The 230,686-nt window shown below is 34.6% G+C and carries 214 protein-coding genes, 3 tRNA genes and 1 pseudogene (1 of these 218 cut by a window edge); 108 read left to right on the forward strand and 110 right to left on the reverse strand.

Annotation, left to right across the window (positions count from 1 at the left end):
* From H603_RS0106165 to H603_RS0106175, 3 genes are all read right to left on the reverse strand, one after another.
* On the reverse strand, positions 1 to 253 hold a 253-nt coding region (locus H603_RS0106165), incomplete at its 3' end, for a helix-turn-helix domain-containing protein (RefSeq protein WP_245576092.1).
* A 124-nt stretch (positions 254 to 377) separates the two neighbouring features.
* Positions 378 to 1,052 (reverse strand): LytR/AlgR family response regulator transcription factor, encoded by a 675-nt coding sequence (locus tag H603_RS0106170; protein WP_026707756.1) that lies wholly within the window; start codon positions 1,050 to 1,052, stop codon positions 378 to 380.
* Positions 1,045 to 2,061 (reverse strand): sensor histidine kinase, encoded by a 1,017-nt coding sequence (locus tag H603_RS0106175; protein ID WP_026707757.1) that lies wholly within the window; start codon positions 2,059 to 2,061, stop codon positions 1,045 to 1,047. The genes H603_RS0106170 and H603_RS0106175 overlap by 8 nt, the downstream gene beginning before the upstream one ends.
* Positions 2,062 to 2,246: 185 nt before the next feature.
* On the opposite strand from H603_RS0106175, the gene H603_RS0106180 reads away from it, so the two are divergent.
* The 5 genes from H603_RS0106180 to H603_RS0106200 all read left to right on the forward strand — a co-directional run bounded on the left by H603_RS0106180 (position 2,247) and on the right by H603_RS0106200 (position 6,344).
* On the forward strand, positions 2,247 to 3,641 hold the full coding sequence (locus H603_RS0106180; RefSeq protein ID WP_026707758.1) for a CotH kinase family protein: 1,395 nt from the start codon (positions 2,247 to 2,249) through the stop codon (positions 3,639 to 3,641).
* A gap of 415 nt (positions 3,642 to 4,056) precedes the next feature.
* Positions 4,057 to 4,335 (forward strand): EF-hand domain-containing protein, encoded by a 279-nt coding sequence (locus H603_RS0106185; protein ID WP_026707759.1) that lies wholly within the window; start codon positions 4,057 to 4,059, stop codon positions 4,333 to 4,335.
* 3 nt (positions 4,336 to 4,338) lie between these two features.
* Positions 4,339 to 5,103, forward strand: a complete 765-nt coding sequence (locus tag H603_RS0106190) for a YHYH protein (RefSeq protein WP_026707760.1) — start codon at positions 4,339 to 4,341, stop codon at positions 5,101 to 5,103.
* Positions 5,075 to 5,725 (forward strand): toxin-antitoxin system YwqK family antitoxin, encoded by a 651-nt coding sequence (locus tag H603_RS0106195; RefSeq protein ID WP_026707761.1) that lies wholly within the window; start codon positions 5,075 to 5,077, stop codon positions 5,723 to 5,725. Before H603_RS0106190 ends, H603_RS0106195 begins: the two co-directional genes overlap by 29 nt.
* A complete protein-coding gene (locus tag H603_RS0106200) occupies positions 5,712 to 6,344 on the forward strand; it encodes an SCO family protein (RefSeq protein WP_026707762.1) in 633 nt (210 codons plus the stop codon). The genes H603_RS0106195 and H603_RS0106200 overlap by 14 nt, the downstream gene beginning before the upstream one ends.
* Positions 6,345 to 6,436: 92 nt before the next feature.
* Here the strand turns inward: H603_RS0106200 and H603_RS0106205 are convergent, their stop codons facing one another.
* The gene (locus tag H603_RS0106205; protein WP_026707763.1) at positions 6,437 to 6,793 is read right to left on the reverse strand and encodes an RNA recognition motif domain-containing protein; all 357 of its coding nucleotides are present in this window, start codon (positions 6,791 to 6,793) and stop codon (positions 6,437 to 6,439) included.
* A gap of 548 nt (positions 6,794 to 7,341) precedes the next feature.
* Here H603_RS0106205 and H603_RS0106210 point away from each other — a divergent pair.
* The 6 genes from H603_RS0106210 to H603_RS0106235 all read left to right on the forward strand — a co-directional run bounded on the left by H603_RS0106210 (position 7,342) and on the right by H603_RS0106235 (position 12,317).
* Positions 7,342 to 7,890, forward strand: coding sequence for a 30S ribosomal protein S16 (locus H603_RS0106210; protein WP_026707764.1), 549 nt, complete (start codon positions 7,342 to 7,344; stop codon positions 7,888 to 7,890).
* 15 nt (positions 7,891 to 7,905) lie between these two features.
* On the forward strand, positions 7,906 to 8,430 hold the full coding sequence (gene rimM, locus H603_RS0106215; protein ID WP_026707765.1) for a ribosome maturation factor RimM: 525 nt from the start codon (positions 7,906 to 7,908) through the stop codon (positions 8,428 to 8,430).
* Positions 8,431 to 8,484: 54 nt separating this feature from the next.
* Entirely contained in the window at positions 8,485 to 9,198 is a 714-nt protein-coding gene (locus H603_RS0106220) for a tRNA1(Val) (adenine(37)-N6)-methyltransferase (protein ID WP_026707766.1), read from the forward strand.
* 290 nt (positions 9,199 to 9,488) lie between these two features.
* Complete coding sequence (locus H603_RS0106225) at positions 9,489 to 10,667, forward strand: acyl-CoA dehydrogenase family protein (RefSeq protein WP_026707767.1); 1,179 nt, start codon at positions 9,489 to 9,491, stop codon at positions 10,665 to 10,667.
* A gap of 91 nt (positions 10,668 to 10,758) precedes the next feature.
* Complete coding sequence (locus H603_RS0106230; RefSeq protein ID WP_026707768.1) at positions 10,759 to 11,541, forward strand: DUF3050 domain-containing protein; 783 nt, start codon at positions 10,759 to 10,761, stop codon at positions 11,539 to 11,541.
* A 107-nt stretch (positions 11,542 to 11,648) separates the two neighbouring features.
* The gene (locus H603_RS0106235; protein ID WP_245576093.1) at positions 11,649 to 12,317 is read left to right on the forward strand and encodes an SGNH/GDSL hydrolase family protein; all 669 of its coding nucleotides are present in this window, start codon (positions 11,649 to 11,651) and stop codon (positions 12,315 to 12,317) included.
* Between the two features lie 59 nt (positions 12,318 to 12,376).
* On the opposite strand, the gene H603_RS0106240 is transcribed toward H603_RS0106235, so the two are convergent.
* The 9 genes from H603_RS0106240 to H603_RS17780 form a co-directional block, all read right to left on the reverse strand.
* Positions 12,377 to 12,694 carry a 2Fe-2S iron-sulfur cluster-binding family protein gene (locus tag H603_RS0106240; RefSeq protein WP_026707770.1) on the reverse strand — a complete coding sequence of 106 codons (318 nt, stop codon included), beginning with the start codon at positions 12,692 to 12,694 and terminating at the stop codon, positions 12,377 to 12,379.
* Positions 12,695 to 12,846: 152 nt separating this feature from the next.
* Positions 12,847 to 13,086: a NifU family protein gene (locus tag H603_RS0106245; RefSeq protein WP_026707771.1), complete on the reverse strand. Its 240-nt coding sequence runs from the start codon at positions 13,084 to 13,086 to the stop codon at positions 12,847 to 12,849.
* Positions 13,087 to 13,122: 36 nt separating this feature from the next.
* Positions 13,123 to 14,250: an Mrp/NBP35 family ATP-binding protein gene (locus H603_RS0106250; RefSeq protein WP_026707772.1), complete on the reverse strand. Its 1,128-nt coding sequence runs from the start codon at positions 14,248 to 14,250 to the stop codon at positions 13,123 to 13,125.
* A 334-nt stretch (positions 14,251 to 14,584) separates the two neighbouring features.
* The gene (locus H603_RS0106255) at positions 14,585 to 15,184 is read right to left on the reverse strand and encodes a hypothetical protein (RefSeq protein WP_245576094.1); all 600 of its coding nucleotides are present in this window, start codon (positions 15,182 to 15,184) and stop codon (positions 14,585 to 14,587) included.
* A 57-nt stretch (positions 15,185 to 15,241) separates the two neighbouring features.
* Positions 15,242 to 15,568, reverse strand: coding sequence for an MGMT family protein (locus H603_RS0106260; RefSeq protein WP_026707774.1), 327 nt, complete (start codon positions 15,566 to 15,568; stop codon positions 15,242 to 15,244).
* A 32-nt stretch (positions 15,569 to 15,600) separates the two neighbouring features.
* Complete coding sequence (locus H603_RS0106265) at positions 15,601 to 16,239, reverse strand: LysE family transporter (protein ID WP_026707775.1); 639 nt, start codon at positions 16,237 to 16,239, stop codon at positions 15,601 to 15,603.
* A gap of 55 nt (positions 16,240 to 16,294) precedes the next feature.
* Positions 16,295 to 16,972: a tRNA (guanosine(46)-N7)-methyltransferase TrmB gene (gene trmB, locus H603_RS0106270; RefSeq protein WP_026707776.1), complete on the reverse strand. Its 678-nt coding sequence runs from the start codon at positions 16,970 to 16,972 to the stop codon at positions 16,295 to 16,297.
* Positions 16,973 to 17,117: 145 nt separating this feature from the next.
* Positions 17,118 to 17,609 carry a nuclear transport factor 2 family protein gene (locus H603_RS0106275; RefSeq protein WP_394359122.1) on the reverse strand — a complete coding sequence of 164 codons (492 nt, stop codon included), beginning with the start codon at positions 17,607 to 17,609 and terminating at the stop codon, positions 17,118 to 17,120.
* Positions 17,587 to 17,637, reverse strand: a complete 51-nt coding sequence (locus H603_RS17780; RefSeq protein ID WP_394359123.1) for a 4Fe-4S binding protein — start codon at positions 17,635 to 17,637, stop codon at positions 17,587 to 17,589. The genes H603_RS0106275 and H603_RS17780 overlap by 23 nt, the downstream gene beginning before the upstream one ends.
* A 150-nt stretch (positions 17,638 to 17,787) precedes the next feature.
* Between H603_RS17780 and H603_RS0106280 the strand changes: the two genes are divergently transcribed.
* Entirely contained in the window at positions 17,788 to 19,374 is a 1,587-nt protein-coding gene (locus tag H603_RS0106280; RefSeq protein WP_026707778.1) for a L,D-transpeptidase family protein, read from the forward strand.
* Positions 19,375 to 19,452: 78 nt separating this feature from the next.
* Here H603_RS0106280 and H603_RS0106285 read toward each other — a convergent pair whose 3' ends face one another.
* The 12 genes from H603_RS0106285 to H603_RS0106340 all read right to left on the reverse strand — a co-directional run bounded on the left by H603_RS0106285 (position 19,453) and on the right by H603_RS0106340 (position 35,001).
* Positions 19,453 to 19,767, reverse strand: a complete 315-nt coding sequence (locus tag H603_RS0106285; protein ID WP_026707779.1) for an HPF/RaiA family ribosome-associated protein — start codon at positions 19,765 to 19,767, stop codon at positions 19,453 to 19,455.
* 261 nt (positions 19,768 to 20,028) lie between these two features.
* On the reverse strand, positions 20,029 to 22,125 hold the full coding sequence (locus tag H603_RS0106290; RefSeq protein WP_084157727.1) for a prolyl oligopeptidase family serine peptidase: 2,097 nt from the start codon (positions 22,123 to 22,125) through the stop codon (positions 20,029 to 20,031).
* 327 nt (positions 22,126 to 22,452) lie between these two features.
* Positions 22,453 to 23,748: a DASH family cryptochrome gene (locus H603_RS0106295; RefSeq protein ID WP_026707781.1), complete on the reverse strand. Its 1,296-nt coding sequence runs from the start codon at positions 23,746 to 23,748 to the stop codon at positions 22,453 to 22,455.
* A complete protein-coding gene (locus tag H603_RS0106300) occupies positions 23,748 to 25,283 on the reverse strand; it encodes a cryptochrome/photolyase family protein (RefSeq protein WP_026707782.1) in 1,536 nt (511 codons plus the stop codon). Before H603_RS0106300 ends, H603_RS0106295 begins: the two co-directional genes overlap by 1 nt.
* Complete coding sequence (locus tag H603_RS17290) at positions 25,280 to 25,414, reverse strand: DUF2256 domain-containing protein (protein WP_211223772.1); 135 nt, start codon at positions 25,412 to 25,414, stop codon at positions 25,280 to 25,282. The genes H603_RS0106300 and H603_RS17290 overlap by 4 nt, the downstream gene beginning before the upstream one ends.
* Before the next feature lie 10 nt (positions 25,415 to 25,424).
* Positions 25,425 to 26,144, reverse strand: coding sequence for a YqjF family protein (locus H603_RS0106310; RefSeq protein WP_026707783.1), 720 nt, complete (start codon positions 26,142 to 26,144; stop codon positions 25,425 to 25,427).
* 3 nt (positions 26,145 to 26,147) lie between these two features.
* On the reverse strand, positions 26,148 to 27,689 hold the full coding sequence (locus H603_RS16575; protein ID WP_084157723.1) for a cryptochrome/deoxyribodipyrimidine photo-lyase family protein: 1,542 nt from the start codon (positions 27,687 to 27,689) through the stop codon (positions 26,148 to 26,150).
* Between the two features lie 324 nt (positions 27,690 to 28,013).
* A complete protein-coding gene (locus tag H603_RS0106320; RefSeq protein WP_026707784.1) occupies positions 28,014 to 30,224 on the reverse strand; it encodes a TonB-dependent receptor in 2,211 nt (736 codons plus the stop codon).
* A gap of 211 nt (positions 30,225 to 30,435) precedes the next feature.
* Entirely contained in the window at positions 30,436 to 30,786 is a 351-nt protein-coding gene (locus tag H603_RS0106325) for a hypothetical protein (protein WP_026707785.1), read from the reverse strand.
* 102 nt (positions 30,787 to 30,888) lie between these two features.
* Positions 30,889 to 31,884 carry an aspartate-semialdehyde dehydrogenase gene (locus tag H603_RS0106330; protein ID WP_026707786.1) on the reverse strand — a complete coding sequence of 332 codons (996 nt, stop codon included), beginning with the start codon at positions 31,882 to 31,884 and terminating at the stop codon, positions 30,889 to 30,891.
* A 160-nt stretch (positions 31,885 to 32,044) separates the two neighbouring features.
* Positions 32,045 to 32,461, reverse strand: coding sequence for a large conductance mechanosensitive channel protein MscL (gene mscL, locus H603_RS0106335; RefSeq protein ID WP_026707787.1), 417 nt, complete (start codon positions 32,459 to 32,461; stop codon positions 32,045 to 32,047).
* A 95-nt stretch (positions 32,462 to 32,556) separates the two neighbouring features.
* Complete coding sequence (locus H603_RS0106340) at positions 32,557 to 35,001, reverse strand: bifunctional UDP-N-acetylmuramoyl-tripeptide:D-alanyl-D-alanine ligase/alanine racemase (protein ID WP_026707788.1); 2,445 nt, start codon at positions 34,999 to 35,001, stop codon at positions 32,557 to 32,559.
* A gap of 249 nt (positions 35,002 to 35,250) precedes the next feature.
* Between H603_RS0106340 and H603_RS0106345 the strand changes: the two genes are divergently transcribed.
* Positions 35,251 to 35,859 (forward strand): hypothetical protein, encoded by a 609-nt coding sequence (locus H603_RS0106345; protein WP_026707789.1) that lies wholly within the window; start codon positions 35,251 to 35,253, stop codon positions 35,857 to 35,859.
* On the opposite strand, the gene H603_RS0106350 is transcribed toward H603_RS0106345, so the two are convergent.
* From H603_RS0106350 to H603_RS0106360, 3 genes are all read right to left on the reverse strand, one after another.
* A complete protein-coding gene (locus tag H603_RS0106350; RefSeq protein ID WP_026707790.1) occupies positions 35,854 to 36,579 on the reverse strand; it encodes a porin family protein in 726 nt (241 codons plus the stop codon). The two genes, H603_RS0106345 and H603_RS0106350, sit on opposite strands and share 6 nt — an antisense overlap.
* A gap of 381 nt (positions 36,580 to 36,960) precedes the next feature.
* Positions 36,961 to 37,045: transfer RNA gene (locus H603_RS0106355), tRNA-Ser, on the reverse strand.
* A gap of 68 nt (positions 37,046 to 37,113) precedes the next feature.
* The gene (locus tag H603_RS0106360) at positions 37,114 to 38,010 is read right to left on the reverse strand and encodes a LysR substrate-binding domain-containing protein (protein ID WP_026707791.1); all 897 of its coding nucleotides are present in this window, start codon (positions 38,008 to 38,010) and stop codon (positions 37,114 to 37,116) included.
* Between the two features lie 90 nt (positions 38,011 to 38,100).
* Between H603_RS0106360 and H603_RS0106365 the strand changes: the two genes are divergently transcribed.
* Positions 38,101 to 39,336: an MFS transporter gene (locus tag H603_RS0106365; protein ID WP_026707792.1), complete on the forward strand. Its 1,236-nt coding sequence runs from the start codon at positions 38,101 to 38,103 to the stop codon at positions 39,334 to 39,336.
* A 9-nt stretch (positions 39,337 to 39,345) separates the two neighbouring features.
* On the opposite strand, the gene H603_RS0106370 is transcribed toward H603_RS0106365, so the two are convergent.
* From H603_RS0106370 to H603_RS0106380, 3 genes are read right to left on the reverse strand one after another with little or no spacing between them, the layout of a single operon-like run.
* Positions 39,346 to 40,377 carry an asparaginase gene (locus H603_RS0106370; protein WP_026707793.1) on the reverse strand — a complete coding sequence of 344 codons (1,032 nt, stop codon included), beginning with the start codon at positions 40,375 to 40,377 and terminating at the stop codon, positions 39,346 to 39,348.
* Entirely contained in the window at positions 40,361 to 41,503 is a 1,143-nt protein-coding gene (locus H603_RS0106375; protein ID WP_026707794.1) for a 1-acyl-sn-glycerol-3-phosphate acyltransferase, read from the reverse strand. The genes H603_RS0106370 and H603_RS0106375 overlap by 17 nt, the downstream gene beginning before the upstream one ends.
* A 60-nt stretch (positions 41,504 to 41,563) precedes the next feature.
* Positions 41,564 to 42,331 carry a TatD family hydrolase gene (locus H603_RS0106380; protein ID WP_026707795.1) on the reverse strand — a complete coding sequence of 256 codons (768 nt, stop codon included), beginning with the start codon at positions 42,329 to 42,331 and terminating at the stop codon, positions 41,564 to 41,566.
* Positions 42,332 to 42,425: 94 nt separating this feature from the next.
* On the opposite strand from H603_RS0106380, the gene H603_RS0106385 reads away from it, so the two are divergent.
* A complete protein-coding gene (locus tag H603_RS0106385) occupies positions 42,426 to 42,863 on the forward strand; it encodes a retropepsin-like aspartic protease (RefSeq protein WP_026707796.1) in 438 nt (145 codons plus the stop codon).
* 37 nt (positions 42,864 to 42,900) lie between these two features.
* Here H603_RS0106385 and H603_RS0106390 read toward each other — a convergent pair whose 3' ends face one another.
* The 3 genes from H603_RS0106390 to H603_RS0106400 form a co-directional block, all read right to left on the reverse strand.
* Positions 42,901 to 44,547: a WG repeat-containing protein gene (locus tag H603_RS0106390; protein WP_026707797.1), complete on the reverse strand. Its 1,647-nt coding sequence runs from the start codon at positions 44,545 to 44,547 to the stop codon at positions 42,901 to 42,903.
* Between the two features lie 93 nt (positions 44,548 to 44,640).
* Entirely contained in the window at positions 44,641 to 45,870 is a 1,230-nt protein-coding gene (gene odhB, locus H603_RS0106395) for a 2-oxoglutarate dehydrogenase complex dihydrolipoyllysine-residue succinyltransferase (protein ID WP_026707798.1), read from the reverse strand.
* Positions 45,871 to 45,952: 82 nt separating this feature from the next.
* The gene (locus H603_RS0106400) at positions 45,953 to 48,730 is read right to left on the reverse strand and encodes a 2-oxoglutarate dehydrogenase E1 component (RefSeq protein WP_026707799.1); all 2,778 of its coding nucleotides are present in this window, start codon (positions 48,728 to 48,730) and stop codon (positions 45,953 to 45,955) included.
* 117 nt (positions 48,731 to 48,847) lie between these two features.
* On the opposite strand from H603_RS0106400, the gene H603_RS0106405 reads away from it, so the two are divergent.
* Positions 48,848 to 49,402: a hypothetical protein gene (locus tag H603_RS0106405; protein ID WP_026707800.1), complete on the forward strand. Its 555-nt coding sequence runs from the start codon at positions 48,848 to 48,850 to the stop codon at positions 49,400 to 49,402.
* On the opposite strand, the gene H603_RS0106410 is transcribed toward H603_RS0106405, so the two are convergent.
* Both H603_RS0106410 and H603_RS0106415 read right to left on the reverse strand, forming a co-directional pair.
* Positions 49,403 to 49,753: a hypothetical protein gene (locus tag H603_RS0106410; protein ID WP_026707801.1), complete on the reverse strand. Its 351-nt coding sequence runs from the start codon at positions 49,751 to 49,753 to the stop codon at positions 49,403 to 49,405. It lies immediately after the preceding gene.
* A 64-nt stretch (positions 49,754 to 49,817) separates the two neighbouring features.
* Positions 49,818 to 50,792 (reverse strand): polyprenyl synthetase family protein, encoded by a 975-nt coding sequence (locus H603_RS0106415; protein WP_026707802.1) that lies wholly within the window; start codon positions 50,790 to 50,792, stop codon positions 49,818 to 49,820.
* Between the two features lie 159 nt (positions 50,793 to 50,951).
* Here H603_RS0106415 and H603_RS0106420 point away from each other — a divergent pair, with 159 nt between their 5' ends.
* The 5 genes from H603_RS0106420 to H603_RS0106440 all read left to right on the forward strand — a co-directional run bounded on the left by H603_RS0106420 (position 50,952) and on the right by H603_RS0106440 (position 57,879).
* Positions 50,952 to 51,494: a YceI family protein gene (locus tag H603_RS0106420; protein ID WP_026707803.1), complete on the forward strand. Its 543-nt coding sequence runs from the start codon at positions 50,952 to 50,954 to the stop codon at positions 51,492 to 51,494.
* A 166-nt stretch (positions 51,495 to 51,660) separates the two neighbouring features.
* On the forward strand, positions 51,661 to 52,260 hold the full coding sequence (locus tag H603_RS0106425) for a TetR/AcrR family transcriptional regulator (protein WP_026707804.1): 600 nt from the start codon (positions 51,661 to 51,663) through the stop codon (positions 52,258 to 52,260).
* Positions 52,260 to 53,600 carry a TolC family protein gene (locus H603_RS0106430; RefSeq protein ID WP_026707805.1) on the forward strand — a complete coding sequence of 447 codons (1,341 nt, stop codon included), beginning with the start codon at positions 52,260 to 52,262 and terminating at the stop codon, positions 53,598 to 53,600. The genes H603_RS0106425 and H603_RS0106430 overlap by 1 nt, the downstream gene beginning before the upstream one ends.
* 1 nt (position 53,601) lies before the next feature.
* Positions 53,602 to 54,666, forward strand: coding sequence for an efflux RND transporter periplasmic adaptor subunit (locus H603_RS0106435; RefSeq protein WP_026707806.1), 1,065 nt, complete (start codon positions 53,602 to 53,604; stop codon positions 54,664 to 54,666).
* Positions 54,667 to 54,729: 63 nt separating this feature from the next.
* On the forward strand, positions 54,730 to 57,879 hold the full coding sequence (locus H603_RS0106440) for an efflux RND transporter permease subunit (RefSeq protein ID WP_026707807.1): 3,150 nt from the start codon (positions 54,730 to 54,732) through the stop codon (positions 57,877 to 57,879).
* 548 nt (positions 57,880 to 58,427) lie between these two features.
* Here H603_RS0106440 and H603_RS0106445 read toward each other — a convergent pair.
* Entirely contained in the window at positions 58,428 to 58,775 is a 348-nt protein-coding gene (locus H603_RS0106445) for a toxin-antitoxin system YwqK family antitoxin (protein WP_026707808.1), read from the reverse strand.
* Between the two features lie 230 nt (positions 58,776 to 59,005).
* On the opposite strand from H603_RS0106445, the gene aspS reads away from it, so the two are divergent.
* The 17 genes from aspS to H603_RS0106535 all read left to right on the forward strand — a co-directional run bounded on the left by aspS (position 59,006) and on the right by H603_RS0106535 (position 75,506).
* Positions 59,006 to 60,760 carry an aspartate--tRNA ligase gene (gene aspS, locus H603_RS0106455; protein ID WP_026707809.1) on the forward strand — a complete coding sequence of 585 codons (1,755 nt, stop codon included), beginning with the start codon at positions 59,006 to 59,008 and terminating at the stop codon, positions 60,758 to 60,760.
* Positions 60,761 to 60,868: 108 nt separating this feature from the next.
* Positions 60,869 to 61,063 carry a cold-shock protein gene (locus tag H603_RS0106460; protein WP_007137066.1) on the forward strand — a complete coding sequence of 65 codons (195 nt, stop codon included), beginning with the start codon at positions 60,869 to 60,871 and terminating at the stop codon, positions 61,061 to 61,063.
* 235 nt (positions 61,064 to 61,298) lie between these two features.
* Positions 61,299 to 61,664, forward strand: a complete 366-nt coding sequence (locus H603_RS0106465; RefSeq protein ID WP_026707810.1) for an NADH-quinone oxidoreductase subunit A — start codon at positions 61,299 to 61,301, stop codon at positions 61,662 to 61,664.
* 75 nt (positions 61,665 to 61,739) lie between these two features.
* Positions 61,740 to 62,288 (forward strand): NADH-quinone oxidoreductase subunit B, encoded by a 549-nt coding sequence (locus tag H603_RS0106470; RefSeq protein WP_026707811.1) that lies wholly within the window; start codon positions 61,740 to 61,742, stop codon positions 62,286 to 62,288.
* A gap of 5 nt (positions 62,289 to 62,293) precedes the next feature.
* Positions 62,294 to 62,815 carry an NADH-quinone oxidoreductase subunit C gene (locus H603_RS0106475; RefSeq protein WP_026707812.1) on the forward strand — a complete coding sequence of 174 codons (522 nt, stop codon included), beginning with the start codon at positions 62,294 to 62,296 and terminating at the stop codon, positions 62,813 to 62,815.
* 32 nt (positions 62,816 to 62,847) lie between these two features.
* A complete protein-coding gene (locus H603_RS0106480) occupies positions 62,848 to 64,086 on the forward strand; it encodes an NADH-quinone oxidoreductase subunit D (RefSeq protein ID WP_026707813.1) in 1,239 nt (412 codons plus the stop codon).
* A 24-nt stretch (positions 64,087 to 64,110) separates the two neighbouring features.
* Positions 64,111 to 64,641 carry an NADH-quinone oxidoreductase subunit NuoE family protein gene (locus H603_RS0106485; protein WP_026707814.1) on the forward strand — a complete coding sequence of 177 codons (531 nt, stop codon included), beginning with the start codon at positions 64,111 to 64,113 and terminating at the stop codon, positions 64,639 to 64,641.
* A 1-nt stretch (position 64,642) separates the two neighbouring features.
* The gene (nuoF, locus tag H603_RS0106490) at positions 64,643 to 66,010 is read left to right on the forward strand and encodes an NADH-quinone oxidoreductase subunit NuoF (protein ID WP_026707815.1); all 1,368 of its coding nucleotides are present in this window, start codon (positions 64,643 to 64,645) and stop codon (positions 66,008 to 66,010) included.
* Positions 66,011 to 66,103: 93 nt separating this feature from the next.
* Positions 66,104 to 67,153 carry a 2Fe-2S iron-sulfur cluster-binding protein gene (locus H603_RS0106495; RefSeq protein WP_026707816.1) on the forward strand — a complete coding sequence of 350 codons (1,050 nt, stop codon included), beginning with the start codon at positions 66,104 to 66,106 and terminating at the stop codon, positions 67,151 to 67,153.
* A gap of 3 nt (positions 67,154 to 67,156) precedes the next feature.
* Positions 67,157 to 68,209, forward strand: coding sequence for an NADH-quinone oxidoreductase subunit NuoH (gene nuoH, locus H603_RS0106500; protein ID WP_026707817.1), 1,053 nt, complete (start codon positions 67,157 to 67,159; stop codon positions 68,207 to 68,209).
* Positions 68,210 to 68,362: 153 nt separating this feature from the next.
* Positions 68,363 to 68,908 carry a NuoI/complex I 23 kDa subunit family protein gene (locus H603_RS0106505; RefSeq protein WP_026707818.1) on the forward strand — a complete coding sequence of 182 codons (546 nt, stop codon included), beginning with the start codon at positions 68,363 to 68,365 and terminating at the stop codon, positions 68,906 to 68,908.
* Positions 68,908 to 69,420: an NADH-quinone oxidoreductase subunit J family protein gene (locus H603_RS0106510; RefSeq protein ID WP_026707819.1), complete on the forward strand. Its 513-nt coding sequence runs from the start codon at positions 68,908 to 68,910 to the stop codon at positions 69,418 to 69,420. Before H603_RS0106505 ends, H603_RS0106510 begins: the two co-directional genes overlap by 1 nt.
* Positions 69,420 to 69,740, forward strand: a complete 321-nt coding sequence (gene nuoK / locus H603_RS0106515; protein WP_026707820.1) for an NADH-quinone oxidoreductase subunit NuoK — start codon at positions 69,420 to 69,422, stop codon at positions 69,738 to 69,740. The genes H603_RS0106510 and nuoK overlap by 1 nt, the downstream gene beginning before the upstream one ends.
* A gap of 6 nt (positions 69,741 to 69,746) precedes the next feature.
* Entirely contained in the window at positions 69,747 to 71,630 is a 1,884-nt protein-coding gene (gene nuoL / locus H603_RS0106520) for an NADH-quinone oxidoreductase subunit L (protein ID WP_026707821.1), read from the forward strand.
* A gap of 9 nt (positions 71,631 to 71,639) precedes the next feature.
* Positions 71,640 to 73,082, forward strand: coding sequence for a complex I subunit 4 family protein (locus H603_RS0106525; protein WP_026707822.1), 1,443 nt, complete (start codon positions 71,640 to 71,642; stop codon positions 73,080 to 73,082).
* Positions 73,083 to 73,095: 13 nt separating this feature from the next.
* The gene (locus H603_RS0106530) at positions 73,096 to 74,466 is read left to right on the forward strand and encodes an NADH-quinone oxidoreductase subunit N (RefSeq protein WP_026707823.1); all 1,371 of its coding nucleotides are present in this window, start codon (positions 73,096 to 73,098) and stop codon (positions 74,464 to 74,466) included.
* A 320-nt stretch (positions 74,467 to 74,786) separates the two neighbouring features.
* Complete coding sequence (locus H603_RS0106535) at positions 74,787 to 75,506, forward strand: DsbA family oxidoreductase (protein ID WP_026707824.1); 720 nt, start codon at positions 74,787 to 74,789, stop codon at positions 75,504 to 75,506.
* Between the two features lie 85 nt (positions 75,507 to 75,591).
* On the opposite strand, the gene H603_RS0106540 is transcribed toward H603_RS0106535, so the two are convergent.
* A complete protein-coding gene (locus H603_RS0106540) occupies positions 75,592 to 76,188 on the reverse strand; it encodes a FimB/Mfa2 family fimbrial subunit (protein WP_026707825.1) in 597 nt (198 codons plus the stop codon).
* 614 nt (positions 76,189 to 76,802) lie between these two features.
* Here H603_RS0106540 and H603_RS0106545 point away from each other — a divergent pair.
* Entirely contained in the window at positions 76,803 to 77,675 is an 873-nt protein-coding gene (locus tag H603_RS0106545; protein ID WP_026707826.1) for an AraC family transcriptional regulator, read from the forward strand.
* Between the two features lie 164 nt (positions 77,676 to 77,839).
* Here H603_RS0106545 and H603_RS0106550 read toward each other — a convergent pair.
* Positions 77,840 to 77,919 (reverse strand) — tRNA-Leu (locus H603_RS0106550).
* Positions 77,920 to 78,136: 217 nt separating this feature from the next.
* On the opposite strand from H603_RS0106550, the gene H603_RS0106555 reads away from it, so the two are divergent.
* The 3 genes from H603_RS0106555 (at position 78,137) to pth (ending at position 80,802) form a co-directional block, all read left to right on the forward strand.
* Positions 78,137 to 79,078: a ribose-phosphate pyrophosphokinase gene (locus H603_RS0106555; protein WP_026707827.1), complete on the forward strand. Its 942-nt coding sequence runs from the start codon at positions 78,137 to 78,139 to the stop codon at positions 79,076 to 79,078.
* 74 nt (positions 79,079 to 79,152) lie between these two features.
* Complete coding sequence (locus H603_RS0106560) at positions 79,153 to 79,767, forward strand: 50S ribosomal protein L25/general stress protein Ctc (protein ID WP_026707828.1); 615 nt, start codon at positions 79,153 to 79,155, stop codon at positions 79,765 to 79,767.
* 360 nt (positions 79,768 to 80,127) lie between these two features.
* Entirely contained in the window at positions 80,128 to 80,802 is a 675-nt protein-coding gene (gene pth / locus H603_RS0106565) for an aminoacyl-tRNA hydrolase (protein WP_026707829.1), read from the forward strand.
* A 101-nt stretch (positions 80,803 to 80,903) separates the two neighbouring features.
* Here pth and H603_RS0106570 read toward each other — a convergent pair whose 3' ends face one another.
* Positions 80,904 to 83,582 (reverse strand): zinc-dependent metalloprotease, encoded by a 2,679-nt coding sequence (locus H603_RS0106570; protein WP_026707830.1) that lies wholly within the window; start codon positions 83,580 to 83,582, stop codon positions 80,904 to 80,906.
* A 201-nt stretch (positions 83,583 to 83,783) separates the two neighbouring features.
* On the opposite strand from H603_RS0106570, the gene H603_RS0106575 reads away from it, so the two are divergent.
* The 3 genes from H603_RS0106575 (at position 83,784) to bioB (ending at position 86,473) form a co-directional block, all read left to right on the forward strand.
* On the forward strand, positions 83,784 to 84,719 hold the full coding sequence (locus H603_RS0106575; protein ID WP_026707831.1) for a bifunctional riboflavin kinase/FAD synthetase: 936 nt from the start codon (positions 83,784 to 83,786) through the stop codon (positions 84,717 to 84,719).
* Positions 84,720 to 84,827: 108 nt separating this feature from the next.
* Positions 84,828 to 85,268 (forward strand): hypothetical protein, encoded by a 441-nt coding sequence (locus tag H603_RS0106580; protein ID WP_026707832.1) that lies wholly within the window; start codon positions 84,828 to 84,830, stop codon positions 85,266 to 85,268.
* Between the two features lie 119 nt (positions 85,269 to 85,387).
* Positions 85,388 to 86,473, forward strand: coding sequence for a biotin synthase BioB (gene bioB, locus H603_RS0106585; RefSeq protein WP_026707833.1), 1,086 nt, complete (start codon positions 85,388 to 85,390; stop codon positions 86,471 to 86,473).
* Positions 86,474 to 86,542: 69 nt separating this feature from the next.
* Here bioB and H603_RS0106590 read toward each other — a convergent pair whose 3' ends face one another.
* Complete coding sequence (locus tag H603_RS0106590) at positions 86,543 to 90,406, reverse strand: hypothetical protein (RefSeq protein ID WP_084157724.1); 3,864 nt, start codon at positions 90,404 to 90,406, stop codon at positions 86,543 to 86,545.
* A gap of 293 nt (positions 90,407 to 90,699) precedes the next feature.
* Between H603_RS0106590 and H603_RS0106595 the strand changes: the two genes are divergently transcribed.
* Positions 90,700 to 91,170: a regulatory protein RecX gene (locus H603_RS0106595; protein WP_026707835.1), complete on the forward strand. Its 471-nt coding sequence runs from the start codon at positions 90,700 to 90,702 to the stop codon at positions 91,168 to 91,170.
* A 120-nt stretch (positions 91,171 to 91,290) separates the two neighbouring features.
* Here the strand turns inward: H603_RS0106595 and H603_RS0106600 are convergent, their stop codons facing one another.
* The 11 genes from H603_RS0106600 to H603_RS0106650 form a co-directional block, all read right to left on the reverse strand.
* Positions 91,291 to 92,445, reverse strand: a complete 1,155-nt coding sequence (locus tag H603_RS0106600) for a beta-ketoacyl synthase N-terminal-like domain-containing protein (RefSeq protein WP_026707836.1) — start codon at positions 92,443 to 92,445, stop codon at positions 91,291 to 91,293.
* Positions 92,446 to 92,589: 144 nt separating this feature from the next.
* Complete coding sequence (gene bioA, locus H603_RS0106605) at positions 92,590 to 93,861, reverse strand: adenosylmethionine--8-amino-7-oxononanoate transaminase (protein WP_026707837.1); 1,272 nt, start codon at positions 93,859 to 93,861, stop codon at positions 92,590 to 92,592.
* A gap of 75 nt (positions 93,862 to 93,936) precedes the next feature.
* Positions 93,937 to 94,554: a dethiobiotin synthase gene (gene bioD / locus H603_RS0106610; protein ID WP_026707838.1), complete on the reverse strand. Its 618-nt coding sequence runs from the start codon at positions 94,552 to 94,554 to the stop codon at positions 93,937 to 93,939.
* Positions 94,555 to 94,661: 107 nt separating this feature from the next.
* A complete protein-coding gene (locus H603_RS0106615) occupies positions 94,662 to 95,798 on the reverse strand; it encodes an aminotransferase class I/II-fold pyridoxal phosphate-dependent enzyme (RefSeq protein WP_026707839.1) in 1,137 nt (378 codons plus the stop codon).
* 203 nt (positions 95,799 to 96,001) lie between these two features.
* On the reverse strand, positions 96,002 to 96,283 hold the full coding sequence (locus tag H603_RS0106620) for a F0F1 ATP synthase subunit epsilon (protein ID WP_026707840.1): 282 nt from the start codon (positions 96,281 to 96,283) through the stop codon (positions 96,002 to 96,004).
* Between the two features lie 78 nt (positions 96,284 to 96,361).
* The gene (gene atpD, locus H603_RS0106625; RefSeq protein ID WP_026707841.1) at positions 96,362 to 97,873 is read right to left on the reverse strand and encodes a F0F1 ATP synthase subunit beta; all 1,512 of its coding nucleotides are present in this window, start codon (positions 97,871 to 97,873) and stop codon (positions 96,362 to 96,364) included.
* A 245-nt stretch (positions 97,874 to 98,118) separates the two neighbouring features.
* The gene (locus tag H603_RS0106630; RefSeq protein WP_026707842.1) at positions 98,119 to 99,684 is read right to left on the reverse strand and encodes an SGNH/GDSL hydrolase family protein; all 1,566 of its coding nucleotides are present in this window, start codon (positions 99,682 to 99,684) and stop codon (positions 98,119 to 98,121) included.
* A 38-nt stretch (positions 99,685 to 99,722) separates the two neighbouring features.
* On the reverse strand, positions 99,723 to 102,557 hold the full coding sequence (locus H603_RS0106635; protein ID WP_026707843.1) for a TonB-dependent receptor domain-containing protein: 2,835 nt from the start codon (positions 102,555 to 102,557) through the stop codon (positions 99,723 to 99,725).
* Between the two features lie 205 nt (positions 102,558 to 102,762).
* Positions 102,763 to 104,607 carry a glutamine--fructose-6-phosphate transaminase (isomerizing) gene (gene glmS, locus H603_RS0106640; RefSeq protein ID WP_026707844.1) on the reverse strand — a complete coding sequence of 615 codons (1,845 nt, stop codon included), beginning with the start codon at positions 104,605 to 104,607 and terminating at the stop codon, positions 102,763 to 102,765.
* A 3-nt stretch (positions 104,608 to 104,610) separates the two neighbouring features.
* A complete protein-coding gene (locus tag H603_RS0106645; protein WP_026707845.1) occupies positions 104,611 to 106,215 on the reverse strand; it encodes a DUF4270 domain-containing protein in 1,605 nt (534 codons plus the stop codon).
* A gap of 22 nt (positions 106,216 to 106,237) precedes the next feature.
* A complete protein-coding gene (locus H603_RS0106650) occupies positions 106,238 to 107,041 on the reverse strand; it encodes a glycogen/starch synthase (protein WP_026707846.1) in 804 nt (267 codons plus the stop codon).
* A 78-nt stretch (positions 107,042 to 107,119) separates the two neighbouring features.
* Here H603_RS0106650 and panC point away from each other — a divergent pair, with 78 nt between their 5' ends.
* The 5 genes from panC to H603_RS17730 all read left to right on the forward strand — a co-directional run bounded on the left by panC (position 107,120) and on the right by H603_RS17730 (position 112,106).
* Positions 107,120 to 107,998 (forward strand): pantoate--beta-alanine ligase, encoded by an 879-nt coding sequence (gene panC, locus H603_RS0106655; RefSeq protein WP_035675588.1) that lies wholly within the window; start codon positions 107,120 to 107,122, stop codon positions 107,996 to 107,998.
* Positions 107,999 to 108,012: 14 nt separating this feature from the next.
* A complete protein-coding gene (gene panD / locus H603_RS0106660; RefSeq protein WP_026707848.1) occupies positions 108,013 to 108,363 on the forward strand; it encodes an aspartate 1-decarboxylase in 351 nt (116 codons plus the stop codon).
* 131 nt (positions 108,364 to 108,494) lie between these two features.
* Positions 108,495 to 109,856, forward strand: coding sequence for a DNA repair protein RadA (gene radA / locus H603_RS0106665; RefSeq protein WP_026707849.1), 1,362 nt, complete (start codon positions 108,495 to 108,497; stop codon positions 109,854 to 109,856).
* A gap of 128 nt (positions 109,857 to 109,984) precedes the next feature.
* The gene (locus tag H603_RS0106670; RefSeq protein WP_026707850.1) at positions 109,985 to 111,946 is read left to right on the forward strand and encodes a transglycosylase domain-containing protein; all 1,962 of its coding nucleotides are present in this window, start codon (positions 109,985 to 109,987) and stop codon (positions 111,944 to 111,946) included.
* A gap of 25 nt (positions 111,947 to 111,971) precedes the next feature.
* A complete protein-coding gene (locus H603_RS17730; RefSeq protein ID WP_262487954.1) occupies positions 111,972 to 112,106 on the forward strand; it encodes a hypothetical protein in 135 nt (44 codons plus the stop codon).
* Between the two features lie 151 nt (positions 112,107 to 112,257).
* Here H603_RS17730 and H603_RS0106675 read toward each other — a convergent pair whose 3' ends face one another.
* The 3 genes from H603_RS0106675 to H603_RS0106685 form a co-directional block, all read right to left on the reverse strand.
* Positions 112,258 to 113,295 (reverse strand): aldo/keto reductase, encoded by a 1,038-nt coding sequence (locus tag H603_RS0106675; protein ID WP_026707851.1) that lies wholly within the window; start codon positions 113,293 to 113,295, stop codon positions 112,258 to 112,260.
* A gap of 107 nt (positions 113,296 to 113,402) precedes the next feature.
* Positions 113,403 to 114,344, reverse strand: coding sequence for an OmpA/MotB family protein (locus tag H603_RS0106680; protein ID WP_026707852.1), 942 nt, complete (start codon positions 114,342 to 114,344; stop codon positions 113,403 to 113,405).
* Between the two features lie 27 nt (positions 114,345 to 114,371).
* Positions 114,372 to 115,136, reverse strand: coding sequence for an exodeoxyribonuclease III (locus H603_RS0106685; RefSeq protein WP_026707853.1), 765 nt, complete (start codon positions 115,134 to 115,136; stop codon positions 114,372 to 114,374).
* A 136-nt stretch (positions 115,137 to 115,272) separates the two neighbouring features.
* Here H603_RS0106685 and H603_RS0106690 point away from each other — a divergent pair, with 136 nt between their 5' ends.
* Positions 115,273 to 117,075, forward strand: coding sequence for a GNAT family N-acyltransferase (locus H603_RS0106690; RefSeq protein WP_026707854.1), 1,803 nt, complete (start codon positions 115,273 to 115,275; stop codon positions 117,073 to 117,075).
* Position 117,076: 1 nt separating this feature from the next.
* Here the strand turns inward: H603_RS0106690 and H603_RS0106695 are convergent, their stop codons facing one another.
* The 11 genes and pseudogenes from H603_RS0106695 to serS all read right to left on the reverse strand — a co-directional run bounded on the left by H603_RS0106695 (position 117,077) and on the right by serS (position 126,836).
* Complete coding sequence (locus tag H603_RS0106695; protein WP_035675593.1) at positions 117,077 to 117,541, reverse strand: DUF2752 domain-containing protein; 465 nt, start codon at positions 117,539 to 117,541, stop codon at positions 117,077 to 117,079.
* On the reverse strand, positions 117,516 to 117,899 hold the full coding sequence (locus H603_RS0106700) for a DUF4234 domain-containing protein (protein ID WP_026707856.1): 384 nt from the start codon (positions 117,897 to 117,899) through the stop codon (positions 117,516 to 117,518). The genes H603_RS0106695 and H603_RS0106700 overlap by 26 nt, the downstream gene beginning before the upstream one ends.
* 29 nt (positions 117,900 to 117,928) lie before the next feature.
* Positions 117,929 to 118,324, reverse strand: a complete 396-nt coding sequence (locus H603_RS17785; RefSeq protein ID WP_169628288.1) for a VOC family protein — start codon at positions 118,322 to 118,324, stop codon at positions 117,929 to 117,931.
* Positions 118,325 to 119,290: pseudogene (locus tag H603_RS16580) on the reverse strand (2-hydroxyacid dehydrogenase); the annotation flags it as partial.
* A gap of 242 nt (positions 119,291 to 119,532) precedes the next feature.
* Positions 119,533 to 119,919, reverse strand: coding sequence for a hypothetical protein (locus tag H603_RS0106715; protein ID WP_026707857.1), 387 nt, complete (start codon positions 119,917 to 119,919; stop codon positions 119,533 to 119,535).
* A gap of 248 nt (positions 119,920 to 120,167) precedes the next feature.
* Positions 120,168 to 120,944: a pyrroline-5-carboxylate reductase gene (gene proC / locus H603_RS0106720; protein ID WP_026707858.1), complete on the reverse strand. Its 777-nt coding sequence runs from the start codon at positions 120,942 to 120,944 to the stop codon at positions 120,168 to 120,170.
* Positions 120,945 to 120,994: 50 nt separating this feature from the next.
* Positions 120,995 to 122,347, reverse strand: a complete 1,353-nt coding sequence (gene mgtE / locus H603_RS0106725; protein WP_026707859.1) for a magnesium transporter — start codon at positions 122,345 to 122,347, stop codon at positions 120,995 to 120,997.
* Positions 122,337 to 123,116, reverse strand: a complete 780-nt coding sequence (gene rsmA, locus H603_RS0106730) for a 16S rRNA (adenine(1518)-N(6)/adenine(1519)-N(6))-dimethyltransferase RsmA (protein ID WP_026707860.1) — start codon at positions 123,114 to 123,116, stop codon at positions 122,337 to 122,339. Before rsmA ends, mgtE begins: the two co-directional genes overlap by 11 nt.
* Positions 123,117 to 123,273: 157 nt before the next feature.
* Complete coding sequence (locus H603_RS0106735; protein ID WP_026707861.1) at positions 123,274 to 123,585, reverse strand: DUF4286 family protein; 312 nt, start codon at positions 123,583 to 123,585, stop codon at positions 123,274 to 123,276.
* A 74-nt stretch (positions 123,586 to 123,659) separates the two neighbouring features.
* Positions 123,660 to 125,438: a tetratricopeptide repeat protein gene (locus H603_RS0106740; RefSeq protein WP_026707862.1), complete on the reverse strand. Its 1,779-nt coding sequence runs from the start codon at positions 125,436 to 125,438 to the stop codon at positions 123,660 to 123,662.
* Between the two features lie 126 nt (positions 125,439 to 125,564).
* The gene (gene serS / locus H603_RS0106745) at positions 125,565 to 126,836 is read right to left on the reverse strand and encodes a serine--tRNA ligase (protein WP_026707863.1); all 1,272 of its coding nucleotides are present in this window, start codon (positions 126,834 to 126,836) and stop codon (positions 125,565 to 125,567) included.
* A 530-nt stretch (positions 126,837 to 127,366) separates the two neighbouring features.
* Here serS and H603_RS0106750 point away from each other — a divergent pair.
* Positions 127,367 to 129,691 (forward strand): chondroitinase-B domain-containing protein, encoded by a 2,325-nt coding sequence (locus H603_RS0106750; protein WP_026707864.1) that lies wholly within the window; start codon positions 127,367 to 127,369, stop codon positions 129,689 to 129,691.
* A gap of 194 nt (positions 129,692 to 129,885) precedes the next feature.
* On the opposite strand, the gene H603_RS0106755 is transcribed toward H603_RS0106750, so the two are convergent.
* The gene (locus H603_RS0106755) at positions 129,886 to 130,425 is read right to left on the reverse strand and encodes a DMP19 family protein (RefSeq protein ID WP_026707865.1); all 540 of its coding nucleotides are present in this window, start codon (positions 130,423 to 130,425) and stop codon (positions 129,886 to 129,888) included.
* 164 nt (positions 130,426 to 130,589) lie between these two features.
* Positions 130,590 to 130,748, reverse strand: coding sequence for a hypothetical protein (locus H603_RS17525; RefSeq protein ID WP_169628286.1), 159 nt, complete (start codon positions 130,746 to 130,748; stop codon positions 130,590 to 130,592).
* Positions 130,749 to 131,160: 412 nt separating this feature from the next.
* On the opposite strand from H603_RS17525, the gene H603_RS0106765 reads away from it, so the two are divergent.
* Positions 131,161 to 131,231: transfer RNA gene (locus H603_RS0106765), tRNA-Trp, on the forward strand.
* Between the two features lie 141 nt (positions 131,232 to 131,372).
* Here H603_RS0106765 and H603_RS16585 read toward each other — a convergent pair.
* Both H603_RS16585 and H603_RS0106775 read right to left on the reverse strand, forming a co-directional pair.
* Positions 131,373 to 131,768: a hypothetical protein gene (locus tag H603_RS16585; RefSeq protein ID WP_051219208.1), complete on the reverse strand. Its 396-nt coding sequence runs from the start codon at positions 131,766 to 131,768 to the stop codon at positions 131,373 to 131,375.
* A gap of 84 nt (positions 131,769 to 131,852) precedes the next feature.
* Positions 131,853 to 132,170 carry a hypothetical protein gene (locus H603_RS0106775; protein WP_026707866.1) on the reverse strand — a complete coding sequence of 106 codons (318 nt, stop codon included), beginning with the start codon at positions 132,168 to 132,170 and terminating at the stop codon, positions 131,853 to 131,855.
* A 354-nt stretch (positions 132,171 to 132,524) separates the two neighbouring features.
* On the opposite strand from H603_RS0106775, the gene metG reads away from it, so the two are divergent.
* From metG to H603_RS16590, 6 genes are all read left to right on the forward strand, one after another.
* A complete protein-coding gene (gene metG, locus H603_RS0106780) occupies positions 132,525 to 134,585 on the forward strand; it encodes a methionine--tRNA ligase (RefSeq protein ID WP_026707867.1) in 2,061 nt (686 codons plus the stop codon).
* A 98-nt stretch (positions 134,586 to 134,683) separates the two neighbouring features.
* Positions 134,684 to 135,589 (forward strand): DMT family transporter, encoded by a 906-nt coding sequence (locus H603_RS0106785; protein WP_026707868.1) that lies wholly within the window; start codon positions 134,684 to 134,686, stop codon positions 135,587 to 135,589.
* Between the two features lie 7 nt (positions 135,590 to 135,596).
* A complete protein-coding gene (locus tag H603_RS0106790; RefSeq protein ID WP_026707869.1) occupies positions 135,597 to 136,286 on the forward strand; it encodes an HAD family hydrolase in 690 nt (229 codons plus the stop codon).
* A 244-nt stretch (positions 136,287 to 136,530) separates the two neighbouring features.
* Positions 136,531 to 137,790, forward strand: coding sequence for an OmpA family protein (locus H603_RS0106795; protein ID WP_026707870.1), 1,260 nt, complete (start codon positions 136,531 to 136,533; stop codon positions 137,788 to 137,790).
* Positions 137,791 to 137,917: 127 nt separating this feature from the next.
* Complete coding sequence (locus tag H603_RS0106800) at positions 137,918 to 138,544, forward strand: chloramphenicol acetyltransferase (RefSeq protein WP_026707871.1); 627 nt, start codon at positions 137,918 to 137,920, stop codon at positions 138,542 to 138,544.
* A 74-nt stretch (positions 138,545 to 138,618) separates the two neighbouring features.
* A complete protein-coding gene (locus H603_RS16590; RefSeq protein WP_245576095.1) occupies positions 138,619 to 138,843 on the forward strand; it encodes a hypothetical protein in 225 nt (74 codons plus the stop codon).
* Positions 138,844 to 138,881: 38 nt separating this feature from the next.
* Here the strand turns inward: H603_RS16590 and H603_RS0106810 are convergent, their stop codons facing one another.
* Positions 138,882 to 139,214 (reverse strand): single-stranded DNA-binding protein, encoded by a 333-nt coding sequence (locus tag H603_RS0106810; protein ID WP_026707872.1) that lies wholly within the window; start codon positions 139,212 to 139,214, stop codon positions 138,882 to 138,884.
* Between the two features lie 188 nt (positions 139,215 to 139,402).
* Here H603_RS0106810 and H603_RS0106815 point away from each other — a divergent pair, with 188 nt between their 5' ends.
* The 5 genes from H603_RS0106815 (at position 139,403) to H603_RS16600 (ending at position 145,613) form a co-directional block, all read left to right on the forward strand.
* Positions 139,403 to 140,929: a carbon-nitrogen hydrolase family protein gene (locus H603_RS0106815; protein WP_026707873.1), complete on the forward strand. Its 1,527-nt coding sequence runs from the start codon at positions 139,403 to 139,405 to the stop codon at positions 140,927 to 140,929.
* Entirely contained in the window at positions 140,929 to 141,276 is a 348-nt protein-coding gene (locus H603_RS0106820) for a hypothetical protein (protein ID WP_026707874.1), read from the forward strand. Before H603_RS0106815 ends, H603_RS0106820 begins: the two co-directional genes overlap by 1 nt.
* Before the next feature lie 18 nt (positions 141,277 to 141,294).
* Entirely contained in the window at positions 141,295 to 143,691 is a 2,397-nt protein-coding gene (locus H603_RS16595; protein ID WP_245576096.1) for a M20/M25/M40 family metallo-hydrolase, read from the forward strand.
* A gap of 121 nt (positions 143,692 to 143,812) precedes the next feature.
* A complete protein-coding gene (locus H603_RS0106830) occupies positions 143,813 to 144,637 on the forward strand; it encodes a Rossmann-fold NAD(P)-binding domain-containing protein (RefSeq protein WP_035675597.1) in 825 nt (274 codons plus the stop codon).
* A gap of 52 nt (positions 144,638 to 144,689) precedes the next feature.
* Positions 144,690 to 145,613 carry a DMT family transporter gene (locus tag H603_RS16600; protein ID WP_051219214.1) on the forward strand — a complete coding sequence of 308 codons (924 nt, stop codon included), beginning with the start codon at positions 144,690 to 144,692 and terminating at the stop codon, positions 145,611 to 145,613.
* A 61-nt stretch (positions 145,614 to 145,674) separates the two neighbouring features.
* On the opposite strand, the gene H603_RS0106840 is transcribed toward H603_RS16600, so the two are convergent.
* Together H603_RS0106840 and H603_RS0106845 are read right to left on the reverse strand one after the other, a co-directional pair.
* Entirely contained in the window at positions 145,675 to 147,738 is a 2,064-nt protein-coding gene (locus H603_RS0106840; protein WP_026707876.1) for a M13 family metallopeptidase, read from the reverse strand.
* Positions 147,739 to 147,914: 176 nt separating this feature from the next.
* Positions 147,915 to 149,978 (reverse strand): M13 family metallopeptidase, encoded by a 2,064-nt coding sequence (locus H603_RS0106845; protein WP_026707877.1) that lies wholly within the window; start codon positions 149,976 to 149,978, stop codon positions 147,915 to 147,917.
* Between the two features lie 138 nt (positions 149,979 to 150,116).
* Between H603_RS0106845 and H603_RS0106850 the strand changes: the two genes are divergently transcribed.
* On the forward strand, positions 150,117 to 150,782 hold the full coding sequence (locus tag H603_RS0106850) for an SCO family protein (protein ID WP_026707878.1): 666 nt from the start codon (positions 150,117 to 150,119) through the stop codon (positions 150,780 to 150,782).
* Between the two features lie 104 nt (positions 150,783 to 150,886).
* The gene (locus H603_RS0106855; RefSeq protein ID WP_026707879.1) at positions 150,887 to 151,483 is read left to right on the forward strand and encodes a DUF6134 family protein; all 597 of its coding nucleotides are present in this window, start codon (positions 150,887 to 150,889) and stop codon (positions 151,481 to 151,483) included.
* Between the two features lie 147 nt (positions 151,484 to 151,630).
* On the opposite strand, the gene H603_RS0106860 is transcribed toward H603_RS0106855, so the two are convergent.
* A complete protein-coding gene (locus H603_RS0106860) occupies positions 151,631 to 152,605 on the reverse strand; it encodes a zinc metalloprotease (protein WP_026707880.1) in 975 nt (324 codons plus the stop codon).
* Positions 152,606 to 153,105: 500 nt separating this feature from the next.
* Here H603_RS0106860 and H603_RS0106865 point away from each other — a divergent pair, with 500 nt between their 5' ends.
* Genes H603_RS0106865 through H603_RS17295 form a run of 3 tightly spaced genes read left to right on the forward strand, consistent with a single transcriptional unit; the run spans position 153,106 to position 155,578 of the window.
* A complete protein-coding gene (locus H603_RS0106865; RefSeq protein WP_026707881.1) occupies positions 153,106 to 153,345 on the forward strand; it encodes a FeoA family protein in 240 nt (79 codons plus the stop codon).
* 1 nt (position 153,346) lies between these two features.
* Positions 153,347 to 155,446: a ferrous iron transport protein B gene (feoB, locus tag H603_RS0106870; protein ID WP_026707882.1), complete on the forward strand. Its 2,100-nt coding sequence runs from the start codon at positions 153,347 to 153,349 to the stop codon at positions 155,444 to 155,446.
* Between the two features lie 6 nt (positions 155,447 to 155,452).
* Positions 155,453 to 155,578 carry a FeoB-associated Cys-rich membrane protein gene (locus H603_RS17295; protein WP_084157725.1) on the forward strand — a complete coding sequence of 42 codons (126 nt, stop codon included), beginning with the start codon at positions 155,453 to 155,455 and terminating at the stop codon, positions 155,576 to 155,578.
* A gap of 183 nt (positions 155,579 to 155,761) precedes the next feature.
* On the opposite strand, the gene H603_RS0106875 is transcribed toward H603_RS17295, so the two are convergent.
* Both H603_RS0106875 and H603_RS0106880 read right to left on the reverse strand, forming a co-directional pair.
* Positions 155,762 to 156,415: a metal-dependent transcriptional regulator gene (locus tag H603_RS0106875; RefSeq protein ID WP_026707883.1), complete on the reverse strand. Its 654-nt coding sequence runs from the start codon at positions 156,413 to 156,415 to the stop codon at positions 155,762 to 155,764.
* Positions 156,416 to 156,513: 98 nt separating this feature from the next.
* Complete coding sequence (locus H603_RS0106880; RefSeq protein WP_026707884.1) at positions 156,514 to 158,385, reverse strand: Nramp family divalent metal transporter; 1,872 nt, start codon at positions 158,383 to 158,385, stop codon at positions 156,514 to 156,516.
* Positions 158,386 to 158,489: 104 nt separating this feature from the next.
* Here H603_RS0106880 and H603_RS0106885 point away from each other — a divergent pair, with 104 nt between their 5' ends.
* From H603_RS0106885 to H603_RS0106935, 11 genes are all read left to right on the forward strand, one after another.
* Positions 158,490 to 160,742 (forward strand): TonB-dependent receptor, encoded by a 2,253-nt coding sequence (locus H603_RS0106885; protein WP_026707885.1) that lies wholly within the window; start codon positions 158,490 to 158,492, stop codon positions 160,740 to 160,742.
* A gap of 24 nt (positions 160,743 to 160,766) precedes the next feature.
* Complete coding sequence (locus H603_RS0106890) at positions 160,767 to 161,237, forward strand: thioredoxin family protein (protein ID WP_026707886.1); 471 nt, start codon at positions 160,767 to 160,769, stop codon at positions 161,235 to 161,237.
* A 239-nt stretch (positions 161,238 to 161,476) separates the two neighbouring features.
* Entirely contained in the window at positions 161,477 to 162,625 is a 1,149-nt protein-coding gene (locus H603_RS0106895; RefSeq protein WP_026707887.1) for a lycopene cyclase family protein, read from the forward strand.
* Between the two features lie 111 nt (positions 162,626 to 162,736).
* Positions 162,737 to 163,147 (forward strand): BrxA/BrxB family bacilliredoxin, encoded by a 411-nt coding sequence (locus tag H603_RS0106900; protein ID WP_026707888.1) that lies wholly within the window; start codon positions 162,737 to 162,739, stop codon positions 163,145 to 163,147.
* A 371-nt stretch (positions 163,148 to 163,518) separates the two neighbouring features.
* Complete coding sequence (locus H603_RS0106905) at positions 163,519 to 164,310, forward strand: DUF6503 family protein (RefSeq protein ID WP_026707889.1); 792 nt, start codon at positions 163,519 to 163,521, stop codon at positions 164,308 to 164,310.
* Between the two features lie 283 nt (positions 164,311 to 164,593).
* The gene (trhO, locus tag H603_RS0106910) at positions 164,594 to 165,970 is read left to right on the forward strand and encodes an oxygen-dependent tRNA uridine(34) hydroxylase TrhO (protein WP_026707890.1); all 1,377 of its coding nucleotides are present in this window, start codon (positions 164,594 to 164,596) and stop codon (positions 165,968 to 165,970) included.
* A 185-nt stretch (positions 165,971 to 166,155) separates the two neighbouring features.
* Positions 166,156 to 167,478 (forward strand): PSP1 domain-containing protein, encoded by a 1,323-nt coding sequence (locus H603_RS0106915; RefSeq protein ID WP_026707891.1) that lies wholly within the window; start codon positions 166,156 to 166,158, stop codon positions 167,476 to 167,478.
* Complete coding sequence (locus H603_RS0106920; protein ID WP_026707892.1) at positions 167,462 to 167,941, forward strand: gliding motility lipoprotein GldH; 480 nt, start codon at positions 167,462 to 167,464, stop codon at positions 167,939 to 167,941. The genes H603_RS0106915 and H603_RS0106920 overlap by 17 nt, the downstream gene beginning before the upstream one ends.
* A gap of 6 nt (positions 167,942 to 167,947) precedes the next feature.
* Positions 167,948 to 170,254, forward strand: coding sequence for a penicillin-binding protein 1A (locus H603_RS0106925; protein ID WP_026707893.1), 2,307 nt, complete (start codon positions 167,948 to 167,950; stop codon positions 170,252 to 170,254).
* Between the two features lie 122 nt (positions 170,255 to 170,376).
* Entirely contained in the window at positions 170,377 to 171,075 is a 699-nt protein-coding gene (locus tag H603_RS0106930) for a CoA transferase subunit A (protein WP_026707894.1), read from the forward strand.
* Between the two features lie 89 nt (positions 171,076 to 171,164).
* Complete coding sequence (locus H603_RS0106935) at positions 171,165 to 171,821, forward strand: 3-oxoacid CoA-transferase subunit B (RefSeq protein WP_026707895.1); 657 nt, start codon at positions 171,165 to 171,167, stop codon at positions 171,819 to 171,821.
* 68 nt (positions 171,822 to 171,889) lie between these two features.
* On the opposite strand, the gene H603_RS0106940 is transcribed toward H603_RS0106935, so the two are convergent.
* The 16 genes from H603_RS0106940 to hemA form a co-directional block, all read right to left on the reverse strand.
* A complete protein-coding gene (locus H603_RS0106940; RefSeq protein ID WP_026707896.1) occupies positions 171,890 to 172,273 on the reverse strand; it encodes a response regulator in 384 nt (127 codons plus the stop codon).
* Positions 172,263 to 173,288, reverse strand: a complete 1,026-nt coding sequence (locus tag H603_RS0106945; RefSeq protein ID WP_026707897.1) for a PAS domain S-box protein — start codon at positions 173,286 to 173,288, stop codon at positions 172,263 to 172,265. Before H603_RS0106945 ends, H603_RS0106940 begins: the two co-directional genes overlap by 11 nt.
* 124 nt (positions 173,289 to 173,412) lie before the next feature.
* Positions 173,413 to 175,119 carry an ABC transporter ATP-binding protein gene (locus H603_RS0106950; protein ID WP_026707898.1) on the reverse strand — a complete coding sequence of 569 codons (1,707 nt, stop codon included), beginning with the start codon at positions 175,117 to 175,119 and terminating at the stop codon, positions 173,413 to 173,415.
* Between the two features lie 48 nt (positions 175,120 to 175,167).
* On the reverse strand, positions 175,168 to 175,881 hold the full coding sequence (locus tag H603_RS0106955) for a 3'-5' exonuclease (protein ID WP_026707899.1): 714 nt from the start codon (positions 175,879 to 175,881) through the stop codon (positions 175,168 to 175,170).
* Between the two features lie 39 nt (positions 175,882 to 175,920).
* Positions 175,921 to 176,391 (reverse strand): methylated-DNA--[protein]-cysteine S-methyltransferase, encoded by a 471-nt coding sequence (locus tag H603_RS0106960; RefSeq protein WP_026707900.1) that lies wholly within the window; start codon positions 176,389 to 176,391, stop codon positions 175,921 to 175,923.
* Between the two features lie 162 nt (positions 176,392 to 176,553).
* On the reverse strand, positions 176,554 to 176,955 hold the full coding sequence (locus H603_RS0106965; RefSeq protein WP_026707901.1) for a c-type cytochrome: 402 nt from the start codon (positions 176,953 to 176,955) through the stop codon (positions 176,554 to 176,556).
* 79 nt (positions 176,956 to 177,034) lie between these two features.
* On the reverse strand, positions 177,035 to 178,030 hold the full coding sequence (gene hemB / locus H603_RS0106970) for a porphobilinogen synthase (protein ID WP_026707902.1): 996 nt from the start codon (positions 178,028 to 178,030) through the stop codon (positions 177,035 to 177,037).
* 99 nt (positions 178,031 to 178,129) lie between these two features.
* Positions 178,130 to 178,588 carry an IS200/IS605 family transposase gene (gene tnpA / locus H603_RS0106975; RefSeq protein WP_026707903.1) on the reverse strand — a complete coding sequence of 153 codons (459 nt, stop codon included), beginning with the start codon at positions 178,586 to 178,588 and terminating at the stop codon, positions 178,130 to 178,132.
* 159 nt (positions 178,589 to 178,747) lie between these two features.
* A complete protein-coding gene (gene hemF, locus H603_RS0106980) occupies positions 178,748 to 179,656 on the reverse strand; it encodes an oxygen-dependent coproporphyrinogen oxidase (RefSeq protein ID WP_026707904.1) in 909 nt (302 codons plus the stop codon).
* 13 nt (positions 179,657 to 179,669) lie between these two features.
* Complete coding sequence (locus H603_RS0106985; protein WP_084157726.1) at positions 179,670 to 180,014, reverse strand: OmpA family protein; 345 nt, start codon at positions 180,012 to 180,014, stop codon at positions 179,670 to 179,672.
* A gap of 6 nt (positions 180,015 to 180,020) precedes the next feature.
* The gene (locus tag H603_RS0106990; RefSeq protein WP_026707906.1) at positions 180,021 to 180,716 is read right to left on the reverse strand and encodes a hypothetical protein; all 696 of its coding nucleotides are present in this window, start codon (positions 180,714 to 180,716) and stop codon (positions 180,021 to 180,023) included.
* Positions 180,717 to 180,805: 89 nt separating this feature from the next.
* Positions 180,806 to 181,198, reverse strand: coding sequence for a hypothetical protein (locus H603_RS0106995; RefSeq protein ID WP_245576097.1), 393 nt, complete (start codon positions 181,196 to 181,198; stop codon positions 180,806 to 180,808).
* A 54-nt stretch (positions 181,199 to 181,252) separates the two neighbouring features.
* Positions 181,253 to 182,281, reverse strand: a complete 1,029-nt coding sequence (hemE, locus tag H603_RS0107000; RefSeq protein WP_026707908.1) for a uroporphyrinogen decarboxylase — start codon at positions 182,279 to 182,281, stop codon at positions 181,253 to 181,255.
* Positions 182,282 to 182,343: 62 nt separating this feature from the next.
* Positions 182,344 to 183,036: a uroporphyrinogen-III synthase gene (locus H603_RS0107005; protein ID WP_026707909.1), complete on the reverse strand. Its 693-nt coding sequence runs from the start codon at positions 183,034 to 183,036 to the stop codon at positions 182,344 to 182,346.
* On the reverse strand, positions 183,036 to 183,962 hold the full coding sequence (hemC, locus tag H603_RS0107010; protein ID WP_026707910.1) for a hydroxymethylbilane synthase: 927 nt from the start codon (positions 183,960 to 183,962) through the stop codon (positions 183,036 to 183,038). Before hemC ends, H603_RS0107005 begins: the two co-directional genes overlap by 1 nt.
* Positions 183,963 to 184,064: 102 nt before the next feature.
* Positions 184,065 to 185,321 carry a glutamyl-tRNA reductase gene (gene hemA / locus H603_RS0107015; RefSeq protein WP_026707911.1) on the reverse strand — a complete coding sequence of 419 codons (1,257 nt, stop codon included), beginning with the start codon at positions 185,319 to 185,321 and terminating at the stop codon, positions 184,065 to 184,067.
* 228 nt (positions 185,322 to 185,549) lie between these two features.
* On the opposite strand from hemA, the gene H603_RS0107020 reads away from it, so the two are divergent.
* From H603_RS0107020 to H603_RS0107050, 7 genes are all read left to right on the forward strand, one after another.
* On the forward strand, positions 185,550 to 186,422 hold the full coding sequence (locus H603_RS0107020; protein WP_026707912.1) for an AraC family transcriptional regulator: 873 nt from the start codon (positions 185,550 to 185,552) through the stop codon (positions 186,420 to 186,422).
* Between the two features lie 99 nt (positions 186,423 to 186,521).
* Complete coding sequence (gene hemH / locus H603_RS0107025; protein WP_026707913.1) at positions 186,522 to 187,553, forward strand: ferrochelatase; 1,032 nt, start codon at positions 186,522 to 186,524, stop codon at positions 187,551 to 187,553.
* On the forward strand, positions 187,554 to 188,912 hold the full coding sequence (locus H603_RS0107030) for an MATE family efflux transporter (RefSeq protein WP_026707914.1): 1,359 nt from the start codon (positions 187,554 to 187,556) through the stop codon (positions 188,910 to 188,912). It begins immediately after the preceding gene.
* On the forward strand, positions 188,896 to 189,453 hold the full coding sequence (locus tag H603_RS0107035; RefSeq protein ID WP_026707915.1) for a CopD family protein: 558 nt from the start codon (positions 188,896 to 188,898) through the stop codon (positions 189,451 to 189,453). The genes H603_RS0107030 and H603_RS0107035 overlap by 17 nt, the downstream gene beginning before the upstream one ends.
* Before the next feature lie 3 nt (positions 189,454 to 189,456).
* On the forward strand, positions 189,457 to 190,926 hold the full coding sequence (locus H603_RS0107040; protein WP_026707916.1) for an ATP-binding protein: 1,470 nt from the start codon (positions 189,457 to 189,459) through the stop codon (positions 190,924 to 190,926).
* 9 nt (positions 190,927 to 190,935) lie between these two features.
* The gene (locus H603_RS0107045; RefSeq protein ID WP_026707917.1) at positions 190,936 to 191,718 is read left to right on the forward strand and encodes an enoyl-CoA hydratase/isomerase family protein; all 783 of its coding nucleotides are present in this window, start codon (positions 190,936 to 190,938) and stop codon (positions 191,716 to 191,718) included.
* 167 nt (positions 191,719 to 191,885) lie between these two features.
* Positions 191,886 to 192,287, forward strand: a complete 402-nt coding sequence (locus H603_RS0107050; protein ID WP_026707918.1) for a hypothetical protein — start codon at positions 191,886 to 191,888, stop codon at positions 192,285 to 192,287.
* A gap of 98 nt (positions 192,288 to 192,385) precedes the next feature.
* Here H603_RS0107050 and H603_RS0107055 read toward each other — a convergent pair whose 3' ends face one another.
* From H603_RS0107055 to H603_RS0107085, 7 genes are all read right to left on the reverse strand, one after another.
* The gene (locus H603_RS0107055; RefSeq protein ID WP_035675604.1) at positions 192,386 to 193,837 is read right to left on the reverse strand and encodes a TolC family protein; all 1,452 of its coding nucleotides are present in this window, start codon (positions 193,835 to 193,837) and stop codon (positions 192,386 to 192,388) included.
* Positions 193,830 to 197,075 (reverse strand): efflux RND transporter permease subunit, encoded by a 3,246-nt coding sequence (locus tag H603_RS0107060; RefSeq protein WP_026707920.1) that lies wholly within the window; start codon positions 197,073 to 197,075, stop codon positions 193,830 to 193,832. Before H603_RS0107060 ends, H603_RS0107055 begins: the two co-directional genes overlap by 8 nt.
* A 20-nt stretch (positions 197,076 to 197,095) precedes the next feature.
* A complete protein-coding gene (locus H603_RS0107065) occupies positions 197,096 to 198,178 on the reverse strand; it encodes an efflux RND transporter periplasmic adaptor subunit (RefSeq protein ID WP_026707921.1) in 1,083 nt (360 codons plus the stop codon).
* Positions 198,179 to 198,325: 147 nt separating this feature from the next.
* Positions 198,326 to 198,739 (reverse strand): hypothetical protein, encoded by a 414-nt coding sequence (locus H603_RS0107070; protein ID WP_157510412.1) that lies wholly within the window; start codon positions 198,737 to 198,739, stop codon positions 198,326 to 198,328.
* A gap of 165 nt (positions 198,740 to 198,904) precedes the next feature.
* Positions 198,905 to 199,558, reverse strand: a complete 654-nt coding sequence (locus H603_RS0107075) for an HD domain-containing protein (protein ID WP_026707923.1) — start codon at positions 199,556 to 199,558, stop codon at positions 198,905 to 198,907.
* A gap of 108 nt (positions 199,559 to 199,666) precedes the next feature.
* Positions 199,667 to 200,653: an acyl-ACP desaturase gene (locus H603_RS0107080; protein WP_026707924.1), complete on the reverse strand. Its 987-nt coding sequence runs from the start codon at positions 200,651 to 200,653 to the stop codon at positions 199,667 to 199,669.
* An 11-nt stretch (positions 200,654 to 200,664) separates the two neighbouring features.
* Positions 200,665 to 201,399, reverse strand: coding sequence for a lysophospholipid acyltransferase family protein (locus H603_RS0107085; RefSeq protein WP_026707925.1), 735 nt, complete (start codon positions 201,397 to 201,399; stop codon positions 200,665 to 200,667).
* Between the two features lie 126 nt (positions 201,400 to 201,525).
* Here H603_RS0107085 and rnpA point away from each other — a divergent pair, with 126 nt between their 5' ends.
* From rnpA to H603_RS0107100, 3 genes are read left to right on the forward strand one after another with little or no spacing between them, the layout of a single operon-like run.
* A complete protein-coding gene (gene rnpA, locus H603_RS0107090; protein WP_026707926.1) occupies positions 201,526 to 201,906 on the forward strand; it encodes a ribonuclease P protein component in 381 nt (126 codons plus the stop codon).
* A 41-nt stretch (positions 201,907 to 201,947) separates the two neighbouring features.
* Complete coding sequence (locus H603_RS0107095; protein ID WP_026707927.1) at positions 201,948 to 202,772, forward strand: DUF4349 domain-containing protein; 825 nt, start codon at positions 201,948 to 201,950, stop codon at positions 202,770 to 202,772.
* A gap of 3 nt (positions 202,773 to 202,775) precedes the next feature.
* A complete protein-coding gene (locus H603_RS0107100) occupies positions 202,776 to 204,413 on the forward strand; it encodes a S41 family peptidase (protein WP_026707928.1) in 1,638 nt (545 codons plus the stop codon).
* Between the two features lie 89 nt (positions 204,414 to 204,502).
* On the opposite strand, the gene H603_RS0107105 is transcribed toward H603_RS0107100, so the two are convergent.
* The 4 genes from H603_RS0107105 to H603_RS0107120 form a co-directional block, all read right to left on the reverse strand.
* Positions 204,503 to 204,949, reverse strand: coding sequence for a GNAT family N-acetyltransferase (locus tag H603_RS0107105; RefSeq protein ID WP_026707929.1), 447 nt, complete (start codon positions 204,947 to 204,949; stop codon positions 204,503 to 204,505).
* 46 nt (positions 204,950 to 204,995) lie between these two features.
* A complete protein-coding gene (locus H603_RS0107110) occupies positions 204,996 to 205,973 on the reverse strand; it encodes a DUF4837 family protein (RefSeq protein ID WP_026707930.1) in 978 nt (325 codons plus the stop codon).
* A gap of 46 nt (positions 205,974 to 206,019) precedes the next feature.
* Positions 206,020 to 207,993: a LysM peptidoglycan-binding domain-containing protein gene (locus tag H603_RS0107115; RefSeq protein WP_245576098.1), complete on the reverse strand. Its 1,974-nt coding sequence runs from the start codon at positions 207,991 to 207,993 to the stop codon at positions 206,020 to 206,022.
* A gap of 116 nt (positions 207,994 to 208,109) precedes the next feature.
* Entirely contained in the window at positions 208,110 to 209,297 is a 1,188-nt protein-coding gene (locus tag H603_RS0107120; RefSeq protein WP_026707932.1) for a phosphoglycerate kinase, read from the reverse strand.
* A 481-nt stretch (positions 209,298 to 209,778) separates the two neighbouring features.
* Here H603_RS0107120 and H603_RS0107125 point away from each other — a divergent pair, with 481 nt between their 5' ends.
* From H603_RS0107125 to H603_RS0107155, 7 genes are all read left to right on the forward strand, one after another.
* A complete protein-coding gene (locus H603_RS0107125; protein WP_026707933.1) occupies positions 209,779 to 210,927 on the forward strand; it encodes a DNA polymerase III subunit in 1,149 nt (382 codons plus the stop codon).
* 4 nt (positions 210,928 to 210,931) lie between these two features.
* Entirely contained in the window at positions 210,932 to 211,315 is a 384-nt protein-coding gene (locus H603_RS0107130) for a hypothetical protein (protein ID WP_026707934.1), read from the forward strand.
* 31 nt (positions 211,316 to 211,346) lie between these two features.
* Positions 211,347 to 211,856: an acyl-CoA thioesterase gene (locus H603_RS0107135; RefSeq protein ID WP_026707935.1), complete on the forward strand. Its 510-nt coding sequence runs from the start codon at positions 211,347 to 211,349 to the stop codon at positions 211,854 to 211,856.
* A gap of 178 nt (positions 211,857 to 212,034) precedes the next feature.
* The gene (recA, locus tag H603_RS0107140) at positions 212,035 to 213,042 is read left to right on the forward strand and encodes a recombinase RecA (protein ID WP_026707936.1); all 1,008 of its coding nucleotides are present in this window, start codon (positions 212,035 to 212,037) and stop codon (positions 213,040 to 213,042) included.
* Positions 213,043 to 213,363: 321 nt separating this feature from the next.
* Positions 213,364 to 213,777, forward strand: coding sequence for a hypothetical protein (locus H603_RS0107145; RefSeq protein WP_026707937.1), 414 nt, complete (start codon positions 213,364 to 213,366; stop codon positions 213,775 to 213,777).
* A gap of 11 nt (positions 213,778 to 213,788) precedes the next feature.
* The gene (locus tag H603_RS0107150; RefSeq protein WP_026707938.1) at positions 213,789 to 214,331 is read left to right on the forward strand and encodes an RNA polymerase sigma factor; all 543 of its coding nucleotides are present in this window, start codon (positions 213,789 to 213,791) and stop codon (positions 214,329 to 214,331) included.
* Positions 214,328 to 215,710, forward strand: coding sequence for a hypothetical protein (locus tag H603_RS0107155; protein ID WP_026707939.1), 1,383 nt, complete (start codon positions 214,328 to 214,330; stop codon positions 215,708 to 215,710). Before H603_RS0107150 ends, H603_RS0107155 begins: the two co-directional genes overlap by 4 nt.
* Here the strand turns inward: H603_RS0107155 and H603_RS0107160 are convergent.
* Positions 215,694 to 216,440: a lysophospholipid acyltransferase family protein gene (locus H603_RS0107160; RefSeq protein ID WP_026707940.1), complete on the reverse strand. Its 747-nt coding sequence runs from the start codon at positions 216,438 to 216,440 to the stop codon at positions 215,694 to 215,696. The genes H603_RS0107155 and H603_RS0107160 overlap by 17 nt on opposite strands.
* A 253-nt stretch (positions 216,441 to 216,693) precedes the next feature.
* Between H603_RS0107160 and trpS the strand changes: the two genes are divergently transcribed.
* The 8 genes from trpS to H603_RS0107200 all read left to right on the forward strand — a co-directional run bounded on the left by trpS (position 216,694) and on the right by H603_RS0107200 (position 224,381).
* Positions 216,694 to 217,671, forward strand: coding sequence for a tryptophan--tRNA ligase (gene trpS, locus H603_RS0107165; protein WP_026707941.1), 978 nt, complete (start codon positions 216,694 to 216,696; stop codon positions 217,669 to 217,671).
* Between the two features lie 313 nt (positions 217,672 to 217,984).
* On the forward strand, positions 217,985 to 218,125 hold the full coding sequence (locus H603_RS17440) for a hypothetical protein (protein ID WP_157510413.1): 141 nt from the start codon (positions 217,985 to 217,987) through the stop codon (positions 218,123 to 218,125).
* A gap of 159 nt (positions 218,126 to 218,284) precedes the next feature.
* Positions 218,285 to 219,373 carry a hypothetical protein gene (locus H603_RS0107175; RefSeq protein ID WP_169628287.1) on the forward strand — a complete coding sequence of 363 codons (1,089 nt, stop codon included), beginning with the start codon at positions 218,285 to 218,287 and terminating at the stop codon, positions 219,371 to 219,373.
* A gap of 11 nt (positions 219,374 to 219,384) precedes the next feature.
* The gene (locus tag H603_RS0107180) at positions 219,385 to 219,984 is read left to right on the forward strand and encodes a hypothetical protein (RefSeq protein WP_026707943.1); all 600 of its coding nucleotides are present in this window, start codon (positions 219,385 to 219,387) and stop codon (positions 219,982 to 219,984) included.
* A 555-nt stretch (positions 219,985 to 220,539) separates the two neighbouring features.
* Positions 220,540 to 221,214: a response regulator transcription factor gene (locus tag H603_RS0107185; protein ID WP_026707944.1), complete on the forward strand. Its 675-nt coding sequence runs from the start codon at positions 220,540 to 220,542 to the stop codon at positions 221,212 to 221,214.
* Position 221,215: 1 nt separating this feature from the next.
* Complete coding sequence (locus tag H603_RS0107190) at positions 221,216 to 222,604, forward strand: sensor histidine kinase (protein WP_026707945.1); 1,389 nt, start codon at positions 221,216 to 221,218, stop codon at positions 222,602 to 222,604.
* A 76-nt stretch (positions 222,605 to 222,680) separates the two neighbouring features.
* On the forward strand, positions 222,681 to 223,403 hold the full coding sequence (locus tag H603_RS0107195; protein WP_026707946.1) for a hypothetical protein: 723 nt from the start codon (positions 222,681 to 222,683) through the stop codon (positions 223,401 to 223,403).
* 30 nt (positions 223,404 to 223,433) lie between these two features.
* Entirely contained in the window at positions 223,434 to 224,381 is a 948-nt protein-coding gene (locus H603_RS0107200; protein WP_026707947.1) for a bestrophin family protein, read from the forward strand.
* Positions 224,382 to 224,520: 139 nt separating this feature from the next.
* Here the strand turns inward: H603_RS0107200 and dprA are convergent, their stop codons facing one another.
* Positions 224,521 to 225,621 (reverse strand): DNA-processing protein DprA, encoded by a 1,101-nt coding sequence (dprA, locus tag H603_RS0107205; RefSeq protein WP_026707948.1) that lies wholly within the window; start codon positions 225,619 to 225,621, stop codon positions 224,521 to 224,523.
* Between the two features lie 103 nt (positions 225,622 to 225,724).
* Here dprA and H603_RS0107210 point away from each other — a divergent pair, with 103 nt between their 5' ends.
* On the forward strand, positions 225,725 to 226,669 hold the full coding sequence (locus H603_RS0107210) for an HU domain-containing protein (protein ID WP_026707949.1): 945 nt from the start codon (positions 225,725 to 225,727) through the stop codon (positions 226,667 to 226,669).
* 258 nt (positions 226,670 to 226,927) lie between these two features.
* Here H603_RS0107210 and H603_RS0107215 read toward each other — a convergent pair whose 3' ends face one another.
* The 4 genes from H603_RS0107215 to H603_RS0107230 form a co-directional block, all read right to left on the reverse strand.
* On the reverse strand, positions 226,928 to 227,596 hold the full coding sequence (locus H603_RS0107215; RefSeq protein WP_026707950.1) for a hypothetical protein: 669 nt from the start codon (positions 227,594 to 227,596) through the stop codon (positions 226,928 to 226,930).
* A 43-nt stretch (positions 227,597 to 227,639) separates the two neighbouring features.
* Positions 227,640 to 227,954: an EthD family reductase gene (locus H603_RS0107220; protein ID WP_026707951.1), complete on the reverse strand. Its 315-nt coding sequence runs from the start codon at positions 227,952 to 227,954 to the stop codon at positions 227,640 to 227,642.
* Positions 227,955 to 228,150: 196 nt separating this feature from the next.
* Entirely contained in the window at positions 228,151 to 228,702 is a 552-nt protein-coding gene (locus H603_RS0107225) for a carboxymuconolactone decarboxylase family protein (RefSeq protein ID WP_026707952.1), read from the reverse strand.
* Positions 228,703 to 228,776: 74 nt separating this feature from the next.
* Positions 228,777 to 229,346 carry a TetR/AcrR family transcriptional regulator gene (locus tag H603_RS0107230; RefSeq protein WP_026707953.1) on the reverse strand — a complete coding sequence of 190 codons (570 nt, stop codon included), beginning with the start codon at positions 229,344 to 229,346 and terminating at the stop codon, positions 228,777 to 228,779.
* A 323-nt stretch (positions 229,347 to 229,669) separates the two neighbouring features.
* Here H603_RS0107230 and H603_RS0107235 point away from each other — a divergent pair, with 323 nt between their 5' ends.
* Positions 229,670 to 230,302: an SDR family oxidoreductase gene (locus H603_RS0107235; protein ID WP_026707954.1), complete on the forward strand. Its 633-nt coding sequence runs from the start codon at positions 229,670 to 229,672 to the stop codon at positions 230,300 to 230,302.
* Between the two features lie 129 nt (positions 230,303 to 230,431).
* Here H603_RS0107235 and H603_RS0107240 read toward each other — a convergent pair whose 3' ends face one another.
* Positions 230,432 to 230,686 carry the 3' end of a multidrug effflux MFS transporter gene (locus tag H603_RS0107240; RefSeq protein WP_026707955.1) on the reverse strand. Its footprint extends 948 nt past the window's final position, so the window shows 255 of its 1,203 coding nt (coding positions 949-1,203); its start codon lies off the right edge, out of view — the gene reads right to left on this strand; the stop codon is at positions 230,432 to 230,434.

Consider the following 230,686-nt stretch of genomic DNA (forward strand, 5'->3'; position numbering starts at 1 on the left):
ATTTTAGAATAATTCCCGCATCAGGAATGTCAAATTTCAAACAACAATCCACAAATGACAAGGATTCTTTTTGAATTGATTGCAAAACTTTAAATTTAAAATCGACACTATAACTACGGTTATTCCTAGGTGTTAATCCATCTTTACCATAATGATTATATAGCCTAACCCACTTTTTAACACTCGAAGGATGAACTTTCTTTTTATTAGCTACAGACACACAGCAATTGTGCTGTTTGATAACTAATTCCACACATTCAAGTTTAAATGTGTAATCATACTTGACTTTTCTTTCCATAAAAATGCCCCCAAATAGTGTCTAACTTTTTGGGGGCAATGCAAAAGCGGTCGAGAGATCGCTTTTTTTATTTTATAATTTACGAAAACAAATCTTGCTTCACTTTATCATAGTAACTGTCACTCACAGGAATAATTAGGTCTGACAGTAGTAAGTCTCTTCCCTTTAAACCAGTTACTTTATTTTTATTTACTATGTAAGAACGATGCACACGTATAAATTGATTTGGGTCTAGCGTTTTCTCTAATGATTTGAGCGTTTGATAACTCATTATCTTTCTTCCATTGCTGTAGAAGTTGACATATTCACTGTCGCTTTCAATATGAGTAATATCAGCCAACTTTAATTTAAAGAAATCATATCCCGATTTAATAGTTAGTGTATCACTGGCTATTAATTGTGGTTGTTCACTTTTAATTTTTTGAACAGCTTGTAAAAAGCGCTGAAAAGCAATTGGTTTTAATAAATAATCAATGGCATTGAGTTCAAATCCCTCTAATGCATATTCAGAGTAAGCAGTAGTAAAAATAATCTTAGTCGAAGCTGGAATTAGCTTAGCAAAGTCTGTTCCTTTAATTTCAGGCATTTGAATATCTAAAAAAACAATTTGGATTGCTCCTTTTTTAAGAATAGTCATAGCATCTAGCGGATTCTCAAACGAACCTACCAATTCCAAAAAAAATACCTTGCTAACATAATTTTTTAAAAGTTCCCTAGCGAGTTCTTCATCATCAATTATAACACATTTATACATTCAGCTCCATTTTTAATTCCACATTAAAGGTATTACTATTTTCAGTAATCCCTAGCGAATGTGCCTCTGGATATAATAATAAAAGTCTCTTTTTTACATTTGGAATTCCAATTCCTCCTACGCCATCCTTTACTATAGGTCCTTTTTTAAAGGTATTTTCGATCGAAAATAAAACAGATGTCGAAGTCGAATGAATCCTTATTGCAATAGATGATTCTTCAATGTTTTGAATATTACTATGTTTGAATGCATTCTCTACAAAAGGGATAAGCAGCATGGGAGCGATTTGCAATTTTGGATCTTCTATAGTAAAAGAGGTCGTTATGGGGTATTCTTTACTACTCTTCAATATGAATAGTTGAATAAAATCTTCTATATATGTTACCTCTTTTTCTATTGCAATCACTGGTTTTTCGCAATCGTACAAAACATAGCGCAGCATATCCGATAGATACAAAATACTCTGCTGTGCCTTAGCTGAATCAATCATCGAAAGCGAATAGATATTATTTAAAGAGTTAAATAAAAAATGCGGATTGATCTGTGATTTTAAAAATTTAAGTTCGCTTTCTATCATTTCAGATTTACTAATTATTAAAGCCTCCTCCTTTTTTTGAGCGAAGGCAAATGTTTCTAAAAAAGTAGCAAATACATAAGAAACAGTAATTAAAAGCAAATTAATAAATATAGGGCTAGGAAGCATTTTATCCCCTCTTCCAGGTGGTGGTGGCATGCCCATTCCCCCGTGAGGCCTTATCATAATCGAAGAAATGAAAGCAGCAATAAATACTAAAACTACTGAATACAGTACAAATTGAAGATGCTTTTTATTGAAAAGAAGTTTGGGTGCCAAAACATATATTAAAACCACAATAAGAATTGCTTGACAGCTATAAGCCAGTACATTCTCTATTAAAAATTGGGTGATGTCTTTTTGGTTTAAACCAATAATAATCAAAACTAACAACCATAATATAAGCTGAAAGATAACGCGAGTAATTTTATTCATAGTACAAATAAATAAAATTAAAATTAATCAAATCTTGAAAACGCCACTTTTTACCTCTTTAAAAGGATTGTTTACAGAATGGCAAGTATGACTCACAGATTACTTTCATGCATTCACTGAAAAAAAATAATACACTTTTATAATTTGTTCAAATTTGCAAGCAACAGTAAAATTAAAATACAATTATGAAAAAGTTAAATATTCTGATTTTAGCAACGCTTCAACTGTTTTTAATCACTTCTTGCTCAAAAGAGGAGTCTAGCATTGATGAGGTCGAAGAAGTAGAAGTTGATGATTCCGTTTTTGAAATTCCTGATTGGACCACAGAAACCCACAGTAAAAAAGCAGACCCAAACTTTGAAGAAGTATTTGCAGACAATACTGTAAAAAGATTAGATATTGTAATAACTAGTACACGCTGGAAAAAAATGATTGCCGATATGACTGCTACATATGGTACTTTTGGTACAAGTTCAGGAGGTCCTGGTCTAACATCATCAGACGAAGATCCTTTAATGGTTCCTGCCGAGGTATTCTATAAGGGAAAAGAATGGTACCGTGTGGGTGTTCGTTTCAAAGGGAATTCCAGCTTGCAGTCTACCTGGTCTAGCGGAAACTTGAAATTATCTTTTAAATTAGATTTTGACGAATACGAAGATACCTATCCTCAAATAGATAATCAGCGTTTTTACGGTTTTAAAAAATTAAGCTTAAAAAACAACTATAATGATAAATCGATGTTACGTGAAAAAGTAGCAACCGATATTTTTAGAGCTTCAGGTTTAGTAAGTTCACATGCTGCTATTTATGAGGTTTATGTAGATCATGGCGACGGACCAACTTATTTTGGAGTGTATACCTTAGTTGAAGAGGTAGATGATACGTTGATAGATGAATTTTCAAATAATGACGGTAATTTATACAAACCAGACGGTGCTGGAGCTAGTTTTGCTGACGGAAGTTTTACAAAGGATGTATTTGTTAAGAAAACAAATGAAGACGCTGCAGATTATAGCGATATTCAAAATTTGTTTACGGCTTTACATGCTAGTAATAGAACAACTGATGCCGCGGCTTGGAGAGCGAATCTAGAATCAGTATTTGACACAGATACATTTTTAAAATATTTAGCTGTCAATACGGTAATTCAAAACTGGGATACGTACGGAAGAATGACACACAATTATTTTTTATATAATAATCCAGACACCAAAAAATTATCGTGGATACCATGGGATAATAATGAAGCATTGCAAACAGGGAATCAAGGCGGCTCCTATGCTCTAAATTTCTCAGGCCTAAGCACTACGTCATGGCCATTGATAGGATATTTGTATAATGATGCAACCTATAAAGCGAAGTATGATGTATATGTAAAAAGTGTCATTGATAACGCTTTTAATGAAAATACTATGAAAGCTACTTATGCAAGTTATGGAGCACTTGTAAAACCGTATGCAATAAAAGAGGTTAAAGGGTATACTTTTTTAAATAGCACTGCTGAATTTCAAACAGCAATAGATGCGTTAAGCACTCATGTTACTGCTCGTACTAATGCTGTGAACAGTTATTTAAAATAAAAAAAGAACGTGTGAACTAATTTCTGTACCACTTACGGATAAAGGATTGTTTGCGTTTTAAAAATACTTTTTTTGTTAGTTGTTGTAATTCACGTTGCAATTGTATTAATAAAACTAAAGGCGAAGGATATCCAACTTCGCCTTTTTTATTTTATAACTACCTTAATTTTTAAATGAGATTTTAATTGAACAGTGCTCATTTTAGTGTCAACTAAAACAAAAACATCATTATTATAAAACAACAATCAAGCAATTTATAAATCCTTAAAACACTAAAACAGTTATTTGTAACAACGCATTATTTGATAGAATATACTATTCACTGAATAGTATTCCTCATTCGCTGAATACCCAAAAATCCTTTCAATTATTAGTGCAAATTTGTACTCAATAACAATCACTAATTCAAAATATCATGAAAAACAAAATAATGTACAGCGCCATTGCACTTATAGCAACAGTAACTATTGGATATGCTCAACCACCACAAGGTGAAGAAGGAAAAAAACCACCTACTACAGAAGAGCTAATGAAACAAATGGATGCTGATAAAGATGGTAAACTTTCTAAGAAAGAAGTTAAAGGCCCTTTGAAAGATGATTTTACCAAAATAGATTTAGACAAAGATGGCTACATAACTGCTGAAGAATTGAAAAAAGCACCTAAGCCAGAAAGAAGAAAAGAGAGAAAGTAAAAAATGAAAAATACAAACAATCAACATTGGGCTATCCTGCTTTTGTCCTTTGCAAGTTTAACTTCTTGCAGCAGTTCATCATCTCAGGATGACACTACAGAGGAATCAGGTAGTGCTACAGTTCCTACAGTGTTCAGTTCTAGCTACAAATCTGCAGTTACTTTATCTTCTGACGGAACATCGGTAACTATGAAATCAAACGGAACTCCGGATCACGTTACTCCATACTGGGGAGAAGGGAATACTTTGTATGAAGCACAAACCACAGGTCAAACGGTAAATCCAGGAACGTTACAAGCCCAAGTTTTTGTAATGACGATACCTTTGAATCCCATAGCTGCAACTACAAAGGAGGAAACTTCCTTAGGACCTATAGGTATGGCATTAAATGGTGTTGCTATTTACAATGATAGAGAAGGTGGAAATGTACCTGTAGACGCAGGAACATTGACCTCATTTGATAGAGCTGGAGCACATAGTGGTCCTGGCGGATTATATCATTATCATTTTAATGGTGATTTTACATCAGATGATGATGCCAAGTTGATCGGGTGGTTACGAGACGGTTTTCCTATCTATGGTCGTCAAGACACAAACGGAACCTATCCTTCAGACCTCGACACTAATGGTGGCCATATAGGTGCCACAGCAGAATATCCTGATGGAATTTATCATTATCATTGCTCAAATGTTAATTATATGAATTCAGGTTTTTACGTATTAAAAGCAGGAAGTTATTATGGTACGAAAGGAACATTTACTTTTTAAAATTATTGGCATAGTACTTATTACACTTTGTTCAGCGTGTTTTAATAGATCAGTAAAAGAGGAGGTCATAAAACCGTCCTCTTTTGTTGTTGTTAAAACTAAAAGCACATTAGATACTATTACATTAGAAAACAAAAAATTGCGCCTTGACAACGGAGTTTATTATCTACATAATGTTGCCTATACAGGTTATATTAAGGAGATGCACAATGCTACTCAAATAAAAAATGTTTTTCTTTTTCGAAAAGGCAAGCAAGATGGCATCTCAAAAAGCTATTACAACAGTGGGCAGTTAATGGATAGTCGAAATTACAAGAACGGTAAAGCATATGGAAGGCATTACGGATTTTGGGAAAACGGAAATCAAAAATACGACTTCATTTATTTCAACGATAAACGTGAAGGACTGCAAAAACAATGGTATGAATCTGGCAGTAGGTATGCTTATTTGAATTTTAAAAACGATGCAGAAGATGGCATGCAAAAAGCTTGGCGCCAAAATGGAAAACCATACATTAATTATCAAGCAAAAGAGGGTCACCGTTACGGTTTACAAAAATCTAATTTGTGCTACACCCTACTAGACGGAAAATTAAAATTACCTACAAATGAAAGTAAATAAACTGATTCTACTAATATTCGCCGCTGTATTATTCTCTTGCCAGAATAAAGAGCAGCTGAGAAAATTGCCTTACTACAACACTTCAACTTTTACTCCAGTTTGGGAATTGCCTGAGGATGGCTCTTTTCATTCGATTAGAGATTTTAAATTAATTGATCAACAAGGGAAAGCCTTTACCGCTGATAGTCTAAAAGGCAAAATATGTGTAGTTGATTTTTTCTTTACCTCTTGTCCTGGAATTTGCCCAAAAATGGCTAAAAACATGACTACTTTGCAAAACGACTTTCTTAATGATGATGCCGTATTATTAATTTCTCATTCTGTGACTCCAGAACAAGATAGTGTAGCTACACTAGTACAATATGCTAAAAAAAATAATGTAAGTTATAATAAATGGAAACTGCTCACCGGTGAAAAGGAAGAAATTTACAATTTGGGAAGAAAATTTTATTTTGTCGAAGAAGACTTAGGAGAAAACAAAGATGCTTCCATCTTCTTGCATACCGAAAATTTTGTCTTAATAGATAAAAACAAGATTATTAGAGGAATCTATAATAGCTTAGACCCAACGAGCATGCTATCATTAAAAGAAGATATCAAGGTACTCGAGCAAGAATAAATACTATTATTAAAAGCAGCACAAGACTTAATTAAATAGAAAAAGGGGACAATTTACATTGTCCCCTTTTTTTATAGTTGTAAAAAAGAATATTAATATCCTCCTCTGTTTCCACCACCACGGTTATCTCCACCACGGCTGTTTCCACCATAACCACCACGAGAGTCTCCTCCACGGTTGTTATTAAAACTTCTTCTTTCTCCTTCTGGTTTTGGCTCAGATTTGTTAACCACAATTGCACGTCCTTGAACAGTCGCTCCGTTCAATTCGTCAATAGCTTTTTGAGCGTCGTCGTCATTTGGCATCTCAACAAAACCAAATCCTTTACTTCTTCCTGTAAATTTATCCGTGATAATTTTAACTGAATCAACTGCTCCGTAAGCCTCGAAAGACTCTCTTAAATCTGCTTCCTCAATACTGAATGGAAGGCTTCCAACAAAAATATTCATATGTACTTATTTATAATAATTGCAACAAATGTAATCTTATTTTTTTCTAATCAACTATAAATTAGCTTATTTATGTTTTTATTTTGATTTGAAACGCTTTTTAACACAACATACTGACTATGCAAGTACTAGAATAAACTTGAAGCACTGTTAAATCCTTGATACTGTAGCTGATAACTTAATCTAATAGCTAATGATAATGCAATTATTTACCAGAAATAAGACACGAAATCTAAACTTTTTCTCATAGATAAGAAACAATGAATTTTGAAATTTACATCAATTCTTAAATTCATCATCAACTTTAAATTTAAAACATCAATTCACAACCATAATTACACGTTCTTTTATTGTATAATTATTCGATAGAAAGGACAGCAAATTATTAAAAAGCAGCGTTTTACCACAATTTATTGATGCGCAAATTGCACTTAAAGCACATTCGATAAAATATTAATTAGGAGCTAGTTAATTTTTAAATAAAAAGATTATCTTTGCACCCTTAATTAATCGAGGTCGAGTACCTCAAAATTTAATCATACAAGATTATGTCAGTAAAAATTAGATTACAAAGACACGGTAAAAAAGGAAAACCTTTTTACTGGGTTGTAGCTGCAGATGCACGCTCAAAAAGAGATGGTAAATACTTAGAGAAAATCGGTACTTACAATCCAAACACAAACCCAGCAACTATCGACTTAAACCTTGATAGTGCAGTTAGATGGTTACACAATGGTGCACAACCAACTGATACTGCTAAAGCAATTCTTTCTTACAAAGGAGCTTTATTGAAACATCACCTTGATGGTGGTATCCGTAAAGGTGCCTTAACTCAAGAGCAAGCTGATGCAAAATTAGCTGCTTGGTTAGAAGCTAAAAACGGAACTGTTGACGCTAAGAAAGATGGTTTATCAAAAGCGCAAGCTGATGTTAAAGCTAAAGCTTTTAAAGCAGAGCAAGACGTTAATGCAAAAAGATTAGCTGCTGCTGCACAAGCTGAAGCTGATGCAATTGCTGCTGCTACTCCAGCTGAAGAAGTTGAAGTATCTGAAGAAGCTCCTGCTGCTGAAGAAAACAACGAAGAAACTCAAGCATAAATTTAAAAAGCGAAGATGCGTAAAGAAGATTGTTTCTATTTAGGTAAAATCGCCAAAAAATTCAGCTTCAAAGGTGAAGTCTTGGCTTATTTAGACACAGACGAACCTGAGTTGTACGAAAACTTGGAATCAGTGTTTGTTGAATGCAACAAACACTTGATTCCTTTTTTTATTGAAAGTAGCTCCCTACACAAAAACGACTTTTTACGAGTTCGTTTTGAAGACGTTACAAATGAGGAAGAGGCAGAAGCAATTTTAGGCAACGACCTTTACCTACCCTTAAAAATGTTACCTAAACTTTCTGGTAACAAATTCTATTTTCATGAAGTCATTGGTTTTGAAATCGAAGACCAGCGATTAGGCTTTGTGGGAGAAATTCAATCAGTGAACGATACTACAGCACAACCTTTATTTGAAGTGATTAAAGATGGTGTCGAAATGTTTATTCCTATGATTGACCACTTCCTAATAAAAATAGATAGAGAAAATAAAAAGATCATCATGGACTTGCCAGAAGGTTTAGTCGAAATGTATCTTTAGAAAGCTTTAATCGGCAACTTGTTTAATCGTTTCATCGAAAAAACGCCATTCTTCATGTCTCAATTCAAATTTAAAAAATTCGCTGTAGAACAAGATCGTTGTGCTATGAAAATAGGTACTGATGGTGTTTTACTTGGCGCCTGGACTCCCATTAATACTAATCCAATTAGTGTCTTAGACATTGGTACTGGAACAGGTATTATTGCTTTAATGTTAGCACAAAGGACTAGTGCTGAGCAAATTGATGCCTTAGAAATTGATGAAGAAGCCTATGAACAAGCAGTGGAGAATTTTGAAAACTCTCCTTGGAGTGATCGTTTATTTTGTTTTCATGCAGGCTTAGATGAATTTATCGAAGAACCCGAAGATGAGTATGATTTAATTGTCTCCAACCCCCCTTTTTATAGCGAAGATTATAAAACGGATAATGAACAACGCGATTTAGCACGTTTTCAAGATGCCATGCCCTTTGAAGATTTAATCGAAGCTGCCGCAATGTTCTTGTCTGACGACGGAATTTTTTCGACCATTATTCCCTTTAAAGAAGAAGAGCAATTTATAGCTCTAGCTGTTGAAGCAGAATTATACCCCGTGAAAATTACTCGTGTAAAAGGCACTCCTACAAGCGAAATCAAACGTAGTTTATTGGCTTTTAGCCGAAATGAAATTGGTAATTTTCCAGTTGATGAATTAACTATAGAAATAAGCCGACACAATTACACTCCAGAATACACTGCTTTGACAAAGGATTTTTATTTGAAAATGTAATTTCTACTTCGCAACACACTTGATACTTCTTCTGGTTAAGAATATAATATTTAATCATAAAGAATTCATTACATGAATTTTGCCCTACCTATCATTCATAAACTATCGCTACTGCAAATCTTCAATAAAAATACTTTTGTTTTAAAAATATAACAATATATAATGGTTTTGTTATATTTCTTTGTGTAAATTTGTTAAGAACTTTACTGTTATCTGGCGGATTAAACCGTTCTATTTGAAATTAACAGTACTCTTTACCCAACGCTATTTCTAAATTCAAAGATAAAACCATGAAACCAGACTTATTTCAAGCTCCAGATTATTATAACTTAGATGACTTATTAACTGATGAGCACAAACTAGTGCGCGATTCTGCTCGTGCATGGGTTAAAAAAGAAGTATCCCCTATAATTGAAGACTTCGCTCAAAGAGCTGAATTCCCAAAACAAATTATCAAAGGTCTTGGCGAAATTGGTGGTTTTGGACCTTATATTCCTGAAGAATATGGCGGTGCTGGTTTAGACCAAATTTCTTATGGTTTGATCATGCAAGAAATTGAGCGTGGCGACTCTGGTGTTCGCTCTACTTCATCTGTGCAATCATCGTTAGTGATGTATCCTATTTGGAAATACGGTAACGAAGAACAGCGAATGAAATATTTACCCAAGTTAGCTACTGGCGAATTCATGGGTTGTTTTGGACTGACGGAACCTAATTATGGATCTGATCCAGGAAGCATGATTACCAACTTTAAGGATATGGGTGACCATTACTTATTGAATGGTGCCAAAATGTGGATTTCTAACGCACCATTTGCCGATATCGCAGTGGTATGGGCAAAAAACGAAGAAGGAAGAATACACGGTCTAATCGTAGAGCGTGGAATGGAAGGCTTTACAACTCCCGAAACTCATAATAAATGGTCATTACGCGCATCATCTACAGGTGAATTGATTTTTGATAATGTAAAAATTCCTAAAGAAAATCTTTTACCTAACAAATCAGGATTAGGAGCACCACTTGGTTGTTTAGATTCTGCTCGTTATGGCATTGCTTGGGGAGCTATTGGTGCCGCAATGGATTGTTACGACACGGCTTTGCGTTATGCGAAAGAGCGCATTCAATTTGACAAACCCATCGCCGGAACACAATTACAGCAAAAGAAATTAGCTGAAATGATTACTGAAATCACCAAAGCACAATTATTAACTTGGAGACTAGGTGTTTTAAGAAATGAAAGTCGCGCTACAACCGCACAAATTTCTATGGCAAAAAGAAACAATGTCGACATGGCAATACATATCGCGCGAGAAGCAAGACAAATGTTGGGCGGAATGGGAATCACTGGAGAGTACTCTATTATGCGTCACATGATGAACTTAGAATCGGTAATTACCTATGAAGGAACACACGATATTCATCTCTTAATTACCGGAATGGATATTACTGGAATTCCGGCCTTTAAATAATATAAAACTGCTATTAAGCTATTTGTTAAATTGATAGAAAAAGCTTCTTGGTAACAAGAAGCTTTTTTATATTTACACAAAATTAGAAACTATGACTATTCAGCACATCAACGACAAAATTCAGCCCCAAAAAGAACTGTTGTTGCAACACTCACTGTATAATAAAGTTAAAAGCATTCAAGATTTACAATGCTTTTTAGAAAATCACGTTTATGCAGTATGGGATTTCATGTCATTATTAAAAGCGCTTCAAGCAAAATTAACGTGCACAACAACTCCTTGGTTTGCCACTGCAAATCCTGAGACACGTTACTTGATTAACGAAATTGTTCTAGCTGAAGAATCTGATCTAAGTATCGATGGTCGTCGCCAAAGCCATTACGAAATGTACATTGAAGCAATGCAAGATTGCGGAGCAAATACAGATGACATCAAACATTTCTTAGCTGAAATTAACTCATTGCAAAACATATTTGTAGCTATCAAAACAAGTAGTTTACATCCAAATATTAAAGCATTTTTAGATTTTACCTTTCGAGTAATCGAAGAAGGAAAACCACACGAAATAGCTGCTGCTTTCACCTTTGGTAGAGAAGATTTGATCCCAAGCATGTTTACTGCAATTTTGAAGAATTTTCAAGCTAATTTCCCTGATACTGACTTATCTAAACTAATCTATTATTTTGAAAGACATATAGAATTAGATGCAGACGAGCATGGACCTATGGCAATGCAAATGATCAACGAACTATGTGGAGACGACGCTCAAAAATGGTATGAAGTAGAACAAGTTTCGATTCATGCACTAGAGAGAAGAATTGGACTATGGAATGCAATTGAAGAAACAATTAGCATAAAAGAAGTGGTTGCATAAAAAACATTATTTACACCCAGACGTAAATAGTAATATAAGCAATACAGGTTACCATCATGAGAAAGTTCACAAACTATTTTTGCCTATTATTGACAATAACCTTGTTTTTGTCATGCTCAACCGCAAATACTAGCATTAAAAACAAGGATAATTTACAGGAAGTTAAAGAAACAATTAAATATTTGGCTTTAGGAGATAGTTATACAATTGGCGAAAGCGTATGTGAGACGTGCCGCTTTCCCGTACAACTTAAACAAAAATTAGATAGTTCGAATCTGAATAAAAATGTTTCACTAGAAATTATCGCAAAAACGGGCTGGACAACTACTGATTTGTTAAAAGCTATAGAAGCTAAAAAACCACCATCAAATTATGATTTGGTTACGCTACTTATAGGAGTTAATAATCAATATCAAAATAAGGATTTTAAGCTCTATGAGAAAGAGTTTGCTGAACTAGTAACTAAGGCTACTATTTTTGCAAAGGGAGATCGTAAAAATGTGATTGTACTATCTATTCCTGACTACGCTTATACTCCGTACGGGGATAAATCTGGAAAATTTAAAACTATAACCACAGAGTTAGCAAAATATAACGCTTTTGCAAAAAAATATTGTCAGCAACGAGAAATACGCTATATCAATATTACTGATATTACAAAAGAGGGATTAAAGAATCCCAAATTAACTGCTACAGATGGCTTGCACCCATCAGAAATTACCTATTCTAAATTTGTAGATCGAATAGCACCAATTGCCTTACAAGTTATCAAATAGTAAAAAAGTCCCCAACGGTGTATTACTATTGGGGACTTTTTTTTATAAATGCAGTACGCTTAGTTTTCAGGAGCAAGCTCTAATTCTAAGCCTTCCAAATCTTCGGTAATTGGGATTTGACAACCTAAACGGCTATTTGACTTCACGTAAAACGCTTCTGATAGCATCGCCTCTTCATCATCACCCATTTCTGGTAATTGCACGTCGTTAAGAACATAACATTGACAAGAAGCACACATTGCCATACCACCACAAGTTCCTTCAACAGGAAGCTCGTATGCCTTGCATAATTCCATTATATTCATTGCCATATCTGTAGGAGCCTGTAACTCATGCACAGTTCCTTCACGATCTTTAATTTTAATTAATACGTCCATAAAATAATTATGAGTTAGTTATTGTGAGTGGTAAGCTTAAAACGGCGCGACTTTGCAGTCATGCCTACTTATAAAACAAAACAATTTTAAGAAATAAGATTCATGCCCTTAACAGCATTACATCCTTTCCTTAAAATTGCTTTATTTCAATTTTATAGAATATTTACAACAGTTTCTATTTGTGGAGCAAACTTTTTAATAGTCGTTTCCACACCTGCTTTAAGCGTCATTTGGTTCACACTGCAACTAGTACAAGCACCTTCAAGACGCACTTTGACATGCTTGTCTTCTTCGATAGAAATGAGAGTAATATCACCACCATCAGATTTTAAGAAAGGTCGAATCTCTTCTAACGCTTTTTGAACTTCAATCGTTAATTCTTCTGTTGTCATTTTGTATATTTTAAAGATTTATAGCAATAAATCTTATTATTTTTTTACCGCAGAACATCCTGCCATAGTTGTAATTTTAATGGCTTCGGTAGCAGGTAAACTATCGTTTCTTCTCACTGTCTCTTCGACAACGTTACGAGTAATAGTTTCAAACACTGAAGCTACAATTGAACCTTCTTGCATTGCTGCTGGACGACCAAAATCTCCTGCTTCACGTATAGATTGTACAATAGGAACTTCTCCTAAGAAAGGCACATCTAAATCTTCTGCAAGATTTTTTGCTCCTTCTTGACCAAAGATATAATACTTATTCTCAGGCAATTCTTCTGGTGTGAAGTAAGCCATGTTTTCGATAATTCCTAAAACAGGAACATTGATTGCCTCAGATAAAAACATCGAAACTCCCTTTTTAGCATCTGCTAAAGCAACTGCTTGCGGTGTACTTACAACAACTGCTCCAGTAACTGGTAACGATTGCATGATAGAAAGGTGAATGTCTCCTGTTCCTGGAGGTAAATCGATTAACATAAAATCTAATTCGCCCCAATCTGCATCAAAGATCATTTGGTTCAATGCTTTTGAAGCCATAGGACCTCTCCAAATTACTGCTTGACTTGGAGCAGTAAAAAACCCAATAGAAAGCATTTTAACCTCATAGCTCTCAACAGGTTTCATTTTTGATTTCCCATCTACTGTAACAGAGATTGGTTTTTCATTCTCAACATCAAACATAATTGGCATAGACGGACCATAGATATCAGCATCTAAAACACCCACTTTAAATCCCATTTTTGCTAACGAAACTGCCAAGTTTGCAGTAACTGTAGATTTCCCTACTCCTCCTTTACCAGAAGCTACAGCAACAATATTTTTGATTCCAGGAATAGATTTTCCTTTAATTTCAGCTTTTTCAGCAACTTGAACCTTGCTGTTTATTTTTATTTTTGCATCGGCAGAAACTAACTCTAAGATTGTTTTTTTTATGTCGTCTTCAGCACGTTTCTTTATATGCATTGCTGGTGTACTTAATACTAAATCAACGACTACTTCATCTCCAAAAGTAAGTACGTTTGCAATGGCACCGCTTTCTACCATATTTTTTCCTTCTCCTGCAATAGTTATGGTCTCTAAAGCTTTAAGAATTTCTTTTCTATCTAATTTCATTATAATGGACTATTATCAATTGGTATTTCAGTAAAAACAATATTTATTTAAACTGATTTCAGATTACAAAGATAAAGGATTAAGTTCTTATTGTAAAGAATTTAAATTAGATTTATTGATGTCCAAATTTGCTGCGTTTATGATAGCAAAAAACTACTAAAAACAGCCTGTGAACGAAAAGAGCACGTTTTAATAAATAATCTACTTGCAAACCTAATTGTAAGAAATAAAACTAAGGAATTATCTTAGATCCTTATCACAATGTAATGGAAGAATTCATAGAGGCACTTACTTAAAACATCGCTTAGCTAACTACTTAGACCCAATCTACCTCTTATATTTTAACTTGGCTCCAGTTTTCACCTGATTTGATTCTTCTAATTTGCATTTCGCTAACACCAAATTGTTTAGCAATCATTTTCAACCTTGTAGTTTGATCTGGCCTAGCTAGTATTTTTTTTATTAAAATCACCTTAGTAACAGTGAGTTTCCTTCCGTTTGATGCTAGGTTGTGTTTCACCAAATTTAATCTAGCTTGCTTAACATATGGACTATTTCTTCGATGTTCGGCCACCTCTTCTTTGGTTGCCCATTTTAGATTTTGATAGTCATCATTATCGCGTTTTCGATCTAAGTGTAAAATATGAATTTGATCTTCAGAAGTCTTTGGAATAAAATATTGGGCAACAAGTTTATAAATAAAAAGATGTTTGTTTATAATCTCTCCATCGTTGTATAATTTATATTTGAACAATCGATACCCATCAGTCATGGCACCTTTTAATTCTCTTGCAAATTTCATATTATCTACAAAGCTTATTAATCTTCCTTTGTTAGATACTGCATAACGTAGCTTCAGTTTATCCTCAAGCACGATCTCTTTAAACTCCTCATTTGGATAGAGTCTAATCATTTTCATTTTGTCAAGTTTCATAAGATAAAATATTTTAAAGTTGGCGCTTTTAGAAGTTTTCATCTGCAAAAACGAACATCATTCACTCATGGGTGGTTCCCAGAAATGTGTATCAAAATCAATTATTTGATTGTCTTCTACGGTAATTCCTTCACTTTCTAATAGCTGCTGCATAAGATTAGTGCCATCAAAATGAAATTTACCTGTAAGCAGCCCTTTTCTATTCACTACGCGATGTGCAGGAATGTCGGCGCGACTGTGTGAAGCATTCATTGCCCAACCTACCATTCGAGCAGATCGAGCAGCACCTAGCGCTTTTGCAATGGCACCATAAGAAGTGATTTTACCGTACGGTATTTGCTTAGCGATGACATAAACTCTTTCAAAAAAATTTTCGTCTGCCATAGTATTGTTAATGTAAGAAAGCTTTTTAATTATTAAAGCTGCATGTAATACCTAATAATATTAAAAAGAGTGACGATCGCAATTACTCCCGTTATGCTCCCAATTATAGTATTCATATTTCTAAGAAGATAATCTGCTTTAGACTCAATGTGCTGGAAAAAGCGAATATAAAAATAAAACACTAGCGTTGATCCTAGCACTACCCCACTAACAAAGGTAAATATAGCAAACGGATGGAAGGAAAACAAATCGTACGAAGACAATGTAATGGTAATAAAGACATAATAAGGAATAGGAAAGAAATTTAAGACAGACAAAAGCATGCCTAGAAAAAATCGCTTCTTTTTACTTTTCTTTTCTATTTTTGCTTTTTTCAATTTTGGCTTCTTTGCGATTAGCAAAAAATAGATAGCTAAAGCGCCAAACACCCCAAAACCTAGCTCTCGCAATAGGATCACAATATCTGGTCGTACATTGATGATATTAGCAAAAATGATTGCCAGATAAGCTTGAAAGAAAATTATAATTATCGCCCCAAAAATGAACCAAAAAGCATTTTTTGTACCTTCTTTTAAATTAACTTTTGCCGCTGTCATATTGATTAGCCCTGGAGGAATAATTCCTATTACAGCTGTGACAAAACCAAAAAACAGTGGTAAAATAAAATTCATTGATTACGGTTCTAATAGTGAAAACGGCTTAATTAATACCTTAAATTACAGCGATTTAATCTTTAATTTTAAATCGAATATACGTAATTGCTTTGTTAACTTGCAAATATTGTTTTTCGTAGAAAGTTTGGAATGCCGTCACTTCCTCTGGACTACCTTCATTTACGTATACATTGTGATTTGCATACAGTACTTCATGACCTTCTCCATGCAACAGTCCTAAAGTATAACCATGCATGAATTCACTATCGGTTTTTAAGTTAACCACACCATCTTTTTTCAATATCTTTTTGTACAATTGTAAAAACTCAGAATTGGTCATTCTATGTTTTGTTCTCTTATACTTAATTTGTGGATCTGGAAAAGTAATCCAAATTTCATCCACTTCATTCTCAGCAAAAATGTGGTTTATTAGTTCGATTTGAGTTCTAATAAAGGCAACATTATTTAAACCAGTTTCTACAGCGGTTTTTGCACCTCTCCAAAAACGAGCTCCTTTAATATCGATTCCAATGAAATTTTTATTAGGGTATCTTTCAGCTAATCCTACAGAGTATTCTCCTTTACCACAACCTAATTCTAGTACTAACGGATTGTCATTTTTAAAAAATTCGGTATTCCATTTCCCTTTTAAAGGAAATAAATCACCTACAACTTCTTCTCTCGTTGGTTGAAAAACATTTACAAATGTTTCATTTTCCCTGAATCTCTTTAATTTATTTTTGCTTCCCACTTTTTTTCAAATATTTCGGCAAAATTAATGAATTATATCACAAAGAATGGTTTGCCACCAAAAAAAATACTTTTTAATACAGTAACAGTAAAATCCATATTAGTTTTGTTTTCGAAAAAAAGAAAAATAACAGCATTTTATTTATCTATCGCTGTTCTAATAACGACTTTAAAAAATTGTCCTCAATAGGCGTTTTTATTTTGATAACCTCAGCCGAATTTTCGTTAGGAATTGTCATGGAAAGTACATAGTGCTTGATTTTCCATTTTTTGCCATCTTTCACTAATATACCAGAACCACGACATATTTTCATTTGCGTGCTCAGCAACTCATCAAACCAAGCGATTTTTCCTGATTTATCTATAAAAACATGACGCTCTACTGCTGTGAAATTCCACGCCTTTCCTTTATCAAAAAATGGCTTTGCATAAGTCATGAATTCGCTTTTGTTCCAATTCTCACCCGCATCTGTACCAATGAAAATAGCATCTGAAGTCATGCAGTCAAAATAATTTTCGAAATTAGCATCAGCAGCTGCTTCATGCCAGCCGTCTACCAAAACGTTTATTTGCTCATCATTGCTTTCTTTTACTTTTTCGAAAATACTAAAGGAGCTAAACAGAACCACAATAACCACAACCAATACATTTTTCATACCTCCTAATTTAAATTACACTGCAAACCCGAATCAAATTGCTTTTTCTAGTCACATTACAAATATAGCATTTTAACAAAATTTTATTATTAAACTTCGAAATCGCTTTCAAAGTATTTGAATTAATGTACTTTTACACCACTATTAGCAACACTTCAATATGAAACGAACAGTACTTAAAACCCTACTATTTACCCTATTATCCACTTTGTTAATCACAGCTTGCAAGAAAAACGACAGTGAAAGCCCCACAGAGCTGTCAGAACAAGAAATTAAGGATTTAAGCGAAATTCCTTTTGACAGTACACTTGTAGCGCCCTTTTTTATCAAACATCCACAGTTAGAGAAATACCACAAAGACGTTACAAAGTTATATGAAAAACAAGATTTTCGTTTTATGTGGTATGATCGCAATGGGATTAATGAGTTTGCTAATATACTTTATAATAAAATCAATAATTTAAGCGAAGAAGGTGTCGAAGCTAGCATTCCTTATAAGTTAGAATTCAATTCTTTCTATGAGGCACCACAGGCATCAAAAGATCCACAAATTAATGCAGAGCTTTTAACTACTGCATTATACTTCTTCTACCTCGACAAAGTTTATCACGGAATCGATGCTGCAAAGTCAAATGAGATGGAATGGTTTTTACCTAGGGAGAAACAAACTTATGCTGCGTATACCGATTCTCTACTAACAGATGGATCACATGTCAAAAAAGAAAAGAAAACACTTTTTAGCCAATATTACTTATTGCGAGATGCCCTAAAAAAGTATCGCGCTATCGAAAAAAAAGCTTCTTGGGATAGTATTGCAATGCCGTCCGGCTACAAGACGTTAAAAATAGGAGACAGTTTGACTGCTATCGCTCAAGTTCGCAAGCGTTTACATCTTGAAGGACTTCTTGATACCGATAGTAAAAGCGGCATGTACGATGCAGACTTAGCCGATGCCGTTGTTAAATTTAAAGCCACTCGCGGAATCAAAGGAGACAAATTACTCTACGCGTCTACCTTAAATTACCTAAGCACTCCGTTACCTAACTTAATCAAAACTATTGTTGTTAATATGGAGCGATGCCGCTGGATATCTAAAGATATTGCTAATGCAAAAGAGGTGATCGCGGTAAACATACCTGCTTACCAACTTACCTACTTTGAAAACGGGAAAAACGTTTTAAACCTTAATGTGGTTGTAGGGAAAACGCTTAACAAAACTGTTATTTTTAGTGCACCAATGAAATACATTGTTTTTAGTCCCTACTGGAATCTACCACAAAGTATTATTAAAAATGAAATTGTACCAGCTATCAACAGAAATCCAAATTACTTAGCCCAACATAATATGGAATGGAATAATGGTAGAGTAAGACAAAAGCCTGGTGCAGGAAATTCATTAGGAAGAGTAAAGTTCTTATTCCCTAATTCGAATGCAATTTATCTACACGACACTCCCTCTAAACATTTATTTAGTCGAGACAAGAGAGCTTTTAGTCACGGTTGCATTAGAGTGGAACATCCTGAAGTACTGGCCGCAACTATTATGAAAAATGACACTGCCTGGGATGCTGAGAAAATAGACGAAGCTATGCATTTAGGAAAAGAGAAGTGGTACACTTTAAAAAACAAGATACCCGTTTACATCGGTTATTTTACATCATGGGTGGATGCGACTGGAACGATACATTTTTATGACGATGTTTACAATAGAGATCCAGCACTAGCAGCTCTCTTATTTGAAAAATAATAAAACACGCAGATACATGAAACAAAAAAGACTATCAAAATTGATAGTCTTTTTTTATATATGCGATAGAATTAAATCCTAGTGTTCTTTTTGTTTTTCAAATGTAGTCACCAATGATTTTTTGATCTTGTCAAGAGCGCCTTTAAATGCTTTCTCTACAGTATCAGCATGGTCTGTTACTACAATAGGTTGCAGCTTTGCTGGGCGAACTTCAATTAAACAACGTTTATCATTGATTCCTGGCTTTGCACTATTTTCATCACCTACGTGAACTTCGATTCTTGTAATTTTATCTTCGAATCTTGCTAAAGCAGTTTCTAATTCAGCTGAGAAATAAGCTTCTGCTCTTTCATGTCCTTCTACATTCTTATCTGTGTTAAATTGTATTTTCATAGTGTAAAGTATTTATGTTTGTCTCTCAAAGTTAACGAACGACAATCCAAAAAACGAAGAAATTAGTAAATAATTATGAAAATAAATGCTGTTATATCGGTGTTATCAAGGCTTTCAGCAACTTACCTCATAATTACGCAAACATATATCAAAAACAAAAGCGCTATTCTTTATGAATAGCGCTTTATACTTATTGCTTTTTCTACCTTTTAAACAAAAATCTAAATCTCTTGTCCTAAAAAATAATTAAGCTAAATTTATTTATTTGCTTTTAGGCAAACTTGTGAACCCCATATTGTACAATGTAAATGCTTGAACATCGACATTTTCTTGAATGCTCGCCGCTACTGATTTACCTGCTCCATGACCTGCTTTTACATCAATTCTAATTAAGGTAGGATTTGGTCCTGTTTGTTTGTCTTGTAATTCAGCAGCAAACTTAAAACTGTGTGCTGGTACCACGCGATCGTCATGATCTCCAGTGGTAACCATTGTAGCTGGATATTGTGTTCCTGCTTTTACATTGTGCACAGGAGAATAGGCTTTAATATACTCAAACATTTCTTTACTATCTTGTGCTGTCCCATAATCATAAGCCCAACCAGCACCTGCTGTAAACGTGTGGTAACGCAACATATCTAAAACTCCCACAGCTGGTAATGCTACTTTCATTAAATCAGGACGCTGAGTCATTGTTGCTCCTACTAACAATCCTCCATTAGATCCACCGCGAATAGCTAAATAATCTGAAGTCGTATACTTTTGAGCAATCAAGTATTCGGCTGCAGCAATGAAGTCGTCAAAAACATTTTGCTTTTCCATCTTTGTTCCTGCGTCATGCCATTTCTTACCATACTCGCCACCACCACGTAAATTAGCAACAGCATACACACCACCATTTTCTAACCATACTGCATTTGCAATACTAAAACTTGGCGTCAAGCTAATATTAAAACCACCATAACCATAAAGCATTGTTGGGTTTTTACCATCTAGTTTCAATCCTTTCTTATGCGTAATAATCATTGGGATTTTTGTCCCATCTTTAGAAGTATAAAAAACTTGTTTAGACTCGAAATCGTCGCTTTTAAAATCAACGTTTGGTTTCTCATATACATCAGATTTTCCAGTTGCAGGATTAAAAGTATAAACACTTCCAGGAGTCGTGTAGTTTGTAAATGAATAGTACAATACTTTATCACCTGCCTTACCTCCAAAACCACCAGCTGTTCCTACCGCAGGTAATTTAATTTCGCGAACCATTTTCCCACTATAATCATATTGCTTAACCACAGAAACTGCGTCTTTAATATAAGTAGCAAAGAAATATCCCGACCCTGTAGATGGTGACAAAACATTCTCTGTTTCAGGAATAAAATCAACCCAATTTGTAGGCTCAGGATTTGCAACATCTACCGTAACAACACGCTTGTTAGGCGCATTATAATCTGTAGCGATAAACAATTTATTTCCTTTTGTTTCAATCACACTATTATCACTATTGAAATTATCTACGATTGTAACGATTGGGCTATTTGGTGTTTTTAGACTTTTAATGTATAATTCATTTCCATACGTAGAATTTGCTGCAGAGATAACTAAATAATCACCATCCTCTGTAACATAACCTCCTATGTAACGGCGCTTTTGATCTGCACCAAAAATTACTTTATCCTCCTTTTGAGCAGTTCCTAATTTGTGAAAGTATAATTTGTGCTCGTCCGTCTTTGCAGATAACTCACTCCCTTTAGGTTTTTCATAACTAGAATAATAGAAACCTTCATTTCCTCTCCACGATAAGCCACTAAATTTCACGTCAACAATTGTGTCTTCTACAATTTTTTTAGAAGCTGCATCCATCATAATTACCTTTCTCCAATCACTACCTCCTTCAGAAATAGCATAAGCAACTTTTGATCCATCTTTAGAGAAATCTAAACCTCCTAGTGATGTTGTACCATCTTTCGAAAAAGTATTTGGATCTAAAAAAACCTCTTCCTTTCCTTTACTGTCTTTTCTATAAACTACAGACTGATTTTGTAATCCGTTATTTTTCGAATAATAGGTATAGCTGCCTTCCTTTGATGGTGCTCCTATTTTTTCATAATTCCATAATTTCTCCATTCGTGCTTTTAACGCATCTCTAAACGGGATTTGGTTTAAATAACCGGAGGTTACTTCATTTTCTGCCTTAACCCAACTTGCTGTTTCTGAAGAGCGATCGTCCTCTAGCCATCTGTAAGGATCATTTACTTTTGCATCAAAATAAGTGTCCACGACATCCCCCTTAGGTGTTGCCGGGTACTTAAGTGCCTGTTGTTTTTGTGCCACTGCAACCATTGTAGGTAGTACTGCCATTATCAGAATTAATTTTTTCATTAGTCTTTATTTTTTCGGTTTTAATAAGCAATCGATAGCCTTATAAATGAAGGCTGCTTATTTATATGTCGGTAAGCGCTTTGTTTTGTTACTTAACTATGACTTAAAGTTGCTACAAAGAGAGGCACATTGATTGCGACCGATCGTTTTTACGCAGAGATCCACGGAGAACTCACAAAGAATCGCAGCGTTTTCATCACTATTAAAAAAGTATGATTAAACCTTTTAAGTGTCTCTACGTTACTAATTGCATTTCTTTATGTTACACTTTACACGTTTTCTCGTTACTTTCTATACATTTTACAATCACTTTACTGGCAACCACAATTTGCGAAATTCCCCTTCTTTATCGTAATCTTTTGCTTGCTTCTCTATGTTAAAATAGCGGTGTTTTCTAGGATCATTTCCTACTCCGGCTAGATAAGCCCAATTCCCCCAGTTGCTACACACATCATAATCTATTAGTTGAGACTCAAAGTAAGCTGCTCCTATTCGCCAATCCATTTGGAGTTCGTTACAAAAGTAACTTGCCACGTTCTGTCTTCCTCTATTGCTCATGAACCCCGTTTCTTTCAACTCAATCATATTTGCATTTACAAATTCTGATTCGGTGGTACCTTCTATCCAACATTTGAGTGCCGCTTCGTTTTTCTCCTTAGAATTGGGTTTATCAGCTACTATTCCTGAATACAAAAAGAATTTTGTTTGGTATTTTTTGAACATAAATCGAAAGAAGTCACGCCATAGTAATTCAAAAATTAGCCAATACGTGGAATCATTTGCTCCATGTAGTTCCTCAAATTTTTTAACCTCACTGTAAATAGTTCGTGGCGAAATACACCCCATAGCTAGCCAAGCACTAAATTTTGAAGAGTAATCGCTACCCACCATCTCGTTGCGGGTTTCTTTATAAACGGCTAATTTTTTAGACTCATAAAAGTAATAATTCAGTCGTTTCATCGCTTCAGATTCTCCTCCTTTAAATTGGATAGCCGCTCGCTTGTCTATTTTTTCGAATTCTAAGTTCAAGTCGGCCAAAGCAGGTAATTCTATTGGCGGAATTTCTGGTGACTGTATCGATTCTGGCACTTCGAATACCTCTCTTATTGTCGCATCAAGTTCTGTTTTCTTTCTAAAAACAGTGAACACATCTGGTATTTTTTTTATCGAAAAAGGGAGATCCTCGGCGTGGTACAAAGTACTTGTACTGAAAGTTTCAAGTTCGCAACGCATTTTAAAAAGCAATTCTTGAATCTCATGTTCTACATTTTTTTCCTCAAAAGCTACTTCGCGTTTTGCAAATACTTTTTTGGCCCTATAGTGCGATACGATTTTAGGGATTTCAATCTCAGGTTTCCCTTTTAAAATAACCAAACCAGACCCAAGTTTCCTTAAATTGTCATCTAAATTTTGAATTGATTCTAATAAAAATTGCGCTCGATAACTTCCCGTTTTATCAAACCCGTATTGCGTTTTTTTAAAGTGGTCTTCATCAAAGCAATAAACTGGTACAATTTGTTCGCTTTGAGCAATTGCCTTGATAAGTGTTTCATTATCAAATAATCGTAAATCCGTTTTAAACCAAACTATAGCCGTTTTCATTATATTTTATTTATGTTTTTTAAATAGTAATCTGCTTGTTCTAGTAAAGCAACCTTTGTATCAGGCTTCATTTTTTTCCAGAGTGCATATACCATACGCAACCGCGGATTTGCCTGCAATTTGTCTGCATTTTTATCAAAGAAATTCCAATACAAACTATTAAAAGGACATGCTTTGTCTCCTGTTTTTACTGATTTTTTATAATAACAAGATCCACAATAATGACTCATTTTATCAATATATGATGCCGAACTCACATAGGGTTTTGTACCTACAATTCCGCCATCTGCAAATTGACTCATTCCCACTGTATTTGTAATTTCTACCCATTCAATCGCATCAATATACACGCCTAGATACCATGCACTCACCTCATCAGGATCTGTACCGGCAAGCAATGCGAAATTTCCAGTGATCATTAGGCGCTGGATGTGGTGCGCATAACTATACGTCAGCGTTTGCTGAATCGAATCTCTCAAGCAGTGCATTTTTGTATTTCCGGTCCAATACCAATCTGGTAATTTTGCTTTATTGTTTAAATAATTTAGAGATGCAAATTCAGGCATTTTCAACCAGTAAATTCCTCTCATGTATTCGCGCCAACCTATAATTTGCCTAACAAATCCCTCTAACTGGTTGTATTCGATTTCATCGGGTCTCGCATTCCATTCTTTTATTGCACGATTAATTACTTCTTGTGGCGAAATCATTTTTAAATTCATCGAAAAAGAAAGCCTGGAGTGGTACAGAGACCATTCTGTAGGAACCATAGCATCTTGATAACTTCCAAAAAGCGGAAGACAGTTAACCATAAAGTGCTCCATCAATTGCAACGATTGTTTTCGGCTCGTAGGCCAAAGAAAATTTTTAGCATCGACGGTTCCAATTGTCTTGATTTTTGCCCGATCAACTTCTTTCAAAATAGCAGAAAGATCATTTTCAAAAACTAATGGTTGTAATGGTTTATGCTCTTTTGGGATTTTCTTTCGATTATCACTATCATAATTCCATTGTCCGTTGACAGGAGTTTGTCCCTCCATTAAAACATCGTGCTTTTTACGCATAGCATGATAAAAATTCTCCATTATAAAGGTCAATTTGCCTTTATAAAATTCTCCTAGCTCACTGCGATTAGTATAAAAATGTTCGGTATCAATCACATCGTGTTTAATAGAAAGTGATTGACAAAATTGCTTCAAAATTTCATCTACTCGAAATTCATCTGGAAGTTGGTATTCAAAATGTGCAAATGAATGTTTATCTATCAGCTGCTTAAGATTCTTAGCAAAATCTTGCTGGTTATCGTTATCATTGATCGATAGGTAAATTACGGCATGACCCGCATCTTCTAATTGCTTTGCAAAGTTGCGCATCGCAGCAAAAAAACCAAGTACTTTTTGAGTATGGTGCGTAGCATAATCCGTTTCGGTACGTATTTCCATCATGACATAAGTAACTTCTTCACTGGTTTCATTAAACCAAGAATGGGCACTATTTAATTGATCTCCTAATATTAACCGAATTGTCTTTTTCATTTTGCTTTATTCATTCTACATTTATCGCTGCAATATTTAACGTCTTCCCACACTTTTTCCCATTTCTTCCTCCATGTAAAAGGTCGCTCACAAACCACACATATTTTTGAAGGTAAATCCTGTTTTTTAATTTTTTTCATATCACAATGCAAGTTTGTGTCTTTTCCACTCGATTGCCACTGCTGAACCTTCTGCAAGAAAGACAGTATCAGGTGCCGAGTGGGTTAGATTAGCAAAAGCATCTCCATACATTCGAGAAAAATCGCAATCAATATCGTAATCGATTACGTTGTTCACTAGCCAACTAGGATGTTGCAATCGATACTCCTCAGTGTGTGTATCGCTGGCTTTTGTATAGCCGTAATAATGTTCGAATATAAATTGTTGTAAAGAACCCTTTTCCATCTGCTTTACCTCAGTATTTGCCTTTACCGCTATTCGATTCCACTTCTTATTTAAAAGCCATTCGTACTTGATTGTCTGCTCATTATTACCTCTTTCCATTATATGTTTCGTTTCAACTACCGTGTAATGCTCCTTATACAACTTATTTGCAACCCAAGCCACTATAGGATAAGGAATGGTTTCATTAATAAAAACCACGCCTCTTTTTAGCTTTCCGTTTTCGACCCTAGAGACATAAAAACGCAAATTGATTTCTTCAAAAGTGCCAAACCAAGGAATTGGAATATTGAATAACTTCGTATCTTTAAATAAAAAGCCCACTAAACTGACATAAGCCTTTCCTTCAAACAAATCTATGTTTACTCCTGCTGGCAAATAAGGCGCTAGAACTGCTGGATCAACAGCATAATTTGCCATAATTAATTGCTCCCACTTTGCTTTTAAAAAAATTGCCATAGTTTAGTTTGTTAGTGCTTTACTTGATTCGTCATTTGTATTTGAAAAAGAAAGCATTTCTTGCTTGTCTACAAATATTGGCCTTCTACTGCTGTGCTTTTTAATAATTCGTTTCCCCTCAATTTTGACTTCTTTCTTTTCTCTAAAACTCCATACAATATCGCTTGCACTTTTTCTTGTTTCTTCGATATCAACAATAGGTTCAGGATAATCCTCTCCTATTTTGCAATCATAAAACTCTTGCTCGATAGCATTAAGTTTCCAAGGCTCGTGAATCAAAGCAGCAGGAATATTCGATAATTCAGGTAACCATTGTTTTATGAAAACTCCACCAGGATCGTGGTCCTGCGAATTTTTTATAGGACTATAAATTCTTATTGTGTTTGTTCCAGTAGTTCCTGCCTGCATTTGCAATTGAGGATAATGAATTCCCGGTTCATAATCTAAAAACTGTCTCGCTAGAAAATGGAGTTCGCGCCAGTCCTGCCATAAGTTAAAAGTGAAAAATGAAACTAACATAGCGCGCATTCTAAAATTTATGTATCCAGTTGTAATCAAGCAACGAATGCATGCATCAACAATAGGAACTCCCGTTTTACCTTCTTGCCAAGCCTTTATGTATGATTCATTTTTAGGTTTAACTAAGGCGTCATAAGCACTATTCACATTCTGAAATTCCATGCTGCATTCATCTTCAAACTTCTGAATGAAGTGACAATGCCAGTGCAATCTTGAAACAAAATTTAAAATGGCGCGTTTATTATGTGCGTTTTCATAATGCTGATTTGTATATTGATAAATCATGCGCATGCTTATATTTCCATACGATAAATAGGGTGACAATCGACTGCATCCCTTTCTACTAAGTAAAGGCTTCGAAATATGCTTGCTGTAATTTACATAGCGTTCTTTTACAAAACTATCTAGGTAGCGCCACGCGAGACTTTCGCCTCCTTTTTGGAAGTTTTTATTAGGTGTTGTAATTTCTATGGGAAGTGATTCTCCTTTAATCGAATGATAAAACGAATTATCAAGTGTCAGGAGTTTGAAATCTTGAACTGCACTCATTTTTGGAATGCCTCTCATTACTTTTTCCCAATCGTTACTCCAATTTTTACGTGACTTTAATTTTCTAATAACGCCGTGCAATTGCGACTCTTTCCATGTAATGTCATTCTTTTTAAAAAAAGATTGCATAGCAAGATCACGATCAAAAGTAACTTTGTTACCTACTTCTTGATGAGAAAAAACAGTATGTATGTGGTACTTGTCGTTTAGTGCAGCGAAAACAGTTTCTACTTCATTATGAAAAAAATAGAACTTCCCATTTATCGCATTCAATTTTAGCTGAAGATCCTGAATTGACTCGAATATAAAACGCCAGTGACGAACATCGGCATCAGGATATGCCATTACAGAAGGTTCAAAACAATAAATAAAAAGTAAAGGAAGTCCCGAATTTTGGGCAGCGCGCAGTGCTTCGTTGTCTACAAAACGCAAATCGCGCTTGAACCAAACAATATTTACAGCAAGCTTATTTACCATAACGTTTCATTTTTGACGTTTTAAAAAGCTAAAAATATTTGTTTAACCTTTTTATTTATATCTTAAACAAATATAAGGAATTGTAATTTAAATTCAGTTTATTATTGGTTAAAACTATCCTTTATTAACGTTCCTTTAAGGTTATGCAAATCGAATTTATAATTACCTCTTTCACTTTAGACTTTGGGGACATTATAACATTAAAATAATTGGAAATAAATACTGATCGCTTTTATTTCGAAAACAAAAAAACCATCAAGAGCCAGCCTAAAAATAATTTAAACTAGCTCTTCATGATTTTATCTATAAAAAATTAAAAAAGAATTAGATACTAAAATTGATTCCTAAAACTACGTTACGACCAATGTTTGCAATCCCATCTGTTTTTAATCTCGAGAGATGCGCAATGTATTCTTTATCAAAAAGATTGTTGGCATTTAAGTTGACATCAAAAATTGTCTTCCCAAATTTGACTGTTCCACCTAATCCTAAATTGACTAGCGTGTAACCCGCAGAACGCGTTTCAAAACCACTAACATTATCTTGGCTCAAAGTTGTACTTACATTGATAGTTGCAAAACCTGATGTTAACCAATCTTTGATGTCGAATTCTCCTCTAAAAGTGTTGTTCCAGTTGTTTGCAGGAATTAAAGGAAGGTAATCACCATCTTGTTTTTTAGCAGTAACCGATTCAAAGGCTGTTTCATAATGCAACCAATCAAGCGGATGCGGGTGAAAATGCAAACCTACTTCTCCACCATACAGTTTTGCATTGCTTTGAATGTAATTAAAAACGGCATTATCATCTATAATTGTTCCCGCAGGCGCAGTATAAATGTAATTATCGATGTGGTTGTAAAAACCGTTTACAAAAAACTCAAAGTGATCTGTTTTGTACTCTAAATTTAAATCTGTTTGAAAGTTTTGTTCTGTTTTCAATTCACTATTTCCTATTTCGTATCGATTTGTTCCTTCATGCACTCCATTTGAAGTCAATTCAGCCAAGTTAGGCGCTCTAAAACCCGAAGCCAAATTCAAGCGCATTGTAAAATTAGTAGCCAAATCTGTTTTATATCCTAGCGCTGCATTGAAGCTATCAAAAGATTTATCTACTGCTTGAAAATACCCTTCTTCCCCTACTTCGCCATTTACTTCGCTACTTATTTTTCTATTGTCAAAGCGCAAACCTGCTTGTAAAGCACTGCTGCTTCCCCACTCATAATTTGCGGTTCCAAAAATCCCAAAGTCATTAGTCGTTGCATCTGGAATTAATAGTTCCTCTCCAAAATTGGTATTTGTTTGGTGCATTCCTTGTACTCCCAAAATAGTCTCAAGATTACCCATTTTAGGTAAATGATATTTTGCATTGTAATTGAACGTTTTGAGTTTCATTTGTAAACTAGCCTCATCAGAATCCTCAAATTCAGAACGATCATTTGTTACATAACCCAAGTCTACATCTAATTTTGTATTCGTAAAATAAATAATAGAATTTAAACTCAATAAGTGATTTGACACCGCTTGTCGCGGCAGGGCTGTATTCTTGCTAGAGGATTGCGCTCCTATACCGTCTTCTGGCAAACCTAAATCTAAGTTGTTATAGTTGTAGCGAAGCACCGTAGAAAATCTAGCATTGCTATATCCAGCAGCTGTTTTAAAATCAGTTTCATTGTAACGGGTATTTGTCACACGGTCTCCTCCAGAAACGCGGTAATCAGAATGGGTATTGTAACTTCCTCTCGCTAAGAATTTCCAGTTTTCAGTAGACGTTCTTAGTCCTAAAGACGTATTGCTCCCTAAGGTATTCGAAAATAATTTCTGATTTAGATTCGCTTTGAAAGTGTTGGCGTCAGCAAATTTTTCTGGGTTAAAATAAAGCACCCCACCTAATGCATCTGATCCATATAATAGAGATGCTGGTCCTTTAATTACTTCGACGCTCTCTATCCCTGCATCATTAAGACCCAAACCGTGTTCGTCCCCAAATTGTTGATTTTCCATACGTACTCCTTGCGAATATACTAGAACGCGGTTTCCGCTTAGTCCACGTATTACCGGCTTCCCTATTGATGTCCCTGTAGAAACTTGAGAAACTCCTGGTATTGTGGCAAGTCCTTCAATAAGTGTCGAAGTCCCTTTTTGCTGTAGGTCTTTGATTGTTTCATGCTCCACTTTCATCACGTTTTGCGACTGAATTTTATTGAAAGCTGTAGAGACAATCACCTCATCCATTTCAAATATACTTTCTTCAAGAGTGACATCAAGTGTTTCAATAGCTTCACTGTTTTTAATGGCGATATTTTGACTCATGAATCCTACATAAGTGAAGTTTATCGTGAGTCCGTTTTTAGGTAAATTATTTAAAGTATATTTTCCGTTTTCATCTGTTTTGGTTCCTTTTTGAATTGCTCCAATGTAAACAGAAACACCTTTTATAGGTTGGCTAGCACCATTTGTAACTGTTCCTGAAACTGATATTTGCGCTTGTAGCACAGCCGAAAAACCCAGTAATAGGGTAATTATAATTTTTTTCATCGAATGTAGATAGTGGACTTGCAAGGTTTTGCAAATCTTATTTATGAATTGTGAGTATCATTTTTATTTTTCGAAAAGCCATTAAAATCAACTATTCGCTTTAATAAGAATGATACAAAAATCGCAACTATCATTTGTAACAGCATAATCTGTTACAAATAAGAGTATCTCGTTTGTTCATTCGCTTAAAGCGAAAAATAAATTAAAATAACTAAACTAATAATAATGGGGGACCGCGATGCGAATACAAACTACCCGAGAAGGTAATTAAGGCTGGTATTGCCTCGTGATGATAAGGAATAAGCTTATAATCGACTTGTAGCTTATAAGTAAAAGTTGCTGGAGTAATGTAATTCCCAACGGTGAAATGACATACTTTACAAGTGTCATAATTATGATGTTGGTGTGTAATTTCAGTATGCGTAACATTGTATTTATGCTGGCATTCTTTTTGCGTAAATTGCTTTAAGACATGCTCATACATATGTAGCGATTGAAACAGCATTGAAAACAATACGGTCATCGCTAAGAAAGTGCTAATTAAAAGCGTTCTCTTTTTCATACGTTGCAAATGTAGCTAAACCGTAAAAAGAAAACCATCTAAATTAATAAAACATGACGAATTATTAAAGTAGATGGTTCCTTCTAACAAAGTGTAAATGGCTTACACTAATTTTGCTGCTACTAAATATTCTGCAATTTGAATGGTATTAGTAGCTGCACCTTTACGTAAATTATCAGCGACAATCCACATGTTTACAGTGTTTTCTTGACTTTCATCACGACGAATTCTTCCTACGAATACATCATCCTTACCTTGCGCATAGATAGGCATTGGATACGTATATGTATCGTTGTTATCTTGAACAACTACACCATCTGTGTTGTGTAATATAGTTTGAATATCAGCAACAGTAAAGTCATTGGTAAATGCAACGTTTACCGCTTCACTGTGGCCACCTACAATAGGCACACGTACAGCAGTAGCCGTTACAGCGATTGCTTTGTCGTCTAATATTTTTTGCGTTTCACGCACTAACTTCATTTCTTCTTTTGTGTATCCATTTTCTTCAAATGAATCACATTGTGGAATAGCATTGCGGTGAATTGGGTATTTATACGCCATTTCTCCTTTTTCTCCAGCATATTCATTTTCTAACTGTTGTACTGCTTTTACTCCCGTCCCGGTGATTGATTGGTAGGTTGAAACTACAATACGCTTGATGTTGTATTTTTTGTGCAATGGTGCTAGAACAAGAACCATTTGTATTGTAGAGCAGTTTGGGTTGGCAATGATTTTATCCTCTTTTGTCAACGAACTAGCATTGATTTCTGGAACGATCAATTTTTTAGTTGGATCCATTCTCCAAGCAGATGAGTTGTCAATTACCGTTGTACCTACAGCTGCAAATTTAGGTGCCCATTCTAACGAAGTTTCTCCTCCAGCAGAAAATAAAGCAATATGTGGTTGCATCGCTACCGCAGTCTCTAATCCTACAACACTATAATTTTTACCATTAAAGGCTATTTCTTTACCAACTGATCTCTCTGAAGCAACAAGAATTAATTCATCAGCAGTTGTAATAAAATTTCTTTCTGCTAATACTTGTAACATCACTTCTCCAACCATACCGGTTGCACCTACAACTGCTATTTTCATTTTTATAATTTTATAATTGAATACTTAACTTCAAGTACAAAAGTAAGTAATATTAAAACCAAAACAATTGCATTCACAAAAAATAACAAAATGTTACAAATAAAACACTTTACAAAAAAAACACGTCATTGACGTGGTTTTCATTATTATCTAGGATTTATTATTTCTTTAATAAATCTCTAATTTGCATCAACAACTCTTCTTGAGATGGTCCTGCTGGAGCTGCAACCACCGCTTCTTCTTTCTTTTTAGATTTTTCAGCAGCTCTAAGTATTACGAAAATAAAGAATGCAATAATTACAAAATTGATAAGTGCTTGCACTAAGTTACCATAAGTCATTACCGCTGCACCAGCTTCTTTTGCTGCCTCTAAGCTTGCATAGTCTTGCCCATTTAAAGAGATGAATTTTGTTGTAAAATCAACACCTCCTGTAAGCAATCCAACTACCGGCATAATAATATCATCAACGGCAGAACCGATAACTTTACTAAATGCACCACCAATTACAACTGCAGTTGCTAAACTCAAAACATCGCCTTTCATTAAAGAGGCTTTAAAATCGCTAAAAAATCCCATAAGTTTCCTTTTATTAAATTTGTAAATTTTCTTATTGAGAACTAAATTAAGTTTTTTTTAACACTTTAATTTATAAAATCGACCTTTATCCAATTTTATCGATAAAAAACACGTTTTACCCTTTGCGAAATGCTGGTTAAGATCTCATATGGTATGGTATTTAATTTTTTTGCGATGGATGAAACAGAAGGTTTTTCACCAAAAATGATAACTGATTCTCCTTCGGTGCATTCAATATCAGTGACATCTACCATGATCATATCCATACAAACGTTCCCCAATATTTTTGCTTTTTGATCATTTACATTGATGTAGCCTACTCCGTTTCCCAAGCCTCTCGAGATTCCGTCAGCGTATCCTACAGGGATTGTTGCAACCTTTGTGATTCTCTTTGCAACAAACTTTCGCCCGTAACCTACACTTTCGCCTGCATCAATCACTCTAACTTGCGAAATAACCGACTTTAAAGTACCCACGGTTTCTAAATACTTTTGTTCTTTAGGATCATTAGAAACACCGTACAAACCTATTCCCAAACGCACCATATTATATTGACTATCTGGAAAATTACTTATTCCAGAAGTGTTCAATATATGACGGATAGGATTTATCCCTAATTCTCGAATAATCTTAGAAGACAATTCTTCAAATAAATTAATTTGTTTCAGGGTAAAATCACGCTGTAAAGGATCGTCACTAGTAGCCAAATGTGATAAAATACTCTTTACTTTTACTGTATCATTGTCTTTTAATGTTGAAATAAGTTCAGCTAATGTATTTGTTTCAAAACCCAAGCGGTGCATTCCTGTATCTATTTTTATATGGATAGGAAATGCTTGTAGTTTTTTCTGTTTTGCTATTTTCAAAAATGCGTGTAATCCTTTTAAACAATAAATTTCAGGTTCTAACTGATGCTGAATAATGGCCCCAAAACTCGTGTTTTCAGGATTAAGTACCATGATTGGTGTTTTAATTCCGCCATTTTTTAACGAAATTCCTTCATCGGCAAAAGCCACACCTAGGTAGTCAACATTGTGATGTTCTAGTAAATTGGCAATTTCGAGTCCGCCATTTCCATAACCAAACGCCTTTACCATCACCATGATTTTGACCTCTGGTTTTAATTTCGATTTAAAAAAATTAAGATTGTAACTTATGGCGTTCAAGTTAATTTCTAAAACCGTTTCATGCGTTTTCTCCTCTAGTAAGGCAACTATTTCTTCAAACTGAAAAGAGCGCGCTCCTTTTACTAGGATAGTTTCATTTGAGAAATCGATATGCTCAAAATCAGCAATGAATTCTGCGGTATTGTTGTAAGTAATGCAATTATTGAATTTTTCTTTAAAAGCACTTATAGTATCTCCAATTCCAATTACACGATTAATGTTATTCGATATAATTAATTTGGCGACCCTATCATACAATTCTTCATTAACTAATCCGCTTTGAAAAATATCTGAGAGAATAACTGTTTTACTTTGGAACTGCTTCTGACTTTCGAGAAAATCCAAAGCTATTTTTAAAGACTGAAAATCAGAACTGTAACTATCATCCACCAAGGTGCAATTGTTGATCCCGTTTTTTACTTTCAATCGCATTTCGACTGGAAAAAGCAATAGCATTCTCGCTTGAATAACTGCACTTTCATAGTTCAAATACAATAAAACCATCAGGCAAGAAATGGCATTTTCGATAGAGGCCTTATCTAAAAAAGGAATTTCAAATTGCGCTTCTTTACCGTCATGAGCATAGTGAATTACAGTATGCTGGTTTACTATTTCTTTCTTGAAAACCAATACAGTCGCAGTTTCATCATTAAAACTCCAAGAAAATGTTTTATTCCTTGGGTTAATAAAACGATCTACTGCTGCATCTTTTTGATAGATTAAAACCTCAGCATGATTAAATAGTATGAGTTTCTCCTTGATTTTATATTCAATATTTTCGAACCCTTCATCGTGGGACGAACCAATATTTGTAAGCACTCCTATTGTGGGTTGGATTACTTTTTCGAGATTTTGCATTTCAGAAACTGTTGAAATACCTGCTTCAAAAATCCCTAAATTGTGTTTTTCATTTATAGCAACAATAGACAAAGGCACTCCTACTTGAGAGTTGTAACTTTTTGGGCTTCTAATGACATTAAAATCAGGACTTAGTAAAAAGTTCAACCATTCTTTTACGATTGTTTTACCATTGCTTCCCGTTAATCCTATTACAGGAAATTGGAATTTATTTCGATAAAAAACTGCAAAATCCTGAAGCGCTTTAATGCTATTATCAACCACCAAAAAATTAGCTTTATCCTCAAGTCCCGCTGGAACATATTGTACAACAAAATTTTGAACACCTATACTCATTAAGTCCTCAATGTAATTGTGTGCGTCATTATTGACTCCTACGATCGCAAAAAACAATGTCGAAGGGCTATTTTGCAGTGATCTACTGTCTATAGATATATTTTCAATTTCGTTTTCTGCTTTTAATCCCAACCATTTGGCGTTTAAAACAGCAACTATTTTTTTTAAACTTATACTCATTTTAAATTCGATTAATTATCAAAATACAGCTTATCGTGACCTTGCAACATACTTATCTTAATCACGAAGATTACTAACTCTCTCTTGATAAATATTGTTTCAAAGATACGATATATTAGAAAATGGACGCTAATGTCGTTATCGTTCTCGCTATTGCAAAAGTGCTGTGGCTTGAGAAAATGTGTTAACTAGATGAAAAAGATTAGTTCTTAATTTTAGTATATTTGTTACAACAAGACACTATTCACGATGCTTAAAAAAATACTACCTGCTGTATCCTACATTTTTCATCCCATTTTCATATCGCTATACGCGACACTGTTCTACCTTTTTTCGAATAATTCCAGCTTTATCAATAACGAAAAAATTTTCATTGTATCTCAAGTTGCCATCATAACAGTTTTGGTCCCTATGTTATTTTTCTTTGTGTTAAAGTCGACCAAAATGATTAGCTCTTATAAAGTGCCTACTGCATCAGAGCGGAAAATTCCCTTAGTAATTCATTGCTTTTTACTCATCTTGATATTAAAAAAAACCATTACTATCGAACGCTATGCTGAGTTACATTTTTTTATGCTAGGTGCGCTAACTAGTACACTTATAGCTTTAATACTCGCCTTTTTTAAACGAAGAGTTAGTTTGCACATGATAGGCATTAGCGGTCTGACCATATTTGTGATTGGTTTAAATCTACATGATCAAATTTCATATACGATAGCCATAGCATTGTTAGTGCTTATGAATGGAATTATTGCTTCTTCAAGATTGGCACTAGGAGACCATAGCGAACGTCAGTTAATTTTAGGGAGCTTGATAGGTGCCCTACCCCAGATGTTACTGCTGTACTTGTGGTTATAGGATATAAAAAATCAAACCTACATTAAGGGCTTTCATATCAATACTTTTATCTGCAATGGATGCCGTTTTAAACATGGAATTTAAACCGTAATACACATAAACGTTGACTGTATTGTACCCTGCGGAAGCGTAGATACCATATAAAAATTTATTAAAATCTTTATTTCCTTTTATGATTGCATTTGTAGTATCATCTGTAAAAACAGACCTATCGTGCAATAAATAGCTGAACTTTACCCCTCCGTAGATTCGCCAAAACTTATGGCTTTCATAGGTTGATGTTCGCCATCTAAATTCGACTGGAACATCTATTAATAATTGCGAGAATTTGTTAGTGCTGTAATCTCCCGTATTTACTGTATATACTGGATTATTACTATCGCCTGTAATGGCTAAATTTTGAATGTAGTTATTATAGGTGATTCCCAACCCCGTTGCGATAGCGATAGTGCGATCTTTATTGATAGGCATATCGCGTAAAAACCCACCCGAAAAACCCGTAGAGAACTTATTTTGAGATAAATCTGTTGGTTTTTGTTGCAAGGTGTTGTAAGTGAATGCAAAAAAAAACTGATCTTCGCGGTATAATGAATCGATACGAATCAGTTCGATTTTTTCCTCTTCTTCGATATCCTGAGCGTAAGAATGCCAATTTGTTAAAGCAAAAAAGCTAAGTACAATTAACTTTTGGAGAGTATTTCTAGTTATAATCAATCGCATGAGTGTATCTGGTTGTGAAGTAAACATTATCGCTATACAAATATATGTTTTTTGATACGTTTAATAACGCTAAATGATACGGCGACATTGTTTGTAATGAGAAATTTTTAAGAATTCACCAATAGCGAAGGGAAGCATGACTTAGTTTACTCGTGGCATTGCATGCCTTAGCCTTTTTTGTTTTATAGCTTAGCCAAACTAAAAAGTTTGACTTTTTCTAAAAGGATTAACTCCGTTGATCCCAGAGGGGGCGTCTCACAAAGAAACAATGCTTGGCATTGCATGCCTTAGCCTTTTTTGTTTTATAGCTTAACCAAACTAAAAAGTTTGACACGCTTTAAAACAAAAAATGCTCCCCTTTCAGGAAGCATTATTTCTTTGCAGAGAGAAAGGGATTCGAACCCTCGATATGTTGCCATATACACGCTTTCCAAGCGTGCGCCTTCAGCCACTCGGCCACCTCTCTAATTTGGTTTGCAAATAACACTAAAAAAATGAGCTTTAGCAATAAATATTAAGTAAATTTTGACAGCTTCACTTTTCTATATTTCCATTGTGTAAAAGGATTTTTTTGAAAGCTGTAATAAACAAACTCACTGCTTTTTTTTGGTAATCATTATTTAAGGTTAGTATGAACGAACTTCTAGCTGTCTCAACGCCATCTAACTTTACTGCTTTTAAATTATCCCACCCTTTTAAAGCCATTGCTGTAACAACGGTAGCCCAATCACTATTTTCTATTATTTGTAATAACGGGTGTATAGCATTTAACTCAATAGGAATTGTAGGATGCATATTGTTTTTTTCGAATAGTTTGTCTAGAAACTCTCGTGAATTAAAACCCTGTGAAGGTAGAATCAATGGAATGTTTTCTAAATCACGAAAAGGAATCTTGGCTAACTTGGCCAAAGGATTTGATTTGGCTACAGCCATAACCAACTCTGAGTCAAATAAAGCTATCGATTTAATAGCAGGGTTAATTTGATTTGCAGAAATAACTAAAACCAAGTCGAGTTCGTTATTCAATAATTTTTGCTCCAGCGGTTCAGTAGCGCCATATTCAACAATAATACGTAGCTGTGGGTATTTTTTAGCAAAGGTTTGCACCACTGGCAGCACCAAAACCCCAAAGATATAAGTCACGCCTATTCGTAATTCTCCCCCTATCATAGCATTTAAATCATCAATTGCCTGCTGACCTGATTGTACATCATTGAGTATTTGCTTGGCATGTTTTAAAAATACCGTACCTGCCTCTGTTAATTGGATTTTCTTAGCATTTCTTAAAAACAAGGGCATCCCCAACTCTTCTTCTAATTTTTTAATTTGTTGCGATAATGCTGACTGAGTGACAAAACAAAGCTCAGCCGCTTTTGTAAAATGCAGCACTCTCGAGGCTGTAATAAAATAATGCAATTGCTGAATTTCCATTTTAATAAGTATTACTAATCATTATCAGTAAAATTATTAATTTTTCTAATGATTTCAAAATGACGAAATTTGTAGTAAATAAAATCAGTTATGTTTAAAGCACTTCAATCTCGAAATTTTAAATTGTTTTTCTACGGGCAATCAGTCTCTGTGATTGGTACCTGGTTGCAAAAAACTGCAGTTAGTTGGATGGTGTATAGCATTACCGGCTCGGTATTTTTATTAGGACTGGCTACTTTTCTAAGCATGATTCCGTCTTTATTTCTTGCACCCATCGCAGGAAGTATCATCGGGCGCTACGATAGACACCGATCAATGATTGTACTGCAATCCTTAGCGATGCTACAAGCTGGTGCTATGGCCGTCTTAATCTATTTAAAAATATACAATATCACATTTATTTTGGCTTTAAGCCTGATTCAAGGTTTAATAAATGCTTTTGACATGACTTGTCGTCAAACTATGATGGTGGATATCGTCGACGATCCAAAAGATTTACCTAATGCTGTGGCGCTAAATTCAACCTTAACTAATTTTGCCAGAATTTCTGGACCCGCTTTAGCTGGGATAATTTTACATCAATATGGAGAAGACATTTGCTTTATTGGTAATTTCCTGAGTTATATTCCAGTTTTGATTTCGCTATCATTAATGCGCATCGAAAAAGCACCTAAATCACTTCATAAAATTAAAATGATTGATGATTTGGTTGCTGGGTTGAATTATGTTAAAAAAGAAGGTGATATGGCTCGAATGTTATTGATGCTTACTTGCAGCAGTTTATTTGTAATATCATTCAATACCCTAATGCCTGTTTTTGCCAAGGATATTTTTAATGGAAATGCGCAAACGTTTAGTTGGTTTGAAAGCGCAGCAGGAATAGGTTCGATTGTGTCGGCTATCTATTTGGCCAACCTGAAATCTACTGCAAACATTAATAAAATTATGGTAGCTGCCAGTATTTTATTGGGAACAAGTATTTTCATTTTAGCACTATCAACCAATTTATTTCTAACGCTAATTTGTATGACTGCAAGCGGAATTGGAATGATGGGACAAACGTCTTCGATAAACATTTATATTCAAACGCAAAGCAGCTCTCAAATGAGATCAAAAAGTATTAGCTATTACATGATGGCTTATCAAGGAATGATTCCCGTAGGGAGTTTAATTATAGGATATTTGTCACACATCATTGGTACAAGAAGTACTGTGGCATTTCAAGGTTTGATATGTTTAATCTCGGTAGCCGTTTATGTTTACTATGAAAAACACAGAAAATCTCAACTGGCGTTGTCTTGCCCTTTAGTGTATAAAGTTAAGTAACCTAATAAATTAAAGTGCTATTTCACCACGCAGTGATCGCTCAAAAATACTTTGAAACTCCTTAGGATTAATATTATGACCCAGAAGATACATTAACTTAGTTATAGCGGCCTCAGTAGTAATATCCCTGCCTGAAATCACTCCTATTTCCTTCAAGACTGTACTAGTTTCATACTGTCCCATATTGACGCTTCCACCTGAACATTGGGTTACATTGATAATGTGTAGTCCGTCTAAAATAGCTTTCTTAATGAGATCTAGAAACCAATCCTCTGTGGGTGCATTACCCGAGCCGTAAGTTTCGAGAACGATCCCTTTTAAATCTTTAATGGCTAAAATCGCTGATAAAACGGCTTCGCTCATTCCAGGAAACATTTTTATAATAGCCACATTAGTATCCATTGTGGTATGCACTTTTAAACTTCCAGTAGTATTAGGAGCCAAAAATAATTCGGAATTCAGTTTTAAATGCACGCCTGATTCTACTAGCTCAGGATAGTTAGGCGAAGTAAAGGCTCTAAAGTGTTCAGCGTTTATTTTTGTAGTACGGTTACCACGGTACAATTTATATTCAAAATATAAGCATACTTCAGTAATGACTGGTTTTCCATCAGTAATTAAAGAAGCAATTTGAATCGCAGTAATTAAATTCTCTTTAGCATCGGTACGCAAATCCCCAATAGGCAATTGCGATCCTGTAAAAATCACAGGCTTAGCTAAATTTTCAAGCATGAAGCTTAATGCAGACGCAGAGTACGACATGGTATCAGAACCATGAAGCACAACAAAACCATCAAATTGTTCATAATTATCCTCTATAACAGTGGCAATATTGCACCACTGCGCCGGATTCATATTAGAAGAATCGATAGGCTCATCAAAAGAATAGGTTTCAATCGCGCAATCTAATTGTTTTAGTTCGGGGATCTTTTGCAACAGCTTATTGAAATTGAATGCTTTTAACGCACCTGTTTCAAAATCTTTACTCATTCCAATCGTTCCTCCGGTATAAATCAATAAAATTTTAGCTTTCTGACTCATCTTTATATTTCAATTTGTTGAAAACTGGATTAGCATACATGTCTAATATTCCTTGTAAAGCTACAGGATTCTCCCCATCAATACGCATTTCAAGTCTTCGTTCAAAAAGTGATTTCTCATTTTCTGTATACAAATGTGCAAATTCATTTGTCTTGGTTACAATATCATAAGCGATATAATTTGTTGGCCATAGCTTATAGTTCTTTAGAATCGAATGGTCGATCTCTTGTGCTAATGCTTGTATCTGCTTGTTTGTATTGTCAAATTCGCTTTTTATAGCATCTAGTTCAGTATCTAAAACATCACCTACATGAATGTGAATCTTCTTTTTCTGACCTAAGATTCCACTTAGTAGCGTCATGAAATCTTCATTTTTCTCCTTGATGTATATTTCGTTCTTAGATTCTGCCATTAACTGCGGAATTTTCAAAACATCTGTAGGATCGTATTCATACGAAATAGAAACAGGAACTACTTTAATTTTCTTGAAGTAATCCATTAAGTTTGCTTCATCAGATCCCATCGCAAGCATTTTTAAAACACCAGGATTGGTTGCATCGTCACCATCTTTTGTGCGGCCCTCACGTTGTGCAATCCAAACTGATCTCGTTTCATGCTGAATTAAATGCCCTATATATTCTGATAGTAACTTAGAGCTAGACAACATTTCACGTGGTGTCAATCCTCTTTGAACTAAGAAATTTCTATTCATCTTAGCCAATGTATTCAAGAAATCCTTTTTAACAAGATTGTCTCCAATTGCAGAAGCTGTCATAACTAACCCTTTTTCGAACAAGCACACATTTAATAATGTAGTGTCTAAAACGATATCTCTATGGTTAGAAACAAATAAATAGGCCTCACTTTTTTCTAATTTTTCGAAACCTGAAGTGGTTAAACCTTCAGAGCTTTTCTCTAAAACTTTTTGAATAGTATAGTAAATAAAATTACATTGAAAATCACGTATAGAGTGTGTTTTTCTTAACTGCTCCTTCCAAACCTCATCATCGGTATCAGGAAATGTAAAGCCCATCATCGCCTTCATCATGGGATGATTTATTACACTTGTAATGGCCTGATTGATCTCAGAATCATAAAATGGCCTAATAGCGTCAAATTTTTGCATTTTGGTTATTTTAGGTGGCAAATGAACAAAAAAAATATCAATTTATAATGAATTCTATATTTAAATACCAAAAATTACTTTGGAATTTTGCGTAGTGATTTCCGCTATCTCCTCTTCTGATATTTTATAAATAACTGCAAGTTTTTCAATAATATTGCTAAGATAACTACTTTCGTTTCGTTTCCCTCTAAAAGGCACGGGAGCAAGATAAGGCGCATCAGTCTCTAACACAATATGTTCTATTGCGATTTGGTCTAAAAACTGATCTATTTTTCCGTTTTTAAAGGTTACAACGCCGCCTATCCCCAACTTCATATTATAAGAGATCGCTTGTAAAGCTTGCTCATGAGTTCCCGTGAAACAGTGAAAAACACCAAATAAATCAGGTCCTTTTTGTTCTTCAAGAATTTCAAATACCTCGTCAAATGCCTCTCTACAATGAATAACAATAGGCAATTTGTGTTGTTTTGCTAATTGAATCTGTTTTCTAAAGGCATCCTGCTGCTGTGGCAAATGTGTTTTATCCCAGTACAAATCGATTCCTATTTCACCTACAGCATAAAATTTTCGCTCGCTCAATTGTTTTTCAACATGAGCTAGCTGCACTTGATAATCTTCTTTAACATATGTAGGATGCAAGCCCGCCATCAAGTAAACAGCATCAGGATAACTTGCTTCTAGCGCATACATGGCTTCTGTAGTTTGAGAGTCAATTGCTGGAATAAAAAATCGAGAAACACCTGCTTTTATCGCACGTTGTATCATTTCGTCACGATCTTGATCAAATTCATCTGAATATAAATGGGTGTGCGTATCTGTAATTATCATAGTATTTATTTGAAAATGCAAAGTTAGTATTTTGAATTACTCTTTGTTTTAATTGTTGCTAATTTAGGTTATATTTGAGAATCACTATTTCCTTATGAAAGATTTACACGAAGTTTTGAAAAAAGAAAACTATAAAAAAGTACGATTTACAATCACTAAAACGCAGCATTTACTTATTACAGCTAAGATTAATGGTGTTAAAGGAAAATTCATTTTAGACACTGGAGCATCGAACAGCTGTATTGGTTTTGAAAGTGTAGCGCTATTTCAGCTTAACGCCAAGGACTCAAAAACAAAAGCATCTGGAGCAGGGGCCACAGGTATGACCACGCAATCTGCATCTGACTTTAATTTGCAATTGGGTTATTGGAAAAACCAAAATATTGAATTGGTAATATTTGATTTATCTCATGTAAACGAAGCTTTGCTAGCACATAAAGCTAAGGCGGTTCAAGGAATTATAGGAGCAGATGTTTTACTAAAAGGAAAAGCAATTATTGATTATTGCAACAACTATTTGTATTTGCAGTAAACAATAATTGCCTTCTTATATTGCAATTGCAACAAAATTACATTTTAATAGATTTAGTATTGTCAGCCAAATTGAGTTTGTAGATTGCAGTGCCTATTGTACCGTAATTACCGGTTTTATCAATGATAATTTGATCATAGATGCAGGCTGTTGTTTCTCTTTTAGTAAGTAAATTATAAATACCTACTTTATTTTTATTTTTTACGATGATCATGTTATTGAATTCACCCGTAATGTCATCGTATTTTGTTTCTAAAACTTCTTTTCCTAACATATCTAGCACCCCTAATTTTGCTTTGTCTTTAAACAGCAAGAAATTACATTTTCTAACTGTGTTGTAGTACGAATTTCTAACATCTAACGAAACGATAGGTGTAATTAAATCATAGCCTTTTGCTGTTATCTCGCGAGAACCTTTATCTAGTATTGTGTATTTATTATCTTTTTTAGCTAGGTATATATAATTGCTAGAATAGTTTTTAAACAGTACTTTTTCAATAGACTCATATTCACATGGCGCAATTAATTTTCCATATGAATCCAATATTCCAAACTTATCCTTCTTCTTGACGATCAGCGATTCTTTATCAACGATAATTGCATCGTATTCACAAGTTACAATTTCGTGTGGGCTTCCATTATTTACTTGTATCATTCCACATTTATCGCCTTTCCTAGTTGTTAAGCTATTAGAGTACGAAGTGTTTATAAAATCATATTCAAAGGGTAACGAAATCTCCCCATTTGCTGTAATACAACCGTACTTTCCGTCTTTATTAATTGCTAAATAAGAACCGTCATTATACCTAGAAACTCTAATGTTTTGATATTCGATAGGAACGATTATATTTTCGTTCTCATCTATGATACCCATTTTATCATTTAGCTTGACGATGAAGTTTTTACTATCTCTAATTGTATGCAGTTCTTGATACCAATCTTTAAGAACCGCTTTATTGTCAATTGTAATCAAGTTATACCCCTTGTGATTGTTTACTTTATACAAGTTGTCATTTCTAATCTTACTGAAACTTTTATATTCACAAGAAATCACAAATTGATCGCGTAATAAGCTATAAACTCCTTTAAGCGAATTCTTTTTATCACGTATTAGATAGTAATTATCTATACCTTCAAAACGGGAGATTTCACCCCACTCAAACGGAATCAATACCTCATTGCTTCTATTTAAAAGTCCGTAATACCCTGATTTGGCTCTTGCCAAAAAAATATCGTTGCCAAGATGTTTTAAAGTAGCATACATCATTGGAATCTCCCAAATTTCCTTATCAATATTGTAGAGCCCATAGTTAGCTCCAATTCCCATACAAAAAGCATTATCTCCACTCACTTTGTTATAGATTTGTCTAGAAAAAAGCATGGGTAAAATCATCTTACCGCGCTTCGAAATTCCGTATTTTCTATCACTTGATCTGTACTTACTATAAACCCATTTAGTATCCTCATTTATTTTATCACTTGAAAGCCTATTGTATGAATCAGAAACATTAACAACCTCCTCAGCCTCCATTACTTCATAAACTTCGTCATCATCTACACGTATTGTTTCTTTAATTGTTGCTTCTTTTTTATCCTTTTTCTTCTTTTGAGCGAATGCAAAGTTTGCGTTAGTCAACAAAATGGCAAGGGTTAAAACTTTAATACAATTTTTTAAGTCTATCATTTAATTAGGTTTTGATGAATAATAAAACTAAAAAAACCTTAAACAAATGAATGTTTAAGGTTTTTTTAGTTTTTGCAATATAAGGATAAACTACTATAGTTCAAAAGCTTTCTTAGGATTGTTGTCTAAAAGCAACTCCATTGGATTTTCTAGCGCTTCTTTAACAGCAACTAAGAAACCTACAGATTCTTTACCATCAATGATTCTATGGTCATAAGAAAGTGCTACGTACATCATAGGGTGAATTTCTACTTTACCGTTTACAGCAATAGGACGCTCAATAATATTGTGCATACCTAAGATTCCTGATTGTGGTGGATTGATAATAGGAGTAGATAGCATAGAACCAAATACACCACCATTAGTGATTGTAAAAGTTCCACCAGTCATATCATCAACAGTAATTTGACCATCACGTGCTCTAATTGCTAACCTTTTGATATCAGCCTCAACACCACGGAAAGTTAAATTTTCTGCATTACGAACAACAGGAACCATTAAGCCTTTTGGACCTGATACTGCGATAGAGATATCACAAAAATCGTAAGCAATTTTATAATCACCATCCATCATAGAGTTAACATCTGGATATAATTTTAATGCTCTAGTAACCGCTTTAGTAAAGAAAGACATGTATCCAAGACCTACACCACCATGTTTTGCTTTGAATTCATCTTTATACTGATTACGAATTGTGTTGATAGGCGTCATGTTTACTTCGTTGAAAGTAGTTAACATAGCCGTTTCGTTTTTGGCTGCAACTAAGCGTTCAGCTACTTTACGACGCAACATTGATAATTTTGTACGCTCTTGACCACGGCTTCCACCTGTAGGAGTTCCCATTGATGGTACTGCATTTACAGCATCATCTTTAGTAATTCTACCGTCTTTACCAGTTCCTGTTACAGCTGCTGGAGCGATATTTTTTTCGTCTAATATTTTTCTTGCTGCTGGAGATGGTGTTCCTGTAGCATAAGTTGCTGTTGGAGCTGGAGCCGCTGCTACTGGAGCAGGAGCTGCTTTTGGTGCTTCGGCAGCTGGAGCTGCTGCTGCAGGTGCCGCAGCTGCTGAACCTTCTGGTTTTGCTGCTGCTGTATCAATATGACAAACTACTGCCCCTACTGCTACTGCGTCACCTTCTTCTGCTTTTAAAGTGATAATTCCGCTTGCTTCTGCTGGTAATTCAAGGGTCGCTTTATCTGAATCTACTTCAGCAATTGCTTGGTCTTTTTCAACATAATCTCCGTCTTGTACTAACCATGTTGCAATTTCAACTTCTTTTATAGATTCCCCTGGTGATGGGACTTTCATTTCTAAAATCATCTTTTTTTTGTTTAAGGTTTGAATTGTTTAAAGTTCAAAGCGCATTTAATGTCACTTTAAACCTTAAACTTTAAACTAATTTTTATCTAAATAAATCTTTATCGAATACCATTTTAATAGCATCTGCATGTCGGCGTTTTGCTCTTGTATAACTTCCTGATGCTGGCGCTGAGTAGGCTTTTAATGAAGCTAATCTCCATTTTACCAAGTTGAAGTTCATTAACATAAAGCTATACGCTCCCATGTTTTTTGGTTCTTCTTGAGCCCAAACATAATCATCAGCATTTGGATAAAGTTCAATAATTGCTTTCATCTCCTCAACTGGAAGTGGGAATAACTGTTCGATTCTTACAACTGCAACATCATTACGGCCGTTGTTCTCTCTCTCAGCAATGATATCATAGTAGAATTTTCCTGTACAGAAAACTAATGTTTTTACATCAGCTTTGTTTACAGTAGTATCGTCTATTGTTTCTTGGAAACTTCCGTTTTCAAACTCTTCAATTGTTGATACACATCTAGGATCACGCAACAAACTCTTAGGTGTAAACACGATTAACGGTTTACGGAATTTTGTTTTCATTTGTCTTCTCAACAAGTGGAAGAAGTTAGCTGGTGTTGTACAGTCAGCAACAAACATATTGTGTCTTGCACAAAGTTGTAAGTAACGTTCCATTCTAGCCGATGAATGCTCTGCTCCTTGTCCTTCATATCCGTGTGGCAATAGTAAAACAATACCATTTTGACTGTTCCATTTGTCTTCTCCACAAGAGATGTACTGGTCAATCATGATTTGTGCACCGTTAGAGAAATCTCCAAATTGTGCTTCCCAGATCGTTAATGTATTTGGGTTTGCTAATGCATATCCATAATCAAAACCTAGCACTCCATACTCAGATAAAAGTGAATTGTATATATTGAAATTTCCTTTTTTACCTTCAAGATTGTTAATAAGTACAACTTCCTCTTCAGAGTCTTCTACTTTTACAACTGCATGACGGTGTGAGAATGTACCACGCTCAACGTCTTGCCCTGAAATACGTACATCAAAGCCTTCTTGCAATAAAGAACCGTAAGCTAAGTGCTCAGCCATTCCCCAGTCTAATTTATTCGTTTCGAAAAACATTGTTTTTCTATCGTTGATTAGCTTTTGAATTTTATTGATGAATTTTTTATCTGAAGGTAAATTGCAAACAGCATTAGCAACTTCAGTAAGTCCTTCTCTTGAATATGATGTATCTACATCTTCAAGCATAATTTTATTAGAAACCTGCTCAAATCCTAACCACTCATTTTTCATGAACGGCGTGATCACTGTTAAATCTTTTTTACGAGAAGCTTCAAGATTTACTTCCATTTTTGCTTTGTACTCTTTTTCAAGTCCGTTTACAAAAGTAGCATCTATAACACCCTCTGATAATAATTTTTCAGCATAAAGATCTCTTGGATTCTTGTGCTTTGCAATTATTTTATATAAAACTGGTTGTGTAAAACGAGGCTCATCACCTTCATTGTGACCGTATTTTCTATATCCTAATAAGTCAATAAATACATCACGACCAAACTGCATTCTGAAATCTAAAGCAAAATCGATTGCGTGAACAACTGCTTCAGGATCATCAGCATTAACGTGTAATACTGGAGACAAAGTAACTTTGGCAACATCTGTACAATACGTTGACGAACGAGCATCAAGGTAGTTTGTTGTAAAACCAACTTGGTTATTAATTACAATATGAATTGTTCCTCCCGTTTTGTATCCGTCGAGTTGTGCCATCTGGATAATTTCATAAAGCAATCCTTGCCCTGCAATTGCAGCATCACCGTGAACAGCGATTGGCAATACCTTAGAAAAATCATTTGGGAAATATTTATCTTGTTTTGCTCTAGTAATTCCCTCAATTACTGCACCTACTGTTTCAAGGTGAGAAGGGTTAGGCGCAAGATTGATATTGATTTTTTTACCTGTACTTGTAATTTTATCAGCAGTGAGACCTAAATGGTACTTTACATCACCGTCAAAATATTCTTGATCGTAATCTTTTCCGTCAAACTCCCCAAAGATATCTTGAGTTGATTTACCAAAAATATTAGCCAAAACATTCAAACGACCACGGTGAGCCATTCCCATTACAAATTGTTCTACACCACGCTCAGCTGCTTTTTCAATTAATGAATCAAGTGCTGGAATGATAGACTCTCCTCCTTCTAATGAAAAACGTTTTTGTCCTACATACTTAGTATGCAAGAAATTCTCAAAAGAAACTGCCTGGTTTAACTTATCAAGAATCGTTTTTTTCTCTTCAGGTGAAAAGTTAGGTTGATTATCGTTTACTCCTACTTTGTTTTGAATCCATTTAACAATCTCAGGTTTCCTGATGTACATATACTCTACACCAATGTGTTGACAGTATGTTGTATCTAAGTGTTTAATGATATCGCTTAATGTTGTGGGTGCTATACCGATGATTTTGGCTGCATCAAAAACAGTATTTAAATCTGCTGATGTAAGTCCAAAATTTGTAATATCAAGATTAGGTTCGAATGTCCTTCTATCTCTTACTGGGTTTGTTTTAGTAAATAAATGTCCTCGAGAGCGGTAGCCTTCGACTAATTTTAATACATCAAACTCCTTTTGAAGTTTTTCAGAAATTTTAGAGTAGTCAACTGAGCCTGAGGCTACTTCGTTAACTATATGTTGTACAGGGTTTTCACCATTGTACGTTTCCATTCCAAAGTCGAAACCTTGAAAAAAAGCTCTCCAGCTCGGCTCAACGCTGTCTGGGTTCTCTAAGTACTGATCGTATAATTGTGCAAAAAATTCTGTATGTGCTGCGTTTAAAAATGAAAACCTGTCCATAATATTTATTGAATATACTTTTTGTTAAAATAGTTTGACAAAAGTACAATAATCAACTAAGTTTACATTTATTTTAAGTTACTTTTATGTGTTAAAATGTTAAAAATTTAGATAGTTATGACAAATTACCCTTTCTTCAGCCAATTTAAATACATTATACTTAGTGCAAGCCTTGTATTATGCAGTGCTTTATCTGCACAACAACAACCGTTTAAAAAACAATCGCAAAGTGATTTTTGGGATAAAGTGCAATTTGGAGGCGGTTTAGGATTAGGTTTTGGTTCTGGCTACACTGATATTTCAATTGCTCCTAGCGCCATTTATAATTTCAATCCCTATGTTGCTCTAGGTATTGGCGCACAGTACAGCTATGTAAGTCAAAAAGATTTTTACACTTCTAATCTATATGGTGGAAGCCTAATTGCATTAGTGAACCCAATTGAACAAATCCAACTTTCAGTTGAATTAGAGCAACTTCGTGTTAATGTGAGCGTTGATGACGATTTTAACAACAGCAGTAACACACGCAACTTCTGGAACACTGGTTTATTTGTAGGTGCCGGTTACCGTACTAATAATGTTACTATAGGAGGTCGTTACAATGTTTTGTACAATGAAAATGATGCTGCTTACAGTAGTGCATTTATGCCTTTTGTAAGAGTATATTTTTAATCAATAGTTGTTTTTAAACCACACTTTTTGCCATTCTCTTTTTAAAAGTAAATAAGTTACTTGTTCTGCTAGGACAACAAGATCAGATCCGTCAAGTTTTTTAACCTCTTCCTCTGCAACGTCGATAATGTACAGCAGGTTTAGGTATTCTGCAAATTTGTACATGATCATGCGGTAGATTTTTTCATGCAATTGAATTTTGAGTTCCTCAGGAGAAATGCTCATGGGAAAATCAATACCTTCATTTGCTAGATTGAAATCTTTATTTATTTGGATAATTAATTTTAAATATAGCGATTGTTCTTGTGCTTCAACAAGCAACAAATCTGTATTAATAGGGGCTACAAACATATATTTTGGATCTTTAAAACAGCAGTTTTATTTCTTGTAATGCAATTTATTTTCGAAAAGAAAATTACACTTTTCGGCCCATTAGGTTTTCACCAAAAGCTTTCAGTATTTCTTTTTTCTCCTTACTAATATCCATTCGATCTAAAGTTTCAAAAGCTTTAAACGTAAAATCTTGCATCGCTTGCTGTGTCGCTTTACTAGCTCCAGAGGTATTAAAGATCTCTTTTACTATTTCGATTTTAGCAGTACTATCTGTAGGTTGGGTTGCGAATAACGTTTTCAACTTATCTGATACATCATCCGATGAAAACTCCATTGCTTTAAGGTACAAATAGGTTTTTTTGTTTTCGATGATATCACCGCCAACTTGTTTCCCGAAGGTTTCAGGATTCCCAAAAGCATCAAGATAATCATCTTGCAATTGAAAAGCCAAACCTAAATAGAGACCAAACTCATAAATTAAACAAGCATTCTCTGTCGTAGTTCCCGCAACAAGCGCCCCCATTTTCATGGCTGCTGCAACAAGGACTGCTGTTTTATACTCTATCATTTTTAAATACTCAGCAATGGTAACATCATCGCGAGTTTCAAAATCGACATCCCACTGTTGCCCTTCACATACTTCTAGAGCCGTTTTGCTAAATAACTTTGCTAACTCCATAAAAACTGGAGCTTCGTATTGTTCAAAATATTGATATGCTAGGATCAACATCGCATCACCAGACAAAATCCCCGTGTTTAAATCCCATTTTTCATGGACTGTCACTTCACCTCTACGCAAAGGTGCTTCATCCATAATATCATCATGCACTAATGAGAAATTATGAAAAACTTCTACCGCCATTGCAGCTGGCAAAGCCTTTTCATAATTAACATCAAAAACTTCTGCAGCCATTAATGTCAGAACAGGTCGAATTCTCTTTCCTCCTAAGTCTAAAATATAAATTATAGGATCATATAAGTTTTTAGGTTCGCGAGATATTGACTGCGCTTTCAAATAGCTAATGAAGAAATCTTGATATTGATTGATAGCATGCATAAAAATAATTTTCGGCTAATTTACAGCATTCAAATCTCATTACAAACTTGCAGTCTTAACTAAATGTTAAAATAAACAAAAAACAATGGAAACTATTTTGGTTCCTAAAGTTTCCTGTCTACATTTGCACAAAAAATTAACATATCGAAACTTTACATTATGGCAGCAACTTTACAATTAAATACTACAAAGTGGTCATTAAATTCCAATCAATCAGATGTACTTATTAAAGCAAGACACTCTATAATAGCTTACATATCAGGATCACTAAACAAATTTAAGGGTTCGATAGACATGCAAAACAATGAGGTTGAGGATGCTTGTATAGAATTTAATTTAGATGTAAAAAATCAGGAGTCAACTTTAAAAAATATTGACAGTCCTCTATATATAAATGATTATTTAGATAGCAATACGTTTCCAAATATTACTTTTAAATCGACCTCTTTTCAAAAAATCAGCTCAAACATTAACTTTTTAAAAGGAAACCTTACCGTGAACAATATTACTAAAACTGTAGAGCTAGATGCGCAATTAATAAACATAACAGTTCAAAACGGTACTAAAACAGCAATTTTTGAAATATCTGGTTTAATTAAACGTAAAGATTTTGATTTAGTCGCAAATGCTTACAATCATACGAATGGCATTTCGCTTGGACAAGATATTACTTTAACTGCTAACCTTGAGTTTGTTATCTAAACAAATGAACTTAACTAGCTAAATAAGTCTAGCATTATAAAAATCGCCTAATAAAATAAAGTAAAATACTACGCATTAGCACAATACATGCAAATTTTATAACTTTTGAGTAATAAATTAACAACGAGACCTCCTTATTAGCTGTTTCTTTGTAGAATAAAAATAAATGAAAGAGAAAATTATAGCAAAAGCAAGTGAGATGTTTATAAAGCTAGGCTTTAAAAGCATTACTATGGACGATATTGCCGGAGAGATGTGCATTTCTAAAAAAACGATATATAAATATTTTTGCAATAAAGAACTGTTAATCGAAGAGAGCACAAAGCTACTACACAAGGAAGTCCATGAAAATATCGAATCTATTGTGCAACAAAATTATAATGCAATTGAGGAGAGTTTTAAAATAAGAAATAAATTTAGTGAAATGTTTCACTCAATAGTTGACTCATCTCCCCTATTTCAATTAAAAAGACATTACCCCGAGATTTACGAAAAAGTAATGCTTACAGAGATACAGGAGTGTTCGATGTGTTTTGAGAAGAACATTTTAAAAGGAATACGAGATGGCCATTACCGCGAGGATCTCAATGTAGCAAGTTATGTAAAGTTTTACTATATGCTTATTTTTAGCATCAATGGTGATACAAGTTCTGATAAAGAAACAAAAGGACTAGAGCTTGAAGCATTAGAATATCATACGAGAGCTATGGCAACAACTAAAGGAATAATAGAACTAGAAAAACACTTACTAAACCCAGAAATATAATGAGAAAACTACTTTTTATTACATTCTTGACGATGGCAGTTACCAGCCGAGCACAAGAAGTAAAAACCCTAACGCTAAAACAAGCCATTGAGTACGCCTTAGTGAATAAATCAGATGCTAAAAAAGCGCAACTGAAAATTGAAAATAGTGGTTACCAAATTGAAGAGGTACGTTCTAGAGCTTTACCGCAAATTGCTGCTACGGGAAGCTTGAACTACAACCCAATTTTGCAAACAAGCGTTATTGATGGTGCTGGTTTTGGACAACCGGGGACAATCATTCAAGCAACTTTTGGACAAAAATGGATTTCAACAGCAGGAGTTTCGCTTACGCAAAACTTATTTGACCAAGCAGTTTTCACTGGTTTAAAAGCGGCAAAAACCACACGAGAATTTTATATTATCAATGCACAATTAACAGAGGAACAAGTTATTGAGCGTGTTGCAAACAACTACTATTCGGTATACGTTAAGAGACAAAACTTAACCGTTTTAGATAGTACGTACAACAATACAGTGAAAGTCAAAAACATCATCCAAGGGCAGTACGACAATGGTTTAGCCAAAAAAATTGATCTTGATCGTACTTTAGTTAAAATTTCAAATATAAAAACCCAACGTCAGCAGGTGCTTAACGCAGTACAACTGCAAGAGAACGCATTAAAATTTTATATGGGAATGCCAATAGAAACAGCAATTGAGATTCCAGTAGCACAATTTGAAGTTACACCACAAGCGTTCACAGAAAATCCTAATACAGCAAATAGAACCGAATATTTGTTACTGAAAAAACAGCAGCAGTTGTTAGAGTTTCAAAAGAAAGCGGTATTAGCTGCATACTATCCTACCCTATCTTTATCTGCAGGCTATAATTATATTGGGCAAGGACCTGAGATGCCATTAGGCGCTAGACCTTCTCAAGGAGTATACTGGTCTGATTATTCTGCAATAGGACTTAATCTATATGTGCCTATTTTTACTGGATTTAGCACCCGTTCAAAAGTGAGACAAGCTGACGTTGATTTAAGATCTCTTGAAGAAGACTTAATAGATACTAAGCTCTCATTAGATTTAGATTATGCTAACGCAAAAACACAAATAGAAAATAGCATTGTTACTATTAATAACCAACAAAGTAATGTAAAACTAGCACAAGAAGTTCTTGATAATACTAAGAACAATTATGTGCAAGGATTAACTAGTTTAACTGAAGTGCTTGATGCAGAAAATGCAAATACCGAAGCAAAAAAAAACTATACTGCTGCAGTGCTTGACTACAAATTAGCCGAAATACAATTAATAAAATCAAAAGGAGAACTTAAAACACTTATAAATAACTAGTATGAAAAAGAAAATTACCATAGCACTAATAATTGTCGCAGTTCTTGCGGTAATAGGGTATATCTTAGTTAGCAACAAAGAAGCAAACAAAGCTAAAACGGATATTGTAGCACAAAAAAATGCTTCGGTATCAGTGAAGACAACAGCTGTAAAAACAGAGAACATTTCGTTAGATTTTGTTGCCAATGGAAATTTCGAACCTACTCAAGAGCTAACCTTTTCTGCAGAAAAATCTGGAAAAGTTGTACGTATTTTAGTTGATGAAGGTGACTATGTAACTGTAGGCCAAACATTAGTAATCGTTCGTAGTGATGTAGTTGATGTGAATGCGCAAACTGCAAAAGCAACATACAATAATGCACAAGCAGACTACGCTCGTTATGAAAATGCATTCAAAACTGGTGGGGTAACAAAACAACAATTAGATCAAGCTAAACTAGCGTTAACTAATGCTGGAGCAAATTTAAAACAAGCCAATATCAATGTAGGTGATACCCGCGTTAAAGCGCCAATAAGAGGTTTTATCAACAAAAGGTATATTGAACCAGGATCAATCTTAACAGGAATGCCTGCAAGTGCGATGTTTGACATTGTGGATGTGTCTAGTTTGAAATTAAGGGTAGCTGCAAACGAAACTCAAGTCGCTAGTTTAAAAGTGGGGAATTCAGTGGATGTAACTGCAAGTGTTTTCCCAGATAGAAAATTCACGGGTAAAATTACCTTTATTGCAGCAAAAGCAGATGAGAGCTTGAACTTTCAGGTCGAAATCGAAATTGCAAACAGTAAAGAAAACAATATTAAAGCCGGTATGTACGGTTCAGCAAATTTTGAATCAAATCAAAAACAAGAATTAAAAGTTGTTCCAAGAAACGCCTTCGTAGGTAGTGTAAGTAGCAATCAAGTATTTGTAGTCGAAAACGGAAAAGCAAAACTTAAAAAAGTCACTGCAGGACGAATTTTAGGTGAAAAAGTAGAAATTGTAGATGGTTTATCTGATGGGGAACTTGTAATCACAACAGGTCAAATCAATTTACAAGATGGAAGTTTAGTAGAAATTATCAAATAATTTCAATCGCGAGCAAGCTATTGCATTTTTTAAAATTAAAGCGATTAAACAAAAGAAAAACATATGAAATTAGCAGAAATATCCATTAAACGACCGTCCTTAATTATTGTACTTTTTACAATTTTGACTCTTGGAGGACTGTTCAGTTATAGTCAATTAGGCTATGAATTGATTCCGAAATTTGAGCAAAATGTAATTACAATTTCGACCATTTATCCAGGAGCTTCTCCGAGTGAGATCGAAAACACGGTTACTAAAAAAATAGAAGACGGAATTGCCTCTCTTGAAAATATCAAAAAAATTGATTCAAAGTCATACGAGAGCTTATCTATTGTATCCATAACCTTGACATCAAATGCAAAAATTGACGTTTCGATGAATGATGCACAAAGAAAAATCAACCAGTTACTGAGTGATTTACCGGATGATGCCGAAACTCCTTCGTTAACTAAATTCTCTTTAAGCGATTTACCAATTATGACCATTGGTGCAAAAGGAAAAATGGATGAAGCCGCCTTTTATGACTTGATCGATAAAAAGATTGCTCCTGTTTTATCTCGTGTAGAAGGTGTTGCTCAGGTAGATATAATTGGTGGTCAGGAACGTGAGATTCAGGTAAATCTTGATGCCAATCGCATGCAAGGTTACAACCTTTCAATTCCTGAAGTACAGCAAATGATTCTAACATCTAACTTGGATTTCCCTACCGGAAACATTCAAACACGTGATCAAAAAATATTGATTCGTCTTGCCGGTAAGTACAAAAGCGTTCAAGAATTAAGAGATTTAGTTATTTCTTCAAAAGGTGGAATCGAAATAAGATTAAAAGACATCGCAGATGTTCAAGATGACCAAAAAGTTGCAGAGAAAATTTCGAGAGTCGATCAGCAGAGCGCCATCATTTTGCAAATAATTAAACAATCTGACGCGAATGCTGTAGCAGTAAGTGAAGAACTTGTAAAAAGTATTCAACTACTAGAAACAGATTATAAGACAAATTCTTTACAATTAGACATCGCAAAGGACAGTACTGTTTATACGCTTGAAGCAGCAGATTCTGTACTACACGATTTACTTATTGCAGTTGTTTTAGTGGCACTTGTAATGTTATTTTTCTTGCACAGTATTCGTAACTCATTAATTGTAATGGTTTCAATACCTGCATCATTAATTGCCACTTTCATCGGTATTTATTTATTGGGATACACGCTAAACTTAATGAGTTTATTAGGACTTTCACTCGTGGTGGGTATTCTGGTCGATGATGCCATTGTAGTATTAGAAAATATTTACAGGCACATGGAAATGGGAAAAAACCGTGTCCGTGCAGCCTATGAAGGAACTGCAGAAATTGGTGGTACAGTAACTTCAATTACCTTAGTAATTGTAGTAGTGTTTTTACCTATTGCTATGAGTTCAGGATTAGTATCAAATATTATTACGCAGTTTTGTGTTACAGTTATTATATCAACATTGCTTTCTTTGTTGGCTTCATTTACAATTATCCCTTGGTTGTCTTCTCGTTTTGGAAAATTAGAGCACATCAAAGGGGACAACCTTTTTGGTAAAGTTATCTTAGGCTTCGAAAGTTACCTTACTCGATTCATTAACTGGATATCAAGATTATTGACGTGGTCACTGGATCATTATAAAACAACATTAGCTATAGTATTGCTAGTTTTCTTTAGCTCAATAGCACTTATACCTGCCGGATTTATAGGAGGTGAGTTTTTTGCAGCATCTGATAGTGGTGAGTTTTTAGTTCAAATCGAAATGCCAAAAGACGCTTCCTTAGAACAAACGAACTTCATGACTCAAAAAGCAGAAAAGTTTTTAAGTAAAGAAGAATACGTTTTTAGCCAGATTACTATAGTAGGGCAAACATCTGAAGGTTTAGGTGCATCACAAGCAACAGCATACAAAGCCGAAATCAATGTTAAAATGATTGATCAAAGTGAGCGTTCTGACGCTGCATCTGTTTATGCTGCAAAAATCAAACGTCAATTAGAAAAGGTACTTATTGGGGCTAAAGTTAAGACAGTACCCGTAGGTATTTTAGGAACGGCAGAAAATGCTACATTGGGACTAATTGTAACTGGTCCATCTGTAGAAAGTGCAATGAAATTTGCAAAAATGGCTGAAGCTGAATTACGCACTATCCCCGGAACTACTGAAATTAAATTAACAGTAGAGGATGGAAATCCAGAAATTAACGTTCAAGTTGATCGTGATAAAATGGCCGCGCTAGGATTGACACTTCAAACAGTTGGTTTGACAATGCAAACTGCTTATAGTGGAAATACAGATGGAAAATTTAGAGCAGGTGAATATGAGTACGACATTAATATCAAGTACAATGCCTTCAATAGAAAGAATATAAATGATGTAAGTAATTTAATCTTCATTAATAATATGGGACAGCAAATTAAGCTATCTCAATTTGCTACAATTACTGAAGGATCTGGACCTAGCCAATTAGAGCGTAGAGACAAAACAGCATCTGTAACAGTACAAGGTCAAAACGTGGGTGTTGCTTCTGGAACTATTGTAACGCAATGGCAAGAAAAATTAGATAAACTTGAAAAACCTACAGGTGTAAATTACATTTGGGGTGGGGATCAAGAGAATCAAAGTGAAGGTTTTGGAACTTTAGGAATCGCTTTACTAGCGGCAATTATTTTAGTGTACCTTATTATGGTAGGTTTATATGATAGTTTTGCACACCCGTTTGTCGTTCTATTTGCAATACCACTATCATTTATTGGAGCATTATTAGCATTAGCATTGACTAACAATACCTTGAACATCTTTACCATATTAGGTATTATCATGTTGATTGGTTTAGTTTGTAAAAATGCGATTATGTTAGTCGATTACACTAACCAACGACGAGCGGCAGGTGAAAGCATTAGAGATGCACTTATTCAAGCAAATCATGCTCGTTTAAGACCTATTTTGATGACTACCATTGCCATGGTTTTTGGTATGTTCCCAATTGCATTAGCATCTGGAGCTGGAGCTGAATGGAAAAATGGACTTGCTTGGGTTATTATTGGAGGATTGATAAGTTCATTATTCTTAACCTTAATTGTTGTTCCGGTGATCTATGAAATCATGGAGAAAATAATCGCTAAATTTAGTAAAGGCGAAAAAGTAGATTATGAAGCCGAAATGGTCGCTGACTACGAACATAAGGAATTGAACGAACATTAATTCAATTACAGTATTAGATATATCAAACAAAGAAACCCGTTCTTAATCGAACGGGTTTCTTTATATCTAGTCGCGAAAGTATTAAAGTGAAGAACGAACTTTAAGCAACAGCTATTTTGGTCTCAAATTAAAATCAGTAGTAACAATACCATAATCATCTACACTGACCATCCTACAAGTATTGCTGACAAACACATTTACAAGCTGTGCCTCTACATCAATTTTCCGTATGCCAATTTTTTTTACCTAAATACAATCTGTAAAAATGTTTCCACTTTTTTCATTAAATAAATTGGTACTAAACTATTCTGATTTCAATCCTAAATATTACTAGTTTTAGAAAGTATAATTAAGAATGTGATTTTGCTGTGTCATTTTTGATTGACTTTGCTCTTAAATTTTGTCATCAATTATGAATGAATATCTAAATGTTTAGATTGATCTTGGAGTTAGATTTATAGTGTTATAAAAAATATTTAAAAAGAATATGAGGTATAAAAAAAGCCCTCATATAAATGAGAGCTCTATTATGAATTCTTTGGTTTTAATTAATCAATATTAACCAAGTTGTCTTTTTTAGAGTTTTTAACTGATGCAACTCTATTATCTGCATAAACTACTTCGTTTACAGCTAGGTTGTTGTAAAACATCCATTTTCCAACTTTTTCGCCTTTGTCATACTCAGCTGTAGCTGTTTTATTTCCGTTCATATCAAAAGAGACCCAAGTTCCTTGTAATTTTCCATTTTCATAGAAACCCTCTTGTTGTACTTGCCCATTATCATATAAATATGTCGCTTTTACTAAGTTTCCTATTGCTTCTAATTTCGGTTGTTTGTTTTGTGCCATTACTACACTTGAAATTAAAACTGCTGCAATCATTATATACTTCTTCATCTTTTAAGGTTTTAATTGTTATCTACACAAATATAAGAAGGTATTTACAATTAAAAAACAATTTGGTAACAATTTAATAACATTGAATGAAAACTTAACATTGGAAAAAGAATTTGAAAAACAATTAAGTATTAAAAAAAACATCACAGACAATTCATTGTTCATAAATAGTCCTAAATTTGCAGCCAAGATCATCTGCGAAAGGATGGAACAATCTAAAATAGTAAATAATGTATAGAAGTCATAATTGTGGCGAACTTAATGCCTCACACATCAACACCGAAGTAACTTTAGCTGGATGGGTTCAAAAATCACGTGATAAAGGATTTATGAATTGGGTCGATTTAAGAGACCGTTATGGTATCACACAATTAATATTTGATGAAGGTCGTACAGATAAAACGGTATTCGAACAAGCAAAAACATTAGGCCGCGAATTTGTAATTCAAGTAAAGGGAACCGTTATAGAACGTGAAGCAAAAAATAAAAATATTGCAACAGGTGAAATCGAAATTTTAGTTACTGAACTAACTATCTTGAACGCAGCATTGACTCCTCCATTTACTATCGAAGATGAAACTGATGGTGGAGAAGATATTCGAATGAAATACCGTTACCTAGACATTAGACGTAATCCTGTAAAAAACAGCTTACTCTTTCGTCATAAAGTAGCGATGGAGGTTCGTAAATACTTATCTGATTTGGATTTCTGTGAAGTAGAAACACCGTACTTAATCAAATCTACGCCTGAGGGAGCTAGAGATTTTGTGGTTCCTTCTCGAATGAATGAAGGACAATTTTATGCACTACCACAATCACCACAAACTTTCAAACAATTATTGATGGTAGGTGGAATGGACAAATATTTCCAAATCGTGAAGTGTTTCCGTGATGAAGATTTACGTGCAGACAGACAACCAGAATTCACACAAATCGATTGCGAAATGGCATTTGTAGAACAAGAAGATATTTTGAATATTTTTGAAGGACTGACACGTCATCTACTAAAAGAAATAAAAGGAGTTGAGGTAGATAAATTTCCACGTATGACCTATGAGCATGCTATGAAAACCTACGGAAACGACAAACCAGACATCCGTTTTGGGATGGAGTTTGGAGAATTAAATGAATTTGCACAACACAAAGAATTCCCAGTATTTAATGCAGCTGAATTAGTTGTGGGAATTGCAGTTCCAGGAGCAGGAAACTACACACGTAAAGAAATCGATGCTTTGATCGAATGGGTAAAACGTCCGCAAGTAGGCGCATCAGGAATGGTGTATGCTAAATGCAACGAGGACGGAACATTCAAATCATCCGTTGATAAATTTTACGATCAAGATGACTTAGCCAATTGGGCAAAAGTAACTGGAGCGAAACCAGGAGATATGATCTTTGTACTTTCTGGACCAGCTGATAAAACGAGAGCACAATTAAGTGCATTAAGAATGGAATTAGCAACACGTCTAGGATTGAGAAATCCAGCTGAATTTGCACCACTATGGGTAGTAGACTTCCCTCTACTAGAATTTGATGAGGAGTCTGGTCGTTACCACGCAATGCACCATCCATTTACATCTCCTAAACCAGAAGACATGCACTTACTTGATAGCGAACCTGGAAAAGTAAGAGCAAATGCTTATGATATGGTCTTAAATGGAAACGAAATTGGAGGAGGATCGATTCGTATTCACGATAAAGCAACACAACAGTTAATGTTTAAATATTTAGGGTTTACAGAAGATGAAGCCAAAGCACAATTTGGATTCTTAATGGATGCATTCCAGTTTGGGGCACCACCACATGGAGGTTTAGCTTTTGGATTAGATAGATTAGTAGCGATATTAGGTGGGCAAGAAACTATTAGAGATTTTATTGCTTTTCCGAAAAATAATTCAGGAAGAGATGTAATGATTGATGCTCCCTCTGCTATTGATGCAGTACAATTAAAAGAACTACACATTGATTTAAACATAAATAAATAAGCGAAAACGCTGAAAATCAATTATTTTTATAAAAAAATTCACAATAATAGCATTCGTATGATATTAAATCTTACATTTGCCTTATTATAAATTATTATTACTATTACAATGCGTACAGGTACAGTTAAATTTTTCAATGAGTCTAAAGGTTACGGATTCATTACAGACGAAGAAACAGGAAAAGACATTTTTGTTCACGCTTCAGGAATCAACGCGGAAGAATTACGCGAAGGTGACAGAGTTAGCTATGAAGAAGAAGAAGGAAGAAAAGGGAAAGTTGCTGCGAAAGTAGCAGTTATCTAAGCAAAATATTTTTTGCCAACGAATGTCAAAGCGTTTCGATTTAATTCGAAACGTTTTTTTTTGGTTCAAACTGAAAATTTAGACGCTTTAAAATGAAAATTAAAACAGTTATTTATAATCGTTAAAAATTACAACATTATAGGATTTCGACACCCACTTAATTAAAGTTTTGGCTTGTGTTTTAATTCCTTGAAACCTATCTTTGTTGCTTATTTTAGCACAAAAATCATTAATTATGCAATCTGATCAATTAAGTTACATCCCAATTTTAATGCAGTGTTTGTTAGCTGTAGGATTTGTTGTGGGAACAATTATTGTTTCTGGAAAATTAGGTCCAAAAAGAAAGTCAGAAACCAAAGATAGAAACTTTGAGTGCGGTATCGAATCTGTTGGTAACGCGCGTATCCCTTTCTCTGTAAAATACTTTCTTGTTGCCATCTTATTTGTTCTATTTGATGTAGAGGTGATTTTTTTATATCCTTGGGCGATCAACTTTAAAGAGTTAGGAATGGAAGGAATGGTTAAAATGGTAATTTTCATGATGCTCCTTTTGGTGGGGTTTTTCTACATCATCAAGAAAAAAGCATTGGAGTGGGAATAACAACTACCGCATAGTATCAATTTTAGATTTGGCTAAAAGCCAAAATTTAAAGCTTACAATTCAAAATTAAAGAAAATGAGTAATTCAAATACAAATATGGTTGCCGCACCAGATGGCGTTGTTGGAGAAGGATTCTTCGCAACAAAGCTTAATGATGTTGTAGGTTTAGCTAGAGCAAATTCATTGTGGCCACTACCGTTTGCAACTTCTTGTTGCGGGATTGAATTTATGGCAACAATGGCATCTCATTACGATTTAGCACGATTTGGTTCTGAGCGTGTGAGTTTTTCTCCTCGTCAAGCAGATATGTTAATGGTGATGGGAACTATCTCTAAAAAGATGGCCCCTATTTTACGCCAAGTGTACGAACAAATGTCAGAGCCACGTTGGGTAATCGCTGTTGGAGCTTGTGCTTCCTCAGGAGGTATCTTTGATACGTACTCTGTATTGCAAGGAATTGACAAAGTAATCCCGGTTGATGTTTACGTACCAGGATGCCCACCAAGACCAGAGCAAATTGTTGATGGTGTAATGAAATTACAAGAATTAGTAAAAACAGAATCTGTAAGAAGAAGAAGTTCTCCTGAATACCAAGAGTTACTTGCTTCATACAATATCAAATAATTGAGATGGCTGTAGAAAATAACGATATTCAAGAAAAATTAACAGCAACATTTGGAGAAGCTGTATCTAATTTTCATCAAGATAGAGACATCTTTACTCTAGAGATTACTGCAGATGTAAATACTGCTGTCATCTTGTTCTTAAAAAATGATCCTGCTTTGCGTTTTCATTTCTTAACCGATTTATGTGGCGTACACTATCCAAAAAACACAGTCGACAGACAGTTTGCAATTGTTTACCACATTCACAATTGGTATGACAACAAACGAATTAAAATAAAAGCATTTATCAATGGGGATAAACCAGAGATAAAATCAATATCAAAAATATTCTTGAGTTCAAACTGGATGGAGAGAGAAACTTATGATTTTTACGGTGTAAATTTCATTGGTCACCCTCAATTAAAGCGAATTTTGAATATGGACGAAATGATTTCTTTTCCAATGCGAAAAGAATTTCCTCTAGAGGATGGCGGACGTACAGATAAAGACGATCGTTTCTTTGGAAGAACAGTAGACAATTGCTAAAAACTCAATATATAATTTTTCACATTCTATAAATGTCAGAACTATTATTACCACCAGAGCATCGTTATGCTAGAATAATCAAAGAGAAGCTAAATGAAGATGGAAGCGAACTTTCAATCTTAAATTTAGGTCCTACTCACCCTGCTACACACGGTATTTTTCAAAATATCTTATTAATGGATGGGGAGCGAATTTTAGAAGCTGAACCAACTATTGGTTACATACACCGTGCTTTTGAAAAAATTGCCGAAAACCGTCCGTTTTACCAAATTACGCCTCTTACTGACCGTATGAATTATTGCTCCTCTCCTATCAACAATATGGGATGGTGGATGACATTAGAAAAATTATTAAATATTGAAGTACCTAAACGTGCGCAGTATTTAAGAGTAATTGTAATGGAATTGGCAAGAATTACCGATCATATTATTTGTAACTCCATCTTAGGAGTAGATACGGGAGCGTATACTGGTTTTCTTTATGTATTTCAGTTTAGAGAGAAAGTTTACGAAATCTATGAAGAAATTTGTGGTGCTCGTTTAACAACAAATATGGGACGTATAGGTGGCTTTGAAAGAGACTGGTCTCCAGAAGCTTTTAGAAAGCTAGACGTTTTCTTAGAAGAATTTCCAGCAGCTTGGAAAGAATTTGAAAACTTATTCGAAAGAAATAGAATTTTCATCGATAGAACCGTTAATGTAGGAGCAATTACGGCTGAGCAAGCCATGTCTTATGGATTTACAGGCCCTAACTTACGTGCTGCAGGTGTAGATTATGATGTACGTGTTGCACAACCTTACAGTTCGTACGAAGATTTTGATTTTATAGTTCCTGTAGGAAAATCGGGAGATACTTACGATCGTTTTTGCGTTCGTAATGCCGAAGTTTGGGAAAGTTTAAGCATTATTCGCCAAGCATTAGAGAAAATGCCAGCCGGTAATGACTACCATGCAGAAGTTCCTGACTACTACCTTCCTCCAAAAGAAGATGTTTATACAAACATGGAGTCTTTAATCTATCACTTTAAAATTGTTATGGGAGAAGTTCCTGTTCCAGTTGCAGAGATCTACCATCCTGTTGAAGGTGGTAACGGAGAATTAGGATTCTATTTAGTGACCGATGGAAGCCGTACACCATATAGATTGCACTTTAGAAGACCGTGTTTTATTTATTATCAAGCATACCCTGAAATGATAAAAGGTGCATTATTATCTGATGCGATAGTTATCTTATCAAGTTTAAATGTTATTGCAGGAGAATTAGACGCATAAAGATTTCAGATTCAGAAAAAAAAAATGGAAAGAACACATTACAAACAAGAAATAAATATGACTGAAACTTTGATGTCACGCATCAATGAGTTAATTAGTCATTATCCCGAAGATAAAAGAAAATCAGCATTATTACCTGTATTGCACGAGGTTCAAGACGCCCATGAAAACTGGTTGAGTTATGAGCTAATGGATAAGGTGGCTGAAATTCTTCATATTTTACCTGTTGAAGTATACGAAGTGGTTACTTTTTATACCATGTATAATACAAAACCTGTTGGGAAATATATGTTTGAATTCTGTCAAACATCTCCTTGTTGTTTAAAAGGAACCGAAGATCTAATGGATTACACTTGTGAAAAATTAGGTGTAAAAGTAGGTGAAACAACTGCAGACGGACTATTTGAAGTACGTGGTGTAGAATGTCTAGGTGCTTGCGGATATGCTCCGATGATGCAATTGGGTGATTTTTACAAAGAACACCTTACTGAAGATAAGATTGATCAATTAATCACTGATTGTAGAGATAATAAAATAATATTACACGATAAATAAGATGTCAAGAAAAATATTATTAGATAAAATAAACGTACCAGGAATCAAAACCTACGAAGTATACCGTAAAGAAGGCGGATATGCCTCTGTAGAGAAAGCTATGAAAGCAATGACTCCTGACGAAGTTGTTGAAGAAGTAAAAAAATCAGGCCTTCGTGGTCGTGGTGGTGCTGGTTTCCCTGCAGGAATGAAATGGAGTTTTATTGATAAAAAATCAGGAAAACCTAGACATTTAGTTTGCAACGCAGATGAATCAGAACCAGGAACTTTCAAAGACCGTTATTTGATGGAATTTATTCCTCATTTATTGATCGAAGGGATGATTACTTCTAGTTTTGCTTTGGGTGCAAACCTATCTTATATCTACATTCGTGGAGAATATATGTGGGTTTATAAAATATTAGAAAAAGCCATTGCGGAGGCTAAAGCTGCAGGTTGGTTAGGAAAAAATATATTAGGTACAGGTTACGACTTAGAACTTTATGTTCACTGCGGTGCTGGTGCTTACATTTGTGGTGAAGAGACTGCATTGATTGAATCACTAGAAGGAAAAAGAGGGAATCCTCGTATCAAGCCACCATTTCCAGCAGTTTCTGGATTGTGGGCTAATCCAACTGTGGTAAACAATGTTGAAACTATCGCTTCGGTGCCATGGATTGTTAATAATTCTGGTGATGAGTATGCCGCAATAGGAATAGGAAGATCTACGGGAACCAAATTAATTTCTGCTTCAGGACATGTGAAAAACCCTGGTGTTTATGAAATCGAATTGGGATTATCTGTTTACGAATTCATGAATTCTGACGAGTATCTTGGCGGAATGAGTTCTGACAGACCTTTGAAAGCATTAGTACCTGGAGGATCATCAGTGCCAATTTTACCAGCCGATTTGATTTATAAAACGGCAAACGGTGAAGATCGTTTAATGACATATGAGTCTTTAAGCGATGGTGGTTTTGCAACAGGATCAATGTTAGGTTCAGGTGGATTTATTGTTTACAATGACACTTCTTGCATCGTTAGAAACACATGGAATTTTTCTCGCTTTTACCACCATGAAAGTTGTGGTCAATGTACTCCTTGCCGTGAAGGTACTGGATGGTTAGAGAAAGTTTTATGGAGAATCGAAAACGGTCAAGGACGTGAAGAAGATATCGATTTACTATGGAGTATTCAAAGTAAAATTGAAGGAAACACGATTTGCCCTCTTGGAGACGCAGCTTCATGGCCCGTAGCAGCAGCTATTCGTCATTTTAGAGATGAATTTGAATACCATGTTCGCTTCCCTGAAAAAATCAAAAATAGAAATCACTTTGTTGAAGAACCATTTGCTCAAGTTAAGCATTTAGTAACAAAACAAACAGTTTAAAATAGTTTCAAGTTTCAAGTTTTTTTAGTTTCAATACCGGTAATTATCGGGACTGCAACTTTAAACTTTAAACTAAAAAAACAATAGTAAGAAATGAAAGTAACAATAGACGGTCAAGAAATTGAAGTTGAAGCAGGAACAACCATCTTGCAAGCAGCACGTATGATTGGTGGAGAATCAGTTCCTCCAGCAATGTGTTATTACTCAAAACTAAAAGGAAGCGGTGGAAAATGCCGTTGTTGTTTAGTTGAAGTAGCAAAAGGTAGTGATGCCGACCCAAGACCGATGCCAAAATTAATGGCTTCGTGCGTAACGGGTTGTATGGACGGAATGGAAGTGAACAGTAAACAATCAGACCGTGTGCGTGAAGCACGTCAATCGGTTACTGAGTTTTTATTGATTAACCACCCATTAGACTGTCCTGTATGTGATCAAGCTGGAGAATGCGATTTGCAGGATTTAAGTTTTGAACACGGAAAATCAAAAACACGTTTTATTGAGGAAAAAAGAACATTTGAACCAGAAGATATTGGTCCGAATATTCAATTGCACATGAACCGTTGTATTTTATGTCAAAGATGTGTACAAGTTGCAGATCAACTGACAGACAACCGTGTACATGGAGTGATGGATAGAGGAGATCACGCTAACATTTCTACATGTATCTCTAAAGCAATAGATAATGAGTTTTCTGGAAATATGATTGACGTATGCCCTGTAGGTGCTTTAACTGATAAAACTTTTAGATTTAAATCAAGAGTTTGGTTCAACAAACCGTACAATGCACACAGAGAATGTACTACTCCAGGGTGTTGTGGTAAAACAACTGTATGGATGTTTGGAGACGAAATTCAAAGGGTTACAGGTCGTAAAGACGTGTACCATGAAGTAGAAGAGTTCATCTGTAATTCTTGTCGTTTTGAGCATAAGGATCCATCTGACTGGGTTATTGAAGGACCAAGAGAATTTGATAAAGATTCGGTTATCAATCAAAACAACTACACACAAAAATTAGATACTGTTCACATCGCAACCGAAGAAGGAATTCTAAAAGGTAGAGAGCAAGACCGTAAAAAAATAAGTATGCCAGCTATCCCATTGGATAAAGAGCAGGAAGAAATTTTTAAAAAAGGTAATCTTTAGAAAATGGATAGTACAATTATAATAGAAAAAAGTATCATCATCTTAGTTGTTTTTGCAATTACGATGCTTATGGCAATGTACTCTACGCTTGCTGAGCGTAAAGTTGCTGCTTGGTTACAAGATCGAATTGGACCCAATAGAGCTGGTAAAGGAGGTTTACTACAACCACTTGCCGATGGTTTAAAATTATTCTCTAAAGAAGAATTTGAACCAGATACTCCTAACCGATTCTTGTTCTTTGTAGGGCCTGCAGTTGCTATGAGTACTGCTTTAATGACAAGTGCAGTAATTCCTTGGGGAGATCGTTTTCACCTGTTTGGAAGAGACATTATACTTCAAGCTACAGACATAGATGTCGCTTTATTATACGTTTTTGGAGTAATATCAGTAGGTGTTTACGGAATCATGATTGGTGGATGGGCATCTAATAATAAATTCTCATTGATTGGTGCGATACGTGCTGCGTCACAAATGGTGTCATATGAAGTAGCTATGGGATTATCAATAATTGCCTTATTGATGATGACAGGAACTTTAAGTTTAAGAGAGATTTCAGCGCAACAACCAGGAATGCATTGGAACGTTTTTTACCAACCACTTTCTTTTCTGATTTTCTTGATTTGTGCTTTTGCAGAAACAAACAGAACACCATTTGACTTGGCAGAATGTGAAACAGAACTTATTGGAGGATACCACACAGAGTACTCTTCTATGAAAATGGGATTCTATTTATTTGCTGAATACGCAAACATGTTTATCTCTGCTACTATTCTTGCTGTACTGTTCTTTGGAGCTTACAACTATCCAGGAATGGCTTGGGCTGTGGAAAACTGGGGAGTGAACATCGCTAACGTAATTGGAATTGCAGTGCTATTTGCAAAAATATGTTTCTTTATCTTCTTTTATATGTGGGTAAGATGGACAATCCCAAGATTTAGATACGATCAATTGATGCATTTGGGATGGAGAATATTGATTCCGTTGTCGATTATCAATATTATCATTACAGGAATTGTAATTTTGAGAGCTGAAATAGCAGTTTATTTAGGATTTTAAGACTCCTTACACCCGAGAGGGAAATTAGGAACGAAAATATAATTTATTAAAGAAGAGCCTAGCCCTGATAGCAGTGGAAATCCTTTTATTTTTTACAAAAAAATAAAAGATTGCAACGAATAGCAGGATTCAGCTTCAAATAAAAATAATAAAATGTCAATAGAAACCATATCCTTATCAGGAAGAAAAAAAGTAGTCTCTAATAAAGAGATGACCTTTTTTGAGCGCATGTATCTTATTGCAATTGTCAAGGGTTTGATGATTACAATAAAGCATTTATTTACTAGAAAAGTAACGATTCAATATCCTGAACAAGTTCGTGAGATGAGTCCCGTTTACCGTGGTCAACATCAATTAAAGCGTGATGAGCAGGGAAGAGAGAATTGTACTGCTTGTGGATTGTGTGCTTTATCATGTCCTGCTGAGGCCATCACCATGAAGGCGGAAGAACGTAAACCTGATGAAAAACATTTATATAGAGAAGAAAAATATGCTTCAATATATGAGATCAACATGTTGCGTTGCATCTTTTGTGGATTGTGTGAAGAGGCTTGTCCCAAAGATGCAATTTACTTGACCACTTCTAAAGTATTAGTTCCTTCTAGTTATGAAAGAGAAGATTTTATTTTTGGAAAAGATAGATTGGTTATGCCTTTAGATATCGCAATGCAAAATGCACAACTTAAAAACGCTAATTAATGTCAACAATACTAATTATATTTTGTGTTCTAGCTGCTATTACTTTGGCAACAGCCTTCTTGGCAATTTTTAGTAGAAACCCAATTCACAGTGCACTGTATCTTGTAATTTGTTTCTTTTCGATTGCAGGTCATTACCTATTACTAAACTCTCAGTTTCTTGCCATTGTTCACGTAATTGTATACTCAGGAGCTATCATGATTTTGTTTTTATTCACCATCATGTTAATGAACTTGAATAAGGAGAACGAAGTTCACAAACCTAGAATTACTCGTTTAGGAGCAATTGTTTCTTTTGGATTAATTTGCGTGGTTTTAATCTTGGTTTTCATTAATTCTAAACCAATCGTTGGAGAATATATCACAACTGGAGAAGATTACCAATCGATTAAAGTATTAGGAAAAGTACTTTTGAATGAATACATGGTTCCGTTTGAATTTGCATCTATATTATTATTAGTAGCAATGATAGGTACCGTTCTATTGTCTAAAAAAGAAAAAACAGAAAAATAATGAACAATATTTTAAACGAAATAGGAATCGAGAACTACATCTTCCTTTCTGTGATACTTTTTAGTATTGGGGTATTTGGAGTTTTATACAGACGTAATGCAATTATTGTATTTATGTCAATCGAAATCATGTTGAATGCTGTCAATCTTTTATTTGTGGCATTCTCTACTTACCATCAAGATGCACAAGGACAAGTATTTGTCTTTTTCTCGATGGCGGTTGCAGCCGCAGAGGTTGCTGTAGGCCTAGCGATACTGGTATCGATATTTAGAAATTTAGGTTCGATTGATATCAATAATTTAAAAAACTTAAAAGGATAATAGATAATGAATACAAATTTAGCTTTACTCTTATTATTAGCTCCTTTTTTAGGGTTTCTATTTAATATCTTCTTCGGAAAAAGTATCGGAAAAACAGCTTCAGGAGTTATTGGAACTTTAACTGTTGCCTTATCTTTTGCTGTTACTTTATACTTTTTTGGACAAATATCTGTTTCGAAAACACCTATTCAAATTCAGTTATTCGATTGGATCCAAATTAGTAATTTCAAGGTCGACTTTGGTTTTCTATTAGATCAATTATCAGTTCTTTGGTTACTTTTTGTAACTGGAATAGGTTCTTTAATACATGTATACTCTATCAGCTATATGCATGATGACGAGAACATGCATAAGTTTTTTGCTTACTTGAACTTGTTTGTCTTTTTCATGATTACTCTTGTAATAGGTAGCAACTTACTAGTTTTATTCATTGGTTGGGAAGGTGTAGGACTTTGCTCTTACTTGCTTATTGGATTCTGGCATAAAAACCAAGATTTTAACGATGCTGCTAAGAAAGCATTCATCATGAACCGTATTGGGGATTTAGGTTTGTTAATTGGTATTTTCATCATAGGATCTTTATTTTCAACTCTTGACTATGCTACTTTAAAAACAGCAATTACGGGAGCAACTAATTTAGATTTATATTGGATCTCGATTGCGGCTTTTGCTTTATTCATAGGAGCTTGTGGTAAATCAGCACAAATACCTTTGTACACTTGGTTACCAGATGCGATGGCAGGACCTACACCAGTATCTGCATTGATACACGCAGCAACCATGGTAACTGCAGGTATTTTCATGATCACAAGATTAAATTATGTATTTGATTTAGCTCCAGATGTTCAGAACATCATTGCCATTGTGGGGGCAGTAACTTCACTTGTAGCTGCAACAATCGCCTTGGTTCAAACAGATATTAAGAAAGTACTTGCCTACTCTACCGTATCACAATTAGGATTAATGTTTTTAGCATTAGGACTGGGTGCTTATGAAGTAGCAGTTTTTCACGTAATCACACACGCATTCTTCAAAGCTTGTTTGTTCTTAGGTTCTGGATCAGTGATACACGCATTGCATGGCGAACAAGACATGCGCAAAATGGGTGGATTGAAAAAAGTTATGGGAATCACATTTATCACATTCCTATTATCATCATTAGCAATCTCAGGAATCCCTCCTTTTTCAGGATTTTTCTCGAAAGACGAAATCTTAATGGTGGCCTTTGAGCACAATAAAGTATTGTGGTTTATTGCATCTCTAGCGTCTTTACTGACTGCTTTTTATATGTTCCGTTTATTATACCTTACATTCTTTAAAGAATTTAGAGGAACAGCAGAACAAAAAAGCCACTTACATGAGAGTCCGTCACTAATTACGTTTCCTTTAATTGTTTTAGCAATACTAGCTACTGTGGGAGGACTAATTAGCTTACCAACAAATAGCTGGCTAAATGGCTATTTATCTCCGTTGTTTTCGAAAGAAGTACATGAGGCACATCATTTTGGAACTACAGAATACGCTTTAATGGCCATCGCAGTAATTGCAGGGCTTGTAGGTATAGGAGTAGCCTACTCGAAATATATTAAGCAAAATCAAGTACCAGTAGAAGATGCTGAAATAACAGGTTTTTCAAAAGTGCTGTACAACAAATACTATGTAGACGAATTTTATAATGTACTGTTTGTAAATTCGATCAATGGCTTATCTAAATTCTTTAGAGATTATGTAGAAACTACATTATCATCTGCAGTTTTTGGTTTAGAAAAAATCGCTAACGAATTAGCTTTTCAAGGAAAGAAATTACAAAGCGGAAGTATTGGATTCTACCTATTTGTTTTTGTAATAGGTCTTTGTACCATAATAACCTATTTATTTTTAGCTCAATAATTTTATACTATGAATGTATCTCTAATATTAATTATACTTTTAGTTGGCGCATTTGCAACTTATTTAGCTGGTGATAAACTAGCTTCAAAGGTCGCATTGTTATTCAGTATTGCCTCTTTAGGATTTTCTATTGTATTGTTGAATCAATACAATCTTGGTGAAAACATTAATTTTATCAATCAATGGATTAACCAGCCAAATGTTTCCTTTGCTTTGAATGCTGATGGATTGGCAATTGCTATGCTTTTATTGACAACAGCATTAACACCAATTATTATTTATTCTTCTTTTGGGAATGAATATAAAAATGCAAAATCATTTTACGCATTAATTTTATTCATGGCATTTGCAATGTGCGGAACCTTCCTTGCAGCAGATGGTTTATTATATTATATCTTCTGGGAATTAGCATTAATCCCAATCTATTTTATTGCATTAATTTGGGGTAATGGTGATGTTGAAGAACGTAAAAAAGCAGTTGTAAAATTCTTTATTTACACACTTGCTGGTTCATTGTTCATGTTAGTTGCTTTTATTTACTTGTATCAAAAAGCAGGAAGCTTCTTAATTCAGGACTTATACAACTTGAATTTAACAGCATCAGAACAATTGTGGATATTCTTAGCATTCTTTTTGGCGTATGCCATCAAAATCCCAATTATACCTTTCCATACATGGCAAGCAAATGTTTACCAAAAAGCACCTACAGTGGGAACAATGCTTTTATCAGGTATCATGTTAAAAATGGGATTATACAGTGTGATCCGTTGGCAATTGCCTATCGCGCCTTTGGCAGCAAAAGAGTACATGTATATTTTTATAGGTTTAGGAATTGCTGGTGTAATTTACGGTTCGATAGTCGCATTAAGACAAAGAGACTTGAAAAAGTTACTAGCTTACTCCTCTCTAGCTCACGTTGGGTTAATTGCAGCAGGATCTTACACACTTACAATTGATGGATTACGCGGAGCAGTGCTTCAAATGATTGCTCACGGATTTGTAGTAGTAGGTTTATTCTTTGCCTCTGAAATTATTTACAGAAGATATGAAACAAGAGTAATTGCTGAGATGGGCGGAATACGTTCACAAGCAGTAAAATTTGCCTCTTTGTTTATGATATTAGTTTTAGCATCAGTTGCTTTACCTACTACATTTAACTTCGTTGGAGAATTTACAGTATTGTACAGCTTGTCTCAAATTAATGTTTGGTTTGCTGTATTAGGTGGAACAACAATTATTTTAGGAGCTTATTACATGTTGAAAATGTACCAACACGTAATGCTGGGTGAGACAAATGCAAAACCATTTGCTGATGTGACTTTTAACGAAGCTACTACATTAGTAATTATCGTAGCTGTATTATTCTTTTTTGGGATGTATCCAAAACCAATTACAGATCTAATCACACCAAGTTTAGAAAATATCATTACTCAAATTAATAGAATTAACTAGTCAAATAAAAAAAATGAATACATTAATAGCTATAATAGGATTAGGTGTTTTATGCCTTTTATTTGAAATTTTCGAAGCAAGAAAAGCAATTATTCCAGTTACTATAATTGGACTTCTAGCAATACTTGGTCTTGATATTACTGACTATGCTAACCCACAATCGTACTATAATAATATGATTATTGTAAGTAAATTTTCGGCAGCCTTCTCTGGCTTGTTTATCATTCTTACCATCTTCTTAGTGACATTAGCTCACAAATTCTATCAAAACAATCAATCTAAAATCTCAGATTTTATTGCGATAAAGATTTTTCTACTAGCTGGAGCAGTTGCTATGGTATCTTTTGGGAACTTAGCGATGTACTTTCTAGGTATAGAAGTTTTATCTATTGCACTTTATATCTTGGCGTCAAGCAACCGTTTGAGTATTAAAAGTAACGAAGCAGGATTAAAATACTTTTTGATGGGATCATTTGCATCAGGGATTATTCTTTTCGGAATTTGTTTAATTTACGGAGCGATGGGAAGTTTTGATGTTACTGAAATTAGCGAATTATCACGCTCAGCAGAATTACCGGTTTGGTTCCCTATTGGAATTGTATTGGTGTTTATTGGTATGTTATTTAAAATTGCTGCAGTTCCTTTTCATTTTTGGGCTCCAGACGTTTACGAAGGTTCTCCTGCGTTGACAACTGCATTGATGAGCACACTAGCTAAGGTGGTTGCTATCGCAACGCTATACAAGCTTGTGACTATAATGAATGCTGATCTATCAGGTAATTTCCAAATGATGATCGTTATTGTATCAATGGCCTCAATGACCGTAGGTAACATCATGGCACTTCGCCAGGTAAACGTTAAACGTATGTTGGCTTTCTCTGGAATTTCACATGCAGGTTTTATGTTAATGACTTTAGTGAGTACAGCAAATGCAGCAGGAACTTTATTATACTACACATCAGCTTACGCACTTGCAGGTATTGCCGCTTTTAGCGTTATTCTCTATGTTTGTAAAAACAATGAAAACGAAGATATTACTAATTTCCACGGTCTAGGAAAAACAAATCCACTATTAGCTGCAATTTTAACAGCAGCATTATTATCGATGGCTGGTATACCTATTTTCTCTGGATTCTTTGCAAAATTATTTTTATTCAATCAAACTATTCAAGCAGGATTCATTGCTCTAGTTATCGTAGCAGTAGTTAATTCAATCATAAGTGTAGGATACTATTTCAAATTGATATTGGCTATGTACACTAAGGAGTCTAATGAAGTTAGAACAGCAACTCCAGCAGTAATTTATATTGTTGCAGTTGTATCTATTGTATTAAATATAGCACTAGGTTTGTTCCCTTCAATGGTACTGGATTTATTAGCATAGCGAATAACATTCCCCTTATATTCAAACCCGCCGAAAGCAATTTTGACGGGTTTTTTATTATCGAAAAGATAAATAGTCAATAAACGAGGGCTTAAACCTAAAATATGCCCTTCTAACTTAATTAAAAGAAACGATTTTTTTTACTCGAATTATTATTTGCTTCAATCGAAATCAAATAAATAATAAGACTATAATTTTTCATTTTATAGTGAACGCCACACCTACTACTTCCTAATAAAAACTTAAACAGTTTAGCTTTTCATTCCTTTTTTGTAAATTTGTATATACAAACTTTTAGAATACGAATCTAAAATTAAAAGATGATGGAAAATAAACTTAAAATACAAATATGGTCAGATATTATGTGCCCATATTGCTACATAGGAAAAAGAAGAATTGAAGGTGCACTAGCACAGTTTAAACACAAAGACAACGTAGAGATTGAATGGAAGAGTTTTCAGCTTGATTCTAGCTTTGTTGCATCTGAGAATGATGATATGGCTGAGCATTTAGCTGAAAAGTACCGTAAGGATGTATCTTGGGCAAAAGAGATGATGGATAGCATGACTCAAAACGCCAAAAGCGCCGGATTAGATTTCAGGTTTGATAAAGCGATAATGGCTAATTCATTTAATGCACATCGTTTATTGCATTTAGCTAAAAAGAATAATCTTTCTGACGCAATGGAAGAAACTTTATTCAAAGCATATCTAACTGATGGAGAAAATGTTAATGATTCTGAAACTTTAAAAAGACTTGGACTACACGTTGGTTTAAAAGCTGATGAACTAGAAGCCTTATTATCATCTGATCAATTTGCTAATGAAGTAAAAGCAGATATCACAATGGCTCAGAATATAGGCGTGCAAGGTGTACCCTTTTTTGTATTCGATAATAAATATGCAGTTTCAGGAGCACAACATGTAGAAACTTTTGTACAAACGCTAGACAAAGTTTGGGAAGAAGGTGATTTTAATCCTAAATTAACAATACTTAACAATGAAGCTGGAGACAGCTGTGGTATTGACGGTTGCAACTAACACATTGTCAACATATATTCAAATTTAAAACAAAAAAAAACAGCTCTAATCATAGAGCTGTTTTTAATTACAAACAAATACATTATTACTTAGCTGACAATATTTTTTCAATAAATTTATCGTTATCGTAAGATACGATAAAAGTATAGTTCTCATAAGATCTCTCATTTATATCAAACGCTTTCTCCACTTTATCCATGTTCAGGAAAGATTCTGAATAAACCAACTCGTTAGTTTCATCATAAATTCTAACAGCTACTGGAGTTTTTGCCTTGTTGTCTACATTCAATTTCACAACACCATTTTCCTTATATAAAACCGGTTTTACTACTTCACTTACAGGCATTGTGCTAAGCACTGCCTTATTAGACGATACTGCAATTTCGTAAGTTGCAGATCTCAAATCAGATTCTGCTACTAAATAATACTTCCCAGAAGGTAATGAGTTCAAATCGTACTTTCTATAAAAGCTACCTTTAGAATTCACCATTTCTTTATGAATAACTTTATGATCTGCGTCAAAAATTGACAATATTACCTTATTTGATTCATGAAGCGCAAAGCTTAATGTCTTCCCTTCTGCTTTTCTAACGTCAATAGAAAAATCATTCCCAATTGCACTTACATTTACTGCAGATAATAGTGCTACTAAAACTACCGTTAATTTTAAAATCTTTTTCATAATTTAAGTTTTTAGATTTATAATCCTTTTAACTATGACAAAGTTATAGCAACAGTTTCATTGAATATACTGCACATTTTTCATGAATACACAGTATTTTACCTTTTACGAAAACGATAAAGCGGTGTTTTATTGAATAATTCGCAAAGTTATAACAATTGTCAAAGTTAATAAAAAATGAAGATTCACATTTTTAAGCTATTATTTTAACGCATTCAATAAATATTGAGCAAAAGTATTTTGAATCTAGAAAATTCTGCCACTTGCAACCAAATTACCTACCAATACCCTAACGCTAAAACAAAAACGTCAGGAAATGATAATTAAAATTAATTTCTCTTTTTTTCGAATATATTTAAACAGCAGTTATCAACAATATGGTATCCCACTACAAACTATATTGAAAAAAATATATTTTAAAAGTCTATTAGCTTAATTTTCGAAAAGAATAATTTCATAACAATTGTAACTACAACTTAGCGAATACCATTTTACATATTTAATAGAATTTTCACACAATACGCCTATTTAATACCTGACGAAATCGATTAAGGTTAAATAAACTGACAAATTCACAACATTTTATATCTTTGCATTAAAATAAATCAAAACAAATGAGACCTATAATACCCAACTTAAAAATTATAGTTCCTTCCTTTGGGAGTTCATTTACGATATCAAAGCACGAAAAAAGCAATAATGACCATAACAATCAATGGCACTACCATCCAGAAATTGAATTAGTCTACATAAGTAGTGGTTCTGGTAAGCGACAAGTAGGCAATCACGTATCACACTTTCATGATGGTGATCTTATATTAATAGGTAGCAATCTTCCGCACTGTGGTTTTAATACTGAAGAAACTGATAGCAAACGAGAAACCGTAATTCAAATACATCCCAACTTCTTAGGTTCCAATTTCACTGAGGCCGCAGAAATGGTTACTATTAAAAATTTATTCAATAAAGCAAAGCAAGGAATTCTTTTTGGCGATCGATCTAAAAAGATTCTTGGCCCTCAAATTGAAGCGCTAGCAGATCTAAATCCTTTAGCACGATTACTTGGCTTACTAAATATTCTTAACGAACTTGAATTATCTAACGATAGCACCATTCTAAATGCAGAAGAATTTACAATTGAAACACAAATGAAAGATAATGATCGAATGAGTGTGGTATACAACTATGTCAAAGATCATTTTCATGAAAATATTGCACTTGAAGAAGTAGCTGACTTGGTATCGATGACCGTTCCCTCATTTTGTAGGTACTTTAAAAAAACAAGTAATAAGACGTTTACAAAGTTTGTTAATGACTACCGCCTAGTTCACGCTTCAAAATTGCTTGCTCAAAAACAAATTAACATAGCAGCCATTTCACACGAAAGTGGTTTTAACAACCTAGGACACTTCAATAAGTCGTTTAAGGATTTTACAGGGAAAAGTGCTTCTCAATATAGACAGGAATTACGATCTTACTTAGAATAGCCTGTAAGGATGTTTAAAATAATACAAGGAGAGTATGTAGCCAATAATCTAAACTACTGTTTATAATTTAATATCAAAAAACAAAGTTTGACCTGGTCGCCACCTTTTTGGCCACCCTTGAAAAGCAAAAAACCTCTTAATCAGTCGATTAAGAGGCTTTTAAGTACCCGGAGCCGGAGTCGAACCGGCACGGTTTCCCACAGGTGTTTGAGACCAGCGCGTCTACCAATTCCGCCATCCGGGCTTTAGCAGACAGAAATGACAACAGTCATCTCAACGCAATAAAGAACTATAAGGTGGTAGCCTAATAGCTGTTTCTTTAACACGGTGCAAATGTAAATAATTTTATTAAAAATTCAATTAAAAATACTTAATTTTTTTCTTTCAGAGTTGAATAAATTTCATAAATTTGCACGGCATTAAAAATGCAACACACAACTAACTACAAAACAACAAATTAAATGTCACACCTAGAACCAGAAGCTAAAATTTTTGCTTGTTCACAAAGTGTCTATCTAGCTGAAAAAATTTCCGCTGAGTACGGAATTCCACTAGGTAAAGTTACTATGTCAAAATATAGTGATGGCGAGTTTCAACCTTCTTACGAAGAGTCAATCAGAGGATTACGTGTGTTTATTGTATGTTCTACATTCCCAAATTCTGATAATTTGATGGAATTACTACTTATGATTGATGCCGCAAAACGCGCTTCAGCAAGGCATATTACAGCTGTAATACCTTACTTTGGTTGGGCTAGACAAGATAGAAAAGACAAACCAAGAGTGCCAATAGGAGCTAAACTAACAGCAAAATTGTTAGAAACTGCTGGAGCAACAAGAGTAATGACCATGGATTTGCATGCTGATCAAATTCAAGGATTTTTTGAAAAACCAGTAGACCACCTTTTTGCTTCTACTATCTTTTTACCTTATGTGAAAAGTTTAGGATTAGACAACTTAACTATTGCTTCTCCTGATATGGGAGGTTCAAAAAGAGCATATGCTTATTCTAAATTCTTAGAATCAGATGTCGTTATTTGCTACAAGCAAAGAAAAGAAGCAAATATTATCGATACCATGGAATTAATTGGTGAGGTAAAAGGCAAGAATGTAATCTTAGTTGATGACATGATTGATACCGGAGGAACTTTGGCGAAAGCCGCTGATCTAATGATGGAAAAAGGTGCATTAAGTGTAAGAGCAATTTGTACTCACGCCATCTTATCAGGAGGAGCTTACGAGAAGATAGAAAATTCTAAATTATTAGAATTAATAGTTACAGATTCAATCCCATTAAAGAAAGAGTCTAAAAAAATAAGAGTGCTAAGTTGCGCACCACTTTTTGCCGAAGTAATGCACATGGTACATCATAACAACTCGATTAGCGGGAAGTTTATTATGTAACAAACAGTTCTTGTACATATTAAAGTATTTACAAAACTGCAAAACACGTATTATTAACAATTATATATATTACAATGAAATCGATTACAATTAAAGGATCAGAAAGAGAAAGCGTGGGAAAAGTTGCGACTAAAGCCTTACGTAATGCTGGAGCGGTTCCTTGCGTGTTATACGGAGGAGATCAACCAGTACATTTTTCAGCAGAAGAAAAAGCATTCAAAAGCTTGGTTTACACTCCAAACGCTCACACAGTTGTGATTGAATTGGCAAACGGAAAGTCTTTTAACGCTATCATGCAAGACATCCAAGTTCACCCAGTATCTGACAAAATCCTTCACCTTGACTTCTTCCAAATCTTTGACGAAAAAGAAATCACTATTGAGGTACCTGTTAAAATCGTTGGTAACTCTAAAGGAGTTATGGCAGGTGGAGATTTACGTTTAAACAACCGTAAATTAAAAGTAAAAGCTTTACCTAAAAATCTTCCTGATTTTGTTGAGGCTGACATTACTCCACTTAACATGGGTAACAAATTATATGTTACTCAAGTTCCTACTCCAGACTTTAAAATCATGCACCCAGACAACACTGTTATCTGTCAAGTGAAGATTTCTCGTGCTGCTATGAAAGCGGCTCAAGAGGCTGCAAAAGCTGCAAAAGCAGGACCAGCAAAAGGAAAGAAAAAATAATATTTTTCTCTACAACATATCAAAAGCATCAGTTTTATTACTGGTGCTTTTTTTTTGCCCCTTAGTTTCTGAATTCTTTGTTTTATAAAAATCATAATCTCTTTATTAGAAGCACAACAACTGCAACTTCTTTCAATCTCCCTCCCGCTATTCATTACAATCTTTTTATCGCGACAAAGCTGATAAAAAGGATTTCCATTGCTATCGGGGCTATAAAAGAGCGTTTATAACTCCTAAGACTCTTTAAAAAAAATTAAAAACATATAGAGAGTAGTTTTCAACTGCACAATATAAACCAAGCATTGAAACTTTGCCAATCATCTCATTGTCATTTTATCTAATTAAGTTTACTTTTGCAATATGATACAATGGATCAAAACACTGTTTTCAAAAACAGAAACAGTACAAAATACAGATTACACAAAACCAGAACTTCAAGAACAGCAGAAAAATAATATAGAAAGCGTGAGTAAAAAATTTCTAATAGTAGGACTAGGTAACATTGGTGCCGAATACGTAAATACGAGACACAACATAGGCTTCAAAGTACTAGATCATTTGGCTAAAAAAGAATCTATTCCTTTCGAAACAGTAAAGCTAGGCGCTCTTGCTGAGTATAAATTTAAAGGCAGAACACTCCTATTATTGAAACCAAACACGTATATGAACTTAAGTGGGAAAGCAGTGAAATACTGGATGGATAAGGAGAACATTCCATTAGAAAATATCTTTGTAATCACTGATGATTTAAACCTTTCCTTTGGAACCATACGCATCAAACCAAAAGGTAGCGATGGCGGACACAATGGTCTCAAGAACATCAATTTTGTTTTAAACACCAATCAATACACACGTTTCCGTTTCGGAATCAGTGATGAGTTTAAAAAAGGCCAACAAGTAGACTATGTGTTAGGAGAATGGGACGATATAGAAAAGGAAAAACTTCCTGAGAGATTAGAAACTGCAGCCGAGATTATTAAAAACTTTGGAACAGCAGGATTGGAAAACACCATGACCACCTACAACGGAAAGTAAAAAAAAGCGGAGAATCTTAATCTAAAGATTCTCCGCTTTTTTATTTACAGTCTGTATTGTCTGTATTATCTCTATTATGCAAACTGCATTTTATATTCCAATTAATAAATGATAATTTTTCTAACTTCTTCTTTATCACCATCTGTCACTTTTACAAAATACATACCAGCAGCAACATTATTTGGCTGAATTTGCTCTATAAAAGTCGTTTGTTTGTTGAATTCTTTTTCGAAAACACTTTGACCAGACACATTAAACATTCTAACAACTATAGGATTTAATCCTTTAGAAATAAATTTTAAGGTAAACTCACCCCTATTTGGATTTGGATACGCATATAGCACATCACTAGTCAAATCTGTAGTGTCTAAAGCAAAATCTTTAGTACAGATAGCAATTGATGCCGAGTTTATTGTACCAGTGTCTCCTAAAAAAGTATCTCTAATTTTAAACACCCATTTTCCTGCCGCGGGCTCACCATTAAATACAGCCAGAGCATCAGTAGGCGCGACAGTTTGCAATGCACTATTACCACAGGCTAACACGCCTCCATCATCGTCATATGCAATCGAAAGACTGCCACTATTTTCACCACAACTTCTATTAAACAAAGCCACGGTAGTCCCACTAGGACTCATAAGCTGCATATCTACATCTGATAAATATTCATGTGTAAATGCAACATTAAAATTCACATCTGAAACAACTGCGGTACTAGCCGGCACAATAATTTCAAATGTTTTGTAAGCAGCGGCTTCGGGAATAATTGCAGCTGTAGCGGTAGTATAAGGATAGTTTGCACACTCATTTGCAACCTGATAACCTATTGCAAATGCTGTTTTATTCAAAGCATAAAAAACATTAGCGGTAGGCTCTATTAATATCCGGCATTCCTTTGCTATGACAGCTGGAACGATAATGGATTCGCTCCCATCATTAGCAGTATTATTAGCTAAAACAATTGGGAACGTAAGCCCGCCATCAATAGACAACTTAATATTTACATTAGATGCTCCTTCAATAGTACTTGTATTATTCACAGCCCATTTGATAAGTTTTGACTGTCCACGCAACCAATGTTCTTCATTTGAACTTTGAGAAAGCACTTCAAATGGCCCCGTCGAAGCACTTACATTTATAGTTACTTCATCATAATTTGTTTGTGCATTTCCAAACGATGCATTGTCTCTTGCTGTTAACACAAAGTGCAGTTTACGCGCCACTGTTGCCACAGATTCCCAAGTTGTCGTGAGTCTATTATTAAGCACATCATTATACAAAGGCATGTACCTAGTCGCATTTGCACTAGGAGGCAATGATCTAAAAAGAGGACCGTCAACTTTATCAGGCACTGCAAAACTAGAATCACCATCTGTCGTCACTGCATTATCGTTTTGCTCCCAAGTATAAGTCAAACCAGTATTTGTTGTTGATGTGGCACTTCCTTTCAAAACAAATGCAGTCCCCTTAGGAATTGTATAATCATTACCTGCTTCAACATTTGGCGCATCAGTAGCAATAAGTACATCTATTGGACAATTTTTAGTGTCTAAATTTTTTTGAATTTGTAAGATACTTGCATGTGTAAAATAATCATCAGACGACGACTGCACATCATAACCCGCAGTAATTCCTGCATAGCCCATAATTGTAGAACCGCTTCCAGGTTCAACACTCACTCCGTTATTTTCAATCGTATAGGAAAAAGTATGATTTGCACCCAATTGATGCCCCATTTCATGAGCTACAAAATCAATATCAAAGCTATCACCTTCAGGCCTTCTATTTGACGGCGATGTATATGCACTTCCTTTACCGTAAGGATCTATACTAGTTGGAGCATCACAAACACAACCAATACAGCCTGCATTTCCTCCACCTCCTGAAGCTCCTAATAAATGCCCTATATCGTAACCTGCGTTAGTAACCACCTTAGTTAAGTTATTTTGCAACTCAAGTCCCCATGCACCATTGGCACCAGTGGCGGCCTCAGAATATGGATCGGTTTTAGCATCTAGATAAATCAGCTTTTCAGTGTCTTCTATTAAATTGAGCTGTAATGACAAGTCTCGATTAAAGACACCATTTACTCTACTCATAGTAGCATTCATTGCTGCTAGTGAATTAATTACTGTTCCACCAAAGTATGCAGCATACTCAGCGGTACACGACAAGGCTAATCGCAACGTTTTAAACACTTTAGGCCTATTAGAAACTCTTGCAGTGCTATTTAATATATTTTTATTGATAGCAACATCAACAGTATTGCAAACCAGAGGCAGCATTCCAGAGGCACGATTATTAGCTGTTATAACTGTGTAATATTTTTTATCATCAGTAAATGGTTCAATAAACTCACTTGCCTGATCCCCTCTTAATATCATGCTTTGAACACCGCTTGGACTAAAGCTAAAACGCAATGAGGCAGTTGGATCTGTAATTCCTTTACCTGCATATGCACGAATAGAGGCGTATTTAACCTGAAGTTCGGGAGCAAAATTAGAAGCTTCCCACACTTCAAATTGTTCCATTTTACCATCCTTATTTGGAATAACAATAATTATTGAAGCGCCTTTACTATCAGTAATACTTTCTAGTGTTTCTTTTAATACTGTGGTATTTAATTGCAATAACATTTGGTTGCTTGTTGCGCTTTGTGAGTCACTTTTAGCGGCAGCAGTGTTTATCGAGCTACTAACAACTGTCCAAGGTGATTGTTTTTGTCCACTCATGCTGAAACAGCAACCGATAAAAAGAAAAAGTAGGGTAATTTTTTTCATATTATTATATATATCGCTTCAAAAATAAAACATTTGGAGCGATAACATTCTTAAAAATAAAAATCAATTAAGTAAATCTTAATGCTTGTCCTATACGCCCTCTTTTATTGAACGGATTATAAAAAATACTTAAAATCAATTCTCTATATTCTTTCATTTAAAATAGATAGTATAAATTTGCATAATCATAAAACAATCCCATTGAAGATTTTTAATTCTATTAACGATTTTAGTTCGAATAAAAAGACAATTCTAACATTAGGAACTTTTGATGGCGTGCACATAGGTCATAAAAAAATTCTGGAAAAGGTCACTCAAGGTACCGAAAACTCAAAATACGAAAGTGTCGTACTTACTTTTTTTCCGCACCCACGAATGGTTCTTCAAGAACAGTCAGAAATAAAGTTGCTAAATACGATTCCAGAAAAAATTGATTTATTAGAGCAAATTGGAGTCGAAAATTTAATTGTACATCCATTTGACGAAACATTTTCTCGTTTAACAGCTGAAGATTTCGTCGAAACTATTTTAGTAGGAAAATTAAATATTCAAAAAATCATTATCGGCCATGATCACAGATTCGGTCGCAATCGAACAGCTAATATTGATGATTTAATCGAGTTTGGTCATAAATACGGATTTGAAGTAGAGCAAATATCAGTTCAGGAAATAAATGCCATTTCTGTAAGTTCAACAAAAATTAGACAAGCATTATCAGAAGCTGACATGGCACTCGCCAATAAATATTTAGGTTACAATTACTTTTTAACAGGAACGATCGTTAAAGGAAAACAATTAGGACGTACCATAGGGTTTCCTACTGCAAACATTCATATCGAAGAAGGCTATAAATTAATCCCTCAAAATGGTGCATATATTGTTGAGACTAACATTGACCAACAAATAGTTTACGGAATGATGAATATTGGGTTTAACCCCACTGTTGAAAACAAATCACTTTCTATCGAAGTCCACCTAATTGATTTTAACGAAGACATTTATGATAAAAGAATTAAAATCACACTCTTACAATATTTGAGACCAGAACAAAAGTTTGAGTCATTAGAAGCACTTACTACACAATTAAATCTAGATAAAAAGATTACTATAGAATATGTAGCAAATATTCAAATCTAGTAATAAAATCAAAAAATTCCATAATTAACTTTCATTAATTATAATGTAAATTTGAGTTATAACTTATTAAAAATTAATAAGTTGTTTTTGTAATTTAAAATCTTACGTATGAAATTATCACGAGAGTTAACAAACGGATTGCTAATCTTCATAGGAATAGGAATCTACTTTTTAATAATGCAAGCGCTAAATTTAAGCGACTTGTACTATATGAGAATGCTCAACATTGTATTTATATTTTACTTTACAAATTTAACTTTGAAAAGTAATTATAAAGAGGGTAAAAACAGTTTTCCTATCAATGCTAAATCGGCACTAGTAACTTCACTAACAGGTGTTATTTTAAGTATTATAAGTTTAGCTATATATAGTGATATCAAAGGTGGTAATAAATATATTGAATCATTATCAGATTCATTTCTATTTGGAGGAGAACCTACAATAGCCAGTTATTCTACGTCACTTCTGTTCGAAGGGATAGTTTCGGCAGTAATTGTTTCGTTCACATTGCTATTGTTTTGGAAAAGACGTTACCCTTCAGATTCGTAATAAATTTTAAATCACAGATGGTATTGCTTTACATCTTTATAAGCAGAGTAGCTTTTAAAGTAATGCATTGATTCTTTAGAACAATTTGTTTACTTTTGGTGCATTAAATAAACGTATCAATGAGCATTACAAAACATAATTGGACAAAAGAAGAGATTATTGCAATATATAACAAACCTATGATGGATTTGCTTTTTGAAGCAGCTTCGGTTCACAGGGAACACCACGATCCAAACGTGGTACAAGTATCTACATTATTATCAATAAAAACAGGTGGTTGTCCTGAAGATTGTGGTTATTGCCCGCAAGCTGCGAGATACCACACCTCTGTAGAAGGTAATGACTTAATGACGGTAAGCCAAGTTAAAGCGCAAGCTTTACGTGCAAAATCTGGCGGAAGTTCTAGAGTTTGTATGGGTGCAGCTTGGAGAAATGTAAAAGACGGACTAGAATTTGACCAAGTTCTTGAAATGGTGCGAACTATCAATAAACTTGACATGGAGGTTTGTTGTACATTAGGTATGATTACCGAAAATCAAGCACAGCGTTTAGCGGAAGCAGGTTTATATGCTTACAATCACAATTTAGACACTTCTGAAGAGTATTACAAAGAAGTAATATCTACACGTGGTTTTGAAGATCGTTTACAAACAATTGAAAATGTACGTAAAACTAACGTTACTGTTTGTAGTGGAGGAATTATAGGAATGGGAGAAAGTATCGAAGACAGAGCAGGAATGCTTGTTGCTCTGTCTACACTAAATCCACAACCAGAGTCAGTGCCAATCAATGCTCTTGTAGCTGTAGAAGGAACACCGATGGAAGAGGAGAAACCTGTTGAGATCTGGGAAATGATTCGTATGGTCGCTACCACACGTATCATCATGCCCGAAACACAAGTGCGTTTATCTGCTGGTAGAATGAATATGAGTAGAGAAGGTCAAGCAATGTGCTTCTTTGCTGGAGCGAACTCAATATTTGCTGGAGACAAATTACTTACAACGCCTAATCCTGATGTTAACGAAGACATGAAAATGTTTGAAATGTTAGGTTTAAATCCACAAAAACCATTTACTAAAGTATCGCAACCGGCAACTGTTGAAGCACAAGATTCTCAGTTTACAACTTTAGGGGAAAAACCAAAATGGTCTAGACCTGGTCACACAATTGATCGTAACTTAGAAGCATCTACAAAAGGAAAATAAAAAGAACATATTTATAAAATATAAATCCCGCTAATCTTAAGGTTAGCGGGATTTCTTCTTTTTAGGACTTTAATAGATCACCTTCTTTGTAAATAGCTCATTACTTAAGGTTACCACCTTTACAATATAAACAGCTCTGACGTTCAAAATATTTTCAAGCGCAACATAATTGCTATTTATATCCATTTTCCTATACACTTCCCTACCTGAAACATCATAAATTAAAATATGGTTGATCTGATCCTCTGCAGCTATTTCAAGCTTTTTATTGTGCATAACAATAGACATTAGAGATTGATTTAAAAATTCAGGATTTTCATCCTCAATTACTACCGGATCATCCGTAACTTCATCTTTTGGTTCATCTTTAAAAACAATTTTAAAACGATTATCATATACGCCGGCATTAGTGACAAATTTATAACTTGAACCTTTGGTTTCATGAATACTATCTGTAGTGCGATCATATAAGTATATGTCTTTATCAGTAAATAATCCATCATAGTCTACTAATGCAACCTCGTATTCCCCAGCTGAAACTACGCTGTAGCTTAAAGGGATTTCATCAGAGTCGTCGAACGTATTAAAAGCCTGAATTGCCAACTGTTTTTTCCCTACAGAAGTGTAAAAATTTAGAGTACCTTCTCTCACAAACACTTCTCCATCATATTGCTTATCATAAAGATCTGTAGCCACTTTAGAGTATCCTACTAACAACTCTTTATATTCCTTACTATCATTATACATAGATAGCCACAAACGGTGCTTGTCTATACTAGGTATTTCTGGTGCTAATGGTGCACTACCAACATTTTTTAAACGCATGGCATTATTAAAAATTATCGTTTCGTTACTTGCATCTGCAGACACAAAAAAAGCTTTTCCCGAAGAAATTCTTCCATTTGGTCTGCTTTTTTTATCTCCTTCTAATTTTGGCGATGCTACCCCTACTCCTCCAAATAAATTGTAAACTGCATAACCAGATTTAGCCTTTGCATTATCAACATTATAATTGTCATGCTCCCAGAAATAAATAGTACCATTAATTCTGTTTTGATTTTCTATTAAAAATTGATTTGCGTCTACATCTGAAGGATAAGGATTTCCAACTAATTGTATAGAATTTGTTGTACCAAGTTTAATTTGGTATTCTCCATTATTTGGTATTCCTTGAAAACTAGCTGTAAACGAATTTCTTGTAGCAGCGTCAAAATTGTTTGGTGTATCAATTCGGTATCCTAATCCGGCTTTCATTTCAGTAGAAGAATCCATTACAACCCAACCTTTATCAATTGAATTATAAGTGAAAAATTTATTCAAATCTTTTTGAGGTGTTGCTGCATTTACTATTTGTCCGGCCACCGCTGATGACCATAATGAGTAATCCGAATTAACCATTAAATCACTCTTCTTCTCAACTATTCCCACACCCATATTTATCATGTCATCGTCATTCTGATAAAGCGAAGCACCATGTTTTAAAATTAGCTTTCCCAATCCCGAATAATTATTTGTTAGAGACAAACTATGTTGCTCTCTCATTGTGACTTTTTTCCCTTCGGCAATTATGCAACTACATCCTTCTAAAGAAACAGTACTAGTAAAGTCATCAGAAAAAATAATACTTTTCTCTGATGTAGGCATCCCATTTGACCAACTGGAACCATCCCATCTAGTGGAGTTCAAGCACAAATTAATTCGAGCTACACGATGATTTGCTAAGCCAGAAACCGAATTAAAATTACCACCAATGATCAATTTGTTCTTGGCGGTAAATGCTGTCGCATATAGTGTACTATTTAAATCTACCTGAAAAGAATTATCAAAACTTCCATCTGAATTTAGTCTCGCAATTCTTTTAACAGCGCTTCCATCGTAATTTCCCGTAAACGTACCGCCAATAATTAAACGATCATCAGGCTGAACTAAAATGGACCGAACAGTACCATTACTCATCCCTTTTCCCGTTAGAAAAGTTTCGTCTATGCTCCCATCAATATTTAATCTCACTAATCGTTTCTTTAATACTAAATCATAATTCTGAAAAATACCACCTACAATAATTTTTTGATCCGATTGTAAAGCGATGGCGTACAAATTTTTATCAAAACCAATCCCAGTATTAAAAGCGGTATCAACACTACCATCTGAGTTTAACCGGACTAATCTATTAAAACTTTTACCATTGAAAGAAAGAAATTTTCCCGCAACTATTACTTTTCCGTCGTCTTGAACTACAATGGATTCTACCGTTCCATCTGGTCCAGAGCCCGTATTAAAACTCGCGTCTACCGCACCATTAGATAGCAATCTAACCAGCCGATTCACTTCTGTACCATTGTACTTTTTGAAGCTGCCACCCACTAATATTTTGCCATCATCTTGCAATGCTAAAACATAAATTTGATTATTTATCGAACTTCCATTTTCAAAAGTTACATCTGTAGTTCCGTCATCGTTGAGTCTAACGATTTTGCTTATTACTTCGTCATTATATTTAGTAAAAGCACCAGCCATAATAACTTTTCCATCTGTTTGCAGTACAGCTGTCCTGACCGTATTATTTGCACCAGAACCGCTGCTATTAAAGTTATCATCCAAACTCCCATCTTCATTTAACCGTGCTACTCTAGACGCATCTTTACCATTGAAAGTACTAAAGTTACCAAAGATCATAGTCTGGCTATTTTTTAAAGCGACAGCCTTGTAAACCGAATTATTAAAACCAACCTTAGCACTTAGATAATCTTCATCTAAAGCTCCGCTAGAATCAAGTTTAGCGAGTCTACCTCTATTTTTTTTATCGAAAACTGAAAATGAACCACCTACAAACCAGCTTCCATCTATACCTTTTGCAAATGCATAAACCGTCGCTGTTGCCGGTCCTCCACCAATGTCAAACGAAGAATTAATTGTTCCGTTAGGATTTAGTTGAATAATTTTTCTAGCATCGACACCATTGTAATCACGAGTAAATCCACCTCCTACCATAATGTAGCCAGATGGCATTACTTCAATTACAGCAACACTACTATTACTAATTCCTGTACCTGAATGAAAAGTGCCATCAGCAGATCCATCAGGATTTAAACGTATAATTTTATTAGCAGCCATCCCATTGTATAGCGTAAACGTACCTCCTACAATTATTTTCCCATCTGCTTGAACATCTAAGGCAGTAACACCTTCATCAAACCCCGATCCAGTATTAAATGAAGTATCAGGACTTCCGTCTGGGTTTAACTGCATAATTTTGTTACAACTAATACCATCATAACTTTCAAATGTACCTCCTATAACAATTTTGCCATTTTTTAAGATACTGACTTCTCTAATTAAACCACTGGCTCCAGACACAGGCTGAAAACTAGGATCGATAATACCATCAGGTAAAAGTCTGACTATTCGACCAATCTTAATCCCATTATATTTAGTCAAACTCCCCACAACTATCAGTTTACCGTCAGCTTGTAATTCTATATCATACATGATATTATTTTGAGCAGCTATACTTGTATCAAAACTTATGTCACGCGATCCATCAGGGTTCAACCGTAATAAGCGTCCCACAGAAAAACCGTCATAATTTGTAAAAGAACCTGCGACGATGATTCTGCCATCTTCTTGAATTACTGCTTTCTCCACTTTTTTATCAAATCCGTCGCCTAAATCAAAAGTTTCATCTACAGACCCATCTATATTTAACCTACATAAAAAAGGCAAGTTACTCCCATTAAAATTTAAGAAGTCACCACCTACAATTAGTTTCCCATCTGCTTGGACGGCTAAAGTCCTAACAGTCTTATCAAAGCCGTCTCCTTTGAGTCCGTCGTCATAAGTATTAAAAGTTCTATCGACCAAACCTTCTTGGGCCGCACAATAATGGAAATTTAAAGATGCTATAAAAAGCAGAAGAGTAATTTTTCGAATCAAAATTTATAGGGTATTAAATTAGTATAATGGATTAGTTTTTAATCCAACAGTAATTAATATGCCTGATAAGGGGGAGGGAAAGAATATAAATAATATCCTAAATAACAATTAGTTACAAATATATGTTAAAATTTTTAATAATACAAAACGTACTTCGCTATAGATTTAAAAACAATTAAGCGCCATTTTAAATTCAGCCAGAAGTATAAAAAAATGCCACAATAAGCCATATAGAGGTAATTAAGCCATAACTTTGTTTCTCACCAAAACTTAAAAAGTTTAACTTTATTAGAATGAATCCCACATACACCATAAAAGACGCTCTTAAAAAAATCGAACATTATTGCGCTTATCAAGAGCGTTGTCACGAAGAGGTAGAGTCGAAATTACGTTCTATGAAAATGGATTCTAATGAAATAGATCAAATTATAGCGCAACTAATTAAAGATAATTTTTTAAACGAGGAGCGTTTTGCTCGCAGTTTTGCTAGAGGGAAACACCGTATTAAACATTGGGGAAACATTAGAATTACGAACGAACTAAAATTTCGAAAGATAAATCAACGCTTAATCACAACTGCATTAAAAGAGATTACTCCTGAAGAATATTTTGAGACTTTCGAAAAATTAGCTTTACGAACTTGGGAAAACACAAGAGAAACAAACACTATGAAGAAAAGAAAGAAAGTTTGTGATAGTTTGCTACGTAAAGGTTTTGAGTCTTCGTTGATTTACGAAAAAGTCAAAGAATTAGAAACTGCTTAAGCAATGAAATATTTTGCTAATTTTTCTATTACGAAATAAAAGGTGGATGCTTCTTTTTATAAATGAACACATTTCGTTATAATCTGCGACAAAAGCGGATGTATAAAAACTAGAAACTAATCACAAACTCAGCAATACACTTACTGCGTTTCCACCGAACCCTACTGCATTTACTAATACTTTTTTAATAGCTTTTTCTTGTATTTGTGCTTTTGCAAAAGGAACTCCAATAAAAGTATTGTGTTGCATCATTAGGATAGCCAACTCTAAACTCAATAATCCTGAGGCTCCAAAAGTATGTCCGATTTTCCACTTATTTGTAGTCAATAAAGGCAGGCTTTCGCCAAAGACTTTCTGAATGGCTTTATACTCGGTTAAATCTCCTTTTATAGTTCCAGGTGCGTGCATAACAATGACATCAACCTCTGATAGCTTGGTATTTTGCAGCGCCATTTTCATTGATTTTTGAAAACAAACGGCCTCTGCTGAAATTGATATGTTGTGTTCTAAAATCTCTGTTGCGTAACCTATGCCTTCGATAAATGCCAATGCATTTTCTTTTTTGCCTATTTCTAAACAACAAACTGCTGCACCTTCACCAAGTATCATGGTATTTTGCATTTTCTCTAAATCTAATGCCCTGTTTGGATAGGCTTCGTCAGATCGTGAGTAAATTTTTAAGGCACGCATTTGTGCAATTGTAAAGTCGGTTAAAGGTGCTTCACTACCGCCAACCATGAATTTATCTACCATTCCCGATTTTAACCACACAACTCCATTTAAAACAGCGTGTAGTGCCGTAGAACAAGTGATAGAATGTGATATCTCAGGACCCGAACTTTGTAAATCATGCGCAATCCATGAAGAGATATTCCCTAAGGTAGTTGTGGGTGATGCCAATGTTTGTGCTTTACCAGTTTCTAGATATTCTTGGTGGTGCTTTTCGAATAAATCAGTAGCTCCGCGAGAAGAACCAATGTTGATTCCGAAGACATCTGCTGCTCCCCATGCTGCTTGCTTGATTGCCGCACGCGAAGCCTCCATAGCATATAAAACTGAATTGTCTAGAAATTTATACTTGGGATCTGAATGTTTCAATTCTTCAATTTTAGCAATTGAATCCGCATCGAGTGGAGCGACAAATGTGGGCGCTTTATCTATATTCTTTTGAACAAAAAAATGTTTATCATTAAGATAATTATTCCAAATAAGTTGTGGATCATTCCCTAATGGAGAAATAGAAGCGAGTGCAGTAATAGATATAATTTGTGACAAAATTCTAAGTTGTATTTTGGGTAGTCGTACCCTTTTTATTGATAATCTAAAGCTTTTTAGCCCTGATAGCAGTGAAAATCCTTTATTACCTCCTTTCTTAAGGAGGCAATAAAGATTGCAACGTATAGCAGGATTAGCTACAAATTAAATTATTTCAAGGGCTTGCTCAACTACTTGATATATTTTTTCTAATTGACTATCTGTGATTATGTATGGTGGTAAAATATAAACGATATTTCCCACGGGTCTTAAGATAACACCATTCTCTATAAAAAAATCATATAGTTTATTTCTCAAACTTCCGTAGTAACTCGCAGCGCCATCTGTTTTTATCTCCAAGGCAAAAATAGTTCCAAGCACTCGAGTAGTTTTAACCTTATCATGCTGTTTTATTTTGGCTTGAAAAGTCAAATGATTTTTATTCACCCGAACTAAATTTCCTTGCATTTCTGGAGTATTTAGTAGTTCTAAACTCGCCAGAGCTGCGGCACAACCTGTGGGATTTGCAGTAAAGGTGTGTCCGTGAAACAAGGCTTTATTGATATCTTCGTCGTAAAAAGCATCAAAAATTTCGTTTGTAAATGTGGTAATTGCCATGGGTATTGTCCCTCCAGTAAGCGCTTTTGACAAACACATCATATCTGGCAAAACACCGACATAATCCATTGCAAAAGTTTTACCTGTCTTACCAAAACCAGTCATTACTTCGTCAGCAATTGTCAAAACATTATTTTCCTTGCATATCGTAATCAACTTTGCCAAGGCTTCTGGTTCATGCATTACCATTCCGGCAGCACCTTGTACCAAAGGTTCAAAAATAAAGCCGGCGCAATTATTGTTCTTAATTTGATTTTTTAATGCATCAAAGCTTTCCTGCTCCTGCCCTTTAATGGGTGCAGGTATACGCACTACATCAATAAACATTCCTTCAAAAGCTTGGGTATAAAATGATATTCCGCTTGCTGCCATTGCTGCAAAAGTGTCTCCATGAAAGGCATTTTCGAATGCAATTATCGTCGTGCGCTTTTCGCCTTTATTAAAGAAAAATTGCAAAGCAACTTTAATGGCCACTTCAACCGCAGTAGAGCCATTGTCAGAAAAAAATATTTTTTGCTGATTGCTTGGTAAAATTTCGATTAATTTCTCACTTAAAACAATTGCCGGTTCATGTGTAAAACCACCAAAAAGAACGTGCTCTAAAGTCGTTAATTGCTTGTAAATAGCATCTGCTATAAACTTATTGCTATGTCCATAAGGATTAACCCACCATGAAGCAATTGCATCGATGTATTCTTTATCGTTTTCGTCCCACAGCAAGGCCCCTCCCCCTCTTTTAATAGCGATAGGAAGCGCAGCCGTTTTATGTTGAGTATAAGGATGCCAAAGATATTGTTGGTCTCTTTCTGATAATGTCATAATACTATAAATTATGCTGCAAAGATACGCAGAGATAAACAGCCTGCCACATGCCAAGAGCAAAATGCATTTTGTTTATAGACTTAACAAATTTTCTCTAAATTGGTCAGCATAATCCTTGATTACATTTTGATCAAAATAAGGTTCTTGTTCAATACGTCCGATAAATTTAATTCCTGTTTTTGATAAAATAATCGATTCGGTTGCGTCATTTTTCTCCCCACTGAAAATAATACCTGCAATAGCAATCTTGCGGTTATGAAGTGCTTCGATAGTTAGCAGTGTATGATTAATGCTCCCCAAGTAATGTCTAGAAACAACCACAACTTTATAATCTGATTGGATTAAATCGACAATTGTATCTTGGTTATTTAACGGAACAAATAAACCTCCTGCACCTTCGATAACTAAATGATTATCAGTTTTGGGTGCAGATATTTCATCAATATCAATAGTAATTCCGTCTATTTCAGCTGCTAAATGTGGACTAGCTGGGGTGTTTAACTTATAGCTATTAGGGTGAATAACCGTTTGATCATTACTAATGTAACGCTCTATTTTATGGCTATCTGAATTATCTAAATCTCCCGCTTGTATTGGTTTCCAATAGTCTGCTTGTAAAGACTCTGTCATGATTGATGAAGCGATTGTTTTACCCACATCGGTACCTATTCCTGTTACAAATATTTTCATATTACAATTTATTTCACAGAGTTATAAAAATTAAATCAGAGATTCGAAACGTTTACAAACTCTCGGTGGAGCTCTGCTTATTCCCTCTGTAAAGCTCTGTGAGATTATTAAAATACAAAAGTACTCAACATTGACAAAACTTCTGAAATTTCTTCCTTCGAATTGTAACTATGCAAACAAAAACGGAGGCGTTCTTGTCCTTCGGGAATTGTGGGAGATAATATTGCCTTGACATTAAAACCACTATCTACAAATTTTTGTGCTATTGCTTTCACTTTATCATTTCCGGGAAGTATCGCTGATTGTATCGCTGATTTAGACTGTACAAACATTGGTTTTAAACCGAGTAACATTTTTTGTTGGTTAAAATGCACGATGTTTGATCTCAACGTAATTAAGCCATCATCTAGACTGGCTAAATATTGATATGCTATCAAAATAGTAGCTATAGCATGTGGTGAAAGTCCAGTCGTATAAATAAAGCTACGAGCAAAATTTACTAAATAATCTTTTAAGTCATTTGAACCTAAAATAGCCGCACCATGACATCCTAGACCTTTACCGAAGGTCATAATTCTTGCAAAAATTTCATCTTGTAAATTCAGCATTTGGACTAAGCCTTCACCTTTATTTCCATATACACCAAGAGCATGGGCTTCATCAACGATTAAATAACAACTATGCTTTTTAGAAACTGCTATTAATTCTTCAAGATTAGGGGCGTCGCCATCCATAGAGAAAACGCTTTCAGTGACGATATAGATATTATCAACGCTATGACGTATTATATGCGCTTCAAGCTCTTCAAAATCATTATGAGTAAACTTATATGCTTTTGCATTAGATAATTTGATTCCGTCTCTAATTGAAGCATGACAAAGTTCGTCATAAAGGATTAAATCTCCTTTTTGAGGCACACTACTAAAAAAACCAACGTTAGCGTCATAACCTGAATTAAAAATCAAAGCAGCCTCTGCGTTATGAAACTCGCTAATATAATCTTCAGTGGTTTGATATAACGGATGATTTCCTGAAATTAATCGTGAACCAGTCGCACCATTTTGAGAATACTTATGTTCAAGCAAAAATTGATGCGTTTGATTAAAAATCGCTTCTGATTGAGAAAACCCTAAATAATCATTAGAAGAAAAATCAGTTAGATTATTTGCATTAGGCAATTTTCTGAGTGCATTTTCGCTGTGGCGAACATCAAGTTTTTTGAGAAGATTATCCGGTAATTTCATATCTCCAAAGTTATTAATTAATATGAATAATTGCAGGTATCTTTTAGCCCAGATAGCAATGAAAATCCTTTTTATCAGGAACATGTTTCAGGAACATGAAACAGGTTCCTGATATAAAGATTGCAATGAATAGCTGGAATAGCTCCAAATAAAAAAGCCAAACATAAATGCTTGGCTTTAAATATATAATATTGTGAAACGTTTTAGTCAGCTAAAATAATCACTTTATTGTCTTTCATTTCTAACGTTCCAGAAGAAATCGCTAGTGTATAATTTTGATCATTAATCTTCGTGAAGATCGCTGATGCTTCTTTACTTAATTGGAAAGATGGAGCTGAAATACTCACGATTCCCTTTTCAAGTATTGAAACGATTGGCGCGTGATTACTTAATATTTGGAAGCTACCATCAACACCTGGTACAGCTACTGAAGTAACTTCTGCTTTAAATAAAGATGCCTCTGGTGATACTATTTCTAATAACATATTTTTGTAGTTAAAGGTTTAAAAGCTTAAAGTTTAAAGTTGCTTGTGAACCTTAAACTTTAAACCTTAAACTATTTTTTAAGCTTCTGCTAACATTTTTTCTCCAGCTTCGATAGCCTCTTCGATAGTACCTTTAAGGTTGAATGCTGATTCTGGCAAGTGATCTAATTCACCGTCAATAATCATATTGAATCCTTTGATAGTATCTTTGATATCTACTAAAACTCCTTTCAATCCTGTAAACTGCTCTGCTACGTGGAAAGGTTGAGATAAGAAACGTTGTACACGACGTGCTCTAGAAACCGCTAATTTATCTTCTTCAGATAATTCTTCCATACCAAGAATCGCGATAATATCTTGCAATTGCTTGTATTTTTGAAGAATTTCTTTCACTCTTTGTGCACAGTCATAATGCTCATCACCAAGAATTTGTGGTGTTAAGATACGAGAAGTAGAATCTAACGGGTCAACCGCTGGATAAATACCTAGCTCAGCAATCTTACGAGACAATACTGTTGTTGCATCAAGGTGAGCAAACGTTGTTGCTGGTGCCGGGTCAGTTAAATCATCTGCAGGTACGTAAACCGCTTGTACAGATGTAATAGATCCTTTGTTTGTAGATGTGATACGCTCTTGCATCGCTCCCATTTCTGTAGCTAATGTTGGTTGGTATCCTACTGCAGATGGCATACGACCTAAAAGTGCCGAAACCTCAGAACCTGCTTGAGTAAAACGGAAGATATTATCAACAAAGAATAATACATCTTTACCTTGATCAGTTCCTGCACCATCACGGAAATATTCAGCGATAGATAATCCAGAAAGTGCTACACGAGCACGAGCTCCTGGTGGCTCATTCATTTGTCCGAAAACGAAAGTAGCTTTTGACTCTCTCATTCCTGGTAAATCTACTTTAGATAAATCCCATCCTCCATTTTCCATAGAGTGCATGAATTCATCACCGTATTTTATAATACCTGACTCTAACATCTCACGAAGTAAGTCATTTCCTTCACGTGTTCTTTCTCCTACTCCTGCGAATACTGAAAGTCCACCGTGACCTTTTGCGATATTGTTAATCAACTCTTGAATCAATACTGTTTTACCAACACCGGCTCCACCAAACAATCCAATTTTACCCCCTTTTGAGTAAGGCTCAATTAAATCGATTACTTTAATACCTGTGAATAAAACTTCTGATGAAGTTGATAAATCTTCAAATTTAGGAGCTTGACGGTGAATTGACATTCCGTTTACACCAGTCTTAGGCAATTCAGGTAAACCATCGATTGCATCACCAATTACGTTGAACAAACGTCCGTAAACATCTGCTCCAATTGGCATTTGAATTGGGTTTCCAGTACCTACTACTTCATAACCTCTACTCAAACCATCTGTTGAGTCCATTGAAATGGTACGAACAGTGTTCTCTCCGATGTGAGATTGTACTTCAAGTACTAATAAAGTACCATCTTTTTTTGTGATTTCTAATGAATCATAAATTTTTGGAAGTTCAACATCTTTACCGTTGAAAACTACATCAACTACTGGACCAATGATTTGCGCAACTTTTCCTATTACTTTTGACATTACTTATGTATTTATTAAATAGCTATTTAGGTTTATGAAATAAAACTAATCGAAACTTATCGATTACATCCTTTTTTCAGAGTGCAAAGATAATTTTTTAAAATAAAAAATCAATAATTTTTTACATAAAAAACTTTAAGATAAAAATAAGCAATCTAAAACACTCTTACGCACTCTATTTTATTGGAAATGAAAGCCATAATATTTAAAAACAGTTCGGTTTCACCTCTACACTAACTTTCCCGTTATTGAATTACTTTTGGAAACAATATTTGGTAAAGACTTAAATCTATCTTTTTCAATGTTGCCCCATACTTTTCATTTATTGCCGTGCTAAATGCGTTTGCTATTAAAGCATAACCTCTAGGACTTGGATGTATTCCGTCCAATGAAAAACCACCTCCTGTAACATAAGCAGATGTAGTTGTAAAACCATTCGCTACGATACCTCCCGTTGACAGCTGTGTCATAATAGCCTTAGTATCAACAAATGCCAATCCTTTTGAGTCTGCTGCCGCCTTAATACTTACATTGTAGGCATCTGTAGCCAATTTAATTTCAGAAATCTCTGATGGAATCAAAACATGAGTATCTTGCAATGGAAAAGTAATTCCAAACTTATTTAAAGGGGAAGGCGGAGCCATCCCAAGACCAGAATTACTAGTAGTAGGAGCCGCCCCAATAACTGACTGAGTAGGTAATAGAATTAAATCAGTAGCAGTAGCTTGACGTGCCTGACCAAAAACAGCACCGTAAAAAGCTGCTGTTTGCGCTCCTAACGAAGGAGTAAAAGCAGCAGTTAATTGAGCAGATAAATTAGGTAATGATTCGTCTTTAATTAATAATGGATTTGAAGTCGTGGCAGATAGTAATTTAATACGATCACTAGCCCCAAAAGCTGTTAAAGCAGCATTTAGAGGTCCATACAATAAAGTGTTGAGCTGTGCCACTGTTGCCTCTCCTACTGCAACATTTCCTCCTCCAAGCACAGTAACAGATATAGGATTGTATGGAACTGTTTTAAAATAAGGAAGCGTATTAACATAAGGCAGATTAGCCACAACGCCTTTAGCTCCATTAGCAGTTAAATTAGTCACCAAACTCGAATATATATTTGCAAAAACCGCAGGATCAGTGATATCACTTGAACCGTAAGTAGCAGGGTTTGCATTACCCGTTTGATTTACACCAACTCCACCAGATGTAGCATAACCAAGAACATCGTTACCACCAATCCATAGAGAAAAAAATGTTGGCGCTTGTACCAAGGCGTCTGCTATCACAGTTGCAGTATTTGAAGTTGCAAATCGAGCATAGTAAGGATTTGCAGCTCCGGCTGGCACCCCTGCAAAACTTCCATATCCCGGAGCTACTAAATGATAACTCTTAGCGCCTGGAACTCCTAAATTATTGAAGGGCCCGCTAATACGAGCTGTAACTTCAGTAGTGGGAGCACCATCAACGGGAGCGGGACCTGCACCATTAAAATACAATCTTACCGCAGCTACTGGATTACCAGCAAATAATAACCCCCCAATATTATCAGACACTAATGGAGTCTTGAATTCACCTCCACCTGCCTCAACAAATTGCTGCGCTAATAGATTAGGGTACGCGCCTTGTTGCCCTTTTATAAACAGAGCACCATCACTGTATCCAGCTGCAAAAGAATCTCCTAATGCAACATATTTACTAAATACTGCCGAACCTGGAGTTGCAGCTGCTTCGGTCATTGAATCATTTGAATCATCACTACTACAAGCTACCATAGATAAAGAGACTAATAGTAGCGCTTTTATATTTTTTATCATTTTTAGATGTTTTTATTTTATTAAGAAATACTGTCAGTTTACGGAGTAATGGTCCATGAAGCAAAATATTGCTGACCAATTAGACCTGCACCCAATACTTGAGCATATTCTTTTCCTCCAATATTAGCAGCACCAATTTTTAATATTGACTTTAGTTTAGGAAAACTATAATTCACCTGAGCATCAACAACGGTAGCAGCATCAATCATACCGTCAACCATAGAAGATTGCCACAAATAAGAGCTGCTGTATCTAGCACTGATATTGAAACCAAAGTTCTCAAATAATTTTTCGTTTCCAAACGATGCTTTAACTCTGTGTTTAGGTGTATTGAATCCTGCTTCAAAACTAGGGTCCTTTGATTGATCAAAACTAAAATCTGCGTAGTTGTAATTTACACTTACCTCAAAATCTCTGTAAACTTTTCTACCCAGACCTATTCCGAAACCTAGGGATTTAATTTCTAAAGGTGTATTAGTATACAATTGAAAAGTACGTGTATTGCCACTTTGCAATGCTTGTAAAGCTTTTGGCCCTTCTGGATTTGTTAACCCACCACCATCTAAAGCTTGCCCATATAAAGGAGTAATAACATTTAAATTACCTATAAAATTGTTATAGACATTATAGTAACCGTTAATATCAATAGACGTTTTATTGATAAATGATCTATAACCTAATTCAATCGCCTTAACCTCTTCTGGCTTTACTAAATTAGCATTAGTTTTTTGCAGTAAGGCAGGATTTCCCGCTGCCGCAAATGCTAAAACGGATGAAGCAAGGTAAGAGTTATTATACGCTCTTGTACCATCGATAGTTTGAGAACCATTTCCGTTGTTAAGTACCTTACCTACATCACCTTTAATATCTATTGTCTCTACAAAACGTGTTAAGTTGTCTGGAGCAGAACCTAATAATACTGCACTTCCAACATTAAACCCAATATATTGATCTTGCGTAGATGGATTTCTAAAACCCGTTTGAAACGAAGCTCTAAAATTATGTTTTCTACTTTCGCCACCCGAGTAAACAAATGAAACCCTAGGCGAAACATTTCCATCAAAGTTCTTAGATTTATCATAACGCACAGATCCTGTAAACTTTAACCGATCATCTATCATTTTTTTAGATACTTGCGTATAAGCACCGTACTCATTATATAAAATAGGACCATCAGCATCTGTATAAATTCTACCATGAGAATTCAGCTCGTACTGCCTGTAAGAACCTCCAACTTGTATTTCAGCAAATTCTATTAGATCCTTAAAGTTGTAATTGGCATCAGAATGGTAGATTCTTGAATTGTCTACTAATTTAGAACCTGTAAGCACATCTTCCCCAGATATAACTTTATTAAATGCATTTTTAAAACCCTGAGTACCTGGAAGCAATCTTGTTCCTCTTGGGTCGTTTCCATTAATATTTGGAGTTAATACCAATCCTCCAATTAAGCCGGAAGGGCTAATGTTGTAATCAGCAAAATTTCTAGCTGCACTATGAGCAACTTCAGGTTTTTGACCAGCTAAAGTAGCATTAGCAAATGCATTTCCATAATCTGTAAACCAGTTCGTATCCGACTTCCATTGTCGATTGATATTTATCCCCGTAAACAACATATCGTACGATTCACCACCGTCCTCAGTAGTGGTATATCCTCTCACAAAAAAGTTCTTACCTTTAACTTCTAGCTTGTGCTGCTGCATGAAAAAGTTATTCAAATAATATCTGTTGGCCCCTTGATAAACAGCGTTACCATAACCAAACTTACTCTGCCAAATCACCTCTAGATTTTCGTCCCCTAAAGGTCTATAATGTAAAGAGAAATCGATTTTAGTATTACTTGCTTTATTATCAGTAAGATCTGTTTCATTATAACCAGTCCTTGAAATTTTTTCAGAAGGCAATGTTGGCGCAGCTATTACAGTAGACACCTCGTCACCATACACATTAATACCGTCATAGCCGTAATGGCTTCTATCTCTTCCTGCAACAGTTCTATCATCTGTATTTGTAGCAAACCAGTCTGTACCGCGCATGTAGGTAAAGTTAGCTTTGGCTGCAATTTTCGGACTGAAAGCATGTGCTAAACGAATTCCGTAATCAATGTAATCATTGTTTCCGGCAGCTTTTTGAGAAGTCTGTCCAAATTTTGCATAAGCCGTTATTCCAGGACTTGTGAATGGATTTTTACTCGTCATAAATAAAATACCATTAAAAGCATTTGCACCATACAATGCAGAAGAAGCACCTGGCAAAAGCTCTACACTTTGAACATCAATTTCTGAAATACCAATCATATTTCCTAAAACGAAATTTAATAAGGGTGAAGCGTTATCCATACCGTCAACCAATTGCATAAAACGAGTATTGGCTACAGTAGCAAATCCACGAGTGTTAATCGATTTGAAAGACAAACTACTAGTATTCATTTGCACCTCTTTCATATTTTCTAGACCATCATAAAAAGAAGCAGATGCCGATTTTTTAATATCAGCAACTCCCATTCTTTCAATGGTAACGGGAGACTCTAATACACGCTCCGGAGTACGAGAGGCCGACACTACAATCTCATTTAACAGGTTATCTTCTTCGCTCAAAACCACAACAACTTTCTGATTTTTACTCGTAATTGTTAATTTTTTCGATTCAAAACCAACGCTAGAAATTTCAATTGAAAATGGTAATTTACTAGAAGTTTTTAAAATAAAATTTCCTTGTGCATCAGTAACCGTACCATCTGAACTACCCACTACTGTTACATTAGCCCCTATAATTGACTGCTTGGAACTTTCTTGCACCATCCCTGACACAGAATTTTGCGCAAAGCTGATATTTGCAAAGAATGCGATTAAAATAATTAGATAATTTCTCATTTAATGCCCCGTTTTAAGATTAGTCCAACTAAACTACATTAAAATTTTTAAATTAACAATTATTTAAGACAAATATTATACATATGTTAAATTTTAGTTTAAGATCTCAAGTCAAATGACATTCAAAAATTCTACTAAAACAGCTAAAAACAAAAAAACGAGATGTTAACACATCTCGTTTTTTAAACTTTATTTTGGAAGAGTACTACTCTACAGTAACCGATTTAGCTAAATTTCTAGGCTGATCCACATTACATTCTCTCATAACAGCAATGTGGTATGATAATAACTGCAAAGGAATTGTTGTCAATAATGGAGACAAAGCATCCGAAGTTTCTGGGATTTCAATTACGAAATCAGCAAGTTTACGAACCTCAGTATCCCCCTTAGTTACAACAGCAATAATTCTACCGCTTCTAGATTTTATCTCTTGAATATTACTTACAATTTTATCGTAATGCCCTTTTTTTGGTGCGATTACTACAACCGGCATTTGTTCATCAATTAAAGCAATAGGACCATGTTTCATTTCAGCCGCTGGATATCCTTCTGCATGGATGTATGAAATTTCTTTTAATTTCAACGCACCCTCTAATGCAACAGGAAAGTTATATCCTCTACCTAAGTAAAGACAGTTAGGAGCATCAATAAATGTCGCTGCAATTTCTTTAGCAATATCATTAGTACCCAATGCTTCTTTTACTTTTTCAGGAATTAATTCTAATTCTTGAAGATACATGTGGTAATCTGTATTTGACAAAGTTCCTTTTGCTTTTGCTAAACGCAAAGCAATCATCGTTAGTACAGTAATTTGAGTTGTAAATGCTTTTGTTGAAGCTACTCCAATTTCTGGACCAGCGTGTGTATAAGCACCTGCATGTGTTTCTCTAGAAATAGAAGAACCCACGACATTACATACACCAAAAACAAATGCACCTTTTTCTTTAGCTAATTTAATAGCCGCCATAGTATCAGCCGTTTCACCTGATTGTGAAATAGCAATCACTACATCTTTAGGACCTATGATAGGATTTCTATATCTAAATTCAGAAGCATATTCTACCTCAACAGGAACTCTTGTAAATTCTTCAAAAATATATTCTGCTACTAATCCTGCATGCCATGATGTTCCACATGCCACTATAATAATACGATCAGCGTTTAAGAATTTCTCTAAGTTATCCTCGATCCCAGCCATACGAATAATTCCTTCGTTAGCAAGTAGTCTCCCTCTATAAGTATCCTTAATCACACTAGGCTGCTCATAAATTTCCTTAAGCATAAAATGATCGTACCCTCCTTTTTCAATTTGCTCTAAATTCATTTTAAGCTCTTGAATATAAGGATCAACTAAACTATCATCTTTAATTTTTCTAACTTTCATCTGCTTATGAAGTCGGATATTTGCCATCTCTCCATCCTCAAGATAAACTGCATTAGAGGTATATTCGATAAAAGGAGAAGCATCAGAAGCGATAAAATACTCTCCTTCTCCAATTCCAATTGCCAAAGGACTACCTAAACGGGCAGCAACGATTTCATTCGGATTTTTTTTATCAAAAACTGCAATTGCATATGCACCTACAACTTGATTTAAAGCTACTTGAACCGCTTTTCCTAATTTTAATTTCTCTTTCTTTTGAACCTCTTCAATTAGATTAATTAAAACTTCAGTGTCTGTATCAGAATGAAACACATATCCTCTTTTAATTAACTCTTCTTTTAAAGGTGCATAATTTTCTATAATTCCGTTATGAATAATAACTAAATCACCTGAATTAGAAACATGTGGGTGTGAATTCACATCGTTAGGAACTCCATGAGTAGCCCATCTTGTATGCCCAATACCAATTGTACCGCTCATATTAATAGCAGCTGATTTTTGTTCAAGATCAACCACCTTACCTTTAGTCTTACTAACTACGATATCATTTCCGTCATAAATCATTACTCCTGCACTATCGTACCCTCTGTATTCTAAACGCTGCAACCCTTTAATTACTATAGGATAAGCTTCTCTATGACCTATATATCCAACAATTCCACACATATATTACTTATTAGATTTTGTATAATAAATTTCCAATTTTAATCTTTTATCAGCACTAACTGCTTTTGAACCATATAAAACAACTCCTTGCGGACTCATAACAGATGCCGTAGCAACATCTTCAATGGTGCTATTTGCCACTTTTAACTTACTTGTAGATATTGTATTAATATCCTCTGTAACAACCACACCTAATTTTACATTAGTAGAATCTTGGTTTTTAATTAAATTTCTAATTTGGTCTGTGATCCTGATCTTATAAGTATTATCACTTTCTGTAGTTTTATTTAGCAAACCATTAAATATAAGCTTACTTGCTTTAAGCGATGTACCAGCTGTAAGATCTGTAGCATGATCTACAACTCTAGTGCTATTATCAACATCATATAGATATATTCTATTCACCTTAGCATCACTCCCTGAAGTTGTGGCATCAACATGAAAAACAAGATTCGCTTCGTTTATTAACCAATTATTTGATCTAAGAATGTCTAATTCATCTGCAACCCCATTAGGTGTACCTGTTTTACCATCTGACCCATATAAATCTTTACCAAATAATTCTACAATTGCCATTGATCCTTGACCGCCCTTTAAATATAACTTCTCATCGCCAGTAATCTTGTTTGCATTTGTTGTGGCATCAGTATACGCAGCTTTTTTATTGCTCTCTTGCAGTAAGCTAACCGTGTTTCCAGTTAAATTAATAACAACTGACTTGTCTACACGAGTAGCATCAGTTAAAGATGTGTCTTCCTTATAATTAATTGTGATTTTACCCTCACTAAAATTTAACATTGCTAAAGCTGACGGGCTAGTTCCAGATTTTTCAACTTTAAAGTATAGCCCTCTAAAGTAATCTCTAAAAGTATCTGCCGTTGTTAATTTACCTGAATTAGCAGCATCAATTATTTTAGTTTTAAAGTAAGCCTTGTTTAAATTCAATCGCATGCCTGGCTTTGTTCTAGTAACTGTAGTTACTCCATCAGTAGTTACTGATGATTTATATTCTGCAGCACTAAATACGAAAGCGTCATTTTCAGTTACATCAGTAGCGTCGTTTAAACGAGCACCCACCTTTGAATTATCGAAATCAGAATTTTGATCTGTATAATATTTTTGTGCTTCTTTAAAACCAGTAGTTGGATCTAAATTACGCATGAAATATCCCGACTCATAAACGCTTAATTTTATTTTTGCATCAGATGGACCATAGATAGAATCTAACTCGTAAGTACTATCACCATTAACATCAATTGTTTTTTGTACACTAAAATATGGTATTGTCAAAACAACACTTTCAATCACGGGGTTGTTACCAAATGTAGGCGCTACAGTTTGCAAAGCAACTTGTGTATTAAAATTAGCCGTTGTAGTACCAAATGCCTCTGTGTCATAAATACCTAACGCGTTAACCGGAAGGTTATTTGATTGCACCGCACTAATCTTTTGATTGTACGCAATCACCTCTGAAGTCAACTTTTCAAAACCAAAATGGTCGTCTCCTACTATTCCGTCACCTATTGTATTCACATCTTTATCACATGAGAATAAAGAAATAGCAACCGAGGCTAAAAGGATTTTCTTAAAAAAAGAACTATTAAACATACACTAAAAAAAATTAAATTTATTATACCTCGTTGTTGTAAAAGTTGATATATGCTTCAGCAAAAGCATCTTTAGCGACGTAAGGTAAAAAAGGTTTCCCTGAAGCTTCTATATATTTTGTTAAACTTGATGACACTCCTTCTGAAGCAATAATTACTCCGTCAGAATGATCAATTGTCGCTTTAATAATACTCTCATAATCTGGGTTTTTTAAATTCTCAATAGCATCTAATGGCACACCATCTAATTGAATTTTATTAACCATCTCTGCATCTAAAGTTCCTTCAAAAGACTGACTGTAGACAGAAGTGATTATTTTAGTATCAGAAAACAAAGCTTCATTTTTATAATAATGCTTCATATAAATTGGTAACATTGCTGCCATCCAACCATGAACATGAATAATATCTGGAACCCAATTTAATTTCTTAACCGTCTCTACAACTCCTTTTGCAAAGAAAATAGCACGCTCATCATTATCGGCATACATCACACCATCTTCATCAGCAAATGTAGCCTTTCTCTTAAAGTACTCTTCGTTATCAATAAAGTAAACTTGAATACGCTCTTTTGGTATAGACGCAACCTTAATAATTAAAGGCATATCTAGATCATTCACCACCAAGTTCATACCTGAAAGCCTAATCACTTCATGTAATTGATGCCTTCTCTCATTTATATTCCCGTATCTCGGCATGAAAATTCTTATTTGTCCACCTTGATCGTTAACCATCTTTGGCACGTCATAAGACATTAAAGAAACTTCATTCTCAGCTAAATAAGGCACCACTTCAGATGATACGTATAATATCCTCTTATCTTTCATATTGTAATTTGCTTAGTTTATTGGTAATAAAAACCACGCAAAATTACAAAATTTTATGCAGTTATTAACTAATATATTATGTTTGCATATAATTTAAATAAAATAACGATGCATATTTTCAATGGAAAAGCCAATTTAATAGCTCATTTATCAGCTATTAAGACTAGTAATTCCACTATTGGCTTTGTTCCCACAATGGGCGCTCTACATCAAGGACACCTGTCGTTAATGCAACAATCTACATCAGAAAATACTTTCACAGTAGTTAGTATATTTGTAAATCCAACCCAGTTTAACAATCCTGACGATCTTTTAAAATATCCACGAACGCTTGACCAAGATGTGGCCAAAATAAACGCATTTAATTCTAGTATTATTGTCTTTGCTCCTTCTGTAAACGATATTTATGAAGAGAATGTATCTTCTGACTCTTTCGATTTTGATGGATTAGAAAATCAAATGGAAGGTAAATTTCGACCTGGACACTATGACGGCGTAGGAACAATTGTAAAAAAATTATTCGAAATAGTTACTCCCACCACAGCCTATTTTGGCGAGAAAGATTTTCAGCAATTGCAAATCGTCAGAAAGATGGTTGAAAAAAACAATTTATCTATTAAGGTTATTGGCTGCGACATTTTTAGAGAGGCAAACGGCCTTGCAATGAGTTCGCGTAATGAAAGATTAACTGCCGAACATCGGGAAGAAGCGTCATTTATCTACAAAACTTTACTAGAAGTTAGAGAAAAATTTTCCACTCATACAGCAGCGCAAATTAATGAATGGGTTGAAGAAATCTTTACTAAAATTCCTTCATTCGAATTAGAATATTTCCAAATTGCAGATGAGGAAACTTTATTACCTTTGGACAAAAAAATTGACACAAAAACCTATCGCGCTTTTATAGCCGTTTTTGTGAATAATATTCGATTGATAGATACCATTTCATTAAATTAATATATTTTTGTAGCATGCAAATTCAAGTATTAAAATCAAAGATCCACAGAGTCAAAGTAACAGGAGCCGATTTAAATTATATCGGTAGTATTACTATAGACGAAACACTTCTAGAGGCTTCAAATATTATCGAAGGGGAAAAAGTTGCCATTGTTAACATCAACAATGGAGAACGTTTTGAAACTTATGCGATAAAAGGAAAAAAAGATTCTGGTGAAATAACGTTAAATGGTCCTGCTGCCAGAAAAGTTCAAAAAGACGATATAATTATTATTATATCATACGCGACTTTAGAATTTGAGGAGGCTAAAACATTTAAACCATGGATTATTTTTCCTAATGAAAACGACAATTCGTTAACTTAGAAGTTTAAAAATTATAATAATCCCCATTGAAAAATATTTTTGATGGGGATTTTTTTATTCGCTTAAAGCAAAAATCACGCTGACTTACACTATTTTAGCAACAGCATAAAATTTTCAATAATTAATATCTCATGGCAAAAGTTAAAACAAGTTTTTTCTGTCAAAGTTGTGGCGCACAATATTCTAAATGGCAAGGTCAATGCAATTCTTGCAAGGAATGGAATACTATAGCCGAAGAAATAATTCAAAAACAAGAAAAAGTAGCTTGGAAAACAGAGCCTACGGTACAAAGTAAAGCACCAAAACCGCTTAGAATTAACGAAATCGACTCTACTCAGGAGATTCGAATGAATACAACTGACTCGGAATTAAACAGAGTTTTAGGTGGTGGAATTGTCCCTGGATCACTAACGCTATTAGGTGGGGAACCTGGGATAGGAAAAAGCACCCTTTTACTTCAAGTTTCTTTAAAATTACCGTATAAAACGCTGTACGTATCTGGCGAGGAGAGTCAAAAGCAAATAAAAATGCGCGCGGAAAGAATTACTCCTACGAGTGATAATTGCTATATTTTAACAGAGACAAAAACGCAAAATATTTTCAAACAAATTGAAGCTATTCAACCTGAGATTGTCATTATAGATTCTATTCAAACGCTGCATACTGATTATATCGAGTCGACTGCGGGAAGTATTTCTCAAATTAGAGAAACTACTGCTGAACTTATAAAATTTGCTAAGGAGACCAATATCCCTGTAATTTTAATAGGTCACATCACAAAAGACGGAAACATTGCCGGACCCAAAATCTTAGAGCATATGGTTGATACTGTACTGCAATTTGAAGGTGATCGAAATCATGTGTATCGCATTTTAAGATCCCTGAAGAATCGTTTTGGTTCAACAGCGGAAATCGGAATTTATGAGATGCTAGGTAGTGGTTTACGAGAAGTTTCAAACCCATCAGAAATTTTAATTTCTCACAAAGATGAAGAACTTTCAGGAACCGCTATCGCCACAACTTTAGAAGGAATGAGACCGTTGATGATCGAAATTCAATCGCTTGTAAGTACGGCCGTTTATGGTACACCTCAACGTAGCACAACGGGTTATAACGCTAAAAGATTAAATATGATATTAGCTGTTTTAGAAAAAAGAGCTGGTTTTAGGCTTGGTGCCAAAGACGTGTTCTTGAACGTCACAGGAGGAATATCGGTAGATGATCCTGCTATAGATTTAGCAGTAGTTGCAGCAATTTTATCAAGTAATGAAGATATTCCCGTGAACAAAGATTTTTGTTTTGCTGGAGAAGTAGGACTTTCTGGTGAAATTAGACCTGTAAATCGTGTGGATCAAAGAATTCAGGAAGCTGAGAAATTAGGTTTTTCGACCATATTCGTATCAAAATACAACAAAATTGCATTGAAGAATCCAGGAATTAAAATCCAATTAGTAACAAAAATTGAAGATGTTGCTAGTATGTTATTTGGTTAAAATCTATAAATCAATTATTAAGAATTAGATATTAAAAAAGAAGCACGCTATTTTAGTCAAATGCTTCTTTTTAAACCAAAATGATTTCATCACATTGCCACCAACTTTATCTATTTACACACAAGTAAATGAAAAATAAGAAGAAAATAATAGTTATTATAGTATCAAGTATTTTAGGATTGCTCTTAATTACTATAAGCGGATTTTTTATATTTAGAGATCAATTGCTTACGCAAGCTATCGCGAAAACAACCAGTCATCTAGATCAAAAATATGATAGTATACTCCTTATTGGTAAGGTGGAGTTTACCAATTTCAACGGAATTAGGTTGACTAATATTAGTTTGAAACCTAGAGCCGCTGATACATTGTTTGACATTGATAATATGGAAACTAGCATTAATTTCTGGCGGTTATTTACGGGTGATATTCAACTAGGGACCTTAAAAATAAATAATGGTTATGTCCAACTAATTAAAAAGGGCAATATTAAAAACTTTGCCGCCTTTTTAAAAAAGGACAGTACAGCGGTGCAAAGTGATGATAAGAAAAATTATGCTGATTTTGCGTATCGAATCATCACCACAGCTTTAAACTTGGTTCCCACCGATATGAAAATTGAGAATCTAAAATTCAAATTAGATGACAATGGTAAAAAAGCCACTATTGACATCAAAAAATTGATTTTGGCCAATTCACAAATGGAAACTGCAATAAACGTTAAAACAAATACATTTACCCAAAGATGGAAAATCAAAGGTTATGCAGATCCTAGAAATAAAAAAGCTGATTTACAATTTTTTAATAGAGATACTGGAGCCATTAAAGTTCCTTATTTTGACGAACGCTATAATCTTATTTCGAGTTTTGACTCTATTCGATTAAATATTAAAAACATAGATAAAAGTGGTGGTCAATTGCACATTGATGGTTTCACATCGATTGCAAACTTAAAAGTAAACCATCCTAAGATAGCAAGTAAAGATGTCCTTATCAAGAAAGCTAGATTTGATTATCGCTTTTTATTAGGAGCTAATTCCATTGCTATTGATAGTAGCTCCACAGCACAATTCAATCAAATTAAATTTCGCCCTTACTTATCAGTCGACACCGAAGAAGATACTATATACAAACTCAAGGTAGTAATCCCAAGAATGAAAGCGCAGCACTTCATTAATTCACTACCTGATGGATTATTTACAAATTTTCAAGGGATGCAAGCACTAGGAAATTTTGATTATAAACTCAATTTTCAGTTTAATAAAAATAAACCTGATGAGCTGGTTTTTGACAGCAATATTAATAAAGAAAATCTCAAAATAATTAAATATGGTGAGGCAAACCTAACCAAACTAAATGGTGAGTTTATCTATCGAGCCATTATCGACAATGTATTGCAAAGACCTGTTTTAGTAGGGAATGCAAATCCAAATTACACTCCCATGTCGGCGATATCACCCTACTTAAAAAAATGTGTACTTACAACTGAAGATCCTTCCTTTTTTTCACATCACGGGTTTATCAATGAAGCATTTAAGCAGTCGATTGTAAAAAACATTAAAACTAAAAAATTCTCAAGAGGAGCAAGTACTATAAGCATGCAGCTGATTAAAAATGTGTTCCTAACGAGAGAAAAAACACTGTCACGCAAGCTCGAAGAGATTTTACTCGTCTATATTTTAGAAAATAATCGCATTGTGAGTAAAGAACGCATGCTAGAAGTCTATTTTAATATTATCGAATGGGGACCTAATGTCTATGGAATTGGAGAAGCAAGCCAGTTCTATTTTCAAAAACAGCCATCCCAGTTAACCTTTAATGAATGTTTGTACTTAGCGAGAATAATTCCAAGTCCGAAAAAATTCATGTATCAATTTAATGCTGAAGGAAGATTGAAAGAATCTGCCGCACAACAAGAGCGTTTTTTAACAAACATCATGCTTAAAAGAGGGCTGTTAGCTTCAGACGATACCATATATAAATCTTTGCCTTTATATATATCAGGGCCAGCACAATCTTATCTTAGAATAAAAGTTCAAGATAGTATCCCAAAAGATTCTCTTAACATTGTCAATGAATTCAATTTTTAAAATGCTACAATTTTAGCTAAAATAAATGGACAATACATTTTCAGTAACCCTACTTATCATAGGCATCGTTCAATTTATTATTGGTTTGATCGAATATGTCTTTCCTCCTTTGGCTCAATCTTCTTTCTATTTGATATCATGGGATTTTTTGTTGCCGTAACGATTACAACAATATTCGGAATCATAATTTATATAAAAACTGAAAAAGCAATTAAAGATAAGTATTGAAAAAACTAGCATTTTTAAAATATAAAAGGCTCTACAAATCACGTCTGTAGAGCCTTTTTAAATTTCGAAAATTATTATTATTATTATGGCGCTGGATTAGGAATCAACTCTTGGACTTTATTTATCTCTTTAAGAATATCATCAGTCAACGTAACATTGATTGTGTCGATATTTTCCTTTAATTGTTCCATTGTCGTTGCACCAATAATTGTACTAGTTAAAAAAGGTTGCTGCTCAATAAAAGCTAAAGCTAGCTCCGTTAATGTCAAGCCATTTTTAACTGCAATTTCATGATACAATTTTGTAGCCTCAGTTGATTGTGCACTACTATACCTTGTATATTGCGGAAATAAGTTAACACGTGCTTTTGGGTGATGCTCACCAGTTAAAAATTTACCAGAAAGCACACCAAAACCCATTGGCGAATAAGCCAACAAACCTACGTTCTCACGAAAACAAATTTCAGAAGAATCACTTTCAAAAAGACGATTCAACAATGAATACGGATTTTGAATTGTTTTAATTTTTGGTAAATTATGGTATTTATGTTCTTCTAGAAAACGCATAATTCCCCACGCATTTTCATTAGAAACCCCAATGTTTCTAATTTTTCCCTCTTTAACAAAACCTTCAAGAGTGGTCAATACTTCGTGAATATTATCTTTCCACTCATCATCTTGCAACGTAAAACCACGCTGTCCAAAGGTATTTGTTTTGCGTTCTGGCCAATGCAATTGATACAAATCTAAATAATCAGTCTGTAAGCGTTTCAAACTATTATTCAAAGCATATGTAATACTCTCTGGTGAAAAATCAACTTTATCACGCATGTAAGCAAAATTAGGATTTGGACCCGCAATTTTAGACGCTAAAACAACTTGGTCCCTCTTTCCTGATTTTTTCAACCAAGTACCAATCACTTTCTCTGTACTACCGTAGGTTTTTTCACTTGCTGGAATAGAATACATCTCAGCAGTATCAAAAAAGTTTACGCCACGATCAAGCGCATAATCCATTTGAACATGCCCTTCTGCTTCAGTGTTTTGCTGCCCATATGTCATTGTCCCTAGACAAATTTTGCTGACTTTTATATCTGTACTTGGTAAAGTAGTATATTTCATTTTTAATAAGATTCTGATTTACAAGAAATCAAAGTTACAAAGGTTTTATAATAGAAAAGGTTCAAAGAATATCTTTGAACCTAATTTAACTTTTTATTAATAGCTGTCTAGTTAATGTCTTTCAGCATATCTGCAATTTCGTCTAATCTTGGCGTAAGAATAATTTCGATTCTACGGTTTTTTGCTTTTCCATCTGCAGTAGCATTCGAAGCTAAGGGAGCAAATTCGCTTCTTCCAGCTGCAGTCAAGTTTTGTTTGTTTACATCGGCATTTTCACTCAAAATAGCAACTATAGAGGTAGCTCTTTTTGTAGACAAATCCCAGTTATTAGCAATAGGTCCTGAACTAGAGAACCCATCGTTATCAGTGTGCCCTTCAATTAAAACTGAAATATCAGGATTGTCTCCCAATACCTTACCTACTTCAACGACTGCCTTTTTTCCTTCTGGACCCACAGACCAACTACCGGAATTAAAAAGCAATTTATTTTCCATAGAAACATATACTTTCCCATTCTTTTGCTCCACCGTTAACCCTTTTCCTTCAAAACTATTTAACGCACTAGACAAAGTTTCTTTCAGTTTTTTCATTGCTGCTTCTTTTGCAGCTACTAGTGATTCTAGCTCGTCTAATCGTTGTGTACTTTTACTCAAACGCTCTTGCTCAATAGAAAGTGCTTTCGCTTTAGCGTCTAATTCTGCTAGCAAATCACGATTTTTATTCATGTTAGCTTGTAGAGCATCGCTACTATTTTTCTCTAATGCTTTGTAAGACTCTTGCAACAAATTCATTTTAGAATTTAATGCTGCTTGATCAGCAAGTAATTTTTCGCGCTCTGATTTTAATTTCCCCATCTCACTAGTTAGAGAGTCCTTTGTTGTCTCTAAGTGATTTTTATCTAAGGAAAGATCTGCATTTGCATCAGCTAACGTTCTATTTTCCTTTTTTAAATCAGTGTATTTATTTTCTAAATCAGCGTATATTTTTTTTGACACACATGAGCTAGCCATTGTGATTGCCAATATACCTATCGAAATTTTTTTTATCATTTTAAACTTTTTTAAAGTGCAATTCATTTATGCTATTTCTACTAAAACGGGACAATGATCGGAATGTTTTGCTTCGGGCAGAATAACCGCTCTTTTTATCATTTCTTTAAGAGGTTCGCTAACTAAGCAGTAATCAATACGCCATCCTTTGTTGTTTGCCCTCGCTGTAGGAACACGCATAGTCCACCACGTATAATTATCAGGCTCTTTGTTTAAAAAACGAAAGCTATCTACAAATCCATTGTTTAAAAAGTCAGTAAGCCAAGAACGCTCTGCAGGCAAGAATCCAGATACATTTTTATTGCGCACTGGATCGTGGATATCAATTGCTTCATGGCAAATATTATAATCTCCACAAATAACAAGATTAGGAATTTCTAGTTTTAAATTTGTGATGTAATTCTGAAAGTCATCCATGTACATGAACTTGTGATCCAATCGCTCTTTATTGGTTCCTGACGGTAAATACAAACTCATTACAGATACATCATCAAAATCAACACGAATATTCCTACCTTCAAAATCCATGTGCTCGATTCCCGTTCCGTAGACTACATTGTTTGGTTTAACTTTCGATAAAATTGCCACACCGCTGTACCCTTTTTTTGTTGCTGGAAACCAATAGTGATAAGGATATCCTGCTAGCTCAAAATCTGCTAATGGGATTTGTTCTGGAGTGGCTTTAATTTCCTGAAGACAAATTACATCGGGGTCTGCTTGTTGCAACCAAGTGATAAAACCTTTGGAAATCGCCGCTCGAATTCCGTTTACATTATAGGAGATTATTCGCATTTTTTTTCAATTTTGTTTTTCAAAAGTACTAAAAATAAAAAAATATATGGTAGTAAATCCCGAAAATACAGCGTGAAATAGCTAGTTGATAATGTTTTTTTCTATCTTTGTTTTTCGCTCAAAAAATGAAGAATAAATGGGTTTAGTTACCGCCAAAGAAGTTGCAAAAGCAATAAATGCTGAGAAATATGGGGTTTTCGGAACCTTTTCCGGTTGGTTATTAATGAAAGTACTTAAGATATCTACACTCAACAAAGTTTACGACAGAAATAAGCACCTAAAAGATGTTGCTTTTTTAAACGGTATCGTAGACGACTTACAGATAAAATTTGAAATTCCCGAAGAAGATTTAAAAAGACTCCCTAAAGAAGGAGCTTATATAACCATATCTAATCACCCTCTAGGTGGGATCGATGGTGTGCTACTATTAAAATTAATGCTTGAGAGAGAGCCTAATTTTAAAATCATTGCTAATTTTCTTCTACACCGCATTGAGCCTTTAAAAAAATACATCATGCCTGTTAATCCTTTTGAAAATCATAAGGATGTAAAATCGAGCGTGGTAGGAATCAAAGAAACTTTACGTCATTTAAGTGATGGAAAACCGCTAGGGATGTTTCCTGCAGGGGAAGTTTCTAGTTATAAAGATGGGCAACACATGGTTGACAAACCGTGGGAAGAAGGTGCAATCAAAGTCATTAGAAAAGCTCAAGTTCCCGTTGTTCCTATTTATTTTCATGCAAAGAATAGTCGTTTGTTTTATTTGCTTTCGAAAATTAGTGGCACTTTTAGAACTGCAAAATTACCGTCAGAAGTTTTTAGTCAAAAAAACCGTGTGATTAAAGTTCGTGTTGGTAAGGCTATTTCTGTAGCAGAACAAAATGAGCACAAATCATTAGAAAGCTATTCAGAGTTTTTAAGAAAGAAAACATACATGCTTGCTAATCCATTCGAAAAGGAAAGCAAACTGATAAATACACCGCATTTAAAACTACCCAGAAGTCCAAAAGAAATTGCTACACCTGCAAATGGTGACAAAATTATTGCCGAAGTAAAAGCGTTACGCGACACTGACTGTAGGTTACTGCAAAGTAAAAATTACGAGGTCTTTTTTGCTGAGGCCAAAAACATCCCGAGTGTTTTACACGAAATAGGACGTTTACGCGAAATCACTTTTAGAGAGGTAGGCGAAGGAACCAATGAGTCTATAGATTTAGATAAGTTTGACAGCTATTATCACCACTTGTTCTTGTGGGATGATGAAGCCAAAAAAATTGCCGGTGCCTATAGAATGGGGTTAGGATCTGAAATTTTTCCTAAATATGGTATTGAAGGTTTCTATCTAAATGAACTTTTTAGATTCGAAAATGAATTGCATGATATGATGCACAAGTCCATCGAAATGGGACGTGCATTTATCATCAAAGAATACCAACAAAAACCAATGCCTTTATTCCTTTTATGGAAAGGGATTATTCATACTACACTGCGCTTTCCCGAGCACAAATACTTGCTTGGTGGTGTAAGCATTAGCAATCAATTTTCTGATTTCTCTAAATCATTAATGATTGAATTCATGAAATCAAATTACTACGACCCTTATATTGCCCAATATATTCATCCTAAGAAAGCATACAAAGTAAAATTAAAAGACGCCGACAAAGATTTTATATTTAATGAAACTGAAGCCGATCTAAATAAGTTTGATAAAATTATCGATGAATTAGAACCTGGTGTTTTACGTTTACCCGTGTTAATAAAAAAATACATCAAGCAAAACGCAAAAGTGGTTGCTTTTAATGTCGATCCTTTATTCAACAATGCAGTCGATGGTTTAATGTATATAAGAATCGCCGATATTCCAGAAAGCACTATGAAACCAGTTATGGAGGAATTTCAAGCTGAACTCGAAAGAAAATTGGCTGAAAAAGAAGAGTAAATTATCTCCAAATAGATTGCCTTAAAACCTCATCAAACGAATTATTTTTTACGAAGTAAACAATTCGTATTAAGTGATAAGCACCAAGAAAAATAGCCAAACCATAAGCTAATTTTTTATTATAAAGCAATGCGTTAAAATATTCCCTTTTAGTCAAGAGCTCTGTTGTGAGAACAATTATTATTACAAAACAAAACACAATTACAAAAGGGCCCAAAATATGATAATACAAACTCTTAAGCAAATCCCCTTCATAGCAATAGACCAATGATTTTGTGATGCCACATCCAGGACAAGGAAAACCAGTAAGCATCTTGAACGGACAAAGTGATTGATCCGTTTCAAGATGATTATCATGATTAAAAAACATTAAAAACAACGGCACCAGCAGCGTGATTACAGCTGCTATAATTCCGTAGAGTTTACGTTTTGATTTTATACTAACTATAGAGTTTATTAATGTCATTTTGAACAATCATTGCAGCGGCCATAGGGAATAAGAGGCCTAAAACGATTAATAATGTCGAATCATCTTTTTGTGGATATCCAATACGTTTATATACTTGAGGCAAACCTTCTTTACCTGCTAAATAAAAGAAATATATATTTATTGGAAAACAACATCCTGAAAAAATAGCTATCGGTGCCGAGATTACTTCACGGCCTGCAACAGCGTTCAAAACTTCGGCTACCTTCATATTCCAATATATATGATACAATCCACAAGTAATAAAACCTAAGATTAATACCATTATCGGGTCTACTTTAAATACTGGAATTTGATTGTTTGATTGATTCCATTGTTCTGTTTTTGTGGTTTCCATTTTTTTTATGATTAGTTAATTATTTGAATTTATTGAAAAACTTTATCTATCGGTTCCCATAGTTCTATTTTGTTTCCTTCTGGATCTAAAATCCAACCGAATTTCCCATAATCATATGTCTCCATTTCCCCTACAATTGTTACACCCTCATCAGCTAATTTTTTTAACAAATTTTCAAGATTTTCAACTCTAAAATTTTGCATGAATTGCTTTTCGCTTGGCGCAAAATAAGCAGTATCGGCTGCAAAAGGCGACCATTGCGTAGAACAGGCTTCGCCTTCGTTGTTTTTCCACCAAAAGGTCGACCCGTAATCATCTGTTTTTAAACCCAAATGTTTCCCGTACCAAGTTACTAGTTCCTTAGAATTTTCGGCCTTGAAGAAAAAGCCTCCAATTCCCGTTACGCGTTTTTCAACTTTACCCAGTTCCGGCTCCCCAAAATACTTTGCTTTTATTTTATCGACAATTACTTGCGCCAGGCGTTCATGACTTTCAAATGTCCAACCTGCAACATGGGGAGTCAAAATCACATTTGGAGCGTCTAATAGATATTGAAAAGCCTCAGGGGTATCGTTTTCTTGAAATAGTGTTTCAAAAGACAATTTTTCATACTCTAAAACATCAAGTCCTGCTCCTAGCATTTTACCTGCTTTCATAGCAGCAACAAGATCAGTGGTTACGATGTTTTTTCCTCTTGAGGTATTGACAATCCAAAACGGTTTAGCAAAGCCATTTATAAACGCGGCATTCACCATTTTATCCGTCTCGGGCGTCCACGGAAGGTGCAGACTAAGGACTTCTACTTTTTGTTGGAATTCTTCAAAGGAAACTTGCTTCGCATTTCCATCACCTACATTATCTAGAATATCGTAGCACAAGACTTCAACATCAAAACCACGTAGCTTCTTGGCAAATGATTTTCCCATATTTCCGTAACCGATAATTCCTACGGTCTTTCCATCGAGTTCATGCCCACGATTGCTTTCTCGGTTCCAATGTCCGGAACGAATTTCTTTATCGGCTGTGTTTAATTTATTAAAAAGAGAAAGAATCATCCCTAAAGTATGCTCAGCAACAGCATTGCGATTTCCTTCAGGAGCTGCGATTAACGTGATATTTTTGCTTGTAGCATATTCGCAGTCTATGCTTTCTAGTCCAGCTCCTACACGAGCTATGAATTGCAAATTCTTAGCCTTATCTAGAAATTGTTTATCAATCTTAAACCTACTGCGAATGACAATTCCTTGATAGTCGTGAATTTTAGTTTCTACTTCTTCTTTTGTCGAAGTAAAATCGGTGTGATTTGTAAATCCTAACTCTTGCAATTGCTCCATCATAACGGAATTATTGCTATCTATATGTAGTATTTTGATATTTTCAGGATGCAACATTGTATTTATTTTTCTGTTGCTCAAAGTTACAAATTAGAATCAGTATTATTTTCTATTTTGCTTTTATAATTGTACTTCACCATGATGATCATAAATAAACCGAAGATGATAAAATTGGTCATAAATTCCAACGGTTGAACTTGTCAACATCTATAAAACCCCATGTAGCCTGACCTGCAGCAAATATAGTTCCTCCTGCCATAAAAGCCTTCAACATTACTTTATAAAATGGTTTCATGCTTTTATTTTTTTGTATATTCTTTTTGGTAACAATCGTAGCATTCATCATTTAAAAGCAATTTACCTCCTTCTAAAATATACCCTTGACTTGGAATACCAGAAGTATAAACAAGCATTTGTTTTTCTCCACCAAAAATTGATTTTTTAGTCTTGATAGTATACTTTTCGGTAGCTATTAAAGTACCGTCTTCGTATACTTTAATTTCTGTTTTCGAAATGGCAATCTCGCTAATTAATTTTGGCACCACAGTTTTACCGGTAATTCCACCGCTCATCTTAACTAATTGCCATTTGCCTAGAATCGATTCCCCATTCATAACCGAATCACTAGTTGACGAACAGCTAACAATACAAACCAATAATGCAGCAAATAATACAAATTTTTTCATGAGAATTGTTTTTTACCAAAAGGGCCAATATACAAAAATGGCTACATAAAAATTAATAACTAATTATTTTAAAGTGAACGATCTTACAATTACAACTGACGCATCAATGAATAATGATCATGCGTGAGGGATAGCAGCTAGCTACCGAAGTAGCGCGTATAGCCCGACGCCATAAAAAAAAGGGTCTCATCAAGACATTGCTGATGAGACCCTTGTTTTTTATGGGGGCACGCCCAAAATAATATCATTTACCCCTTTATTTTTTTTAATGCTGCTTTGATTCCGCGTATTATTGATGAACTAAAGCCATGCGATTCCATTTCGCTTAATCCTGCTATGGTACAGCCTTGTGGTGTAGTTACGCGATCGATTAATTGCTCTGGATGCACTTGTTCTTCCATCAACATTTTCGCAGCTCCTTTTACAGTTTGTGCCGAAATTTCTAAAGCAGTTTGCCAGTCAAAACCTATTTCGATTCCTGCTTGCATAGACGCTCGAATGTAACGCAATGCAAAGGCAGTTCCTGAAGCAGCTAGCACGGTTGCAGCATCCATTAACTTTTCGTCAATTACTGGAGCTGTTCCTAAATCAGCAAAAAGGCTTACCAATTTCTGACCTTGGGCCGCATTATTTTCATGAAAAGAAATACAAGTAGCCGACTCTCCAAATTGTGCCGCAATGTTTGGCATGATTCGGATAGCTTGATGCTCTTGTCCTATTTTATTTTGCAAAGCTTCTGTAGAAAGTCCCGTTACCGCCGAAGCAATGATTTTATCCTTAATGACTGGTAGAATCTCTGATAAAACCAAATCTACTTGATACGGTTTTACGGTTAAAATCACAATATCAGCTTCTTGAATTGCATGTGTATTATCTGTAGAAAGCGTAATTCCTAACGGTTCTAAATGCTGGATTTTACTAATATTTCTGCGGGTTACCGTGATTTTATGGTTGCTGGAAAACTTAGCAATTCCTATGGCAACAGAGGCCCCTAAATTTCCGCCTCCTATAATGTGAATATTCATTTTTTGTAGTTATTAGTTGGTTGTTATAGTTCAATAGTTTTATGCCTATTTTAAAAGCCCAAGATCATTCTCGCAATTGAGAAATAGATTAAGATACCGCAAATATCATTACTGGTTGTAATAAATGGTCCTGTTGCTAGAGCGGGGTCTACGCCAAATTTATCCAATAATAATGGAACAAAAGTTCCAATTAATGAGGCAATAATAATCACAGAGATTAGAGCAGAACAAATAACAAAACCAATAATTACGGGCTCATCAAGCAGGTAATAACTTCCTGTAAATAAAATTACAGATAAAATAGAACCGTTGAGCAAACTCAAAGAAATCTCTTTTATTAATCGTCTAAATAGAGATCCGCTCAAGGTATTATTAGCCAAACCCTGCACAATAATTGCGGAGGATTGTACCCCCACATTTCCTGCCATTGCGGCAATAAGTGGCGTGAAGAAAAATAAGTTTCCATGTTCAGCCATGGCACCTTCAAACAACCCTAAAACCCTTACAGTGATGAATCCTCCTAGAAGTGCTAAAACCAACCATGGTAAACGTGCCTTAGATAATTCAAGAATACTATCATCGGCTTCCACATCTTGCGAGATACCGGCCGCTAATTGGTAATCTTTATCGGCTTCTTCTCTTATCACGTCTATAATGTCATCAATTGTAATACGACCGACTAAACGCCCCATTGCATCTACAACCGGAATCGCCTCTAGATCATATTTTTGCATAATACGAGCAACCTCAACATCTTCGGCATCTACATTTACAAAAGTTACTTTTTTAATATAGATATCTGCAATTTGTGTCTTTGTAGAGGTAGTCAATAAATCTTTTAATGACAAACGTCCTTTTAATCTGTTTTCGTCATCGACCACATAAATAGAATGCACGCGTGAAACATTTTCTGCCTGAGCACGCATTTCTTTCACACAAGTAAGCACGCTCCAGTTTTCGTTAACTTTCACTAACTCCTTCCCCATTAATCCACCGGCAGTGTCTTCGTCATAACGAAGTAAATCGATAATATCCTTAGCATGCTCTAAGTCATCCAACTCAGATATTACTTCTGCTTTTAAATTATTAGATAACTCTGCTATAATATCTGCAGCGTCGTTAGTATCTAATTCATCTAACTCCTCAGCAATCTCTTTTGCCGAAAGGCGGCTTAGAATATTTTCACGCAAGTCATCTTCTAACTCAAGAAGAATCTCTGCTGTTTTATCACTGTCTAATACTTTAAAGATATAAGTGGCCTCATTAAAATCAAGTTCGTCCAAAATCTCTGCTATATCAGCATGGTGCATGTCATGAAGTAAACGCTCTAATTCTTGATCGTTCTTATTAACAATATGCTGCTCTAATTCGAGTATTAAGTCTTTACTGATTTTAAATTCCATCGGCTTCTATCTTTTGTGTAAGTGCAATAAATTCTTCTACGCTAAGTTGTTCTGGTCGTAAGTTAAAAACAGTATCCTCTCTTAATTCGTCAGATAAATTCAATGTTTTTAAACTGTTACGAAGGGTTTTACGTCGTTGTTGAAAAGCGGTTTTCACCACTGTGAAAAACAACTTTTCGCCGCATGGCAAACTATAATCTGCTTTTCTACGCATGCGCATTACTCCTGACTTCACCTTTGGTGGTGGAATAAACACGTTTTCGTCTACGGTAAATAAATATTCTACATCATAAAAGGCTTGCGCCAAAACAGATAAAATTCCGTAAGCTTTACTTCCCTTTTTCTCGCAAATACGTTCAGCAACTTCTTTTTGAAACATTCCAGCAAATTCTGGAATTTGTTGTTTCAATTCTAGCGTTTTAAAAACAATTTGAGTAGATATGTTGTATGGGAAATTCCCAATAATAGCAAATTGCTTTCCTTGAAAAACTTCGTTGATATCGTATCTCAAAAAATCTTTAGAAATAATTTTATCTTTTAATTTGGGGTAATTCTCGTCTAAGTACGCTACAGATTCGGTGTCGATCTCAATAACATAAGTATTTGTAGGCTTGTCAAGCAAGTACTTTGTAAGCACTCCCATTCCTGGCCCTATTTCTAACACATCATCATATCCTTCAAGATTGATGGTATCTGCGATTGCTTTTGCAATGCTCTCATCTTTCAAGAAGTGCTGTCCGAGGTGTTTTTTTGCTTTTACTTTTTCCATGATTTTTGTTTAAAGCTTAAAGTTATCTAGTCCAAGTTTGTCAACTTAACACATACTCTTTAAACTATTTTGAATTAGAGAAACCGTTTGCTTCGTCTAATAGGCATTCGTGCTTTTTAATGGAACAACCCTAAAGCTGATTATCAAAAAGAAATTATTAGTGCTCTGACACTACTTGCAACTCCGTTCTAAAAGCCAATACTTTCTCCCCAAATAATTTTTCAATCTCATCACGAAACTTCGGAGCGTCTTCTTGGTAATACTTTTCTAAAGTTTCTTTGCTATCTGTTGTGTATTGAGCCGAATACGTCACTCCACCCATTTCTTCTTCAATTAAAACACGTACTAATCTAGCCGATACAAATTTGCCTGTAGCTAAAATTTCTGGAATATGCTTGTGTTGCATAAAGATCATCCATTGATCGTGAATACTCTCGTGTACGTTGCTTGTTACGTTATATATTATCATTTTTTTCTCTTTTTTAATAATCGAATATTCATCTGTTTTTTCAAACCCCTCTAATGCAATACTCAACCTTGTTATTATAAATTAGTATCTCCTCTTAACTTTCTAAAACTTTTTCTGGCTTCCACAAAATAAATGCTGTCTTCATGATTAAAAATAATTTGCTCATAAAGTGGTTTTGCTTTTTCAGGCTCGTTTAATTTTTTATTGTAAATCTCTGCTGAGAAGTACAGCGCTTCATCACTATAAATCCCATCGGCATGATTGCTTATGATAGTTTGATATTGGCTTAAAGCCAAATCATTCTGTGCATTTTTCTCGTAAATTGTTCCCAAACGCAATAATGTAATCGCTTCTACTTCCTGACCTTTAAACTGTTTTAAAATAGATTGAAACTGTATAATTGCGGCCTCATTCCTATTTTGATACATTAGATAATCACCTTTTGCAAATTCCTTAAGTGCTATTTGTGTAGAATCGGCAACTGTATTGTCATTTATTAATAAGTAATATTCTAGTGCGTCATTTGCTATCAATTGTGTGTTTGCCGCCTTTAACTCTTTAAACTGTTTTAACGCCCATTTAAAATCACCTTTAAAATAACTTGTCTTAGCCGCTTTTAAACTAGCTTCATGGGCAACAACGTCATTTTTTAAATCTAGTTCTACTTGAGAATAATATAATAATGCTTGATTGAATTTCTCCTCATAAAGCATAATATCTGCAAGCTCCATTTTTGCTTGAGCGATTTGATAATTATTCAATTGTAACTTTAAAGCACGATCGACAATGGCGCGCGCTTCTACCGGATTTTCTAGATTAAATGCTACAAAATGCGCTTGAATTAATTGCAAAGATAAGGTAAATGGACTTATTTCGTATTTAGACAGCAAAGCATCTAAAGCTGAATTGATTGCGGGAAAATCATTTTGCTTTGCAGCATCAATTTTCATTTTGATCAAGTAAGTATCTGCTTGAATGAGTAATGATAAATCTGTGGTGTTCTCAGTAATATAGCTAAGGATTGCTACAGCAGTCTCTAAATCTTCCTCTAAAATACTTTGCTGCGCTAGGCCTACAATATTTCCTAACGACTGTGGATTGCGTTTGTAAATCGCCTTCTCTTGAATAAATGCCTTACCGTATTCTCTTTGTTGAACATAAAACCAACTTAAATATTGATTCCAAAATACATCTTGCGTTTTCTGTACTCTTATAATTAGTGCTTTCCTTAGACTATCACTAAAACTGCTATCACTTTCATCGAATAGATAGCGCGCAAGCTGGCTTTTGATCAAATTTGAATTCTCAGGGTTTTCAAAATTAGCATCTAGCAAGGTATTTATCATTAGCTCTGTGTTACCCATTTGACCATAAAGCAGTGCTTTTTGATAATCAAAATTATAATTTGGCTCTACAAAAGTGGCCGTATCATAGGCTTTTATAGCATATTCAAGAAGTGACTTTTGTTCAAATAAATTTGCAACACTGTAGACTTCTCTAGCATTTTTTTGTATGCGTTCGATTGCTTTATTATAAAATGAATTTGCTTTACTTTCCTCTTTTTGCAAATGCGCATTAAATCCTAGCTCGACTAAAATAGCAGCCTGATTGTATTTTGCGAAGCGTTCATTTAAAAGTGTCTTTGCCTCATCATATTGTTTTAACTGCTGGTAACAATCGATTACTCTAAGAAAGTATTGCATGTTTTGAGGCACTGTTTGCAATAGCTCCTCGTAACTTAATTTTGCTTTTTCAAAGTCACTTCTCTCATAATAGTAACCAGCTAATTGTTCGTTTTGTGAAAAACCAACAGCTGTTACTAAAAATGCAAAAAGTAGAAAAAGCTTTTTCATAACCGTTTTAGGTTTCGAAATTTAATTTAAAAGAATTCCTTTCTTCTATAAAATAGTAAGAAACTAAGAGCGCTTAATTAACGCAACTTAGTTTCTTATTATAATCGTATATCTTACTCAAAAGATTTAGTTGATGATATCAAATCCACAGTAAGGGCGCAATACTTCAGGTATTACAATTCCTTCAGCTGTTTGGTAATTTTCAATTATTCCTGCAAGAACTCTAGGCAATGCTAGTGAGCTTCCGTTTAGGGTATGTGCTAATTGGCTTTTACCATCTTTATCTTTGAAACGTAGTTTTAAACGGTTGGCTTGAAAAGTCTCAAAATTTGACACAGAAGAAATTTCTAACCAGCGATCTTGTGCTGTAGAAAACACTTCAAAATCATAAGTCAATGCCGATGTGAATCCCATATCACCACCACAAAGACGCAATATTCTATAAGGTAATTTTAGTTCGTCTAGTATTTCTTTAATATGTTCAACCATACCGTCTAACGCCTCATATGACTTATCAGGATGTTCCACGCGTACAATTTCAACCTTATCAAATTGGTGTAAACGATTCAATCCACGTACATGCGCTCCATAAGATCCCGCTTCACGACGAAAACAGGGTGTGTATGCAGTTGTTAAAATAGGAAAATCATTTTCGTTTAAGATCACATCCCTAAACATGTTAGTCACCGGAACCTCAGCTGTAGGAATTAAATACAAATCATCTGCAGCATCATGATACATCTGCCCTTCTTTATCTGGCAATTGACCCGTTCCATAAGCTGATGCTTCGTTTACAAAATGAGGCACTTGTACTTCATTATAACCTGCAGCAGTATTTTTATCTAGAAAATAGTTGATTAACGCGCGTTGTAATCTAGCTCCTTTTCCTTTGTATACAGGAAACCCGGCACCAGTTATTTTAACACCTAATTCAAAATCAATAATATCATATTTTTTAACTAGCTCCCAGTGAGGCTGTGCGCCTTCATGTAAAACCGGTACTTCGCCGCTTTCGAAAACATTTAAATTTTCCTCAGGTGTTTTACCTGCAGGAACAATATCAGCAGGAAGATTAGGTAAAGTATATAGTTTTTCTGTTAATTCGCTAGTTAGTACTTCAGCAGCTTCGGCTAACTCTTTACTTTTTTCCTTTAAAGAAACCGTTTTCTCTTTAAGAATAGTTGCTTTAGCTTTTTCGCCAGCTTTCATTAATTCACCTATGTCTTTGGACAACTTATTAGATTCAGCTAAAATGTTGTCAAGAGCTACTTGTGTAGCACGACGTTTTTCATCTAGTTGTACGACTTCTTCGACAACCGCTTTGACATCAAGATTTCGTTTTGCCAACGCTTGGATTACTTTCTCCTGATTCTCTCTAATAAATGCAATTTGTAACATAGCTTAATTTTTAATGCTGTACTTTATAATAATGAAAGCAAATTTAAACAAATGTTTCATACTTAAAGCGTAAACTTTAAAGGAATACCGTAATTGTATCGATAATTCAAAATCTAAAATTGTACTTCTAGACCTCGAACATATAAATTATATTGTTCGAAAAAAAAGAGGATTCAAATTACGCCAGAACCAAATTGATAAATATGCATGTTTGAAAGATAGCCATTAAGAATATTTGTTTTAATTCACGCAATAATTATACATTCTCTTTTTAAAAGCACTCTTTTTATTAATTTCCATTTTTTTAACTTGGATAATTAATTTATATACATATATTTGGAAAACCAAATTGGTTACCCAATTTATATTCGTATTTGATTTGGTTACAACACTCTACTCTTTCAAGAATATAGCGTTATAAAATAATGTCACTTTAGTGCAACCTCTTAATTAATTGCAAGCAAAAAAGGTCTAGTGCAAGAGTCAAAACAAACAGAAACTACCTATAAAATAATTTGAAAATACTTTTAATGAAAAGATTCCTATCCACATTAAGCATACTTACTTTGTTTATTACCAGCAGCCCAAACGCTGAAGCAAGTATTATGAAACCAAAAAAAGACATTATAGTAAAAAATCTTGCTGAGTTAAGAAGCGCTATTAAAAGTAGTTCTGCCGGCGACAATATCATTTTAGCAAATGGAACATGGAAAGATGCTGAAATAAAATTTTACGGAAAAGGAACTAAGGACAATCCTATTGTTTTAAAAGCCGAAACTCCAGGTAAAGTTTTTATCGAAGGGGTTTCTAATTTAAAATTAGCAGGAAGCTACCTTGAAGTGAGAGATCTGTATTTTAAGAATGGATATACTCCTTCTAATTCGGTGATACAATTTAAAATCAACAACGATTCTATCGCTAATAATTGCAAGGTTACCCAATGTGTAATTGAAGAATTTACACAACCTGACAGAGATGTTAGCGATCACTGGGTAGAATTCTGGGGAAGACACAATGAATTAAGCAACAATTACATCACAGGGAAATCTAATTTTGGGCCTACAGTGCGTGTTTTTCTTGATGGTAACGAACATGTAAATAACTACCATCAAATCATCAACAACCATTTTGGACCTAGACCGCGTAAAGGTGGACCACACGGAGAAACAATTCAAATTGGGGATAGTGAAACTTCAATGACACCTTCTTACACCAATGTGGAAAACAACTTATTTGACCGTTGCAATGGTGAAGTAGAAATCATTTCGAGTAAATCAAACTTTAACGAATTCAAGAAAAATGTGTTTTTTGAAAGTGAAGGTTCTCTAGTTTTAAGACACGGAAATTACGCTAAAATTGATGGAAACGTTTTTATAGGAAACGATACTTCTGATCAAATGGGTGGAATTAGAATTATCAATACAGGACACTGGATTACAAACAATTATTTTTACAAAATTAAAGGGAATGCTTTTAGAAGTGCAATTGCAATCATGAATGGAATTCCTAAATCATCACTAAACCGTTACAATCAAGTGACAGATGTTGTGGTAGCATACAATTCATTTATCGACTGCGTATCACCTTGGCAATTTAGTGTTGGTTCAAATGTAAGTCAGAAAGAAGTTTTGCCTAAATCAGAAATTAGATCTGCACGTCCAGAACGTGTTACCTTTGCAAACAATTTAATTTACAGCGCAACTAAAAGCGAAAATCCAATTGTAAATTACGACAAGGTAGATGGTGTAAACTTCAAGAACAACTTTACTAACAACGCAAATAACAGTGAAGTTAAACCTGCTGGATTGATTACAAAAGATTTTGCTGTTGATAAAATTGCAACAGACATCTATTCATTAAAGCAAAATAATAATGATGTTTTTGCAGGATTTGATTTCGAAAATATAACAAACGATTTTTTCGGGAATGAAAGAACAGCTTCAAATAATAGTGTTGGTGCAATTGTAAATCCAGTAAAATCTAATCCTATTCTTATTGATAAAACAAGGTACGGAACAAACTGGTTTGCTACTGAACAACCGCAAGCAACTGCTAATAAAATTATGGTAGCAACTTCAGATGAATTAGTAAATCAAATCAAGAAAGCAGTTTCAGGAGATATTATTGTATTAAAATCAGGTACTTTTAAAGTGAGTGAATCAATTGTTATTAATAAAGAAATCACAATTACTTCTAGCAATTCTAAGAAAAAATCTAAGATTGAATTCACTGCTTCAAAAACAGCTTTTGAAATGCATCCAAAAGGAAATCTAATCTTGAAAGATGTTGTTTTATCAGGAAATAAATCTCAAAATACCTTTACTACCTTAGATAAAAACATGAGTAAAGCGTACAATTTACATATTGAAAACACTGAAATAACAAATTTTAAAAATGTATTAGAAGTTTCGAAAGGGTCTTTCTCAGACAACGTGATTGTGACCAACTCCTTAATTACAAATTGTGAAAATGGATTTTTATTAAATAAAGAAACAAATGATGGTGGAGATTACAACGCTGAATTTGTAACATTTACCAACTCAAAATTTGACGGTATTCAAGGTGTCGTTCTAGATTATTACCGCGGTGGTTATGATGAGTCTACCATTGGTGGAAACCTAAAGTTAGAAGGAAACATTTTCACAAACTGTGGTAAAGATCAAGCAGAACATATCTTAATCAAGAATAGAGGAATCGTATTTGTGACTATTGCTAACAACATATTCAAAGATAATGTGGTAAAAACAATCGCAGTCTTATGGGGAGAAAAAGGTCAAGAACCGGTTAATAATAAAATTACAAATTCAGGAAAGATTGAGATTGTACAAAATCTTGAAATGAAATTAATGTATTAATTGATGTTGTTAAAAAACTGTTATATATCCGATTATCCTTTTTGTAGCGCATTATTTTAGTGAACTGTAAGTTTATAACAACGTACAAAAATCCACTACTACAGGAATGTTCACTAAAAATTTAAGCCAGCAAACTAAAAAGTCATTTAAAAACTTTTTAGTTTGCTGGCTTTTTTATTTCGCATTATAGAGCCTTATGCTCTTGTAATTTCGTGTCCTACAAATTCCTCAAGAGCTGCAAACATATCGTCTACAGAAAGTATTTCGGTATCAGGATGTGCTAATAAAAAAGCAGCATTCAATTGTACTAAATTCTCTTCAATCTCGTAGAAAGTATCATTATTTAGCAAGTCTCTTATTGGGTTGACTCCTTCTAGTTTTCCTTTAAAAAATTTAGCCCTTTTTACTGAGCTCATTAATTTCACCTTCTTGCACTGTTGTTGAAATAACTCCAAATGTTTTTCGGCTCCTAGTAATTGTAAACCTTCCTCAATTAATTCGTTCAATTCTAAATTCCATTTTGAATTGTACACAAACTGAGCAAAATTACCTTCGGTACATTGTGAAGTATAATAATCCAAGTAATAACTCATTAATGCATCTTCATGAATTAAATCGTCATCAATTTTCTCTTCTCGCATTAAATTAATAACCGAAATATTAGAGTTGATAATGTCTTGTGGATTTTCGCTTGCAGCGGCAGTTTCTGAAATGATTATTTTACCGAATTCCATTTGGAAGTTGTTTAATGAATTGATGGCAAATTTCGCTTTTTTTACCACAGATTACGGTTATAAAAACGATTTTTTTTAAGTCTTGGTTTACGGAGATCGTATTTAAAGGAAAATCTATCAGATTAAAACCAACTCACTGCTGCAATGAGAATTTATCAAATGCTTTACTTTTCGTTTTCCTTTTGTTGATTCATTTTAGTAATGAGCGCTTTTATGCGTAACGCTTTTTCTTTCTTTTCTTCCTGCAATTTAGCTTTTTTACGATTAAGCAGTTTAGTATGCAAAGCTTTGTTTTTAGTGTTTTTTTCGGGTCCTTTTGCCATGGCGTGTTGGTATCAATATTTGAACTGAATTGTGTAGCAATAATTCTTATTCTTTGGCAAAGATAAAACAACATCATAGCAAACTAAGAACTAGCTAGAGTTGTTTTTATAGAAAGAATATTCGAAATATACTTTTATAATAAATCGAAACAATAATTAGTATTGTTAACTACACTAAAAGTATAAGATAGCGTGATTTAATTGTGACCTCAAAAGTTTTTTACAATCGAATCTTACCCGCATTTTCAACTAATAAGAAAAGTTTATTTATTAGAAATTAAAAAACATTATCTGATGGTCAAACCTTTACAGAAATACTCAAAATTTATCAGCTATACCAACTGCTGCTAGTAGTTTTTGAGCCAAATAACACTATATTTGTATCATGAAAGCAGTCAAATCTGCTTGTACTACGGGCGTAGTTCAAGGGTAGAATAGCGGTCTCCAAAACCGTTGATGGGGGTTCGAATCCCTCCGCCCGTGCAATCAAAATTTAAACAACAAAGTCTAAGGGTAATTCCTTAGACTTTTTTATTTAGGATAAAGACCACTACTAAATGTAACAGAAATTATGCATATAAATAAATGATAAAAGGTCGTGAAGAAAAATCGATGCGCAGCTACTTAATCTACACGTCTATTTATTTGATATTCTTTCATTTTAACAACTTTTTTATCTCTCACTCTTTGAAAAAGATAAAACAGTATGCCTCCTAAGAAATAGAGCAGAACATCAATCCAATCTGAGGTATATCTAATATTGGTTTTGGGTAAATAATATTCGAAAAATATTGCGTAATAACTCGATAAAATAAAGATAAAACCGAAGGGAAGTGTAAAACGAGGATCATGTTTTAGTTTTCGAATAATAAATATCAATGCTCCCAGAACTAGCGGTATACACAGCAAATCATTTAAATAATTATTCACTACAAGCGGTAAAGGAGTTGCCACCTTTTGAAGTACATAGACGCTAGCAGCAATAAGCAACATAATAATGTAGAGGATTTTAGATAACATATATGTTGGTTGTAATTTCAAAATAAAAGAGTTACAAAGCGCCAACTCCTTAAATAATACAAGTTGGATTATTGAGTGCTGCTTTTAGCCTGCGGCCGCCGCAATAATAAGTGATATAATACCTCCAAATATCAAAGCAAAAAACAACCAAACGTAATAACCTCCTTGAAAAATTAAGCGTACTAATACGTTAGAATGTTCTGTTCCATTTTTTAAAAAAGTTTCAATTTTGCTAGGCTCTTTCTTAAGGCTTGCTCTTAATTTAGCTTTTTTTGTATTTTCTTGTTCTCGTTTCAATTTTCGCTTGGCCACTACATCTAGTAAAGCACCGCAATTACTGCAGTATTCTGCATTTAGATTGACCGTACCACATTCTGAACATGTTATATAACTTGTATTCATAGGAATCTGTTGTTTTGAGTTAGCATAGACGCTTTAAATGGCTCTATAAATAATTGTAGTTTATAATTTTACCTCAAGCTCTTAAATACTATATCGTTAATTCAAAGTTACTAAATTTTAATAGTTTACTTGAATTCAAGGTACCTAATTTACTACTTCTCCACTGTTGTGTTGACGGTCAATTAACTCGCTAATAATAATCCCATAGCCCCGATAGCAGTGGAAATCCTTTTACTTTTTTTCTTTAAAAAGTAAAAGATTGCAACGAATAGCGGGAAATAGCTCCTAATCCTTCGAATGCGCTCAGGAAGACAATAAATAATTTCATATTTTTGCATCCAATAAAATTGAATCATGATACAGAATCCAAAAAGATATACGATTACGGCGGCTTTGCCTTATACTAATGGACCTATACACATTGGCCATTTGGCGGGTGTTTATGTACCTTCAGATATTTATTCTCGTTACTTGAGATTACAAGGTAGAGACGTTTTGTTTGTTTGCGGAAGCGACGAGCACGGTGTAGCAATTTCTATGAAAGCCAAGAAAGAAGGCATTACTCCACAAGAGGTAATTGATAAGTACGATGGTATTATTCGTAAATCGTTTATTGATTTTGGGATCTCATTTGATAATTACTCGAGAACTTCGGCTAAGATTCACCATGATACGGCGCAAGATTTTTTTAAAAAATTGTATAATAATGGTGATTTTATAGAACAAGTAACAGAACAATTGTACGACGCAAAAGCAGATCAATTCTTGGCTGACCGTTTTGTAACTGGTACTTGTCCAAAATGTGGCAACGAAGAAGCGTATGGTGATCAATGCGAAAAATGTGGATCTACACTAAATGCGACTGATTTAATCAACCCAAAATCGACGATTACAGGAGAAACTCCGATTATGAAGTCAACAAAACACTGGTTTTTACCTTTGGATCGTTATGAAGATTTCTTGAAAGAGTGGATTCTTGATGGACATAAAGGCGACTGGAAACCGAATGTTTACGGACAAGTAAAATCTTGGATTGATGGCGGATTAGAGCCTCGTGCGGTTACGCGTGACCTTGATTGGGGAATTGATGTTCCTGTGGCTGGTGCCGAGGGGAAAAAACTATATGTTTGGTTTGATGCTCCTATCGGATACATCTCAGCAACTAAGGAATGGGCAGCAAGAGAAGGCAAAGAATGGGAACCTTACTGGAAAGATCAAGACACCAAGTTGGTTCATTTTATAGGGAAAGATAATATTGTTTTTCACTGTATCATTTTCCCTGCGATGTTAAAAGCTGAAGGAAGCTATATTTTACCAGATAATGTTCCTGCAAATGAGTTCTTGAACTTAGAAGGAAATAAATTATCTACGTCTAAAAACTGGGCGGTTTGGTTGCATGAGTATTTAGAAGAATTTCCAGGACAACAAGATGTTTTGCGTTATGCATTGACATCAAACGCACCGGAAACAAAAGATAACGATTTTACTTGGAAAGATTTTCAAGCCAGAAACAATAATGAATTAGTAGCTATTTACGGGAACTTTATTAACCGTGTGGTAGTTTTAACTAATAAATATTACAACGGAATTGTTCCTGCACCAAACGAATTATCTGAAGTAGATGAAGCAACTCTAACTGAGTTAAAAGCATATCCTGCAGTGATTTCAAGTTCTGTGGAGCGTTACCGTTTTAGAGAAGCGTTAGGAGAATTAATGAACGTGGCCCGTTTAGGAAATAAATATTTAGCCGACGAAGAGCCTTGGAAAGTAATTAAAGACAATCCAGAACGCGTGCAAACACAAATGTATGTAGCCTTACAAATCGCTACAGCTTTGAGTTCGCTTTGTGAACCGTTCCTACCATTCACGGCAACTAAATTATCTCGAATATTAAAAATCGAAAGCCCATTAAATTGGAACACGATTGCAGAGACTTCTGACCTATTACCAGCAGGTCACCAAATAGGAGAAGCTGAATTACTATTTGCTAAAATTGAAGATGAAGAAATTCAAAAACAAATTGATAAACTAGAGGCTACAAAAACAGCTAACATTGCTGAAAACAAAAAAGCTGAACCTCAAAAAGAAGCAATTCAATTTGATGATTTCGCTAAAATGGATTTGCGTGTTGGTACCATTATCGAAGCTGAGAAAATGCCTAAAGCAAATAAACTACTAGTATTGAAAGTAGATACAGGTATTGATGTTCGAACAATAGTATCGGGAATTGCAGAAAGTTTTAAACCAGAAGATATTGTTGGAAAGCGAGTAACAGTTTTAGTAAATCTAGCGCCAAGAGCATTACGTGGTGTAGAAAGTCAAGGAATGATTTTGATGTCTACAAATGCTGAAGGAAAATTAGTTTTTGTTAATCCAGATACTGATGGTGTCTTGAATGGAGAGACAATAAATTAAAAAAGAAATATATACCAACACGAATTTCACTAATTTGCACTAATCTAGATGTGCGATTTAGTGAAATTCGTGTTTATAATAGATAACTGCAAAAAAGTATGACCAATGCAAAACCAAGATTAGCACTCGCTTTCGGGATTTTATGTATTTCGATTTTTCCTATATTGGTCAAATTAAGGTTAACACCAGGATTGATATCTGCATTTTATAGAATGGCAATCGCTTTTTCATTGCTATTGCCTTATATGCTAATTAATAAAAAATTTAAGCTCCCTCAAAAGAAGTACATTTTATTAGCTATTATTTGCGGAGTACTATTTGCAAGTGATGTTGCCGTCTGGAATATCGCTATTCAAGAATCAAGCGCTACACAAGCTTCTTTATTAACTAATTTGTCTCCCTTGTGGGTTGGAATAATATCCTATGTTTTTTTGAAAATTAAACCAGCTACCAATTTTTGGATTGGAACTACTGTTGCGTTATTCGGAATGGCAATGCTAGTAGGATTCAAATTTTTCTTAGAATTAGACTTTGACAATGCATTTATGTTAGCCGTATTATCTGGCATATTTTATTCTATTTATTTATTAGTTAGTAAAAAAGCACTTTCTCAAATAGATGTGCTTTCTTTTATGACCATTAGCCTACTGGCTTCCTCAATATATTTAGCGATTGCATGTTTACTGATGAACGAACCCTTTACAGGTTTTTCAAATATGGGTTGGTTAGTATTAGTAATTCAAGCAGTCGTTTGTCAATTGATGGCTTGGCTGTCTATTAGTTACGCTACGCAATACATGCGCCCTACCAGAGTATCTTTGAGTTTATTAGGTCAAGCAGTATTAACATCAATTTTAGCTTGGTTATTTCTAGACGAAAAAATAACAATCAATATGGTTATAGGCGGATTGATCTTACTAATAGGAATTAGAATTACTTTTTATACCAAAACTCTTTCGATAAAAAATTTAAAAACGAATAATCAAACTAACACAGCACAATAAAAAATTTATGAATGAAATTAAAGTTATAGCATTTGATGCAGATGACACCTTATTTATTAATGAAACTTACTTTGGCGAAGCAGAAGAAAAATTCTGCAGCTTACTAAGTGATTATGTCTCACGACAAAGTATAGCCCAAGAATTGTACAGTACACAAATCGCTAATTTACCTACTTACGGCTACGGAATAAAAGGCTATATATTATCGATGATTGAAGCCGCAATGAAAATTACCAACTACACTTTACCGGCAGCATTTATTAAAGAAATAATCGAATACGGAAAAGAATTAGCAAATAAACCAATCGTACTACTTGACGATGTTGAAGAAACTTTGCAAGCCCTTCACGGAAAATATAAATTAGTTGTAGCAACAAAAGGTGATTTGCTAGACCAACGTAGAAAACTGCATAAATCTGGCCTTGGCAAATATTTTCACCATATAGAAGTCATGTCAGATAAGAAAGAAACTGACTATCTAGATTTAATTAATAGATTAGAGATCAGACCTAATGAATTTTTCATGATCGGAAACTCGTTAAAATCAGACGTTTTACCGGTATTAGAGTTAGGTGGTTATGCTTTGCATATTCCGTTCCTTACCACATGGGAACATGAAAAAATTGATCATGAAATTGAACATCCTAATTTTTACAACGCAGTAAGTATCGAGACGATATTAGATATATTAACTTAATTGACCTTTTTTTACGTTAATTTATTTTAAAATATAACCATTTCTTTTAGTTTATCGATTTAAATCCTACAATTATAAGCACTAATTATATATTATTAATAATTATACGTATAAATTTCTGTCAATATTATAGCCCAATGGGTGGTTTTGTAATATTATATCTAAATATTACAAAATTATAAGATTGAAATTTCTTATTAAACATTATGTCGTATTTTTGCTCGAAATTTAAAACCAGAAAAAAATGAAAAAATTAATACTTACGCTTGCTTTTGCTTCGGCATTTTCAACAGTTAGTGCTCAGACAACGCCTGAGAAAATGACAACAAATGAAGAATACAACAAATGGTCTATCGAGGTAGCTGGTGGTGTAAACAAACCACAAAGACCATTAACTTCAGGTTATTTTACTTCAACTCCAAGCCCTTATGTTATTGATTTAGGAGTTAGATACATGTTCAACAACAAATTCGGTTTAAAAGCGGATGTTGGATACAACAGTTTTGAAGGAAAAAACAATTCTGCAGATTTTGATACTAAGTACTACAGAGTAGACTTACAAGCAGTAGCAAACTTAGGTAGAATTATGAACTTCGAAACTTGGACAAATACTATTGGTTTAGTAGGACATGCTGGTTTTGGTTTAGCTCAATTAGAAGATGAGAATTCATCTTTAAAAGACAGAATGGGTAACTTTATGGCTGGTATTACAGGTCAAATTAGATTATCTGATAGAATTGCTTTAACAGGTGATTTTACAACTATCCTTAACGCAGATCAAAATGCAAACTTTGATGGTGCTGCAACACGTGCTTCAAGAGGTTTCCAAGGGATTCTTTTCAACGGTACTGTTGGTGTAACTGTTTACTTAGGTAAAAATGCTAAGCATGCTGACTGGGTTACTTTAGTAGATAAAGATGTAATGAACTTAACAAACAGAGTAGATTCATTAGAAACTATGTTAGTTGATTCTGACCAAGATGGTGTTGCTGATTATTTAGATCTTGAGCCAAACACTGTATCTGGTGTAATGGTTGATTCTAAAGGTAGAGCTATTGACTTAAACAACAATAACGTTCCTGACGAATTAGAAAGCTATTTATTGAAAACTTACGGTAGCAAAACTGATAACAACCCAGCATTAACTAACAACGAATTAATTTCTAAATTAATCAACGGTGGATATGTTGCTACATATTTTGATTTCAACAAATCAACTCCAACAAACGTTTCTACTGAAGGAATCGACTTTATCTTAACTTACTTAAGAAACAACCCTTCTGCTTCAGTTGACATTATTGGTCATGCTGACGAAATTGGAAGAACAGCTTACAACGATAAATTATCTAACGCTAGAGCTCAAAAAGTAAAAAGTATTTTACTTAAAGCCAAAGTTGATGCTTCAAGATTAAATGTTGTTGCAGCAGGTGAAGATAATTCAGTTGAAAAAGATTCAGAATTAGCTAGAAAATTAGTTAGAAGAGTTACTTTCAGAGTAAAATAATTCTCAACTTACATATATTAAAGCCCTAAAAGGAAATTCCTTTTAGGGCTTTTTTTATGCGCTGGCTTTTTAGTAATTAGCTTTAGGATATTTTAATATTTAGAATAATTTTGTAAAAAAAAATACTTTGAAGAAGAAGTTAGATTTACAGAGCTGGAATAGAAAAGAACATTTTGAGTTTTTTAAAGATTTTGACGAGCCCTTTTACGGAGCCACAGTAACAATCGATTGTACACATGCATACAAGAAAGCCAAAGAACTCGACTGCTCGTTTTTTATTTATTCACTACATAAAACATTGCTTGCCATCAATGCAATTCCAGAATTTAGATACCGCATTGAAAATAACGAAGTAATAATACATGACAATATAGACGCATCTGCAACGATAGGACGTCCAGATGGTACTTTTGGTTTTTCTTTAATACCTTTTTCAGAGGATTTAACTACCTTTAAAATTCAAGCTCAAAAAGAAATGACCAGAGTAGCAAGCACTACTGGGCTTTTTACACGATCTTTTGACATGGATAATCTAATTCACTTTTCGGCCATACCTTGGCTTAATTTCACTTCCTTATCGCATGCTAGGAGCTACAGTTTACCTGACAGTTGTCCTAAAATTTCTTTTGGTAAAATAACCACAGAAAATAATAATAAAACGATGCCAATGTCTGTACATGTACATCACGCTTTAATCGATGGCTTACAGTTAAGTCAATTTATAGACTTGTTTCAATACTTAATGAATAATTAAATGCTTGACTTGGGTTTAAGGAGTATAAATTGAAATAGTTAAAGTTTTTTCCCTGTTTGTAAAAACGATTACCTTTGACTTTTAAAGTAATTCTGATAGCGTTGGGCAAGAAAGAAAAAGATAAAACAAAGGACAAGAAAGATAAAAAAGAAAAGAAAGACCCTACTCTCAAAAAATTAAAAAAGAGTGAGACTTTCAAGTCTAAGTGCTGCAAAAAATTTAAAAAGGGTGAAGAAAAACGTTGCAAGCGTTGTCCATTTTTTGCTACAATAAAAGCAGCAACCACACCATTAGATTAAAGTTATAGTTGCTGCTTTATATTTGAATAAATAATAGCTTATTTGCTGAGAAGCAAAATTTCATTGACAACAACTTCTGTTACATATCTTTTCTCACCATTTTTATCATCATAGCTTCGGTGTGTCAATTTCCCTTCAATAGCAACCTCCTTACCTTTTACGGCATATTTCTCAATTATCTCAGCTGTTTTGCCCCAGGCAACTAAGCGATGCCATTGCGTTTCTTCCACCTTTTCTCCTTTGTCATTTTTATAACTGTCATTAGTAGCTACAGTAAAATTGGCTAATTTTTTTCCTCCTTCAAAATTTTTGATTTCTGGATCGTTTCCTAAATGTCCAATTAATTGAACTTTGTTTTTTAATGCATTCATGGCGTGTAAAATTTAAATGTTAGTGTTGTGTATATATTCGTCAAACGGATATCGTTTCGACATTGCAAAGATTATTCAGCAATTGCATCTTATTCGGTTCGCAATCAATTACTTTCGGTTGTAAATAATTGTAAACGTTTGTAAATGGCTATTAATTTGACTATATTAGCTTCAAATTATATTTATTTATGCCGACAAATATCAAGTCAATAGAACTACGTAATCTCCAAATCGAAGATTATAAAGAATTAAAAAAATCGATGATTGAATCATATCCAGAGATGTTAGAATCATTTTGGAAAGAAGATCAAATAGAATTATTGTTACAAAAATTCCCAGAAGGGCAGCTAGTAATCGTTGTTGATGGTATTGTCGTAGGATCAGCATTATCGCTATTAGTAACCGAAGATTACGCCTTTAAAACAAAAACATACAAAGCAATAACGGGAAACTTTACCTTTTCTACACACAATCCTTTAGGAGAGGTTTTATACGGAATCGACGTTTTTATAAATCCACAATACCGCGGTTTGCGTTTAGGACGTAGACTATATGATGTACGCAAAGAATTATGCGAACAACTAAACCTAAAATCAATCATATTTGCGGGTAGGATTCCAAATTATGGTAAATTTAAAAACGAAATTACACCTAAAGTTTATATCGAAAAAGTAAAGAAAAAAGAAGTTTATGATCCTGTATTGTCTTTTCAGCTAAGCAATGACTTTCATGAATTAAGAGTTCTTAAAAACTATTTAGAAGGCGATACAGAATCATTAGAATACGCTGTATTACTCGAATGGAACAACATCTATTATGACGACAGCCCTAAACTAATCAACACCACTAAAAGTGTCGTTAGGTTGGGATTGATTCAATGGCAAATGCGTTCGCTTCCTAACTTAGAAGCATTATTCGAACAGGCAGAATTTTTCATTGATGCCGTTTCTGGTTATGGCAGCGATTTTGCCTTATTTCCAGAATTCTTTACAGCGCCATTAATGGCTGATTACAATCACTTATCAGAAGCTGAAGCCATTAGAGAACTTGCACGTCACACTGATGCTGTAAAAGCTAAATTTCAAGAATTTGCAATCTCTTATAATATTAACATCATTACAGGAAGCATGCCTTTGATCGAAGATGATCATGTCTATAATGTTGGTTTCTTGTGTAAGCGTGACGGAACAAACGAAATGTATCGTAAGATACACATCACGCCTAACGAAGTGTTCCATTGGGGAATAACAGGCGGTGACATTATCCAAACTTTTGACACAGATTGTGGAAAAATAGGAATTGTAATTTGTTATGATGTCGAATTTCCTGAATTATCAAGGTTAATGGCAGATCAAGGAATGAATATTCTATTTGTCCCTTTTTTAACTGACACTCAAAACGGATACACTCGTGTTAAACACTGCGCACAAGCAAGAGCAATCGAAAACGAATGCTACGTTGCAATTGCTGGCTGTGTGGGTAATCTACCTAAGGTAAACAACATGGATATTCAATATGCGCAGGCAGCAGTATTTACGCCTTCAGATTTTGCATTCCCTAGTAATGGTGTCAAAGCAGAGGCAACTCCTAATACTGAAATGACACTAATTGTAGATGTCGACATGAATTTACTAAAAGAACTTCATGAACATGGAAGTGTCAACACTATGAAAGATAGAAGACATGATTTGTACAGTTTGAAAAAAATAAAATGATGAAAACTTGCTTAGAATGTGGAGAAAAAATTGTGGGTCGGGAAGATAAAAAGTTTTGTAGCGACGGTTGCCGTAATGCATACAATAACAAAATCAACAAAGACAGCAATAATTTCATGCGCAATATAAATAACAAATTGCGTAAAAACTACCGCATCCTATCCTTACTAAACATCGACGGAAAATCAAAAACAACCCGAGCTAAACTCCTTAGCAAGGGTTTTGATTTTGATTTTTTTACCAATATTTTGAATACCAAAACCGGAAACACCTACTATTTCCTTTATGACCAAGGTTACCTATTATTAGACAATGATTATATCATGCTAGTAAAAAAAGACATTTAAAAACTGGAACAGAATAATATGAAGAAAAGCTTTGCCGAATTAGTTAGCACCTTGTTTATACTATTTATTCTAGGTTTTATCTATTACACAATGATGCCTAGAGCAATCACTAACGATCTAAGTACATTATCAGAGTTCTCTACAGATCGTGCGTTTACACAGGTAGAATCTATTTCTCAGTACCCACATTATGTAGGATCAAAAAATCACGAGACCGTTGCCTCTTACTTGCAATCACAACTGCATGAATTAGGACTGACGACTACTACTCAAGAAGGATATACACTAACCGACTGGGGAAATCTTGCAAAGTCAAAAAATATTCTTGCTCGAATAAAAGGTAGTGGTAATGGCAAAGCACTGCTATTATTATCTCACTATGATAGCGCTCCACATTCTGCTTCAAAAGGAGCGAGTGATGCAGGATCAGGCGTTGCATCGATCTTAGAAGGTATTCGCGCTTTTCAAAACAGCAAAAAGAAGCACAAGAACGATATTATAATCTTATTTACAGACGCAGAAGAATTAGGTTTAAACGGTGCCGCTTTATTTGTAACAGAGCATCCTTGGGCAAAAGACGTAGGCGTAGTTTTAAATTTTGAGGCCAGAGGAACATCGGGTCCTAGCTACATGCTAATGGAGGCAAATGTCGGGAACAAAAACCTTATCGAAAATTTTGCTGCGGCCGCTCCACAGTATCCTGTAACAAATTCGTTAATGTATAGCATCTACAAGATGCTACCTAATGACACTGATCTCACCGTTTTTAGGGAAAAGGGAGCGATTCAAGGCTATAATTTTGCTTTTATCGATGGCCATTATAATTATCACACAGCTCAAGACATTAGTGCCAACCTAGATAAAACGAGCTTAAGCCACCAAGGGGCGTACTTAATGCCCTTACTCGATTATTTTAGCAACTCTAATCTTAGCCCTAAACCAACTACTGAAGATAACATTTACTTCAATATTCCATTTATAGTCTTAATGTATCCTTTCTCATGGGCGCTACCCATGGCTATAATTGCTTTAATTTTATTTATTGTACTCGTCTTTATAGGCCTTGGAAAAAAATTATTAGTAGCGCAAGAAATCATTAAAGGCTTCATTCCGTTGTTAAGTAGCTTATTAATCACATTCATAACGGTATTTGTAGGCTGGAAACTAGTACAAATTTGTTACCCTCAATACAACGACTTATTAAATGGCTTTACCTATAATGGACATGATTACATCGCCGCTTTCACGCTATTGACCTTGGCATTAAACTTTGCTCTTTATCAATGGTTTTCAGCAGGAAAAAAAACAATGAATCATTACGTAGCGGCTTTATTTATTTGGCTTGTAATTAATATAGTGCTTGCTATCTATTTAACTGGGGCAGGGTTTTTAATCATACCTGTATATTGTGGATTATTGAGCTTGACCTATTTTGTAATTACACAACACTCAAGCAAAGTCTTAAATGTTATTTTAGCAATACCAGCATTTATTTTAATCGTTCCATTTATACAAATGCTACCTATAGGCCTTGGATTAAAAATCTTGTACGGAAGCGCCTTGTTGACGTCTTTGACTTTCACTTTACTACTTCCTGTTTTTGGAGCATACCGATACAAAATAGTTTGGTCATCGTTACTACTTTTAGGAAGTGTCTTCTTTTTCATAAAAGCAAATGAAAACGCAGCGTACGGCCCTAACAAAGCTAAATCAAATAGCTTACTTTATGTTTATAACGCCGATACTAACAAAGCAAGCTGGGCAACCTATGATATAAATTTAGACTCATGGACTAAGAACTACTTAGGTCAGAATCCTAAATTAGTGACTAACCAAAGTCAGAATAAACTTTTTAGCAAATACAACTCTGATTTCACTTACCAAACAATTACAAAGGTGAGACCTTTAAAAAAGCCAACAGTTATTTTCGAAAAAGACTCGGTAGCACGAGACATGCGTTATTTAAAAATTAAAATTATTCCGAATCGAAAAGTCAACCGTTATGATCTATTTGCTGGCGAACAAATGAATTTTTATAATTTTACAGCCAATGGAGTACAAGCATTAGAACAAAAAGGAAACCAGTTGAATCGAAAGGGCAGAAAATTATTAAGCTATTACGTAGTTGACAACGAAGCATTAGAATTAAATTTTGCCATTCCTAAATCAACAATATTTGATATGAAAATCATGGAATCTTCATTTGATTTATTAGAGAACCAATTATTTAATATGGTCAAAAGAGCCAATTGGATGATGCCAACACCCTTCGTATTGAATGATGCAATTGTGATTGAGCAGCAGTTAATACCAACACCGTATGTTGCACCAAGAACCGTTGAAGAACCAAAAGTTACACAAGTTAAGCAGCGACGCACATTATACAAACCCATCGATACTACTTCGACTGAATAATAATAGTGAATTTAAACCAGTCTATCATTTGAACCAATAAAAAGCTGTCTTAAAAAGCAATCTGATAAGTACCATTTTACTTTCTATTTATAGTATTTTTGCAATCTATATTAGAGATACAATGAGACAAATAAGCGTTTTAGGTTGCGGTTGGTTAGGTTTGCCTTTGGCGAAAGCCTTAATCCAACAAGAATTTATTGTTAAAGGATCTACAACTACAGCTGAAAAATTGCCCACCTTAGAACTCGCGGGAATCAAACCTTACTTAATCGAGTTAGAAAGTGACCAACTGTCTCACAACATGGGGGAATTTTTAAAGGATAGCGAAACATTAATTATCGCAATACCGCCTAAACTTCGTGGAAAAAATAAAGATTACAGTGATGCTAATGCCAACTCATTTGTAAAAAAGATCTCCTTGTTGCTTCCAGAAATCGAAAACTCATCTGTAAAAAATTTGCTTTTTGTGAGTTCAACTGCAATATATGGCGACATAAACACAGTTGTATATGAAACTACAATACCTCAACCAGTTACCGAAAGCGGAAAACAATTATTAGAAATAGAGAATATACTTCAAAGTCAAACAGCTTTTCAATCTACTATTTTGAGATTTGGTGGTTTAATAGGTCCAGATAGAAATCCCGCTCGTTTTATGGCTGGAAAAGAAGATATCTCTAATCCAGATGCTGCCGTTAATTTAATTGACCAACAAGATTGTATTAATATTATTTTGAGAATCATTGAAACAAAAACTTGGGGAGAAAATTTTAACGCCGCAGCTCCTTATCACCCTACTCGGGAGCAATATTACATTGCAAAAGCGATAGAACAAAACCTTGTCCCTCCTATTTTTGATCACAATTCACCTTCGGAAGGAAAGACGATCAACAGCGATAAGCTAATTAAAATTTTAGATTACACTTTTACCAATACAACATTATAAAGTGGTAAAAAGATTAAAAACGAAGGTTAGCAATGGTGTAAATTACATTGGTATGCCTATACTTGCATTAGCCGTGGTTTGCTTTTGCTGGGGAACGACATGGATAGCTTCAAAAGAAGGTGTACGCCATATGCCGGCATTACAACTGGCTGCGATTAGACAATTCATTGGAGGCAGTATTTATATTTGCTTTTTTATTTTCAAGAAAGCTCCTTGGCCGAAAGGCAAACAATGGAAGACAATCTTAATATTGAGCGTACTCAATTTTGCTTTAAGTAACGGACTTAGTACTTGGGGTGTGAAATTTATAAGTAGTGGCCTTGGCGCCATCTTGAATGCCATATTCCCGTTATGGATTGTAATTATTACTTTTTTTCAAGGCGAAAAATTAGCACGTTTGGCCATCTTGGGTTTGATTGTGAGTTTCAGTGGTGTTTGCGTAATTTTCTATGACCACCTAGCTGATTTTATGCAAGCCGATTTTAGATTCGGAATTTTCCTTTCGATAATCGCTACAATAACATGGGCTTTTGGCAGCTTGTATACTAAGAAAAAAGCGGCGACATTCAATCCGTATTTTAGTTTGGGTTTACAAATGTTTATCTCTAGCAGCATCTTACTTACCATTACAGAAACTACTGGAATGAGCGTGTCTTTAAATTCCATTCCCGTGACCTCATGGTATGCGATAGGGTATTTAGTGATTGTGGGTTCGATCATGTCGTTTATAGCCTACGTATACATGTTACAGAAGTTACCAGCAGAGATTAGCAGTATATACGCTTATATCAATCCTATTGTCGCCATTTTATTAGGCGCCTTACTATTTGAAGAAACATTAAACATTGCTATAGCAATAGGTGGGACAATCACTTTAAGCGGTTTATTTATGGTGAACAAATCAATTAGACGAACCAGAAGGCTTGCGGTATTAAACGAAAAGCAAAAAGAAACATTAGAGCCCCTAATTTCTTAAAGCAAAAAATCCCAAGCAATTTGCGTTAGCTTGGGATTTTCTTTATTCATAAAGTATCTGCTTACCAGATTCTTACTCTTTTTTCTGGAGCTACATACATACCATCATTAGCTTTAATATCAAACGCTTGGTAGAACGTATCAATATTTTGCAATGGAACGTAAGCACGGTACATTCCAGGAGAATGCGGATCTGTTTTTACTTGGTTCTTAATTGCTTCATCACGCATTTTTGTACGCCAGATTGTCGCCCATGAAATAAAGAAACGTTGTTCTGGAGTGTATCCATCGATTAAACCTGGATTTCCATTTTCTTTTAAGTACAATTGCAAACCATCATAAGCTGCATTTACTCCACCTAAATCACCAATGTTTTCACCTAAAGTGAATTTACCATCTACAAAAGTTCCAGTTAATGGTTCTAAAGCACTGTATTGATCAGCAAGTGCTGTTGTTAAAGCTGCAAATTGTTTAGAATCATCAGCTGTCCACCAGTCAACTAAATTACCATCGGCATTGTATCTCGATCCTGAATCATCAAAACCATGAGAGATTTCGTGACCAATTACTGCACCTATTCCACCATAATTAACCGCCTCATCAGCTTGGTAATTATAGAAAGGTGGTTGCAAAATTGCCGCTGGAAAAACAATCTCGTTATAAGAAGGATTGTAATATGCATTTACTGTTTGTGGTGACATTCCCCATCTTGACTTATCAACAGGCTTGTTAAGATCTACTAAATCTTCTTCAAAACGCCATTTAGCCATGTTTTTTGTGTTTTCAAAATAGCTACCGCCTTGCTCTGGTCCTTTAATTTCAAGAGCCGAATAGTCTTTCCATTTATCAGGATATCCAATTTTAATTACTGATTTATGTAATTTTGCAACAGCACTAACCTTCGTTTCAGGAGACATCCATGTTAGGTTATTGATTCTGTTTTCGAAAGCAACAAAAATGTTTTTGATCATTTTCTCTGCTTTTGCTTTAGCTTCAGCTGGAAATTTTTTCTCTACATATAATTTCCCTAACGCCTCCCCTATTCTACCGTTCACTACTTGCAGTGCACGCTCATCGCTTGGTCTTTGTTTAACAGCTCCAGTCAATGTTTTACCGTAAAAATCAAAATTAGCATTCTCAATATCTGTAGACAATTGACTTGACGCTCTATTTAAAAGCGACCAACGCATGTAAGCCTTCCAGTCGTTTACCTTATTTTCTTTAAAAATAGTGTCAAGTGCTGCCATATATTTAGGCTGCGAAACAATTAACGAATCGGTATTTTTAAAACCTATTTGAGTAAAATAAGTTTTCCAATTGATCGAAGGAGTAACTTTTTGAAGATCAGCAATCGTCATAGGATTGTATGATTTTCTTCTATCTCTTCTTTCAACACGGTCAAATCTAGGTTGAGACATTGCTGTTTCTAACGCAAAAATTTGTTCTGCATGTACCTTTGCATCTGCTGGTTTTTCACCAAGGAAACCTAACATTTTTGCTACATGCACTACATATTTTTCTCTTTTTTCTTTTGAATCAGCATCGTCAGAAACGTAGTAATCTCTATCAGGAAGACCTACGCCTCCAGGACCTACACTTAATACATTTCGATTACTATTTTTTGCATCTGACCCTACGTTAGCTCCAAAAAAACCAATACCACCCACCGGTTCCATCTCGATTAAAAGCGCTTCTAAATCTTTGATGTTTTTAACTGCATCAATTTTTTTCAAATAAGGCTTTAATGGAGCAATACCCATTTTATTACGACCTACAGTATCTAAGACTGTTTTGTACAAGTTGATAGCTTTCCCTTGATCAGTATCAGATTTGTATTTTGGATTGTTTACTGCCTCTTTTAAAATAGCCAATGCATCCTCATCAGTTCTTTGTCTTAAAGCATCAAAACTACCCCAACGTGTTCTATCAGATGGAATCTCAGTATTGCTTAACCAAGTTCCGTTTACATATTGAAAAAAGTCATTACTTGGCTTTACCGATTTATCCATGTAATTCACATTGATACCCGGTTCTTTTTCTGCGTTACCGCTTTGCGCCTGAATTGTAGTCACTGCAAATAATGCAGGAAGTACAAATAATAGCGGTTTTTTTAAATTTTTATTCATCGTTACTTGGTTTAAATTAATATTAATAAAGCTTTGCAACCCTTTACTATCGCTGCTATAACTGTTTTAATAATGATAGTACGTTACTTAATTAGTATTTTAAAGTTAAGTTAAGTTACAAAAATTAACATAAAAAAAATCCCAAGCATTACTGCTTGGGACTCTTACACTCTATATTACCAAATTTTCACTCTTTTTTCAGGCTCGATATACATACCATCCCCTTTTTTAATATCAAATGCTTTATAGAAAGCATCCACATTTTGAGTGGGAACATATGCTCTATACATTCCTGGAGAATGTGGATCTGTTTTTACTTGATTTTTAATTGCTTCATCACGCATTTTTGTACGCCATACTGTCGCCCATGAGATAAAGAAACGCTGATCAGGAGTAAATCCATCAATAAGACCTGGATCTCCGTTTTCTTTTAAATACAATTGCAGACCGTCATAAGCTGCGTTCACACCACCTAAATCTCCAATGTTTTCACCTAAGGTAAATTTACCATCTACATGAACACCAGGCAAAGGCTCTAGCGCACTATATTGATCTGCAAGCGCAGTTCCTAGTTTAGTAAATTGCTCTAAATCATCAGCAGTCCACCAGTCTACCAAGTTTCCATCTGCGTTATAACGCGCACCTGAATCATCAAAACCATGAGATATTTCGTGACCTATTACTGCTCCTATTCCACCATAATTTACTGCTTCATCAGCTTGATAATTGTAAAATGGCGCTTGTAATATGGCCGCTGGAAAAACAATTTCGTTGTAAGATGGATTGTAATATGCATTTACGGTTTGTGGTGACATGTACCATTCTGTTTTATCAACCGCCTCGTCTAGTTTATCAATTCCTTTTTTAAAATTCCATTTAGATAAATTTTTGATATTTCCTAAGTAGCTACCACCATCAGCAACACTTTTTATTTCTAAACTAGAATAGTCTTTCCATTTATCTGGATACCCAATTTTAATACTAATTTTATTTAATTTCTCGATGGCTTTAATTTTAGTCTCAGCAGACATCCATGGTAGATTATTAATACGATTTGAATAAGCAATGATGATATTATTAATCATTTTCTCTGCTTTTTCTTTTGCTTCAGCAGGAAACATTTTCTCTACATATAATTTTCCTAGCGCTTCACCTATAGTCCCATTAACTGTTTGCAATGCTCGGTCCTCACGAGGTCTTTGCTTAATAGCTCCAGTTAATGTTTTTCCGTAGAAATCAAAATTAGCTGCTTCAATATCTGTCGATAGTAATCCTGACGCTCCATTAATCAAATCCCATTTCATGTATTCTTTCCAAGCCGAAACATTGTTTTTAGCAAGAATAGTTTGCAATGCCTTCATGTATTTAGGCTCTGAAACAATTACGCTGTCTAATTTTGTAAAACCTATTCCGTCAAAATACTTTTCCCAGTTAATCGCTGGAGTTATTTTTTGCAATTCGGCAACGGTCATTGGGTTGTATTGCAATCGACCATCTCTGCGTTCTACTCTATCAAGACGCGGACTAGACAATTCTTTTTCTAAGGCTAAAATTTTAGCTGCATTTGCTTTAGCTTCAGCTGCAGATTCCCCTGCAAACTGTAGCATTCTTGCAATATGCAATTCGTATTTTTCTCTTTTCTCTTTTGTGTCTTTTTCCTCAGATGTGTAATAATCTTTATCAGGTAACCCCAATCCGCTTACACTAAGGTTTAAAGAGTTTTTAGCACTGTTTTTATCATCTGCTCCTACTCCAACACCAAAAAAGCCTATTCCACCGATAGGTTCCATTTCCATTAACAGCTTTTGTAAATCTTCAACGTTTTTAACCTTATCAATCTTAGCTAAGTACGGCTTTAAAGGCGTAATCCCTTGCTTGTTTCTAGCTACTGTATCTAGAATAGTGCTGTACAAATTAATCGCCTTCCCCTGATCAGTATCTGATTTGTATTTTGGGTTTTTAGAAGCTTCTTTCAAAATTGCCAAAGCATCAGCATCTGTCTTTTTAAGTAATTCGTTAAAACTTCCCCACGAAGTTCTATCACTAGGGATTTCGGTTTGATCCAACCAAGTTCCATTGACATACCTAAAAAAATTGTCTGACGGCTTCACCGTATTATCAAAGAAGGTTGTGTTTATTCCTGGCTCAACGGTCACTTCCTTTTTTTGTGCTTGCATCTCTGTAAACCCTATGATTGCAGGAATCACAAAAAGCAATGGCTTATTATAATTAAATTTCATGTTTATAATTTATTTGTTTAGTTTCACAAAGCTATTGATAAAACTTCTAATTAATGATAAAATTATTAACGAAATTCTAAGGGTGTAAATGTCCTCATAAAACATTCAGTTTTGTATTTTTGTACAAATTAATCTTATATGAAATCTATCCTTAAAAAGTACCGTATTTTCATCGGTGTTTTCGTCATATTTTCAATAATTACCTTGTTTTTGTTCTATACAGCTTTGAAACCTGAAAAGACACTACCTATTTTCAATCCTAGTGATATCAATCCTGAATTAGTCGATAGCACCGTACAATACATTAGCAAATACCATACTATCGCTGATTTTTCCTTCACCAATCAAAATGGGAAGACCGTTACTCAAAAAGATTATGAGGGCAAGATATATGTTGCCGATTTCTTTTTTACGACTTGCACATCAATATGCCCAAAGATGACAGCCAACTTATTTGATGTTCAAGAAGCAATCAAGGACAATCCAAAAGTTATGCTCTTGTCGCATACCGTTTTTCCAGAGAATGACAATGTTGCGGTTCTTAAGGCTTACGCCAAAAAATACAACATCGACGATAAAAAGTGGAACCTGGTTACTGGTGATAAAAAAGAAATTTACACCATGGCTAGAAAATCATACTTGGCCGTAAAACTAGGAAAACCAGAAGAGTTATATGATATGGTACACACTGAGAATCTTGTTCTAGTAGACACTAAAAGAAGAGTTCGCGGTTTTTATGACGGAACTAAGAAAGAGGATATTCAAAAATTAATTGAAGATATTGCTTTTTTATCGAAAGAATAAATACAGCTTTCTATCACTTTTTATAATGTACTTCAAGTAACGGTTAGCTCCAAAGTAAAATTGTTACACCAAAACAACTTGACAAGAATATAATGTAGTTTTTCATGAAGTATTTACACACGCTAGTCTTATTATTTTTTTGCGTTTTTACTAATGCACAAAACCAAGAACACATCTATGATATTTCAGTCAATGGAAATTTTATTGGTGAATTAACTGTTTCGAAATTGATTGAAGGATCTACAACAACCTATAAACTTAATAGTAAATCTGTAATTTCTCTTTTAGGGAAAACAACAATAAGCACCTCATTTGTTGGTGTTTTTAAAAACAATGTTTTACAATCAAGCATTTATATCTCACAAAAAAACAACAAAGCTTACGATAGCAGCACCATTACTGAGAAAAATGGGGTGTACACAATTCTACGTAAAGGAAAAAAATCAATTGTAAGCAAACCTATAAAATACGTGACTTGCTTGTTGTATTTTGAAAAACCAGTTGTAACCGAACCCTATTTTGATGTATTAGAAGCAGTCTTTAGTCCTATTACAATGGTAGATCAAAATAATTATTTGCTTATCGATTCAAGCAATAATGAAAAAACAACTTATAATTATCTTAACGGCATCTTAGAACAAGGTAAGACAAAGCATACTTTATATGATTTTACGTTTACTTTAAGGAACCAAAACTTGTAACCTAACATTATACTAGTTTTTGAGTGCTACGTTATAACAGCTACATACTTGCGCTAACGTATGTTATAATTACTCAGTATTAAAACGTTTATACATAAAAAAACTCGCTACAAGAGCGAGTCTTTTTGTTAGGCCAAATTTAAAATATTATCTAAACGACGATCTTGATCCAGAAGAAGAAAAAATAGCTGCCATTCTACTTACTTGTCCGCTAGAGAACATATACATACCCTTATCATCGGTATAATCCATATAGTTCATATACATTTCTAAAGGTGTACCCGAACACGTACTTCTAAGCCCAACAGCAGGAAGACCGTAATTAGGTGAATCGTGAGAAGGTGTGTCAGTTACTAAATCTGAACCGCAATTTGCATCTCCCCAAATATGGCGTAAATTCATCCAGTGTCCTACTTCGTGAGTTGCAGTTCTTCCCAAGTTATATGGAGCAGCAGCCAGACCAGTTGTCCCTGTACAGTAGTTCCCACATACAATTCCGTCTAAGGCTGCAGTTGTTGTTCCTGGAAATTTACCATATCCTAACAATTGACTATTGTTTGATTTGCTTCTTAGATTAGAAACTACCCAATAATTTAATTTTGTAGTTGGAGAAGTTGCAGCAATACCTGTCGTAGCATTTTTCATAAATTCATCTTCAGAGTACCAAACAGTTCTTGTAGTTGCTTTTCTAATAACTTGATCGAGATAAAATTTAACATTTAGTGCACCTCTAACATTGTTATATGGATTACTTGAATTATAATCTGAATTTGTCCCTTGAAAATCAGCATTCAAAACATCTATTTGAGATTGAAGCTGAGCTACTGATACATTTTCGGCAGCTGTACTGTACAATACATTAAATACCACAGGGATTTCTAGAACACCATTAACTATTTTACCCGTTGCCATTATACTAGCATTCTTCAACTCCATCTCTTGCATTTTTTTTGCTAGAGTTGGGTCATTTTTTAATTGTAATTCTAACATATCTTGTGTTGCACAAGATCTTTTAGCTGAAATTTCGATAGCAGCGACGTTAATAGAATCTGAATTTGTATCATCATTTTGACATGAGAACATGAGAAACACAATGCTAGCACTTAATAATAATTTTTTCATTGTAGGTTAATTTGAGATTTGGGGTTGTTAAAACATTTACTTTAAAATTTTATTAAAATTTACAGCAATAGTATATCTATTTTATAACTATTCAAAACATATTGTTAGTTAAATATTAAACTAATTATAAATACTATAATTGCTGATTCTCTTTTAAATGTAGTAAATTCATTATCAGCTTATTAAATATTTCGTATTTCCGATATTAATCGCCATTTGAAAATGTATTTTAAAATACGTCCTAATGAAGACCATAAACCTCATAAAATAATAGATCGTGATGCACAATTTGAACTTATAGTTCTAAGAATTCATTAAGGTCTAAGTAAGTGAAAAATTAATACACTACTGCCCACCATTAATGATGTGATTACAAGTCAGCGCAGCAGCGTAGTTAATGTTGAGCCAATTTCCCAAATAGAGTTACAAAAATGATAAATACTATTCATTTTTCCTTTATAATCCGTATTTTTGCAATCTTAATTCAATCTAAATAAGTCTTGCGTACCACGATAAATTCACTTAAAAAAGGAGAGAAAGCCATAATCAAGGATTTTGATATTGATGTTATTCCGTTGAAGCTACTTGAAATGGGGTGTTTGCCCGGTAATACAGTAGAGCTGTTACAAATAGCTCCTTTTGGCGACCCTTTATATCTGGATATTAACGGATCACATTTGGCTATTCGTGTGGAAACAGCAGCAGAAATTGAAGTTGAATTGATCAAAATCCAACTTTAAAATGATTAATCAAAATATAAATGTTGCTTTAATAGGAAACCCTAATGTAGGGAAAACGTCGGTCTTTAATCAATTGACCGGTTTAAATCAGCAAGTGGGGAACTATCCCGGAATTACCGTGGAGAAAAAAATTGGGTTTTGTAAATTACCTAACAACGTCAAAGCAAACATTCTAGATTTACCAGGAACCTACAGCTTAAACGCCAGCTCTATTGACGAGAATGTAGTAATTGAACTGCTCTTAAACAAAAATGATAAATTATACCCTGATGTTGCTCTTGTAGTAACTGATGTCGAAAATCTAAAACGTAATTTATTACTCTTTACCCAAATAAAAGACCTTGAGATTCCAACTATTTTAGTCATTAACATGGCCGATAGAATGGAACACAAAGGGATCTCTCTGGACATACCGTATCTGGAAGAACAACTTAAAACTAAAATTGCATTAGTAAGTTCTAGAAAAGGTTTTGGTATCGAAGAATTAAAAAAACTAATTGTTACTTACAAAACCATTTCGAGCGAACCCTGCCTGAATGCCTCTATAATTGACCCTGAATATTTTGAAAGTTTGCGCAAAGCATTTCCTAGTCAATTATTATACAAATTATGGTTGGTCATCACGCAAGATGTGAATTTCTTAAACCTAGAACGAAAAGAAATTCATAGTTCCTTTACCAAGTCACACTCTGATTTAAAACGCTTACAGCAAAAAGAAACCATCAAAAGATATCAATTTATCAACGACACTTTAAAAGTAGGGTTAAAAGTTGATGCTTCGATAGCAAAGGATTTTCGATCAAAATTAGACCGTGTACTAACTCATAAAGTTTGGGGTTATGTGATTTTCTTTCTAATCTTATTTGTGATTTTTCAGTCTATTTTCGAATGGTCAAAAATCCCAATGGACTTTATAGATAGCAGCTTTGCTTCTTTGAGCACCTGGGCAAAAGACAGCTTACCAGACGGAGTGCTTACAAATTTAATTTCGCAAGGAATCATTCCGGGAATTGGAGGGATTTTAATTTTTATACCACAAATTGCATTTTTATTTTTATTTATTTCCATACTAGAAGAGAGTGGTTACATGAGCCGTGTCGTCTTTTTAATGGATAAAATCATGCGAAAATTTGGACTATCAGGGAAGAGTGTTGTTCCTTTAATTTCGGGAACGGCTTGTGCCATTCCAGCAATTATGGCAACACGTAATATTGAAAATTGGAAAGAAAGATTAATTACTATTCTTGTAACCCCTTTTACAACATGTTCTGCAAGGTTGCCTGTTTACGCCATAATTATTGCCTTAGTAATTCCAGATAAGCGCGTTCTGGGAATTCTTAACCTACAAGGACTAACTTTGATGTTATTGTATTTATTGGGTTTCGGAATGGCGATATTTTCAGCTTATGCTTTAAATAAAGTGATGAAAATAAAAAGCAAAACGTTTTTTGTGGTCGAAATGCCAAATTACAAGTTGCCTATGTTTAAAAATGTAGCCATTAATGTAATCGAAAAAACAAAAGCATTTGTTTATGGAGCCGGAAAAATCATTCTTGCAATTTCGATCATTCTCTGGTTTCTTGCTTCTTATGGTCCCGGAAAACAATTTAAAAACGCTGAAGAAATTGTAAAAGCAAAAACAGAAAGTACTGCTCTTACAGCAGTAGAATTAGAAAACGAAGTTGCCTCATACAAGTTGGAGAATTCATACATAGGAATAATGGGAAAAACTATCGAACCAGTGATTTCGCCTCTAGGGTATGATTGGAAAATAGGTATTGCTATTATTAGTTCGTTTGCTGCTAGAGAAGTATTTGTGGGTACACTAGCAACTATTTATAGCGTAGGAGGTAGCGACAATGACGATACCATAAAAAATAAAATGGCTGCCGAAATTAATCCAGCGACTGGAGAAAAAGTATTCAATTTCGCCTCCGGTATCTCTTTATTACTTTTTTATGCCTTTGCTCTACAATGTGCAAGTACATTAGCAGTGACAAAGAAAGAAACTAATTCATGGAAATGGCCTTTAGGCCAATTGATATTCATGAGTGGATTTGCTTATTTGCTAGCACTAATCACATATCAAATTTTAAAATAAAACAGTATGCTTCAAGAAATTATAGCCTTTATAATCCTTGCTTTAGCGGTAGGGTTTTTAGTAAAAAAATACTTCTTTAAAAAGAAAAAGTCGTCTAAGAGTTGTTCGAGTGACGACTGTGGTTGTCACTAAAATAATGATATAAAAAACGCAAAGTAGTAGATTAAATTTACTTTGCGTTTTTTTTATAGGCTCAAGAATTATTGGTGTCTCAAACGAGAAACATCGCTGTGATTCGATTGTACTTCTATAACTTCAAGAGACAAAAACTAATCACAATACTTTTAGAGAGAATTAAATATATAAGACTTTATTTTAATTGATTTTCACAAATAAGTTAGAGGCAATCTTATTCGAAATAGACAACGATTTCCCATCTACGCTTATTTTAACCGATTGGTCAAAGCTCTCTCTGGCAATAATTTCGATCTTAGAACCTAAAGCGATTTCTTGTTTGTCCAGATATTTTAAAAACTCTGATGAGGTGTCTTTCACGCCTACGCAAATGCCTTTTTGGTGCACTAAAAGTTCTGAAAGCAACTGCTTTTCGATTTTGAAGATTTCACCTTTTGCATTCGGGATAGGGTCACCATGAGGATCTTCGGTAGGATTGCCTAAAAAATCATCTAGCTTATTAATCAACTTCTCTGATTTGATGTGTTCTAATTGCTCAGCAACATCATGTACCTCATCCCAAGAAAAATCGAGTTTTTCTACTAAGAAAACTTCCCATAAACGGTGTTTTCTAACAATCATTTTAGCAGCAAGTTTCCCTGGATCAGTCAAAGAAACCCCTTGATACTTTATATAATTAACCAGGCCCTTTTCGGCTAGTTTTTTAAGCATATCAGTTACTGATGAGGCTTTGGTCTCCATCATTTCGGCAATGGCATTGGTGCTCACATCGGCGTTTGAAATAACGGTGAGATGGTATATGGCTTTAAGATAATTTTCTTCTGAAAGTGTCATGCGTTTTTATTTTTTAGCCCTGATTGCAGCTGCATCCTTGCTCTTTTTTTCTTAAAAAGAGCAAGATATAGTGGAAAGCAGGAAATAGCTCCTAATTATTATTCTCTTACAATTAATAGCGGAATGGTAATTTTATGTCTCAATTTATCTACAGTAGTACCAAAAATCAAATCCTTGAAACCAGTGTGACCATGGGTTCCCATAACAAGAATATCAAAAGTCCCCTCGTTTATAAGCAGTGGAATTACTTTGTTTGGTTTTCCAAAACCCAATTGTATTTTAACTCTAAAACCTTTCTCGGCTAGCATTTCTTTGTATTCCTCAAGTAATTTTTCATCAATTAAGGTTTCGTGGTCGTCAATATGTTCCCCGTACATTAAAGCTCCCACGGTTTCAACAATGTGTATTAAAGTGTAATTTGCCTGCTTGCCTCCAAGTTCAAATGCACTATTTAAAGCCACCTCGTCGGCTGCAGAGAAATCGACAGTGACTGCAATATTCTTTTTATCATAAGCCTCAGACTTAGAAAACCTCAATTTTAAATTGTGTGGCGAATGATTTTGGAAGTCGTTTTTTCTCTTTGATATGAACGGCTTTATTACAATGTATAATAGTAAAATCAAGAAACTAATTGCTAGTGGAACTACCGTAAGCCATAAAATAATTGGGTTTTCGGCTGTTTCAAGCCATCCTGTAATTTCGTCTAAAACCAATTTACCATTTAAAATAACAATGATCGAAGCGACAATCCATGAAGCAATTTGTGTCCATTTACCAATATGAAATCCTCGCATTTTTGACTTATCGCTCACGAAGTGAATCAACGGAATAATGGCAAATCCCAACTGCAAACTTAAGATTACCTGACTGAAAATTAATAATTTTCCGGTTACGCCTTCGCCAAAAATTGTAATCACAATAACAGCCGGAACAATTGCTATTAAACGCGTTACAATGCGGCGTACCCAAGGTTGGATTCTTAAATTTAAATAGCCTTCCATAATTATTTGTCCCGCCAGGGTTCCTGTTACAGTCGAACTCTGTCCTGCAGCGATCAAGGCCACAGCAAACAATATAGGTGCCCATTTTGTACCAAGCAACGGTTGTAAAAATTTATGTGCATCTTGGATTTCGGCAACGTTATGCATACCTACTTTATAAAATGTGGCTGCTGCCAAAATTAAAATGGCGGCGTTCACAAAAAATGCCAAGTTTAAGGCAATAGTCGAGTCGATTAAATTGTATTTTAAAGCTTGTTTGATTCCGGCTTTTGAGCGGTCAAATTTACGGGTTTGCACCAATGAAGAGTGCAAGTATAAGTTGTGTGGCATTACCGTGGCTCCAATGATACCAATAGCGATATAAAGAGCGGTTTCATTAGGCATCGACGGGATTAATCCTAACATCACTTTGTCTAACTCAGGTTGGGCAAAGAACATTTCGAAGACAAATGAAATTCCTATAACCAATACTAAAGCGAGAATAAATGCCTCCATTTTACGAATTCCCTTGTTGATTAAGAACAATAGTAAAAACGTGTCGAGTACCGTAATCATAACTCCATATATTAAGGGAATATCAAATAGCAAGTTGATACCAATAGCCATTCCTAAAACCTCAGCAAGATCGCAAGCTGCAATGGCAATTTCGGCTAAGAAATATAAAATGTAGTTGATAAAGGGAGAATAGGTCTCTCGAGATGCTTGCGCTAAATCGCGCTGGGTAACGATTCCAAGACGAGCACTCAAACTTTGTAAAAGCAGTGCCATAATGTTACTCATTAATAGAACCCAAAGTAAAGAATATCCAAATTGGCTTCCTCCTGCTAAATCTGTTGCCCAATTTCCTGGGTCCATATATCCTACACTTATTAAGTATGCAGGACCAAAAAACGCTAATATTTTTCGAAAAACCGATTTCTTATTTTGAGTGGAAACTGATTCGTTTACCTCTTCTAACGACTTACCCATTTGATAACTATTTAAGGCAAATGTAATTATGTTTTTTTGCTAAATCAAATATAATTTTTAGATTTGTCTAAATTTATAATTAACTACAGACTAAAAAATATATTTTGAAAACCTTAAAAATTGGCTGTTTACTACTCTTGGCAAGCTTTTCCTTTGCTCAATCGAGTCTACAAGGAAGCATCACTGCAGATGGAATACCGCTACAATACGCAAATATTTTGATAAAAAAAGCGGCAAAGTCGATCGTATCAGATGCAAATGGAAATTATTTTATAAAAAATTTGGCCGCAGGAGATTATGAAATTGCAGTTTCGTATACTGGTTTTCGAACAGAGAAAAGAAGTATTACTGTTGTTGATAGTACAGAAACTGTTCTTGATTTTCAATTACGAGAAAATAACGCTCTTGACGAAGTCGTGATTACAGGAACTCTAAAGCCCGTAAGCCGATTAGAGAGTTCCGTTCCTGTTGAGGTTTACAAACCCGCGTTTTTCAAGAAAAACCCAACTTCGAATATCTTTGAAGCCTTGCAAAATGTAAACGGAGTTCGTCCGCAACTTAATTGCAATGTTTGCAACACGGGAGACATTCACATTAACGGTCTTGAAGGCCCTTATACTCTCGTTTTAATTGACGGAATGCCTATTGTAAGTGGTTTGTCTACGGTTTATGGTTTGTCTGGAATTCCGAATTCACTTTTGGAGCGTATCGAAATTGTAAAAGGACCAGCATCTTCGCTCTATGGTAGCGAAGCGGTAGGTGGTTTAATCAATATTATTACTAAAAACCCAACCAATGCGCCAGTATTCTCAGCAGATTCTTTTATTACGGATTGGGGCGAAATCAACGTGGACTTAGGTTTTAAAGGAAATATAGGCAAAGCAGCAACGGTATTAACAGGTATAAATTACTTTAATTACAACAACCCAATTGACAACAACAACGATAATTTTACAGATCTGACGCTGCAAGACCGAATTTCGGTTTTTCAAAAATGGAATTTTAATCGAAAGAGCAATAAGCAACTTTCGTTAGCGGGGCGTTATTTTTATGAAGACCGTTGGGGTGGCGAACTGCAATGGAACAAAAGCTTTCGCGGAGGCGATGAAGTGTACGGAGAAAGCATCTATACCAAACGTTGGGAACTGCTGGGCGCTTATGAATTACCGACGGTCGAAAAAATGTTGTTTTCGTTCTCGTACACTGACCATAATCAGAATTCAGTTTACGGAGATACTCCATACTTAGCACAACAACGCATTGGTTTTGGACAACTGACTTGGGACAAAAAAATAAACAAACACGACATGCTTTTTGGAACCGCTTTGCGTTACCAATATTATGATGACAACACCACCGCAACGGTTGACGCAGACGTAAATTGGATTCCGAGTTTGTTTGTGCAAGACGAAATCGCTTTCAACGACAATCACAAAATACTGCTAGGAGCGCGTTATGATTACAACAGCAACCACGGAAACATTTTTACACCGAGATTTGCCTACAAATGGAAAATCAACGACAACAATATTTTGCGTTTCAACACTGGAACAGGCTTTAGAATCGTGAATCTTTTTACCGAAGAACACGCCGCGTTAACGGGATCTAGGGATGTTATTGTTCTTGAAGATTTACAGCCAGAGCGTTCTTTTAACGTGAATTTAAATTACCTTAAAAAAATATACACCAACAACGGAAACTTCATTGGTCTAGAGACTACGGCTTGGTACACGCGATTTAGTAACTCTATTATTCCAGATTATGACACCAATCCCAACCAAATTATTTACAAAAACTTGGATGGTCATGCAGTTACAAAAGGGATTAGTACCAATCTTGATTTTGTGTTCAATAATGGTTTGAAGATGATTCTAGGCGCTACGTATATGGATGTATCCAAAACGGAAGACGAAGTTACAACGAGACAAATTTTGACCGAAAAATTCTCGGCTACTTGGGCGATTTCGTACCGAATCAATAAATTATTTCTCGACATTGATTACAGCGGAAATGTCTACGGCCCGATGCGTTTGCCATTGTTGGGAGATTTAGATCCGCGTAGTGAATACTCGCCAACTTGGAGCATCCAAAACATTCAATTTACCTTCAATAAATTTAAGAATATCGAAATCTATGGTGGTGTCAAAAATTTATTAAACTGGACACCTAATAAAAGCAACCCCTTTATTATTGCAAGAGCTGATGATCCATTTGATAAAAATGTACAGTTTGATGCAAACGGTAACGCGCAAGCAACTGCCGATAATCTTTATGCATTGACATTCGATCCAAGTTATGTCTATGGTCCTAATCAAGGAATTCGCAGCTTTTTTGGATTACGATATACGTTGCAATAATATCAAGAACAACAATTGGTTCAAATGAAAAAAAATATACTCTTACTACTCCTTTTATTTTGTGTAATTCCTTCTGGTTTTGCGCAATTAAAGACACATACTTTTCAGGAAGCGGAGCAATTAGCAATCAAAAACCCAAAACCTATTGTGGTATTTATCCATACGGAATGGTGTACCTACTGCAAAATGATGGAAAACAGCACGTTTAAAAATAAAAAAATCATCGCAACATTAAATGACAACTATTATTTTGTTCCTTTTGATGCCGAATCTACCGAGTCAATCACTTTCAACAATCATACTTTCAGTTTTCAACCCACAGGAACGAAAACTGGCATTCATGAACTCGCCACAGCTTTAGCAACAATAAAAGGTCAAGTGGTATATCCTACGACAACAATTTTAGGAACTGATAACTCGATTATTTTTCAACAACATTCTTTGATTCGTGCTGTTGACCTGCTTTCAATATTAGCAAAAACAAGTAATAACTAATTATTTTGTTGTATTGGCTCAGCGTTCAAAATAGCAGTGGTGATTACTATACTTTAGATAAAAATACAATTTATTATCTGCGAAAATCCGCTAAATCTGCGTGCAGTATTTTTACTCACAGATTTACTCAAATTTGGCAGATAAAAAAAAGAGCTAAAAGGAACTAAAAAGATCAGCACAGATAACTTCAGACTAAAATATAATATCCCTATTTTTGAAGTAAATTTCGAATACCCTTTATGAAAAACTACGATTACATTTTTACAGGCTCGGGTTTAGCAGCATTGATGACCGTTTATAAAATGATTACATCTGGTAAATTTGCCGATAAATCTATTTTATTAATCGATTATGATAGTAAGAAAAAGAACGATCGTACTTGGTGTTTCTGGCAAGAAGGACCTTCAACCTGGGAACAATCGATAACTAAAAAGTGGGATTTGGCTTTGTTTGCCAATACCGATTTTCGTCGGGATTTAGAATTGAAACCCTACACTTATAATTGTATCAAAGCTTCTGATTTTTACAGCCAAGCATTTGATTTGATTTCGAAACAAAAAAACATTGACTTCCTCAATGAGAAAGTGACCGATATCAATGAATTAAAAACGCACGTCTATGTTGCCACCGAAACCCAAAGCTTCACCGGCGACAAATTATTTAATAGTATTTATCGAAAAGGCGAAGCCGAAAGCCAAAGTCAATATCCAGTTTTACAACAGCACTTTATAGGTTGGTTTATAAAGAGTAAAGAAGCGGTTTTCAATCCAGAGCAAGCGACTTTTATGGATTTCTCTGTGGAACAAAAAGGCAACACTCGTTTTATGTATGTTTTGCCAACATCAACCACCGAAGCTTTACTAGAATACACCTTATTTTCGCATGATTTGTTAGCAAAAAGCGAGTACGAAAATGAGATTCAAAATTACATCTCAAAACAGGGCATCACTGATTACGAAATCACCGAAAAAGAACAAGGAAGCATCCCGATGACCTGCTATCCTTTTTGGAAAAAAAATACTCAGCGCGTTCTTAACATAGGAACTCCCGGCGGATGGACCAAAGCCAGTACGGGCTACACTTTTAAAGGATCAGATAAAAAATCTACAGCATTAATCGCTTTTTTACAAGAGGAGAATGATTTAACAAAATTTCATAAACGCACCAAATTCTGGTTTTACGATTTACTATTACTAGATATTTTAGATCGAAAAAACGAAAAGGGCTCAGGGGTATTTTCTTCGATGTTCAAAAATGGAAGTCCCGCTTTGATTTTTAAATTCTTAGACGAAGAAACATCTTTTTATGAAGATATTAAAGTAATTTTAAAATGTCCAAAAATGCCTTTTATCTGGTCATTGATACGGTCGGTGCGGTATTTATTGTAATGAATTAGGTCGTCTATCAAACAATAACAAAACTTTATAGAGCAAATAATGGAGTTCTTTTTAAACTTCGTAACTTTGCACATTCAAAACTAATATTTAAAATATAACGATATGTATCCAGAAGAAATGGTAAAACCAATGCAAGCTGAATTAACAGTAGCAGGTTTTCAAGATTTACATAGTGCTGAAGCAGTTGATACTGCAATAAAAGCAGAAGGAACTACACTAGTAGTTGTGAATTCTGTTTGTGGTTGTGCAGCAAGAAACGCACGTCCAGGAGCAAAAATGAGTTTAGACGGAGCAAAAAAACCAGATCATTTAATCACGGTTTTTGCAGGAGTTGACAAAGATGCAGTAGATGCAGCTAGACAACATATGTTCCCTTTCCCTCCATCATCACCATGTATGGCATTGTTCAAAAACGGAGAATTGGTTCACATGCTAGAGCGTCACCATATTGAAGGCCGTCCAGCTGAAATGATTGCTGAGAACTTACAAGATGCTTTTAACGAATACTGTTAAGACTTTTGATTTAAAGAAAAGAACGCAAAATTTATTTACCGCAAATTCGCAGATTATTCCTGTGAGTTTGCGGTTTTTATTTTGAGCTATTTTAAACTCTAATTATCATCCTGACGAAGAAAGAATCCAAACAACATGAGTAGCACATAGCAGTTCTTCGTTTCTCAAAAAGACAAACTAAACGCAAAAAAACATATACAAATACTCTTGGTGTTTTTCATTCTGACCAAGGAAGAACCCAGACAACATAAGCAACAAACGAACAAAGTACCAGCACCTGACTCCTAAACACAGTGTAGAACCAAAGTTAAACTTTATACAAATATTTAAATCCATTTTTAACTACTCGCAAAAAACAATATTTTTATAAAATGAAAAAATCGATACTTACTCTTTGCACTTTAGCGGCTCTTACAACTTCTTGTAATTCTAAAAAAGAAAATCAAGATGACACTATAAAAAACGATACTATTGAAGCCGTTGCATCTTTATCAAAAGCAGATTCTATTGTGAATACAGCTATCGAAGCACATGGTGGTGCGCTATATGCAAAAGCCGATTATTCATTTACTTTTAGAGATAAAACATACCTTTTTAGAAACGATGGTAGTAATTATGAATATAGTTCTACAGTACAAAAAGGAGATTCGCTTATAAAAGATGTAATGATCAATAGCGATTTCACGCGTTACATCAATACTAAAAAGCAAAACCTTACTGCTGAAGATGCCGGTAAATACGGCGAATCATTGAATTCTGTTATTTATTTTGCAACGCTTCCTCACAAACTTCAAGATGCTTCTGTAAATAAAAAGTATATGGAAGAAAACACTATCAAAGGGAAAAAATATGATGTAATCGAGGTGACTTTTGGTCAAGACGGTGGCGGAAAAGACTTTGATGATCAATACCAATATTGGATCAATCAAGAAACGCATTTAATGGATTACTTCGCTTATAATTATCAAGTCAATGACGGTGGTGTACGTTTTAGAGCTGCTTTTAATACTCGAGTTGTTGCAGGAGTAACTTTTCAAGATTATATAAATTATGAAGCTCCAGTAAAAACTCCTTTGAAAGATTTACCTACTTTATATGAGCAAGGGAAATTAAAAGAAGCTTCTAGAATATTGACTGAAAACGTGGTAAATAACCAAAAATAAATACTCTAACGCAAAACATCATCGCTAATCTTGTTCCCTAGCCCGGATTGAAGCGGCATCCTATTGTGGTAGCGCTAGCGAACATAAGAGATATAGCATAAAGCCGGAAGTAGCTCCAATAAAGAAACCAAAAATTCACTGATAAAAAAGTTTCCCATAATTTAAAAAATCGAAATTTTGTGGATTCACAACTGTAGAAACTTAGAGGCTATGAAGCTTTGTCGCTTAGTCACTTTTTTATACTTTTGCAAAAATAATTTTTCATACTTAAACCGTTTATAGCATGCAACTGTATAACACTTTAAGCGCAGAAGAAAGAGCCATCATGATTGATGATGCCGGAAAACAAAGACTTACTTTGTCTTTCTATGCTTATGCGCACATTCAAGATCCAACACAATTTCGTAACGATTTATTCCGTGCTTGGGACCCGCTAGTGGTTCTTGGTCGAATTTATGTAGCCAAAGAAGGTATTAACGCTCAGTTATCACTTCCGGCAGATAATTTCTATGCTTTTAAAGATACTATCGAAGCCTACGATTTCATGCAAGGGATGCGATTGAATATTGCCGTAGAGCATGATGACCACTCGTTCTTGAAACTGACGATTAAAGTGCGTGATAAAATTGTTGCTGATGGTTTGAATGATGAAACTTTTGATGTTACAAATATTGGTGTGCACTTAAAAGCTAAAGAGTTCAATGCTATCTTAGATGACCCCAATACGATTGTTGTTGATTTTCGAAATCATTACGAGAGTGAAATTGGCTATTTTAAAGGCGCCATTACTCCTGATGTAGATACTTTTAGAGAATCATTACCCATCATCAACGAGCAACTAAAAGACTTTAAAGAAGATAAAAACTTAGTGATGTATTGCACTGGAGGAATTCGTTGCGAGAAAGCTTCGGCATACTTTAAACACCAAGGTTTTAAAAATGTATTTCAGTTAGAGGGTGGTATTATTAACTACGCAAAGCAAATTAAGGAAGAGGAATTAGAGAGTAAATTCATTGGTAAAAACTTTGTATTTGATCACCGCTTAGGCGAAAGAATTACAGACGATATCGTTTCACAATGCCACCAATGCGGTAAACCTTGCGATGTGCACACTAACTGCATCAACGAAGGTTGCCACTTACTTTTTATTCAGTGTGAAGAATGTGCTCAAGCCATGCAGGGCTGTTGTTCACAGGACTGCATTGCTATTATTCACTTACCTGAAGAAGAGCAAAAAGCAGTACGTCGTGGTGTTAAAAATGGAAATAAGATTTTCAAGAAAGGAAAATCAGATGTGTTGACTTTCAAAAATAGAGAAGCAAATCAAGATCCTTTAGCTTCGGTTCCTAATTTGGTTGATTTGACAAAGTCAAAAGCATTGGCTAAGAAAGAGCCAAAGATTAAAAAACAATACATAGGTAGAGGAACTCATTTTTATCCAAAACCGAGCATTGGTCAATTCACAATTGAAGAAAACGAAATCAATATTGGTGACACTATCTTGATCAAAGGGATGACCACAGGCGAACAAAAACTAGTGCTAACAGAAATGTTGGTTAACGATAAAGCTGCTGATAAAGCGGTTGCAAATGACATTTGTACTTTTAAATTGCCGTTTAGAATTCGTTTGTCAGATAAATTATATAAAGTTTTAGATTAAATAATTACTACAAATAATTTTAAAAAGTGCCTATTTCAAACCTTTGAAATGGGCACTTTTTATTTAAGCAGCTCAAATCCATCAAGTTGTTAACTATTGCAACTTACGCTTAAAAAATACTATCTTTACACATTAAACGTTTTAAGAACATAAGTTGTGCGCGTCACAACACTATATATAAAATTATGGCATGTACAAGTTGTTCAACTTCTGATGGTGGTTCACCTAAGGGTTGTAAAAATAATGGGACTTGCGGCACCGATAGCTGCAATAAATTGACGGTTTTTGATTGGCTTTCTAATATGAGTTTACCTAACGGTGAGGCACCATTTGACTGTGTTGAGGTTCGTTTTAAGAATGGTAGAAAAGAGTTTTTTCGCAATACTGAAAAATTAACTTTATCAATGGGTGACATTGTTGCCACAGTAGCATCGCCAGGACACGATATTGGAATTGTAACGCTAACAGGAGAATTGGTTAAAATCCAAATGAAGAAAAAAGGAGCGAATTACAATGGTAATGAAATTCCGAAAATATACAGAAAAGCATCTCAAAAAGATATTGATATTTGGTCTGCAGCACGTGAACGTGAAGAACCAATGAAAGTAAGAGCTCGTGAATTAGCGATTCAGCACAAACTAGAAATGAAAATTTCGGATATTGAGTTTCAAGGAGATGCATCTAAAGCAACTTTCTACTATACAGCAAATGACCGTGTCGATTTTAGAATGTTGATTAAGGATTTTGCTAAAGAATTTAGCACAAGAGTAGAAATGAAACAAGTAGGTTTCCGTCAAGAAGCAGCTCGTTTAGGTGGAATTGGTTCTTGTGGTCGCGAATTGTGTTGCTCTACATGGCTTACTGATTTTAGAAGTGTCAATACTTCTGCAGCGCGTTACCAACAATTGTCACTGAATCCTCAAAAATTAGCTGGACAATGTGGTAAATTAAAATGTTGTTTAAACTATGAGTTAGACACTTACATGGATGCTTTAAAAGGTTTTCCTGATTTTGAAACTAAATTAGTTACCGAAAAAGGAGATGCTATTTGTCAAAAACAAGACATCTTTAAAGGATTAATGTGGTTTGCTTACACTAATAATTTCTCAAACTGGCACGTTCTTAAAATTGATAAGGTAAAAGAGATCATGGCTGAGAACAAGTTGAAAAACAAGGTTTCCGCGTTAGAAGATTATGCTATTGAAATAATCCAAGAGGCTGAAAAAGACTTTAATAATGCAATGGGACAAGAGAGTTTAACTCGTTTTGACCAACCTAAAAAGAGCAAGAGAAACAATAAAAAGCCTAAAAAAGTAGGAGAAAATGTAATTGTCGCTAATGCTAAAAAGCCAGCGGATAATAAAATTGTTCCCAATGCTAAAAAGCCTACTCATAAAAAAACAGGCAATCCAAATGAGAAAAAACCGGCTGCTGCTCCCGCTAATACCGCGCAAGCAAATACACCAAGAAAACCTATAATTATTAAAAAAAATGAGGCTAAAAAATAGCATCCTAGTTCTTTTAATAGCTGTAGTCTTTTGTTCTTGTGACAAAACTAGAGTTTTTGATGAGTACAAATCAGTTGGAAGTGCTTGGAATAAAGACAGTGTCGTAACTTTTAATTTACCTCAGCTTGACTCAACACAGCGTTACAATATGTTTATAAACGTGAGGGATAATGACAATTATAAATACAACAATTTATTTTTAATTGTTGGTTTAGAATTGCCTAACGGCTTTACAAAAATTGACACCTTAGAGTATCAAATGGCAGAACCAGATGGTACACTTCTTGGCAATGGATTTACAGATATAAAAGAAAGTAAATTGTTTTACAAGGAAGCTGTCCGTTTTAGAAGCACATACAAGGTAAACATAAAACAAGCCGTTAGAGAAACTGGTAAAATAACTGGAGTTCAAGAGCTTGACGGAATAACAGAGGTAGGTTTAAGAATTGAAAAAATAGAATAATAGTATATGACTACTAAGAAAAAAAATAATTCAAACAAGAATAAGAGTAGCGATTACAAGCGATATACAAAGAATTTCTGGAAGTTCTTTGCATACGGAATCAGCGGAATAATTTTACTTTTCTTACTTGCTTCATGGGGACTTTTTGGAACAATGCCATCATTTGAAGATCTTGAAAATCCTGATTCTAATTTGGCCACTGAGATTATCTCTGCAGATGGTGTTGTTATTGGAAAATACTTTCAACAAAACCGCTCTCAGTTAAAATATTCTGACTTACCTAAAAATTTTGTAGATGCTCTTGTAGCTACAGAGGATGAGCGTTTTTATGAGCATTCAGGAATCGATGGTCGTGGAACTTTAAGAGCAATTTCAAGTTTAGGTCGTGCTGGTGGAGCTTCTACCCTTACTCAACAATTAGCTAAACAATTGTTTCACCGCGAGGGATCTAAATTTCTACCTTTTAGAATTGCACAAAAAATAAAAGAGTGGATTATCGCTATTCGATTAGAAAGACAATATACTAAAAATGAAATCATTGCAATGTACTGTAATGTTTACGATTTTGGTAATTTCTCTGTTGGAGTTAGCTCTGCTGCTCAAACTTACTTTTCTAAAACGCCTAAGCAACTTACTGTAGACGAATCGGCAATCCTAGTGGGAATGTTTAAAAACTCGACTTTGTACAACCCAGTAAGAAACCCTCAAGGTGTCAAAAACCGAAGAAATGTAGTGTTGGCACAAATGGAGAAAAGCCGAATGATTTCTACTGCTGAAAAGTTAAAATACCAAGAACTACCTATCTCATTAAATTTTAAACTTGAAAGCCATAGAGAAGGTACCGCAACATATTTTAGAGAGTATTTGCGTGATTACATGAAAAAATGGGCAGAAGAAAATAAAAAAGCTGACGGCTCTGATTACGACATTTACAAGGATGGTTTAAAAATTTATACCACTATCGATTCAAGAATGCAGTTACATGCTGAAGCAGCCGTATCAGCGCATTTAGCTAATTTACAAGAAGAATTCTTTATTCAAGCAAAGAAAAACAAGAATGCTCCTTTTGTAAATATTTCTGATAAGGAAACACAGCGTATTCTAACACAAGCAATGAAATCATCAAACAGATGGTCTGTGTTAAAATCAATGGATAAAACAGACGAAGAAATAATCAAATCGTTCGATGTAAAAACTAAAATGACCGTCTTTACGTGGAAAGGTGAAAAAGATACTACGATGACTCCTATGGATTCAATTCGTTATTACAAACACTTTTTACAATCAGGATTGATGGCCATGGAGCCACAAACCGGAAGCATCAAAGCATGGGTTGGTGGTATAAATTATAAATACTTTCAGTATGACCACGTAGGGCAAGGAGCAAGACAAGTAGGATCTACATTCAAGCCGTTTGTGTACGCTACCGCAATTGAGCAATTAAATATGTCTCCCTGCGATTCAATCATTGATGCCCCTTTTACAATTCCTGTAGGACGCCATCATGTTACTTCATCGTGGACACCACGTAACTCTGACAACAGATATCGCGGAATGATTACTTTGAAAAAAGCATTAGCAAACTCTATAAATACAGTATCTGCGAAGCTTATGGATAAAGTTGGTCCTGAAGCCGTAGTCAAATTAACACATAAATTAGGAATTAAATCAGAGATTCCTTTACAACCTTCTATTGCTCTTGGAGCAGTCGATATCACTGTTGAGCAAATGGTAGCAGCTTACAGCACCTTTGCCAATCAAGGGGTTTACAACAAACCACAATTTTTATCTCGTATTGAAGATAAGAGTGGCGTAGTAATTTACGAGCCTATACCTGAGTCTCATGATGTTTTAAATAAAGATATCGCATTTGCCATTATCAAATTACTTGAAGGCGTTACCGAAGGTGGGTCTGGAAATAGATTGAGAACACAAGGAGGCGGTAATGGATACAATAGAATCACTGGGTATCCTTACATGTTCACCAATCCTATTGCGGGTAAAACAGGTACCACACAAAATCAATCTGATGGTTGGTTTATGGGTATGGTTCCTAACTTAGTTACAGGAGTTTGGGTAGGTTGCGAGGACCGTTCGGCACGTTTTAGAAGCATTACTTACGGTCAAGGTGCAACAGCCGCTTTACCTGTTTGGGCTTATTTCATGAAATTATGTTATGCTGATGAGAATCTAAAAGTATCCAAATCAGAATTTGAACGTCCAGCAAATCTTTCTATAAAAGTAGATTGTTATGCCGCACCAAAAATAGTTGATACAACTGCTGTTCAAAATACTGACGAATTCGAATTTTAAAATAATTAGAAGCTAATCCAGCTATTCGCTTAATCTTTGTGGTTGAACCCCAACCACAAAGGATACCGCTACTATCTGGGCTAAAACACCTACTATTAATTACACTATTATAACCGCAATATATGATTAATAAAAAAGTAAACAGTGTACAAGAAGCACTTGACGGCGTACAAGACGGAATGACTATTATGTTAGGTGGTTTTGGTTTGTGCGGTATTCCAGAGAATGCGATTGCTGAGCTTGTAATCAAAGAAACTAAAGAGCTAACATGTATTTCTAACAATGCAGGTGTCGATGATTTTGGACTTGGTTTGCTTTTACAAAAGCGCCAAATCAAAAAAATGATCTCCTCTTATGTTGGTGAAAATGCAGAATTTGAACGCCAAATGCTTTCAGGAGAATTAGACGTAGAATTGACTCCTCAAGGCACCCTAGCCGAAAAATGTCGTGCTGCACAAGCAGGAATTCCAGCCTTCTTTACGCCAGCAGGTTACGGAACAGAGGTAGCCGAAGGAAAGGAAGTTCGTGAATTCAATGGCAAACCACACATCATGGAATTAGCCTACGACGCTGATTTTGCTATAGTAAAAGCTTGGAAAGGTGACGAAGCAGGAAACTTAATTTTTAAAGGAACCGCTCGCAACTTTAATGCATGTATGGCCGGTGGTGCAAAAATCACTGTCGCAGAAGTAGAAGAACTTTTACCCGCAGGTTCGCTAGATCCTAACGAAATTCATATCCCGGGAATTATGGTTCAGCGAATTTTTCAAGGAGAGAAATTCGAGAAAAGAATCGAACAAAGAACGGTGCGACAAAAATAATTGACAATGAAACTACTTACTATATAGTGGTTCCATTCGATCAAAAAACTTAATGATCCTTAATACCCTACTGGTTTAAATAAAAGTATATGTTAGGAAAAGAAGAAATTGCAAAACGAATAGCTAAAGAAGTTAAAGACCGTTTCTATGTAAATCTAGGAATAGGAATTCCAACTCTTGTGGCTAATTATGTTCGTGAAGATATTAATGTGGAGTTTCAAAGCGAAAACGGCGTTTTAGGGATGGGTCCATTCCCTTTTGAAGGAGAAGAAGATGCTGACATTATTAACGCCGGAAAACAAACGATTACTACCTTAGCAGGAGCTTCCTTCTTTGATTCTGCTTTTAGTTTTGGTATGATACGCTCTCAAAAAGTAGACTTAACTATTCTGGGCGCTATGGAAGTTGCTGAAAATGGTGATATTGCCAACTGGAAAATTCCAGGAAAAATGGTAAAAGGAATGGGTGGTGCTATGGATTTAGTAGCTTCTGCTGAAAATATCATTGTTGCGATGATGCATGTTAATAAAAAAGGAGAATCAAAAATCCTGAAAAAATGTACCCTTCCCTTAACGGGTGTAGGTTGCGTCAAAAAAGTAGTTACTGAGCTAGCCGTTTTAGAAGTTACTCCTCAAGGTTTTAAACTTTTAGAACGTGCTCCAGGAGTTTCAGTAGCCCACATTATCGCTTCAACAGAGGCTGAACTAATTATTGAAGGAGAAATTCCCGAAATGGTCATTGATTAAGAACATTCTTTAATAGAACGTTTAACAAAATATATCAAGCTTGCTTTTAAATAAAAGCAAGCTTTTTTTTAATCAAAATCTATATTAAGGCTAGCCAAAATAGTTTTACTAAAAGGCTTCTCAACAAAATTGATAATCTTGGAATATTGAGCCGCTTTATCTTTATCCTCTTGATCCACAGAGGATGTCACCATTACTATCTCAATAGGGTGAGTAAACGCTTCATCATGTATAATATCAAGCAATCCCCAGCCATCCATCACCGGCATATTGACATCGAGAAATAATAAAATGGTTCTTTTATCTTCTTTTAAACTTGCAGTATAATCTAAGAATTTTTTGGCAGAATTAAATGATTTAGACTCTTCGCTTAAAGCTACACTCTGCAGAATCTTATGATGCAAGAACAAGATGATATCATCATCATCAACAACTATTACATTATAATTCATTTGAGTTTGTTTTATTGATCGTTTCTGTCTTTTTAACTACGGCTCTAATTATAGTATCGAGCTCCTTACCTGATTCGAAAAAATGACCCAGCAAATGTTCATATTCTAACGGAATCATCTTTGACTCTAACATGAAATCAACTATTGACATCATCTTAGCTAGTGGTGCCCTAATTACGTGAGAATGGGTCCATGCAATATCTTTTAAGCTTTTATTTTGCGCTTCGATTGTCGCGATATGTTGTATGTGTTTGCTAATGTCATTTGCCATAACCAACTTAGCTTTTTGATTGTCAAAAAATATCAAATTGCTTTGTATTTCGACATCTATAATTTGGCCATCCTTAGATTGATGTCTTAGATAATGCTGCTTTAAATTATCCTTGTATTGGTCAAAGGAATTAACCTCCTCATCAAATAAATAGTAATCTTCAGGGGGTCGAATGTCTTTAGTCGTCATTTTTAGAAATTCTTCCTTAGAAAATCCGTACTTCTCGATAGCAGCTTTATTTACATCTAAAAACATAAAAGTTCCTAAATCATAAACCCACATGGGCAACGGACTTAAATGAAATAAATCACTATAACGCGATTTAGCCAATTCATAAGAAAAGAAGATTTTCTTACGTTCTATTGCACAGATGATACTTTTATGAAGACAAGACACTTCTAATTCTTCTTTTACAAGATAATCAGAAATTCCAGATTTTATAGAGCTCAATGCAAAATCAATATGCTTATGTGAAACTACAGCAATAATAGGACAAAGATACACTTGTTCAACAACCTCTGCGACTACATCGTCCATGGCAATATCAGGCAATGTAGGACTTAATAAAACAACATCGAAAAATTTTTCTGAACTAGACAAAATTGATAAAGCTTCACTAAAATTTTTGGCGTGCCTAACCTCAGACTCAAAACTCGACTCATCAAGCAAACGTTTAATTTTTTCATAGTCTGCCTCGTTATCCTCGATAACTAAGATAGCATATGTTTTTACGGCTTCAATCATTTTATTCCTTTTGAAATTATTCTATAATTACTTCGAAATTTTAAGCTACTTATTTAATTATTGCCCTAATTAAGTCACTAAGTTATGCAAAACCGATTGGATATCTATATTTTATAGCTAAAAGCTACCTAATTATTTGAGTGCTTTCTCCTTTTGGGATGGCATCAATTAGCTTTTTTGTGTACTCTTTTTGTGGATTTTTGTATAAAACATCAGCATCCGCAATCTCTTCAATCTCCCCCTTGTTCATGACTAACACTTGATCACTCATGTACTTTACCACTGCTAAATCATGTGAGATAAAGACATAAGTAAAACCAAAATTTTCTTTTAACTCGTTAAGTAAATTGAGAACCTGAGCTTGAACTGAAATATCTAAAGCAGAAACTGATTCATCGCAAACAATCAATTTAGGTTGCAAAGCGATTGTTCTAGCGATACCGATACGCTGACGCTGTCCTCCCGAAAACTCATGTGGATAGCGATTAAAAACTTCTGCAGTCAAACCTACCCTTTCTAGAATTTCGATTGTCTTGGTTTTTCTTTCTTTATCATTCTTGTACAAACCATGTACTTTCATGGGTTCCATGATAGCAGTGCCTATAGGAATTCTAGGATTCAACGATGAGTAAGGGTCTTGAAAAATTATCTGAATCTCTTTTCTTAGCTTTTTAATAGCACTTTTGTCAAGTTTAGTAATATCTGTACCGCGGTATAAAATTTGGCCCGCAGTCGCTTTATCCAGTTGCAGTATCGCATTACCTAGAGTCGACTTACCACAGCCACTCTCCCCTACTAAACCCAACGTCTCTCCTTCATACAATTTAAAACTGACGTTATTAACTGCTTTAAATCCTGTTTTTTTTCCAAAGAAACCTGCTGTTGTAAAATACTCCTTCTCCACGTTTACTACTTCTAGCAAAGGTGCTTGTGCATACAATTGCGCGTGAAATTGCGCTCGGTCATCGCTACTAACTGTAGTGGTATCGATGGTATTACTTAAAAAATCTTGAATGGTAGGCAACCTCTTTAAACGCACGTCTAACGAAGGTCTAGATGCAATCAAAGCTTTTGTATAATTATGTTCTGGATTTTTGAAAATTTGATCTACTTCTCCTTGTTCTACAATAGCCCCTTTATACATCACTAAAACGCGATGAGCAATATCTGAAACTAACGATAAATCGTGAGAAATAAAGATGATACTCATGCCTGTTTCTAGCTGGATATCTTTAAGCAACTGTATAATTTCTTTTTGAACAGTCACATCTAACGCAGTTGTTGGCTCATCTGCAATTAATAACTTCGGTTTACAAGCAATCGCCATAGCAATCATGACTCTTTGCTTTTGACCACCAGAAATCTCATGTGGATATTTATCAAAAATTACTTCTGGATTAGGCAGTTTTACTTTTTCGAAAAGAGATAATGTTTCCTTTTTACTCGCTAACTTAGACGAAGTAGTGTGTTGCAACAGAATTTCCTGCACTTGAAAACCACATTTTAATGAAGGGTTCAACGAACTCATGGGCTCTTGAAATATCATGGCGATATCATTTCCCCTTAAATTTTGTAATTCTTTTTCGTTTAGCTCTGCAATATCTTTGCCATCAAAAACAATCTTTCCATTTGTTATTTTCGAAATAGTATTGGGTAAAAGTCCCATAATTGCAAGAGAAGAAACCGATTTACCTGAACCTGATTCACCTACAATTCCAAGAATTTCATTCTCAAATAATTGATAGCTAATGGTATTTATAACGGCAGACAAAGTCCCTTCCTTTTTAAAGGAAATTTCTAAATCTTGAACGGATAATAATGGCTTGTTCATGGGGTAAAAGTAACTATTTAAGTGCCAATTTGCATAAAAAAAAGGCGTTTAAACGTGAATAATTTCGTCTTCTATTAATAAACTTTCTTGTCGCAATCTTAAAAAGATTTGAGCTACAGCAATCGTATCTTTTTCACAGTAGGTGATAATCCTGTCAATATCTTTATCGACATAGTAGACTTGACCTACCTGACTACCATCGATATCTCCCTTAGGGGAAGGAATTCCGAGTACTTTACACATTAATTTTAAAGAAGTATAATGCTTGTAATCCCCAAATTTCCATAATTCTAACGTATCTAAATGCGGAATCTCCCATGGTTTTTTACCAAATAGATTTAGCTTATTCGGAATTGTAATATTATTGATAATCATGCGTCTTGCCAAAAATGGAATATCAAATTCTTTTATATTATGACCACAAAGTAAGTGTTGCGCTTGATTAAAATGATTGTTTAGTAAGTTATTAAAGTCTTTTAAAATAGTAGCTTCTTCACCAAAAAAAGAGGTCACTCTAAAATTCCTTATGTCTGATTTGTTTGCAAAATATCCCACTGAGATGCAAACAATTTTACCAAACTCAGCCCAGATTCCCGCACGATCATAAAATTCCTCAGCAGAATAATCATCTTTACGTTGGTACTGCGTTTTTTGCTGCCAGAGCTCCTGCAATTCTGAATCTAATGAATTAAAATCTTCGGTCTCTGGAACCGTTTCTATATCTAAAAATAGAATATTATTGAGATTTATCTTTTCTATCATGGTTAAAGATTTTATTGAAATAATAACTTGCTATTTATTTTAAAATAAACTTTGCTGATGCGAGGGAGATTCATGCTCCAGAAGCCATTTTTTACGCCAGAGTCCGCCTGCATAGCCAGTTAATGAACCGTCAGAACCAATAACGCGGTGACAAGGAATTATAATCCATAAAGGATTTTTCCCGTTAGCGGCAGCCACAGCCCGAATTGCTTTTACATTCCCTAATAATTTTGATTGATCAAGATACGTACTCGTTTTTCCGTAAGGAATCGTTTGAAGAGACTTCCAGACTTCCTTTTGGAAATCAGTGCCTTTAGGATTTAAGACCAAATCAAATTCTTTCCTTTCTCCTGAAAAATAAGCATTTATTTGAGTAACGGCTTCTTGAAAATAGAACGGTATGATAATAGATGGCAAACCTTCCTCTACAACCGAAAGTGCTGCAATACCATTTTCGTCTCCGTCTAACTTGGCAATACCTAATGGCGTTTGAATATTAACTGATTCCATAGCTTAAAGATATTGTTTTTTAAATACATCACTAAATTGTAGTAATAAAAAAACCATCCCTAACGAGATGGCTCTTGTTTTTTAGCCTTGATAGTAGCGGCATCCTCTTGTGGTGGTGTTCACCACAAGAGATATAGCGAATAGCGAGAATAGCTCCTTAAATTACTTAGCATTGCTATAGATGTAAGCTTCTAGCGCCTTAAGTTCCTCCACTGACATTGCTTTTGTGAGTCCGAAATTAGTTTTCATCACTTCATACTGACTTGGATCAACAATAGGCTTAGCATCGTCCTTTAAAAAAGCTACGATATCGCCACCTTTAGCTTTGTAAATCGAAGCAATTTCTTGAATGCTAGGACCTACAACTTTTTGATCAACTTGGTGACACGCTACACAATTTCCCTTTCCTTCAAAGATTTGTTTTCCAAGCTCTTCAGGCGTTTGGTCTTTTGCTGGCATCCCCTCTGATATTTCACTATCTACAGCAGCGCCAAATGATTCTGTTTCTTGCTTCTTACAGGCAAAAGCCAATAATACAAATGCACATATAATTATTTTTTTCATGATATAAATATTGGTTAATCAAAGATAAATCATTCTTAACAATCTAATAATGACCTTTATCAGGTTCTATCTACGAAGCTTATTTATTTAAAAGAATGGCTGCCTCCTTAGCAAAATAAGTTGAAATCAAGCTAGCTCCTGCTCTCTTAATGCACATTAATTGCTCCATCATAATTTTGTCATGATCTAACCAACCTTTTTCGGCTGCAGCTTTGATCATCGCATATTCACCAGAAACGTGATAAACCGTAACCGGCACATTCACTGCATTTTTTACTTCGCGAACAATATCTAAATAAGCAATTCCAGGTTTCACCATTACCATATCAGCACCTTCTTCAACATCCCAAAGTGCTTCTTTGATTGCTTCAATGCGGTTTGCATAGTCCATTTGGTAGGTTTTCTTATCCTTTGGAACTACAACATCTGCCTCTCTAGGTGCGCTGTCTAAAGCATCGCGGAAAGGTCCGTAAAAAGCCGAAGCATATTTAGCCGAGTAACTCATGATTCCCACATTGTGAAAGCCAGCAGCATCTAGCCCTTGACGCAAACGCAATACGCGTCCGTCCATCATATCGCTTGGAGCAACAAAATCTGCTCCAGCTTGCGCGTGAGAAACGGCCATCTTAACTAAAGCTTCGTTAGTCGCTTCGTTATCTACATCACCATTTGCAATGATTCCGTCATGTCCATAAATAGAATAAGGGTCTAAAGCTACATCAGGCATCACTACCATCTCTGGACATGCCGTTTTAATAGCGCGAATAGCGTCTTGCATTAATCCGTTCTCGTTCCACGCTTCTTTTCCTGTGTTGTCTTTTAAATCTTCGCTAACCTTTACGTAAATGTTTACAGCGCGAATACCTAAATCATATAATTCTATAACTTCTTTGACCGTTAAATCTATAGAACGACGGAAGATTCCTGGCATGGAAGCAATTTCTACTTGTACGTTTTCTCCCTCTGCAATAAACATGGGAAACATAAAATCTGACGGACTTAAAGTCGTCTCACGAACTAATGATCGAATGGATTCATTTGTTCTTAATCTTCTACCTCTTTGTAATGGGAACATATTATATTTGTTTAAAGCTCCATAGGAGCGTAATATTTATAGCAATTTGCATTTCACCGTTGATTATGAACCCCGTAGGGAGTGACATTTTATATTTTATTAAACATCATCAAATAGATATTGATTATTGTAATCTATATCGAATGCTTTTAAAAAATCAACATATTCTTCTTTGAATGTTTTCTTTTTATGATGTTCTTCTTGATTTTGAATATAATTGATAACGTTTGTTAACTGAGAATAGCTGTATGAAAAAGCACCGAATCCAGTTTGCCATTCAAATTTACCATTAATCCATTTTTTCTCATTTATAAAACGAGATGAATTGGCTTTAATATCTCTTACCAAGTCAGACAAAGCTTTATTAGCTTTTGATCCAACTAGAATATGAATGTGATCAGGCATCCCATTAATCGCAATTAATTTTTGACCTTCATTAATAACGATTCCTGTAATATATTTATACAATTCATTCTTCCAAATTTTTGAAATTAGATTTTGTCTACCCTTCACAGCAAAAACAATATGAATATATAATTGTGTATAGGTATTTGCCATTTGAAATTAATATTATATTAAATATACCATCCCCACGGGATTCAATAAAAATAAAAACAAACTTGATCTATAAATATAACACTCCTACGGATGCTATAAATATAACGCTCCTACGGAGCTCAATCAAAAAAAAATTCCATTGCTATAAATATGTCGCTTCTACGAAGCTAACCAATCAACTGGATTTTCTAATACATTTACTAGCTTTTCTTCTTCACTTCCCGCTTCAGCATGATGATCGTATACCCACTGCACATGCGGCGGCAAACTCATTAAAATAGATTCGATTCTTCCATTGGTTTTTAAGCCAAATAAAGTTCCCTTGTCGTGAACTAAATTGAACTCAACATAGCGTCCTCGACGGATTTCCTGCCATGTTCTTTGTTCAGCGGTATAGGGTAAATTTTTTCTTTTTTCAACAATTGGAACATAAGCCTGCAAGAAACTATTCCCCACCTCAGATACAAAATTGAACCAGTTTTCCATGCTCATTTCTTCAGTAGCTTTACAATAATCGAAGAACAAACCTCCTATTCCACGTGCTTCATGACGATGCGCATTCCAGAAATAAGTATCACATTGCTTTTTATATTTTGGATAAAACTCTGGGTTATGTTTATCGCAAGCCGTTTTACAAGTTTGGTGAAAATGAATCGCATCTTCTTCAAACAAATAATACGGTGTTAAATCTTGTCCGCCGCCAAACCATTGTTGGATTACGTTTCCATTCTCATCGTACATTTCGAAATAACGCCAATTAGCATGAACCGTAGGAACCATAGGGCTTTTGGGATGTAACACCAAACTTAGTCCGCACGCAAAAAAATCTGCTTCGCCTACGCCAAACATTTTTTGCATAGCATCTGGCAACTTTCCATGAACGGCTGAAATATTGACACCGCCTTTTTCAAAAACTTTACCATTCTCAATTACTCTTGTACGCCCGCCGCCGCCTTCTGGGCGTTCCCATAAGTCTTCTTTAAATTTGGCTTGTCCATCAACGGCTTCTAAACCTGCAACGATCGTATCTTGAAGGTTTTGTATGTAGGTAAAAAACTGATCTTTCATTCTTTATGTTTATTTAAAACTTCACTAATTCAACTCTACGGTTTTTAGCTTTGTTTTCTTCTGTATTGTTGGGCACCGAAGGCTTTTCAGCACCAAATCCTCTTGCTTTTAATCGTTTAATATCAGTTCCTTTTCCTGCTAATGCATACATCACTGTATTTGCTCTATCGGTTGACAACTTCTTATTACGCTCCACACTTCCGCTATTGTCTGTGTGTCCTTCGATTGATAGTTTCAAACTTGCATTGTTTGATAATAATACAAATATCTCATCAACAATCTTTTGCCCATCTTTCTGTAAAGTGGCTTTATCTGTCTCGAAATTAATATTTAAAACCGCTTTCCCTTTGGTATCAATTTCTTTCTACATCTCTGAAGCAGTTGGTGCTTTAATGGTTTGCTTAAAACCTTCTAATTCAACGACACCTATTTCAGAATGAGCAGAATTAGAACCCAACTGTATAAATATTTTTCCGTTCTTGTGATTCAAAGCATAATTCCGAACTGAATTATCATAAGGACTCCCTGCACTTTGAATATATTTGTATGCTGCTTTTTCTTCTGTTTGTTGCAGCGCATCTAACTTATCTAAAGGAATCTTACCGTCGAACAGTAATACTGCTCCTATTTTTTTTAGATAATTATCAACGCTTTTATCAAATTTTAATTGATTAAATTCAGCATTAACATCTTTCATAATCAAATACAAACTAGCTTTTTTACCTTCAGCGTTAAAAAAAGAATTGCCGGTATAGATACACAATTTATTAAAATCGAAAAAATTTGTCATTCCGTTTTTGGCAACCTCAGTGCTTCCTTCTTCTTTAACAATAAAACCATCTGGCGCAGATACATAAGGAAAAACGCCTATATCTACTGTTGATTCTGGTATATTTGACCAATCAAATGTTTCTAAAAACAGTACTTCTTTTGATATTGGTTTTGAATCAGTAGCTGTTTTATCAGTTGTGCCATTTTCAGCTTCCTGAACAATAGCGTTTTCCTTTTTACAAGAGTACAGTACTAAAGCTATGCATGCAATAATTAGAATCTTTTTCATCTTAGTTTTATTGATAGTTATACCTAACTAAATTATGACCTGAAATGTAAAAAAAGTTACTGCAGCATTAAATCTAAGTTATCACCGCATTATTTTTTAAGGTCACTGATCTTGGTTCCAATCCCAAACGAAAAAGTTTTACTCTCGACTTGAACATGTTCGTATATAGACAATGCCTTTGCTTTATAATCAAACTGACTCTCTTTAGAATAACCCACTAAAAAATCAGCAAATTGCTCCTTTTGCTCCCAATCCATTTCGTATTTATCTAACAATTTAATCAAATCTTTCTCTTCAATTTGATCAAGAATAGCGGTTGTTAAACCAAAATCTGTCAATTGATTATCAATTAAACTTGTGTCTTCAATGTTCCAAAATTTGGGTACAAAAACCAAAGAAAGTAAAGTGGCCAACATATTGTCGATCTTTACTTTCTTCTCGTCTCTTATTCCTTTGCTTAGCATGTATTTTTGAGTTTTCAAACGCAGTCATAGTTTTGAGTTACCAAGAACTGAAAACTGTGACTGTAAACTTCTTTACTTATGTCCGTATTCTTTCACAGCATCAATAAATGCCTTGGCGTGATCTACAGGAATATTTGGTAGAATACCATGACCTAAATTCACAATGTATTTGTCTTTACCAAATTCGTCAATCATTTCGTGAACCATTTTCTTGATCACCGGAATTGGCGATAACAATCTTGATGGATCAAAATTTCCTTGTAAAGTAATGTTTCCACCAGAAAGGTATCTCGCATTTCTAGGAGAGCAAGTCCAGTCTACTCCTAATGCAGAAGCACGGCTTTTTCCCATTTCGCCAAGAGCAAACCAACATCCTTTTCCGAAAACAATAACTGGCGCGTCATCTGCAAGTGCTTCAACGATTTGGTTAATGTATTTCCAAGAAAATTCTTGATAGTCTACTGGAGATAACATTCCGCCCCAAGAGTCAAAAATTTGAACAGCATTTACGCCCGCTTTCACTTTTTCTTTTAGGTATAAAATAGTGGTGTCTGTGATTTTTTGTAATAAAACATGTGCTGCTTCTGGATATTGGAAACAGAATCCTTTTGCCTTATCAAAGCTTTTAGACCCTTGTCCTTCTACCGCGTAACACATAATTGTCCAAGGTGAACCTGCGAAACCAATTAACGGCACCTCATCGTTCAACATTTCCTTAGTTAACTTAATTGCATCAAAAACATACTCTAACGTTTCGTGAACATCAGGAACAATTACGTTCTCTACATCTTGAATCGTACGAATAGGATGTGGTAGATACGGACCAAAATTAGGTTTCATCTCTACATCAATTCCCATCGCTTGCGGAATCACTAAAATATCTGAGAACAAAATCGCAGCATCAGGAGCGATTCGACGAATAGGTTGTACAGTAATTTCGGCAGCCAACTCTGGAGTTTGACAACGGGTAAAGAAATCATATTTATCACGTAAAGCAATAAATTCTGGTAAATATCTACCTGCTTGACGCATCATCCACACTGGCGGACGTTGCACTGTTTCTCCTTTTAATGCTCTTAAGAATAAGTCGTTTTTTATCATTTTCTTGCTATTGGCTAGTCGCTTTCGGCTTTTAGCTGATGGTTTATCTTATATTGTTTGTTCTAGTTACCTTCTTCAGGCATTGGTGCGTAATGCTGAATTACTTCGAAAATTACTTCTTCGATCGTAGGCACTTCAGGAATTACTATATTTTTTATTTTCTTCTCCTCTAATGATGCAGCTGTAGTGCTACCGATGCAGAAGCAAGTTTCTTTTTTGATTTTATTATTCGATAAATAACTTTCAACAGCTGATGGACTGAAGAACATTATTCCGTCAAAATTTTCTTGATCTGATATTTTAAAAGGAGCTAGTGTAGTTTGATACACTTCGATTTCGTTAAAAATAATTCCAGCGTCTTTTAATGCTTGTGGCAAAGTTTCTTTACGCAAGTTACCGCTGAAAAAAGTATAGCTCTCTTGATTGTAAATTAACGTAATTATTTCAGCTAGCTCTGATGCGTAGTCTAAATAAACATCTACCGTAAAACCATTTGCCTCTAATAATTCTTTAGTTTTGATTCCGACACAAAAAACAGGTTTGACTTTCAAATCTTCCCAACCGTTTTGCTCCATCAAACTTAAAACCGCATTCTGACTGCTAAAAATCAGATTGGTATTGATTTTATCTAAGTCAAAAAGATTGTTTTTGATCTCGATGAAGTCTTGTTCTAACAAGTCAAAATCAGCATCAATGAATACTTGTCTTTGCTCTGCCGACAATGTTTTAGTGGATAAAATACTTATTTGGCTCATTATTTCTTCAAATTATTTTTGATTTCCGTCATCAACTTTGTTCCTCCATTATTCAGCACTTCTTGAGCTGAATAAAATCCTAATTTCTTCCATTCTTCGATAGGAACAATTTTATCGACTTCAATTTTTTCTTTTCCGTCAAGCGAAAACAAAACCCCTTGAAAATGAATCGTATCTTCATCTTCATTATATGTTGCCAAGGCTCCAATTGGCGCTGTACAGCCACCTTCAAGAGTTTTAAGAAATTGACGTTCTATATAGGTAACGATTTCAGTTTCAATATCATTTAAATGCGATAAAGCATCTAAGGTATAGGCATCATCTTGCATTGCTACAACTAGCATTGCACCTTGAGCTGGAGCAGGAATCATCCAATCTAAATTGATGTAATTTTCAGGTTTCAAATTGATACGCTCTAAGCCTGCAGCGGCAAATACAGCACCACTCCACTCGCTATCTGTTAATTTTTTCATGCGTGAATTTACGTTTCCTCGTAAATCGACCACATTATGTGTAGGGTATTTATTAAGCCATTGAGCTTGACGACGCAAACTTCCAGTGGCGATTGTACCTGTAGCATTAAGAAAATCTAAATTTCCTTTATGCACAAGTATGTCTAAAGTAGTTGCGCGCTCTAGAACTGCAGCTTGTACAATTCCTTTAGGCAAAGCAGTAGGAACATCTTTCATGGAATGCACAGCAATATCTACTGCACCATTGATCATCGCGACATCGAGTGTTTTAGTAAAAATCCCCGTAATGCCTAATTCATAAAGTGGCTTATCAAGAATAATATCACCAGTAGATTTTACTGCTACAATTTCAGTTTTAAATCCTAAATTGTTTAATTTTTTTTCTACTGTGTGTGCTTGCCAAAGTGCGAGTTCGCTATCGCGAGTTCCTATTCTTATCGTCTTTTCTGCCATTTTTATGTTTTGCAAATGATTTGAACCATCTGACTTTTTAACAATTTATTGTTTCTGTTTAGTGAATCACTAAGAGATTGACTGCCATTAGGCTATACAATCTTATTTTGCCGCCAGCCCAATTTTAAACACTTTTTCGATCCATTCAATACTTTCATCCACCATAGTATCATCATCTTTTAAATGATTAGCAAACTGTGTCGTGATTTTTTGAATAATTCTGGCGCTAATAATTTCCGCTTGTTCTTCATTAAAATCAGCTATCTTTTTACTTTGAAAATTTAATTCTGATTTTTTAATTGCGTTCAGCTTTTCTTTTAAAGCGTGAATTGTAGGGGCAAATTTGCGTCCCTTTGTCCACACATTAAATTCTTCCTTTATCTCTTCGATAATAGCCTCAGCTGCAGGAATGTGATTTTTTCGGTTTTCTAATGTTTCGTCTGTCAATTGAGACAAATAGTCCATATGAACCAAGGTTACTCCTTCTAGCTCTTCAACATCAGCATGTACATTTTTCGGAATCGAAAGATCTAAAATTAATAAAGGTTTTTTCAAGTTTAAAATCGCTTTATCAACTGTAGGGTTTTGAGCGCCGGTAGCCACAACAACTACATCTGCTTTTTGTAATTCTAAATGCAGCTCAGAGTAATCTTTTACAATTAGATTTAGCTTCCCAGCTAGTCGTTCTGCCTTGTCTTTAGTTCTATTAATAAGTGTGATATGCTCGTTCTTAGTATGTTTTACCAAGTTCTCACAAGTATTTCTTCCTATTTTACCGGTACCAAATAATAAGATATTTTTATTACCAATGTCTTCAACGTTTTTAATAATATATTGTACTGCAGCAAAAGAAACCGAAGTCGCTCCTGAACTAATCTCTGTATCGTTTTTGATTTTTTTGCTCGCTTGGATCACGGCATTCACTAAACGCTCCATGTAATTATTAGCTAATCCCATAGATTTTGATTGCGTAAAGCTAGAGCGTATTTGAGAGATGATTTCAAAATCACCTAATATTTGACTATCTAAACCAGTTCCTACTCTGAAGATGTGATTTATAGCTTCTTGATTCTTATAGACGAAACCAACTTTTTGGAACTCTTCAACGCTTCCATTACTGTTCTCGCAAATCAATTTAATCAATTGAAAAGGGTGCTCTGCAAATCCGTAAATCTCCGTTCTATTACACGTAGATGTAACGATTAAACTCTCAATTCCTTCTGTTTTTGCTTGTTCTAGCAAACGAGTCTTTGCTAAAGTATCTAAGCTGAATTTACCTCTCATCTCGGCATCCGCTTTTTTATAGCTTAGTCCAACAGAATAGAAATAGTGATGCTTTGATTGGTTATTATTTTCCATATAAATACTTTTCAAGAAAGTGAAGCAAAATTATCACTATAGTATTTATAAAAGTAACGCTGTAAGTACTTTTTATATCGCTACGTGTTTTTTTACTTCTAAACGGCTTAAAATTACTAAAAAACCCTATTTTTGTACTGAAATCAAGTTGTATCAGTCCATTTATTTAGAGTGGTTCTAAATTAAACGGAATGGTAATTATTCGATTGTTCTTTAAAAAATATCGCTATGAGTTCTCAAGAAATAATTAAAATAGAAGACGATTTTACCTTAATTAGGTTTCAAAATGATAGCACAGAAACGTTCCAGGCACAACGCGAAGTGAGCAGTGGCTTGATTCAATTTCATTTTGGATTAAAAGGAGGCGCTAAATTTATCTTTAATCAAGGGAATTATGCTCTCGAACTTCAAGAGGAGAAATCGCTATTATTATACAATCCACAAAAAGAATTACCCCTCAATTTAGAGTTGGCACCAAATTCTTGGGTCATATCAGTAATCATTTCGATTAAAAAATTTCATGCCCTGTTTTCTGCAGAAGCTGATTATATCACTTTTTTAAGCGGTGACAATAAAGACAAAAAATATTATAACGAAGGAAAGATAAGTCCGTCAATGGCAATTGTCCTTAGTCAGTTGTTTCATTACAATTTACATCCTTCGATAAAAAACCTTTACTATCGCGGAAAAGGATATGAATTATTGAGTTTGTATTTTAATCGCACCGAAGATCCCAATGCAGAGCAATGTCCGTTTTTAACAGATGAAGACAATGTAATAAAGATTAGAAAAGCCAAAGAAATAATCTTGGCGAATATGGCTGAACCACCTGGATTGCAAGAACTAGCAGATCAAGTGGGATTGACATTGAAAAAATTAAAAATGGGATTTAAGCAAATTTACGGAGATACTGTTTATGGGTTCCTATTTGATTATAAAATGGATTTTGCTCGAAAACTACTCGACAGCGGCTCCTATAATGTGAACGAAGTAGGATTAAAAATAGGGTATAGCACCGGAAGCCACTTCATTGCTGCCTTTAAAAAGAAGTTTGCCACCACTCCAAAAAAATATTTAATGTCTATTAACCCTGTTACTTAATTAGTATCGATTTTATATATTAAACAATCAATAAATAATAGTTAATTCCAATTTATAAAAAAGTATGTTTCAGTACTTTTGTAAACAAAAAATCACACAATGAAAGGCGTATTATTAGTAAACCTTGGATCTCCTGAAAGTCCTACACCAAAAGATGTTAAACCGTATTTAGACGAATTTTTAATGGATAAATACGTGATTGACGTTCCGTTTTTATTAAGAGCGTTACTTGTTCGCGGAATTATTTTACAAACACGACCTAAGAAATCAGCTGCTGCTTACGCAAAAATATGGTGGGATGAAGGTTCTCCATTGGTAGTAATATCGAAGAGAATGCACGAAAAGGTAAAGCAACAGGTAGAAGTACCAGTAGCTCTAGCAATGCGCTATGGTAATCCTTCTATACTTGCAGGTTTACAAGAATTGAGAGACAAAGGGGTTACAGAAGTATTGCTCTTTCCGTTGTATCCACAGCATGCTATGGCGTCAACGACAACGATATTAGTATTAGCAGAAGAGTTACGTAAGAAACATTTTCCTGAGATGAAATTTGCATCTGTTCCTGCTTTTTATAACAAACCTGATTATTTAAAAAACCTTGCTGATTCTATTAAAGGACATCTAGAAGGTTACAATTATGATCACCTATTATTCTCCTACCACGGAATCCCTGAACGTCACATTCGTAAAACAGATGTAACAAAATCACATTGCAAAATTGATGGTTCTTGTTGCAATACGCCATCTCCAGCACATGAATTTTGTTACCGTCATCAATGTTATGAAACAACTAAACAAGTGGTGAAATTATTAGGCATTCCAGAAGGAAAATACAGCCAAACATTTCAGTCGCGTTTAGCAGGTGATAAATGGTTAACACCCTACACTGATGTTGAAGTAAACAAAATGCCAGATAAAGGAATTAAAAAATTAGCAGTAGTTACTCCAGCTTTTGTATCTGATTGTTTAGAGACATTAGAAGAAATCGCTATGGAAGCTAATCACGAATTCAAAGCGCATGGTGGTGAAGAATTTAAAGCTATTCCTTGTTTAAATGATGGTGATGAATGGTGCTCAACTGTAAGTAACTGGATTAACAGCTGGGCAATTTCTGAAAAGTTAGCATATTAGATGGCAGTAAGTGCAGAGGATTTAGGGACCCAAGACATTAAGATACTATTGATGAAACAAGCGATACCTGCATCTGTAGGTATTTTGTTCATGTCGGTTAATATCTTGATTGATACCATATTTGTGGGACAATGGATTGGTTCCCTAGCAATCGCTGCAGTAACTGTTGTACTGCCTATCACTTTTTTTATATCTTCATTGGGTATGGCAATTGGTGTAGGTGGTGGCTCTGTACTATCGAGAGCCTTAGGAGGAAACAACAAAGAAAAAGCACTGCTCACATTTGCCAATCAAATAATGATGACCTTTTTCATGGCGTCATTATTTGTAATACTAGGTATTTTCTTTAGTGAAGAAATGCTTGAGTTGTTTGGAGCAAAAGGAGCAATTGTCGCGCCAGCAACAGAGTTCTTTTTTCCAATAATATTTTCGGTGCCTTTTCTAGCGCTTTGTATGATGGGAAATAATATCATTCGAGCAGAAGGAAAAGCAAAGTTTGCTATGTATGCCATGATTATCCCAGCCTTTGTCAACATCCTTCTGGACATTGTTTTTATCAAGATAATGAATTTAGGAATGACGGGAGCTGCACTAGCAACTTCGATTTCTTATGTGATGTGTTTCTTATTTGTATTGTGGTTTTTTATGAATAAAAGCGAGCTCAAATTAGAACTAAGACATTTTAAATTCAACTTTCCCATCATTAAGGAAATCACAGAACTAAGTTTTGTTACTTTTTCGAGACAAGGTGTTATTAGTATTTTATCTATTATATTAAACCACACTTTATATACTTATGGTGGAGAACATTCAATAGCTGTCTACGGAATTATAAGTCGCATGTTAATGTTTGCGCTATTCCCTGTACTGGGAATCACTCAAGGATTTATTCCTATTGCGGGATACAACTTTGGAGCAAAAAATTACGATAGAGTAAAAGAGTCTATTCAAATTTCTATTAAATACGCCGCTGTTCTTGCAGCAATAATATTTGTATTTATATTGTTTTTTGCCAAGCCAATTGTTAGCGTTTTTACGACAGACATTAAAGTGATTGAAGAAACTCCTAATGCGCTCCGATGGGTATTTGCAGCCTCTCCCATTATTGCCATTCAACTAATTGGAGCAGCCTATTTTCAAGCAGCAGGAAAAGCAAAAAAAGCATTGTTTTTAACATTGAGTAAACAAGGGTTTTTCTTAATTCCGTTAGTTTTAATTCTACCAAATTTTTTCGGTATTTTTGGCGTATGGATTTCCTTCCCCATTGCCGATGTTTTATCGACAGTGATCACAGGATATTTCTTAAAGAAAGAAATGAATACTAAATTGAACAATACAAGCGATGGATCAATATTATAATTACCTCAAATCATTACACCTAATTTTTGTTATCACATGGTTTGCAGGATTGTTTTACATCGTGAGACTATTTGTGTACCAAATTGAAGCTGCTGCAAAACCTTCTCCTGAAAAAGAAATTTTGCAAAAACAATACAAGATAATGACTTATCGCTTGTGGTATATTATCTCTTGGCCTTCGGCTGTTTTAGCCAGTATTTTTGCTTTTTGGATGTTGTTTTTTACTGCAACTGGAAAAGCTTGGTTACAAATGCCATGGATGCATGTTAAACTTGGCTTTGTTTTTGTACTATATTTATACCATGCAAAGTGCCATCAAATTTTTAAACAATTGCAAAATAATGAGGTCAAATACAGCACTAACTTCATGCGATTATGGAATGAAGGAGCGACCATAATATTATTTTCAGTTGTCTTTTTAGTAATATTAAAAAATGCCTTCAACTGGATTTATGGCGTTATCGGAATCATTTCATTTTCTGTGATAATTATGTTGGGCTTCAAATTTTATAAGAGAATAAGAGAAAGAAATCAATCTTAAAATATGCTAAAAGATTTTAAATTATCTATGTTATCATTACGCATTCGAATATTCCTTTCGATGATTGTATTGATAATCCTAGCCTCTGTTTTACTTGCTTCAATTTCGATTATTCAGTTTAAAACTGAAGCAAAAGAGTACCACCAAGAACGTTTAGAACGCAAAGAAAACGCAGTTAAAGAACATATCAACTATGTTTTATCTACAACAACTTACCCGCTAACTACCGATAATTTAGATCTTATTTTTAAAGATAAAATTCACGAACTAGCACATATTCATAATATCGAAATCAACATTTACAGCCTTGATGGTAAATTGTTGAAATCATCTAAGGAGACTTTCTCTGTTGATCGCGCTGCTCCACCCATTCCTAAATACATTTTGAAATTGGTGCGTTCCTCTATTGAGAAGCGCTACGTAGACATTAAAACCATTAATGGCGTTAAAAATCGCTCTTCATACACACAAATTAAGGACGATAAATTTAAACCCTTAGGAGTGCTTAATTTACCCTATCTTGAAGATGATGGCTTTTATGATAAAGAGCTTAATAATTTCTTGATACGCTTGGGCCAAGTTTATTCCTTTATGTTGATTGTGGCATTTGCCATTGCGTATTTTCTATCATCATACATTACAAAATCTTTAAAAACAATTTCAGATAGGTTAAATGAAACTAGCTTTAATCAGAAGAACAAGAAAATCGTATTAGAGGCCAGTAGTAAGGAGATTAATTTATTGATTTCTGCTTATAATAGAATGGTTGATGAGCTGGAAATAAGTGCCGTTAAATTAGCCCAAAGTGAGAGAGAAGAAGCTTGGCGCGAAATGGCGAAACAAGTGGCACATGAAATCAAGAATCCCTTGACACCTATGCGATTGACGGTTCAAAGTTTTCAACGAAGGTTTAGCCCCGAAGATCCCAATATCATTCAAAAAATGAAGGATTACTCAGAAACATTAATACAGCAAATTGATACGATGAATGCCGTAGCTTCTGCTTTTTCAAATTTTGCATCGATGCCTGCACAGCAAAACGAAACTTTGAATGTGGTAGAAGTTGTCGAATTAACGCTCGATATTTTTAATGAAGAACACATTGTTTTCGAAAAAGAGTCACCAGAAATTATATCTAAGATTGATCGAACACAATTAATTAGAATCATCACTAACTTAGTTAAAAACGCAATACAATCGATTCCTGAAGGCCGTCAAAAAAAGGTTGCTGTTACCGTTACTAAACGCGACAATAATGTACTTATCACTGTTGAAGACAACGGAATTGGTATTAAACCCGAAGATATAATTCGTATCTTTGAACCTAAATTTACTACTAAAAATAGTGGTATGGGCCTTGGATTAGGGATTATCAAGAACATTATTGAAAACTACAAAGGAACAATCACCTTTGAAACTGAATATGGAACCGGAACCAAGTTTACTGTTTCATTACCCATTATAAACTCATAAACTATCATAATGAATTACGAAAACATTCTTACCTCAATTGATAACAATATCACGACAATTACAATCAATAGACCTACAAAACTGAATGCACTTAACAAAGCTACAATCGAAGAATTGCATCATGCATTTGCGGCTGTAGCCAAAGACAAGCAAACTAAAGTTATCATATTAACGGGTATTGGAGAAAAGGCATTTGTTGCCGGTGCTGATATCGCTGAATTTGCTAATTTCTCTGTAGAGGAAGGAGTACAACTTGCAGCTAGCGGTCAAGAAAAGTTATTTAATTTTGTAGAACGTTTGAAAGTTCCGGTAATTGCAGCAGTGAACGGATTTGCACTTGGTGGTGGCTTAGAGCTAGCAATGGCTTGCCATATTAGAGTGGCCTCAGACAATGCAAAAATGGGATTACCAGAAGTATCTTTAGGAGTTATTCCAGGATACGGGGGAACCCAACGCTTACCACAACTTATAGGGAAAGGTCGTGCCATGGAAATGATTATGACAGCTGGAATGGTTACCGCAGAAGAAGCCTATAGAACGGGTTTAGTTAATCATGTTGTAGCTCAGGCAGATCTTATGGAATTTTGTACGGGAATCGCACAAAAAATGATGAAAAACTCACCTATGGCAATTGGTATGGCAATAAATGCTGTGAATGCTAATTTCAAAGAGGGAGAAAACGGTTTTGATACTGAAATAAAATCTTTCGGAAAATGTTTTGGAACCAATGATTTTAAAGAAGGAACTACTGCATTTCTCGAAAAAAGAAAAGCTGTCTTTTCAGGAGAATAGTTGTTTTCGAAAATAATAACCGCAGATTTGGAGCAAAAATAGCCTTCAAATCTGTGGTTTTTTTATTTATTCAAATAAAGTTTTTGTAGAAATCAATCTGCTATTCGGTTACAAAAGCTAATTTTGCAGCTACTCGTTAAGAGTATTTTCAATTTAAAATTCATATCATGTCATACGAGCCAGTATTTGCTCTTTTTTGGGAGCGCGTAAAACAAAGTATTCAAGAGGGAACTTATGCCAAATTAACTTTGGCCAAGACTATAGGAGACACCGAACTAAAAAACATGTACATAAGACCTGTTTTATTAGAGGAAGGTGGCTACACTTTATCGATAATCGCGCGTTATAAAACAGAGGAAATAGAGAGCTTCCATTCCATAGATGAGGCATATGCTATCTTATTTCCATACATGAATAATCCGTTTATGACTGCTTTATTATTCACTACAGAAAATGACATCACTTTTAAACTGAATAAAAAAAGGGTGGGGTCTATCATCGAGCAAGCACCAACCTTTAAAAGTGCATCAGATGTTATTATCGAAATGAAAGACAAAGGAATTATCTAATTCATCGATACTATTATAAAAAACAAAGCCACTCAACTCGAGTGGCTTTGCTCATTTAAGAGGGTTTATAAAGACTATTAAACTTTATATGACAACTACTAATTCCAACCTCCTCCTAAAGATTTATACATATTAACTCTTGCCGTTAACTGCTCTTTTTTTGCTGAAACCAAGTCTAGCTTAGCTTCTAGCGCATCCCTTTGAGTCAACAGCACTTCCATGTAGTCAGCTCTCGCTGCTCTAAATAATGTATTTGTGATTGTAATGGCATTATTCAATGCATTAACTTGCTTTTCCTTTTGACCATAAATTTGCTTTAAATTTTCGATTTTAGACATTCCGTTTAAAACCTCAACATGTGCATTTAACACTGTTTTTTCATAATCAAAAATTGCTTGTAACTGACGGTCATTTGCATTATAATAAGCTGCTTTTATAGCATTTCGATTAATAATGGGAGCAACAACATCACCCGCTAAGCGATACAAAACAGATTCTGGAGTTGTAGTGATGTATTTTAAATTAAATGACTCTACACCTACTCCAGCACGCAATGTCAAAGACGGATAAAAGTTTGCCTTGGCTACTTTTGTATCTAATTTAGCCGCGCTTAACTCGTATTCTGCTTTTCTAATATCAGGACGATTGACTAATAATTGTGATGGCACACCCACATACATTGTGTCTATTTGCTTTTCGATAAACTTTTCAGAGGCACGTTTGATATGCTGTGGAGATCGACCTATTAAGAAATTTAATTTATTTTCCACCTCTACTAATTCTTGTTTAACGGTATATAGTTCGCTAGTGTTTTTAAACACCTCAGCTTCTAAACGTTGTACTCCAAGCTCTGTAGCTTTTGCAGCTAATTTTTGTAATCTAACTGTTCGCAAACCATCATTTTGCAATTCTAAATTTTGTTTTATAATCAACAGCTTATTATCTAGAGCTTGCATTTCATAATAGGAATCAGCGATTTCAGCAATTAAATGGGTCATCATAAAATTCTTCCCTTCTATCGAAGACAGGTATTCCATAACCGCAGCTTTTTTTGCATTTCGCAGCTTTTTCCAAACATCGACTTCCCAAGTTGCAAATGCGCCAATGCTATAATTGGGCAATGCTTCTGGAAATTCTTGATCTCCTTTTACGTGGGTATTTGCATCATTAGCACCTTGGCTCGTGTAGCGACCTACTTTTTCAACCTCAGCAGCGGCAGCAATACCCACAGAAGGTAGGTATTCTCCCTTCCTAGATTGGATTTCGTTCTTAGCGATATCTACTTGTTGCAACATGATATTTAACTCTTGGTTGTTTACCAATGCTGTATCTATCAAGGCACTCAAATCAGCATCATTGAAAAACTCTTTCCACTGCATGTTAGCTGAATTAATCGTATCACGTCCACTGATAGAGTCAAAACTTTCTGGTAAAGACGTTTTCTCTGTTCGAATATCTCTCTTTGGAACACAACTTTGTAACATCGCTAAAGATAAGGTCAGCAGCAAAGCCGACCTCATTTTTACATTCTTGAAAATTAACTTATTCATTATCTTCACTTTTCATTAATTTTTTAATTTTCTTATTCAGCGCTTTTAGTTTTAAACTAAGTCTACTTTCATCTTCTGAGCTGTGCATCAATTCTTCAGATATTGGTTGGAAATTTTCATCTTTAATTAGACCACGACCATCAGACATCTTGGCAAATGTGTAGTACAATCCAGGAATAACAAATACTCCAAACATGGTACCTACAATCATACCTCCCATCGCTGAGCTACCAATAGTTCTATTCCCAATTGCTCCTGCTCCTGACGCTAATACTAACGGAATCAATCCCGCAATAAACGCAAACGAAGTCATTAAAATCGGTCTAAAACGCAACTTAGCTCCTTCCATAGCGGCATCATAAATAGTATATCCTTGGGCTCGCTTCTGGACGGCGACTTCTACAATCAACACGGCATTTTTACCGAGCAGTCCAATAAGCATGATGACCCCAATTTGTGCGTAAACGTCATTAGACAATCCCATTATTTGCAATAGCGCAAATGATCCAAAGAAACCAATAGGCAATGATAATAATACTGCAAACGGCAAGAAGAAACTCTCGTACTGAGCAGCTAGCACTAGGTATACGAATATTAATACGATACCAAATACATAAAGGGAATCATTTCCTCGATTTGCTTCATCATAAGATAAACCTTCCCAGGCAATGTCATATCCACTTGGTAATTTTACCTCAGCTACTTCTTTTATCGCATTGATGGCATCAGCACTGGTATATCCTTTAGCAGGCAATCCACGAATCGCAGCCGAATTATATAAATTATAACGCGTAATCTCGTTAGGACCTAATGACTTTTCGACCTTCATGAACGCTGAATAAGGCACCATTTCGCCCGACTCATTTTTAACAAATAGCTTCTCTAAATCAGATGGTAGTTTTCTATATTCAGGAGCTGCTTGTGTATACACTTTAAAGAATCGACCATATTTAATAAATCCTTGTTCGTATGTACTACCAACCATAATGTTCAAGTTTTCCATGGCTTTACCAATAGAAACACCTTTTTGCATCGCGGCTTTGTTGTCAATATTTAATTTTAATTGAGGATAATTAGCAGAGTAAAAGGTAAACACTCCAGTTAATTCTGGGCGTTTTTCAAGCTCAGCAAGGAAGTCATTGTTAACGCGTTGAAATTCTTGGTAATCTGTTCCGTTAGTTTTATCTAGAAGACGTAGTGAGAAACCACCTGAAGACCCAAATCCAGGAACTGCTGGTGGTTCAAAGTATTCAATTACTGCTCCTAAGTTTTTAGATTTCTCCTCTAACTCTTCCATAATTTCAGTAACGTTGTGCTCCCTTTCATCCCATGCTTTCAGGTTGATCAAACAAGTACCTGCATTAGACCCACGTCCTTCAGTCATAATTTCGTAACCTGCTAATGATGATACCGAGGCAACACCTTCTACATCTTCACAAATTGCTTGTAACTTTTTAGCAACATCATTTGTACGTTCTAATGTTGTTCCTGGAGGTGTTTGAATGATGGCATAAATCATCCCTTGATCCTCACTAGGAATAAATCCTGCAGGCAAAATTTGATTTGTATAATATGTTGCAAAGCAAAATGCAATTAGGATTCCAAAAGTGATAACTCTGCGGTTTACAATGTACTTTAAGATGCCAACGTAATGTCCAGTTAACTTTTCGAACCCACCATTAAACCATGCAATAAAACGGTCAATAGGTGATTTTTTTCTTTCTTTTCCGTGATTATTTTTCAATAACATCGCACACAATACTGGTGTAAGTGTCAAGGCTACCACTGCTGAAATGATAATTGAACCAGCCATTGTAATCGAAAACTGTCTGTAGAAAACCCCAACAGGACCAGACATAAACGAAATAGGAATAAACACGGAAACCATTACCAAGGTAATAGCGATAATCGCTCCTCCAATTTCGCCTAAAACTGCTTTTGAAGCTGCATACGGACTAAGATGTTCCTCTTCCATCTTGACATGGACGGCCTCGACGACGACAATCGCATCATCGACAACAATACCAATAGCTAATACTAAAGCAAACAGCGTAATCATATTGATGGACAAGCCAAACATTTGCATAATAAAGAAGGCTCCAATAAGTGATACTGGTACCGCAATAACAGGAATAAGGGTCGAACGCCAATCTCCCAAGAATAAGAATACCACAATCGCTACCAGAACAAAAGCATCTCTCAAGGTATCAATTACTTGATCAATAGAAGCATTTAAGAAATTAGATACGTCATAACTAATTTTATAACCTACGCCTGGAGGCAAATCCCTTTCTAACTCCTTCAATTTTAATTTAACGTCTTTAATTACGTCACTACCATTTGTCCCTAAGGTTTGTTTTAAAACCATAGAAGCAGATGGTTTTCCATCTAGATTGTCGTAGATATCATAGAATTCACTACCTAATTCTACATTAGCAATGTCGCCTAATTTGATCATTTCACCATTCGCATTAGCGCGAATAATTACATCTCTATATTCTTCAGGTTCGCTAAAACGGTCACGATAGGTCAGTACATATTCAAGTGACTGTGACTTAATACCCGAACTTTGCCCTAAACGACCAGGGCGCGCTAAAATACTTTGCTCTTCCATGGCTTTCATAACCTCCTCTGCAGAGATATTGTAGGCGCGCATTCTATCCGGCTTTAACCAGATACGCATAGCATATTTACGGCTCCCTAAAATTTGAGCACTTGCAATACCATTGATACGCTGAATCTCAGGAATCATTTTAGTATATGCGTAGTTGTACAAGAATTTCTCATCCATTTGATGTCCGTTCTTACTGTACAAGTCGACGTACATTAACATACTAGGTTGTACCGGAGTAATGATAACCCCTTCACGCTGCACTAAGTCAGGAAGCAAAGGCATTACTTGATCTACTCTTGTTTTTACTCTAATTACAGCAACGTTAGGATCTGTTCCTGGTTCGAAAATCACACGAATTGTTCCTTCACCTGCACTTGTAGCATCTGAAGCAATGTATCGCATTCCTGGAACACCGTTTATGGCAGTCTCTAGCGGAATTAAAGTGGATTTAACCAATACATCTGAACTAGATCCTGGGTAAGCGATGAAAATATTTACAGTAGTTGGCGCAATCTCTGGAAATTGAGATATTGGCAATTGCTTGATTGCAAGTAAGCCTGTAAATACAATAATGACCGATATAACGATAGCTAGTACCGGTCTTTGTATAAATTTTTTAAACATTTTATTATTTTTTGGGATTCTTACTCAGCGTAAACATCTAGGCTAGTCAAGACTTTTTTAGAATCTTTTAAATTGTATTTAATTTTCTCATTTACTTTTACCAATCGCAATCCATCTAAAAGTATTTTGTCCCCTACTTTTAAACCTTTGGTTACCACAAATAAGTTTTCTAAAGCTTGACCTACCACAACTTCTCTTTGTTCGATCTTACTATTCTTGTCGATTACAAAAACGTACTTTTTATTTAGTACTTCAAATGTTGTTTTTTGTGGAATAAGCATTGCGTTTGTAAGTGGGATTGGCATTAAGATTGTGCCTGTTTCTCCATGTCTTAAAATTCCTTTTGGATTATCGAAAGCGGCTCTAAAGGCAATATTTCCGGTTTCATTATTAAATTCACCTTCAATAGTTTCTACTATTCCTGGCAAATTAAATTGTTGATTATTAGCCATTAATAAGTTCACTTTTTGCTTTTTGTCTTTATCAGCACTCATAATAAAATTCAAGTACTCTGCTTCAGGAACATTGAAATAAACCCACATTTTGCTATTATCAGAAAGCGTTGTTAATAACTCGCCCTCTTCAAGCATACTCCCTTCTCTTACGTGAAAGTGGTCAATCACTCCATTAAACGGAGCTTTAATATTAGTAAATCCTAGATGTGTAGCAGCCAAGTTAATCTCAGCTTTAGCTTTATCAAATTTTGCTTTAGAAAGTGCTAGTTCGTTTGTAGATACCACTTTCCCATCTGATAAAAGTTTGGTGTTTTTGTACTCTATCTCCGCAGCATTTCCTTCTGCATTTGCACGTTGTAATTCAGCTTGATAAATATTGGGCATAATGGCAAACATGCTCTGTCCCTTACGTACATTTTGTCCTTCATCAATACTAATAGTTTTAAGATATCCTTTCTCCATAGCTCTCAATTCGATATGACGAATGGAGTGGATTTGACATACGTATTCTTTAACAATTGTGGTATCCATGACCACAGGTTGAGTCGCTTCAAATGTGCGTTCTTCCTTCTTTTCTTCCTTGTGAGAGTTACAGCCAATAGTGCATAGCGCGGCCATAAGACCAATGAAAATTGCATTTTTATTCATGATAGTGTTTAAATTTTACGATAAAGTGTAATGGGATTTGGCTTGTAGCTTAGAAAAAAAACTAACATACCAATGCGTACTTTAATGTCAGATTTCGACAAAAAAATAGCAGTTAGATAGCATAAAAATGTGCTAGAAAGAAGGGAATCAGATACGGTAAACTTCGAATAGTACGTACAATGGAGCATTGTACAATGATAATGGTGAGAATACTTTATTTGTAGCTATAGTATCTTTAAAAGAATCTGAAGAAAAAATAGTATTCTTGTTTTGTGTAAAAGAGGCAAAACAACTTATTTTGTCTGTAGCTTTTTTATCTACAGCATGTTCGTTTATTTCTTCTTCGGCATCAATAACAATGGCTCTTTTAAAAATATCTTTAACCGGAGCAGAAGAAAGCAAATGTAAACTAAGAGACAAATTATTAGCTGACAATACTAACTCTGAATTAGAAGCAACAGTTGGGTGTGATGCTGCAACAAAAGTTCTGGCATACATATGACCACAACTATAAAGCAGTATCATGCAAAAAGGAATAATATTTTTTATTGTGCTTTTCATTCGAAATGCAAAATTAAACTATTTGAGTTTAAAATGGGGAATAATTTCACGTTATAAAATTGCTAAAAAATTCTTAAAATGTAGTATTTATAACAGTTCGCGAATTTACTTAAATGAAAAAAGCCTATTAACTTTTGATTATTAGGCTCTTTACGTACTGTTTAATTATTTCTCACCATCCCATTCGGCATAAAATTGCGACAGAAAATTTTCCATATAACGGTGCCTCTCTGCTGCTATTGACTTTCCCGAAGTCGTATTCATCTTATCTTTTAATAATAAAAGCTTTTCATAGAAATGATTTATGGTGGGCGCGTTACTATTTTTATACTCTTCTTTAGTCATGTTTAAATTTGGAGCCAAATTAGGGTCATACAATCCTCTATTTTTAAAACCACCATAATTGAATGCTCTAGCAATTCCAATAGCACCTATCGCATCTAAACGATCTGCATCTTGAACTATATTTAATTCAATAGAAGTAAACTCTTGTTTTACCTTCCCTCCTTTAAAAGAGATGTTTTCGATAATTTTAATCACATGATTGATAGTTTCTTCAGGTAGCTTTTCTTGTTCTAAAAATGCTGTAGCTACTGCAGGTCCTACGGTTTCATCACCTCCATGAAATTTACTGTCGGCAATATCATGTAGCAAGGCGCCAAGCTTAACAACCAAGAGGTCGCAAACTTCATCCTGAGCAATCAATAAACTGTTTTTATACACTCTTTCAATATGAAACCAGTCGTGTCCTCCCTCTGCACCTTCTAATTTATTTTTAACAAATTGTATGGTCTTATCAATAATATCGTTGTTATCCATTGGTTTTTTGAATTAAAAAAAATGTTGATTTAAAAAGATTTACACCTTTAAAATCAACATTTTGGTTTTGTTATATTTTAATTTTCGAAAATTCTAAAAATCTTCAAATTATAGTTTTGCAGGCTCTACCCATTTAAAGATATGTGACTCTTGCGGAATCACGATTCTATCTGAAATTCTTGTCATTCTACCAGGTAATTTCATCAAGTAATCACGTGCTTTTTCAGCCTCATCAGTCAAACCAGTCATTTTATCAATTTCCCATTTGTCGATAAGCTTTTGCATGATTTCAACATAATCGTGAGCTGTGTAGACACCAATACGTTGTGCTGAATCTGAAAATTGCTCAAAAGCCGTACTTATTTTTTGACCTGATTCTCTCAAGAAGTGCGCAGGCATAACAATTTTTTGCTTCATCATATATTGAAAAGCAAGCATCATTTCGCTAGGGTCCACTTGAAAAATTCTAGTTACAAACTCACTATAAGCATGGTGATGACGCATTTCATCACCTGCAATCATCTTACACATTTTTGACAATTTGTTATCACCATATTTCTTAGCCATTTGTGCCACTCTATTATGAGAAACATAGGTAGCTAACTCTTGAAAACTAGTATAAACAAAGTTTTTATAAGGATCTGTACCAGTTCCAATGTCAAAACCATCATTAATTAAATGCTGTGTTGTCATCTCAATTTCGCGCATGTTTACACGACCAGACAAATACAAATATTTATTTAACATATCACCATGGCGGTTTTCTTCTCCAGTCCATTGTCTGATCCACTTAGACCAACCGTTTCTTTCTACATTATCGATACCTTCTACATCCATCAACCAAGACTCATAAGTAGGTAAAGCTTCTTCGGTGATGGTATCACCTACAAGAGTAACCCAAAAATCATATGGTAATTCCTTAGCAATTTCACGTAATTCTCTAACCTCTTCAAAGAAATTATCTCCCTCTGAATTAGGTAAAAAATCTGATGGCTGCCAGATTTTCTCAACAGGTATTAGGTATTGATCAACAAAGCTGTCTACGTTTTTCTCCAAAAACTGCATTACTTCTAATCGAATATTTTTTATAGACATTTTATGTATTTTTAAATTTTTATTCCTTTTACTACAGCACTTTCTGCCTTTTCACTTATCTCTTCAAAGCTATAATCACTCACCTTTAGAGGCTCATGTATTGCAAAGGTAAGACGATTTCCTAAACCAACGGGAAAAAAACCAAATTTAACCATTTTCCAAGAATTGTTTATGCTCACCGGAACCACATAAGCATCAGGTGCATACTTGCATAATATTTTTAAACCGCTTTGAGCAAATGGCTTAGGATGTCCCGTTTTACTGCGGGTTCCTTCAGGAAAAATTACTGCTGAACGATTATACTTTTGAATGTATTCTGACAAGCCTTTTATGGCTGGTATCGCTTGCTTAGGCTCTTTTCTATCGATCAAAACTGACCCTCCATGAGTCAAGTTATACGACACACTAGGAATTCCTGACCCCAATTCTTTCTTACTTACAAACTTTACATGAAAGCGACGTAGAAACCAAATCATAGCAATAATATCGTACATACTTTGATGGTTACAAACAAATATCAAAGGAACATTTGTAGGAATGCCTTTAACGCCTCTAAACTTATATGTGGTTCCAACAAAATTAGTACAGCCTACTAAGAATAAATTCAGGTAATCGACACTCTTCTTATGAGCTTGGTAACCAAATACATTGAAACATACCCACTGAATGGGATGAAATATCACTAATGTAAGTCCGAAAAGAAGATAATAAATTACAGATATAGGGTACGAAACCAGTTTTTCCATGCTTAAAAAATTAACCGTAAAAGTAATAAATATTTTTTTAGTGCTATTTAATTCCCAAACAATAATGGGGTTTACCGTTTAATTGTACCTTTGTCACCTATAAATAATTGCCCTTTTACCATTAAAATGAACTATAGCTATCCTAAAGAAGAAAAATTAAAAAGTAAAATCACCATTGGCTTACTTTTTTCGGAAGGTAAATCAGTATCGAAATATCCTTTGCGATTGGTTTATTATACGGGAGCACTAGCTGAAGATCAAAAAATAAAAATGGGTGTATCCGTTTCTAAGAAGCATTTTAAAAAAGCTGTAGATAGAAATCGATTCAAACGCATTCTTAGAGAAACATACCGTTTAAACAAACACCTGCTTCATGATAATCTAAAGCAACCTTATGCTTTTATGTTATTTTATCAAACAAAGGACAGACTCACTTATGAAGAAATCAATATTAAGACGATTCAGTTGTTTGAAAAATTTTTAGCGCAAGTGAAAAAAGAGGTCTAGCGAATTGTTTTTTTGTACTTTAGCTTATCAATCCATTCTCTATGAGGTTAGCTATACTCTTTTCTGCATTACTTATCAGCCTTTCTAGCTGCAACAAAACTGAAGCAGAACTTGATTCTGAAGTTTTAGCGGTTGCCTTGCCTCAAAAAGCAGACCAAGTAAAATTTGTCAAACCAGTTATTGCAAATGCACAAGAGGTTACCACAATTACAACTCCTAAAATAATTAAAGAGGGAAACCTCCGTTTTGAAACTACAGACCTCACTGCTACTTACGATCAAATCTTAAAAAACGCTACCTTAAATGGTGGCACAATACAAGAAGATACGCAAGGCAAAGATTATGGAAACAGCTACCGCCATCTTGTTATACGCGTTCCTAGTCATAACTTTGATGTTTTTATAAAAAATATCTCTAAGGGAGTTAGCTATTTCGAAAGGAAAGAGATCACAGCCGAAGATGTAACTGCCCAGTTTGTTGACATCGATGCACGATTAAAAGCTAAGAAAACCCTTGAAAATCGGTACCTCGAATTATTAAAAAAAGCAAATAAGGTAACCGAAATGCTCGAAATTGAAAAACAACTTTCAGCTATTAGAGAAGAGATTGAAGCCAAACAAGGCGAACTTAACTATTTACAAAATCAAGTTACAAATAGTACCGTTACCATAGATTTTTATAAAAAAGAACCTTTTGAAGATGGTGCAACCGTATCATACGGATCACAAATTACTACAGCACTGAGTTCTGGATTTAATTCGCTATCTGGTTTCTTTATTTGGTTACTGTCTATATGGCCATTTATTTTAATTCTACTTGTAGTGCTCTATTTTATTCGAAAAAAAATCAAGTCAAAAAATATATAATCAATGCATTCTTATTTTAAAAAAAAATACGTTATCCCTGTACTTGCTTCGGCATTTTTATTTGTAGGCGCTAGTTTCAAAAATGATTTTTTTGAAATTGCCAAACAAATAGAAATTTTCACAACCTTATTCAAGGAATTGAACACCAATTATGTTGATGAAATCAATCCTGGTGACTTAATGGAAAAGGGAATAAAAAGTATGCTTGTTAATCTAGACCCTTATACGGTTTATTTTAATGAGCAAGATGTTCTTCAATTCAAGATAAATAGTACTGGAGAATATACAGGAGTAGGTGCCATGATTGCTCAAGAGGATAATCTATTAGTTGTACGAGAAGTTTACAAAGACTTCCCTGCAGATAAAGCAGGTTTAAAACCTGGCGATAAAATTACGGTCGTTTCTGGTATTACATTAGCAACTTTAAAAGGGGATTCCTCTGAACTGCTTAAAGGTTCAAAGAATACTAGAATTCCAATTCAGTTTAATCGACAAGGAAAAACACTTAGCTCTGAGATTGTTTTAGACGAAGTGATCATTAAATCGGTGCCTTTTTACAGCATGATTGATAGTAAAACAGGCTACATAGTAATTGAACATTTTAGTCAAAAAGCAGCCCAAGAAACTAAAACCGCCCTAGAGAACTTAAAAAAACAAGGCGCTACCCAAATTGTGCTTGACTTGCGTTCAAATCCTGGAGGTCTTTTGAATGAGGCTATTGATATATGCAATCTCTTTGTTCCAAAAAACGAAATCATCGTAACTACAAAATCTAAAATAGAAAAGCATAATGCCGTTTACAAAACAACTAACGAACCCGTGGACACAGAAATTCCACTAGTGATTATTGTTAATGGAAGAAGTGCATCTGCCTCCGAAATTGTTTCTGGAGCTTTGCAAGATTTAGATCGCGCCGTGATTATTGGTAGTCGTAGTTATGGTAAAGGATTGGTTCAAAAACAGATTCCATTGACTTATGACACGCAGTTAAAAGTTACTATTTCTAAGTATTACACCCCTTCTGGAAGGTGTATTCAAGCACTGGATTATGCGCATAAGGATAAAAACGGTCTGGCAATAAGAACAGCAGAGAAAAATTATAACGCTTTTAAAACGCGCAAAGGTCGTCTCGTATATGATGGAGGCGGGATTTTACCCGACGTAGTTTTAGCGGAAGCGCAGGAAAACATAGCAATTGAGCAATTGTTAAAGAATGATGCCATTTTTAATTATGTAACAAAATGGTATTACAAAAACCCTAATTTAGGCAGTACAACTCCGGCCATCACAGATAGTGATTATCAAGATTTCAAACAATTTTTAAAGTCTGATAAATATGCCTTTGATACTGAAACTACAGCTGCTTTAAAAAACACTTTGGCCGTAGCCAAAGAAGAAAAAATTGATGCTGCCATACAAGCAGAATACAACCAACTACTGAATGCTATTCAAAAAAGCCAACAAGAATTGTTAGATAAAAATCAAGAACAAATCAAGAACTTATTAGTCACTGAACTTATAAAAAGGTACCAATATCAAGAAGGATATTATCAATATGCCATTCAAAATAATTCAGTTATTAAAAAAGGAGTTGCTATATTAAATGATCGCACCGCTTACAATAAAATTATAAAGCTATAATAAGAAGACACCAATCGAACGTATCAGTTGGTGTCTTTTTTTATTATGGCTTTTCGAACCTATTTTTTTTTAAAATCATTCGATCAATACTATTCGCGTATCATTTCTATATGCGGAATATCATCTTCAAGATACATTTCGCTGCTTTGAATAAAGCCGTGGCTCTCGTAAAATTTCTTGAGGTATAATTGCGCGCCTATAGTGATTTTTGTTTCATTAAATTTACTTGCTATGCCCGCAATCGCCTCACGCATTAAGTCGTGTCCCCATTTTCTATCGCGATAATCAGCATCTACAACTACTCTACCTATTGAGGCATTATCAAAACTAATTCCGGCTTTAAACAATCGTGCGTGCGCAACTATTTTACCTTCAAACTCAGCAAATAAGTGCAATGCCACTTTATCTTTACCATCGAGGTCTAGATAAACGCAATTTTGTTCGACCACAAAAATTTTACTACGCAATTGTAGTAAATCGTATAATTCATTTACTGATAAGCCGTCAAAGGGCTTGATTTTCCATTGTAATGACATGAGTAGGAAATTTTAAAATTGATGCTATTAGCGCCAAATTTAGCAATTATCTTTTAAGAAAGTCAACAGATTTTATGATTGCTTCTAACTCATGCATGAGATCCCTCTTTTCTTTTGATGGTGAGTAACAAAAACCTTCTAAGACTAAAGCTCTATTATTCTCTTTATCAATGATTGTGTAGTTTATAAATGGTCCTGACATGAAATCATTTTTTAAAACCCAGGTGCCTTTCATTTCATAGGCTACTTTACCATCAATATTAACTTTAAAAAAGTAAGGAGCATAAGCCTCCTCTGTTATCATATCTGTATTTGGTTCCTTTCCATGAATGTAAAGTTTACCAATTGAATCCCGCTTTTTAATAATAGTAGCAACGAGGTTGTCGCTTTTCTCTATCGAATTTAAAGGAACTTGATAAATAAGTAAACTTGTGTTACCACTAACAATTTCCTTTTTTAACCATAAAAAGTTAGCATCTTGCAATACATAGCTGTAGGTTGACGGGACGTCCATATCAATTTGGAATCTATCTTTCAACTTCTTAGTATTTAGCAACGACGGACCGTTTAAAGTCTGGCTTTCCTTGATTTCTGCAGCTTTTATAGTTTGGATAATCTCTGGCGATTTGCCCTGAATTAAATCAAGAATATCTTTGGTACTTTTCCCTGAAATGCAAAATACATTTTGAGGTTTTGCAAAAATATCTTTCTTGATTTGGAAATGATTTTCATCTGCTTTTTTAATCAATATAATATTACGGCTATCTGTCATGAAGCCTTCCATCAATTTAACAGGATATTGATTGATCGTAAATAACGGTTCTTCTTGAGGCAAACCAATTACTGGCGACGCAAATTTATTGCGCACACTATCCCCTATTTCTCCATTCCACATTTGGTCATCAATAATCACAGAGACCGTATTGAGCTTACTAGAAGTATTTTTAAGCGCTATACTTTCTTCCTTTTGACAAGAAAAAAGAAATAAACTTGATAAAAATAGAAGGATTACCTTTTTACACATGATGCTTTATATTATAACAAAAACCTCATAACGAAAATGGTTTATATTAACCATTAATTTTTAACTTCATTCCAGGTTTAATAGCTTCACCGCGAATATCGTTCCACTTTTTCAAATCGGCTATAGAAACGCCTGGATATTTCTTAGCGATACTGTAAAGTGAGTCTCCTCGTTTCACGTAATAATTATGTTGTTTACTATTTTTATCTTTGGTAAACGTAGACACAGCTGCATTATTGGTCTTAATTGAAGTTTCTCCTTTTGCAACAATTAAACGACTACCAACAGCAATTGTATTGCTATTTAAGTTATTCCATTTTTTAAGATCATCGACTGAGGTTCCAAATTTTTTCGAAATCGCACCAAGTACATCTCCTTTTAAAACAGTATATTTTATAGCAACCACCTCAACGACGCTTACAATGTCATTTTTATTTTTATTGGCTACACTAGCAATTTGCAAAGTCTCACCTACTTTTACAACCTTAGTTGTAATCCCATTCCACTTTTGAATATCAGCAACCGTTACTTCATGTTTCTCTGCAATAGTGCTTATATTATCTCCTTTTTTTACGGTGTAAAAGTTAGTTTTTTCATCAGTTGCAACTACAGCTTCATCCTGTTCTTTAACAACAACAGCCTTTGGCTTAGCAGGCTTTTTACTAGCTACGGCAACACGGGTTGTTTTAACTATTTTCAATCTTTTTCCAGAAGCAATTGTATTACTTCTCAATCGGTTCCAACTTTTAATTTGCTTTACACTTACACGGTATTTTTTAGCTATTGCACCTAAGTTATCCCCACGTCTCACTTTGTAATACGTGTTACTTTTTTTAAGAACAGTACTTGTCGATTCTTTAGTTGAATTACTGCTTGCTAAACGTGAATTTGTAAAAGGACGTTCTTTTAAATTTTCTTGGTGGTCAGCATAGGCATAAATTTTATCTTCGTTTGAAGCAAAAACAGCAATTTTGCTTGTAGGTAATCTTAAGTAATGATTTTCATCAGTATAATGCGGAATCACATCTAATTTATATGATGGATTTAATGTTTGTAATTGTGCTACGGGAACATCTAGTAATTCAGATATTTGGTTAAAAGACAATTGCTTTTTAACCATAACAGTATCTGTGGCAAAATGTTGAGCAATAGCTTTCTCAGGAATAATGCCGTGTTCTTTATGATATTCGTATAAGTACATTGTGGCTAAAAAAGCAGGAACATATCCTTGAGTTTCCTTGGGCAATTTTTTTCGAATGTTCCAATAATTTTGTTTTCCACCAGATCTTCTAATGGCTTTTGAAACGTTTCCAGGTCCTGAGTTGTAAGAAGCCAAAACTAGTTCCCAATCTCCAAAAATAGCATACATATTAGACATGTATTTTGCAGCAGCAGCAGTAGCTTTTAACGGATCGCTGCGTTCATCAACATAAGAATCTATTTTAAGATCATATTGTTTACCAGTTTGATACATAAATTGCCACAATCCTGTGGCTCCCATTCTTGACACTGCTTTGGGATTTAGAGTCGACTCAACCACTGCTAAAAATTTAATTTCTAAGGGAACGTTTTCTTTGGCGAAAGCCTCTTCAAACATAGGAAAGTAATACTGCGAAAGGGCCATTATTTTACCAAAAGAACCTTTGCGATATTTTAAATAGGATTTGATAACATTTTCTAAAGATTCGTTGTATTCGATTCTAAAAGGAGATTTGGCATTCATTTCCTTCAACCGTTCTTTTAACAAACTTGTAGGCAATAAATCGTATTCTACTTTCACATCCATGTCAACATCAGCCATATCAACGGAGAGTTCGCTGAACAAATCTAAGTTGGCTAACTCATTCAGCCACAAGCTATCCACGCAGCGTGCCATGTTGTCTTTTACAAAGGTATTTTTTATAGAATCTAGATAGGAAATGTTCGTTTCAGGAGTAGTAATTGCCTCATCAACATCAAGTTGTTGTGAAAATAAGGGCATAGAAACAAAGAACAAAAGGGCAAACTTGGCATTTTTCAAAAAAATATGATTTTAATTTCAACAGAAGGCTTATAATGGGCAATTATACCATTTTTTTTATAAAAACCGACTGTTGAAATCAAAAAAATATTCAAAATGTGTTATAGATGAACTACTTAATCTAAAATTGCAGCAATTCCAGGAAGCACTTTTCCTTCTAACATTTCTAGCATAGCACCACCTCCAGTAGATACATAACTTACTTTATCTTCAAGACCAAATTGTTTTACTGCAGCAACAGAGTCTCCTCCTCCAACAAGTGAAAACGCACCTTTTTCTGTAGCAGCCGCGATGAAGTTTCCTAGTGCGATTGTTCCATTAGCAAAACTTTCCATTTCAAAAACACCTAATGGTCCGTTCCACAAGATAGTTTTAGACTCCATGATTACTTTTTCAAAAATTTCTAATGATTTTGGACCTGCATCAAGACCTTGCCACCCATCAGGAATTTCTTTTACATCAACAATCTTAGTGTTGGCTGTATTAGAGAAATCATCTGCAGCAACAACATCAACTGGAATATGAATTTGAACCCCTTTTTCTTTAGCTAATTTTAAAATTTCGAGAGCTAATTCCATTTTGTCATCTTCACAAATAGAATCACCAATTTTTCCTCCTAATGCTTTCACAAAAGTAAAAGTCATACCACCACCTATAATCATGTGGTCAACTTTATCAAGAATATTTTCGATTACAGTAATTTTAGAAGAAACTTTTGAACCTCCTAAAACTGCAGTAACAGGTTTTTCACTGTTTTTTAATACTTTATTTAGGCTTTCAATTTCTTTAGCCAATAATTTTCCAAAGCACTTCTCTGTTGGGAAAAACTGAGCAATAATTGTAGTTGAAGCATGTGCTCTATGTGCAGTTCCAAAAGCGTCGTTCACATAAATATCTCCTAATGAAGCTAACTCTTTTGCAAAAGCAACATCACCAGCTTCTTCTTCAGGGTGAAAACGTAAATTTTCAAGTAAGATAACTCCGCCTGGCTTTAAATTTGCAGCAGCATTTTTTGCAACATCACCAATAGACTCAGCAACAAATTGTACATCTACTCCTAAAATTCTTGAAGCTTCATCAACGATATGTTTCAATGAATATTTTTCTTCAACACCTTTAGGTCGACCTAAGTGAGACATTAAAATCACACTTCCGCCTTGTGCTAAAATAGCATCAATGGTAGGTTTTGCAGCTTCGATACGTGTCGCATCTGTCACTTTAAAATTCTCGTCTAATGGCACATTGAAATCAACACGAATGATTGCTTTTTTATCTTTAAAATTAAAATCGTTTAACGTTTTCATCTTATTATAGTTTTATAGTTTTTATTGTAATAGCAACAAATATAGAACTTTTGAAGTAGTTATAAATTCGAATTATTTAAAAAACAATGCCTTTAATTTACGAAAACGTTATAATTTAATAAAACTTAGTTGCCATTGATTTAAAAGCTATTGATTAATAGATAAATGTCTCAATAACTATATATTAAATCATATAGGAGCTTTTTTTGCAATTTTATATTCAAATAGAAAACAGCACTTTAGCACATTATAACTGTTCTTATAAATTAGCTTCAATTCTGGTTACTCGAAGGCATCAACTTATAAATAGGAGAGAAAATTTGCTTTCGCTGTAGCGAAAATTATAAATGATATATTTCAGTTGTTGCTACATTTGAAAATAAAAACTCCCCTGATTGCAGCTTAATTTTAAGTGCTTTTCTTAATACAAACTTTCCTCAGTAAAATTTTAGTGGCAATCATTTTCTACTATCTTTGTTCCATGCAATTTTCTGAAATTTTAGGGCAAGAACATATAAAAAACCATCTGACTAAAAGTGCTGATTCCGGTCGAATCCCGCATGCACAACTATTTGTAGGTCCAGAAGGAAGTGGCACATTAGCTATGGCGATTGCTTATGCACAGTACATTTTATGTAACAATCAAAATGGTGAGAACAATGGCGCTAATGAATCTTGCAATATTAAATTCCAAAAAATATCGCACCCTGATTTACATTTTGCGTACCCAACAGTAACTACTGATACTGTAAAAAGGAGTCCAAAAAGTATTGATTTCATTACTGACTGGAGGCAATTTATTACTAAAAATCCTTACGGAGGTTTGTTTGATTGGTACGCCATTTTAGGAGTTCAAAATAAACAAGGTGAAATTAGAGTTGACGATGCTCAGGAAATCCTAAAATCGCTTTCGCTTAAAGCGTATGAAGGTGGATATAAATTCATGCTAGTTTGGATGGCCGATAAGTTGAATATTGCTGCTTCAAACAAGCTTTTGAAATTATTAGAAGAACCACCTGAGAAAACTATTTTTATATTGATATCTGAAAATGAAGAAGATATTATTCAAACTATACGATCGCGTTGCCAAATTTTACATTTTAATGGTTTAACAGAGCCTATTATTGCTGAAGCACTTATAAATAAGGAAAATGCTGATCCCAAAGTAGCTGCTAAAATTGCACATCAAGCACAAGGAAATTACAATGTAGCTTTGCACTTGTTACATGATGACAGTGAGGACCAACCCTTTGAACAATGGTTTGTAACTTGGGTGAGAGCCGCGTTTAAAGCTAAGGGAAATGCTGCAGCTATTCAAGATTTAATCTTGTGGAGTGAAAAGATTGCTGGACTGGGTAGAGAAACGCAAAAAAAGTTTTTGGAGTTTTGTATCGAAATGTTTAGACAAGCTTTACTGATTAATTATGAAGCTAAAAGCTTGGTCTATTTTGAACCAAAAGTAGATAAATTTAAGCTTGAAAATTTTGCTCCTTTTGTAAATGGAAACAACATTCAAGAAATTTTCAAAGAACTCTCAGATGCTATGTATCATATTGAGCGTAATGGAAATGCAAAAATTATACTAACTGATTTATCTATAAAACTCACTCGTTTAATCCATAAAAAATAAAGATATGAACAATGCCGCTTCCATTTTAATTTTGGTTTTTTTAGCCATTTCGTTTTTACAATCGGGATATGATAAAATCTTTTACTGGAAAGATAATTTAGACTGGCTTAAAGGTCATTTTGCTAATACAAGATTAAAAAATCATGTTCCCTTAGCCTTGATGAACGTGCTAGTTTTAGAAATGATTTCGGGAATTCTTTGCATAGTAGGTTGTATCGAATTGATGGTAAACAACGGAAGATTATTTGGTTACTACGGAGCAGTTTTTTCTTGTATCACATTAATTATGTTATTATTTGGACAACGTTTAGCAAAGGATTATGATGGTGCTAGAACTATTGTTATCTACTTTATTCCAGCTGTAATGGCGGTTTACTGGTTAAACTAAACCACAAAATATTATTTACATTCAAAAAAATATGACACCAAAACACCCTTCAGAATCCCTAACTATCTTAACCGATTTAGTTTTACCAAGTGAAACAAATCCGTTAAACAATCTTTTTGGTGGCGAGTTACTCGCTCGTATGGATCGAGCAGCAAGTATAGCGGCACGTAGACATTCGAGAAGAATTGTGGTTACAGCCTCTGTGAATCATGTAGCTTTTAATAGAGCCATTCCACTAGGAAGTGTGGTTACGGTCGAAGCCAAAGTATCGCGTTCTTTCAAGAGTTCGATGGAGATTTTTATTGACATCTGGGTAGAGGACCGTGAGTCAGGAAATAAAACAAAGGCAAACGAAGCTATTTATACTTTTGTAGCCGTTGATGACACTGGAAGACCGGTAGAAGTACCTCAAATCATACCAGAAACACCGCTCGAAATAGCACGTTTTGAAGCGGCATTGAGACGCAAGCAGCTAAGCTTAGTAATCGCAGGAAAGATGAAACCAGGAGATGCCACAGAATTAAAGGCTTTATTCATATAAATCAGGTAAACAGTTACTTTGAAATCTTAATTATTATTTAAAGTAAAAATTTTAATTAAAAAAAAGAAGTAAATTTACGAGCATAATGCTATAAAAAATGAAATTTATAGTTCAAATAGAACTGTACATTTCAAATCGCAACAAAAAAACATAAATGAAAGAAAAGGTAAAAGAGAAGATGAGTACAGAGAAAGAAGCCAAATTAAAAGCCTTACAGTTAACACTGGATAAACTAGATAAAACGTACGGAAAAGGAACAGTAATGAAAATGGGGGACAAAGCCATTGTTGAAGTTGAGACAATTTCATCAGGGTCTTTAGGAATCGATTTAGCATTAGGTGTAAACGGGTATCCAAGAGGTAGAATCATCGAAATTTACGGACCAGAATCTTCTGGAAAGACGACTTTAACTTTGCACGCAATCGCTGAGGCTCAAAAAGCAGGTGGAATTGCTGCATTTATTGATGCTGAACACGCATTTGATAGAAGCTACGCTGAAAAATTAGGTGTAGATATCGAAAATTTAATTATATCACAACCTGATAATGGAGAGCAAGCACTTGAAATTGCTGAAAACTTAATTCGTTCAGGAGCAATTGATATTGTTGTAATTGACTCGGTGGCTGCCTTAACTCCAAAAAGTGAAATTGAAGGAGAAATGGGAGATTCTAAAATGGGACTTCACGCTAGATTAATGTCACAAGCGTTAAGAAAACTAACAGGATCTATTAGTAAAACAAACTGTACTGTTTTCTTTATCAACCAGTTGAGGGAGAAAATTGGTGTAATGTTTGGAAATCCAGAAACTACAACTGGAGGTAACGCCTTGAAATTCTACGCATCTGTACGTTTAGATATTCGTCGTTCTACTCAAATTAAAGATGGAGACAACGTGATAGGAAATAGAACTAAGGTTAAGGTTGTTAAAAACAAAGTAGCGCCACCATTTAAAATCGCTGAATTTGATATCATGTACGGTGAAGGAGTTTCAAAAACTGGAGAGATTTTAGATCTTGCTGTAGAGTTTGAAATCGTTAAAAAGGCGGGATCTTGGTTTAGCTACGGTGAAACAAAATTAGGTCAAGGACGCGATGCTGTGAAATCTTTAATTAAAGATAACCCAGAATTAGCTGAAGAACTAGAAGTAAAAATTAAAGAAAGAATCAAAGAGTTAGCCGATGCTTAACATTTTGTAATCATACATTTTTAAAATTCCCGGATGAAAATTCGGGAATTTTTTTTATAATATATTTTGTCGATTTTAGTTTAAATCTAATTTTTATTCGAAAATAATTAAAACTTAATAATCTCATTTTCAAAAACTATGATACTTAAAATTAGTTATTATGCGCTTTTTTTCGAAAATTAAAATTAGTAATTCCACAGGTTTTTAGCCAAGAACACTTTTTAACTCATTATTTTTTTAATGGCGACGCAACCTTTTAAAATATAAAGTATCTATAGAAAAGATGCATCTTATTTTAATTACTAATTTTAAAAATCAATCATGAAAAAATTACTTTTATTTCTAGCCATTATTACCACACTATCAAGTTGCAGCTTAGACAACGACAATACTAACTCATACAGTTATCAAGTATTGCCAGTTGCCAGTTATGTACTTCCTGAGAGTTATAAAGTGGGCGAAACCTATGAAATTACTCTTAAATATCAACGCCCTACGCCTTGTTACATTTTTCAAGGAATATACTATGATATCAAAGATAATACACGAACTATTGCTATTCAAACCATGACTGATGACAATCAAGTGTGTACTGATGTACTTCCAGAATTATCTGAAGCTAAATTCAATTTTAAACCAACTACTACAGGTACTTTCATTTTTAAATTTTATAAAGGAAAAGACGCAGAACAAAAAGATACCTTTGATGAAGTTGAATTTCAAGTTGTTGAATAAAAAATAACTCTGTGATATTAGATCAGCTAATAGAAGAATGTAAAAAGCACAATCCAAAAGCTCAGGAACAATTGTATCATTTGTTCTCTAAAAAGTTTTTTGGGTTGTGCTTAAAGTATTCCAGTAATTACGCTGATGCTCAAGATAATTTACAAGATGGTTTTATATTACTCTTTAAAAAAATAGAACAATTTTCTGGTAAAGGATCTTTTGAAGGATGGGCAAAAAGAGTGATGATCAATAATGCACTTCAAAAATTTAAAGGCGTTCGGTTTATGGAAGTACTTTCTGATGAGATTCCTGATGAGATTGTTACAATAGAAGAAGATAATGTACCACTCGATTATTTGATGAAAATCATTCAAGAACTCCCCGAGCAGTATAGAATTGTATTTAACCTATACGTTTTAGATGGCTATTCGCATAAGGAAATAAGCGAAATGTTGCATCTATCTACAGGAACAACAAAATCAAATTTACATCGAGCACGACTCATTTTGAAAGAGAAATTAGAACACCGAATAGAAACTAATATAGCATCATCGGCAGAATGAAAGAGAACAAAAACATCGATCGATTATTTCAAGAAAAGCTCAAAGATTTTGAGGCAATTCCTGATGCTCAAACTTGGAACGCAATTTCTCAAGAATTACATAGTAAAAAGAAGAATCGTTTTATTATTCCAATATGGTTTCGCTATGCGGGAATCGCAGCCGTGTTTATTTTGGGCTTTTTATTATTTAAAAATCAAGAAAGTGTGACAATCAACACTTCAAATGCTGTTGTTATTGAAGATGATACAGTCATAAATAAACCTATCAAAAACAATAGCACAGCGGTCGAAAATAAAGAAGCTGTAATATTTCAAGAAAATAATCAGGACAGTATCGCTGAAGTGGGTACTAGAAAAAACGCACAGCTAATAGCAATTAAAAAATCAAAATCATCCAACGCAAAATACAGAGCTAGCAACTCGTTAAAACTAGCTGCTACTACTACTGAATTTTCGAATGAAAAAGACAAAAGCAAGGCGTTAGTAAACAGTTTAGCTGATGAAAAAACAGCTCAGGAAGCAGTTGGAAATTTGGATAAATTTGAGCAAAACAGAAACGAAGCAATCGCGTCAACAAAACCCACCGCTCTAGAAAATGAAGAATCTTTTATTCCTAATGCACTAGAAGAACTATTAAAAGCAAATACTGAAAACTCGAAAAAAGCAGTAGTACATACTAAAAAATGGGAAATATCGCCCAACGTTGCTCCTATTTACCTCAACGCTAACTCAGGTGGCTCACCTATTGACAGTGAATTGTCAAGTAACACAAAAACTGCCGACAATACCATTAGCTATGGACTAGGAGTGAAATATGCTTTAAACGATAAAATTAAGATTCGTACCGGGATTAATAAAGTAATACTAGGGTACAACACTAATGATGTCTATTTTACAGCTGGATTAGCCTCAAATGCCATGTCAAACATTAGACAAAAAACAAGTGAACCTATCGAACTACAGAACGCTACTACTTTCAACAATTTGTCACCATCTATAACTGCAGTTCAAAAGACGAATTTGGGTAATTTGAACCAGCTCATGGGATATTATGAAGTGCCATTTGAGATTTCGTACGCCGTTGTCGATAGAAAAGTAGGAATCAATGTAATTGGGGGTTTTAGCACCTTGTTTTTAAATGAAAACGAAATTTCGTTAGTAACACCTCAAGCAAATACGGTTCTTGGAGAAGCTAGCAATTTAAATAAAGTGCATCTAAGTACAAATATTGGTTTGGGATTTAAATACCAATTCATGAAGTCCTTTCAGCTTAATTTTGAACCGATGTTAAAATACCAATTGAATACTTTTTCGAAAGATAACAACAATTTTCAACCAGTATTCATTGGCTTATATTCTGGAGTTAGTTACCAATTTTAAAATCGGTTAGTTTATTTAAAATCACCGCTCTTACTTCCTCTCTAATGTCTTTTCGATCTAAATTGGTTTTACCTTTTGTGTCAATAATTTTACCTACGTGAACACGCATTAATCCTGGGCTTCCGCTAAAAAAGGTAAAAGAAAAGCGCTTTTTATTATCTGGAAAAGTTACTGGAACGATAGGTATTTGATGGTCAAGAGCCAGTCTAAAAGCACCATCTTTAAAAGAATCTAGCACAATAGACTCATCATTAGGAACGCCACCTTCAGGGAATATACACACGCTCAAGCCATTTTTTATACGTTTTTGTGCTTGGTTAAAAACCTCTAAGCGACTTTTTGAGGAATTTCGGTCCACAAGAATGCATGTTCGTTTATAGAAAAATCCAAACAAAGGAATCTTAGATAATTCTTTTTTACCTACAAATACAAACGGATTTTTTATCACTGCTAGCATTAGCATAATATCAGTCATTGAAGTGTGATTAGCCACAATCATGTAACTTTTATTGGGATCTAAGGTCTCTTCACGTTCAATTTTATAATGAAATCCCATTCCGAAAAGAATGAATTTAGACCAAATCCTCGCCATTTTAAAAAAATAAGGATAGCCTTTCTCTGAAAGAATAGATAGGATTAAAAAGGGCAACATAACCAAAATTGGAATTGCCATTACAACATAAAACCAAACACGCCACAGGGTCCAAAAAATAATCTTAATTCCTTTCATGTGCCCAAAAATAAGGAAACAAAAGTTATTATAATTACAAAATTTGGATTGACAAGCATTTTTTAGGTTTCGTCAAAGCAACTTGATTCATTTTTAGATGTCCAATTGCATTATAGTATTATCGTGTAAAAAATTAAATTTGGAGAAATGTGGAAGTGGCTCAAGGAAAACTTATAAAAGAAGGCTAAGTTTTTAAATTTTAGAACTAAAAAAGAAAAAACTTTGCGAACTTTGCCTTCAAGAAAAAAATACAATGGCAAAAATACTTACTGGTGTTCAAAGTACAGGGACACCTCATCTAGGCAATTTATTGGGAGCAATTATTCCAGCGATTAAATTATCAAAGGATCCTAAAAACGAATCATTTTTATTTATAGCTGATTTACATTCGATTACTCAAATAAAAAACGGAGAAACTTTAAGAACAAATACTTATAGCACTGCAGCAGCTTGGCTTGCATGTGGACTAGATGTTAATAAAGTGGTTTTTTATAGACAATCAGATGTGCCTCAAACTGCAGAATTATCTTGGTACTTAAGCTGTTTTTTCCCTTTTCAACGTTTAACATTGGCGCATTCTTTTAAGGATAAGTCGGATCGTTTAGACGATGTAAATGCAGGATTATTTTCTTACCCCATGTTGATGGCAGCAGATATTTTACTTTATGACGCAGAGTTAGTACCCGTGGGAAAAGACCAATTACAACATTTAGAAATTACCCGTGATGTTGCGTCTCGTTTTAATCACCAAATGGGTGAAACATTTGTCATTCCTGTAGCTAAGATTCAAGAAGACAGTATGTTGATTCCAGGGACAAATGGTGGAAAAATGAGTAAGTCGGCAAATAATTTGATTAATATATTTCTTGATGATAAAGCATTGCGCAAGCAAGTAATGTCTATAGAAACAGATAGTACGCCACTAGAAGACCCAAAAAACCCAAATACTTGCAATGCTTTTGCAATTTATTCCTTAATGGCAAGTGAAGAGCAATTAGCAGCGATGCGTGCGAATTATGAAGGCGGAAACTACGGATACGGTCACGCCAAACAAGCATTGTTTGAATTAATTTGTGAGACTTTCAAAACAGAGAGAGAAAAGTACAATTACTACATCAACAACCTTCCAGAAGTAGACGCTTTATTAAAAATTGGTGCTAAAAAAGCATCGTTAGTTGCTGATGGTGTGCTTGCAAAAGTAAGAGTAAAATTAGGTTTTGAAGCGCTTTAGAATAGTATAAAAGTCAAATCGCAAATTCGCAGCTTATTTATGTTTTAAATAATTTACGAATTTGCGATTTATTTGTGTTTACGAGTAATGCTATCAAAAACTTTCTCAAGAAAACATCAGTCCACAACCATTCATTTCAGATTTAAAACATTCCTGAAAAATCATTAAAAGTGGGTATTGTGATTCCGTGCTAGGAACCGTTACTTTGTTAGCAAAAGTATTAAAAAATTACTTTAACTTTAAAAACTGATCATGAACCAAACGCAAGCTAGTCAAGGTTAAGCCATTTGGCAACTTCTTGCTCGCATTAATCATGTCACTTACATTCACTAACTGTCAAGTAGAAGAAGAGACTATTAAAAACCAAGCTAGCATTGAAACTGTAAGCGTGTTAGAAGCGATTTCATTTCTACGAGAAAACAATGTAACTACTTCGTCGCAAACAGGAAAATAAATAACACTACAACCTCATTTCGATCAGATTTCGCAAGAAAAAATCACCTATACTAATCAGTTGTTAACGGTAATTCCAATTATAAATAAACAGGAAAAAGCAAGCAGTAGAATTCTATTATTAAAGATAGAAAAAGAACTAAAATCAGTAGCTTTTACGATGTACCCAGACGACAACACTACTACTGCATCATTTATTGGAAAAATACTAATGCAAAACTTAAATGGTTCATTCATCAATGGATATAAAGTAAAAGAGGGCATTATTATTGCCCAATATATCAAGAAAAATCAAAACACTGCCATCACAAGTAAAGATATAATTATTGATGGTGTTACTTTTACTGATTATGACGTTGTGATTGTCACAAACTATTACCACAATCCTAGAAATTCCATAAACTTTATGTCATTGTATACTGGTTTTGCTGACACCGGATCTGAGAGTGATGGCTCCAGTATGAATTGGGACTATGGAAATGGTGGCGGTGGAGGTGGTCCAGTAACACCAACAGATGAAGATGAAGATGAAGATGAAGATGAAGATGAAGATGAAGGTGTAGCAAACTATATAGAAGACAATATTGATGACTCTGAACTAGATGAATGTACTAAAGCTATTCTTGAAAAACTTAAAAAATTAACTCATAGTGATATTGCCTGTATATTTGAGAAATTTGGAACCCCAACTGACGGAACTTATAATATAAAAATAGTCTTAGGAAATCCTAATGACATGAGTTCTCTTGCACAAACTGAAACAATTAGTAAAAATAATTATCTAATAACAATAAGTGAAGCATATATAAAAGGCACACCCAATAATCCTATTCGACCTACCGATTTATCGATAGCAGCAGTGCTAATTCATGAATTAATACATGCACATTTCAAAGCTCTATTTGACGATTTTCATAACAATGGAGATACATGCGCTTACGATAATTATGACTGTTTGTATGCAAAATATGCAACAAAAAATTATGTTGGAAAAATTGATGCACAACATGCACAAATGTTTGAAAACTATGTTCCTATAATAGCGGCAATTTTGCAGGAATTTAAACCTGGTTCATCATCACAATTTTACGATGATATTGCAATGTCAACTTTGTTTGGTTTACAATACTTTGACGACAAGTACCCAAAAGGAGGTATAAAAAGAACTAGAATAGAAAATAATCGAATTTCTGAAGATAGTAATACTCCTAGAGGAGAAGCAACTCCTAAAGGAACTGCGTGTAAGTAAATTTTAAAAATATGAAAAAAATAATCTATTTAACTTTCAGTTTATTATTACTCTCTTGTACCTCTTCTAAAATAGAAAAGAGGGTTTTAAATAGTTTTATAAGTGAAAAGTTTTCAAATACACAAGATATCAGCGTATTAGTGAAACAACCAATTAATCGAACGCTACCTTTGTATTTTTATGAGAAAGCGTATCAAGATAAAGATATTCGTTTGGGAGAAAAAATAAGAATTAGGGCGAACTCAAACCCTCCTTTCGAATGGCCGGTTTCTATTATAGATATTGAAAAATTAAAAGAAAAATATACAAATGACACTGTCAATCAATTATGGAAAAAAAAAGATTTTAAAAGACTTAAATTTGATTTAGCTGACACAAAAAATATTAATATACACGGGACTGCCCTATTTGAAAAGCATTTTGGTAATAAATTGCTGGAAATATCAAGGCCAATAATAACTACAAATAATAAATATGCATTCTTGTTCTTTAGAACGTTTAACATTGGTATTTATTTTGGACATACAACACAAGGTGCAGTATTAATGAAAAATGTAAATGGAGATTGGAAAACGATGGAAACATATTCAGAATTTGACATAATTTATTAAAATAATTATTCATATAGACGTATTCTAATTTAAAAGTAGGGCGGATCTAAACTTATTTTTCATCAAAAGCTAACAGGGCTTTGTGAGACTTTCAAAACAGAAAGAGAAAAGTACAGTTACTACATCAACAACCTTCCTGAAGTAGACGCTTTATTAAAAATTGGTGCTAAAAAAGCATCATTAGTTGCTGATGGTGTGCTTGCAAAAGTAAGAGTAAAACTAAGTTTTGAAGCGCTTTAAAATAGTATTTTAAATTATATTGAACCCCTTTCTATTTTCGGATAGAAAGGGGTTTATTGTTTAAGGTTAAGTTGTGTTTGAGACAAGTTCTAATGGAGAATTTAATTAAACGATTGGTTGTGTAAATCCCTTGTAAGATCATTACATCTGTAATTTTTTAAATAGTACTATTATTAAAATTAGCATCTTGAATTTACACTTTTCAGATTTATAAATATTGATAATAGAACCATTCTTAATATAATCACAATTTTAAGAGGCTAACTATGTTATTGTAAACCAATTGTTATTTTTGTAAATAATACCTCAACTTTTATGAAGCTGCTCATTGTCGAAGACGAACCTCATTTATTAGCTATACTTAGAAAAGGATTAACTGAATTTAATCATGAAGTTAGCGTTGCGCTTGATGGTAAAACAGCACTTGAAATGATTGCTAATTATAGATTTGATGCCATTGTTCTAGACATCATGCTTCCTGACGTAAACGGAATCGAAATTTGTAGAAGAGTTCGCGCATCAAAGAATTTTGTTCCCATCTTACTTTTGACCGCTCTTGGAACTTCAGAAAATATTGTGACTGGTTTGAACGCAGGTGCTGATGATTATCTCACCAAGCCATTTAAATTTGGTGAACTAGAAGCCCGCATTCAAGCATTGCATAGGAGAGCAAATCAACAAGTAGAAACGGTATCTGTGCTTGAAATAGGTAATTTAAAAATTAATCCTAAAGCCAAAACTGTTGAGCGAGAAGGTACTGTGATTGTGTTGACAGCTAAGGAATTCAAACTGTTGTTTTACTTAGTTAAAAATAAAGACATGATCGTATCCCGAGAGCAAATTCTAGATAATGTATGGGATATTAACTTTGATATGAACACCAATGTCGTGGATGTTTATATCACCTACTTGAGAAAAAAAATTGACAAACCATTCGATCAAAAACTAATTCATACTATCAAAGGTTTGGGTTATGTGGTTAAATTATAATATGAATATTCGAAAAAAAATAACATTCACTTACGTTGCATTATCCACTTTTAGCACCTTACTCCTTTGTGTGCTGGTGTTTATAATGTTCCGTCAAAACAACCAATATCATTTTTTAAAACGCCTTGAGGATAGAGCAAAAATTGTCGCGTCTATCCATTTTCAAAATGATCCCGAGAAAATTAGATACTATAGCAATTTAAAAAAGAACGGACTTGAAGAGCTTATTCAAGAAGAAGAGTTTGTACTAAAAGTAAATAGTGAAAACAGCTTTGAATATAATGTCAATCTTGATGTCCCTAATGAATTTTATACACACATCCTACAATCTGGGAGAGACTGGTATGAGGTTGATGACAAATACTATTTAGGCCAAATTTTTACTGAAAACGATCAGAAATATATTGTAATTGTCGCTGCTAGAGATAGAATGGGTAAAAACACTTTGGTTTTTATTGTTCGTATTATGTTTTTTGGTGGTATTGGTTTTTTATTACTGGCTTTCTTTTTTGGTCGGGTTTTAGCTCGTAGGGTGTTTTATCCTGTAGCTAGAATTACAAAAGAAGTACAAAGAATTAGTGCCTCAAACTTGCACAATCGTTTGCCTCAGGTTAAAAACTCACCTGAACTCTCTGATTTGACAGCTACTTTTAATGGTATGTTAGATCGATTAGAGACTTCGTTTGAAATACAAGCCAACTTTATAAATAATGCTTCTCACGAATTAAAAACCCCAATCACTACCATTATTGCCGAAGCAGAAATAATGCTCTTAAAAGATCGAAAAACCGAAGAATATATCAACTCTTTAAGTACGATCTATAATCAAGCTTCCCGATTAGGTAATCTCACGGAGAGTTTATTAAAATTAACCCAAACTGGATACGACGGTAAAAAGCAAGTGCAGGATATTGCAAGAATTGATGAATTATTACTGGAAGTAAAATCAGATATTGATAAAATATATCCTGATAATCGTGTAGTAGTTAAACTTAATTTTGCTCCTGAAGATTCTAATTTGTTATTGATTCCATGCAATAAACCGCTACTAGAACTGGCGATTAATAATATTATCACTAATGGCGTAAAATATTCTGATAATAACGAAGTATTCGTAATGCTTACAGCCAATACCGAAACAATAAAAATTGCAATTAACGACATTGGTATAGGAATCCCACCAGAGGACATTCCTCATTTGTACGAACCTTTTTTTAGAGGTAAAATTGCAGCAAAATACAATGGCTATGGTTTAGGGCTGCCGCTAGCTATGAAAATTATTCGAATGCACAACGGAGAACTGCAAGTACAATCAGAACAAGAGAAAGGGACTATTGTTACTATCGTCTTTAAAAAATCCAACATTAAAAATTCTAATGTTGATTCTTAGAAAATTCTAATTTTAAACTAAGGCCTTTCTAAGGTAGGAGCAAGTAATTTGTAAGTATAAATAAACAACCATACTTATGAAAAATTTCCTTATACCTACGACACTATCTCCCGATACAATAGCAGCAGTTAACGCAGCAATCTACCAGTCAAAAAACGCTGACAGTGAGATTGTACTCCTGTTTGTATGTGAGTCACCTGACACCTATTCTGCCTCGCAATTTTTACGCGAAATGAGAATGCAAATAAGTGCAAATCAAGAAAACATATTAGAAAATTGCAGAGCGCTGGTTAACACCACTACTAATTGCAAGCTAAAAATTCACAATCAATGTGGACTATCTACCTTAATTTTTAAAGGTCTCATCGAATTGTATGCTATCAATCTTATTATTTTTCCTAATTCGTACCAAAAAGAATCGAAGAAAATTAATCAATATTTACTGCAGTTGGCAACAAAGCAAAGATGTCCTATTCTACACCTCAATGTAGATCACAATGCCGAAACTTGCAGCAAAGCGCTCTTTATAAAAGAAAACAATGGCAAGATTACACTAGAATCAGTTCAAAATTTCTTGAATGACAATTTCCCACTCGAAATCGTGAGCCAGACAACACATCAAAATGGCCATTATGAAGATGCGATTCCTTATATAAACGAAGCAATTTCTAAATATAAAATCGACATGCTTGTTCAAACACGCATGAACCAAAAAGTAAAATTTAAGAAGAATAAAAGTGACGATTTAAATCAAAAAATAGGACTTCCTGTTTTATCACTTTATGAAGAGTTGGTGTAATGATTACTTACAATCTAAAAATTAAACAAGATGCTATTAAAAAAAAGAATTCCAATGCGATACGTACTTGGAAAAATAAAAGTCGAATTAGCGTTGGTGATTACTTACACTATTTTATTCGAAATATTTCATCATTATTTTATAAATGTTAACGTCGAAATACCCATTGCCGTTCCCGCCATTATAGGAACTATTATTTCGCTATTATTAGCTTTTAAATCTAATCAAGCCTATGATCGTTGGTGGGAAGCCAGAATAGTTTGGGGTGCGATAGTCAATGAATCAAGAACTCTCGTGAGACAAATGATTACATTTTATAAAGATCCTGACTTCTCTGTAGAAGCAATTAATTTTAAAGAAAAATTTGCCAAAAGACAAATAGCTTGGTGCTATAGTTTAGGGCAATCATTGCGAAATGACGATGCGATTAAACCAATTGAAAAACTATTAACAGAGAATGAATTGAATTTTGTAAAAAATCACAAACACATACCTAATGCTTTGTTAGTCTTACATGCAAAAGATTTGTACAAAGCTTTACAAGATAAAAAAATAACCACGTATCAGCAGGTAGAGATAGACAATACACTAACAAGATTGTGTGATGCTATGGGAAAATGTGAACGTATTAAAAATACAGTGTTTCCAACAACTTATAGTATTTACATTCGGTTTACACTTTGTTTATTTATCATTTTGTTACCTTTTGGATTAATTAGTTTGCTGAGTTGGTTTGCCGTGCCATTAATCACTACCATTGCTTCTGCTTTTTTCTTGATCGAAAAAATGGCTATTCACTTGCAAGATCCTTTTGAAAATAAACCCACCGATACGCCAGTCACAGCAATTGCAAACACCATTGAACAAAATCTAATCCAGATGGTTAATGAGTATCGTAATGAGTTTGAAAATCATGATATCATTGTTGATAACAAGGAATTAATCACTGTAAAAACTAAGGAGTACTTTTTATTATAAATACCACTTTCAGAACCCTACTGCCATTATTTTCAATTATATAGCTGCTGTTCCATATCTAATTTAAAGGCTGCCTATACTTTTTATTTTGTGGGCACAGTTATTACAACCTCTTTCTATTTTTATAGAAAGGGGTTTTTTATATCGCTTCAAACAATTTCCCTGGCAACGGCCGCACCACTCCTTTTAACTCCATGTTTAATAAAATTCCTGAAATTCTATATATAGGAAATTCACAATGAAGAGCGATAATATCCATCAATTCTTTACCCGATTTTAAAAGGTAATCGTAGACTTTTTGCTCGTCATCTTCTAAAGTAACAAACAGTTGTTTTTGTACCGGTTGCGTTTCTTTCTGGATGTCCCAATTTAAAATGTAAATCAAATCGGCTGCACCTGTAAGCACATTTGCTTTTTGGGTTTTAATCAAGTTATTGCAACCTTGACTGTATTTATCGGTCACTCTACCTGGAACTGCAAACACATCTCGGTTATAATCATTAGCAATATTAGCGGTAATTAAAGAACCTCCCCTATCTGCTGATTCTATTACAATAGTCGCCTCGCTCATTCCGGCAACAATGCGGTTTCTTTTTACAAAGTTTTCCTTATCAGGATTAGCTGTACTCCAGAATTCAGTCATAAATCCACCATTTTCCTCTACTCTTGCAACATATTTTTTATGCGTTTTGGGATATATTTGATTTAAGCCGTGTGCCACCACTCCTATTGTTTGTAATTTATATTCCATCGCTAGCTGGTGTGCAACGATATCTACACCATACGCAAAACCGCTTACAATTATTGGATCTAGAGGAGCCAGATCTTCAATGAGTTTTCTACAAAACTCAGTTCCGTAGGCTGTGATTTGACGCGTTCCCACGATGCTAATTATTTTTCTATCCTTTAAATTAATATTTCCAGAAGAGAATAAAAGTAAGGGACCGTCTATGCAATGCTTCAATCGATCAGGATAATCATCATCAAGAAAAAACGAAACGTTAATATTATTTTCGTTGATAAAAGCCATTTCCTTTGTTGATTTTTCGAAAACAGAAGTATCATTTAAATTCTTCAATAAATTAGTTCCCACGCCATCAATAGCCGCTAGTTGCGATTTCTTGGCTTTAAAAACGGCCTCTGCGCTACCACAATGTGTAAGTAATTTTTTGGCCATTATATCGCCAACTCCTTCAATTCTTTGTAATGCTAATAAATAAAATAAATCTTGTTCAGTCATGTTAAAATATTGGTGCTGAAATATATAGATAATTTATGGGAATTGTTAATAAAAATTGTGAATAAAATTTTGATAACTATTTTCATTACCTAACTTTGTATCTATGAACATCGACTCTTACATATCACAACTACTCTATCGCTATCAATGTGTTACCGTGCCAGGTTTAGGAGCTTTCCTTACCGAAACACAGTCTGCACAATGGATTGAGAGCACAAATTCATTTTTCCCACCTAAGAAAATGATTTCTTTCAATACTAATTTGAAAAACAACGACGGGCTACTTGCAAACCACATCGCATCTAGTGAAAAAATTTCATACAACTATGCTGTAAATGCAATCGAGTACCAAGTTGTAAAATGGAAAAGAGCGTTGGAGAACAATGAAGTTCTTGTTTTAATCAACATTGGAACTTTGCGTCTCAACGCAGATCGCAACATCGTATTTAAACCTTCGAATCAAACAAATTATTTGTCAAGTTCTTTTGGTTTAGATTCATTTGTATCGGCTGTAGTAAAAAGAGAAACACAATTAGAAGAACCTGCTGAAATTGTTGAAAGAGCACCAATTGCTTTGCCTGTTTACGAGGAAGAAGAAAGCAACGGTCGTTCTTACATGAAATATGCTGCTATTTTTGTTCTAGGATTAGGACTTACAGGAAGTATAGGATATCCTGTTTACCAGCAGCAAATTGCTAATGAAACTGTTTTAGTTGAATCAGCAGTTCAAAAGCAAGTAGAAAATAAAATTCAAGAAGCGACATTTTTTATCAAAAGCCCAATGCCTGCGGTAACGCTTTCTATCAAAGAAGGTAAGTTGCCCTATCATGTAGTAGCTGGTGCTTTTAGAGATGAGCAAAATGCAGTTAAAATTTATAAGAAATTATCTAACGAAGGATTCAAGGCCCGTTTATTAAATGTAAACAAACACGGTCTATATCCAGTAGTGTACGGAAGTTATGCCACTCTAGCCGAAGCTGAAAAAGCAAAACGTGAAATACATGAAAGTAAAAACCCTGAAGCTTGGGTTTTAATTGAAGCGTTATAATTTATAATTAATAAGATATTTAAAAACCTCCAATAGCATCAATTTGCTCTTGGAGGTTTTTTATTTTCAGCATTCTTAGAATTGACAGCGGTAAACGTGTAAAGTATAATTTTAGACTGTCAGAGCGATCAAAAGTTGTCAAGTAACTTAGTTTATTGTAATTGATAAAATTGCCCTTAAAAATGCGCGAAATAGGATTAAACAACAAAGGCGATTTAGATAATTCTAAATCGCCTTTGCTATATACATTGATGTTGATTATTTACTTACTAAAGTGGTATTAATAAAATGCTCTTCATCAATCACGTTCTTTAATTTGTCATTCATTGGGATGAAATTTAGCATCATTGAATTGACTACTCTACTCTTATTTAAGTCAGGTTCAATTATTGTTGCTTTATGATATAATCCTAACATTTCTCGATTGCTCTTTGAATTGCTATTATTAATAACCACTAGCTTGAAGTGCGTATTATCGAATGGATCTAGTTTAACTCTAAAAGGTAAAATATCAGCATCTGACTCTTGAATTATGGGTTCGTACAACGCTCCCTCCTTTTCTATTCCCTTTGTATTACTGTGATAATAACTATCATAATCGGCTAAGAACAATTCACTTTCAATGTCGCTAGGTTCATAACCTAACATTAAAATAGATTGCTCTGAAGCGTTATCTAAATGATATGGCGTGTTTACTTGCTGATCGAACCTTCCCAGCCACTGATAATCGAGCTGCTTGTTATATCGTTCTTGAATAAAAGTCGCCAAACCATTTTTTAAACCAATCATAACAGCTCTAAATGCTGAACTGCTAATTTGTGTACCAAAATCAAAAAGTACATAACCAGGCTTGCTAGTATCTGTTCTAAAAATATTTTGAATACTGTGGTTTATTATTTCTTCGATGTTAACTGTTTCTATTTTCATAAATAGTGATTTTAGATCGTGAAATAGAAACTTGTTTACTTAATTACAAAGAAACGATTTCACTAATTTGTAATTCTCCTTTTACGTTTGTATAATTAGGAATGTCTGCTGCAAATGTTTCAGCGTGTGGAAAGAACGATGCTTGAAAAGATTCCATAGTATCAAATTTCAAATCAACAATCACCGTATAAGGTGCTGCTTCTCCTGGCGCTCTACCAGCTAAACCAACAGTTAATTCCATACCTTTTAAAGCGTCTCCTAGAGCAGCTGAAATCATAGGTAGGTGCGAATTTTTATAGTAATCTAAGTCAAATGTTGTATCAGCACCGCTAGGGTACATTACGCTTACTTTTATCATGATGTTTTTATTATAAAGTTATAAAAAAACCTTATTTTAATTATCGAATAATCCTCCTGCCGCGCAATCCCGCAGCCCGACTTGAGTGGAGCTCTTTTTTATGGAGCGTAGCGCAACAAAAAAAGCGGGAACGGAAGGCGGAAAAGCTGCCCAAATAATTAAAATAAGGTTTTATAGGAATCTATCTAGTGATTGATTATTTTTTTTCCCAAGCAAATTTTTGGAATGCAGCGTCAACTGGCGTGTTTGCAATGTGGTTTGTGTAGTTACTAATCACTTTTTGAGATAAACCTAAAATGATTTCTAATACTTGTTGCTCACCATATCCTGCAGCGTAAAATGCTTCTAAATCTTGTTGAGAAACGTTTCCACGGTTGCGAACCATGCTTAAAGTAAATGTTCTTAAAGACTCTAATTTAGCGTCAGTAAGTGGTGTTTCGTTACGTAATGATTCGATGATTTCGTTATCAACTTTCATCATGTGAGCGATACCTGTATGTGCTGGAACGCAATAGTGACATGCGTGCTCAACATTGATTGCTTGCCATACTACAGTCAATTCATTTTCATTGAAAGATGTATTTGTGAACAATTCATGTAATACTTGGTATCCTTTTAAAGCACTAGGAGATGCAGCTAATACACCGTGCAATCCAGGAATCATTCCGTATGCTTTTTGTGAATCTTGTAACAATGCTTTGCTTTCTTCTGGAGCCGATTCGATTGTGTGAACTTTTAATGTTGTCATAATATTGATTTTTAAAGATTATAATTGTGTTAAATATATCTAAGCACTAGCTTAGTTTATGGTTAAAAAAATAGTTAGATGTTACTGAATGTTAATTCAATATAATCGTCTATTTCTTGTTTGTTGTTTACTCGTGACGCGGCAGCCAAACCGTGTTTTGCTAATAATAAATAATTTGCTTGCTTCTCAATAGTCGCTTTATCTTTTAAACTATTTACAGATAATTTTTGAATAAATACCGTTTTCAGGTCATCCATAAATTCCTTCATTTGTATTTGAATTAGCTGGTCTTCGTTATTAGCAAACTCATTATATGTATTTGTTAACAAGCAACCTTTGTTGTCTAATTCTCCCATTTTAGCAGGCATTTCGACTGAATCATAAAAGAATGCTTTAATGTCATTGACGCCATCAGTTCCGTTTTGTAATTTTTCGAAAACAGAATTGATTTTGCTTTTATAACATTTTAAACTTTCAAGGAACACGCCGTGTTTACTTCCAAAACTAGCATAAATAGAAAATTGATTGATACCCATTTCCTTTTCCAACATACGAACGGAAGTACTTTCATACCCATTGCGCCAGAACAAAGACATCGCTTTCTCTATCACTTGTTGTTCGTTATATTGTTTTGCTCTTGCCATCTTTCGTTTAATTCTTATGCAAAACTAAGCAGATGCTTTGAAATAAAAAAACAATTTAGTAATATTTAACATTTTACCGTTTAAGACACTTATTTTTAAAGGTATACAACATTATTTTACAACTCCTATAATATGTGCATCTCGTATTTAATACCCCATATTAAATTCATTTACTTTGGAAAAAGTCGATTAAAGTTGTTTTGGAAATTTGAATGCAATTAACATTAAAGCTATTCCTCTTAAAGAATGTTAAATACTATTAAAGTCAGGTTAAATCAAAAATAAGCAAAGCGTGTTACTCCCTATTTTTGTAATTTTAGGTTATGGAAAATATATTAGTAGCAGGTGCAAACGGCACCACCGGAAAAAAAATCATAGCCCTTTTACATAAATCTGAAAATTTTAACCCGATTGCAATGGTTAGAAAAGAAGAGCAACAAGCTTATTTTAAAGATCAAAATATAAAGACCGTCTTAGGAGATCTTACAAATGATGTTGACTCAGTATTTGATAGCAGTATCGATCGAGTAATATTTGCTGCTGGTTCAGGCGGTAAAGATGTGATAGGTGTAGATCAAGATGGCGCCAAGAAAATGATTGATGCGTCTAAGAAAGCTAACGTGAAAAAATTTGTGATGCTTAGTTCTATGGGAGCAGATAGTCCTGAAGAAGCTGAAAAGCTACAAGATTATTTAAAAGCAAAACACAACGCCGACGAATATTTGAAAAAAAGCGGCCTAGAATATAGTATCGTTAGACCAGGAACTTTAACTGATGAAGAGCAAGTGGCTAAAATCGAACTAGCTCTTAAATTAAACAAACGAGGAGAAATTAGTCGTGCTGATGTTGCTCAAACCTTAGTACAGTCATTAGAAGATAAAACTGCTAACAATGCTACATTTGAAATTATTAAGGGAGAGCAAAGCATAGCAGAAGCATTATTACAAGTAAAATAAAGCATTAGAATTTATGATTGATTAAGAATACCATTATTGATTCAAATAAAGAAACCGAAAGGATGCCAGTTATAAAGCACTCTTTCGGTTTTTTTAGTTTCTATAATTTATGCCACTTTAGTACATTAACTAAATCGCTTTCTCTTTCTTTTTCAAGTAGAAAAGTAGCGTTAATGCTAATGCTGAGCAAATCGAAAAGCCTATAAATAATGGCAAAGCTGTGGTCGTGATAAACCTACCTATGAAAATACTTATAGGAACCGCCATAATAGTAGAAATACATCCTGTAACCGCAGCCGCTGTCCCAGCGATATGACCTACTGGTTCCATAGCCATTGCGCGCACGTTACCAAATAGAAATCCGATACTGAAAAACTGCAGACC

This window comes from Flavobacterium frigidarium DSM 17623 (assembly GCF_000425505.1).
In the GTDB taxonomy this organism is placed as follows: Bacteria; Bacteroidota; Bacteroidia; order Flavobacteriales; family Flavobacteriaceae; genus Flavobacterium; species Flavobacterium frigidarium.

Bases quoted from the DNA above. Each gene is read 5' to 3' on its own strand.
- H603_RS0106170 (WP_026707756.1), bottom strand. From the start codon at position 1,052: ATGTATAAATGTGTTATAATTGATGATGAAGAACTCGCTAGGGAACTT.
- H603_RS0106175 (WP_026707757.1), bottom strand. From the start codon at position 2,061: ATGAATAAAATTACTCGCGTTATCTTTCAGCTTATATTATGGTTGTTA.
- H603_RS0106180 (WP_026707758.1), top strand. From the start codon at position 2,247: ATGAAAAAGTTAAATATTCTGATTTTAGCAACGCTTCAACTGTTTTTA.
- H603_RS0106185 (WP_026707759.1), top strand. From the start codon at position 4,057: ATGAAAAACAAAATAATGTACAGCGCCATTGCACTTATAGCAACAGTA.
- H603_RS0106190 (WP_026707760.1), top strand. From the start codon at position 4,339: ATGAAAAATACAAACAATCAACATTGGGCTATCCTGCTTTTGTCCTTT.
- H603_RS0106195 (WP_026707761.1), top strand. From the start codon at position 5,075: ATGGTACGAAAGGAACATTTACTTTTTAAAATTATTGGCATAGTACTT.
- H603_RS0106200 (WP_026707762.1), top strand. From the start codon at position 5,712: ATGAAAGTAAATAAACTGATTCTACTAATATTCGCCGCTGTATTATTC.
- H603_RS0106205 (WP_026707763.1), bottom strand. From the start codon at position 6,793: ATGAATATTTTTGTTGGAAGCCTTCCATTCAGTATTGAGGAAGCAGAT.
- H603_RS0106210 (WP_026707764.1), top strand. From the start codon at position 7,342: ATGTCAGTAAAAATTAGATTACAAAGACACGGTAAAAAAGGAAAACCT.
- rimM (WP_026707765.1), top strand. From the start codon at position 7,906: ATGCGTAAAGAAGATTGTTTCTATTTAGGTAAAATCGCCAAAAAATTC.
- H603_RS0106220 (WP_026707766.1), top strand. From the start codon at position 8,485: ATGTCTCAATTCAAATTTAAAAAATTCGCTGTAGAACAAGATCGTTGT.
- H603_RS0106225 (WP_026707767.1), top strand. From the start codon at position 9,489: ATGAAACCAGACTTATTTCAAGCTCCAGATTATTATAACTTAGATGAC.
- H603_RS0106230 (WP_026707768.1), top strand. From the start codon at position 10,759: ATGACTATTCAGCACATCAACGACAAAATTCAGCCCCAAAAAGAACTG.
- H603_RS0106240 (WP_026707770.1), bottom strand. From the start codon at position 12,694: ATGGACGTATTAATTAAAATTAAAGATCGTGAAGGAACTGTGCATGAG.
- H603_RS0106245 (WP_026707771.1), bottom strand. From the start codon at position 13,086: ATGACAACAGAAGAATTAACGATTGAAGTTCAAAAAGCGTTAGAAGAG.
- H603_RS0106250 (WP_026707772.1), bottom strand. From the start codon at position 14,250: ATGAAATTAGATAGAAAAGAAATTCTTAAAGCTTTAGAGACCATAACT.
- H603_RS0106255 (WP_245576094.1), bottom strand. From the start codon at position 15,184: ATGAAACTTGACAAAATGAAAATGATTAGACTCTATCCAAATGAGGAG.
- H603_RS0106260 (WP_026707774.1), bottom strand. From the start codon at position 15,568: ATGGCAGACGAAAATTTTTTTGAAAGAGTTTATGTCATCGCTAAGCAA.
- H603_RS0106265 (WP_026707775.1), bottom strand. From the start codon at position 16,239: ATGAATTTTATTTTACCACTGTTTTTTGGTTTTGTCACAGCTGTAATA.
- H603_RS0106280 (WP_026707778.1), top strand. From the start codon at position 17,788: ATGAAACGAACAGTACTTAAAACCCTACTATTTACCCTATTATCCACT.
- H603_RS0106285 (WP_026707779.1), bottom strand. From the start codon at position 19,767: ATGAAAATACAATTTAACACAGATAAGAATGTAGAAGGACATGAAAGA.
- H603_RS0106290 (WP_084157727.1), bottom strand. From the start codon at position 22,125: ATGGCAGTACTACCTACAATGGTTGCAGTGGCACAAAAACAACAGGCA.
- H603_RS0106295 (WP_026707781.1), bottom strand. From the start codon at position 23,748: ATGAAAACGGCTATAGTTTGGTTTAAAACGGATTTACGATTATTTGAT.
- H603_RS0106300 (WP_026707782.1), bottom strand. From the start codon at position 25,283: ATGAAAAAGACAATTCGGTTAATATTAGGAGATCAATTAAATAGTGCC.
- H603_RS0106310 (WP_026707783.1), bottom strand. From the start codon at position 26,144: ATGGCAATTTTTTTAAAAGCAAAGTGGGAGCAATTAATTATGGCAAAT.
- H603_RS16575 (WP_084157723.1), bottom strand. From the start codon at position 27,689: ATGGTAAATAAGCTTGCTGTAAATATTGTTTGGTTCAAGCGCGATTTG.
- H603_RS0106320 (WP_026707784.1), bottom strand. From the start codon at position 30,224: ATGAAAAAAATTATAATTACCCTATTACTGGGTTTTTCGGCTGTGCTA.
- H603_RS0106325 (WP_026707785.1), bottom strand. From the start codon at position 30,786: ATGAAAAAGAGAACGCTTTTAATTAGCACTTTCTTAGCGATGACCGTA.
- H603_RS0106330 (WP_026707786.1), bottom strand. From the start codon at position 31,884: ATGAAAATAGCAGTTGTAGGTGCAACCGGTATGGTTGGAGAAGTGATG.
- mscL (WP_026707787.1), bottom strand. From the start codon at position 32,461: ATGGGATTTTTTAGCGATTTTAAAGCCTCTTTAATGAAAGGCGATGTT.
- H603_RS0106340 (WP_026707788.1), bottom strand. From the start codon at position 35,001: ATGAGTATAAGTTTAAAAAAAATAGTTGCTGTTTTAAACGCCAAATGG.
- H603_RS0106345 (WP_026707789.1), top strand. From the start codon at position 35,251: ATGCTTAAAAAAATACTACCTGCTGTATCCTACATTTTTCATCCCATT.
- H603_RS0106350 (WP_026707790.1), bottom strand. From the start codon at position 36,579: ATGCGATTGATTATAACTAGAAATACTCTCCAAAAGTTAATTGTACTT.
- H603_RS0106360 (WP_026707791.1), bottom strand. From the start codon at position 38,010: ATGGAAATTCAGCAATTGCATTATTTTATTACAGCCTCGAGAGTGCTG.
- H603_RS0106365 (WP_026707792.1), top strand. From the start codon at position 38,101: ATGTTTAAAGCACTTCAATCTCGAAATTTTAAATTGTTTTTCTACGGG.
- H603_RS0106370 (WP_026707793.1), bottom strand. From the start codon at position 40,377: ATGAGTCAGAAAGCTAAAATTTTATTGATTTATACCGGAGGAACGATT.
- H603_RS0106375 (WP_026707794.1), bottom strand. From the start codon at position 41,503: ATGCAAAAATTTGACGCTATTAGGCCATTTTATGATTCTGAGATCAAT.
- H603_RS0106380 (WP_026707795.1), bottom strand. From the start codon at position 42,331: ATGATAATTACAGATACGCACACCCATTTATATTCAGATGAATTTGAT.
- H603_RS0106385 (WP_026707796.1), top strand. From the start codon at position 42,426: ATGAAAGATTTACACGAAGTTTTGAAAAAAGAAAACTATAAAAAAGTA.
- H603_RS0106390 (WP_026707797.1), bottom strand. From the start codon at position 44,547: ATGATAGACTTAAAAAATTGTATTAAAGTTTTAACCCTTGCCATTTTG.
- odhB (WP_026707798.1), bottom strand. From the start codon at position 45,870: ATGATTTTAGAAATGAAAGTCCCATCACCAGGGGAATCTATAAAAGAA.
- H603_RS0106400 (WP_026707799.1), bottom strand. From the start codon at position 48,730: ATGGACAGGTTTTCATTTTTAAACGCAGCACATACAGAATTTTTTGCA.
- H603_RS0106405 (WP_026707800.1), top strand. From the start codon at position 48,848: ATGACAAATTACCCTTTCTTCAGCCAATTTAAATACATTATACTTAGT.
- H603_RS0106410 (WP_026707801.1), bottom strand. From the start codon at position 49,753: ATGTTTGTAGCCCCTATTAATACAGATTTGTTGCTTGTTGAAGCACAA.
- H603_RS0106415 (WP_026707802.1), bottom strand. From the start codon at position 50,792: ATGCATGCTATCAATCAATATCAAGATTTCTTCATTAGCTATTTGAAA.
- H603_RS0106420 (WP_026707803.1), top strand. From the start codon at position 50,952: ATGGCAGCAACTTTACAATTAAATACTACAAAGTGGTCATTAAATTCC.
- H603_RS0106425 (WP_026707804.1), top strand. From the start codon at position 51,661: ATGAAAGAGAAAATTATAGCAAAAGCAAGTGAGATGTTTATAAAGCTA.
- H603_RS0106430 (WP_026707805.1), top strand. From the start codon at position 52,260: ATGAGAAAACTACTTTTTATTACATTCTTGACGATGGCAGTTACCAGC.
- H603_RS0106435 (WP_026707806.1), top strand. From the start codon at position 53,602: ATGAAAAAGAAAATTACCATAGCACTAATAATTGTCGCAGTTCTTGCG.
- H603_RS0106440 (WP_026707807.1), top strand. From the start codon at position 54,730: ATGAAATTAGCAGAAATATCCATTAAACGACCGTCCTTAATTATTGTA.
- H603_RS0106445 (WP_026707808.1), bottom strand. From the start codon at position 58,775: ATGAAGAAGTATATAATGATTGCAGCAGTTTTAATTTCAAGTGTAGTA.
- aspS (WP_026707809.1), top strand. From the start codon at position 59,006: ATGTATAGAAGTCATAATTGTGGCGAACTTAATGCCTCACACATCAAC.
- H603_RS0106460 (WP_007137066.1), top strand. From the start codon at position 60,869: ATGCGTACAGGTACAGTTAAATTTTTCAATGAGTCTAAAGGTTACGGA.
- H603_RS0106465 (WP_026707810.1), top strand. From the start codon at position 61,299: ATGCAATCTGATCAATTAAGTTACATCCCAATTTTAATGCAGTGTTTG.
- H603_RS0106470 (WP_026707811.1), top strand. From the start codon at position 61,740: ATGAGTAATTCAAATACAAATATGGTTGCCGCACCAGATGGCGTTGTT.
- H603_RS0106475 (WP_026707812.1), top strand. From the start codon at position 62,294: ATGGCTGTAGAAAATAACGATATTCAAGAAAAATTAACAGCAACATTT.
- H603_RS0106480 (WP_026707813.1), top strand. From the start codon at position 62,848: ATGTCAGAACTATTATTACCACCAGAGCATCGTTATGCTAGAATAATC.
- H603_RS0106485 (WP_026707814.1), top strand. From the start codon at position 64,111: ATGGAAAGAACACATTACAAACAAGAAATAAATATGACTGAAACTTTG.
- nuoF (WP_026707815.1), top strand. From the start codon at position 64,643: ATGTCAAGAAAAATATTATTAGATAAAATAAACGTACCAGGAATCAAA.
- H603_RS0106495 (WP_026707816.1), top strand. From the start codon at position 66,104: ATGAAAGTAACAATAGACGGTCAAGAAATTGAAGTTGAAGCAGGAACA.
- nuoH (WP_026707817.1), top strand. From the start codon at position 67,157: ATGGATAGTACAATTATAATAGAAAAAAGTATCATCATCTTAGTTGTT.
- H603_RS0106505 (WP_026707818.1), top strand. From the start codon at position 68,363: ATGTCAATAGAAACCATATCCTTATCAGGAAGAAAAAAAGTAGTCTCT.
- H603_RS0106510 (WP_026707819.1), top strand. From the start codon at position 68,908: ATGTCAACAATACTAATTATATTTTGTGTTCTAGCTGCTATTACTTTG.
- nuoK (WP_026707820.1), top strand. From the start codon at position 69,420: ATGAACAATATTTTAAACGAAATAGGAATCGAGAACTACATCTTCCTT.
- nuoL (WP_026707821.1), top strand. From the start codon at position 69,747: ATGAATACAAATTTAGCTTTACTCTTATTATTAGCTCCTTTTTTAGGG.
- H603_RS0106525 (WP_026707822.1), top strand. From the start codon at position 71,640: ATGAATGTATCTCTAATATTAATTATACTTTTAGTTGGCGCATTTGCA.
- H603_RS0106530 (WP_026707823.1), top strand. From the start codon at position 73,096: ATGAATACATTAATAGCTATAATAGGATTAGGTGTTTTATGCCTTTTA.
- H603_RS0106535 (WP_026707824.1), top strand. From the start codon at position 74,787: ATGATGGAAAATAAACTTAAAATACAAATATGGTCAGATATTATGTGC.
- H603_RS0106540 (WP_026707825.1), bottom strand. From the start codon at position 76,188: ATGAAAAAGATTTTAAAATTAACGGTAGTTTTAGTAGCACTATTATCT.
- H603_RS0106545 (WP_026707826.1), top strand. From the start codon at position 76,803: ATGAGACCTATAATACCCAACTTAAAAATTATAGTTCCTTCCTTTGGG.
- H603_RS0106555 (WP_026707827.1), top strand. From the start codon at position 78,137: ATGTCACACCTAGAACCAGAAGCTAAAATTTTTGCTTGTTCACAAAGT.
- H603_RS0106560 (WP_026707828.1), top strand. From the start codon at position 79,153: ATGAAATCGATTACAATTAAAGGATCAGAAAGAGAAAGCGTGGGAAAA.
- pth (WP_026707829.1), top strand. From the start codon at position 80,128: ATGATACAATGGATCAAAACACTGTTTTCAAAAACAGAAACAGTACAA.
- H603_RS0106570 (WP_026707830.1), bottom strand. From the start codon at position 83,582: ATGAAAAAAATTACCCTACTTTTTCTTTTTATCGGTTGCTGTTTCAGC.
- H603_RS0106580 (WP_026707832.1), top strand. From the start codon at position 84,828: ATGAAATTATCACGAGAGTTAACAAACGGATTGCTAATCTTCATAGGA.
- bioB (WP_026707833.1), top strand. From the start codon at position 85,388: ATGAGCATTACAAAACATAATTGGACAAAAGAAGAGATTATTGCAATA.
- H603_RS0106595 (WP_026707835.1), top strand. From the start codon at position 90,700: ATGAATCCCACATACACCATAAAAGACGCTCTTAAAAAAATCGAACAT.
- bioA (WP_026707837.1), bottom strand. From the start codon at position 93,861: ATGACATTATCAGAAAGAGACCAACAATATCTTTGGCATCCTTATACT.
- bioD (WP_026707838.1), bottom strand. From the start codon at position 94,554: ATGAAAATATTTGTAACAGGAATAGGTACCGATGTGGGTAAAACAATC.
- H603_RS0106615 (WP_026707839.1), bottom strand. From the start codon at position 95,798: ATGAAATTACCGGATAATCTTCTCAAAAAACTTGATGTTCGCCACAGC.
- H603_RS0106620 (WP_026707840.1), bottom strand. From the start codon at position 96,283: ATGTTATTAGAAATAGTATCACCAGAGGCATCTTTATTTAAAGCAGAA.
- atpD (WP_026707841.1), bottom strand. From the start codon at position 97,873: ATGTCAAAAGTAATAGGAAAAGTTGCGCAAATCATTGGTCCAGTAGTT.
- H603_RS0106630 (WP_026707842.1), bottom strand. From the start codon at position 99,684: ATGATAAAAAATATAAAAGCGCTACTATTAGTCTCTTTATCTATGGTA.
- H603_RS0106635 (WP_026707843.1), bottom strand. From the start codon at position 102,557: ATGAGAAATTATCTAATTATTTTAATCGCATTCTTTGCAAATATCAGC.
- glmS (WP_026707844.1), bottom strand. From the start codon at position 104,607: ATGTGTGGAATTGTTGGATATATAGGTCATAGAGAAGCTTATCCTATA.
- H603_RS0106645 (WP_026707845.1), bottom strand. From the start codon at position 106,215: ATGTTTAATAGTTCTTTTTTTAAGAAAATCCTTTTAGCCTCGGTTGCT.
- H603_RS0106650 (WP_026707846.1), bottom strand. From the start codon at position 107,041: ATGAAAGATAAGAGGATATTATACGTATCATCTGAAGTGGTGCCTTAT.
- panC (WP_035675588.1), top strand. From the start codon at position 107,120: ATGTTTGCATATAATTTAAATAAAATAACGATGCATATTTTCAATGGA.
- panD (WP_026707848.1), top strand. From the start codon at position 108,013: ATGCAAATTCAAGTATTAAAATCAAAGATCCACAGAGTCAAAGTAACA.
- radA (WP_026707849.1), top strand. From the start codon at position 108,495: ATGGCAAAAGTTAAAACAAGTTTTTTCTGTCAAAGTTGTGGCGCACAA.
- H603_RS0106670 (WP_026707850.1), top strand. From the start codon at position 109,985: ATGAAAAATAAGAAGAAAATAATAGTTATTATAGTATCAAGTATTTTA.
- H603_RS17730 (WP_262487954.1), top strand. From the start codon at position 111,972: ATGGACAATACATTTTCAGTAACCCTACTTATCATAGGCATCGTTCAA.
- H603_RS0106675 (WP_026707851.1), bottom strand. From the start codon at position 113,295: ATGAAATATACTACTTTACCAAGTACAGATATAAAAGTCAGCAAAATT.
- H603_RS0106680 (WP_026707852.1), bottom strand. From the start codon at position 114,344: ATGATAAAAAAAATTTCGATAGGTATATTGGCAATCACAATGGCTAGC.
- H603_RS0106685 (WP_026707853.1), bottom strand. From the start codon at position 115,136: ATGCGAATAATCTCCTATAATGTAAACGGAATTCGAGCGGCGATTTCC.
- H603_RS0106690 (WP_026707854.1), top strand. From the start codon at position 115,273: ATGGGTTTAGTTACCGCCAAAGAAGTTGCAAAAGCAATAAATGCTGAG.
- H603_RS0106695 (WP_035675593.1), bottom strand. From the start codon at position 117,541: ATGACATTAATAAACTCTATAGTTAGTATAAAATCAAAACGTAAACTC.
- H603_RS0106700 (WP_026707856.1), bottom strand. From the start codon at position 117,899: ATGGAAACCACAAAAACAGAACAATGGAATCAATCAAACAATCAAATT.
- H603_RS0106715 (WP_026707857.1), bottom strand. From the start codon at position 119,919: ATGAAAAAATTTGTATTATTTGCTGCATTATTGGTTTGTATTGTTAGC.
- proC (WP_026707858.1), bottom strand. From the start codon at position 120,944: ATGAATATTCACATTATAGGAGGCGGAAATTTAGGGGCCTCTGTTGCC.
- mgtE (WP_026707859.1), bottom strand. From the start codon at position 122,347: ATGGAATTTAAAATCAGTAAAGACTTAATACTCGAATTAGAGCAGCAT.
- rsmA (WP_026707860.1), bottom strand. From the start codon at position 123,116: ATGGAAAAAGTAAAAGCAAAAAAACACCTCGGACAGCACTTCTTGAAA.
- H603_RS0106735 (WP_026707861.1), bottom strand. From the start codon at position 123,585: ATGATAATATATAACGTAACAAGCAACGTACACGAGAGTATTCACGAT.
- H603_RS0106740 (WP_026707862.1), bottom strand. From the start codon at position 125,438: ATGAAAAAGCTTTTTCTACTTTTTGCATTTTTAGTAACAGCTGTTGGT.
- serS (WP_026707863.1), bottom strand. From the start codon at position 126,836: ATGTTACAAATTGCATTTATTAGAGAGAATCAGGAGAAAGTAATCCAA.
- H603_RS0106750 (WP_026707864.1), top strand. From the start codon at position 127,367: ATGAAAAGATTCCTATCCACATTAAGCATACTTACTTTGTTTATTACC.
- H603_RS0106755 (WP_026707865.1), bottom strand. From the start codon at position 130,425: ATGGAATTCGGTAAAATAATCATTTCAGAAACTGCCGCTGCAAGCGAA.
- H603_RS17525 (WP_169628286.1), bottom strand. From the start codon at position 130,748: ATGGCAAAAGGACCCGAAAAAAACACTAAAAACAAAGCTTTGCATACT.
- H603_RS16585 (WP_051219208.1), bottom strand. From the start codon at position 131,768: ATGTTATCTAAAATCCTCTACATTATTATGTTGCTTATTGCTGCTAGC.
- H603_RS0106775 (WP_026707866.1), bottom strand. From the start codon at position 132,170: ATGAATACAAGTTATATAACATGTTCAGAATGTGGTACGGTCAATCTA.
- metG (WP_026707867.1), top strand. From the start codon at position 132,525: ATGATACAGAATCCAAAAAGATATACGATTACGGCGGCTTTGCCTTAT.
- H603_RS0106785 (WP_026707868.1), top strand. From the start codon at position 134,684: ATGACCAATGCAAAACCAAGATTAGCACTCGCTTTCGGGATTTTATGT.
- H603_RS0106790 (WP_026707869.1), top strand. From the start codon at position 135,597: ATGAATGAAATTAAAGTTATAGCATTTGATGCAGATGACACCTTATTT.
- H603_RS0106795 (WP_026707870.1), top strand. From the start codon at position 136,531: ATGAAAAAATTAATACTTACGCTTGCTTTTGCTTCGGCATTTTCAACA.
- H603_RS0106810 (WP_026707872.1), bottom strand. From the start codon at position 139,214: ATGAATGCATTAAAAAACAAAGTTCAATTAATTGGACATTTAGGAAAC.
- H603_RS0106815 (WP_026707873.1), top strand. From the start codon at position 139,403: ATGCCGACAAATATCAAGTCAATAGAACTACGTAATCTCCAAATCGAA.
- H603_RS0106820 (WP_026707874.1), top strand. From the start codon at position 140,929: ATGAAAACTTGCTTAGAATGTGGAGAAAAAATTGTGGGTCGGGAAGAT.
- H603_RS16595 (WP_245576096.1), top strand. From the start codon at position 141,295: ATGAAGAAAAGCTTTGCCGAATTAGTTAGCACCTTGTTTATACTATTT.
- H603_RS0106830 (WP_035675597.1), top strand. From the start codon at position 143,813: ATGAGACAAATAAGCGTTTTAGGTTGCGGTTGGTTAGGTTTGCCTTTG.
- H603_RS16600 (WP_051219214.1), top strand. From the start codon at position 144,690: ATGCCTATACTTGCATTAGCCGTGGTTTGCTTTTGCTGGGGAACGACA.
- H603_RS0106840 (WP_026707876.1), bottom strand. From the start codon at position 147,738: ATGAATAAAAATTTAAAAAAACCGCTATTATTTGTACTTCCTGCATTA.
- H603_RS0106845 (WP_026707877.1), bottom strand. From the start codon at position 149,978: ATGAAATTTAATTATAATAAGCCATTGCTTTTTGTGATTCCTGCAATC.
- H603_RS0106850 (WP_026707878.1), top strand. From the start codon at position 150,117: ATGAAATCTATCCTTAAAAAGTACCGTATTTTCATCGGTGTTTTCGTC.
- H603_RS0106855 (WP_026707879.1), top strand. From the start codon at position 150,887: ATGAAGTATTTACACACGCTAGTCTTATTATTTTTTTGCGTTTTTACT.
- H603_RS0106860 (WP_026707880.1), bottom strand. From the start codon at position 152,605: ATGAAAAAATTATTATTAAGTGCTAGCATTGTGTTTCTCATGTTCTCA.
- feoB (WP_026707882.1), top strand. From the start codon at position 153,347: ATGATTAATCAAAATATAAATGTTGCTTTAATAGGAAACCCTAATGTA.
- H603_RS17295 (WP_084157725.1), top strand. From the start codon at position 155,453: ATGCTTCAAGAAATTATAGCCTTTATAATCCTTGCTTTAGCGGTAGGG.
- H603_RS0106875 (WP_026707883.1), bottom strand. From the start codon at position 156,415: ATGACACTTTCAGAAGAAAATTATCTTAAAGCCATATACCATCTCACC.
- H603_RS0106880 (WP_026707884.1), bottom strand. From the start codon at position 158,385: ATGGGTAAGTCGTTAGAAGAGGTAAACGAATCAGTTTCCACTCAAAAT.
- H603_RS0106890 (WP_026707886.1), top strand. From the start codon at position 160,767: ATGAAAAAAAATATACTCTTACTACTCCTTTTATTTTGTGTAATTCCT.
- H603_RS0106895 (WP_026707887.1), top strand. From the start codon at position 161,477: ATGAAAAACTACGATTACATTTTTACAGGCTCGGGTTTAGCAGCATTG.
- H603_RS0106900 (WP_026707888.1), top strand. From the start codon at position 162,737: ATGTATCCAGAAGAAATGGTAAAACCAATGCAAGCTGAATTAACAGTA.
- H603_RS0106905 (WP_026707889.1), top strand. From the start codon at position 163,519: ATGAAAAAATCGATACTTACTCTTTGCACTTTAGCGGCTCTTACAACT.
- trhO (WP_026707890.1), top strand. From the start codon at position 164,594: ATGCAACTGTATAACACTTTAAGCGCAGAAGAAAGAGCCATCATGATT.
- H603_RS0106915 (WP_026707891.1), top strand. From the start codon at position 166,156: ATGGCATGTACAAGTTGTTCAACTTCTGATGGTGGTTCACCTAAGGGT.
- H603_RS0106920 (WP_026707892.1), top strand. From the start codon at position 167,462: ATGAGGCTAAAAAATAGCATCCTAGTTCTTTTAATAGCTGTAGTCTTT.
- H603_RS0106925 (WP_026707893.1), top strand. From the start codon at position 167,948: ATGACTACTAAGAAAAAAAATAATTCAAACAAGAATAAGAGTAGCGAT.
- H603_RS0106930 (WP_026707894.1), top strand. From the start codon at position 170,377: ATGATTAATAAAAAAGTAAACAGTGTACAAGAAGCACTTGACGGCGTA.
- H603_RS0106935 (WP_026707895.1), top strand. From the start codon at position 171,165: ATGTTAGGAAAAGAAGAAATTGCAAAACGAATAGCTAAAGAAGTTAAA.
- H603_RS0106940 (WP_026707896.1), bottom strand. From the start codon at position 172,273: ATGAATTATAATGTAATAGTTGTTGATGATGATGATATCATCTTGTTC.
- H603_RS0106945 (WP_026707897.1), bottom strand. From the start codon at position 173,288: ATGATTGAAGCCGTAAAAACATATGCTATCTTAGTTATCGAGGATAAC.
- H603_RS0106950 (WP_026707898.1), bottom strand. From the start codon at position 175,119: ATGAACAAGCCATTATTATCCGTTCAAGATTTAGAAATTTCCTTTAAA.
- H603_RS0106955 (WP_026707899.1), bottom strand. From the start codon at position 175,881: ATGATAGAAAAGATAAATCTCAATAATATTCTATTTTTAGATATAGAA.
- H603_RS0106960 (WP_026707900.1), bottom strand. From the start codon at position 176,391: ATGGAATCAGTTAATATTCAAACGCCATTAGGTATTGCCAAGTTAGAC.
- H603_RS0106965 (WP_026707901.1), bottom strand. From the start codon at position 176,955: ATGAAAAAAATAATTATATGTGCATTTGTATTATTGGCTTTTGCCTGT.
- hemB (WP_026707902.1), bottom strand. From the start codon at position 178,030: ATGTTCCCATTACAAAGAGGTAGAAGATTAAGAACAAATGAATCCATT.
- tnpA (WP_026707903.1), bottom strand. From the start codon at position 178,588: ATGGCAAATACCTATACACAATTATATATTCATATTGTTTTTGCTGTG.
- hemF (WP_026707904.1), bottom strand. From the start codon at position 179,656: ATGAAAGATCAGTTTTTTACCTACATACAAAACCTTCAAGATACGATC.
- H603_RS0106990 (WP_026707906.1), bottom strand. From the start codon at position 180,716: ATGAAAAAGATTCTAATTATTGCATGCATAGCTTTAGTACTGTACTCT.
- hemE (WP_026707908.1), bottom strand. From the start codon at position 182,281: ATGATAAAAAACGACTTATTCTTAAGAGCATTAAAAGGAGAAACAGTG.
- H603_RS0107005 (WP_026707909.1), bottom strand. From the start codon at position 183,036: ATGAGCCAAATAAGTATTTTATCCACTAAAACATTGTCGGCAGAGCAA.
- hemC (WP_026707910.1), bottom strand. From the start codon at position 183,962: ATGGCAGAAAAGACGATAAGAATAGGAACTCGCGATAGCGAACTCGCA.
- hemA (WP_026707911.1), bottom strand. From the start codon at position 185,321: ATGGAAAATAATAACCAATCAAAGCATCACTATTTCTATTCTGTTGGA.
- H603_RS0107020 (WP_026707912.1), top strand. From the start codon at position 185,550: ATGAGTTCTCAAGAAATAATTAAAATAGAAGACGATTTTACCTTAATT.
- hemH (WP_026707913.1), top strand. From the start codon at position 186,522: ATGAAAGGCGTATTATTAGTAAACCTTGGATCTCCTGAAAGTCCTACA.
- H603_RS0107030 (WP_026707914.1), top strand. From the start codon at position 187,554: ATGGCAGTAAGTGCAGAGGATTTAGGGACCCAAGACATTAAGATACTA.
- H603_RS0107035 (WP_026707915.1), top strand. From the start codon at position 188,896: ATGGATCAATATTATAATTACCTCAAATCATTACACCTAATTTTTGTT.
- H603_RS0107040 (WP_026707916.1), top strand. From the start codon at position 189,457: ATGCTAAAAGATTTTAAATTATCTATGTTATCATTACGCATTCGAATA.
- H603_RS0107045 (WP_026707917.1), top strand. From the start codon at position 190,936: ATGAATTACGAAAACATTCTTACCTCAATTGATAACAATATCACGACA.
- H603_RS0107050 (WP_026707918.1), top strand. From the start codon at position 191,886: ATGTCATACGAGCCAGTATTTGCTCTTTTTTGGGAGCGCGTAAAACAA.
- H603_RS0107055 (WP_035675604.1), bottom strand. From the start codon at position 193,837: ATGAATAAGTTAATTTTCAAGAATGTAAAAATGAGGTCGGCTTTGCTG.
- H603_RS0107060 (WP_026707920.1), bottom strand. From the start codon at position 197,075: ATGTTTAAAAAATTTATACAAAGACCGGTACTAGCTATCGTTATATCG.
- H603_RS0107065 (WP_026707921.1), bottom strand. From the start codon at position 198,178: ATGAATAAAAATGCAATTTTCATTGGTCTTATGGCCGCGCTATGCACT.
- H603_RS0107070 (WP_157510412.1), bottom strand. From the start codon at position 198,739: ATGAAAAGCACAATAAAAAATATTATTCCTTTTTGCATGATACTGCTT.
- H603_RS0107075 (WP_026707923.1), bottom strand. From the start codon at position 199,558: ATGGATAACAACGATATTATTGATAAGACCATACAATTTGTTAAAAAT.
- H603_RS0107080 (WP_026707924.1), bottom strand. From the start codon at position 200,653: ATGTCTATAAAAAATATTCGATTAGAAGTAATGCAGTTTTTGGAGAAA.
- H603_RS0107085 (WP_026707925.1), bottom strand. From the start codon at position 201,399: ATGGAAAAACTGGTTTCGTACCCTATATCTGTAATTTATTATCTTCTT.
- rnpA (WP_026707926.1), top strand. From the start codon at position 201,526: ATGAACTATAGCTATCCTAAAGAAGAAAAATTAAAAAGTAAAATCACC.
- H603_RS0107095 (WP_026707927.1), top strand. From the start codon at position 201,948: ATGAGGTTAGCTATACTCTTTTCTGCATTACTTATCAGCCTTTCTAGC.
- H603_RS0107100 (WP_026707928.1), top strand. From the start codon at position 202,776: ATGCATTCTTATTTTAAAAAAAAATACGTTATCCCTGTACTTGCTTCG.
- H603_RS0107105 (WP_026707929.1), bottom strand. From the start codon at position 204,949: ATGTCATTACAATGGAAAATCAAGCCCTTTGACGGCTTATCAGTAAAT.
- H603_RS0107110 (WP_026707930.1), bottom strand. From the start codon at position 205,973: ATGTGTAAAAAGGTAATCCTTCTATTTTTATCAAGTTTATTTCTTTTT.
- H603_RS0107120 (WP_026707932.1), bottom strand. From the start codon at position 209,297: ATGAAAACGTTAAACGATTTTAATTTTAAAGATAAAAAAGCAATCATT.
- H603_RS0107125 (WP_026707933.1), top strand. From the start codon at position 209,779: ATGCAATTTTCTGAAATTTTAGGGCAAGAACATATAAAAAACCATCTG.
- H603_RS0107130 (WP_026707934.1), top strand. From the start codon at position 210,932: ATGAACAATGCCGCTTCCATTTTAATTTTGGTTTTTTTAGCCATTTCG.
- H603_RS0107135 (WP_026707935.1), top strand. From the start codon at position 211,347: ATGACACCAAAACACCCTTCAGAATCCCTAACTATCTTAACCGATTTA.
- recA (WP_026707936.1), top strand. From the start codon at position 212,035: ATGAGTACAGAGAAAGAAGCCAAATTAAAAGCCTTACAGTTAACACTG.
- H603_RS0107145 (WP_026707937.1), top strand. From the start codon at position 213,364: ATGAAAAAATTACTTTTATTTCTAGCCATTATTACCACACTATCAAGT.
- H603_RS0107155 (WP_026707939.1), top strand. From the start codon at position 214,328: ATGAAAGAGAACAAAAACATCGATCGATTATTTCAAGAAAAGCTCAAA.
- H603_RS0107160 (WP_026707940.1), bottom strand. From the start codon at position 216,440: ATGAAAGGAATTAAGATTATTTTTTGGACCCTGTGGCGTGTTTGGTTT.
- trpS (WP_026707941.1), top strand. From the start codon at position 216,694: ATGGCAAAAATACTTACTGGTGTTCAAAGTACAGGGACACCTCATCTA.
- H603_RS17440 (WP_157510413.1), top strand. From the start codon at position 217,985: ATGTCACTTACATTCACTAACTGTCAAGTAGAAGAAGAGACTATTAAA.
- H603_RS0107175 (WP_169628287.1), top strand. From the start codon at position 218,285: ATGTACCCAGACGACAACACTACTACTGCATCATTTATTGGAAAAATA.
- H603_RS0107180 (WP_026707943.1), top strand. From the start codon at position 219,385: ATGAAAAAAATAATCTATTTAACTTTCAGTTTATTATTACTCTCTTGT.
- H603_RS0107185 (WP_026707944.1), top strand. From the start codon at position 220,540: ATGAAGCTGCTCATTGTCGAAGACGAACCTCATTTATTAGCTATACTT.
- H603_RS0107190 (WP_026707945.1), top strand. From the start codon at position 221,216: ATGAATATTCGAAAAAAAATAACATTCACTTACGTTGCATTATCCACT.
- H603_RS0107195 (WP_026707946.1), top strand. From the start codon at position 222,681: ATGAAAAATTTCCTTATACCTACGACACTATCTCCCGATACAATAGCA.
- H603_RS0107200 (WP_026707947.1), top strand. From the start codon at position 223,434: ATGCTATTAAAAAAAAGAATTCCAATGCGATACGTACTTGGAAAAATA.
- dprA (WP_026707948.1), bottom strand. From the start codon at position 225,621: ATGACTGAACAAGATTTATTTTATTTATTAGCATTACAAAGAATTGAA.
- H603_RS0107210 (WP_026707949.1), top strand. From the start codon at position 225,725: ATGAACATCGACTCTTACATATCACAACTACTCTATCGCTATCAATGT.
- H603_RS0107215 (WP_026707950.1), bottom strand. From the start codon at position 227,596: ATGAAAATAGAAACAGTTAACATCGAAGAAATAATAAACCACAGTATT.
- H603_RS0107220 (WP_026707951.1), bottom strand. From the start codon at position 227,954: ATGATAAAAGTAAGCGTAATGTACCCTAGCGGTGCTGATACAACATTT.
- H603_RS0107225 (WP_026707952.1), bottom strand. From the start codon at position 228,702: ATGACAACATTAAAAGTTCACACAATCGAATCGGCTCCAGAAGAAAGC.
- H603_RS0107230 (WP_026707953.1), bottom strand. From the start codon at position 229,346: ATGGCAAGAGCAAAACAATATAACGAACAACAAGTGATAGAGAAAGCG.
- H603_RS0107235 (WP_026707954.1), top strand. From the start codon at position 229,670: ATGGAAAATATATTAGTAGCAGGTGCAAACGGCACCACCGGAAAAAAA.